The 222,955-nt window shown below is 54.6% G+C and carries 208 protein-coding genes, 1 tRNA gene, 1 other RNA gene and 1 other annotated feature; of the genes, 118 read left to right on the top strand and 92 right to left on the bottom strand.

All coding sequences use genetic code 11. The annotated features are described in order from the left end of the window. Positions 1–366: 366 nt before the first annotated feature. Genes tauA through tauD form a run of 4 tightly spaced genes read left to right on the top strand, consistent with a single transcriptional unit; the run spans position 367 to position 3,782 of the window. On the top strand, positions 367–1,332 hold the full coding sequence (gene tauA, locus KP80_RS12370) for a taurine ABC transporter substrate-binding protein (protein ID WP_052283940.1): 966 nt from the start codon (positions 367–369) through the stop codon (positions 1,330–1,332). A 10-nt stretch (positions 1,333–1,342) separates the two neighbouring features. Continuing rightward, the gene (gene tauB / locus KP80_RS12365; RefSeq protein ID WP_052283939.1) at positions 1,343–2,110 is read left to right on the top strand and encodes a taurine ABC transporter ATP-binding subunit; all 768 of its coding nucleotides are present in this window, start codon (positions 1,343–1,345) and stop codon (positions 2,108–2,110) included. Next, positions 2,107–2,934, top strand: a complete 828-nt coding sequence (gene tauC / locus KP80_RS12360; RefSeq protein ID WP_052283938.1) for a taurine ABC transporter permease TauC — start codon at positions 2,107–2,109, stop codon at positions 2,932–2,934. The genes tauB and tauC overlap by 4 nt, the downstream gene beginning before the upstream one ends. Further along, positions 2,931–3,782: a taurine dioxygenase gene (gene tauD / locus KP80_RS12355; RefSeq protein ID WP_052283937.1), complete on the top strand. Its 852-nt coding sequence runs from the start codon at positions 2,931–2,933 to the stop codon at positions 3,780–3,782. Before tauC ends, tauD begins: the two co-directional genes overlap by 4 nt. A gap of 163 nt (positions 3,783–3,945) precedes the next feature. Here tauD and KP80_RS12350 read toward each other — a convergent pair whose 3' ends face one another. Further along, positions 3,946–5,664 carry a lysophospholipid acyltransferase family protein gene (locus KP80_RS12350; protein ID WP_052283936.1) on the bottom strand — a complete coding sequence of 573 codons (1,719 nt, stop codon included), beginning with the start codon at positions 5,662–5,664 and terminating at the stop codon, positions 3,946–3,948. 119 nt (positions 5,665–5,783) lie between these two features. Beyond that, positions 5,784–6,758: a porphobilinogen synthase gene (gene hemB, locus KP80_RS12345; protein WP_052283935.1), complete on the bottom strand. Its 975-nt coding sequence runs from the start codon at positions 6,756–6,758 to the stop codon at positions 5,784–5,786. A 507-nt stretch (positions 6,759–7,265) separates the two neighbouring features. Between hemB and KP80_RS12340 the strand changes: the two genes are divergently transcribed. Continuing rightward, positions 7,266–7,892 carry a helix-turn-helix domain-containing protein gene (locus KP80_RS12340; protein WP_052283934.1) on the top strand — a complete coding sequence of 209 codons (627 nt, stop codon included), beginning with the start codon at positions 7,266–7,268 and terminating at the stop codon, positions 7,890–7,892. Here the strand turns inward: KP80_RS12340 and ampH are convergent. After that, positions 7,889–9,046: a D-alanyl-D-alanine-carboxypeptidase/endopeptidase AmpH gene (gene ampH, locus KP80_RS12335; RefSeq protein WP_052283933.1), complete on the bottom strand. Its 1,158-nt coding sequence runs from the start codon at positions 9,044–9,046 to the stop codon at positions 7,889–7,891. The genes KP80_RS12340 and ampH overlap by 4 nt on opposite strands. A gap of 332 nt (positions 9,047–9,378) precedes the next feature. Between ampH and sbmA the strand changes: the two genes are divergently transcribed. Both sbmA and KP80_RS12325 read left to right on the top strand, forming a co-directional pair. Continuing rightward, on the top strand, positions 9,379–10,602 hold the full coding sequence (gene sbmA / locus KP80_RS12330) for a peptide antibiotic transporter SbmA (RefSeq protein WP_052283932.1): 1,224 nt from the start codon (positions 9,379–9,381) through the stop codon (positions 10,600–10,602). Positions 10,603–10,634: 32 nt separating this feature from the next. Next, on the top strand, positions 10,635–11,741 hold the full coding sequence (locus KP80_RS12325; RefSeq protein ID WP_052283931.1) for a DUF1615 domain-containing protein: 1,107 nt from the start codon (positions 10,635–10,637) through the stop codon (positions 11,739–11,741). Here the strand turns inward: KP80_RS12325 and KP80_RS12320 are convergent. Beyond that, entirely contained in the window at positions 11,738–12,040 is a 303-nt protein-coding gene (locus KP80_RS12320; RefSeq protein ID WP_052283930.1) for a DUF2755 family protein, read from the bottom strand. The genes KP80_RS12325 and KP80_RS12320 overlap by 4 nt on opposite strands. 252 nt (positions 12,041–12,292) lie before the next feature. Between KP80_RS12320 and KP80_RS12315 the strand changes: the two genes are divergently transcribed. Next, positions 12,293–12,490 (top strand): DUF2754 family protein, encoded by a 198-nt coding sequence (locus KP80_RS12315; RefSeq protein WP_052283929.1) that lies wholly within the window; start codon positions 12,293–12,295, stop codon positions 12,488–12,490. A gap of 104 nt (positions 12,491–12,594) precedes the next feature. Here the strand turns inward: KP80_RS12315 and ddlA are convergent, their stop codons facing one another. Next, on the bottom strand, positions 12,595–13,695 hold the full coding sequence (gene ddlA / locus KP80_RS12310; RefSeq protein WP_052283928.1) for a D-alanine--D-alanine ligase: 1,101 nt from the start codon (positions 13,693–13,695) through the stop codon (positions 12,595–12,597). A 274-nt stretch (positions 13,696–13,969) separates the two neighbouring features. Here ddlA and KP80_RS12305 point away from each other — a divergent pair, with 274 nt between their 5' ends. The 4 genes from KP80_RS12305 to KP80_RS12290 all read left to right on the top strand — a co-directional run bounded on the left by KP80_RS12305 (position 13,970) and on the right by KP80_RS12290 (position 17,658). Then, positions 13,970–15,169: a multidrug efflux MFS transporter gene (locus KP80_RS12305; protein ID WP_052283927.1), complete on the top strand. Its 1,200-nt coding sequence runs from the start codon at positions 13,970–13,972 to the stop codon at positions 15,167–15,169. A gap of 291 nt (positions 15,170–15,460) precedes the next feature. Continuing rightward, positions 15,461–15,721, top strand: a complete 261-nt coding sequence (locus KP80_RS12300; protein ID WP_052283926.1) for a sigma-S stabilization anti-adapter protein IraP — start codon at positions 15,461–15,463, stop codon at positions 15,719–15,721. A gap of 99 nt (positions 15,722–15,820) precedes the next feature. Continuing rightward, the gene (gene phoA / locus KP80_RS12295; RefSeq protein ID WP_052283925.1) at positions 15,821–17,230 is read left to right on the top strand and encodes an alkaline phosphatase; all 1,410 of its coding nucleotides are present in this window, start codon (positions 15,821–15,823) and stop codon (positions 17,228–17,230) included. A gap of 95 nt (positions 17,231–17,325) precedes the next feature. Beyond that, positions 17,326–17,658 carry a PsiF family protein gene (locus KP80_RS12290; protein WP_052283924.1) on the top strand — a complete coding sequence of 111 codons (333 nt, stop codon included), beginning with the start codon at positions 17,326–17,328 and terminating at the stop codon, positions 17,656–17,658. Between the two features lie 55 nt (positions 17,659–17,713). Here KP80_RS12290 and proC read toward each other — a convergent pair whose 3' ends face one another. Next, on the bottom strand, positions 17,714–18,523 hold the full coding sequence (proC, locus tag KP80_RS12285) for a pyrroline-5-carboxylate reductase (RefSeq protein WP_052283952.1): 810 nt from the start codon (positions 18,521–18,523) through the stop codon (positions 17,714–17,716). Between the two features lie 135 nt (positions 18,524–18,658). Between proC and KP80_RS12280 the strand changes: the two genes are divergently transcribed. From KP80_RS12280 to ppnP, 4 genes are all read left to right on the top strand, one after another. After that, positions 18,659–19,111 (top strand): YaiI/YqxD family protein, encoded by a 453-nt coding sequence (locus KP80_RS12280; protein ID WP_052283923.1) that lies wholly within the window; start codon positions 18,659–18,661, stop codon positions 19,109–19,111. Positions 19,112–19,382: 271 nt separating this feature from the next. Continuing rightward, complete coding sequence (gene aroL, locus KP80_RS12275) at positions 19,383–19,907, top strand: shikimate kinase AroL (RefSeq protein ID WP_052283922.1); 525 nt, start codon at positions 19,383–19,385, stop codon at positions 19,905–19,907. A gap of 392 nt (positions 19,908–20,299) precedes the next feature. Next, positions 20,300–20,977, top strand: coding sequence for an AroM family protein (locus tag KP80_RS12270; protein ID WP_052283921.1), 678 nt, complete (start codon positions 20,300–20,302; stop codon positions 20,975–20,977). A 77-nt stretch (positions 20,978–21,054) separates the two neighbouring features. Next, positions 21,055–21,339, top strand: coding sequence for a pyrimidine/purine nucleoside phosphorylase (gene ppnP, locus KP80_RS12265; protein ID WP_052283920.1), 285 nt, complete (start codon positions 21,055–21,057; stop codon positions 21,337–21,339). A gap of 39 nt (positions 21,340–21,378) precedes the next feature. On the opposite strand, the gene rdgC is transcribed toward ppnP, so the two are convergent. Then, positions 21,379–22,290 (bottom strand): recombination-associated protein RdgC, encoded by a 912-nt coding sequence (rdgC, locus tag KP80_RS12260; RefSeq protein WP_052283951.1) that lies wholly within the window; start codon positions 22,288–22,290, stop codon positions 21,379–21,381. 87 nt (positions 22,291–22,377) lie between these two features. Between rdgC and mak the strand changes: the two genes are divergently transcribed. Further along, a complete protein-coding gene (gene mak, locus KP80_RS12255; protein WP_052283919.1) occupies positions 22,378–23,280 on the top strand; it encodes a fructokinase in 903 nt (300 codons plus the stop codon). A 42-nt stretch (positions 23,281–23,322) separates the two neighbouring features. On the opposite strand, the gene KP80_RS12250 is transcribed toward mak, so the two are convergent. Beyond that, positions 23,323–23,655: a tRNA-binding protein gene (locus KP80_RS12250; RefSeq protein ID WP_052283918.1), complete on the bottom strand. Its 333-nt coding sequence runs from the start codon at positions 23,653–23,655 to the stop codon at positions 23,323–23,325. A 221-nt stretch (positions 23,656–23,876) separates the two neighbouring features. On the opposite strand from KP80_RS12250, the gene ebgR reads away from it, so the two are divergent. The 7 genes from ebgR (at position 23,877) to ygjK (ending at position 35,224) form a co-directional block, all read left to right on the top strand. Then, a complete protein-coding gene (ebgR, locus tag KP80_RS12245) occupies positions 23,877–24,860 on the top strand; it encodes a transcriptional regulator EbgR (protein WP_052283917.1) in 984 nt (327 codons plus the stop codon). A gap of 178 nt (positions 24,861–25,038) precedes the next feature. After that, positions 25,039–28,131: a beta-galactosidase subunit alpha gene (ebgA, locus tag KP80_RS12240; protein WP_052283916.1), complete on the top strand. Its 3,093-nt coding sequence runs from the start codon at positions 25,039–25,041 to the stop codon at positions 28,129–28,131. Continuing rightward, a complete protein-coding gene (locus KP80_RS12235; protein ID WP_052283915.1) occupies positions 28,128–28,577 on the top strand; it encodes a beta-galactosidase subunit beta in 450 nt (149 codons plus the stop codon). The genes ebgA and KP80_RS12235 overlap by 4 nt, the downstream gene beginning before the upstream one ends. Before the next feature lie 94 nt (positions 28,578–28,671). Next, complete coding sequence (locus KP80_RS12230; RefSeq protein ID WP_052283914.1) at positions 28,672–30,102, top strand: amino acid permease; 1,431 nt, start codon at positions 28,672–28,674, stop codon at positions 30,100–30,102. A gap of 218 nt (positions 30,103–30,320) precedes the next feature. After that, positions 30,321–31,754 (top strand): amino acid permease, encoded by a 1,434-nt coding sequence (locus KP80_RS12225; protein WP_052283913.1) that lies wholly within the window; start codon positions 30,321–30,323, stop codon positions 31,752–31,754. Between the two features lie 42 nt (positions 31,755–31,796). Continuing rightward, complete coding sequence (gene ygjJ / locus KP80_RS12220) at positions 31,797–32,855, top strand: protein YgjJ (protein ID WP_052283912.1); 1,059 nt, start codon at positions 31,797–31,799, stop codon at positions 32,853–32,855. A 17-nt stretch (positions 32,856–32,872) separates the two neighbouring features. Next, the gene (gene ygjK / locus KP80_RS12215) at positions 32,873–35,224 is read left to right on the top strand and encodes an alpha-glucosidase (RefSeq protein WP_052283911.1); all 2,352 of its coding nucleotides are present in this window, start codon (positions 32,873–32,875) and stop codon (positions 35,222–35,224) included. Between the two features lie 74 nt (positions 35,225–35,298). Here ygjK and sbcC read toward each other — a convergent pair whose 3' ends face one another. Next, a complete protein-coding gene (gene sbcC, locus KP80_RS12210) occupies positions 35,299–38,439 on the bottom strand; it encodes an exonuclease subunit SbcC (RefSeq protein ID WP_052283910.1) in 3,141 nt (1,046 codons plus the stop codon). Beyond that, entirely contained in the window at positions 38,436–39,638 is a 1,203-nt protein-coding gene (sbcD, locus tag KP80_RS12205) for an exonuclease subunit SbcD (protein WP_052283909.1), read from the bottom strand. The genes sbcC and sbcD overlap by 4 nt, the downstream gene beginning before the upstream one ends. 190 nt (positions 39,639–39,828) lie before the next feature. Between sbcD and phoB the strand changes: the two genes are divergently transcribed. From phoB to malZ, 5 genes are all read left to right on the top strand, one after another. Further along, complete coding sequence (gene phoB, locus KP80_RS12200) at positions 39,829–40,518, top strand: phosphate response regulator transcription factor PhoB (RefSeq protein WP_052283908.1); 690 nt, start codon at positions 39,829–39,831, stop codon at positions 40,516–40,518. Between the two features lie 21 nt (positions 40,519–40,539). Beyond that, positions 40,540–41,835, top strand: coding sequence for a phosphate regulon sensor histidine kinase PhoR (gene phoR, locus KP80_RS12195; RefSeq protein WP_052283907.1), 1,296 nt, complete (start codon positions 40,540–40,542; stop codon positions 41,833–41,835). Positions 41,836–42,246: 411 nt separating this feature from the next. Beyond that, positions 42,247–43,566, top strand: coding sequence for a branched-chain amino acid transporter carrier protein BrnQ (gene brnQ / locus KP80_RS12190; protein WP_052283906.1), 1,320 nt, complete (start codon positions 42,247–42,249; stop codon positions 43,564–43,566). A gap of 140 nt (positions 43,567–43,706) precedes the next feature. Next, entirely contained in the window at positions 43,707–45,059 is a 1,353-nt protein-coding gene (proY, locus tag KP80_RS12185) for a proline-specific permease ProY (RefSeq protein WP_052283905.1), read from the top strand. A 159-nt stretch (positions 45,060–45,218) separates the two neighbouring features. Further along, positions 45,219–47,033, top strand: a complete 1,815-nt coding sequence (malZ, locus tag KP80_RS12180) for a maltodextrin glucosidase (protein ID WP_052283904.1) — start codon at positions 45,219–45,221, stop codon at positions 47,031–47,033. On the opposite strand, the gene KP80_RS12175 is transcribed toward malZ, so the two are convergent. Further along, complete coding sequence (locus KP80_RS12175) at positions 47,027–47,929, bottom strand: LysR family transcriptional regulator (RefSeq protein ID WP_052283903.1); 903 nt, start codon at positions 47,927–47,929, stop codon at positions 47,027–47,029. The genes malZ and KP80_RS12175 overlap by 7 nt on opposite strands. A gap of 272 nt (positions 47,930–48,201) precedes the next feature. On the opposite strand from KP80_RS12175, the gene KP80_RS12170 reads away from it, so the two are divergent. From KP80_RS12170 to KP80_RS12160, 3 genes are read left to right on the top strand one after another with little or no spacing between them, the layout of a single operon-like run. After that, complete coding sequence (locus KP80_RS12170; protein WP_052283902.1) at positions 48,202–48,843, top strand: hydrolase; 642 nt, start codon at positions 48,202–48,204, stop codon at positions 48,841–48,843. Between the two features lie 56 nt (positions 48,844–48,899). Then, entirely contained in the window at positions 48,900–49,442 is a 543-nt protein-coding gene (locus tag KP80_RS12165; RefSeq protein WP_052283901.1) for an antibiotic biosynthesis monooxygenase, read from the top strand. Positions 49,443–49,462: 20 nt separating this feature from the next. Continuing rightward, positions 49,463–51,331 (top strand): amidohydrolase, encoded by a 1,869-nt coding sequence (locus KP80_RS12160; protein WP_052283900.1) that lies wholly within the window; start codon positions 49,463–49,465, stop codon positions 51,329–51,331. Between the two features lie 86 nt (positions 51,332–51,417). Here the strand turns inward: KP80_RS12160 and KP80_RS12155 are convergent, their stop codons facing one another. Both KP80_RS12155 and acpH read right to left on the bottom strand, forming a co-directional pair. Further along, positions 51,418–52,020 carry a peroxiredoxin C gene (locus KP80_RS12155; RefSeq protein ID WP_052283898.1) on the bottom strand — a complete coding sequence of 201 codons (603 nt, stop codon included), beginning with the start codon at positions 52,018–52,020 and terminating at the stop codon, positions 51,418–51,420. 171 nt (positions 52,021–52,191) lie between these two features. Next, entirely contained in the window at positions 52,192–52,773 is a 582-nt protein-coding gene (acpH, locus tag KP80_RS12150) for an ACP phosphodiesterase (RefSeq protein WP_052283897.1), read from the bottom strand. Positions 52,774–52,864: 91 nt separating this feature from the next. Here acpH and queA point away from each other — a divergent pair, with 91 nt between their 5' ends. From queA to KP80_RS22450, 7 genes are all read left to right on the top strand, one after another. Further along, positions 52,865–53,935 carry a tRNA preQ1(34) S-adenosylmethionine ribosyltransferase-isomerase QueA gene (gene queA / locus KP80_RS12145; protein WP_052283896.1) on the top strand — a complete coding sequence of 357 codons (1,071 nt, stop codon included), beginning with the start codon at positions 52,865–52,867 and terminating at the stop codon, positions 53,933–53,935. Between the two features lie 53 nt (positions 53,936–53,988). After that, complete coding sequence (tgt, locus tag KP80_RS12140) at positions 53,989–55,116, top strand: tRNA guanosine(34) transglycosylase Tgt (RefSeq protein WP_052283895.1); 1,128 nt, start codon at positions 53,989–53,991, stop codon at positions 55,114–55,116. A gap of 22 nt (positions 55,117–55,138) precedes the next feature. Further along, entirely contained in the window at positions 55,139–55,471 is a 333-nt protein-coding gene (yajC, locus tag KP80_RS12135; protein ID WP_052283894.1) for a preprotein translocase subunit YajC, read from the top strand. Positions 55,472–55,498: 27 nt separating this feature from the next. Further along, the gene (secD, locus tag KP80_RS12130) at positions 55,499–57,346 is read left to right on the top strand and encodes a protein translocase subunit SecD (protein ID WP_072129098.1); all 1,848 of its coding nucleotides are present in this window, start codon (positions 55,499–55,501) and stop codon (positions 57,344–57,346) included. A gap of 10 nt (positions 57,347–57,356) precedes the next feature. Next, on the top strand, positions 57,357–58,328 hold the full coding sequence (secF, locus tag KP80_RS12125; protein ID WP_052283892.1) for a protein translocase subunit SecF: 972 nt from the start codon (positions 57,357–57,359) through the stop codon (positions 58,326–58,328). Positions 58,329–58,441: 113 nt separating this feature from the next. Next, a complete protein-coding gene (gene yajD / locus KP80_RS12120; RefSeq protein ID WP_052283891.1) occupies positions 58,442–58,789 on the top strand; it encodes an HNH nuclease YajD in 348 nt (115 codons plus the stop codon). A 299-nt stretch (positions 58,790–59,088) separates the two neighbouring features. After that, positions 59,089–59,196, top strand: a complete 108-nt coding sequence (locus tag KP80_RS22450; RefSeq protein ID WP_156315649.1) for a type I toxin-antitoxin system toxin Ldr family protein — start codon at positions 59,089–59,091, stop codon at positions 59,194–59,196. 88 nt (positions 59,197–59,284) lie between these two features. Here the strand turns inward: KP80_RS22450 and KP80_RS12115 are convergent, their stop codons facing one another. Both KP80_RS12115 and KP80_RS12110 read right to left on the bottom strand, forming a co-directional pair. After that, positions 59,285–60,148, bottom strand: coding sequence for a nucleoside-specific channel-forming protein Tsx (locus KP80_RS12115; protein ID WP_052283890.1), 864 nt, complete (start codon positions 60,146–60,148; stop codon positions 59,285–59,287). Positions 60,149–60,439: 291 nt separating this feature from the next. Continuing rightward, on the bottom strand, positions 60,440–60,982 hold the full coding sequence (locus tag KP80_RS12110; RefSeq protein ID WP_052283889.1) for a DUF3251 domain-containing protein: 543 nt from the start codon (positions 60,980–60,982) through the stop codon (positions 60,440–60,442). A 152-nt stretch (positions 60,983–61,134) separates the two neighbouring features. Between KP80_RS12110 and nrdR the strand changes: the two genes are divergently transcribed. The 6 genes from nrdR to pgpA all read left to right on the top strand — a co-directional run bounded on the left by nrdR (position 61,135) and on the right by pgpA (position 65,216). Next, complete coding sequence (gene nrdR, locus KP80_RS12105; RefSeq protein ID WP_052283888.1) at positions 61,135–61,584, top strand: transcriptional regulator NrdR; 450 nt, start codon at positions 61,135–61,137, stop codon at positions 61,582–61,584. Positions 61,585–61,587: 3 nt separating this feature from the next. Beyond that, positions 61,588–62,691, top strand: coding sequence for a bifunctional diaminohydroxyphosphoribosylaminopyrimidine deaminase/5-amino-6-(5-phosphoribosylamino)uracil reductase RibD (ribD, locus tag KP80_RS12100; RefSeq protein WP_052283887.1), 1,104 nt, complete (start codon positions 61,588–61,590; stop codon positions 62,689–62,691). An 85-nt stretch (positions 62,692–62,776) separates the two neighbouring features. After that, the gene (ribE, locus tag KP80_RS12095) at positions 62,777–63,247 is read left to right on the top strand and encodes a 6,7-dimethyl-8-ribityllumazine synthase (RefSeq protein ID WP_001021161.1); all 471 of its coding nucleotides are present in this window, start codon (positions 62,777–62,779) and stop codon (positions 63,245–63,247) included. 19 nt (positions 63,248–63,266) lie between these two features. Then, positions 63,267–63,686, top strand: a complete 420-nt coding sequence (gene nusB / locus KP80_RS12090; RefSeq protein WP_052283886.1) for a transcription antitermination factor NusB — start codon at positions 63,267–63,269, stop codon at positions 63,684–63,686. Between the two features lie 74 nt (positions 63,687–63,760). Then, positions 63,761–64,732 (top strand): thiamine-phosphate kinase, encoded by a 972-nt coding sequence (thiL, locus tag KP80_RS12085; RefSeq protein ID WP_052283885.1) that lies wholly within the window; start codon positions 63,761–63,763, stop codon positions 64,730–64,732. Beyond that, positions 64,683–65,216, top strand: coding sequence for a phosphatidylglycerophosphatase A (pgpA, locus tag KP80_RS12080; RefSeq protein WP_072129097.1), 534 nt, complete (start codon positions 64,683–64,685; stop codon positions 65,214–65,216). The genes thiL and pgpA overlap by 50 nt, the downstream gene beginning before the upstream one ends. 132 nt (positions 65,217–65,348) lie before the next feature. Here pgpA and KP80_RS12075 read toward each other — a convergent pair whose 3' ends face one another. The 4 genes from KP80_RS12075 to xseB form a co-directional block, all read right to left on the bottom strand. Then, positions 65,349–66,323 (bottom strand): aldo/keto reductase, encoded by a 975-nt coding sequence (locus tag KP80_RS12075; protein ID WP_052283883.1) that lies wholly within the window; start codon positions 66,321–66,323, stop codon positions 65,349–65,351. 63 nt (positions 66,324–66,386) lie between these two features. Beyond that, positions 66,387–68,249, bottom strand: a complete 1,863-nt coding sequence (gene dxs / locus KP80_RS12070; protein ID WP_052283882.1) for a 1-deoxy-D-xylulose-5-phosphate synthase — start codon at positions 68,247–68,249, stop codon at positions 66,387–66,389. A gap of 18 nt (positions 68,250–68,267) precedes the next feature. Next, positions 68,268–69,167, bottom strand: coding sequence for a (2E,6E)-farnesyl diphosphate synthase (gene ispA / locus KP80_RS12065; RefSeq protein WP_052283881.1), 900 nt, complete (start codon positions 69,165–69,167; stop codon positions 68,268–68,270). Between the two features lies 1 nt (position 69,168). Further along, entirely contained in the window at positions 69,169–69,411 is a 243-nt protein-coding gene (gene xseB / locus KP80_RS12060; RefSeq protein WP_052283880.1) for an exodeoxyribonuclease VII small subunit, read from the bottom strand. 199 nt (positions 69,412–69,610) lie between these two features. Here xseB and thiI point away from each other — a divergent pair, with 199 nt between their 5' ends. Then, positions 69,611–71,059, top strand: a complete 1,449-nt coding sequence (thiI, locus tag KP80_RS12055) for a tRNA uracil 4-sulfurtransferase ThiI (RefSeq protein WP_052283879.1) — start codon at positions 69,611–69,613, stop codon at positions 71,057–71,059. Between the two features lie 185 nt (positions 71,060–71,244). On the opposite strand, the gene yajL is transcribed toward thiI, so the two are convergent. Beyond that, the gene (gene yajL, locus KP80_RS12050; protein WP_052283878.1) at positions 71,245–71,838 is read right to left on the bottom strand and encodes a protein deglycase YajL; all 594 of its coding nucleotides are present in this window, start codon (positions 71,836–71,838) and stop codon (positions 71,245–71,247) included. Then, complete coding sequence (gene panE / locus KP80_RS12045; protein ID WP_052283877.1) at positions 71,801–72,712, bottom strand: 2-dehydropantoate 2-reductase; 912 nt, start codon at positions 72,710–72,712, stop codon at positions 71,801–71,803. The genes yajL and panE overlap by 38 nt, the downstream gene beginning before the upstream one ends. A gap of 179 nt (positions 72,713–72,891) precedes the next feature. Here panE and KP80_RS12040 point away from each other — a divergent pair, with 179 nt between their 5' ends. Beyond that, on the top strand, positions 72,892–73,383 hold the full coding sequence (locus KP80_RS12040; RefSeq protein WP_052283876.1) for a YajQ family cyclic di-GMP-binding protein: 492 nt from the start codon (positions 72,892–72,894) through the stop codon (positions 73,381–73,383). A 41-nt stretch (positions 73,384–73,424) separates the two neighbouring features. On the opposite strand, the gene KP80_RS12035 is transcribed toward KP80_RS12040, so the two are convergent. The 8 genes from KP80_RS12035 to KP80_RS12000 form a co-directional block, all read right to left on the bottom strand. After that, positions 73,425–74,789, bottom strand: a complete 1,365-nt coding sequence (locus tag KP80_RS12035; protein ID WP_052283875.1) for an MFS transporter — start codon at positions 74,787–74,789, stop codon at positions 73,425–73,427. Positions 74,790–74,948: 159 nt separating this feature from the next. After that, a complete protein-coding gene (locus KP80_RS12030; protein WP_072129096.1) occupies positions 74,949–75,968 on the bottom strand; it encodes a Gfo/Idh/MocA family protein in 1,020 nt (339 codons plus the stop codon). Continuing rightward, positions 75,965–77,329, bottom strand: coding sequence for an MFS transporter (locus KP80_RS12025; RefSeq protein ID WP_052283873.1), 1,365 nt, complete (start codon positions 77,327–77,329; stop codon positions 75,965–75,967). Before KP80_RS12025 ends, KP80_RS12030 begins: the two co-directional genes overlap by 4 nt. Positions 77,330–77,342: 13 nt before the next feature. Beyond that, positions 77,343–78,146, bottom strand: a complete 804-nt coding sequence (locus tag KP80_RS12020) for a sugar phosphate isomerase/epimerase family protein (RefSeq protein ID WP_052283872.1) — start codon at positions 78,144–78,146, stop codon at positions 77,343–77,345. A 76-nt stretch (positions 78,147–78,222) separates the two neighbouring features. After that, positions 78,223–79,917: an FAD-dependent oxidoreductase gene (locus tag KP80_RS12015; RefSeq protein ID WP_052283871.1), complete on the bottom strand. Its 1,695-nt coding sequence runs from the start codon at positions 79,915–79,917 to the stop codon at positions 78,223–78,225. Between the two features lie 11 nt (positions 79,918–79,928). Then, a complete protein-coding gene (locus KP80_RS12010; RefSeq protein ID WP_015965584.1) occupies positions 79,929–80,249 on the bottom strand; it encodes an NIPSNAP family protein in 321 nt (106 codons plus the stop codon). Beyond that, the gene (locus tag KP80_RS12005; protein ID WP_052283870.1) at positions 80,246–81,940 is read right to left on the bottom strand and encodes an FAD-dependent oxidoreductase; all 1,695 of its coding nucleotides are present in this window, start codon (positions 81,938–81,940) and stop codon (positions 80,246–80,248) included. The genes KP80_RS12010 and KP80_RS12005 overlap by 4 nt, the downstream gene beginning before the upstream one ends. Next, a complete protein-coding gene (locus KP80_RS12000) occupies positions 81,937–82,758 on the bottom strand; it encodes a shikimate dehydrogenase family protein (RefSeq protein ID WP_052283869.1) in 822 nt (273 codons plus the stop codon). The genes KP80_RS12005 and KP80_RS12000 overlap by 4 nt, the downstream gene beginning before the upstream one ends. Before the next feature lie 152 nt (positions 82,759–82,910). Between KP80_RS12000 and KP80_RS11995 the strand changes: the two genes are divergently transcribed. Continuing rightward, on the top strand, positions 82,911–83,669 hold the full coding sequence (locus KP80_RS11995) for an IclR family transcriptional regulator domain-containing protein (protein ID WP_052283868.1): 759 nt from the start codon (positions 82,911–82,913) through the stop codon (positions 83,667–83,669). Positions 83,670–83,720: 51 nt separating this feature from the next. Here KP80_RS11995 and cyoE read toward each other — a convergent pair whose 3' ends face one another. The 7 genes from cyoE to KP80_RS11960 all read right to left on the bottom strand — a co-directional run bounded on the left by cyoE (position 83,721) and on the right by KP80_RS11960 (position 91,079). Beyond that, positions 83,721–84,608, bottom strand: a complete 888-nt coding sequence (gene cyoE, locus KP80_RS11990) for a heme o synthase (RefSeq protein WP_052283867.1) — start codon at positions 84,606–84,608, stop codon at positions 83,721–83,723. Between the two features lie 11 nt (positions 84,609–84,619). Further along, complete coding sequence (locus KP80_RS11985) at positions 84,620–84,949, bottom strand: cytochrome o ubiquinol oxidase subunit IV (RefSeq protein ID WP_052283866.1); 330 nt, start codon at positions 84,947–84,949, stop codon at positions 84,620–84,622. Beyond that, the gene (locus tag KP80_RS11980; protein WP_052283865.1) at positions 84,949–85,560 is read right to left on the bottom strand and encodes a cytochrome o ubiquinol oxidase subunit III; all 612 of its coding nucleotides are present in this window, start codon (positions 85,558–85,560) and stop codon (positions 84,949–84,951) included. The genes KP80_RS11985 and KP80_RS11980 overlap by 1 nt, the downstream gene beginning before the upstream one ends. Beyond that, positions 85,550–87,541 (bottom strand): cytochrome o ubiquinol oxidase subunit I, encoded by a 1,992-nt coding sequence (gene cyoB, locus KP80_RS11975; protein ID WP_052283864.1) that lies wholly within the window; start codon positions 87,539–87,541, stop codon positions 85,550–85,552. The genes KP80_RS11980 and cyoB overlap by 11 nt, the downstream gene beginning before the upstream one ends. 19 nt (positions 87,542–87,560) lie before the next feature. Beyond that, the gene (gene cyoA, locus KP80_RS11970) at positions 87,561–88,508 is read right to left on the bottom strand and encodes a cytochrome o ubiquinol oxidase subunit II (protein WP_052283863.1); all 948 of its coding nucleotides are present in this window, start codon (positions 88,506–88,508) and stop codon (positions 87,561–87,563) included. A gap of 471 nt (positions 88,509–88,979) precedes the next feature. Continuing rightward, complete coding sequence (ampG, locus tag KP80_RS11965; protein ID WP_052283862.1) at positions 88,980–90,455, bottom strand: muropeptide MFS transporter AmpG; 1,476 nt, start codon at positions 90,453–90,455, stop codon at positions 88,980–88,982. A 45-nt stretch (positions 90,456–90,500) separates the two neighbouring features. Continuing rightward, complete coding sequence (locus tag KP80_RS11960; protein WP_052283950.1) at positions 90,501–91,079, bottom strand: lipoprotein; 579 nt, start codon at positions 91,077–91,079, stop codon at positions 90,501–90,503. A 298-nt stretch (positions 91,080–91,377) separates the two neighbouring features. Here KP80_RS11960 and bolA point away from each other — a divergent pair, with 298 nt between their 5' ends. From bolA to KP80_RS11915, 9 genes are all read left to right on the top strand, one after another. Next, entirely contained in the window at positions 91,378–91,695 is a 318-nt protein-coding gene (gene bolA, locus KP80_RS11955; protein ID WP_052283861.1) for a transcriptional regulator BolA, read from the top strand. Positions 91,696–92,030: 335 nt separating this feature from the next. Further along, positions 92,031–93,329: a trigger factor gene (gene tig / locus KP80_RS11950; RefSeq protein ID WP_052283860.1), complete on the top strand. Its 1,299-nt coding sequence runs from the start codon at positions 92,031–92,033 to the stop codon at positions 93,327–93,329. Positions 93,330–93,572: 243 nt separating this feature from the next. Continuing rightward, positions 93,573–94,196, top strand: a complete 624-nt coding sequence (gene clpP / locus KP80_RS11945) for an ATP-dependent Clp endopeptidase proteolytic subunit ClpP (RefSeq protein ID WP_052283859.1) — start codon at positions 93,573–93,575, stop codon at positions 94,194–94,196. Between the two features lie 134 nt (positions 94,197–94,330). Then, the gene (clpX, locus tag KP80_RS11940; RefSeq protein ID WP_052283858.1) at positions 94,331–95,605 is read left to right on the top strand and encodes an ATP-dependent protease ATP-binding subunit ClpX; all 1,275 of its coding nucleotides are present in this window, start codon (positions 94,331–94,333) and stop codon (positions 95,603–95,605) included. Positions 95,606–95,788: 183 nt separating this feature from the next. Then, entirely contained in the window at positions 95,789–98,143 is a 2,355-nt protein-coding gene (lon, locus tag KP80_RS11935; RefSeq protein WP_052283857.1) for an endopeptidase La, read from the top strand. Positions 98,144–98,352: 209 nt separating this feature from the next. After that, entirely contained in the window at positions 98,353–98,625 is a 273-nt protein-coding gene (hupB, locus tag KP80_RS11930; protein ID WP_035895161.1) for a nucleoid-associated protein HU-beta, read from the top strand. A 212-nt stretch (positions 98,626–98,837) separates the two neighbouring features. Further along, positions 98,838–100,712 (top strand): peptidylprolyl isomerase, encoded by a 1,875-nt coding sequence (gene ppiD / locus KP80_RS11925; protein ID WP_052283856.1) that lies wholly within the window; start codon positions 98,838–98,840, stop codon positions 100,710–100,712. A 148-nt stretch (positions 100,713–100,860) separates the two neighbouring features. Next, the gene (locus tag KP80_RS11920) at positions 100,861–101,238 is read left to right on the top strand and encodes a helix-hairpin-helix domain-containing protein (RefSeq protein ID WP_052283855.1); all 378 of its coding nucleotides are present in this window, start codon (positions 100,861–100,863) and stop codon (positions 101,236–101,238) included. Positions 101,239–101,472: 234 nt separating this feature from the next. Further along, positions 101,473–101,871: a YbgC/FadM family acyl-CoA thioesterase gene (locus tag KP80_RS11915; protein ID WP_052283854.1), complete on the top strand. Its 399-nt coding sequence runs from the start codon at positions 101,473–101,475 to the stop codon at positions 101,869–101,871. A 103-nt stretch (positions 101,872–101,974) separates the two neighbouring features. Here KP80_RS11915 and queC read toward each other — a convergent pair whose 3' ends face one another. Both queC and KP80_RS11905 read right to left on the bottom strand, forming a co-directional pair. Continuing rightward, positions 101,975–102,670: a 7-cyano-7-deazaguanine synthase QueC gene (gene queC, locus KP80_RS11910; protein ID WP_052283853.1), complete on the bottom strand. Its 696-nt coding sequence runs from the start codon at positions 102,668–102,670 to the stop codon at positions 101,975–101,977. Positions 102,671–102,737: 67 nt separating this feature from the next. Then, positions 102,738–104,438 (bottom strand): SgrR family transcriptional regulator, encoded by a 1,701-nt coding sequence (locus tag KP80_RS11905; protein WP_052283852.1) that lies wholly within the window; start codon positions 104,436–104,438, stop codon positions 102,738–102,740. Positions 104,439–104,537: 99 nt separating this feature from the next. Between KP80_RS11905 and cof the strand changes: the two genes are divergently transcribed. After that, entirely contained in the window at positions 104,538–105,356 is an 819-nt protein-coding gene (gene cof / locus KP80_RS11900; protein WP_052283851.1) for an HMP-PP phosphatase, read from the top strand. 44 nt (positions 105,357–105,400) lie between these two features. Here cof and KP80_RS11895 read toward each other — a convergent pair whose 3' ends face one another. Further along, positions 105,401–106,450 (bottom strand): PLP-dependent cysteine synthase family protein, encoded by a 1,050-nt coding sequence (locus tag KP80_RS11895; protein ID WP_052283850.1) that lies wholly within the window; start codon positions 106,448–106,450, stop codon positions 105,401–105,403. Between the two features lie 115 nt (positions 106,451–106,565). On the opposite strand from KP80_RS11895, the gene KP80_RS11890 reads away from it, so the two are divergent. Genes KP80_RS11890 through KP80_RS11880 form a run of 3 tightly spaced genes read left to right on the top strand, consistent with a single transcriptional unit; the run spans position 106,566 to position 110,598 of the window. Continuing rightward, positions 106,566–107,024: an Lrp/AsnC family transcriptional regulator gene (locus tag KP80_RS11890; RefSeq protein ID WP_052283849.1), complete on the top strand. Its 459-nt coding sequence runs from the start codon at positions 106,566–106,568 to the stop codon at positions 107,022–107,024. A gap of 27 nt (positions 107,025–107,051) precedes the next feature. Continuing rightward, the gene (locus KP80_RS11885) at positions 107,052–108,827 is read left to right on the top strand and encodes a SmdA family multidrug ABC transporter permease/ATP-binding protein (protein ID WP_052283848.1); all 1,776 of its coding nucleotides are present in this window, start codon (positions 107,052–107,054) and stop codon (positions 108,825–108,827) included. Further along, positions 108,820–110,598, top strand: a complete 1,779-nt coding sequence (locus tag KP80_RS11880) for a SmdB family multidrug efflux ABC transporter permease/ATP-binding protein (protein WP_052283847.1) — start codon at positions 108,820–108,822, stop codon at positions 110,596–110,598. Before KP80_RS11885 ends, KP80_RS11880 begins: the two co-directional genes overlap by 8 nt. Here the strand turns inward: KP80_RS11880 and KP80_RS11875 are convergent. Continuing rightward, positions 110,595–110,780 carry a hypothetical protein gene (locus KP80_RS11875; protein WP_052283846.1) on the bottom strand — a complete coding sequence of 62 codons (186 nt, stop codon included), beginning with the start codon at positions 110,778–110,780 and terminating at the stop codon, positions 110,595–110,597. The two genes, KP80_RS11880 and KP80_RS11875, sit on opposite strands and share 4 nt — an antisense overlap. Positions 110,781–110,806: 26 nt before the next feature. On the opposite strand from KP80_RS11875, the gene glnK reads away from it, so the two are divergent. Together glnK and amtB are read left to right on the top strand one after the other, a co-directional pair. Continuing rightward, entirely contained in the window at positions 110,807–111,145 is a 339-nt protein-coding gene (gene glnK / locus KP80_RS11870) for a P-II family nitrogen regulator (RefSeq protein WP_004858743.1), read from the top strand. Between the two features lie 33 nt (positions 111,146–111,178). Then, the gene (amtB, locus tag KP80_RS11865; protein WP_052283949.1) at positions 111,179–112,465 is read left to right on the top strand and encodes an ammonium transporter AmtB; all 1,287 of its coding nucleotides are present in this window, start codon (positions 111,179–111,181) and stop codon (positions 112,463–112,465) included. Positions 112,466–112,605: 140 nt separating this feature from the next. On the opposite strand, the gene tesB is transcribed toward amtB, so the two are convergent. After that, entirely contained in the window at positions 112,606–113,466 is an 861-nt protein-coding gene (gene tesB, locus KP80_RS11860) for an acyl-CoA thioesterase II (RefSeq protein ID WP_052283845.1), read from the bottom strand. 343 nt (positions 113,467–113,809) lie between these two features. Between tesB and KP80_RS11855 the strand changes: the two genes are divergently transcribed. After that, on the top strand, positions 113,810–114,310 hold the full coding sequence (locus KP80_RS11855) for a YbaY family lipoprotein (RefSeq protein ID WP_052283844.1): 501 nt from the start codon (positions 113,810–113,812) through the stop codon (positions 114,308–114,310). A gap of 77 nt (positions 114,311–114,387) precedes the next feature. On the opposite strand, the gene KP80_RS11850 is transcribed toward KP80_RS11855, so the two are convergent. Continuing rightward, positions 114,388–114,699, bottom strand: coding sequence for an MGMT family protein (locus KP80_RS11850; protein ID WP_052283843.1), 312 nt, complete (start codon positions 114,697–114,699; stop codon positions 114,388–114,390). 164 nt (positions 114,700–114,863) lie between these two features. Here KP80_RS11850 and ffs point away from each other — a divergent pair. From ffs to KP80_RS11840, 3 genes are all read left to right on the top strand, one after another. After that, positions 114,864–114,960: signal recognition particle sRNA small type (gene ffs, locus KP80_RS22440), an RNA gene on the top strand. 303 nt (positions 114,961–115,263) lie between these two features. Next, the gene (locus KP80_RS11845) at positions 115,264–115,512 is read left to right on the top strand and encodes a hypothetical protein (protein ID WP_052283842.1); all 249 of its coding nucleotides are present in this window, start codon (positions 115,264–115,266) and stop codon (positions 115,510–115,512) included. Then, positions 115,509–115,724 carry a hypothetical protein gene (locus KP80_RS11840; RefSeq protein ID WP_052283841.1) on the top strand — a complete coding sequence of 72 codons (216 nt, stop codon included), beginning with the start codon at positions 115,509–115,511 and terminating at the stop codon, positions 115,722–115,724. Before KP80_RS11845 ends, KP80_RS11840 begins: the two co-directional genes overlap by 4 nt. A gap of 89 nt (positions 115,725–115,813) precedes the next feature. On the opposite strand, the gene KP80_RS11835 is transcribed toward KP80_RS11840, so the two are convergent. Then, the gene (locus tag KP80_RS11835) at positions 115,814–117,241 is read right to left on the bottom strand and encodes a PLP-dependent aminotransferase family protein (RefSeq protein ID WP_052283840.1); all 1,428 of its coding nucleotides are present in this window, start codon (positions 117,239–117,241) and stop codon (positions 115,814–115,816) included. An 86-nt stretch (positions 117,242–117,327) separates the two neighbouring features. Here KP80_RS11835 and KP80_RS11830 point away from each other — a divergent pair, with 86 nt between their 5' ends. Next, entirely contained in the window at positions 117,328–117,942 is a 615-nt protein-coding gene (locus KP80_RS11830) for a YczE/YyaS/YitT family protein (protein WP_052283839.1), read from the top strand. 158 nt (positions 117,943–118,100) lie between these two features. On the opposite strand, the gene KP80_RS11825 is transcribed toward KP80_RS11830, so the two are convergent. After that, entirely contained in the window at positions 118,101–118,952 is an 852-nt protein-coding gene (locus KP80_RS11825; protein ID WP_052283838.1) for a nickel/cobalt efflux protein RcnA, read from the bottom strand. Positions 118,953–119,085: 133 nt separating this feature from the next. Here KP80_RS11825 and KP80_RS11820 point away from each other — a divergent pair, with 133 nt between their 5' ends. Next, complete coding sequence (locus tag KP80_RS11820) at positions 119,086–119,358, top strand: metal-sensing transcriptional repressor (protein ID WP_052283837.1); 273 nt, start codon at positions 119,086–119,088, stop codon at positions 119,356–119,358. On the opposite strand, the gene KP80_RS11815 is transcribed toward KP80_RS11820, so the two are convergent. The 5 genes from KP80_RS11815 to KP80_RS11795 all read right to left on the bottom strand — a co-directional run bounded on the left by KP80_RS11815 (position 119,351) and on the right by KP80_RS11795 (position 124,322). After that, positions 119,351–120,916: an EAL domain-containing protein gene (locus KP80_RS11815; protein WP_052283836.1), complete on the bottom strand. Its 1,566-nt coding sequence runs from the start codon at positions 120,914–120,916 to the stop codon at positions 119,351–119,353. The genes KP80_RS11820 and KP80_RS11815 overlap by 8 nt on opposite strands. 93 nt (positions 120,917–121,009) lie before the next feature. Beyond that, complete coding sequence (locus tag KP80_RS11810; RefSeq protein ID WP_197276156.1) at positions 121,010–121,669, bottom strand: methionine ABC transporter permease; 660 nt, start codon at positions 121,667–121,669, stop codon at positions 121,010–121,012. Next, positions 121,666–122,457 carry a methionine ABC transporter ATP-binding protein gene (locus KP80_RS11805; protein WP_052283834.1) on the bottom strand — a complete coding sequence of 264 codons (792 nt, stop codon included), beginning with the start codon at positions 122,455–122,457 and terminating at the stop codon, positions 121,666–121,668. The genes KP80_RS11810 and KP80_RS11805 overlap by 4 nt, the downstream gene beginning before the upstream one ends. Continuing rightward, a complete protein-coding gene (locus KP80_RS11800; RefSeq protein WP_052283833.1) occupies positions 122,454–123,260 on the bottom strand; it encodes a MetQ/NlpA family ABC transporter substrate-binding protein in 807 nt (268 codons plus the stop codon). Before KP80_RS11800 ends, KP80_RS11805 begins: the two co-directional genes overlap by 4 nt. Positions 123,261–123,290: 30 nt before the next feature. Then, entirely contained in the window at positions 123,291–124,322 is a 1,032-nt protein-coding gene (locus tag KP80_RS11795) for an isopenicillin N synthase family dioxygenase (protein ID WP_052283832.1), read from the bottom strand. A 285-nt stretch (positions 124,323–124,607) separates the two neighbouring features. Between KP80_RS11795 and KP80_RS11790 the strand changes: the two genes are divergently transcribed. Next, positions 124,608–124,871: a type B 50S ribosomal protein L31 gene (locus KP80_RS11790; protein WP_052283831.1), complete on the top strand. Its 264-nt coding sequence runs from the start codon at positions 124,608–124,610 to the stop codon at positions 124,869–124,871. Next, the gene (ykgO, locus tag KP80_RS11785; protein WP_003859006.1) at positions 124,871–125,011 is read left to right on the top strand and encodes a type B 50S ribosomal protein L36; all 141 of its coding nucleotides are present in this window, start codon (positions 124,871–124,873) and stop codon (positions 125,009–125,011) included. The genes KP80_RS11790 and ykgO overlap by 1 nt, the downstream gene beginning before the upstream one ends. Here the strand turns inward: ykgO and KP80_RS11780 are convergent. Continuing rightward, positions 125,008–125,718, bottom strand: coding sequence for a GNAT family N-acetyltransferase (locus tag KP80_RS11780; RefSeq protein ID WP_052283830.1), 711 nt, complete (start codon positions 125,716–125,718; stop codon positions 125,008–125,010). The genes ykgO and KP80_RS11780 overlap by 4 nt on opposite strands. Positions 125,719–125,821: 103 nt before the next feature. Between KP80_RS11780 and KP80_RS11775 the strand changes: the two genes are divergently transcribed. Next, on the top strand, positions 125,822–127,279 hold the full coding sequence (locus tag KP80_RS11775; RefSeq protein WP_052283829.1) for a PLP-dependent aminotransferase family protein: 1,458 nt from the start codon (positions 125,822–125,824) through the stop codon (positions 127,277–127,279). Here KP80_RS11775 and KP80_RS11770 read toward each other — a convergent pair. From KP80_RS11770 to acrA, 6 genes are all read right to left on the bottom strand, one after another. After that, entirely contained in the window at positions 127,251–127,718 is a 468-nt protein-coding gene (locus KP80_RS11770; protein ID WP_052283828.1) for a YlaC family protein, read from the bottom strand. The genes KP80_RS11775 and KP80_RS11770 overlap by 29 nt on opposite strands. Before the next feature lie 104 nt (positions 127,719–127,822). Beyond that, positions 127,823–128,377, bottom strand: a complete 555-nt coding sequence (gene maa / locus KP80_RS11765; RefSeq protein ID WP_052283827.1) for a maltose O-acetyltransferase — start codon at positions 128,375–128,377, stop codon at positions 127,823–127,825. Positions 128,378–128,517: 140 nt separating this feature from the next. After that, a complete protein-coding gene (locus KP80_RS11760; protein WP_035891858.1) occupies positions 128,518–128,736 on the bottom strand; it encodes an HHA domain-containing protein in 219 nt (72 codons plus the stop codon). Between the two features lie 25 nt (positions 128,737–128,761). Next, entirely contained in the window at positions 128,762–129,136 is a 375-nt protein-coding gene (tomB, locus tag KP80_RS11755; protein WP_052283826.1) for an Hha toxicity modulator TomB, read from the bottom strand. A gap of 542 nt (positions 129,137–129,678) precedes the next feature. Beyond that, a complete protein-coding gene (gene acrB, locus KP80_RS11745) occupies positions 129,679–132,825 on the bottom strand; it encodes a multidrug efflux RND transporter permease subunit AcrB (RefSeq protein ID WP_052283824.1) in 3,147 nt (1,048 codons plus the stop codon). A gap of 22 nt (positions 132,826–132,847) precedes the next feature. Next, positions 132,848–134,044: a multidrug efflux RND transporter periplasmic adaptor subunit AcrA gene (gene acrA, locus KP80_RS11740; RefSeq protein WP_052283823.1), complete on the bottom strand. Its 1,197-nt coding sequence runs from the start codon at positions 134,042–134,044 to the stop codon at positions 132,848–132,850. Positions 134,045–134,186: 142 nt separating this feature from the next. Between acrA and acrR the strand changes: the two genes are divergently transcribed. Beyond that, a complete protein-coding gene (gene acrR, locus KP80_RS11735) occupies positions 134,187–134,819 on the top strand; it encodes a multidrug efflux transporter transcriptional repressor AcrR (protein WP_052283822.1) in 633 nt (210 codons plus the stop codon). Between the two features lie 138 nt (positions 134,820–134,957). Further along, a complete protein-coding gene (mscK, locus tag KP80_RS11730; protein ID WP_052283821.1) occupies positions 134,958–138,311 on the top strand; it encodes a mechanosensitive channel MscK in 3,354 nt (1,117 codons plus the stop codon). Between the two features lie 27 nt (positions 138,312–138,338). Here mscK and KP80_RS11725 read toward each other — a convergent pair whose 3' ends face one another. The 3 genes from KP80_RS11725 to priC form a co-directional block, all read right to left on the bottom strand. Further along, complete coding sequence (locus KP80_RS11725; protein ID WP_052283820.1) at positions 138,339–139,274, bottom strand: Rpn family recombination-promoting nuclease/putative transposase; 936 nt, start codon at positions 139,272–139,274, stop codon at positions 138,339–138,341. Positions 139,275–139,356: 82 nt separating this feature from the next. Next, entirely contained in the window at positions 139,357–139,515 is a 159-nt protein-coding gene (gene rsmS / locus KP80_RS22435; protein WP_072129094.1) for a pleiotropic regulatory protein RsmS, read from the bottom strand. Positions 139,516–139,528: 13 nt separating this feature from the next. Continuing rightward, positions 139,529–140,056: a primosomal replication protein N'' gene (gene priC / locus KP80_RS11720; RefSeq protein WP_052283819.1), complete on the bottom strand. Its 528-nt coding sequence runs from the start codon at positions 140,054–140,056 to the stop codon at positions 139,529–139,531. A gap of 67 nt (positions 140,057–140,123) precedes the next feature. Between priC and KP80_RS11715 the strand changes: the two genes are divergently transcribed. The 9 genes from KP80_RS11715 (at position 140,124) to KP80_RS11675 (ending at position 149,615) form a co-directional block, all read left to right on the top strand. Then, a complete protein-coding gene (locus KP80_RS11715) occupies positions 140,124–140,501 on the top strand; it encodes a DUF454 family protein (protein ID WP_052283818.1) in 378 nt (125 codons plus the stop codon). 149 nt (positions 140,502–140,650) lie between these two features. Further along, a complete protein-coding gene (gene apt, locus KP80_RS11710) occupies positions 140,651–141,202 on the top strand; it encodes an adenine phosphoribosyltransferase (RefSeq protein WP_052283817.1) in 552 nt (183 codons plus the stop codon). A gap of 92 nt (positions 141,203–141,294) precedes the next feature. Continuing rightward, positions 141,295–143,226, top strand: a complete 1,932-nt coding sequence (dnaX, locus tag KP80_RS11705) for a DNA polymerase III subunit gamma/tau (RefSeq protein ID WP_052283816.1) — start codon at positions 141,295–141,297, stop codon at positions 143,224–143,226. Further along, positions 142,556–142,620: a sequence feature (DnaX frameshifting element), on the top strand. Its footprint overlaps the gene before it by 65 nt. 57 nt (positions 143,227–143,283) lie before the next feature. Next, positions 143,284–143,616: a YbaB/EbfC family nucleoid-associated protein gene (locus tag KP80_RS11700; protein ID WP_052283815.1), complete on the top strand. Its 333-nt coding sequence runs from the start codon at positions 143,284–143,286 to the stop codon at positions 143,614–143,616. Further along, complete coding sequence (gene recR, locus KP80_RS11695; RefSeq protein ID WP_052283814.1) at positions 143,616–144,221, top strand: recombination mediator RecR; 606 nt, start codon at positions 143,616–143,618, stop codon at positions 144,219–144,221. Before KP80_RS11700 ends, recR begins: the two co-directional genes overlap by 1 nt. A 108-nt stretch (positions 144,222–144,329) precedes the next feature. After that, entirely contained in the window at positions 144,330–146,204 is a 1,875-nt protein-coding gene (gene htpG / locus KP80_RS11690) for a molecular chaperone HtpG (RefSeq protein ID WP_052283813.1), read from the top strand. 252 nt (positions 146,205–146,456) lie between these two features. Beyond that, a complete protein-coding gene (gene adk, locus KP80_RS11685; RefSeq protein WP_052283812.1) occupies positions 146,457–147,101 on the top strand; it encodes an adenylate kinase in 645 nt (214 codons plus the stop codon). Between the two features lie 183 nt (positions 147,102–147,284). Continuing rightward, positions 147,285–148,247 (top strand): ferrochelatase, encoded by a 963-nt coding sequence (hemH, locus tag KP80_RS11680; RefSeq protein WP_052283811.1) that lies wholly within the window; start codon positions 147,285–147,287, stop codon positions 148,245–148,247. 63 nt (positions 148,248–148,310) lie between these two features. Then, complete coding sequence (locus KP80_RS11675; protein ID WP_052283948.1) at positions 148,311–149,615, top strand: inosine/guanosine kinase; 1,305 nt, start codon at positions 148,311–148,313, stop codon at positions 149,613–149,615. A gap of 42 nt (positions 149,616–149,657) precedes the next feature. Here KP80_RS11675 and ybaL read toward each other — a convergent pair whose 3' ends face one another. Next, a complete protein-coding gene (gene ybaL / locus KP80_RS11670) occupies positions 149,658–151,334 on the bottom strand; it encodes a YbaL family putative K(+) efflux transporter (RefSeq protein ID WP_052283810.1) in 1,677 nt (558 codons plus the stop codon). 255 nt (positions 151,335–151,589) lie between these two features. Continuing rightward, positions 151,590–152,810, bottom strand: coding sequence for an MFS transporter (locus KP80_RS11665; protein ID WP_052283809.1), 1,221 nt, complete (start codon positions 152,808–152,810; stop codon positions 151,590–151,592). Positions 152,811–152,984: 174 nt separating this feature from the next. Between KP80_RS11665 and ushA the strand changes: the two genes are divergently transcribed. Beyond that, positions 152,985–154,637, top strand: coding sequence for a bifunctional UDP-sugar hydrolase/5'-nucleotidase UshA (gene ushA, locus KP80_RS11660; protein ID WP_052283808.1), 1,653 nt, complete (start codon positions 152,985–152,987; stop codon positions 154,635–154,637). Between the two features lie 76 nt (positions 154,638–154,713). On the opposite strand, the gene ybaK is transcribed toward ushA, so the two are convergent. The 3 genes from ybaK to copA form a co-directional block, all read right to left on the bottom strand. Next, entirely contained in the window at positions 154,714–155,193 is a 480-nt protein-coding gene (ybaK, locus tag KP80_RS11655) for a Cys-tRNA(Pro)/Cys-tRNA(Cys) deacylase YbaK (RefSeq protein WP_052283807.1), read from the bottom strand. 201 nt (positions 155,194–155,394) lie between these two features. Further along, positions 155,395–156,189 carry a TraB/GumN family protein gene (locus tag KP80_RS11650; RefSeq protein ID WP_052283806.1) on the bottom strand — a complete coding sequence of 265 codons (795 nt, stop codon included), beginning with the start codon at positions 156,187–156,189 and terminating at the stop codon, positions 155,395–155,397. Positions 156,190–156,278: 89 nt separating this feature from the next. Continuing rightward, on the bottom strand, positions 156,279–158,780 hold the full coding sequence (gene copA, locus KP80_RS11645) for a copper-exporting P-type ATPase CopA (RefSeq protein ID WP_052283805.1): 2,502 nt from the start codon (positions 158,778–158,780) through the stop codon (positions 156,279–156,281). Between the two features lie 95 nt (positions 158,781–158,875). On the opposite strand from copA, the gene cueR reads away from it, so the two are divergent. After that, positions 158,876–159,286: a Cu(I)-responsive transcriptional regulator gene (gene cueR / locus KP80_RS11640; RefSeq protein ID WP_052283804.1), complete on the top strand. Its 411-nt coding sequence runs from the start codon at positions 158,876–158,878 to the stop codon at positions 159,284–159,286. Between the two features lie 3 nt (positions 159,287–159,289). On the opposite strand, the gene KP80_RS11635 is transcribed toward cueR, so the two are convergent. Both KP80_RS11635 and KP80_RS11630 read right to left on the bottom strand, forming a co-directional pair. Beyond that, positions 159,290–159,751 carry an NfeD family protein gene (locus KP80_RS11635; RefSeq protein ID WP_052283803.1) on the bottom strand — a complete coding sequence of 154 codons (462 nt, stop codon included), beginning with the start codon at positions 159,749–159,751 and terminating at the stop codon, positions 159,290–159,292. Further along, positions 159,748–160,665 (bottom strand): SPFH domain-containing protein, encoded by a 918-nt coding sequence (locus KP80_RS11630; RefSeq protein WP_052283802.1) that lies wholly within the window; start codon positions 160,663–160,665, stop codon positions 159,748–159,750. The genes KP80_RS11635 and KP80_RS11630 overlap by 4 nt, the downstream gene beginning before the upstream one ends. 129 nt (positions 160,666–160,794) lie before the next feature. Here KP80_RS11630 and fetA point away from each other — a divergent pair, with 129 nt between their 5' ends. Together fetA and fetB are read left to right on the top strand one after the other, a co-directional pair. Next, the gene (gene fetA / locus KP80_RS11625; protein WP_052283947.1) at positions 160,795–161,463 is read left to right on the top strand and encodes an iron efflux ABC transporter ATP-binding subunit FetA; all 669 of its coding nucleotides are present in this window, start codon (positions 160,795–160,797) and stop codon (positions 161,461–161,463) included. Continuing rightward, positions 161,456–162,238: an iron efflux ABC transporter permease subunit FetB gene (gene fetB, locus KP80_RS11620; RefSeq protein ID WP_052283801.1), complete on the top strand. Its 783-nt coding sequence runs from the start codon at positions 161,456–161,458 to the stop codon at positions 162,236–162,238. The genes fetA and fetB overlap by 8 nt, the downstream gene beginning before the upstream one ends. Before the next feature lie 65 nt (positions 162,239–162,303). Here the strand turns inward: fetB and KP80_RS11615 are convergent, their stop codons facing one another. From KP80_RS11615 to tesA, 3 genes are read right to left on the bottom strand one after another with little or no spacing between them, the layout of a single operon-like run. Further along, complete coding sequence (locus KP80_RS11615) at positions 162,304–163,158, bottom strand: co-chaperone YbbN (protein ID WP_052283800.1); 855 nt, start codon at positions 163,156–163,158, stop codon at positions 162,304–162,306. 58 nt (positions 163,159–163,216) lie between these two features. Continuing rightward, positions 163,217–163,984 (bottom strand): SDR family oxidoreductase, encoded by a 768-nt coding sequence (locus tag KP80_RS11610; protein WP_052283799.1) that lies wholly within the window; start codon positions 163,982–163,984, stop codon positions 163,217–163,219. Between the two features lie 22 nt (positions 163,985–164,006). Beyond that, complete coding sequence (gene tesA, locus KP80_RS11605; protein WP_156315647.1) at positions 164,007–164,639, bottom strand: multifunctional acyl-CoA thioesterase I/protease I/lysophospholipase L1; 633 nt, start codon at positions 164,637–164,639, stop codon at positions 164,007–164,009. On the opposite strand from tesA, the gene ybbA reads away from it, so the two are divergent. The 8 genes from ybbA to KP80_RS11565 all read left to right on the top strand — a co-directional run bounded on the left by ybbA (position 164,607) and on the right by KP80_RS11565 (position 175,003). Then, complete coding sequence (gene ybbA / locus KP80_RS11600) at positions 164,607–165,293, top strand: putative ABC transporter ATP-binding protein YbbA (RefSeq protein ID WP_052283798.1); 687 nt, start codon at positions 164,607–164,609, stop codon at positions 165,291–165,293. The two genes, tesA and ybbA, sit on opposite strands and share 33 nt — an antisense overlap. After that, positions 165,290–167,704 carry a putative ABC transporter permease subunit YbbP gene (gene ybbP / locus KP80_RS11595; protein ID WP_052283797.1) on the top strand — a complete coding sequence of 805 codons (2,415 nt, stop codon included), beginning with the start codon at positions 165,290–165,292 and terminating at the stop codon, positions 167,702–167,704. Before ybbA ends, ybbP begins: the two co-directional genes overlap by 4 nt. Positions 167,705–167,994: 290 nt before the next feature. Continuing rightward, the gene (locus KP80_RS11590) at positions 167,995–169,137 is read left to right on the top strand and encodes a porin (RefSeq protein WP_052283796.1); all 1,143 of its coding nucleotides are present in this window, start codon (positions 167,995–167,997) and stop codon (positions 169,135–169,137) included. 404 nt (positions 169,138–169,541) lie between these two features. Further along, the gene (locus KP80_RS11585) at positions 169,542–171,131 is read left to right on the top strand and encodes an ABC transporter substrate-binding protein (RefSeq protein WP_052283795.1); all 1,590 of its coding nucleotides are present in this window, start codon (positions 169,542–169,544) and stop codon (positions 171,129–171,131) included. Between the two features lie 137 nt (positions 171,132–171,268). Then, positions 171,269–172,213 carry an ABC transporter permease gene (locus KP80_RS11580; protein WP_052283794.1) on the top strand — a complete coding sequence of 315 codons (945 nt, stop codon included), beginning with the start codon at positions 171,269–171,271 and terminating at the stop codon, positions 172,211–172,213. A gap of 6 nt (positions 172,214–172,219) precedes the next feature. Beyond that, the gene (locus KP80_RS11575) at positions 172,220–173,065 is read left to right on the top strand and encodes an ABC transporter permease (protein ID WP_052283793.1); all 846 of its coding nucleotides are present in this window, start codon (positions 172,220–172,222) and stop codon (positions 173,063–173,065) included. Then, positions 173,058–174,035 carry an ABC transporter ATP-binding protein gene (locus tag KP80_RS11570; RefSeq protein ID WP_052283792.1) on the top strand — a complete coding sequence of 326 codons (978 nt, stop codon included), beginning with the start codon at positions 173,058–173,060 and terminating at the stop codon, positions 174,033–174,035. Before KP80_RS11575 ends, KP80_RS11570 begins: the two co-directional genes overlap by 8 nt. Then, complete coding sequence (locus tag KP80_RS11565) at positions 174,032–175,003, top strand: ABC transporter ATP-binding protein (protein ID WP_052283791.1); 972 nt, start codon at positions 174,032–174,034, stop codon at positions 175,001–175,003. Before KP80_RS11570 ends, KP80_RS11565 begins: the two co-directional genes overlap by 4 nt. Here the strand turns inward: KP80_RS11565 and mnmH are convergent. The 5 genes from mnmH to ppiB all read right to left on the bottom strand — a co-directional run bounded on the left by mnmH (position 175,000) and on the right by ppiB (position 179,110). Then, positions 175,000–176,088, bottom strand: coding sequence for a tRNA 2-selenouridine(34) synthase MnmH (mnmH, locus tag KP80_RS11560; RefSeq protein ID WP_052283790.1), 1,089 nt, complete (start codon positions 176,086–176,088; stop codon positions 175,000–175,002). The two genes, KP80_RS11565 and mnmH, sit on opposite strands and share 4 nt — an antisense overlap. Before the next feature lie 108 nt (positions 176,089–176,196). Next, positions 176,197–177,264, bottom strand: a complete 1,068-nt coding sequence (gene purK, locus KP80_RS11555) for a 5-(carboxyamino)imidazole ribonucleotide synthase (RefSeq protein ID WP_052283789.1) — start codon at positions 177,262–177,264, stop codon at positions 176,197–176,199. Beyond that, the gene (purE, locus tag KP80_RS11550) at positions 177,261–177,770 is read right to left on the bottom strand and encodes a 5-(carboxyamino)imidazole ribonucleotide mutase (protein ID WP_052283788.1); all 510 of its coding nucleotides are present in this window, start codon (positions 177,768–177,770) and stop codon (positions 177,261–177,263) included. Before purE ends, purK begins: the two co-directional genes overlap by 4 nt. A gap of 119 nt (positions 177,771–177,889) precedes the next feature. Further along, a complete protein-coding gene (gene lpxH, locus KP80_RS11545; RefSeq protein ID WP_052283945.1) occupies positions 177,890–178,612 on the bottom strand; it encodes a UDP-2,3-diacylglucosamine diphosphatase in 723 nt (240 codons plus the stop codon). A 3-nt stretch (positions 178,613–178,615) separates the two neighbouring features. Continuing rightward, on the bottom strand, positions 178,616–179,110 hold the full coding sequence (gene ppiB / locus KP80_RS11540; RefSeq protein ID WP_052283787.1) for a peptidylprolyl isomerase B: 495 nt from the start codon (positions 179,108–179,110) through the stop codon (positions 178,616–178,618). Positions 179,111–179,296: 186 nt separating this feature from the next. On the opposite strand from ppiB, the gene cysS reads away from it, so the two are divergent. Then, positions 179,297–180,688 carry a cysteine--tRNA ligase gene (cysS, locus tag KP80_RS11535; RefSeq protein ID WP_052283786.1) on the top strand — a complete coding sequence of 464 codons (1,392 nt, stop codon included), beginning with the start codon at positions 179,297–179,299 and terminating at the stop codon, positions 180,686–180,688. Between the two features lie 45 nt (positions 180,689–180,733). Here cysS and KP80_RS11530 read toward each other — a convergent pair whose 3' ends face one another. The 6 genes from KP80_RS11530 to folD all read right to left on the bottom strand — a co-directional run bounded on the left by KP80_RS11530 (position 180,734) and on the right by folD (position 185,779). After that, positions 180,734–181,672, bottom strand: coding sequence for a LysR family transcriptional regulator (locus KP80_RS11530; protein WP_419772956.1), 939 nt, complete (start codon positions 181,670–181,672; stop codon positions 180,734–180,736). A gap of 20 nt (positions 181,673–181,692) precedes the next feature. Beyond that, positions 181,693–182,898 carry an MFS transporter TsgA gene (gene tsgA, locus KP80_RS11525; protein ID WP_052283785.1) on the bottom strand — a complete coding sequence of 402 codons (1,206 nt, stop codon included), beginning with the start codon at positions 182,896–182,898 and terminating at the stop codon, positions 181,693–181,695. Between the two features lie 48 nt (positions 182,899–182,946). Beyond that, positions 182,947–183,780: a xanthosine phosphorylase gene (gene xapA / locus KP80_RS11520; RefSeq protein ID WP_052283784.1), complete on the bottom strand. Its 834-nt coding sequence runs from the start codon at positions 183,778–183,780 to the stop codon at positions 182,947–182,949. 255 nt (positions 183,781–184,035) lie between these two features. Continuing rightward, entirely contained in the window at positions 184,036–184,557 is a 522-nt protein-coding gene (locus tag KP80_RS11515; protein ID WP_052283783.1) for a metal-dependent hydrolase, read from the bottom strand. A gap of 141 nt (positions 184,558–184,698) precedes the next feature. Next, positions 184,699–184,911 carry a ribosome-associated protein YbcJ gene (ybcJ, locus tag KP80_RS11510; protein ID WP_004223130.1) on the bottom strand — a complete coding sequence of 71 codons (213 nt, stop codon included), beginning with the start codon at positions 184,909–184,911 and terminating at the stop codon, positions 184,699–184,701. 1 nt (position 184,912) lies between these two features. Further along, positions 184,913–185,779 carry a bifunctional methylenetetrahydrofolate dehydrogenase/methenyltetrahydrofolate cyclohydrolase FolD gene (folD, locus tag KP80_RS11505; protein ID WP_052283782.1) on the bottom strand — a complete coding sequence of 289 codons (867 nt, stop codon included), beginning with the start codon at positions 185,777–185,779 and terminating at the stop codon, positions 184,913–184,915. Positions 185,780–186,034: 255 nt separating this feature from the next. Here folD and KP80_RS11500 point away from each other — a divergent pair. Both KP80_RS11500 and sbmC read left to right on the top strand, forming a co-directional pair. After that, positions 186,035–186,111: transfer RNA gene (locus tag KP80_RS11500), tRNA-Arg, on the top strand. 197 nt (positions 186,112–186,308) lie between these two features. Next, entirely contained in the window at positions 186,309–186,779 is a 471-nt protein-coding gene (gene sbmC, locus KP80_RS11495; RefSeq protein ID WP_052283781.1) for a DNA gyrase inhibitor SbmC, read from the top strand. A 95-nt stretch (positions 186,780–186,874) separates the two neighbouring features. Here the strand turns inward: sbmC and KP80_RS11490 are convergent, their stop codons facing one another. Then, positions 186,875–188,131, bottom strand: coding sequence for a serine hydrolase domain-containing protein (locus tag KP80_RS11490; RefSeq protein WP_419772957.1), 1,257 nt, complete (start codon positions 188,129–188,131; stop codon positions 186,875–186,877). 195 nt (positions 188,132–188,326) lie between these two features. On the opposite strand from KP80_RS11490, the gene KP80_RS11485 reads away from it, so the two are divergent. Beyond that, on the top strand, positions 188,327–189,223 hold the full coding sequence (locus tag KP80_RS11485; protein WP_052283779.1) for a LysR family transcriptional regulator: 897 nt from the start codon (positions 188,327–188,329) through the stop codon (positions 189,221–189,223). Positions 189,224–189,239: 16 nt separating this feature from the next. Here KP80_RS11485 and KP80_RS11480 read toward each other — a convergent pair whose 3' ends face one another. The 3 genes from KP80_RS11480 to KP80_RS11470 form a co-directional block, all read right to left on the bottom strand. Beyond that, complete coding sequence (locus KP80_RS11480) at positions 189,240–189,659, bottom strand: NUDIX hydrolase (protein WP_231625922.1); 420 nt, start codon at positions 189,657–189,659, stop codon at positions 189,240–189,242. Next, positions 189,652–190,239: a TIGR00730 family Rossman fold protein gene (locus tag KP80_RS11475; RefSeq protein ID WP_052283777.1), complete on the bottom strand. Its 588-nt coding sequence runs from the start codon at positions 190,237–190,239 to the stop codon at positions 189,652–189,654. The genes KP80_RS11480 and KP80_RS11475 overlap by 8 nt, the downstream gene beginning before the upstream one ends. Positions 190,240–190,313: 74 nt before the next feature. Further along, complete coding sequence (locus tag KP80_RS11470) at positions 190,314–191,141, bottom strand: DMT family transporter (RefSeq protein WP_082221738.1); 828 nt, start codon at positions 191,139–191,141, stop codon at positions 190,314–190,316. A 307-nt stretch (positions 191,142–191,448) separates the two neighbouring features. Between KP80_RS11470 and KP80_RS11465 the strand changes: the two genes are divergently transcribed. The 6 genes from KP80_RS11465 to KP80_RS11440 all read left to right on the top strand — a co-directional run bounded on the left by KP80_RS11465 (position 191,449) and on the right by KP80_RS11440 (position 199,909). Then, on the top strand, positions 191,449–193,635 hold the full coding sequence (locus tag KP80_RS11465; RefSeq protein WP_052283776.1) for a TonB-dependent receptor: 2,187 nt from the start codon (positions 191,449–191,451) through the stop codon (positions 193,633–193,635). 145 nt (positions 193,636–193,780) lie between these two features. Continuing rightward, on the top strand, positions 193,781–195,172 hold the full coding sequence (gene pheP / locus KP80_RS11460) for a phenylalanine transporter (RefSeq protein ID WP_052283775.1): 1,392 nt from the start codon (positions 193,781–193,783) through the stop codon (positions 195,170–195,172). A gap of 243 nt (positions 195,173–195,415) precedes the next feature. Further along, positions 195,416–196,657: an MFS transporter gene (locus KP80_RS11455; protein WP_052283774.1), complete on the top strand. Its 1,242-nt coding sequence runs from the start codon at positions 195,416–195,418 to the stop codon at positions 196,655–196,657. Between the two features lie 17 nt (positions 196,658–196,674). Continuing rightward, complete coding sequence (locus KP80_RS11450) at positions 196,675–197,703, top strand: sugar phosphate isomerase/epimerase family protein (protein WP_052283773.1); 1,029 nt, start codon at positions 196,675–196,677, stop codon at positions 197,701–197,703. Next, positions 197,700–198,851 carry a Gfo/Idh/MocA family protein gene (locus KP80_RS11445; protein WP_052283772.1) on the top strand — a complete coding sequence of 384 codons (1,152 nt, stop codon included), beginning with the start codon at positions 197,700–197,702 and terminating at the stop codon, positions 198,849–198,851. Before KP80_RS11450 ends, KP80_RS11445 begins: the two co-directional genes overlap by 4 nt. A 77-nt stretch (positions 198,852–198,928) precedes the next feature. Then, positions 198,929–199,909, top strand: a complete 981-nt coding sequence (locus KP80_RS11440; protein ID WP_052283771.1) for a LacI family DNA-binding transcriptional regulator — start codon at positions 198,929–198,931, stop codon at positions 199,907–199,909. Here KP80_RS11440 and KP80_RS11435 read toward each other — a convergent pair whose 3' ends face one another. Next, a complete protein-coding gene (locus tag KP80_RS11435) occupies positions 199,910–201,157 on the bottom strand; it encodes a mechanosensitive ion channel family protein (protein ID WP_052283770.1) in 1,248 nt (415 codons plus the stop codon). Between the two features lie 124 nt (positions 201,158–201,281). After that, entirely contained in the window at positions 201,282–202,715 is a 1,434-nt protein-coding gene (locus KP80_RS11430) for an MFS transporter (RefSeq protein WP_052283769.1), read from the bottom strand. A gap of 107 nt (positions 202,716–202,822) precedes the next feature. On the opposite strand from KP80_RS11430, the gene KP80_RS11425 reads away from it, so the two are divergent. The 3 genes from KP80_RS11425 to KP80_RS11415 all read left to right on the top strand — a co-directional run bounded on the left by KP80_RS11425 (position 202,823) and on the right by KP80_RS11415 (position 204,458). After that, positions 202,823–203,686 (top strand): helix-turn-helix transcriptional regulator, encoded by an 864-nt coding sequence (locus tag KP80_RS11425; protein WP_052283768.1) that lies wholly within the window; start codon positions 202,823–202,825, stop codon positions 203,684–203,686. 174 nt (positions 203,687–203,860) lie between these two features. Next, positions 203,861–204,190: a type II toxin-antitoxin system RelE/ParE family toxin gene (locus KP80_RS11420; protein ID WP_052283942.1), complete on the top strand. Its 330-nt coding sequence runs from the start codon at positions 203,861–203,863 to the stop codon at positions 204,188–204,190. Then, positions 204,171–204,458: a helix-turn-helix domain-containing protein gene (locus KP80_RS11415; RefSeq protein WP_082221737.1), complete on the top strand. Its 288-nt coding sequence runs from the start codon at positions 204,171–204,173 to the stop codon at positions 204,456–204,458. The genes KP80_RS11420 and KP80_RS11415 overlap by 20 nt, the downstream gene beginning before the upstream one ends. Before the next feature lie 45 nt (positions 204,459–204,503). Here KP80_RS11415 and nfsB read toward each other — a convergent pair whose 3' ends face one another. The 3 genes from nfsB to KP80_RS11400 form a co-directional block, all read right to left on the bottom strand. Beyond that, positions 204,504–205,157: an oxygen-insensitive NAD(P)H nitroreductase gene (gene nfsB / locus KP80_RS11410; RefSeq protein ID WP_052283767.1), complete on the bottom strand. Its 654-nt coding sequence runs from the start codon at positions 205,155–205,157 to the stop codon at positions 204,504–204,506. Positions 205,158–205,278: 121 nt separating this feature from the next. Beyond that, entirely contained in the window at positions 205,279–205,647 is a 369-nt protein-coding gene (locus tag KP80_RS11405; RefSeq protein ID WP_052283766.1) for an MmcQ/YjbR family DNA-binding protein, read from the bottom strand. Then, a complete protein-coding gene (locus tag KP80_RS11400) occupies positions 205,647–206,222 on the bottom strand; it encodes a TetR/AcrR family transcriptional regulator (RefSeq protein WP_052283765.1) in 576 nt (191 codons plus the stop codon). Before KP80_RS11400 ends, KP80_RS11405 begins: the two co-directional genes overlap by 1 nt. Positions 206,223–206,412: 190 nt before the next feature. On the opposite strand from KP80_RS11400, the gene KP80_RS11395 reads away from it, so the two are divergent. Continuing rightward, positions 206,413–207,513 carry an MBL fold metallo-hydrolase gene (locus KP80_RS11395; RefSeq protein ID WP_052283764.1) on the top strand — a complete coding sequence of 367 codons (1,101 nt, stop codon included), beginning with the start codon at positions 206,413–206,415 and terminating at the stop codon, positions 207,511–207,513. Positions 207,514–207,546: 33 nt separating this feature from the next. Then, the gene (locus KP80_RS11390) at positions 207,547–207,894 is read left to right on the top strand and encodes a RamA family antibiotic efflux transcriptional regulator (RefSeq protein WP_052283763.1); all 348 of its coding nucleotides are present in this window, start codon (positions 207,547–207,549) and stop codon (positions 207,892–207,894) included. A 57-nt stretch (positions 207,895–207,951) separates the two neighbouring features. Here the strand turns inward: KP80_RS11390 and KP80_RS11385 are convergent, their stop codons facing one another. After that, on the bottom strand, positions 207,952–208,200 hold the full coding sequence (locus KP80_RS11385; RefSeq protein WP_052283762.1) for a DUF1158 domain-containing protein: 249 nt from the start codon (positions 208,198–208,200) through the stop codon (positions 207,952–207,954). A 516-nt stretch (positions 208,201–208,716) separates the two neighbouring features. Here KP80_RS11385 and KP80_RS11380 point away from each other — a divergent pair. Genes KP80_RS11380 through KP80_RS11370 form a run of 3 tightly spaced genes read left to right on the top strand, consistent with a single transcriptional unit; the run spans position 208,717 to position 215,667 of the window. Next, a complete protein-coding gene (locus KP80_RS11380) occupies positions 208,717–211,431 on the top strand; it encodes a cation-transporting P-type ATPase (protein ID WP_156315651.1) in 2,715 nt (904 codons plus the stop codon). A gap of 56 nt (positions 211,432–211,487) precedes the next feature. Next, positions 211,488–212,558: an efflux RND transporter periplasmic adaptor subunit gene (locus tag KP80_RS11375; protein WP_052283760.1), complete on the top strand. Its 1,071-nt coding sequence runs from the start codon at positions 211,488–211,490 to the stop codon at positions 212,556–212,558. Positions 212,559–212,571: 13 nt separating this feature from the next. Further along, positions 212,572–215,667 (top strand): efflux RND transporter permease subunit, encoded by a 3,096-nt coding sequence (locus KP80_RS11370; RefSeq protein WP_052283759.1) that lies wholly within the window; start codon positions 212,572–212,574, stop codon positions 215,665–215,667. On the opposite strand, the gene KP80_RS11365 is transcribed toward KP80_RS11370, so the two are convergent. Next, positions 215,664–217,127, bottom strand: a complete 1,464-nt coding sequence (locus KP80_RS11365; RefSeq protein ID WP_052283758.1) for a PLP-dependent aminotransferase family protein — start codon at positions 217,125–217,127, stop codon at positions 215,664–215,666. The two genes, KP80_RS11370 and KP80_RS11365, sit on opposite strands and share 4 nt — an antisense overlap. Before the next feature lie 231 nt (positions 217,128–217,358). Between KP80_RS11365 and KP80_RS11360 the strand changes: the two genes are divergently transcribed. Genes KP80_RS11360 through KP80_RS11345 form a run of 4 tightly spaced genes read left to right on the top strand, consistent with a single transcriptional unit; the run spans position 217,359 to position 220,335 of the window. Then, on the top strand, positions 217,359–218,210 hold the full coding sequence (locus tag KP80_RS11360; protein WP_052283757.1) for a transporter substrate-binding domain-containing protein: 852 nt from the start codon (positions 217,359–217,361) through the stop codon (positions 218,208–218,210). Positions 218,211–218,258: 48 nt separating this feature from the next. Beyond that, positions 218,259–218,900 (top strand): amino acid ABC transporter permease, encoded by a 642-nt coding sequence (locus KP80_RS11355; RefSeq protein WP_052283756.1) that lies wholly within the window; start codon positions 218,259–218,261, stop codon positions 218,898–218,900. 15 nt (positions 218,901–218,915) lie between these two features. Then, positions 218,916–219,581, top strand: coding sequence for an amino acid ABC transporter permease (locus KP80_RS11350; protein ID WP_052283755.1), 666 nt, complete (start codon positions 218,916–218,918; stop codon positions 219,579–219,581). Next, a complete protein-coding gene (locus KP80_RS11345) occupies positions 219,574–220,335 on the top strand; it encodes an amino acid ABC transporter ATP-binding protein (RefSeq protein WP_052283754.1) in 762 nt (253 codons plus the stop codon). The genes KP80_RS11350 and KP80_RS11345 overlap by 8 nt, the downstream gene beginning before the upstream one ends. A gap of 199 nt (positions 220,336–220,534) precedes the next feature. On the opposite strand, the gene KP80_RS11340 is transcribed toward KP80_RS11345, so the two are convergent. Then, the gene (locus tag KP80_RS11340; protein WP_052283753.1) at positions 220,535–221,299 is read right to left on the bottom strand and encodes an SDR family NAD(P)-dependent oxidoreductase; all 765 of its coding nucleotides are present in this window, start codon (positions 221,297–221,299) and stop codon (positions 220,535–220,537) included. Between the two features lie 180 nt (positions 221,300–221,479). Between KP80_RS11340 and KP80_RS11335 the strand changes: the two genes are divergently transcribed. Then, positions 221,480–222,799 carry an aspartate aminotransferase family protein gene (locus KP80_RS11335; RefSeq protein WP_419772955.1) on the top strand — a complete coding sequence of 440 codons (1,320 nt, stop codon included), beginning with the start codon at positions 221,480–221,482 and terminating at the stop codon, positions 222,797–222,799. Positions 222,800–222,955 lie beyond the last annotated feature (156 nt).

Below are 222,955 nucleotides of genomic sequence, written 5' to 3'. Positions count from 1 at the left end.
TTTCGCCGTGCCGCAGGTTGGAGTTCGCAGGCGAACGCAGTGCGAAGCACCGATTTCACCGAGGGGCCGCGGGGATTGCTAAGGGGAGCGCGGCGCTCCCCTTAGCCCGTTCACTGATGCCGATGTTTCATATTCTGCAAAACATAAAGTGAACGGAATTTTACGCTTAACTGACCAACACCAGGTGCATCAGCCCGTTTTTTTAAGCCCCCGCCGCTGACGGCCCGTGAAATCCCACTCTTCAACTATCCTTTGCCGCTTTTTTTCTAAAAACGAAATGGAATTAACAAGCACTTTTAATTCCTTTATCAACCCCCCTTCGCCACGAAATACTGCCCACATAACAAGACATGGGAGCAGGACATTATGGCTATCGCATCGCGTTTCACCCTTATCGCCGCTACGCTGGCGCTGTTGGCTTTCCAGGCACAGGCCGTGGACGTCACCATTGCGTATCAAACTTCCGCGGAGCCGGCCAAAGTGGCTCAGGCGGATAACACCTTCGAAAAATTAAGCGGTGCAAAACCTGACTGGCGCAAGTTTGATAGCGGTGCCAGCATCGTGCGGGCATTGGCTTCTGGCGATGTGCAGATTGGCAATCTCGGCTCAAGCCCGCTGGCGGTCGCCGCCAGCCAACAGGTGCCAATTGAAGTGTTCCTGCTGGCCTCTCAGCTCGGTAACTCCGAAGCGCTGGTGGTGAAAAAAGCCATCACCAAACCGGAAGACCTGATCGGCAAACGTATCGCCGTACCGTTTATTTCCACCACTCACTACAGCCTGCTGGCGGCGCTCAAGCACTGGGGCATCAAGCCGGGCCAGGTCCAGATTCTGAACCTCCAGCCGCCAGCGATTATTGCCGCCTGGCAGCGTGGAGATATTGATGGCGCCTACGTGTGGGCACCGGCCGTCAATGAGCTGGAAAAAGACGGCACCGTACTGACCGACTCGTCGAAAGTGGGCGAATGGGGTGCGCCAACGCTCGACGTGTGGGTTGTGCGTAAAGACTTTGCCGAGAAACACCCTGAAGTCGTCAAAGCCTTTGCGAAAAGCGCGATTGACGCCCAGCGCGCTTATATCGATAACCCGGATAAATGGCTGGCCCAGCCTGAGAACATCAGCAAGCTGGCGCGCCTGAGCGGCGTTCCGGAATCCGACGTGCCGGGGCTGGTGAAAGGCAATACCTATCTGACCGCCGAGCAGCAGTCTCAGGCATTGAATGGCCCGGTCAACAAGGCGATTGTCGATACTGCACAGTTCCTCAAAGAGCAGGGCAAAGTGCCGAACGTGGCGACGGACTATAGCCAGTACGTTACCGACCGTTTCGTGAAGTAAGGGGGTTGTGATGCTGCAAATCTCGCATCTTTCCGCTGATTACGGCGGGAAACCGGCGCTGTCGGATATCAATCTTACCGTCGACAGCGGCGAGCTGCTGGTGGTGCTGGGGCCGTCGGGCTGTGGCAAAACCACGCTGCTGAACCTGATTGCCGGATTTGTGCCTTACCAGCACGGCAGCATCACCCTGGATGGCAAGCGTGTCGATGGACCTGGCGCCGATCGGGGCGTGGTCTTTCAAAATGAAGGGCTGCTGCCATGGCGCAACGTGCAGGACAACGTGGCGCTGGGATTACAGCTGGCCGGTGTTGGCAAAGTTGAGCGCCGGGAAACCGCCGCACAGATGCTGAAAAAAGTTGGCCTTGAGGGCGCGGAAAAGCGCTTTATCTGGCAGCTTTCCGGCGGCCAGCGTCAGCGCGTTGGCATTGCCCGCGCGCTGGCGGCGAACCCGCAGCTGTTGCTGCTGGACGAACCGTTTGGCGCACTCGATGCCTTCACTCGTGAACAGATGCAAACGCTGCTGCTGAAGCTGTGGCATGAGACGGGTAAGAAAGTGCTACTGATTACCCACGATATTGAAGAAGCGATTTTCATGGCCACCGAACTGGTGCTGTTGTCACCGGGGCCGGGGCGCGTACTGGAACGTCTGCCGCTCGACTTTGGCCGTCGTTTTGTCGCGGGAGAAGCATGCCGCAGCATTAAGTCCGACCCGCGATTCATTGAACAGCGCGAGTACGTGCTAAGCCGGGTGTTTGAGCAACGGGAGGCTTTCTCATGAGCGTAGTGATTAACGATAAACCGCGTCAGCGCGGCCTGAAACTGCGCTGGCCTTTCTCGCGTCACTTGACGTTGAGTCTGACAACGCTGGCGGCGCTGCTGGCTCTCTGGTGGGCAGTGACCGCTGCACAGCTGATTAGCCCGCTGTTTCTACCGCCTCCTGGACAGGTACTGCAAAAACTGATTGTCATCGGTGGTCCGCAGGGCTTTATGGACGCCACGTTGTGGCAGCATCTGGCGGCGAGTCTGGCGCGAATTGTGGTTGCGCTGCTGGCGGCAACGATTATCGGCATCCCGGTGGGGATTGCTATGGGCCTAAGCCCGACGGTGCGCGGGATTCTTGACCCGCTTATCGAACTGTACCGCCCGGTACCGCCGCTGGCCTATTTACCGCTGATGGTTATCTGGTTTGGCATTGGCGAAACCTCAAAAGTATTGCTGATTTATCTGGCGATTTTCGCACCGGTGGCGATGTCTGCATTGGCCGGAGTCAAAAGCGCCCAGCAGGTGCGGATTCGCGCGGCGCAGTCGCTGGGTGCAAGCCGGACGCAGGTATTGTGGCTGGTCATTTTGCCGGGTGCACTGCCGGAAATATTAACCGGGCTGCGCATTGGTTTAGGCGTGGGCTGGTCAACGCTGGTGGCTGCCGAGCTTATCGCCGCCACCCGAGGTTTAGGTTTTATGGTGCAATCTGCCGGGGAATTTTTAGCCACTGATGTGGTACTGGCGGGAATTGCGGTGATTGCGATTATCGCTTTCGGTCTGGAATTAGGGTTGCGCGCGCTACAGCGCCGTCTGACCCCGTGGCATGGAGAAGTACAATGAGTGAACGTCTGGCCATTACCCCGCTGGGGCCGTACATTGGCGCGCAAATTTCCGGGGCGGATTTAACCCGTCCACTGAGCGATAACCAGTTTGAACAGCTGTATCACGCGGTGCTGCGTCATCAGGTGGTGTTCCTGCGCGAACAGTTGATTACCCCCGAGCAGCAGCGCGAGCTGGCGCGCCGCTTTGGCGATCTGCATATTCACCCGGTCTATCCGCATGCGCCGGGCGTGGAAGAGATTATCGTGCTGGATACCCACGACAACAATCCGCCGGATAACGACAACTGGCATACCGATGTCACTTTTATCGACACGCCGCCAGCAGGAGCGATTCTGGCCGCCAAAGAGCTGCCATCAACCGGCGGCGACACCCTGTGGACCAGCGGAATTGCCGCTTACGAGGCGCTCTCCGCACCGTTTAAAGCACTGCTAAGCGGCCTGCACGCCGAGCACGATTTCCGTAAATCGTTCCAGGAGTACAAATACCGCAAAACGGAAGAAGAGCACCAGCGCTGGCTGGAGGCAGTAGCGAAGAACCCGCCGCTGTTGCATCCGGTGGTGCGCACGCATCCGGTGAGCGGCAAGCAGGCGCTGTTCGTGAACGAAGGTTTCACCACTCGAATTGTGGATGTGAGCGAGAAAGAGAGTGAGGCGTTGTTAAGCTTCCTGTTCTCTCACGTCACTAAGCCGGAGTTCCAGGTGCGCTGGCGCTGGCAGCCGAACGATGTGGCGATTTGGGATAACCGGGTGACGCAGCACTACGCTAACGCCGATTATCTGCCGCAGCGACGCATCATGCACCGGGCGACGATTCTGGGGGATAAACCTTTTTATCGTGCGCCGTAATGATGATTTCCTCTCCCAAATTGGGAGAGGAAAAGCGCCGTTATGCTTAACACCGTGAGTGTAAGATTGAGATATCCGGGGCGACCACTGGGTTTGGCGACCTTCCGGGAACCCAATCCCGGCGTTTCCCCTCATCGCTTTGCTTAAGTGAACGGTGTTACCGCTATGCTGACTTTGCATCATCCAGATGCGCGCCAATATAGCGCTGATAGCGGTTGGCCTTCAGATAGGTTAAATCCACCAGTACCAGACCATCTACACAGTTATTGAAATCCGGGTCGCTGCCAAAATCGATAAACTGTACGCCGCCCGGTTCGCACACCTCGGAATATTGCTTATACAGCGGAGGAATACCGCAGCCGAGGTTGCCGAGCAGCGACTTCAGCCGCGTCAGATCTTCGGTGTAATCCTCGCCGCTAAACTGCGCTAATACATCGGGCAACGATGCCGGGTAAGGGCGACGCGACTCCGCCAGCGGATGCGTGGCCGGGAACCACAGACGATAAAAGGCAACCAGCAAATCCCGAGCCGCAGGCGGCAGGCCGCCTGAAATCGACACCGGACCGAATAGATAGCGATAGTGTGGATAGCGTGCCAGATAGGCACCGATTCCTGACCACAGATAATCCAGCCCGCGGCGTCCCCAGTAGCGCGGCTGAATAAAACTGCGCCCCAGCTCAATGCCGTGCTGGAGAATATCGTCCATACGTTCATCGTAGTGGAACAGGCTGTAGCTGTAGATGCCGTCTAGCCCGCGTTTTTCCAGCTGCAATGCGGTGGGCATAAAGCGGTAGGCTCCGACAATTTCCAGATCCTCTTCATCCCATAAAATCAGATGCAGATAGTCATCATCGTAGCCGTCGACGTCGCGGCGCTTACCGCTGCCTTCACCGACGGCGCGAAAAGCGATTTCCCGCAGACGCCCCAGCTCGCGCAGCAGCGGCGCATCATCCTGTCCGTTTCGTTGCCACAGATAGATGACCTTGCCGTCCGCTGTGCGCCCCAGACATTCAGCCTGAGCCAGTTCGCGCTTGACTAGCGCGCGCGGTTCGGGGCGGGCGATAGCGCTCTCGGTCCGGAACACGCCCGGCAGATTTTTGCCCAGCCGCTGTACATGGCGATAGCATTTGTCGGCCATTTCGCGGGGCGTAGACTGTGAATTAAACCAGGCTGACCAGGCAATTTGCTGGCCAATTGTGACCGGCAGGCTGCCGTTGCGACGGCGGAACATTTGCTGCATCAGTAACAGCAGCGGCAAATTGGGCGAAACCAGCGTGCTGGCGTAGAACAGGGCGCTATTGCGCGCCTCAATCCACGCTGGCAACAGCGGTGCGCGATATTTGGTGGCGAGTTTAATAAAGCCGGAGTGCCATTTTTTATCGCGAATGCCGCGCCGGGTGAGGCGTGATACCTCGCCCGCTGGGAAGAAGATCAGTACGCCGCCGTTTTGCAGCTGGCGGTCCATTTGCTGGAGTGCCGATTTGGACGTGCGGCCATTGATGTTATCGACGGGAATAAACAGGGAACTGAGCGGTTCAAGGTGGGTCAGCATGCGATTGGTGACGACTTTCACATCGCGGCGTACGCGGGAAACGGCGTAGAGTAAGGCTAATCCGTCGAGAGTGCCAGTGGGGTGGTTGGCGATGATGACCAGTGGTCCCTGTTCGGGGATTTGCTCCAGGCTTTGCACTGCCACATCGCAGTGAATATTAAGATGCTCCAGTACCTGTTCGACTGCATCGAGTCCTTTCAGGTGGCGGTGACGTGCCGCAAATTGTTGAAACTCTTCTTCGTGCAGCAGCTTTTTGAGTACTTTCTTTTGCCAGGGGGCTGGCCTCGCCTGAGGCCACAGGTCGTCGATGACGTTTTCGAGACTAAACATAGCGGCTCCTCCTCTGTCCTGCTTTGACAGTAGAAGGGGGATATGTCGGTTATATGGCGGTTTGGTGACGTTTTGCGAAAGATAATAACGCCCCGCACAGGCAGGGCGTTGAGAGGCAATTAGCGCAGGATTTTCTTCTCGGCTAAATCGAGGGCGAAGTAGCTAAAGATAAGGTCAGCGCCCGCGCGTTTGATGGCGCCAAGGCTTTCCAGGACCACTTTTTCTTCGTCAATTGCACCCGCCTGAGCGGCGAATTTGATCATCGCGTATTCCCCGCTGACCTGATAAGCGCCAATCGGCAGCTCGGTGCGTTCACGGATGTCGCGCAGGATATCCAGATATGCCCCGGCAGGTTTCACCATCAGGCAATCAGCGCCCTGGGCTTCGTCCAGTAGCGACTCGCGAATCGCTTCGCGGCGGTTCATTGGGTTCATCTGATAGGTTTTACGGTCACCTTTCAGCGCTGTTCCTGCCGCTTCACGGAACGGGCCGTAGAAGGAGGAGGCGAATTTGGTGGAGTAGGACATGATGGCGGTATCGGTGAATCCGGCCGCATCCAGCGCCTGGCGAATGGCCTGAACTTGTCCGTCCATCGCAGCGGAAGGGGCGATGAAATCAGCACCGGCCGCCGCCGCAACGACCGCCTGCTTACCAAGGTTTGCCAGCGTCAGGTCGTTATCGACGCCGTGATCGCACAGCACGCCACAGTGGCCGTGAGAGGTGTATTCGCAGAAACAGGTATCGGACATGACGATCATTTCCGGTACGGTTTGTTTGCAGATACGGGACATACGCGCCACCAGACCGTCTTCTTTCCAGGCGTCGCTGCCGGTGTCGTCGGTATGGTGTGAGATGCCAAAGGTCATCACCGAGCGGATTCCCGTATTGGCAATGCGTTCAATCTCACGCGCCAGATGCTTTTCTGGAATGCGCATCACGCCAGGCATGGCTTCGATGGCTTTGTAATCGTTGATCTCTTCTTCAACAAAGATCGGCAACACCAGGTCGTTTAAGCTCAGTGTTGTCTCTTCAAACATAGCGCGCAGCGCAGAGGATTTGCGCAGGCGACGGGGGCGATGGAGTAAGTCTGTCATGGTATGCCTGATATTTGTGAAACAAGGAGGGCTATTGTAACTGAATCAGGGGCCGAATGTTTTACTAAAGTGGTGGTTAAAGTATTCGGGCCGTGCCCGAAAAGTGAAGAACCCAATCATTTATCAAAATGCCTTCGTTATTGAAAAATGGTGGTTTAATTAAATGCTATCAGGCAATTTTTAATTATAATTTTAGGGTTTTATATTATGTTGGGGGGTAAGTATATTAATTTGTTGAATCTGAAAGTGGCAATGATATGCCTTAAAGTCTGTATGGCCCGAGAGCAAGGATTAGCGGTCATCTTTTTATTGTCAGTGTTAGAAATCCTGAAACCTACTTTTAATAAACTATAATTGAACCGTTTATTATGCACGATGCATAATTCTCCGCGCTTCAGTATGAAGGTTCTTGTTGAATCCTTTTGTATGCAGGGAAGGCCACTTCCCGGTAATTTTATTCTCAATACTCATTATGATGACGAGTATTTTTTGCACGGATTGCATAACATGCCCACTTTGAGTAAACCGCTTAGCGAGTTTGTTACTCTCGACAAAGAGCTTTCTCAACAAGGGACGCGATTTAACCTGTCCGCAGGTGCCACGTTCCTCCCTCCCCATAGCATTGCGAAAGACGCCACGATTGTGATTCAGCAAGGAACGGTGTCTCTGCATCGCATTAACCATCATATTCTGTATGGTATTGTGCAAGGCCCGATCATTTTTGGCCTGGCGGCTGGGGTCAGCCAAATTCGCAATGAGTATATGCTAACGGCAGAAAGCGAGTGTCGGGGATATTACCTCGCGGCGAGTGACACGCTGCAATGTCTTGAGCATAAACAGCTTTGGCGAGAAGCTTTTTATTGGATGGGCTGGCAAACTCGCATGCTCGAACTGCGCGATAAACAGCTGATTGGTACTAACCATTATCATCAGATTCGGTCGACACTTTTTATGATGATGGAGTGGGCACCTGAAATACGCGGACGCATTGGTGTCCTGAATTATATTCAACAGCGAACGGGAATTTCCCGCTCGGTGATCGCCGAAGTACTTTCCGCGCTGCGGAAAGGGGAATACATCCAGATGAATAAAGGCAAACTCGTCGGCGTGACGCGTTTGCCTGATGATTATTAAGATGCAGGAATGACGGCGGCTTTATTACCGCTGAGTTCCGTGACCAGATCGTTAATTCCATCACTCATATTGACGAAGCGGGTCAGCGGCGAGCGCGTAATGACCACAAATGCGCCGACGTTGGACTGCGGGATCATCGCCATATAGGTAATAAAACCACCGCCACCGCCGGTTTTCTGAATAATGCCCGGGCGGCCGTTCTTCGGTGCCATATACACCCAGCCGAGGCCCAGCGCGTCCGCGCGACCCGGCACATCCATCCCAATTACGCGGGTGAGTTGGCTGCGTTTATAGACCAGTGTTTGCATCCGGTCAGCCTGATTGCTGCGATGGTAAAAATCAGAAGAGAGATACTGCTGCATCCAGCGCATCATATCACCCGGCGTGGAGTAAACCCCGCCGCTGCCCATTGCGGCGAGCGTGTTGTTACACGGACTGGCCCCTTTCTCGGCCACCATCAAGCGCCCACATTGATCGGGTGACGGCGTGAAGGTGGTGTCTTTCATCCCCAAAGGTCGGGTTATCTGTTCTTCAAACAGCTGAGGATAAGGTTTGCCCGCCGCATTGCCCAGCGCATCAGCGAGCAGGTCGAACGCCAGGTTAGAGTAGCTGGCCTGTGAACCCGGCGCAGCGTGCAGTTTTGCCGTTGAGAGATAGTTCCAGCGCTGCGACTGCGTTGGCCAGACGAAAACAGGACGATGCGCCGCACCACCCGGTTGTTCACGCGGCAGAGCGCTGGTGTGAGTCGCCAGATTCACCAATGTAATAGGGGTGCCATTATAGGTCGGAACACGTGAGCCGGAAGGCGCATATTTACTCAGCGGGTCGTTGAGCTTCACCACCCCCTGGTCGAGCAGCTTAACCAGCATTTCGCTGGTCATCAGTTTGCTCAGCGAGGCGATGCGGATAACCGAATCGAGTTGCGGGTGTACATTGTTGCCCGGACGGGTTTCGCCAAAGCTGCGAAACACTCGCTGGTTACCATCAATGACCACCAAAGCCATACCGGTTGCACCGCTGCCGTAATAGATATGATTGGCATAGCGGTCGGCGATATCGGACGCAAACGCAGGGCTGGTAATAGGCTGTGCAGCCTGCACCGAGGTCAATGACGCCACGCATAGCGCGGCAGAAAAAAGCAGACTACGTTTCAACGGAGGCATCCATGAATTGAAATGGGAAAGTAACGCGTATTTATACTAAAAATACAACGAATCGGCACCTGGCGCAGCGCCATTAAACGCTATGATAGCGGGAAAAACGTAACCGGGCGTAAATGCGGGGATTATTCACCAGGATGATTGCACGCTTTTGTGATCCAGCGCGTATGATACGTCAGGTGGTGTTACCGCGAACTCTGCCAGAATTTTCCGGTCTGATTGCCCAGAAACATTGCCTAATACCTCTTTACGGTAAAAATTTTCCGTAGCGGTATTCTGTGGTCACAGCATAAAACAAAACCATAAGAAGTTAGCAGGAGAGCATTATGTTTAAGTCTTTTTTCCCAAAGCCAGGGCCCTTTTTCCTCTCGGCGTTTATTTGGGCACTTATCGCCGTCATTTTCTGGCAGGCAGGCGGTGGGAGTTGGCTGCTGCGTATGACTGGCGCAAGTAACGATATCCCGATAAGCGCAGCCCGCTTTTGGTCGCTGAACTATCTGGTTTTTTATGCTTACTATCTGATTTGCGTTGCGCTGTTCGCTGGATATTGGTTTATCCGTAGCCCTCATCGCTGGCAGTATTGGTCCATTCTGGGGACTGCGCTGATTATTTTTGTCACCTGGTTTATGGTGGAAGTGGGCGTAGCGATTAACGCCTGGTATGCCCCGTTCTATGACCTGATTCAGACCGCGCTTGCGACGCCGAACAAAGTCTCGATAAACCAGTTCTATCAGGAAATTGGTATTTTCCTTGGCATTGCGCTGATTGCCGTTGTTATAGGCGTGCTGAATAATTTCTTCGTTAGCCACTATGTCTTTCGCTGGCGTACGGCGATGAACGAACACTATACGGAACACTGGCAGCATCTGCGCCATATCGAAGGTGCCGCTCAGCGTGTGCAGGAAGACACCATGCGCTTTGCCTCCACGCTTGAGGATATGGGTACCAGCTTTATTAACGCCATTATGACCCTGATTGCGTTTCTACCGGTGCTGGTCACGCTTTCTGCGCACGTGCCAAATCTGCCGATTATCGGCCATGTGCCTTACGGTCTGGTGATTGCGGCCATCGTCTGGTCGCTGATGGGGACCGGAATGCTGGCGGTGGTGGGGATTAAGCTGCCGGGGCTGAATTTTAAAAACCAGCGCGTTGAAGCGGCCTACCGTAAAGAGCTGGTCTATGGTGAAGATGATGCGAACCGCGCCACGCCGCCAACGTTACGCGAGCTGTTTAGCGCGGTACGCCAGAACTATTTCCGTCTCTATTTCCACTATATGTACTTCAATATCGCCCGTATTTTGTATTTGCAGGTGGATAACGTTTTCGGTTTGTTCCTGCTGTTTCCATCGATCGTTGCCGGTACGATTACGCTCGGCCTGATGACGCAGATAACCAACGTTTTCGGCCAGGTACGCGGATCTTTCCAGTATCTGATTAGCTCCTGGACGACGCTGGTGGAACTGATGTCCATTTACAAACGTCTGCGCAGCTTTGAACGCGAACTGGATAATAAAGATCTGCAAGATGAAGTCGTGCAGCCGCAGAGCTAAACGACGCCGGTTTATTTCATTAAGGACAGCTCATGGCGATTGCCGTCACGCGTTATCGCGCTTTACCCTTTACTTTGCTGGCTGGCGCTTTGCTTAGCGCCTGTACCAGCCAGCAGGCTCCACAGATGAAGGCGGGGGAAAAACCGGTGGATGTGGCAAGCGTGGTGCGCCAGAAAATGCCCGCTAGCGTGAAGGACAGGGATGCCTGGGCGCAGACGCTGGCAAAAACCTTCGACAGCCAGAAGCTGGCACCCACCGAGGAAAATATCTGTTCGGTGCTGGCGGTGGCGCAGCAGGAGTCCAATTATCAGGCTGACCCGGCGGTGCCGGGGTTGAGTAAAATTGCCTGGCAGGAGATCGACCGCCGCGCTGAAAAGATGCATATTCCGGTTTTTCTGGTCCACACTGCGCTGAAAATCAACTCGCCAAACGGCAAAAGCTATAGCGATCGCCTGGATAGCGTGAAAACGGAAAAACAGCTGAGCGCGATTTTTGATGATTTTATCGGCATGGTGCCGATGGGGCAGAAGCTGTTTGGTTCGCTGAACCCGGTCCATACCGGTGGGCCGATGCAGGTGAGTATTGCTTTCGCCGAAGGGCATCAAAACAACTATCCGTGGAAAATGGACGGGACCGTGCGTCAGGAAGTTTTCTCGCTGCGCGGAGGGGTATGGTTTGGCACTTACCATCTGCTGAACTATCCGGCAAATTATACCGCGCCGCTTTATCGCTTTGCCGACTTTAACGCCGGTTGGTACGCCAGCCGAAACGCGGCATTCCAGTATGCGGTGAGTAAAGCTACCGGCGTGAAGCTGGCGCTAGACGGCGATGTGGTGTTGTACGGCAGCGATGAGCCCGGCAGTACCGAAACGGCGGTCAGAAAACTGGCGAATAAACTGTCTCTTAGTAACAGCGAAATCCATAACCAGCTACGCAAAGGCGACAGCCTCGCATTCGAAGAGACCGCGTTGTACAAAGGGGTGTTTAAAATTGCCGAGCAGAAGGTGGGTAAAACGCTAGCGCGAGAAATGCTGCCGGGGATTCAGTTAGAAAGCCCGAAAATCACTCGTCAATTAACCACCGCGTGGTTCGCAAAACGCGTTGATGAGCGTCGGGCTAAGTGTATGGCCATCAATTAACGGCGGTGACGCAGGCGATGCACCAGCGATACCACGCCAAGGATAGCGCAGCCTGCCAGGAATGGAACGACGCCAAATAGCGTACTCACGCCTAAACCAATTTCCACGCGCGGACGACCGCTGTCCTGCATTTGCATCAGGTGTTCATAAACGCCTGGTGCATGCGCGACCAAAGAGAGCAGCTGCGCACCTACCGAAAAACACAGCAGCACGAACAGTGCGTAAGCCAGGTTGCCAGAGGTGGAGGACGTCCTCTTCTTCCCGTTGAAAATGCGCTTTGAGAAAGTGAAATCTGTCATTGAGACCTCCAGATTACGTGATTGCAGACGATTTCGTGATACAGAAGGGAGTGTGGCAGCAGATGGGGAATGTCAAAATCGGATTTATGGTAAATTTTGAGCAAGAATAATCCTGGTTTTTAGCCTCTAACCGCCTGGCAGCAACTCAACTTTAAGCACCAACTCTCGGTCTTTTACATCCGCTATTTGTCGTTTCTGCCACAGACGCTACTGATGGTTTATGGCATCATCGTTTTTTTTACTGGAGCCGCTATGAACCTGCCTGCAAAAATTCGCCGCGATTGGCATTACTACGCATTTGCGATTGGTTTGATTTTTATTCTTAACGGGATTGTGGGTCTGCTTGGGTTCGAAGCAAAAGGCTGGCAAACCTATGCGGTAGGGCTGGTGACCTGGGTTATCAGTTTCTGGCTGGCGGGGTTTATTATTCGTCGTCGGGAAGAAGATTAACGTTTTGCTTTAGTGGCCCGGCGTCAGAAAAGGCCGTCGGGCTAAAGAGTCTGTTGGCCTGATTGCGTGATGCTGTTCAGGCCAAACGGCTATCGGTTCCTGGCTTAGTCGTTCATCGACGTTTTCAGCGCTTTATCGGCCTGATGACGTTCCAGCGCCAGTTCAATCAGACGAGTAATCAACGAAGTGTAGTCCAGGCCGCTGGCTTGCCACAGTTTTGGATACATGCTGATATTGGTGAAGCCAGGCAACGTGTTGATTTCATTAATCACCACCTCGTTTTCGGCGGTGAGGAACACATCAACACGCGCCATGCCGCTGCAGCCCAGAGTCTGATAAGCATCAATCGCCACCTGGCGAATTTTGTCATTCACTTCGGCAGAAATAGCTGCTGGAACGACGACTTTAGCCCCATTGTCATCAATGTATTTGGTGTCGTAAGCGTAGAACTCGCTGTTTAACACAATCTCGCCGCAGGTGCTGGCCTGTGGGAAGTCATTGCCCAGCACCGCGCACTCAATTTCACGGCCCTTAATCCCTTGCTCAACCACGACTTTGTGGTCAAATTCGAAGGCCAACGCGACGGCTTTATGGTACTGATCCGCATCGTTAACCTTGCTAACCCCAACGGAAGAGCCCTGGTTGGCCGGTTTGACAAACATTGGCAGACCGAGCTTCGCTTTGAGCGCTTCAAAGGTGAAGCTGTCGCGGTTACGGCGCGTTAGGGTGACGAAAGGCGCAATGGCAAGACCGGCATCGCGCAGCAGGCGTTTGGTGACGTCTTTATCCATGCAGGCGGCGGAGCCTAACACGTCAGAGCCGACGAACGGCAGATTAGCCATCCGCAGCATGCCCTGTAGGGAGCCATCTTCCCCGAGCGTGCCGTGAACAATAGGGAAAATCACGTCAATGGCATCCAGCGGTTTACCGCTGGCAGCGTCGATCATCTGATGATGTTCTTTTCCCGGAATATGGGCGAGCGTGGTGTCCGATGGGCGCAGCGCGATACGGGCAGGATCCTGGGCGTTTAACAGGTAGTTTTGCGCATCGCTGATGTGCCATTGCCCCTGCTTATCAATGCCTAACAGCACAACGTCAAAGCGCGATTTATCAATTGCTTCTACGATATTTTTTGCCGACTGTAGGGAGACTTCGTGCTCCGCTGATTTACCACCAAAAACAATGCCAACCCGCAACTTCGCCATTTCTAATTCCATCCGTTCCAAACGCAAAGCACATAACATACCACGGGCATGGTAGGGCATCTGTCTTTTCCATCCCGTGTGACGCGAATAACCCGTAGAGTGTAAGCATAACTCACTGCGACAGGGCTTTTTAATCGTGATATATGTCACACAAATCGCTTAAATGGCTCATAAAATCCTGAAATAATCGATTAAGCATCTCTGACAATACTGGGCGAAGGGCAACTTGCTAACCTGTCTACTTGTCCCCGTAACAAAATGAATACGCGTTGTGATGGAATCCTGGAAGGTTAACCTTATATCCGTTTGGCTCGGCTGTTTTTTTACCGGCCTGGCAATCAGCCAAATTTTGCCATTTTTACCACTGTACGTTGCACAGCTGGGGGTGACGTCGCATGAGTCGCTCTCGATGTGGTCAGGGTTAACCTTTAGCGTCACCTTCCTGGTGTCGGCGATTGTTTCGCCCATGTGGGGCAGCCTTGCAGACCGCAAAGGGCGCAAACTGATGCTGTTGCGTGCGTCTTTAGGGATGGCGATTGCTATTTTGCTGCAGGCTTTTGCGACCAACGTCTGGCAGCTATTTATCCTGCGTGCGGTGATGGGCTTAACATCCGGTTATATTCCCAATGCGATGGCGCTGGTGGCCTCGCAGGTGCCGCGTGAACGCAGCGGTTGGGCGCTCAGCACGCTGTCGACGGCGCAGATTACCGGCGTGATTGGTGGGCCGTTGCTTGGTGGATTTCTCGCCGACCACGTAGGGCTGCGAATGGTCTTTTATATCACCGCGTTTTTGCTGTTGCTGAGCTTCCTCGTGACGTTGTTTCTGATTAAAGAGGGGCCGCGCCCGCAGTATTCCAAAAGCGAGAAACTTAGCGGTAAGGCGGTTTTTGCTTCGCTGCCGTATCCAGGCCTTGTGATTAGTCTGTTTGTTACCACGATGGTCATCCAATTGTGCAACGGCTCAATTAGTCCTATCCTGGCGCTATTTATTAAATCGATGTCACCAGACAGCGGTAATATTGCCTTTTTGAGCGGGATGATTGCCGCCGTACCCGGCGTATCTGCTCTCATTTCAGCGCCGCGTTTAGGCAAACTTGGCGATCGTATTGGGACCGCGCGCATTTTATTAGCAACGCTGATTTTTGCGGTGGTGCTCTTTTTTGCCATGTCATTTGTCACCACACCGCTACAGCTAGGTATTCTGCGCTTTATTCTTGGTTTCGCCGATGGGGCAATGCTGCCAGCGGTGCAGACGCTGCTGTTAAAATATATTAGTGAACGCGTGACCGGGCGCATTTTTGGCTATAACCAGTCATTTATGTATCTGGGAAATGTGGTAGGACCATTAATTGGCGCATCGGTATCGGCAATGGCTGGATTCCGCTGGGTATTTATTGTGACGGCGGTGATCGTTCTGATTAACCTGTGGCAATTAGCGGTGATGTTGCGCCGCACCCAACCGGTACGCCAGTAATATCCTTTCGATGAGGGAATAAATGCAGGTTGGTTTATTTCCTCTGACTCGCCCTATTATCAATAATTTATTGCAATATTATGCGAGCAAAACGTTTCGCTGGTCTTTTATGTCAGTAATTCCATGATATACATGAGGATTATATTTTTATCTGTTTCTCTTGCAGAATTGTCTGGATATTGTAATTCTATCCCTGGTCGCTAAAGGGGAATGGAACCGTATGTTTTATCGGTCTATTTAATTTTCAGGATTCTGGTCCTGCCCATCGCTGTCATACAAGGAAAACGCGCGATGAAAAATTTCATTGCAGAACTGCTGGTGAAACTGGCTGAAAAGGAAGATGAAGCAAATGCGTTACGCATTCAGGTCGATGCGCTAGAAGTGGTCGTCACCACGCTTTTACAGCATATGCAACAGGCTGATACCGCGGCGCTGGAAAGTGATATAACGGCAACGTTGAATAAACTGGAGCCTTCAGAACAGCTCGCCGATCATAATAGCGAACTATTATATAATCACGTAAAACGGTTATTTCTATCCCCCAAAATTTAGTAGGGATTACGTTATCTGGCACTGTCATTAAACTGTCACGCTCTTTTCTTACAGTCTCCGTGTTTCATTTTTTAAGTATTTGTACATGGAGAAACTAACGTGAAATACAGTGCAATCTTTGCCGCATTATTACCTCTGTTGTGCTTACCTGCTGTTCATGCAGATACTTCTACTACCGTTCTTGATAACCGCGCCGCGCAAGGGGATATTACCCAGCCGGGCGGTGCTCGTCGTTTATCAGCCGATCAAACTGACGCTATTCGCGCCTCGTTAAATAATAAACAGGCGAAAAACGTTATTTTGCTGATTGGTGACGGGATGGGCGACTCTGAAATTACCGCGGCGCGTAACTATGCAGAAGGGGCGGGCGGTTTCTTTAAAGGTATTGACGCGCTGCCGCTGACCGGTCAATACACCCACTACGCGTTAAATAAAAAAACCGGTAAACCGGACTATGTCACTGACTCTGCGGCGTCTGCAACGGCCTGGAGTACCGGGGTAAAAACCTATAATGGCGCACTGGGCGTTGATATTCATGAAAAAGATCACCAGACGATCCTCGAGCTGGCAAAAGCCGCTGGCCTTGCCACCGGCAACGTGTCGACAGCTGAACTGCAGGATGCGACGCCTGCTGCTCTGGTTTCGCACGTCACGTCACGTAAATGCTACGGCCCAAGCGTGACGGCGGAGAAATGCCCAACCAACGCGCTGGAAAAAGGCGGTAAAGGCTCTATTACCGAGCAACTGCTGAACGCGCGTGCTGATGTTACGCTGGGAGGCGGCGCAAAAACCTTTGCCGAGACGGCAACCGCAGGCGAATGGCAGGGAAAAACCCTGCGTGAGCAGGCGCAGACGCGTGGCTATCAGTTAGTGAACGACGCGACTTCGCTGGCTGCAATTTCACAGGCCAACCAGGATAAACCGCTGTTGGGCCTGTTCTCAGAGGGCAATATGCCGGTACGTTGGGAAGGGCCAAAAGCCTCCTACCACGGCAATATCGACAAAGCGGCCGTCACCTGTACGCCAAATCCAAAGCGTGATTCCAGCGTGCCGACGCTGGCACAGATGACCGACAAAGCGATTTCTCTACTGAGCAGCAACGAGAAGGGGTTCTTCCTGCAGGTTGAAGGGGCATCCATCGACAAACAGGACCACGCGGCGAACCCTTGTGGCCAGATTGGCGAAACGGTTGACCTGGATGAAGCGGTGCAGAAGGCACTGGAGTTTGCCAAAAAAGAGGGCAATACCCTGGTCATCGTCACCGCCGACCATGCCCATTCAAGCCAGATTATTCCACCTGAAACCAAAGCGCCGGGCCTGACGCAGGCGCTGAACACCAAAGATGGCGCGGTGATGGTGATGAGTTACGGCAACTCGGAAGAAGAGTCGATGGAACATACCGGTACTCAGCTGCGCATTGCCGCTTATGGCCCGCATGCCGCAAATGTGGTGGGGCTGACCGATCAGACTGACCTCTACTACACCATGAAAGCGGCTCTCGGGCTGTAATCACTCACCACCCGACGGCTATTTTTTGCCGTCGGGTTGGTAAAATTCCTGCCAGCGACCAGACTTACCGTGATCTCTCACAAAAGGATGGTGTCATGAAAACAACATTAATGGTCACTCTGTTGTGTAGTCTGTTTGCGGCGAGCGCAGCTTCTGCGGCAACCACGACGGCTGCCGAGAAAACCCTCACTCCGCAGCAGCAACGTATGAGCAGCTGTAACCAACAGGCTACCGCGAAAACCCTCAAAGGCGATGAGCGTAAAACCTACATGAGTACCTGTTTGAAAGGCGCAGGTGCCGGGGCTGACGGCAAAACGTTGACGCCGCAGCAGCAAAAGATGAAGGATTGTAATGCGCAGGCGGCTCAGAAGACCTTAAAAGGCGATGAGCGTAAAACCTTTATGAGTACCTGTCTGAAAAAAAGTTAATTCATTTTCCGTGGCAAGCGAGTCTGGCCCGACAGTGATTGTCGGGCCAAAAATATTACGACTTGCTCATTTTCTCTGATTTTTCCATGCATTTTGCCATCGCTTCGATGACGGCAGAGCGGAAGCCTTTCTCTTCCAGAACTCGCACGGCTTCAATCGTGGTGCCGCCTGGTGAGCAGACCATGTCTTTCAATTCGCCCGGATGCTTTCCGGTTTCCAGTACCATTTTGGCTGAGCCCATCACAGCCTGAGCGGCGAATTTGTATGCCTGTGCCCGCGGCATTCCACCGAGCACAGCAGCATCGGCCATGGCTTCGATAAACATGAATACGTAGGCTGGTGCGGAGCCGCTAACGCCAACAACCGGATGGATCATCGGCTCGGCAATTTCTTCGGCGGCACCAAAGCAGCGGAAAATATTCAATACGTCGGCAATGTCTTCCGGTGTCACCAGCGCATTCGGCGTGACCGAGGTCATCCCAGCGTTCACCAGTGACGGGGTATTTGGCATGGCGCGGACAATTTTACGGTCGTGGCCTAGCGCTCGAGCCAGCTGCTCCAGAGTTACACCAGCGGCAATAGAAACCACCAGAGAGTCTTTGTTGAGGCTGGATGCGATTTCGCTCAGCACTTTCACCATAATGCCTGGTTTTACGGCACCAAAGACAATATCGGCAACCTGCGCCACTTCCTGCGCACTCTGTGAAGCGTTAATACCGAATTCATCGCGCAGCGCGGCGACTTTGTCCGGGGATGGGGTGTAGACCCAAATCTGCCCAGGAAGCACTTGTCCACTGGCAATCAGGCCGCCAAGGATGGCCTTACCCATATTACCGCAGCCAATGAAGCCAATTTTCTTCTCCATCATGTCTCTCCCTCTGTCTGTTTTTTTCGTAGTGTACTGTTATAGGCGATTCCCGGCGACGGGTAACGTACTTTTACGACTTTATTAGCTTACCGTATAATCGCCCTTTAAGAATGAGCGCAAGCCGGAGTAATCATGACGATTTGGGTAGATGCGGACGCCTGTCCTAATGTAATCAAAGAGGTGCTGTATCGCGCCGCTGACCGTACGCAGATTGAACTGGTACTGGTAGCTAACCAATATTTGCGCGTCCCGCCGTCGCGTTTTATCCGCGCGATGGTGGTGCCGAAGGGCTTCGATGTGGCCGATAACGAAATTGTCCGCCTTTGCCAGCTGGGCGATCTGGTGGTGACCGCGGATATCCCCCTGGCGGCTGAAGTGCTGGAAAAAGGCGGCGCGGCGCTGAATCCTCGCGGAGAACGCTATAGCCATGCGACCATCCGTGAACGCCTCACCCTGCGCGATTTTATGGATACCATGCGCTCCAGCGGGATTCAAACCGGCGGGCCGAGCGCGCTCTCTCAACGCGATCGCCAGCAGTTTGCGGCGGAGCTCGATAAATGGCTGCAGGCGGTAAAACGCGGCTGATAGGATTTCTGTCACACTAATGTGCTACCTTTGCCGCGTCATCCGGCTTGTCAAAACAAGTCACTTTCATGTACTGTTAGCAAAACGCTACGTGGCATCATTTTTTTACGCTTTGAAGTGCCGTTTTATCTGGCTTAAATAGCGTAAGGCATCCAAAAAACATTTTTTTGTAATTTAAAGTTTACACTTACTTGCGTACTAGTTTGGTGGTATTATTCGCGCTTCATATGCACATCCCGCAATTTTGCGTCATCAAGGGGAACTCCAGGCAATGACACAGCCTATTTTTCTTATCGGAGCCAGGGGCTGCGGAAAAACAACAATAGGCCAAGCGCTGACTCACGCCTGCGATTTCCATTTTGTTGATACTGATTTAGTCTTACAACAGCGTTCCGGCATGACCGTTGCGGATATTGTCGCGGCAGAAGGCTGGGCTGGGTTCCGCGCACGGGAAACGCAGACGCTCATCTCGGTGACACAACCGAATACGGTGGTCGCTACCGGCGGTGGAATTATTCTGGCCGCTGAAAACCGCGAGTTTATGCGTCAGCACGGCGTGGTGATTTACCTCAATGCTCCGGTTTCTGTTCTGGCAAGCCGCCTGGAAGCGTTTCCCGAAGCGGAACAGCGTCCGACGCTCACCGGTAAACCGATCAGCGAAGAAGTCGCTGATGTGCTCGCTCAGCGCGATACGCTATACCGTGAAACGGCCCACTTTATTGTTGATGCGTCCTCCACGCCCGACCACGTTGTCGTGCTCATCCAAAATGCCCTGCACCTGGAAACCGCCAGCTAACCGGGCGCACTCTCGCAGCATCCCTCCTCTTGTTACCCATACGCCTACTTCTTTGCTTTCCACGGGGTATTTTCTTCGTGGTAAGACAGCTTCTCCGATGAACTTACGCAGGTCAGTGATTCGGACAGGGTTTGTCTATTGAGCAAAAGCAAGCTTAACAGGCCGCTATAACCCTTTTTAATTAATGGTTATGGCGGGCGTAAATCACATTTATCGTTTATCTTTAATGTTATAGAGAAGTTAAAATTAAACCTTATCAGGAGAGTACTGGAAATTACCGGAATCTTTACATTCCAGCATCGGGATGAACTGCTACGCTTCTGAGCGGTGTTTTTCATCCATCCAGGTGGCTATTTGTAAAGTGAGCAATTAAGAAGCAGAAGGTAGATAACATGACTGCAACCATGGCGATTCTTACGATTGGGGTGGTGCCCATTAGTGAAGTATTGCCGCTTTTGACCGAGCACATCAGGGAAGATCAAATTACCCACGTGACTCTGCTGGGGAAAATGAGTCGTGCGGACGTTATGGAAGAATATGGGCCAGAGCCCGGTGAAGAGCGTCTGTTGGTGTTGTTAAACGACAACCAGTTTGTCGAAATATCCCGTCTTAAAGTCGAGCATGCCCTACAGGCGGTGATTGAAGTGCTGGATAATCAGTCCTACGACGTCATTCTTTTACTGAATACGTTCAAACTCCGCAGCATGACGGCGCGCAATGCGATACTGCTGGAACCACAGCGAATTATTCCACCGCTGGTCGCCTCGATTGTTGAGGGGCATCAGGTCGGCGTGCTGGTGCCTATTGAGGCCATTCTTAACGCTCAAAAAGAAAAATGGCAGATGCTGCCAACGCTGCCTTATTACGCGCTGGCGAACCCGGTGCGCGACAGCGATCAGCATATGATTTCGGCGGGCAGCTCTTTGCTTGAGCAGGGCGCGGATGTGCTGGTTCTGGACTCGCTGAGCTATCATCAGCGCCATCGCGACCTGTTACAAAAAGCGCTGGATGTTCCGGTTCTGCTATCGAATGTGCTGGTCGCTCGACTGGCGGCAGAATTATTATGTTAAGCGTATGAATTTGCGTGACAGGCTTCTGCTCGCAACCCTATATTGGTTTTTTACGTTAAGACAATAAGGGCCTGTTTATGCTTCAAAGCAACGAGTACTTCGAAGGGAAAGTGAAATCCATTGGCTTTACCAGCAGCAGCACCGGTCGCGCTAGCGTGGGCGTGATGGTTGAAGGTGAATACACCTTTGGAACCGGGCAGCCGGAAGAGATGACCGTGGTCAGCGGCGAGATGAATGTGCTGTTACCGGGTGAAATCGAATGGAAAGTGTATACCGCAGGGGAAGTCTTTAACGTGCCGGGCAATAGCGAATTTAACCTGCAGATCGTTGAGCCAACGTCCTATCTGTGCCGCTATCTGTAATGATTCCCCTTCCTGCCGCGGCAGGAAGGGAATTTACGTTTAGCGCTGGGCTTCGCCGCCTAATCCTTCTACCAGACTCTTAATCAATGCCGCCAGTTCGCCGGTCATCAGAATAAAGTCCGCGTCGAAACGCTGAGCATAGTCGTCTCTGTCAATATCTTCGTTTTGGTCGCGCAGTTCGTCGCAGAACTTCAGGCGCTTAATCGAGCCGTCGTCGCACATCACAAACTGGATACGCTGCTGCCAATCCAGCGCCAGCTTGGTCACCAGCTTGCCGGCTTCGATATGGGCTGCAATCTCATCACAAATCAGATCCTGTTTCTTCGCGCGGATCACGCCACCATCTTCGAGAATGGCTTTGAGCTCGGCTTCGTCAAGAATCTGGAAGCTTTGCGCAGCGCTTCCGGAACGCACCCATTCGGTGAGCGTTAGCTCAATCGGGTTTTCCAGCGTCAGCGGAACCACCGGCAGCGAACCGAGGCTTTTACGCAGCAGCGCCAGCGTATCTTCCGCTTTTTTGGCGCTGGCACAGTCGACCATAATCAGATCGTTAACGGTATCGATCCACATCATGGTCTGGCTGAAGCGGCTAAAGGCACGAGGCAGCAGGGAGTGCAGCACTTCATCCTTCAGGGAATCTTTTTCCGTTTTCTTCAGCTTGCGGCCCTGATCGGCTTCCAGCTTCTGGATCTTGGCTTCCAGCGCTTGCTTAATCACCGGCGAAGGCAGGATCTTCTCTTCTTTACGCGCGCAGATGATGATCTGTCCGTTAACGGAGTGCGTCAGCGCGTCGCTGTGTGAGCCCATCGGCGGAACCCAACCGGTTTTTGCCATATCCTGGCTGCCGCAGGGGGTGAAGGTCATCTCAGCGAGCTGCTTTTCCATCTCTTCCGCGCGCAGCGAGATGTCGCGGCTAAGACGATAAACCATTAAATTTTTGAACCACAGCATGATAATTTCCACGGTGTTATCGTTATATAGGCGGGCAATGATAACGAATTGTCCACGGCCTTGCATTGTTTTAAACAGGAGCGATGAATGCGAATTGGGATTGATTTAGGCGGAACGAAAACGGAAGTTATCGCACTCGGTGATCAGGGCGAGCAGCTGTACCGACATCGTCTGCCGACACCGCGTGACTATCAGCAAACCATTGAGAATATTGCGCATCTTGTTGCTTTGGCCGAAGACGCTACCGGGCAAACGGGCACCGTTGGTATGGGGATCCCGGGTTCGATTTCTCCCTACACCGGAGTGGTGAAAAACGCCAATTCCACGTGGCTTAACGGCCAGCCGTTTGATAAAGATTTAAGCCGACGCCTGAATCGCGAAGTGCGTCTGGCGAACGATGCCAACTGTCTGGCGGTCTCTGAAGCCATAGACGGCGCGGCGGCGGGGGCGCAAACGGTGTTTGCAGTGATTATTGGTACCGGCTGCGGTTCAGGCGTAGCGATTAACGGGCGCGTACACATTGGTGGCAACGGCACCGCAGGCGAGTGGGGGCATAACCCGCTACCGTGGATGAATGACGACGAGCTGCGCTACCGTGCTGAAGTCCCCTGCTACTGCGGTAAGCAAGGCTGTATTGAAACCTTTATCTCCGGCACGGGTTTTGCCACCGATTATCACCGCTTAAGCGGTAATCCGCTGAAAGGCAGTGAGATTATGCAGTTAGTGGCTGAGGGCGATGCGCTGGCGGAACAAGCGATGGCTCACTACGAACAGCGGCTGGCGAAATCACTGGCACACGTGGTCAATATTCTCGACCCCGACGTGATTGTGCTGGGCGGTGGGATGAGCAACGTTGAACGTCTATATCAGACGGTGCCGCAGCGGGTAAAAGAGTGGGTGTTCGGCGGCGAGTGCGAGACGCCTATTCGTAAAGCGCTGCACGGCGATTCCAGCGGCGTTCGCGGCGCGGCCTGGCTTTGGCCGCTGTAACACTTTAACGTATATCCCCCGCGGACAGGCGGGGGAAAGCCATTAGACAACCCTTACGCCCGCGGGCATCACGCGTTCTGGGGTCAGCAGTACGCTTTCGCTGGCGTCGTCGGTTTCTGCACACAGCAGCATACATTCCGAAGTCTCACCGCGCATTTTGGCTTTCGCCAGATTGCATAGTACGACCACCGTTTTTCCTAATAGCTCATCTTCACGGTAATAGGGCACCAGGCTGGTGACCGTTTGCAGGGTCCGTTCCCCGACATCAACCTGAACGATGTACAGTTTGTCGGCATTTTCGTGCCGTTGGACCTCGACGATCTTTCCGGTGCGCATCTCCAGTTTGGCAAAATCACTATAAGTCACGGTATCCATTTTCTCACCTCAAGTAAAAGTTTAGTAAAATATAGCGATATTTTATCAAAGGGCACGATAGCATTGGCGAAACTGTTACACCCATCACTGTTTTCTGCCTCAGAAAAACAGGGGCGATAGGGGCGTAAAGTTCGCGAATATTTACTTAAAACAGATGCATGTCTGGTCGCTTGCTTTACAATGTCAGAGCAAACATAGGGCAGCGTCCGATAAGGGAAAAGATGGCTACATTAAAAGACATTGCGGTTGAGGCGGGGGTTTCGCTGGCGACGGTTTCGCGCGTGCTTAACGACGATCCCACCTTAAATGTGAAAGAAGAGACCAAGCGTCGGATCCTCGAGATTGCAGAAAAGCTGGAATATAAAAACAGCAGCTCGCGCAAAGCATTGGTCGGCGCCGTGGCACAGCACCACATTCTGGCCCTTTACAGCTACCAGCAGGATCTGGAAATCAACGATCCCTACTATCTGGCCATTCGCCACGGCATTGAAATGCAGTGCGAGAAGCTGGGTATCGAGCTCACCAACTGCTATCTCAACCACGCGCTGCCTGAGCTGAAAAAAATCACCGGTGCACTGATTGTCGGCCAGCCTTCGGTCGAGACGCGTGATGCGGTCAGCACATTAACCGACAATATCTGTTTTATTGATTTTCATGAGCCGGGCAGTCAGTACGACGCGGTCGATATCGATCTGGTACGCATCGCCAAAGAGGTTATCGACTTCTTTATCGCTCAGGGCGTTTCCCGAATTGGCTTTATTGGCGGTGAAGACCAGCCTGGTAAAGCGGATATTCGTGAAGTGGCTTTCGTTGAATATGGCCTCCTGAAAGGGGTCGTTTCCGCCGACGATATCTGGCGCGGCGGCTTCTCCAGCTCTTCCGGCTATGAGCTGGCGAAAAAAATGCTGGCGAAAGGTGACCATCCCTCTGCACTGTTTGTGGCCTCGGACTCGATTGCTATTGGCGTGCTGCGGGCTATCCATGAGCGCGGGCTGTCGATACCGGCGGATATTTCGTTGATTAGCGTTAACGATATTCCTACCGCGCGTTTTACCTTCCCACCGCTTTCTACCGTGCGTATTCATTCGGAAATGATGGGCAGCCAGGGGGTAAACCTGCTGGTTGAAAAGGCCCGCGACGGTCGTGCGCTGCCACTGAATGTCTTCGTCCCAAGCGTCCTCAAGCTGCGCGGTACCACCCGCTAATCCTTTTTCGCCGGCTGCCCGTTTGCGCATCCGGCGAAACACTCTCCGCACTCCCAGATTCCTCCCACCAACGCGCTCATTTTGTGATCGAGTTAAAGTAAATCATCCCTGCTCATTTTATTTAGTAAAAGTTTTACTAAAATAAAATGCAATAACTTAGTCCGTACAGGGAGGCGATATGAATCGCTGGGAAAATCTTCAACTCACGCACGAAAACAGGTTGCCGCCGAGAGCCTATTTCTTCTCCTATGACACACTGGCGCAGGCGCGTTCGTATGTCCGCGAAAACAGCAGCCGCTTTATGACTCTTAGCGGGCAGTGGAATTTTCAGTTCTTCACCAACCCGCTGTTGGTGCCGGAGGCTTTTACTTCTGAATATATGAACGACTGGGGCTCCATCACCGTGCCAGGCATGTGGCAGATGGAAGGTCACGGCCAACTGCAGTACACCGATGAAGGTTTTCCATTCCCAATTGATGTGCCCTATGTCCCAACGGATAACCCAACCGGTGCCTACCAGCGCTGGTTCACCCTCAACGAAGGCTGGCAGGGTCAGCAGACCCTGATTAAATTTGACGGCGTCGAGACTTACTTTGAGGTGTACGTCAACGGCCAGTACGTTGGTTTTAGTAAAGGCAGCCGCCTGACGGCTGAATTTGATATCAGTGCGGCGGTGAAAACCGGCGAAAACCTACTTTCCGTCCGCGTGATGCAGTGGGCCGATTCCACCTATATCGAAGATCAGGATATGTGGTGGACGGCAGGGATTTTCCGCGACGTTTATCTGGTCGGTAAAAACCCACTGCACGTGCAGGACTTTACCCTGCGCACCGATTTTAACGATGACTATCGCGATGCCACGCTCGCCTGTCAGGTTGAACTGGAAAACCTGGCGGTGCAGCCGCAACAGGCAACGTTGGAATACACTCTGTTTGACGGTGAAACCGCGCTGTATCAGGGAACCTGCGGGCAGTTAACGGTCGGGCAACGTCAGACCACCCATTTCGCCATCGACGTGAAAGCGCCGCAGCAGTGGTCAGCGGAAAACCCGTATCTTTACCATCTGGTGATGACGTTGAAAAACGCCGCGGGTGAAGTGATTGAAATCATCCCGCAGCGCGTGGGTTTCCGCGATATCAAAGTGCGCGATGGGCTGTTTTACATCAATAACCAGTACGTGATGCTGCACGGTGTGAACCGCCACGATAATGACCACCTGAAGGGCCGCGCCGTGGGCATGGACCGGGTGGAGAAAGATCTGCAACTGATGAAGCAGTACAACATCAACTCGGTACGTACCGCGCACTATCCGAACGATCCTCGCTTCTATGAGCTGTGCGATGTTTACGGCCTGTTCGTGATGGCGGAAACCGACGTGGAATCTCACGGCTTCGCTAACGTGGGCAATCTGAGTTGCATTACCGACGACCCAGAATGGGAGCATATCTACGTCGAGCGCATTGTGCGCCACGTTCACGCGCAGAAAAACCACCCGTCGATTGTTATCTGGTCGCTGGGTAATGAATCCGGCTACGGCTGTAACATTCGTGCCATGTACCACGCCGCCAAAGCACTGGACGACACCCGCCTTATTCACTACGAAGAAGATCGTGATGCAGAAGTGGTCGATATCATCTCGACCATGTACACCCGCGTGCCGCTGATGAACGAATTCGGCGAGTATCCGCACGCCAAGCCGCGCATCATCTGTGAATATGCGCACGCCATGGGCAACGGCCCGGGCGGTTTAACGGAATATCAGAACGTGTTTTACCAGCACGACTGCATCCAGGGCCACTATGTGTGGGAGTGGTGCGATCACGGCATTCAGGCCACCGATGAAGACGGAACCGTGTGGTACAAGTACGGCGGCGACTACGGCGACTACCCGAACAACTACAACTTCTGCCTTGATGGGCTGATCTTCTCCGATCAAACGCCGGGTCCGGGTTTGCTGGAGTACAAGCAGGTGATTGCACCGGTGAAGGTGCTGGCGTCCGATCTGTCGCACGGTATTCTGCGCGTTGAAAACAAGTTGTGGTTCTCGAATCTCGACGACTACACGTTGTGTGTCGAAGTTCGCGCCGAAGGGGAGACACTCTCTACCCAGCGCTTGAAGGTAGAAGGGCTGGCGGCCAACAGCGGCCGCGAGGTGACGATTTCTCTGCCGCGTCTGGATGAGCGTGAAGCGTTCGTCAATATCACGGTTACCAAAGATTCCCGCACGCTGTATAGCGAAGCCAACCATCTCATTGCGATGTACCAACTGCAGCTGAAGGCCAATACGGCCGTCAAAACGCCGCGTCTGAGTGCCTGCGCGACGCCATTAGAGATTGCCGATGAGCGCCTGAGTTACATCGTCTGCGGGCATAACTTCCGTGCCGTGTTCTCGAAGATCAGCGGCAAGCTCACCGAATGGCAGGTCAACGGTGTTGAACAGGTGACGCGCGAACCGCGAATGAACTTCTTCAAGCCGATGATTGATAACCACAAGCAGGAGTTTGAAGGGCTGTGGCAGCCGGCGCATCTGCCTATCATGCAGGAACATCTGCGCGAGTTCAGCGCAGAAATACAGGGCGATACGGTTGTTATCACCACCCGGACCATTATCGCGCCGCCGGTGTTTGATTTCGGTATGCGCTGCACTTACCGCTGGCAGGTGACTGCGCAGGGGCATATCAACGTGGAACTGCAGGGTGAGCGCTACGGCGACTATCCGCATATCGTGCCGTGCATCGGCTTTATGCTGGGGATTAACGGCCAGTTCGAACAGGTTGACTACTACGGTCGCGGGCCGGGCGAGAACTACGCCGACAGCCAGCAGAGCAACATTATCGACCAGTGGCACACCACCGTCGATGACATGTTTGTGAACTATCCGTTCCCGCAAAATAACGGCAACCGCCAGCACGTACGCTGGGCCTCCTTTACCGACAGGCACGGCAGCGGCCTGCTGGTGGTGCCGCGTCAGCCGATTAACGTCAGCGCCTGGCACTACACGGCGGAAAATCTGCACGCTGCGCAGCATTGCAATGAGCTGCAAAGAAGCGACGACATCACGCTCAATATCGACGCGCAACTGCTCGGTCTGGGCTCCAACTCGTGGGGGAGCGAAGTGCTGGATAGCTGGCGCGTCTGGCTCAACACCTTTAACTACGGCTTCACGCTGCTGCCGATAGACGGCGGGCGCAGCGCCTCGCAGACGCTGGCGAACCATGAATATGGCGCTGATTTCTTTTCACCCGTTTCACACAGCGAGGCTGAGCAATGAGAGTTCTCGATAATTTAGAACAGTTTAAGCAGATTTATCAGGGCGGACGTAAATGGCAACGCTGCGTGGAGGCCATCAACAACCTCGACAATATTCGCCCGGGCGTGGCGCACTCTATTGGCGATTCGCTCTCCTATCGACTGGCGACGGAAAGCTCCACTGATGCGCTGTTTGTCGGTAATCGCCGCTATTTTGAAGTCCATTACTACCTGCAAGGGCAGCAAAAAATTGAGTTTGCACCCAAAGCGCAGCTGCAAACCGTGGCCTGTTATCGCGATGAAACCGACCGCGAATATCTCAAAGGGGTAGGGGAAACCGTAGCGGTTCACGAAGGGCAAATGGTGATTTGTGATACCGACGAAGCCTACCGTTTTCTCTGCGATGAGCCGGTCAAAAAAGTGGTGCTGCGTGTGACCGTTGAGGACGGCTACTTCCTGAATAAGTAATGGCGAACGGCGTTTGTACCAGACCCAGCGGCAGTATCCGCTGGGCTATACCTGTATCTGCCCCTCACGGGGTGAAGTGATTTTTGGAGGACGTATGTCCGAATCAATTCGTGCCAAAATCGGTAAGTTTGCCCTGCTGTCGATGGCCTTTACCGCGGTATTTAACGTACGAAATATCGTTAACAACAACATTGAACTGGGCTTAAGCTCGGCGCCCATCTTCCTTTTTGCCACCGTGGTTTACTTTATTCCGTTCGTTTTTATCATTGCGGAATTCGTTTCGGCGAATAAACACTCTGAGTCCGGTATGTACGCCTGGCTGAAACAGCCGCTGGGCACCCGCGCGGCCTATCTGGGGTCGTTCCTGTACTGGTTTGTGAACCTGTTCTTCTTCCTGTCGCTGTTGCCAAACGTGGTGGCCTACGCCTCTTACGCCATTATGGGCTACGCGATTCCGTTCTCGCCGATGGTGACATCGATGATTTCCATCGTGCTGTTTGCGATGGCAACGCATATCTCTACCAAAGGCGCGACGTGGCTGGGGAAAATATCCGAATGCGTGGCCTACGGCGTGTTTGCGCTGTTTGCTATCTACGTGGTGGGGGCGCTGACCGCGCTGGGCTCAGGACACGTGCCTGCGCAGCCGATTACACTCTCGGCAATGGAACCGACCATCAACTGGGCGACGCTGGGCATTATGTGCTGGATTTTCCAGGCGGCGGGCGGTGCGGAAACCGTGGCGGCCTACCTCAATGACACCAAGGGCGGACAGAAATCCTTTATTAAGGTCATCATCACCGCCGGGATCCTGATTGGCGGCATGTACGCACTGGGTTCATTGCTGGTGAACGTGTTTGTTGCTCGTGAAGACCTCACCTACGCCGCTGGTATGGTGGAAATCTTTACCGGCCTCGGCACCTATTTCCATATCTCTGAAGAGCTGATGGGGCGTTTCGTCGGCATCATTCTGTTTATCGCTATTTTCGGCAGCATGATGATGTGGACGGCGGCACCGGTCAAAATTCACTTCTCGGAAATTCCGGAAGGGATTTATGGCAAGAAAACGACCGAACTGAACGTTCACGGCGTCCCGGTTCGCGCGGCCTGGTGGCAGTTTGTCTTCGTTCTGTTGATGCTTATTGTTAATGGATTTGGCTCTGAAAGCGTACAGCAGATGATGAATACCGCCATCAACTTGACGGCGGGTACCGCGATGTTGCCGCCGCTGTTTATCATGGCTGCCTACTTTGTCTTCCGCTGGAAGCATGATGACACGCCGCGCGATTTCCGCATGGGGTCACGCAAGGTGGGGATGAGCGTGGTATCGATGTTGATGGTGATCTTTGTGGTCAGTATGACGGCGTCAGCGTTCCCGGCGGGTGTTGATCTGGTTAATGCCTTCTTTGTTAACGTCTTTATGACTGCGGTCTTCTCCGGGCTGGCCTGGTGGTGGATCAGCCGCTTTGAGAAGAAGCAAAAAATCCGCAATGCCTCGGTGGAGGGCCTGACTAAGGCGGTGAAGTAACCCAGGAAAACCGCAGGTCCGTGACGGTCTGCGGTTTTTTGTTGCCGGATGGTTACGTAGGGCTAAACCAATTTCGTGATCAAGTTAAAGCTAATCGACTTTCTTACTTTGTTTTACTAAAAATTTTACTAAAATAACATCTGATAATTAACGACCTCTATCCTACAAACAACGCGGCCCTTTTTATCCAATGGAAGGATGCTGCGTGGAGATGTGTTATGTCTGATACTAAACGTAATACCATCGGTAAATTTGGCCTGCTGTCGCTGACATTCGCCGCCGTTTACAGTTTCAATAACGTCATCAATAACAATATCGAGCTTGGGTTAGCGTCGGCGCCAATGTTTTTCCTCGCCACGCTGCTGTACTTTATTCCTTTCTGTTTGATTATCGCTGAATTTGTTTCATTAAATAAAAACTCTGAGGCCGGAGTGTATGCCTGGGTGAAAAGCTCGCTGGGCGGCCGCTGGGCGTTTATTACCGCTTACACCTATTGGTTTGTGAATCTGTTCTTTTTTACCTCATTGCTACCGCGCGTTATTGCTTACGCGTCTTACGCATTTCTCGGTTATGAATACATTCTTACGCCGGTTGCAACCACGGTGTTAAGTATGGCGCTGTTCGCACTGTCAACGTGGGTATCAACCAACGGCGCAAAAATGCTGGGGCCAATTACTTCCGTCACCTCATCATTAATGCTGCTGCTGACGCTGTCGTATATTTTACTGTCGGGAAGTGCATTGATGGGCGGTATTCAGCCGGCGGATCCGATTACCGTTGATGCGATGATCCCGAATTTTAACTGGGCGTTTCTCGGTATTACCACGTGGATCTTTATGGCTGCGGGCGGTGCAGAATCAGTCGCGGTTTATGTTAACGACGTCAAAGGCGGTTCAAAGTCGTTCGTTAAAGTCATCATTCTGGCCGGTATTTTCATCGGCGTCCTGTATTCGATTTCCTCCGTACTGATTAACGTTTTTGTCAGTAGCAAAGAACTGAAGTTCACCGGTGGCTCGGTACAGGTTTTCCACGGTATGGCGGTCTACTTTGGCCTGCCGGAAATCCTCATTAACCGCTTTGTCGGCCTGGTTTCCTTCACCGCGATGTTTGGCTCACTGCTGATGTGGACCGCCACGCCGGTGAAAATTTTCTTCTCGGAAATCCCAAGCGGCATTTTTGGTAAGAAAACTGTCGAGCTGAATAAGAATGGCGTTCCGGCACGTGCTGCCTGGATCCAATTCCTGATTGTGATCCCGCTGATGATTATTCCGATGTTGGGATCAAGTACCGTGCAGGACTTAATGAATACGATCATTAATATGACTGCTGCGGCCTCAATGTTGCCACCGCTGTTTATTATGCTGGCGTATTTGAATTTGCGACGTAAATACGATCATCTGCCGCGTGATTTTAAGATGGGATCGCAACGTACCGGCGTAGCGATTGTATCGATGCTGATCGTTATCTTCACTATTGGGTTTATCGCCTCAACTTTCCCAACTGGCGGCAATATTCTAACCATTATTTTCTATAACGTCGGTGGGATCGTTATCTTCCTCGGCTTCGCATGGTGGAAATACAGTAAATATCTCAAGGGATTAACGCCGGAAGAGAAAAAAATTGAAGCCACGCCGGTAGCCCATTCGTCGTAAGTGACATTTTTAATTAATCATTATCAATACCTCTAAAATACAATGAAAAAAATAAACTACCTTTACGGGGCACTCGTTGCCCTGGCTTGTTGCCGCCCGGTTTTCGCTGAAGAGATGGCGAAACCGGCGCAACATGATGATATGAAAACACCGTCAATGGGGGCGACCTCTTATCGCTTTTATGGCGAATTAGGCCTTGGCGGATATATGGATTTAGAAAATGAGGATAAGCATAAATACAGTGATGGAACCTATATTGAGGGTGGTCTGGAAATAAAGCACGGGCAGTGGTTCGGCTTAATTTATGGTGAGGGCTGGACGGTGCAGGCGGACCATCAGGGCAATGCCTGGGTGCCGGATCACAGCTGGGGCGGTTTTGAGGGCGGGATCAACCGCCTGTACGGTGGCTATAAAACCGATGACAGCACCGAAATTATGCTCAGCGTGCGGCAGGATTCCTCACTTGATGATCTTCAGTGGTGGGCCGATTTTACGCCTGATCTCGGCTACGTCATTCCTAACACCCGCGATATTCAGTACGCGCTCAAGGTGCAAAATCTGGCCGGAAAGTTCCGCTATAGCGTTACCGCTACGCCTGCCGGCCATCACAACGAAAGCAAAGCGTGGCTGCATTTCGGTAAATACGATCGCTATGACGATAAGTATACCTATCCAGCGATGGTCAACGGCTACGTGCAGTATGACATCGCCGAGAAGGTGACCTGGATGAACGGCATGGAAGTGACAGACGGCACCGGGGAGCTGTTTTTAACCGGGATCTTGTCACCAAACTTTGGCGCTCGCGCCTGGCATCACACCGGGCGGGCGAAAGGGCTGGACGAACCGGGGACTGAAACCGGCTTTATGGCCAGCGCCATGTATGAAGCCTTTAAGGGGTTTTATCTTTCCACCGCCTACAGTTATGCCAAACATCGGCCGGACCACGCCGCCGATGAAACCACCGCGTTTATGCAATTTGGTATCTGGTTTGAATACGGGAATGGCCGCTTCGCCACCGCAGCGGACAGTCGTTTCTACATGAAGACTGCCTCTGGCGATCCGAGCGATAAAATTTTCCTGATGCAGTATTTCTATTGGTAAGAAGGGATACAAAAAAGATGAAGATGACTTTCCCCCTGGCCCCGCTGGCCTGTGCGCTGCTGCTGAGCTTTTCGGCACACGCAGCCGTGACGGCGGACGCTTTTAAAAACGTGGTCAATCGCACTGGCGCACCGCAGTACATGCATGACTACGATTATGACGATCACCAGCGTTTTAATCCCTTTTTTGACCTCGGCGCGTGGCATGGACACCTGTTACCGGACGGCCCGGCCACCATGGGTGGATTCCCTGGTCCGGCGCTGCTGACGGAAGAGTACATCAACTTTATGGCCACCAACTTTGACCGGCTGACGGTGTATCAGAACGGCAACAAGCTGGCCTTCACGATGCAGGCCTACAGCCTTCCCGGCGCGTTAGTGCAAAAGCTGTCGGCTCCCGGCGTGGAGATTGCGATGACGCTGCGTTTTGCCAGCGCGCATACTTCGCTGCTGGAGACCAAAATCACCAGCAACACACCGCTTAAGCTGGTGTGGGATGGCGAGCTGCTGGAAAAACTGGAAGCCAAAGAGGGCAAACCGCTATCGGATAAAACCATTGATGCAGCGTTTCCTGACTATCAGCGCCGCCTGCACGTCACGCCGGATGGCCTGACGGTGACGTTTGGTAAAGTGCGTGCCGACTCCTCCCTGATGACCTCCGGCGAATCACAGTATCAGGTTCATCGTTCGCTGAAAGCGGATACCAAAATTGATGGCCATCGTTTTACCAGTCGTGCGCAGATTAGCGGGTCGACCACGATTTACACCACCTATTCACATCTGCTGACCGCTGAGCAGGTCAGCCATGAGAAAGCGCAGATCCGCGATATTCTGGCGCGTCCTGCATACTACCTGGACGCTTCTGTACAGCGCTGGAACGGCTACCTGCAAAAAGGGCTGACCAATCCGGATGCCACCGCCGAACAAACGCGAGTTGCGGTTAAAGCCATTGAAACGCTCAACGGTAACTGGCGCGCGCCGGGCGGGGCGGTGCACTACAACACGGTGACGCCGTCGGTCACCGGCCGTTGGTTCTCCGGTAACCAGACCTGGCCGTGGGATACCTGGAAACAGGCGTACGCTATGGCGCACTTCAACCCGGAGATTGCCAAAGAGAACATCCGCGCCGTCTTCTCCTGGCAGATTAAAGCCGACGATAAGGTACGCCCGCAGGATGCCGGATTTGTGCCGGATCTGATCGCCTGGAACCTCAGTCCGGAGCGCGGTGGCGACGGCAGCAACTGGAACGAGCGTAACACCAAGCCGAGCCTGGCCGCCTGGTCGGTGATGGAGGTGTATCGCGTAACTCAGGATAAAGCCTGGCTGCAAGAGATGTACCCGAAGCTGGCGGCCTATCATGATTGGTGGCTGCGCAATCGCGACCATAACGGTAACGGTGTGCCGGAATATGGCGCGACGCGCGATAAAGCGCACAACACCGCCAGCGGTGACATGCTGTTTACCCTGAAGAAAGGGGATAAAGAGGAATCACTTTCCGGCCTGAAAACCTATGAGGCGGTGACTCGCAAGGACGATTACGACAGCCTTGAAATCCCGGCTCAGGTCGCAGCCTCGTGGGAATCCGGGCGCGACGATGCGGCGGTGTTTGGCTTTATCGATAAAGAGCAGCTCGACAAATATGTGGCCAACGGCGGCAAACGCAGCGACTGGACGGTGAAATTTGCCGAGAACCGTGACGCTCAGGGACGCTTATTAGGCTATTCGCTGCTGCAGGAGTCGGTTGACCAGGCCAGCTATATGTACAGCGATAATCACTATCTGGCAGAGATGGCGACGATTCTGGGCAAACCCGACGAGGCGAAGCGCTATCAGGCGCTAGCGCAGAAGCTGGCTGATTATATCAATACCTGCATGTTCGACCCGCAGACAAAGTTCTATTACGACATCCGTATTGAGGATAAGCCACTGGTCAACGGCTGTGCCGGTAAGCCTATTGTTGAACGCGGAAAGGGGCCGGAAGGTTGGTCGCCGCTGTTTAACGGAGCGGCGACCCAGCAGCATGCTGATGATGTTGTTTCGGTCATGCTGGATCCAAAAGAGTTCAACACCTTTGTGCCGTTGGGCACCGCGGCGTTAACCAACCCGGCCTTCGGTGCGGATATCTACTGGCGTGGACGGGTGTGGGTCGATCAGCTGTGGTTTGGCTTAAAAGGCATGGAACGTTACGGCCATCGCGAAGAAGCGATGAAACTGGCGGATGCGTTCTTCAAACACGCCAAAGGGTTAACCTCCGACGGCCCAATTCAGGAGAACTATAATCCGTTGACCGGCGCCCAACAGGGCGCACCAAACTTCTCCTGGAGCGCGGCACACCTGTATATGTTGTACAACGAGTTTTTCCGTAAGTAGTGAAACCGCCGGATGAGATAACCCCTCATCCGGCAAATCTGTCAGACAGCCTCCGGTTTTCACCGGAGGTTTCTTTACTCGACGGCAAACGCCTTATCCAGGCGGCTATATCCCAGCCCATTGATCTTCTTGACCTTAATCTGTACTGGAATGCGTTCTTTCATGGCTTCGACGTGGCTTATCACACCAATGATTTTGCCGCTGGCGTTGAGCGTATCCAGCGCATCGAGGGCGGTATCCAGCGTTTCGCTATCCAGCGTGCCAAAACCTTCATCGAGGAACAGTGAGTCGATACGGGTTTTATGGCTGACCAGATCCGAAAGCGCCAGCGCCAGCGCGAGGCTGACGAGGAAACTTTCACCACCAGAGAGGGTGCGAGTATCGCGCACCGCATCGGCCTGCCAGGTATCGACGACTTCCAGTTCCAGCGCATCGCTGGCTTTACGCTGAAGTAAATAGCGGCCGTGTAAGCGACTCAGCTGTTCGTTGGCCAGCCACACCAGATTATCCAGCGTCAGGCCCTGGGCAAATTTGCGGAACTTATCACCCTCTTTTGAACCGATCAGCGCGTTGAGATGCGCCCAGTCCTCAAGCGTAGCGTTGGCTTTTTCTATCTCAAGGAACAGAGACTGCTGCTGCTGACGATTAATTTCGTCCTGCTTCAACTGCTGGCGAAGTTCGCCCTGGCGCTGGCCGTTTTCGCGCAGCTGCTGGGCTAACAGCTGAAGCTGAGCCTGGGTATCCGCGAGAGTAAGTTCGGGCGTTAGCGTTTCCGGGCGCAACGTCAGGTGCTTTTTCAGGGTTTCCTGAACTTGGGTAACCAGCGTCTGGCGCTGCTGATGTTGGGTTTCCAGCGTCTGTTTAAGCTGCTCCAGCCGTTGGCGTTCACTGGCGTCGAGGAGTGCGGCCAGGAAATCATCAACGTCGGTAAAGTGCGACTCAGCAAGCGCCTGGTTGAAAAGCTGCTCTGCCTGCTGAAGCCGCTGTTGCTCCTGGATTTCTTGCTGTTGCAGCGTGTGTAGTTGGCTCTCCAGTGCGACGCAGTCGTTGTGCACCTGCTGCCAGCCGTCGAGGCTTACGCTGCTGCCATCGTCGGGACCTTGTGCAGACGGCAGCGCTTCCAGCAGCGGCTGGATCTGCGCCAGCTGTTGCTGCGTGTGCTGGCTCTCTCTTTGCTGGTGCTGCCAGGCCTCGGTTTGTGCTTCACGTGCCGTCAGCCACTGTGCTTCTTCACCGGTGGCCGGTGGCATCAGTCCGTATGCCGTGAGCGCTTGAGCAAGCGTATCATCGCGCAGCTTCAACTCTTCATTCATGTGGGCGTTCTGCGCCTGAAGCTCGCGGATTTGCCCTTCAAACGTCAGGCGCTGGCTGTATTGGTAGCGCTGTTGTTCGGCTTCGTCCTGTTCGGCAAGCCAGCGGCTAATGTCATCGGCGGGCTGCAGCGAAATTGCCAAATGCTGCGTGACTTCCTGCCACTGTGATGTAAGTGCTTGCTCCTGCTGAGAAAGCGTTGCTAGCTCGTCGCTTTCTTTCTGCTGCTGTTTTTGCAGCGCCTCTTGTTGGCCGCGCAGGGTGGCGCCATCTTCTGCCAGACGGTTCACCTCTTTTTCCAGTGCATCGCGGCGGGCTTTGTTGGCGTCGGGAACCAGCGACTGATACTCCGCCAGCGCCGGGTGATCGGTTGAACCGCATAGCGGGCATGCGGCACCGGGCTGCAAACGTGCGCGCTCGGCTTCCAGCCGCACGATAGTGGCTTCCAGCTCGCAAAGAGCTTTCACATCTTGCAACTGCTGCTTTTTGTCTTTATACACCTGGCGCAGTTGGGTTAACTCGGCCGTGATTTTTTCCAACTGCTGCTGGCGCTGCTGCCCGGCATCAATCAGCTGCTGGCGACGGCTTTGCAGTGGGACAAAGCGCGCGTGTAAGCTGCTGAGCTGCTGGCGTAGCGGGCGCGTCGCCGCGTGGTGGGCAATCTGCGCCGCCACTTCGTCTGCTGTCAGGGTAAGCGTGACGGCGGGAAGCTGGGCAAGCTGCTTTTCCTGCTCGATCAGGCGTTGTTGCTGCGTTTGTAGCTGCGCGCGGTCGCGAGCCTGCTGGGCAAACGCACTGCGCCAGCCGGTGAGTTCACCCTGCCAGCGCTGGATGTGTTCATGTTTCTGCAACCATTGCTGTCGTTCGGCCTGTGTTTGCAGCAACGCGGCAGCCTGGCGTTCAGCGGTGTAGCGGATGCGGTCGCGCAGGGTGCTGGTTTCATGTAAGCGAGTATTCACTTGCATAGCAAGCTGGTGGGTTTTGGCGACAGTGGCCGTCTGTTCCTGCATTTGCATCCAGCGTGGACGCAGCGCTTCGGCGGGCTGCGCGCGGCTGAGTGCCGCAAGCTGCGGCTGGGCGGTAGCCAGCGCCTGCTCGGCGTCGCTCAACGCCTGTTGATTCTTCTGATTATCCTGTTCCAGCTCGGCTTGACGCGCCAGCCACTGCTGATGCTGTGTCGTGAGAGCCTGCTGCTGCTGCCACTGTTGCTCGTCGGAAGTAAGCACCTGCAAACTTTGCAGCAGCGTCTGCTGCTGCTCTTCGCTTAACAGCACCACGCCGCTGGCCTGGGCCTGTAGTTTGTCCAGCTCGCCACGCGCATGTTTATGTTTTTCAAATACCTGAGCGGAGATCTGGCCGTAAATCTCGGTGCCGGTCAGCTCTTCAAGCAGTTCAGCGCGTTCTTTCGGCTTGGCGTTGAGGAAGGCCGCGAACTGGCCCTGCGAGAGCAGCATCGAGCGGGTAAAGCGGCCATAGTCCAGCCCGCTGAGGGCGGCGGTCATCTCCAGCTTATCTTTGACTTTGTCAGCCAGAATCTGCCCGTCGGCGCAGCGGGCCAGCTCCACGCGCGGCGCCTGTAGATTGCCGTCCGGTTGATTACGCGCGCGGTTCTGGCTCCAGAAAGCGCGGTAGGCCACGCCCTGAACTTCAAATTCAACCTCTGCCAGACACTCGGCGGTATCGCGCGTCATCAGGTCATTTTGCGATTGAGAGACCGTATTAAGGCGCGGCGTCTCGTGGTACAGCGCCAGACAAATGGCGTCCAGCAGCGTCGTTTTTCCCGCGCCGGTCGGGCCGGTAATGGCAAACAGGCCGTTGCTGGCAAACGGTTCCTGGGTAAAATCGATTTTCCACTCGCCTTTGAGCGAGTTGAGGTTTTTCAGGCGCAGGCTGAGAATTTTCATGGCTGTTGCTCCTCGCCAAGGCCGTGTAGCGTTTCATTAAACAGCGTTTCTAAGCGTTGTTGCTGCGGCTCTTCTAGCGTTTCCAGTGCGAGGCGACGATGGAAAACCTCTTCGACACTCAGTTCGCTTAAGGTTTCGCGTTCGAGGCTTGCCAGAATACGCTGGCGCTGTTCGCGGCTACGGCGCACCAGCAGCACCTCTACCGGCAGATCGTCAGTGATGACTTGAATTTTGCGCTGGATATCGTGCAGGTATTCGTCGCTGGTCATCTCAATATCGACCCACGTCGCGGGTTCCGCATCCGCGTCGCGCCATTCGGCTAACTGCGCGCTGATACTGTCAAAGTCGCCTTTAATCACCGCCAGCGGCTGGGTTATCGGCACAACGAGCGGCGCGACGTCATCCAGCTTGCCGTCGGTAAATGTCACCAGGTTAACGCTTTTGCTCTTGCCGGTTTCATCAAAGCTCAGGGCGATAGGTGAGCCGCTGTAGCGGATATGTTCGCTGCCGCCGATTTTCTGCGCCCGGTGGATATGTCCCAGCGCAATATAGTCGGCGGGCGGGAAGTTTTGTGCCGGAAATGCGTCCAGTGTGCCAATATAAATGTCGCGTACCGCGTCACTTTTGCTGGCACCGACGGTGGTCAGATGGCCGCTGGCGATAATGGGCAGCGCTTGGTCGGCGCGCAGTTCGCAGGCCTGCTGGTACTGCTGCTGATAGTAGTCGGTGATGCTTTCCAGCACCTGGCGTTGTTTTTCGCTGCCGGAAAGCCCTGCCTGGCTGGTAATAATGTCGCGCGGCCGCAGGAAAGGCACCGGGCAGAATACTGCGCCGGGTGTGCCATCGCGCTGGTTGAGGATAAACGGCGCGTGGCCGGCGCTGGCAATCACCGTGGTATTAAGAAACGACAGAATATCGCGTGACTCGTTTAGCGTGGCGACCGAATCATGGTTGCCCGCCAGCACCACCAGATGGCAACCGGTTTGTTGCAGATTAACCACAAATCGGTTGTACAGCTCGCGCGCATAGCTCGGCGGCGAACCGGTATCGAAGATATCGCCTGCGACAATAATGGCATCGACCTTTTCCGTTTCAGCGGTGGTCAACAGCCAGTGCAGAAAGGCGTCATGTTCGGCGGCACGGCTCTTGCTGTAAAAGTTCTGGCCAAGGTGCCAGTCCGATGTATGGATAATGCGCATAGCGGTTCCGTAAAAGAAAACGTAAAGGTGATTATAAACATTCACCTGGGCCGGGGTCGATGCGCGAAATCGCCTTGTGTCATAAACGTTAAAACGCGATCATCTGACGGTCATGTTTTTCATAAATCTGTCATAAATCTGACGCATAATGGCGCCGTATATAATACTGATGTCTAAAACAGGGCAAATAATGGCAAGACGTATTCTGGTCGTTGAAGATGAAGCGCCAATCCGCGAGATGGTGTGTTTCGTGCTGGAACAAAACGGTTTTCAGCCGGTGGAAGCGGAAGATTACGATAGCGCTATCAGCAAGTTGAATGAACCCTGGCCTGACCTGATTTTGCTCGACTGGATGTTACCGGGTGGATCTGGGCTGCAATTTATTAAGCATATTAAACGTGAAGCGCTCACCCGTGACATACCGGTGATGATGCTGACGGCACGCGGGGAAGAGGAAGATCGCGTCCGTGGCCTCGAAACCGGCGCGGATGATTACATCACCAAACCATTTTCACCGAAAGAGCTGGTCGCCCGTATCAAAGCGGTGATGCGCCGTATTTCACCGATGGCGGTGGAAGAGGTGATTGAGATGCAAGGACTGAGCCTTGATCCGACCTCCCACCGAGTCATGACCGGTGAAAACCCATTGGATATGGGGCCTACCGAATTTAAACTGCTGCACTTCTTTATGACGCACCCGGAGCGCGTTTATAGCCGCGAACAGCTGCTAAACCACGTGTGGGGAACCAACGTCTATGTTGAAGATCGTACCGTTGACGTGCATATTCGTCGCCTACGCAAAGCGCTGGAACACAGTGGTCATGACCGCATGGTGCAAACCGTTCGCGGCACGGGTTATCGTTTTTCCGCCCGTTTTTAATTTTTGACAGGAGTGTGACCCGTGCTGGAACGGCTGTCATGGAAAAGGCTGGCCCTGGAGCTGCTGTTATGTTGTCTCCCGGCCGTGGTGCTGGGAATGGTGTTCGGTCATCTGCCGTGGTTTTTACTGGCGGCAGTGACCGGGTTGCTGGTCTGGCATTTCTGGAATTTACTGCGGCTTTCCTGGTGGTTGTGGGTTGATAGAAGTATGACGCCGCCGCCAGGACGCGGTAGCTGGGAGCCTTTGCTGTATGGGCTAAACCAGATGCAGCTGCGTAATAAAAAGCGCCGTCGTGAACTGGGTGGCCTAATCAAACGCTTTCGCAGCGGCGCAGAATCACTGCCGGATGCGGTGGTATTGACCACGGAAGAGGGGGCCATTTTCTGGTGTAATGGCCTGGCCCAGCAAATGCTGGGGCTGCGCTGGCCCGACGATAGCGGGCAAAATATTCTCAACCTGCTGCGTTATCCCGAATTTACCCAACACCTCAAAAAACGTGAATTTCTCAAACCGCTGCACCTGGTGCTTAACAGCGGACGTCATCTGGAAATACGCGTCATGCCATATACCGACCGGCAGCTGCTGATGGTGGCGCGCGATGTCACGCAGATGCACCAGCTGGAAGGGGCACGCCGTAACTTCTTCGCAAACGTCAGCCATGAGCTGCGCACGCCGTTAACCGTGCTGCAAGGCTACCTGGAAATGATGCAGGAGCAGGTTCTGGAAGGAATGCCGCGCGAGAAGGCGCTGCATACCATGCGTGAACAAACCCAGCGTATGGAAGGGCTAGTTAAACAGTTGCTGACATTGTCGAAAATCGAAGCCTCGCCGGTGCTGTCGCTCAATGAAAAAATCGATGTACCGTTGATGCTGCGGGTGGTCGAGCGCGAAGCGCAAACGCTGAGCCACAACAAACATCAGTTCCATTTTGAAATTGATCAGAATCTCAAAGTGTTAGGCAATGAAGATCAGCTACGGAGCGCGATGTCGAACCTGGTCTATAACGCGGTGAATCATACGCCGGAAGGGACGCTTATCACCGTTCGCTGGCAGCATGCGCCACACGGGGCACTGTTTAGCGTCGAGGATAATGGCCCGGGCATTGCCCCTGAGCATCTGCCAAGGTTGACCGAGCGTTTCTATCGGGTGGATAAGGCTCGTTCAAGACAGACGGGCGGTAGCGGTTTGGGGCTGGCGATTGTTAAACATGCGGTGAATCATCACGACAGTCGATTGGAAATTACCAGTACGCTGGGCAAAGGCTCCTGCTTTAGTTTCCTACTGCCGGAACGTTTAATTGCCAAAAACGACGGCTGATCGCCAGCTTGTCAGTTTAACTTTCCACAGACCAGCTTCGGCTGGTCTGTTTGCTTTGCAGTCAATGAAACGCTGCGTGATTAACGAACGTCTGGTTGTTTTTTGTTCGCATGATTAGCCGGGTGTTTTTCCTAAATCCAGTTAATAACTCTATGTATAAATTCACTATCAATATAATCATCTGGTTTTGCGATCCCGTGTTGCTTTAAAACGTTATAAGCGTTTAAATTGGCCCCCAAGCAGCCGTAATCAGACTGCTTATTCGCGGTAAATCAAAAAACTATTCTTCTCTACACCGCGAAGGGAGCATATCCCGCTGAGTTTGTTGCTGGTTTCCTCTGCATCATTCCACAGGCGCTGGCACGATAAATTTATGTTTTACAACACCACACCCACAGGCAGTAGTTACATATGACCCATCAATTGAAATCGCGTGACATCATCGCTCTGGGCTTTATGACCTTTGCGTTGTTTGTTGGCGCAGGCAACATCATTTTTCCACCTATGGTTGGTTTGCAGGCCGGTCCTCACGTCTGGACCGCGGCTATTGGCTTCCTGATTACTGCTGTCGGTCTGCCGGTGCTAACCGTAGTCGCACTGGCGAAGGTCGGTGGCGGCGTCGATAGCCTGAGCACCCCGATTGGTAAAGTGGCTGGCGTTCTGCTGGCGACCGTGTGCTACCTCGCTGTGGGCCCACTTTTCGCTACCCCGCGTACCGCGACAGTGTCGTTTGAAATTGGTATCGCGCCGCTGACCGGTAACGGTGAACTGCCGCTGTTTATTTACAGCCTTGTCTATTTCGCGCTGGTTATTCTGGTGTCGCTCTATCCGGGCAAACTGCTGGATACCGTGGGTAACTTCCTGGCTCCGCTGAAAATTCTGGCGCTGATTGTGCTTGCCGTTGCGGCAATTATTTGGCCTGCTGGCCCAATCAGCCATGCCATGGAAGCGTATGAAACTGCTGCATTCTCTAACGGTTTCGTCAATGGCTATCTGACTATGGACACCATGGGCGCGATGGTCTTCGGTATTGTTATTGTTAACGCCGCCCGTTCCCGTGGCGTGACCGAAGCGCGCCTGCTGACCCGCTACACCATTTGGGCTGGCCTGATGGCGGGCGTTGGCTTGACGCTGCTGTATCTGGCGCTGTTCCGTCTGGGTTCAGACAGCGCGACGCTGGTTGATCAAAGCGCAAACGGTGCGGCGATTCTGCACGCTTACGTTCAGCACACCTTTGGTGGTGCGGGCAGCTTCATGCTGGCGGCGCTTATCTTTATCGCTTGTCTGGTGACGGCGGTGGGCCTGACCTGTGCTTGTGCCGAGTTCTTCGCGCAGTATCTGCCGTTCTCCTACCGTACGCTGGTGTTCATTCTGGGCCTGTTCTCTATGGCTGTCTCGAACCTGGGGCTGAGCCATCTGATTCAAATTTCCATTCCGGTGCTGACGGCTATCTATCCGCCATGTATCGCACTTGTCGTACTCAGCTTTACGCGCAATTGGTGGCATAATTCCGGCCGCGTGATTGCACCACCGATGTTTATTAGCCTGATTTTTGGTATCCTTGACGGTATCAAAGCTTCTGCTTTCGCTGATGTACTGCCGGGTTGGACTGCCCGCTTACCGATGGCGGAGCAGGGTCTGGCATGGCTGATGCCGACGGTTGTTATGGCGGTTCTGGCCATTGTCTGGGATCGTATGGCAGGGCGTCAGGTAACATCTAGCGCGCATTAATTCGCACGGCGCTTTAACGGTGTTCAACCACGGAACGTGATGTTCCGTGGTTTTTTATTTTGGGTACTTTAACCTAAGTCTTTCAGGCTGCTTTTGTCGGCGGCGTGGGGATGATGGGTCTGACATGGCACTGAGAAACGATGGAAAACAACAAGCTGAAGCGCGGGCTAAGCACCCGGCACATTCGCTTTATGGCCCTCGGGTCGGCAATTGGTACGGGGCTGTTTTACGGTTCTGCTGACGCCATTAAGATGGCTGGGCCAAGCGTGTTGCTGGCCTATATTATCGGCGGTGTGGCCGCTTACATTATTATGCGTGCGCTAGGCGAAATGTCTGTGCACAACCCGTCTGCCAGCTCCTTCTCTCGCTACGCTCAGGAAAACCTCGGGCCGCTGGCGGGCTATATCACCGGCTGGACTTACTGCTTTGAAATCCTGATCGTCGCTATCGCCGACGTTACCGCCTTTGGCATCTATATGGGCGTCTGGTTCCCGGCGGTGCCGCACTGGATATGGGTGCTCAGCGTGGTGCTGATTATCTGCGCCATCAACCTGATGAGCGTCAAGGTGTTCGGCGAGCTGGAGTTCTGGTTCTCCTTCTTCAAAGTTGCCACCATCATCATCATGATTGTAGCGGGCTTTGGCATCATTATTTGGGGTATTGGCAACGGCGGGCAACCGACGGGGATTCATAACCTGTGGAGTAACGGCGGCTTCTTTAGTAACGGCTGGCTCGGTATGGTGATGTCCTTGCAGATGGTCATGTTTGCCTACGGCGGCATTGAAATCATCGGCATCACCGCCGGTGAAGCGAAGAACCCTGAAGAATCTATTCCGCGCGCGATTAACTCCGTACCGATGCGTATTCTGGTGTTTTACGTCGGTACGCTGTTCGTGATTATGTCGATTTATCCGTGGAACCAGGTGGGTACTGATGGCAGTCCGTTCGTGCTGACCTTCCAGCATCTCGGCATCACTTTTGCTGCCAGCATTCTTAACTTCGTGGTGCTGACCGCCTCTTTATCGGCGATTAACTCCGATGTTTTCGGCGTGGGTCGTATGCTGCACGGTATGGCCGAGCAGGGCAGCGCGCCTAAGTTCTTCGCCAAAACCTCACGCCGCGGGATTCCGTGGGTAACGGTGATGGTGATGACGATTGCTCTGCTGTTTGCGGTGTATCTCAACTACATCATGCCGGAAAACGTCTTCCTGGTGATTGCTTCGCTGGCGACTTTCGCTACGGTGTGGGTGTGGATTATGATCCTGCTGTCTCAGGTCGCCTTCCGTCGCCGCCTGTCGGCTGATGAAGTGAAAGCGCTGAAGTTCAAAGTGCCTGGCGGCGTGACAACCACCGTTGTCGGTCTTATCTTCCTGGTCTTTATTATCGGCTTGATTGGCTATCACCCGGATACCCGTATCTCACTGTACGTGGGCTTCGCGTGGATCCTGCTGTTGCTGGTGGGCTGGATGTTTAAAACGCGCCGCAGTCGTTAATTTTCCTACGGTTATTCAGAGAGCCCGGCTTTAGCGCCGGGTTTTTTTATGCCTGAAATCTGCGCCCCCGTCCTCCTCCCTATAAAAAAGCGCAAAAGATGAGTAGGGTGAAATGGACGTATGGCAAGGTGGGCACATTTTGAAAATAGGGGATAGACGATGTTGAACGCCTGGCACCTGCCTGTTGCTCCCTTTGTAAAACAGCAGCAGGATAAACTGATAATCACCCTTTGGTTACGCGGTGATGACCTGCCGAAGCGGGTCACGATGCGTACGGAAGTGGATAACGAAGAGCTGGCGCTGCCAATGCGTCGTAGCAGCAAAGCGCCTGCACCTGATGTGGTGCAGTGGCGTGGTGAAATCACGCTACATGAAGGACAGCCTCGCCGCCGCTATGGCTTTAAGCTGCTGTGGGACGACCGCCAGCGGTGGTTTGCGCCCAAAGGACTCAGCGAAATTCCACCGGCCAAACTGGAACTGTTTGCTTATGACAGCCCGGATGTTGGCCCGCAGTGGGTCGCCGATCAAATTTTCTATCAGATTTTCCCCGACCGTTTTGCGCGTAGCGCATCGCGTTCGGAACAGCAGGATAACGTCTACCATCATCACGCGGCTGGGCACGATATTGTCCTGCGCGATTGGAATGAACCGCTGACTGCCGACGCGGGTGGCTCCACTTTCTACGGCGGCGATCTCGATGGAATTAGCGCGAGGCTGCCGTATTTGAAAAAACTGGGCGTGACCGCGCTGTACCTGAACCCGGTGTTTACCGCCCCAAGCGTGCATAAATACGATACCGAAGATTACCGTCAGGTCGATCCGCAATTTGGTGGTAATGAAGCGCTACTGCGCCTGCGTCACAACACTCAGCGCGAAGGGATGCGCATGGTGCTCGACGGCGTCTTTAACCATAGCGGTGATACCCATGCCTGGTTTGATCGTCATCATCGCGGCAATGAAGGCGCCTGCCATCATCCTGGCTCACCGTGGCGCGATCGCTACAGCTTCTCGGACGATGGAAAAGCGCTGGATTGGCTGGGCTACGCCAGCCTGCCGAAGCTCGACTATCGCTCCGAGGCGTTAATAAACGAAATCTATGCGGGTGAAGACAGCATTGTTCGTCATTGGCTGCAAGCTCCGTGGAATATGGACGGCTGGCGGCTGGACGTGGTGCATATGCTGGGGGAGGCGGGGGGCGCGAAGAATAATCTTAAGCACGTTGCGGGTATCACGCAGGCGGCGAAAACCGCCCGGCCGGATGCTTATGTGCTGGGTGAGCATTTTGGCGATGCGCGTCAGTGGCTCCAGCAGGATGCGGAAGATGCGGCCATGAACTACCGCGGTTTTACCTTCCCGCTGTGGGGATTCCTCGCCAATACCGATATTTCTTACGATCCACAAAAAATGGATGCGCAAACCTGCATGGCCTGGATGGAAGAGTATCGCGCCGGGCTGTCGCACCAGCAGCAGCTGCGGATGTTTAACCAGCTCGATAGCCACGATACCGCGCGCTTTAAATCGCTGTTGGGCCGCGATGTCGCGCGGCTACCGCTGGCGGTGGTCTGGCTGTTTAGCTGGCCAGGCGTGCCCTGTATTTATTACGGCGACGAAGTGGGGCTGGACGGGGATAACGATCCGTTTTGCCGTAAGCCGTTCCCGTGGGACGAAGAACAGCAGGACCGCGAACTGCTGGGACTTTATCAGCGCTTAGCGGCTTTACGTCACTCTACTCCTGCGCTGCGCCACGGCGGCTGCGAAGTGCTGTATGCCGAAGGCGATGTGGTGGTGTTCCTGCGCTTACTCGGCACCGAGCGCGTGATGGTGGCGATTAATCGCCGTGCGGCCTGCGAAGTGGTGCTGCCCGAATCGCCGCTGCTGAACGTTAAGTGGCAGCGCAAAGAAGGCGCGGGACAGGTGACAGATGATGTACTGGCACTGCCCGCTATCTCCGCCACGGTCTGGGTGGGTCACTGATAGAGGCGGGAGATGTCGGCGCTGGCGAGCAGTGTTTCACGCCACCAGCGCTGCGCCAGCCCGTCCTGGCCGTTGCGCCAGGCCATGTAGGCGACATCTTTTTGCCGAAATGAGATAACGGTTTTCTCCACCAGTTCACCGGTTGCCAGCCACGGGCTAGCAATATGGCGGGGGAGAAAACCGCAGCCCAGCCCGGCACGTAGCAGCATGACCTTGCTTTGGAAATCATCGACGCGCATTTGCGGCTGCTCGTCCATCAGGTTGGTTTGCAGAGGATGGCAAAATCTGGCGCTGTCGCTGATGACTATTGCCCGGTGCAGGCACAGCTGTTCGTTGGTGAGCCCTTCCGGTGCACTGGCAAGCGGATGATTGGGGGCAACGACAAATACATTATCCATCGTGCCGAGCATCTTGTACGACCAGGCGGCGGAGGTTGGCGGTTCGTTGATGGCGCCGAGAATAATGTCTGCGCCGTTGTGGGTGAGCTCTTCCCACGACCCTGCCAGCGTGTGGTGCGTGAAGTTCAGCCGCGTTTGCATGTTGAGCGCGTAGAACGCTTCAATGCTGGGTAGTAGAGCAGAAAAGGGGAAAGAGTCATCAAGGGCAATCGCCAGCTCTTTTTCCCAGCCCGAGCTTAGCTGTACCGCCTGTTTTTCCAGATCTTTTGCCGCATTGAGCAGTAAACGCCCCTTCTCCAGCATCATTCGCCCGGTATCAGTGAATTTTGCCCGATGTCCCGAGCGATCGAGCAACTCAATACTCAGATCGTTTTCGAGCTTCTGAATCATATAGCTCAGTGCCGCAGGCGTTTTAAACAGTGATTCGGCTGCGGCGGCAAAGGATCCGTGCTTGTCGAGAGCGTCGAGAATAAGTAAAACGTCCAGGTTGATGCGCATAGGCTTAAAATATCCAGAAAAATTAACCCCTACGTTGTACCGAATGCATAAAAACAATGCCAGTGAATAAATTAGATTTAACCTGCGCATTTTTTTGATGTTGCATGAGATATATCTCATGGTGAAATTATTATTGTCACAGGATGGTAAGTTTTCTTTAATAACTCGTTAGAAATTTCCCGCTATACTCAACAAGCTTTCTGATTCAGGATCCTGCTACTGACGGCAGCTTAAACCGTTTTCTTTTAACTTATTGATTGAGAAGGTGTGTTATGTCTATTCGGGAACTGATTGACCCTCAAAACTCTGCGCTAATTTTTATTGATCATCAGCCACAAATGTCTTTTGGTGTGGCGAATATTGACCGCCAGACTCTCAAAAATAATACCGTTGCGCTGGCTAAGGCTGGGAAAATATTTAATGTCCCAGTGATTTATACCTCTGTCGAAACAAAAAGTTTCAGTGGCTATATTTGGCCTGAATTATTAGCGGTTCACCCTGATGTGAAGCCGATTGAGCGTACCTCAATGAACTCCTGGGAAGACGCTGCTTTTGTTAAAGCAGTGAAAGCAACCGGGCGTAAAAAATTGATTATTTCCGCCCTGTGGACGGAAGTGTGCCTGACCTTCCCGGCGCTGATGGCGCTGGAAGAGGGCTTTGAAGTGTATGTGGTCACCGACACCTCCGGTGGGACTTCCGTCGATGCTCACGAACGTTCCATTGACCGTATGGTGCAGGCCGGTGCGGTACCTGTCACTTGGCAGCAGGTGCTGCTGGAGTACCAGCGCGATTGGTCACGTAAAGAAACCTACGATGCGGTAATGGATCTGGTTCGCGAACACAGCGGTGCCTACGGCATGGGCGTGGATTACGCGTATACCATGGTGCACGGCGCACCAGAACGTAAAGCCTAACGTCTGGACGCTGGCGGGGTAACCCGCCAGCCTGCGACAGCAAGGAACCCTCCGCCATGACGCAAAAGCATGTCACGCTGGTCATTACCCACGCCATCCAACCTGAACACGTCGCGCTTTATGAAGCCTGGCTGGGCGAGATTATGCCGATTGCCGCCAGCTATCCCGGCCATCTTGGGGCGAACGTTATCCGCCCGGCCGACGGGCAGACGGCGTGGAATATTATTATTCGCTTTGACACCCTTGAGCACCTCTATGCCTGGACGCAGTCCGATGTGCGGCAAAAGTTGGTGGATGAAATTTCACCGCTGCTGGGTGAAGGTGACCATACCGAAGTGCGCACTGAAGCCGCATTTTGGTTCACGCCGCCCGCCGCGAATGTGCGCCAACCTAAGCGCTGGAAACAGTTCCTGATAACGCTGCTGGTGATTTTTCCCAGTACCAATCTGGTGCCTGCCATTACCGGCGCGCTACTGCCGTCGATGAAGGGAACCCTGTCGCTGCATTTTATCAATGATGCTTGCGTGGTTGCGCTGGTGGTCTGGTTCTGGATGCCCATCGTGACCCGTCTGTTTGCCGGCTGGCTGAAAAAAGCCTGAACCGGCATAAGGAGAACGTAATGCCACAAACAGCCACACTGATTTTAACCCAGGGACAAATCCACACTCTGGATGCTAAGCAGCCGTGCGCGGAAGCTGTCGCCATTGCTAACGGTAAGATCTTAGCCGTCGGCAGCGATGCGCAGATGATGTCCTACGCGGACGAAGGCACGCAAATTATCGATCTGCACGGCCATACGGTGATCCCCGGGCTCAACGACTCGCACCTGCACCTGATCCGCGGCGGATTGAACTACAACCTTGAACTGCGCTGGGAAGGCGTTCCGTCGCTGGCGGACGCGCTGCGTATGCTGAAAGATCAAGCCGATCGTACGCCGTCCCCTCAGTGGGTGCGGGTGGTCGGCGGCTGGAGCGAATTCCAGTTTGCCGAGCGCCGTATGCCAACGCTGGAAGAGCTGAATGAAGCCGCACCCGATACGCCTGTATTCGTGCTGCATCTCTACGATCGCGCGTTGCTTAACCGTGCGGCGCTGAAAGCGGTTGGCTATACCAAAGAGACACCGGCCCCTGCGGGTGGCGAAATTGTTCGCGATAACAACGGTAACCCGACCGGGATGCTGATCGCCAAACCGAACGCCATGATCCTTTACGCCACGCTGGCCAAAGGTCCAAAACTGCCGCTGGAGATGCAGGTGAACTCAACCCGTCAGTTTATGCGCGAGCTGAACCGACTGGGGCTGACCAGCGCCATTGATGCCGGCGGCGGCTTCCAGAACTACCCGGAAGATTACGAAATTATTGAGCAGCTGCACGCCAATAAGCAGATGACCATTCGTATCGCCTATAACCTGTTTACCCAGCGTCCGCAGCATGAGGTCGAAGATTTCGAACGCTGGACCGATATGCTCAAACCGGGGCAGGGAACCGATTTCTATCGTGCCAACGGTGCGGGTGAAATGCTGGTCTTCTCGGCGGCCGATTTTGAAGATTTCCTCCAGCCGCGTCCGGATCTGCCGCCGGGCATGGAAGACGAACTGGAGCGTGTGGTACGTCATCTTGTCGAGCACCGCTGGCCGTTCCGCCTGCACGCCACCTACGATGAGTCCATCAGCCGCATGCTGGATGTCTTCGAAAAAGTGAACCGCGATATTCCGTTTAACGGGCTGCACTGGTTCTTTGACCACGCGGAAACTATTACCGAGCGTAATATTGAGCGCGTGAAGGCGCTGGGCGGTGGCATTGCGGTGCAGCACCGAATGGCGTTCCAGGGCGAATACTTTGTTGACCGCTACGGTAAAGACGCGGTGAAACATACGCCGCCGGTGGCGAAAATGCTGGAGCTGGATGTGCCGGTCGGTCTGGGTACCGATGCCACCCGTGTGGCGAGCTACAACCCGTGGACCGCGTTGTACTGGCTGGTTTCCGGCCGTACCGTCGGTGGAATGGCGATGTACGATGATGAAAATCGCCTGCCGCGCGACGTCGCCCTCGAGCTGTGGACTGCGGGTAGCGCGTGGTTCTCTAGCGAACAAGGTAAGAAAGGGCGTATCGAACAGGATCAGCTTGCTGACCTGGTGGTGCTGTCGAAAGACTACTTCAACGTGCCGGAAGAAGAGATCAAAGGGATTGAGTCGGTGATGACGATTGTCGACGGTAAGGTGGTCTATGCCGCCGGGCACTTCACGCCGCTAGCGCCACCGGCGATTCCTGTTGTCCCTGATTGGTCACCGGTGGTGAAAGTGCCCGGGCATTACCGCTCCGCCCCTCCGGGAACCGAACGTATTGGTGCCGTGGTACAGATGCATCAGTGCTGCGGCAGCTGTGGGGTGCACGGTCATCAGCACGATCTCGCCCGTCAATCTGGTATTCCGGTCTCCGATGACCGTGCTTTCTGGGGCGCTTTGGGCTGCTCTTGCTTCTCGTTCTAACGTCACGCCTAGGCCTGATAACTCAGGCCTACCGGCAATAAAAAAGGCTCGCCTATGCGAGCCTTTTTTGCCGAAACGTTAGCCGATTACAGGCTAGAAACGTTTTCGCTCAGGTATTTAGCCACGCCGTCTGGAGACGCGTTCATGCCTTCTTTGCCTTTTTCCCACTGCGCTGGGCACACTTCGCCGTGCTGCTCGTGGAACTGCAGTGCATCAACCATACGCAGCATTTCATCGATGTTACGACCCAGCGGCAGGTCGTTAACCACCTGGTGGCGAACAACGCCGTTCGCGTCGATCAGGAAGGAGCCGCGCAGTGCAACGCCTTCGTCCGGGTGTTCGATACCGTAAGCCTGCTGAATTTCACGCTTAACGTCAGCAACCATCGCGTATTTCACTGCACCGATGCCGCCTTTGTCGACAGGGGTGTTACGCCATGCGTTGTGGACGAATTCGGAGTCAAAAGAAACGCCAACCACTTCAACACCGCGCTTCTGGAACTCTTCGTAACGTTTGTCGAAGGCAATCAGTTCGGATGGGCAGACGAAGGTGAAGTCCATCGGCCAGAAGAACAGAACGGTGGCTTTACCCTGGGTGTGCTGTTTGAAATTGAATTTCTCAACGATTTCACCGTTGCCCAGTACCGCAGCAGCGGTGAAGTCAGGCGCTTGACGAGTAACCAGAACCATGGGGTTCTCCTTTGAATTTATAGGGTTAATGGAACGCAACGCGGGCAAGTATAGGGACTGGCCGCGGTTAACACAAAAAGACTGTGACGATTAATTAGATAGGTTTTGGCTATTGATCTTTTATTTTTACCAAAGGATTAAGCATAGCCATTCCGCCGCGCGATGCAAGCGCTACAGCGTTTTGTTTTTCGCTTGCTGCATCATCTGCGGATAAAACTGCCAGAAGCGTGTCTCTAACTCGTCATAGTGCGTATCCAGGTCATGCCAGGAGTCACGCAGGGCATCAAGCTTCGGACGACGGCTGGCCATGCCGTTTAACACGCGCTGGATAAAATCCATTTCGCGATAGCGCTCAAGCCAGCGCTCCGACCACAGATGCTCGTTCAGCACGATAAAGCGTTCGGGCGCCTGTGGCAGAATGGTATTGACCTGAGTATGGGCATAGCGGACAAATTCTGGCAGCGCGATGTCCGGAGAAATTTGCGCCCAATGGCGAGATAAAAAATGATCCCACATCACATCCAGCGTAATCGGCGCAACCCGACGCGTCTCAGGGCGAAACCATTCGCGGGCCTCTTTCACCTGCGGCAGATTATCGGTCATGACGTCGATGCGACGATGCATATGAATGCCGTCAACTACCGCCGGAGGGTAATCCTGCTCGGGATTACCGCGGACAAAATCCGCTAACAGATTCCCTGACAGGGAGCTGTCGGCAAGGTGAGCGAGGTGCAGATGAGCGAGAAAATTCATTGTTTGCTATTTATCCAGAGGGGTAAGGGTTGCAGGGACGTCGCCCCGGCACTAGACTACCCGCCTCATTATTAAGCCCAGAGTCACAGTCATGCGCGTTACCGATTTCTCCTTTGAACTACCCGAATCCCTGATTGCCCACTATCCGCAAGCCGAGCGCAGCAGCTGTCGCTTGCTGTCTCTGGACGGGCCAACGGGCGCGCTGACCCACGGTACTTTCACCGATTTGCTCGATAAGCTCAACCCTGGCGATCTGCTGGTCTTTAACAATACCCGCGTGATCCCAGCGCGCCTGTTTGGCCGTAAAGCCAGCGGCGGCAAGATTGAAGTGCTGGTCGAGCGTATGCTGGATGATAAACGTATTCTGGCACATATTCGCGCGTCTAAAGCGCCAAAGCCGGGTGCTGAACTGCTGCTGGGCGACGACGAAAGCATCAAAGCGACGATGGTCGCGCGCCATGACGCGCTGTTTGAAGTCGAGTTCGATGACGAGCGTAGCGTGCTGGATATTCTCAACGCCATCGGCCATATGCCGCTGCCGCCGTATATTGACCGCCCGGATGAAGACGCCGACCGCGAGCTTTATCAGACGGTGTATAGCGAGAAGCCGGGTGCCGTCGCGGCACCAACCGCCGGCCTGCACTTCGACGAACCGCTGCTGGCCAAGCTGCGTGAAAAAGGCATCGAAATGGCCTTTGTTACGCTGCACGTCGGCGCGGGGACTTTCCAGCCGGTCCGCGTGGACAGCATTGAAGACCACATCATGCACTCCGAATACGCGGAAGTACCGCAGGACGTGGTCGATGCGGTTCTGACCGCCAAAGCGCGTGGCAATCGCGTGATCGCGGTGGGGACCACCTCCGTGCGTTCGCTGGAAAGCGCCGCGCAGGCCGCAAAAGATGAACTGATTGCGCCGTTCTTCGGCGACACGCAAATCTTTATTTTCCCAGGCTATCAGTATCAGGTTATTGATGCACTGGTGACCAACTTCCACCTGCCGGAATCGACGTTGATTATGCTGGTATCGGCGTTTGCTGGTTATAAAAACACCATGAACGCCTATCATGAAGCCGTAAAAGCGGAATATCGCTTTTTTAGTTACGGTGATGCCATGTTTATCACGTACAATCCGCAGGCTATTTCTGAGCGTGTCGGGGAATAAGTTTCCGGCATGAGTGTTTAACGTCGGACTGTTTTTCTGACGCAGGAGTTATGATGAAATTTGAACTGGACACCACAGACGGTCGCGCCCGCCGCGGCCGCCTGGTTTTTGACCGTGGCGTAGTAGAAACCCCCGCTTTTATGCCGGTGGGCACCTACGGCACCGTGAAAGGCATGACGCCGGAAGAAGTTGAAGCCACCGGTGCACAAATTATTCTCGGCAACACCTTCCACCTGTGGTTGCGCCCGGGCCAGGAAATCATGAAGCTGCACGGCGATCTGCATGATTTCATGCAGTGGAAAGGGCCCATCCTGACCGATTCCGGCGGTTTCCAGGTCTTCAGCCTGGGCGATATTCGTAAGATCACCGAGCAGGGTGTGCACTTCCGCAACCCGATCAACGGCGATCCGATTTTCCTCGATCCAGAGAAATCGATGGAGATTCAATACGATCTCGGTTCCGACATCGTGATGATCTTCGACGAATGCACGCCATACCCGGCGGATTGGGATTACGCCAAGCGCTCCATGGAGATGTCTCTGCGTTGGGCCAAGCGTAGCCGCGACCGTTTTGACGGATTGGGCAACAAAAATGCGCTATTTGGCATCATCCAGGGCAGCGTTTACGAAGATTTACGTGATATCTCCGTGAAAGGTCTGGTGGACATCGGCTTTGATGGCTACGCTGTCGGCGGTTTGGCTGTCGGTGAGCCGAAGGAAGATATGCACCGTATTCTGGAGCATGTCTGCCCGCAAATCCCGGCGGACAAACCGCGTTACCTGATGGGTGTCGGTAAACCAGAAGATCTGGTTGAAGGCGTTCGTCGCGGTATCGATATGTTTGACTGCGTCATGCCGACGCGCAACGCCCGTAATGGTCATCTGTTTGTGACCGACGGTGTGGTAAAAATCCGCAATGCGAAGCACAAAAGCGATACCAGCACGCTCGATGCCGAGTGTGATTGCTACACTTGTCGCAATTATTCACGTGCATACTTGCATCATCTTGACCGTTGCAACGAAATATTGGGCGCGCGCCTCAATACCATTCATAACCTTCGCTACTATCAGCGCTTAATGGCTGGTTTACGCAAGGCTATCGAAGAGGGTAAATTAGAGAGCTTCGTGACCGATTTTTACCAACGCCAGGGGCGTACAGTTCCACCTTTGAACGTTGATTAATTTTAATAATGAGGGAATTTGAATGAGCTTTTTTATTTCTGATGCGGTAGCGGCAACAGGTGCTCCGGCGCAGGGTAGCCCGATGTCTCTGATTCTGATGCTGGTAGTCTTTGGTCTGATCTTCTATTTCATGATCCTGCGTCCACAGCAGAAACGTACCAAAGAACATAAAAACCTGATGAGCTCCATTGCCAAAGGCGATGAAGTCCTGACGAACGGTGGCCTGGTTGGTCGTGTGACTAAAGTAGCAGAAACTGGCTACATCTCTATCGCACTGAACGACACCACTGAAGTGGTTATCAAACGTGACTTCGTAGCTGCCGTTCTGCCGAAAGGCACCATGAAGGCGCTGTAATATTCCGTTTTCCCAAAGGGAACTGCCGTGTTAAACCGTTATCCTTTGTGGAAGTACATCATGCTGGTCGTCGTCATTGTCGTCGGCCTGCTTTACGCACTTCCCAACCTGTATGGTGAGGATCCGGCTGTTCAAATCACTGGCGTGCGCGGCGTCGCCGCCAGTGAGCAAACGCTGATCCAGGTCCAGAAAACGTTACAAGAAGAAAAAATTACCGCTAAGTCTGTGGCACTGGAAGAGGGCGCTATTCTTGCGCGCTTCGACACCACCGACATCCAGCTGCGCGCGCGTGAAGCGCTGATGAGCGTGCTGGGTGACAAATATGTCGTGGCGCTTAACCTTGCTCCGGCAACTCCGCGCTGGTTGGCTGCGATTCATGCAGAGCCAATGAAGCTCGGTCTTGACCTGCGTGGCGGCGTTCACTTCCTGATGGAAGTGGATATGGATACCGCACTGGGCAAGCTCCAGGAACAAAATATCGATAGCCTGCGCAGTGACCTGCGCGAGAAAGGCATTCCTTATACTACCGTTCGTAAAGAAGACAACTACGGTCTGAGCATCACGTTCCGTGATAGCAACGCTCGCGACCAGGCGATTTCTTACCTGAGCAAGCGTCATCAGGATCTGGTGATTTCAAGCCAGGGCAGCACGGCGATGCGTGCGGTAATGACCGATGCGCGTCTGAGTGAAGCTCGCGAATATGCGGTACAGCAGAACATCAACATTCTGCGTAACCGTGTAAACCAGCTAGGTGTTGCTGAGCCGGTTGTTCAACGCCAGGGTGCAGACCGTATCGTGGTCGAGCTGCCGGGTATTCAGGACACCGCGCGTGCGAAAGAAATTCTGGGCGCAACCGCGACCCTGGAATTCCGTCTGGTTAACAGCAATGTCGATCAGGCCGCTGCCGCATCAGGCCGTGTACCGGGCGACTCCGAAGTGAAAAACACCCGTGAAGGGCAGCCTGTTGTGCTGTACAAGCGCGTGATTTTGACCGGTGACCATATCACCGACTCCACTTCAAGCCAGGATGAATACAACCAGCCGCAGGTTAACATCTCGCTCGATAGCGCGGGTGGTAACATCATGTCTAACTTCACCAAGGACAACATTGGCAAACCGATGGCGACCCTGTTCGTGGAGTATAAAGACAGCGGTAAGAAAGACGCCAACGGCCGCGCAGTGCTGGTGAAACAAGAAGAGGTGATTAACATCGCCAATATCCAGTCCCGACTGGGTAACAGCTTCCGTATCACCGGTATCGGTAACCCTAACGAAGCACGTCAGCTGTCGCTGCTGCTGCGTGCGGGGGCGTTGATTGCGCCAATCCAGATTGTTGAAGAACGTACGATCGGTCCAACACTAGGTATGCAGAACATCAAGCAGGGTCTGGAAGCGTGTCTGGCCGGTCTGGTGGTCTCTATCCTGTTCATGATCTTCTTCTATAAGAAGTTCGGTCTGATTGCGACCAGCGCGCTGATTGCTAACCTGGTACTGATTGTCGGTATCATGTCGTTGCTGCCGGGCGCTACGCTAAGTATGCCGGGGATTGCGGGGATCGTATTAACCCTTGCCGTCGCCGTCGATGCTAACGTACTGATTAACGAACGTATCAAAGAAGAGTTGAGTAACGGTCGTTCGGTTCAGCAGGCAATCAACGAGGGCTATGCCGGCGCGTTCAGTTCCATCTTCGATGCGAACATTACGACGCTGATTAAAGTCCTGATCCTGTATGCGGTCGGTACCGGTGCAATTAAAGGGTTCGCGATTACTACCGGTATCGGTGTGGCGACGTCGATGTTTACCGCGATTGTCGGTACGCGTGCCATCGTAAACCTGTTGTATGGCGGCAAGCGCGTCAAAAAGCTGTCAATCTGAGGAGTGCGAAGTGGCACAGGAATATACTGTTGAACAATTGAACCACGGCCGTAAAGTCTATGACTTTATGCGCTGGGACTACTGGGCTTTCGGCATCTCAGGTTTTCTGCTGATTGCGGCCATCGTGGTGATGGGCGTGCGCGGCTTTAACTGGGGTCTCGATTTCACCGGTGGTACGGTGATTGAAATCACGCTGGAAAAACCGGCGGATATGGACGTGATGCGCGATGCGCTGGAGAAAGCGGGATTCGTTGATCCGCTTCTGCAGAACTTCGGTAGCAGCCATGACATCATGGTACGTATGCCACCTACCGAAGGTGCAGACGGCGGACAGGTCTTGGGTAGTAAGGTGCTGAGTGTGATTAACGAAGCCACCAACCAGAATGCTGCCGTGAAGCGTATCGAATTCGTGGGGCCAAGCGTGGGTGCCGATCTGGCACAAACCGGTGCGATGGCGCTGATGGTTGCGCTGATCTCGATCCTCGTTTACGTTGGTTTCCGCTTTGAGTGGCGACTGGCGGCGGGGGTGGTTATCTCCTTGGCGCACGACGTGATCATTACCTTAGGGATCCTGTCGTTGTTCCATATCGAGATTGACCTAACGATCGTCGCATCGTTGATGTCGGTTATCGGTTACTCGCTGAACGACAGCATCGTGGTATCTGACCGTATTCGTGAAAACTTCCGCAAAATTCGTCGCGGTTCACCTTACGAAATCTTTAACGTGTCGCTGACCCAAACGCTGCACCGTACGTTGATTACGTCCGGTACCACGTTAGTGGTGATTCTGATGCTGTACCTCTTCGGTGGTCCAGTACTGGAAGGCTTCTCGCTGACCATGCTTATCGGTGTTTCCATCGGTACCGCCTCGTCTATCTACGTAGCCTCGGCGCTGGCGCTGAAGCTGGGTATGAAACGTGAGCACATGCTGCAGCAGAAAGTGGAGAAAGAAGGGGCGGATCAGCCGTCAATTCTGCCGTAAGCGAGCGCCGTTAAGTGATTAAAAAAAGCCGTAACACCCAACCCGTGTTGCGGCTTTTTTATTGCATCTTATTATTCTAATTAAGTCTGAATATTGCTTTGTGAGGAGTCATCATGGCTATCATCCCGAAAAACTACGTGCGGCTGGAAAGCGGCTATCGTGAAAAAGCGCTAAAGCTGTTTCCGTGGGTCTGCGGCCGCTGTTCACGCGAGTTCGTTTACTCTAATCTGCGTGAATTGACGGTTCACCATATGGACCACGATCATACCAATAATCCAGAAGACGGGAGTAATTGGGAACTGTTGTGCCTGTACTGCCACGATCACGAACACTCGAAGTACACCGAGGCGGATCAATACGGTTCAACGGTAGTTGCGGGGGAAGATGCGCAGAAAGATGTGGGGGAAGCGACCTATAATCCGTTTGCCAACCTGCAGGCAATGATGAATAAAAAGAAATAACCGGCACTTTGTAACGTATGCATTACCGCTGGAATCCCGATCGCAAGGTTGGGATTTTTTTTGCCTGTTGGGTCGGGAATAAGTGTGGATATCGGTAGGCGGAGTAGAATCAGCGGCAAGCCGGGATAGCCCGGTGAGGCGCAGTGTTGCGGGGGCTTGATCCCCGGTGGCCTTGTCGCTGGAAAGAGAAAACCCCCGCACATTGTTCGGTATTTACCGGCAACATAACGGGGGCAATCCTATCTCTAGACAAGTTGAGGATAGCCGCGAACCGTTGCCATTGCAACCAAGGCGGTTATATGTCGCTTACTGAAGTGTGCATTATTGTCTGGCACGATCTGGCAGCACCTACGCTTGTCAGTATTGCAGCGGGTCGGTTTTTAGGCTGGTGGCATAGCAGGAGATAATGCGAGGTGGGCGTACTGGCCGCCGCGTGGCAGCATGCGCTCGAAACGGGCCAGAGGATTTCCTCTGGCCTTTTTTGCGGTAACGAACTTAGAAGTTGTAACCGACAACCAGGTAACCACCCCAGCCGGTCGATTTGGCGCTGAAGTCGCCTTCGCCCCAGTTCAGAGTATCCCCACCTTTCCACTGGCCGCCGTTATGGAAGTAACGAGCAACGACAGAGTAGTGCCAGTGATCGTAGTTCAGCGCCAGGATGTGGCTGGAAGCAATGGAGTTGCTGGTACGGTTTGGTTCATCGCCCAGATCGGAGCCCCAGTCGAAGTTGGTGAAGCCGATGTAGCTCAGCTTGCCGCCCCACAGATCGGAAATCGGAACAAAGTATTTCACTTTGAAGCGGTAGCCGTCCCACTCGTTTTCGTTGGCTGCGCCATAGTTCTGCCACTGGTATTTTGCATACACGTTCATGGACAGGCTCATTGGCAGGCCGGTGTCGATATCGGTACCCAGACCCATGTACCAGGTGCTCTGGCGGCTGGCTTTGTTGTCACCCATATCGTAGATGTAGTTGTTGGCAATGTACCACTCTTTGAACGGGCCGAAGCTCAGGTCAGCACCGGTCAACTTGTCGATAGAGAAGCGTGGTTCAATTTCCATGAACATTGGGGAACCGTCAGACCAAATACCGGTATCGTTACCGTTACCCCAGTCGAAGGTTTTTGGAATATCGATATAGCCGTAGAAATCTAACCAATCTTTTTTAGCAAACGCTTCGTATTCCAGATAAACGTCGTTGTTCAGTTTTGGCGAGAAACGGGTGTGGTAGCTACCTACCACGTTGACGCTCTGGTGCCACCAGTCGGAAACGTATTGCGGCTGAGAGTCGCCTGCTGCGTTCGCAGTGAAAGAGGCGGAAAGCGCCAGCGCCGCACCGGCTGCAAGTAATGTTTTTTTCATATTTTATGCCACTAATAAAATAATTCGAAAGAGAGTGATTTTTATCACCGAAGTTTTTCTAAATGTTTCGTGTTTCTGCGTGCCTATTATATGAATCCTTGCTCACGAAAATCAGTCACGCTTCACACATTTTTCAAGTGCGTAATCGATTGCGTTCACGTTTGCGTAGATTAGACGCGGCGATTGTACTGATGGGGTGAATTAATGCAAATTTTTACAAACGGAAATTAGGGCAACGGAAGGATAAGAATAGCGTCGTAGGGATTACTGATTTACGACGCCAATAGATGATTACTGCGCGTTGGCGGGTTGAACGTCGTGGATGCGGACAAAGCCCAACTGATCCGGCGTCACGCCGTTAAGCTGTAGCGGAATATCGACATCGCTCGGGGCCAAAACGCTTGCGGGGGCTGAGAAGAGCTGGTTGCTGACGTTGACTTCCTGATACTGCTCGGTGGTACCCTGGATTTGCCCCCATTCCACGGTGCCGGTAAAGGCAGGCAGCGGATCGTTGGACTCACCCTGAATACGCAGCGTCAGCACGGTACCCTGCGCGTTAGCCGCGACGTTGCGCAGAGACATACGCAGCGTGCCAAGCTGGCTGTTCAAGCGAGCGGGAGTATTGGCGCCAGGCAACAGGTACACACCACGCGTTGATTTCGCATTCAGCGCGTTTTGCTGGGTGATCTTCACCGTTTCTTTGTTTAGCTGCGTCATTTCGGCACTCAGGGTGCTGATGCTCTGATGCATCTGCTTCACTTCTGACTGTTGCGCGCACGCGGTCAGGCTGACGAGGCTTCCCAGCAGGGCAATTCTTAGGTAACGTCTTGTCATTCTGTCTGTTTCCTTCTTCTCGGGATAACGCAATGGTAGCGCGCTGCGCGACATTTGGCATCGATCCATTGTCTCAAAAAGCGCTGTTCCTTTGTTGTCGCGTCAGTTCAGGGTAAAATAGATTCCATTAGCCCTCACCGTCAGGACGTCGTATGCACTGCCCATTCTGTTTCGCCGTAGACACTAAAGTCATTGACTCCCGCCTTGTGGGAGAAGGCTCCTCCGTTCGCCGCCGTCGGCAATGCCTGGTGTGCAACGAGCGCTTTACTACCTTTGAGGTGGCTGAGCTGGTGATGCCACGTGTGGTTAAAAGTAACGATGTGCGCGAGCCGTTCAACGAAGACAAGCTGCGCAGCGGCATGCTGAGAGCACTGGAAAAACGTCCGGTCAGCTCTGATGACGTCGAAATGGCGATTAATCACATCAAATCACATTTGCGCGCCACTGGTGAGCGTGAAGTCCCGAGCAAACTGCTGGGTAATCTGGTGATGGAACAGCTGAAAAAGCTCGATAAAGTAGCCTATATCCGCTTTGCTTCGGTTTATCGCAGCTTTGAAGATATCAAAGAATTTGGCGAAGAAATCGCCCGCTTACAGGATTAAGTCATGAGCGACCAGATGTATATGGCGCGCGCCCTGAAGCTGGCGCAGCGTGGACGATTTACCACTCATCCGAACCCGCGTGTCGGCTGTGTGATTGTCAATCAGGGCGAAATTGTCGGCGAAGGCTTCCACTACCGAGCCGGTGAGCCGCACGCGGAAGTGCATGCATTGCGTATGGCTGGCGATAAGGCCAAAGGTGCGACCGCCTACGTGACCCTTGAGCCATGCAGCCATCACGGCCGCACGCCACCGTGCTGCGACGCACTTATTGCGGCGGGTGTATCGCGCGTCGTTGCCGCGATGCAAGATCCCAATCCGCAGGTTGCCGGGCGCGGTTTGTACCGCCTACAGCAGGCGGGCATTGAAGTTAGCCATGGGCTGATGATGAGCGAGGCCGAAGCGCTGAATAAGGGCTTCCTTAAGCGGATGCGTACTGGTTTCCCGTACATTCAGCTTAAACTTGGCGCATCGCTTGACGGGCGCACGGCGATGGCCAGCGGCGAAAGCCAGTGGATCACCTCACCGCAGGCGCGCCGCGACGTGCAGCGCCTGCGCGCAGAAAGCCATGCCATTTTAACCAGCAGCGCCACCGTATTAGCCGATGATCCGGCATTAACCGTGCGCTGGGATGAACTGACCCCTGATACGCAAAGCCTCTATCCGCAGGAAAATCTGCGTCAGCCGCTGCGTATTGTTATCGACAGCGGCAACCGCGTGACGCCGGAGCATCGTATCGTGCAGCAGCCGGGAGAAACCCTGTTTGCCCGCACTAAAGCCGATACCCGGAGCTGGCCGCAGGGCGTGCAAACGCTGATGGTGCCGGAGCATAACGGTCACCTCGATCTGGTGTTACTGATGATGCAGCTGGGAAAACAACAGGTAAACAGCATCTGGGTTGAGGCGGGGCCCACGCTTGCGGGTGCGCTGATTGAAGCGGGGCTGGTGGATGAGCTTATCGTCTATATCGCGCCTAAACTGTTAGGAAACGATGCACGCGGATTATGTGTGCTGCCGGGCCTTGAGAAACTGAGCCAGGCCCCCCATTTTAAATTCAATGAGATACGCCAGGTTGGCCCGGACGTCTGCCTGCATTTAACCACTGCGTGAGGCATTCCGAATTAGAGGAAGCAGCGCCCAGAATATTATGATAAAATCCGCCCCCCTGCGGGGCAAATGAACCCAAAGGAAGAGTATGAACATTATTGAAGCTAACGTTGCTACCCCGGACGCTCGCGTCGCCATCACCATCGCGCGTTTCAACAACTTTATCAATGACAGCCTGCTGGAAGGTGCTATCGACGCCCTGAAACGCATTGGTCAGGTTAAAGATGAAAACATCACCGTTGTTTGGGTTCCTGGCGCTTATGAACTGCCGCTGGCAGCAGGCGCACTGGCTAAAACCGGTAAATACGATGCGGTGATTGCACTGGGTACAGTTATCCGTGGCGGTACTGCCCACTTCGAATATGTTGCTGGTGGGGCAAGCAATGGCCTGGCGCACGTCGCTCAGGACAGCGAAATCCCAGTAGCCTTCGGTGTTCTGACTACCGAAAGTATTGAACAAGCCATCGAACGCGCTGGCACAAAAGCCGGTAACAAAGGTGCGGAAGCTGCACTGACCGCGCTTGAAATGATTAATGTATTGAAAGCCATCAAGGCCTGATTTTTGTAAGGGGAAATCCGTGAAACCTGCTGCTCGTCGCCGCGCCCGTGAGTGTGCCGTCCAGGCGCTCTATTCCTGGCAGTTGTCCCAGAACGACATCTCTGATGTTGAATACCAGTTCCTGGCGGAACAGGACGTTAAAGATGTTGACGTCGTGTACTTCCGTGAACTGCTGTCCGGGGTGGCGACTAACAGCGCGTACCTCGACGGATTGATGAAGCCATACCTGTCCCGTCTGCTCGAAGAGCTGGGCCAGGTAGAGAAGGCTGTGCTGCGCATCGCGCTGTTCGAGCTTTCTAAGCGTGATGATGTGCCGTACAAAGTGGCTATCAACGAAGCAATCGAGCTGGCAAAAACCTTTGGCGCTGAAGACAGCCACAAGTTCGTCAACGGCGTGCTGGATAAAGCCGCTCCTGCCATTCGTCCCCGCAAAAAGTAACCTGTAGGCCGGTGAGAAGGTGGTTTTTACCGCTTTCCCCGGCCTTGTTTTATCCTTCTGCTGAGGCATAACGTATGGCATGCGGCGAATTCTCCCTGATTGCCCGTTATTTTGATCGAGTACGAAACGCTCGTCTTGATGTCGAGACCGGTATCGGTGACGATTGTGCTTTACTCAACATCCCCGAAAAACAAACCCTGGCCATTAGTACCGACACGCTGGTCGCGGGGAACCATTTCCTTCCTGATATCGACCCGGCTGATTTAGCCTATAAAGCACTGGCGGTTAACGTCAGCGATCTGGCCGCAATGGGCGCCGATCCTGCATGGTTAACGCTGGCATTGACGTTGCCTTCAGTCGATGAAAACTGGCTGGCGGCGTTCAGCGATAGCCTGTTTGAACAGCTAAACTACTACGATATGCAGCTCATTGGCGGCGACACCACCAAGGGTCCGCTGGCGATGACGCTCAGTATCCACGGCTATGTGCCGGTGGGGCGTGCGCTCAAGCGTTCAGGGGCGAAACCGGGCGACTGGATTTACGTCACCGGTACGCCGGGTGACAGTGCTGCTGGGTTGGCTTTGCTGCTGAATCAATTGAAGATTGAGGTGCCGGAAGATGCCGCCTATCTACGACAGCGCCATCTGCGCCCGACACCGCGGGTATTGCAAGGCCAGGCGCTGCGTGACCTCGCCAGTTCGGCCATCGATCTCTCCGACGGGCTGATTTCCGATCTCGGGCATATTCTGAAGGCCAGCGGCGTTGGCGCACGGGTTGAACTGGATATGCTGCCGTATTCTGGGGCGATGCTGCGTCACGTTTCGCCAGAGCAGGCATGCCGCTATGCGCTTTCCGGCGGCGAGGATTATGAGCTGTGCTTTACGGTTCCAGAATTGAACCGCGGGGCGCTGGAAGTGGCACTGGGCCAGCTCGGTACGGCATTTACCTGTATCGGCCAAATTAGCGCTGATGTAGAAGGGCTGAATTTTACACAAGATGGAAAGGCGGTCACGCTGGACTGGAAGGGGTACGATCACTTTGGCTAAGCACGATATCGCAAAAAGCCGCCTGAATTTACGCAATCCCTGGCACCTGTTGGCGACTGGGTTTGGTAGCGGCTTAAGCCCAATAGTCCCAGGTACCATGGGCTCATTGGCCTCTATCCCGTTCTGGTACTTACTGACCTTTTTACCCCTGCAGGTTTATTCGCTGGTGGTGATGTTCGGTATCTGCATCGGGGTGTATATCTGCCGTCGTACGGCGCGAGATATGCAGACTCATGACCACGGAAGCATTGTGTGGGATGAGTTTATCGGTATGTGGATTACCTTGATGGCGATCCCGGTGATTAGCTGGCAGTGGGTGCTAGCCGGGTTTGTGGTATTCCGCATTCTGGATATGTGGAAACCGTGGCCAATCCGCTGGTTTGACCGCAACATTCATGGCGGCATGGGGATCATGGTCGATGATATCGTCGCCGGGGTGATCTCGGCGGGGATACTGTACGTTGTGGGGCACCACGTTCTGTGATGTGTTGACCCTCATCCCGGAAGGGAGAGAGGGAAAATTGGTCTGCGGTGTGATGATGCACATCACTAAAAAGTGATGCCGAACGGTTCCCTCTCCCCATCGGGGAGAGGGCTAGGGTGAGGGGGTATTCTGTTACTTAAACCCCACCACCGGATGTACCTGATACGGTGCTTCCATCGCTGAGATCTGCTCTGGCGTCAGCGTCAGATCAACTGCGTTTAACAGCTCCTCTAACTGATCCTCACGCGATGCGCCGATAATCGGCGCTGCCACTCCGGGTTTACTCAACAACCATGCCAGCGCTGTTTGCGCGCGGCTGGCTTCCACTTCTTCGGCTACCCGCTCCAATTCCCCGGCAATTTGTTCGTCGTTCTCTTCCGTGGTGCTGTAGAGCGTCTGGCCAAACTCATCAGAGACCAGACGCGCGGTGGTTTCCCCCCATGGACGGGTCAGACGGCCGCGCGCCAGTGGGCTCCATGGGATCACCGCCACGCCTTCTTCCACGCACAGCGGCAGCATATCGCGCTCTTCTTCCCGATAAATCAGATTGTAGTGATCCTGCATGGTCACAAACGGCGCCCAGCCGTTGGCTTTTTGCAGCGCCAGCGCATGGGCAAACTGGCGGGCATGCATTGAAGAGGCGCCGATAAAGCGGGCTTTGCCCGATTTTACCACCTCGTCCAGCGCTTCCAGCGTCTCTTCAATGGGCGTGCGGTAATCCCAGCGATGAATTTGTAGCAGATCGACGTGGTCCATGCCAAGGCGGCGCAGGCTGTCGTCAATTGAGCGTAAAATCTGCGCGCGTGAAAGCCCTTCTTCTAAATCGCCCACCTGGTGGTAGACCTTGGTGGCGACTACGACTTCGTCACGGCGAGCGAAATCGCGCAGTGCCCTGCCGACGATCTCTTCGCTGCTGCCATCGGAATAGCTGTTGGCGGTGTCAAAAAAGTTGATGCCGCCTTCGAGTGCGCGCTGAATGATGGGTCGGCTACTGTCTTCCGGTAGCGTCCAGGCGTGTTTACCCCGATCTGGTTCGCCGAAGGTCATACAGCCCAGGCAAAGGCGGGAAACCCGAAGGTCGGTTTGTCCTAAGAGATGGTATTGCATGATTCAGCTCCTGCTCGCGGGTTAGGGGTTTACCTTTAAGCATAGCAGGAGCGATAGGGGGGATTATGCCAACCAGGCCGCGATCTTCGCTTCGATGCCTGCTGCGTCGAGGCCAATATCGGCACGCGCTTCTTCCTGCGTCCCTTGTGGGATGAAGAAATCAGGCAGGCCAAGATTCAGCACGGGTACTGGTTTACGATGCGCCATCAGGACTTCGTTCACCCCGCTGCCCGCACCGCCCATAATGGCGTTTTCTTCAAGCGTGACCAGAGATTCGTGACGCGCAGCCATCTCGAGGATCAGTGACTCATCCAGTGGTTTCACAAAGCGCATATCGACTAGCGTAGCGTTAAGTTTTTCGGCAACGACTTCGGCTTCCGCCAGCAGCGTACCAAAGTTGAGAATCGCCAGTTTTTCGCCTTCACGTTTCACCACCCCTTTGCCCAACGGCAGTTTAGCCAATGGCTCAAGCGTAGCGCCCGTGCCACAACCGCGTGGATAGCGTACCGCGCTCGGGCCATCGCTGTAATGGTAGCCGGTGTACAGCATCTGGCGACACTCGTTTTCATCGCTCGGGGTCATGATGACCATTTCCGGGATGCAGCGCAGGTAGGAGATATCGAACGCCCCCTGATGCGTCTGCCCGTCGGCACCCACGATGCCCGCGCGGTCGATAGCAAACAGCACCGGCAGCTTCTGGATGGCAACGTCGTGGATCACCTGGTCGTAGGCGCGCTGGAGGAAGGTAGAATAAATCGCGACAATCGGCTTATAGCCGCCAATAGCCAGACCCGCGGCGAAAGTCACCGCATGTTGTTCGGCAATGGCGACATCAAAATACTGGTCAGGATATTTTTTGGAGAACTCGACCATGCCGGAGCCTTCACGCATGGCTGGGGTGACCGCCATCAGCTTGGCATCTTTGGCGGCAGTCTCACACAGCCAGTCGCCGAAGATTTTTGAATACGACGGCAGGCCGCCGCTACTTTTCGGCAGCTTACCACTGGTGTGGTCGAATTTAGGCACCGCGTGGAAGGTGATCGGATCTTTCTCGGCGGGCTCATAGCCACGGCCTTTTTTGGTCATGATATGCAGGAATTGCGGGCCTTTCAGGTCGCGCATGTTCTTGAGCGTATTGACCAGCCCAACCACGTCATGGCCATCCACCGGCCCGATGTAGTTAAAGCCCAACTCTTCGAACAGTGTCCCCGGCACGACCATGCCTTTGATGTGTTCTTCCGTGCGTTTGAGCAGCTCTTTAATCGGCGGTACGCCGGAGAAGACTTTCTTACCGCCTTCACGCAGGGAGGAGTAAAGCTTGCCGGAAAGCAGCTGCGCCAGATGGTTATTGAGCGCGCCGACGTTTTCCGAGATCGACATTTCGTTGTCGTTCAGTACCACCAGCATATCGGGCTTGATATCGCCGGCATGGTTCATCGCTTCAAACGCCATGCCCGCGGTAATCGCGCCGTCGCCAATCACGCAGACGGTGCGACGCTGTTTGTTCTCTTTTTCTGCCGCCACGGCAATGCCAATGCCCGCTGAAATCGACGTCGAGGAGTGTCCGACGCTCAGCACGTCATACTCGCTTTCGCCGCGCCACGGGAACGGGTGTAGGCCCCCTTTCTGACGAATCGTGCCAATTTTGTCGCGGCGTCCGGTCAGAATTTTATGCGGATAGGCCTGGTGACCGACGTCCCAGATGAGCTGGTCGAACGGCGTGTTGTAGACATAATGCAGCGCCACGGTGAGTTCCACCGTGCCAAGCCCGGAGGCAAAGTGTCCGCTGGAACGGCTCACGCTGTCGAGCAGGTAACGACGTAGCTCGTCACATAGCTTCGGCAGGCTCTCTTTTGGCAACAGGCGTAATTCCTGGGTGGAATCGACCAGTGCCAGGGTCGGGTATTTGGCAATATCAAAACTCATCGGAGACTCATTTATTGTTTATTTGTCGCGCAGGATGATGTAGTTCGCTAGCGCTTCCAGTGCTGTGATATCCAGTGACTGCGCGGCCAGCTCGTTTAACGACTGGCGGGCATCGGCAATAAGGTCACTGGCTTTTGTCCGGGCTTGCTCAAGACCCAGTAATGCAGGATAGGTGCTCTTCCCGAGCTGCTGATCGGCACCCTGGCGCTTTCCGAGGGTCGCAGTATCGCCCACCACATCCAGAATGTCATCCTGAACCTGGAACGCCAGGCCGATGCTTTCAGCGTACTTATCCAGCAAAGGTAGCGCATGTCGCCCTTGTTCACCGGCGCTCAGCGCACCCAGACGAACGGCGGCACGAATCAGCGCCCCGGTTTTATGCCGGTGGATGCGCTCCAGTATTTCCAGATTAACCTGTTGTCCTTCAGCTTCCAGATCCAACGCCTGTCCACCGCACATACCGGCGACACCGCTGGCCGTCGCCAGTTCTGACAGCATCGCCAGGCGATCGCGGTCGGAGACTTCTTGCATCGGCGCATCACTGAGTATAGAAAACGCCAGCGTTTGCAGCGCGTCACCGGCCAGAATTGCGCTCGCCTCGCCAAATTTGATGTGGCAGGTCGGCTGACCGCGGCGCAGATCGTCGTCGTCCATCGCCGGTAGGTCGTCATGCATCAGCGAATAGGCGTGAATACACTCAACGGCAGCGGCCGGCGCATCTAGCGTTGCGGTGCTGACGCCGAACATTTTGCCGGTGGCGTACACCAGGAACGGTCGCAGGCGTTTACCACCTAATAGTGCGCCATACTCCATGGCCTCAACCAGAGGAGTGTTCTGAAACGGCAGCGGAGCGATAAAACGGCGCAGCGCGTCGTTTGCCTGTTCTACGCAGGCATTGAGCTGTTGCGAGAAATCCATTTTATTCGGCGTCCGGGGTGAAAGGCGTTAAAGGTGCGTCTTCGTTATCGGCCAGCAGGATCTGCACGCGCTGTTCAGCTTGCTGCAGTTTTGTCTGCCCCTGACGTGCCAGCTGCACGCCACGTTCAAATTCGTTGAGCGCCTCTTCCAGCGGCAGGGAGCCACTCTCAAGACGATTAACAATCTGCTCCAGCTCGGTTAATGCGGTTTCAAAACTGGCCGGGGCTTCATTTTTCTTTGGCATAGTGAATTTTTGGCTCTTGTTATGTCGCGACTGCGTCTATGGTAACGGAGTCTGGTCGTGAAGCAAATAACACGCAATGGTAAGCGGGATGATGGTATACTCCGCGTCCTGGACGCAGGCTCCCTCGGTAACAACGGCGCGCTGCGATACATCTTTTTGCCTAAAGCCCCGTCGGGCTTGCCAACGAACCATTGCCGCCATGAAGTTTATCATTAAATTGTTCCCGGAAATCACCATCAAAAGCCAAACTGTGCGTTTGCGCTTTATTAAAATTTTAACCGGTAACATTCGTAACGTTCTTAAAAATCACGATGAAACGCTCGCTGTCGTTCGTCACTGGGATCACATCGAAGTGCGTTCCAAAGATGAAGACAAACGTCTGATCCTGCGCGATGCGTTGACGCGTATCCCTGGTATTCACCATATTCTGGAAGTGGAAGACGTTCCGTTTACCTCGCTGCACAATATCTTTGAGCAGACGCTGCCGCTGTGGCGCGAAGCGCTGGAAGGCAAATCCTTCTGCGTGCGCGTAAAACGTCGCGGTAAGCATGAGTTCACTTCTATTGAAGTGGAACGTTACGTTGGCGGCGGTCTGAACCAACACATCGAAACGGCGCGCGTGAAGCTGACCAATCCGGATGTGACCGTTAACCTGGAAATCGAAAACGACCGTTTACTGCTGGTGAAAGGGCGCTACGAAGGTATTGGCGGTTTCCCTATCGGTACCCAGGAAGACGTGCTGTCGCTGATCTCCGGTGGTTTCGACTCCGGCGTTTCCAGCTATATGCTGATGCGTCGCGGTTGCCGTGTGCACTACTGCTTCTTCAACCTCGGCGGCGCGGCCCATGAAATTGGCGTGCGTCAGGTTGCCCACTATCTGTGGAACCGCTTCGGCAGCTCCCACCGCGTGCGTTTCGTGGCGATCAACTTCGAGCCTGTGGTTGGCGAAATCCTTGAGAAAGTTGAAGATGGCCAGATGGGCGTGGTGCTCAAGCGTATGATGGTTCGCGCGGCATCCCAGGTGGCTGAACGCTACGGCGTGCAGGCGCTGGTCACCGGTGAAGCGCTGGGCCAGGTCTCCAGCCAGACGCTGACCAACCTGCGTCTTATCGACAATGTTTCCGATACCCTGATTCTGCGTCCGCTGATCTCGCACGATAAAGAGCACATTATCGATCTGGCACGTGAAATCGGCACCGAAGATTTTGCCCGTACCATGCCGGAATACTGCGGTGTTATTTCGAAAAGCCCAACCATCAAAGCGGTGAAGGCGAAAATCGAAGCCGAAGAAGCTAACTTTGATTTCAGCATTCTGGATAAAGTGGTTGCCGAAGCGAACAATGTCGACATTCGCGATATCGCCCAGCAGACTCAGCAAGAAGTGGTGGAAGTGGAAACCGTGAGCGGTTTCGCTGAAAACGACGTGATTCTGGATATCCGTTCGGTAGACGAACAAGACGACAAGCCGCTGAAAGTGGAAGGCGTGGAAGTGGCGTCGCTGCCGTTCTACAAACTGAGCACCAAGTTTGGCGATCTCGACCAGAGCAAAACCTATCTGCTGTGGTGTGAGCGCGGGGTGATGAGCCGTCTGCAGGCGCTGTATCTGCGCGAGCAGGGCTTCGTCAACGTGAAGGTTTACCGTCCGTAAGCGTGAATCCTCATAATAAAAAAACCGGTTATGCCGTAACACAGTTAACTTAAGCAAAGCGATTAGGGGAAACGCCGGGATTTGGTTCCCGGAGGGACGCCAAACCCGGTGGTCGCCCCGGGTATCTCAATCTTAAAATAACGGTGTTAGGCTATACCGGTTTTTTATTGCCTGTCGGCGAAGAACTACGCTTCGTAGTGGTTATAAATACCTGCCGCCATCACCAGCTGTGTAGAAATTTCATAGGCTTTTTCACGCCCGACCAGCAGGTCGACAATCTTCAGACCGAAATCGATAGCCGTCCCCGGCCCCTGACTGGTGAGCAGATTAACACGCGGGTCCCAGACGACGCGCTTATCCTGCCACTGACCCTCTGGAATCTGATCTTTCAGCGCTGGGAAGCCGGTCATATTGCCAATCGGGAAGAGATCGTGCGGGACCAGTACGGTGGCGGCTGCCGCACAAATGGCGGCAACAATGCGCCCGGAGAGGTGAAATTGCCTTACCGTCTCGACCAGCAGCGTGCTGTCGCGGAAGCACTCCGCGCCCTTAATGCCGCCCGGCAGGATGATGATATCGAAATCACCGTCGGCAACTTCAACCAATGGGGCATCGGCCAGCAGCTTAACGCCGCGCGAGCAGGTAATGGTCAGGTTGCCATCGCTCGCGACGCTGGCGGTAGTGACCTGAATGCCGCCACGCACTAATAAATCAATCGTGGTGACCGCTTCCATCTCTTCACTACCAGGAGCGAGGCAAATCAGTGCCGACGCGCTCATATTCACTCTCCTTACGTTTAACCAGTTCATACAGGCGGGTATTTTCCGGCACTGGAATGCCGTGCGCCCGCGCGCGTTTCAACAGAAAACCGGTGATATAGTCGATTTCCGTATGCCGAAGTGCGCGGATGTCCTGCAGCATGGAAGAGATATTTTCCGCTGTCAGTTCAATCACCTGGTTAACATAAAATAACAGACTTTCCGGTGAGGTATGAAATCCTTCCCGCGTCATGGTCATTGCCACTTCTTCGCAGATGCGCGCAATCTGTTCCGGATGAGCGCGTAACTCGCCGTTCTTACAGTCCATTAGCGCGGTGAGTGGGTTGATGACACAGTTGACGGCAAGCTTGCGCCACATGGCGGAATGAATGCTGTCGTGCCAGGCGACGTCCGGCAACACGTCCTGCAGCGTTTCGGCAAGTTGACTGTAATCTTCGTCATAGTGTTTGCCGGGGCCAATATGGGTCGTGCCGTTGGCCACATGAATAATCACGCTGCCATCGCGGCGCGCGGCCTGGGTTGTGGCACCAAGCAGAATGGGTTGCTTGAGATCGTTAAGTTCGTTGAGGGTGCCCATGCCGTTGTGAATCAGCAGGATTGGTGTGGTCTCCGGCAGGCGGGATGCCAGGCTTCGTACCGCGTCGGACACTTGCCAGGCTTTCAAGGTGACAAGCAGCAGATCGCTTTGCGCCAGGAAGTCGGGGTCGTTGGCGATGAGCGACTGGTTAAAAATGGTGCCGTCCAGCTCTAACAAATTGACGCTACAGTAGGGCTGAGGTACGCGTAACCAGCCTTGTACTTCAAATCCTTTTTTGTGGAGCGCCGTCATCCATAGCTGACCCAGCGCACCACATCCCAATACCGTAATTTTCAAACATCCTCCTGACCGTCCACTGACCACACCAGATGCAATGGGTGTGTCATACTTCACGCTGACTATGATGCCAGTAGTGTGAGTATAGCGCTATCAACTCGGCTTCCGGGGATAACAAGTTGAGTTATGCCGCGTTGCAGGTATTATGCAACGCAAAAGAAACTAAGGGAGGGGAAAAGATGCCATCTTTCGATATTGTCTCTGAAGTCGATCTTCAGGAAGCACGCAACGCGGTTGATAACGCGAGCCGTGAAGTTGAGTCTCGTTTTGACTTTCGTGGCGTTGAAGCCACTTTTGAATTAAACGAAGCGAATAAGACGATTAAGGTGCTGAGCGAATCTGACTTCCAGGTCAATCAGCTGCTGGATATTCTGCGCGCCAAGCTGCTTAAACGCGGTATTGAAGGGACGTCACTGGATGTGCCGGAAGATTTCGTCCACAGCGGAAAAACCTGGTTCGTTGAAGCCAAGTTGAAGCAGGGGATCGAGAGCGCGGTTCAGAAGAAGATCGTGAAGCTGATCAAAGACAGCAAGCTGAAAGTACAAACGCAGATTCAGGGTGAAGAACTTCGTGTGACCGGTAAGGCGCGCGACGATCTGCAGGCCGCGATGGCGCTGGTACGCGGCGGCGATCTCGGCCAGCCGTTCCAGTTCAAAAACTTCCGCGACTAATCGCGTAAGCACAGCCCGCACGATCGTGCGGGCTGTTCTGTTTACTGAGCGGCAATCGCCTGCTCGACCTCAAAGCGGTTGGTCACTTTGCTGTCAATTTTCACGTAAGCCGAGTGCTCTTCAGCGACCACCAACACTTCTTTGACGCCATTCGTTGCCAGCAGGCGCTCACGCAGCGCATCATCGGCGGTGATATCTTTGGGAATTTCTACGCGCAGGCTGCTAACGTACTGCGGTTCCTGCATGGTCATTGAGACCAGTAGCCAGACGGTGGCTAACAGCGCCCCGGCGAGAAAGACCGTTTGCGAATCAAACAGACCGTCAACCCAACCGCCCAGCGAACCGCCAATGGCCACGCCCAGGAACTGGCTGGTGGAGTAAATACCCATCGCCGTCCCTTTGTAACCCGCTGGGGACTCTTTACTGATAAGTGAAGGCAGCAGTGCTTCCATCAGGTTGAACGCGAGGAAGAAAATCTGTACGCCAATAACCAGCTCCCAGAAGGAGTTACCGGAACCCCACAGCACAATTTCCGCAATCAGCAGCAGAGAAATGCACAGCACGAAGACGCGCTTCATACGGCGTTTCACTTCGGCATAGATAATAAACGGCACCACCGAGATGAACGACACCAGCATCGTCACCAGATAAATTTTCCAGTGCTCGGGTGCCGGGAAACCGGCGGCCTCCAGTTGGCCCGGCAGGGCGACGAAGGTCGACATTAGCAAAATATGCAGGCACATAATGCCGAAGTTGAGCTTCAGCAGCCTTGGCTCCATCAGCACTTTGCTAAAGCAGCCTTTCACCATCCCGGATTCGCGGTTGAGCACGTGGTTTTTGCTGTCTGGCACCACCAGAATGGTCAGCAAAATCCCGAGCGTCGCCAGCCCGGCAATCATCCAGAACAGCGCATGGAGCCCTAGTTTGTGGGTGATGATTGGGCCCAGCACCATCGCGATAGCAAAGGTGACGCCGAAGCTAACACCGATAAACGCCATCGCCTTGGTGCGGTTTTGTTCGCGGGTGAGATCGGAAAGCAGCGCCATCACCGCCGCGGCAATGGCCCCGGAGCCTTGCAGCGCGCGGCCGAGAATAATGCCCCAGATTGAATCCGACATGGCGGCAATCACGCTGCCCAGCACGAAAATCGCCAGCCCGCCGATAATTAATGGCTTGCGGCCAATGCGGTCAGAGACCAACCCGAAAGGAATTTGAAACACCGCCTGCGCCAGGCCGTAAATACCAATAGCCAGGCCAATCAGCGCTTCGCTAGCGCCCTGTAATGCCATGCCATATGTGGTCAGAACCGGCAGAACCATAAACATGCCGAGCATACGCAAAGAAAATACGGTTCCTAAACCCCAGGTGGCGCGCAACTCACCGGGCGTCATTTTGTAATCGTTCATTCCCACCTCAAGATAAAAGCTGGGGGTAGTGTAGTGCGGGGAGCGGGCAGGGTAAACAGACGCTTAATTAACAAATATTACATTATTGAATCATTTGTGCGGAATCGAGACAGAAACCCGTAGCCCAATGGTGAGAATGCCACCGGGCTACGGGAGCGTTTACGCGGCGTTAGGTGCCATCAGGCGAATTTTGTCGATCACTTCGAGTGAGCGTAACGCATCGGCGGCATCAATAATAGGCGCGGCCTCACCGGTAATCACCTGCAGGAAATGGCGCAGTTGCAGAATAAACGGGTCGATCGGCTCAACAGCCAGTGTTTCCTGCAACAGAGGAGCGTGCCAGCCGCTTTGCTCGCCGTAGCGCCACCATCGCATTTGCGGAATGGCCAGCGCCCCTTTGCTGCCGGAAATCAAATAGCAGTTCTCCGGCGTGTGGGCGTAGATGACGTTCTCCGCCGAGTTCATCTCCCAGCTCCACGGGCTGACACCGCAGTCGCTTAGCACCGCGCTGCCCAATGCGCCGCAGGCAAAGCGTAGATTCACCACCGCGCTGTCTTCGTTAGCAAAACCGCGGGTCGCGTTGGAGGTCATTGCCTGCACCTCTTCAATTTCACCCAACAGGTAGCGTAAAAGATCGATGTCATGCACCAGGTTGACCAGCAGCGGCCCAGCACCCGGCTCACGACGCCAGGCGACATCAAAGTAGTCGTCGGGCTTTTGCAGCATCCAATGTGCAGATACCGCCACAATCTTGCCCAGATCTCCGTTCTCAATTAGCGCTTTTGCCGCGGCGGTCAGCGCGTTATGTCGCCGGTGATGGCCGACCAACACCGGCACGCCGTGTTTTTGTGCGGCTAAAACCAGTTCCTGCGCGCGTTTCGGTGACTCGGCCACGGGCTTCTCTACCAGCACCGGGATCCCCCGTTCGATACAGGCGATGGCGCAGGGAACGTGCAGCGTATTCGGCGTGGCGTTAATCACCCCCTGCGGCTTTTCGTGTTCCAGCATGGTCTCCACGTCGCCATACCACGTCACGCCTAATGATGTTGCTAACGCCTCGGCCTGCGGAGATGGGTCGGCAATGGCCACCAGTTCCGCCTGTGGCACCTGACTGATCACCTCAATATGTTTACGCCCGATGGCACCGGCGCCAATAACGGCAAGACGAATACGACTCATGATGGGCTCCTCAGCGATGCGGTGATGGCGGGTTTATTCTCGACGGGGCCAGCGGCCCAGTAGCTTTTAGCGGCCAGACCGAGGACGGTTAACGCCGCCGGGATCCCCAGAATCAGGAATACCGATCTGAAATCGAGCCCCATTGCCAGCATTTCGGCACCGGCAAAGGCGCTCAGAATCGCCCCGATACGGCCAACGCCGTGCATCCAGCTGGAGCCGGTGGCGCGCGCTTGGGTAGGATAGAACCGGGCCGATAGCGCGTTCATTCCGGTATTCGCGCCGTTCAGGCAGGCACCGCTGATAAAGGCCAGCGAACACAGCAGTGGGAAATTCACCCCGGCGTAGCCAATGGCCATGGTGAACACACCACCCACGGCAAAAATAATCCCTAGCGCCCGGTGCGGGTTGATCTTATCCATCAGCCAGCCGGCAAACAGCGACCCGACGGTACCGCCTGCCTGATACAGTGCAGTCATGATGGCGGCCTGGCTGACCGTCAGGCCAATCTCTTTCACCAACGTTGGCAGCCAGCTGCCGAGGATATAGACCAGAAACAGCCCCATAAAATAGACCAGCCACAGCATCAGCGAACCGAACAGATAATCGCGCGACAGCACAATACGCATGGCGCTGCTTTTAATCGGCTGCTGCGGCAGGATAAAGCTGACGTTCTCGCTCACCTGGCCGGGATAAAAACGCTGCAAAATGGCGTGAATACGGGCGACAGGCGCCTGTTTTATCACCAGAAAACGCGCCGATTCCGGCAGCTTCCAGATAAGAAGTGGTGCAAACAACAGCGGCAGAACCCCACCCAGCGCCATCAGTGAATGCCAGCCGAACTGAGGGATCAGCCACGAAGCGGCAAATCCACCAATCGCAGCACCGAAGGTAAATCCGCAGAAAATCACGGTGATAATAAATGAGCGCTGGCGTTCCGGCGCATACTCCGAGACCAACGTGCTCATATTCGGCATGGCGGCGCCAAGGCCCAGGCCAGTCATAAAGCGGAAAAAGATCATCTGTTCGATGTTCTGCGAAAAGGCGGTGGCAATGGTCCAGAAGCCAAAGAAAAAGACGCTATTAATGATGATTTTTTTGCGCCCCAGCCAGTCGGCGAGCGGCCCGGAGAAGAGGGCACCGAGGGCGAGGCCAATCAGCGCCGTGCTGATGACAAAGCCGAGCTCATGGTTGCTGACGCCCCATTCTTGCTTCAGCGTGGGGGCGATGAACCCCATAATGGCGATATCGAATCCGTCGAGCGCAATCACGCAGAAACCCAGGAAAATAACCAGTTTCTGGTAACGGCTGAGCGGGTTGGAGTTTATGAGTTCTCTGACATCCAGGCGTTGAGTCTGTGACATAGCGAGCTCCTGTTTACAGGAAGGATTGTGCAGCGTTAAACAGCAGCTGGGCGCGTTGTTGGGCTGGCAGTGCTCCTTGAGCACCGGCCAGCGGCACTTCCACCGAGATCGGTAGCGTGGCGGGCAGTGCGGCCATCAAGCCGCGCAAATCCAGCCCGCCTTCACCCGGAACCTGACGCGCGCAGCGGGCCTGGTAGATAAGCTCTTGTGTATCGGTGGGAATTAACGCCGGGGCATCACACAGCTGCATATAGTTGAGCTGTTGCGGGGTCAGAGCCTTCAGGGCGTCCAGAGATTCCCCTGCACGCCAAAAATGGATCGCGTCGACCAGAATACCAACGTTGCTTTGGCCGCTGGCATCGATCAGCGTCTGAGCATCAGCGATAGTGCGAATCTGGGTCCAGGGCATGGGTTCCAGATTCATGGTCAGGCCGTAGGTTTCTCCCGCCTGTGCCAGTCGAGCCAGATTATCCGCACTACGTCGCAGGTCGCTGTCATTCCCGGCCACCAGCACCTGCTGTGCTTCCAGGCGGGCGGCGGTTTCGAAGAAGGGCTGTAGCGCATCAAGGCTGAAGTCCGGCGTTAAACGCACGATCTCAACGTCGGAGACGTGAATACCGGTATCGCGCAGGGCTGCGAGTGTATCACGCACCCTCGGCGTATCGCCGAGCATGTCGTAGTTCGGGTCGTCAGGGGTTGCGGGCAGTAGCCGAAGGCCCACGTGGCTGTAACCCGTATGGGCAGCGATGCGGACCTGCTCGGGCGGTGGAACGTCGAGCATAGTGAGTGCGGCAAGGGACAGTGAACGCATATTCATAAAGACTCCAGTACAGTTGCAGGTAAGGTTTTTGTTATGTTTGGCGCCTTCCGTTGGCAAAAATGCGTAGGTGTTTTTAGTTCTTTAGCGCGGCGGACAGGTTTTTTCCCACCAGATAACCAAAGGTCATGGCAGGGCCGAGCGTGATGCCGCCGCTGGGGTAGTACCCCTGCATCACGCTCGACATATCGTTACCCACGGCAAAGAGGCCGGGGATGGGCTGCTGCTCGGCGTTTAATACACGCGCTTGTTCATCGGTTTTCAGGCCGCTAAAGGAGCCGAGCGAACCGGGTAGGATGCGCACGGCGTAATACGGTGCCCGTTCTAATGCTCCCAGCGTCGGATTGGGCTGATGGCGAGCATCGCCCTGGGCGCAGTTGTAGGCAGACGCCCCGCGTTGAAAGTCATCATCGCGTCCCTGATGGGCGAAACTATTGAAACGTGCAACCGTTTCGCCAAGTGCGGTGCGGTCAATGCCGCATTTTTCCGCCAGCGCCTCAAGCGTTGGTGCGCTTTGCAAATAGCCGGTACGCAACCAGGCTTCGACCGGAAACGGCGTCGGGCGCGCATGCCCCAGGCCATAACGATGCAATGCGCGGCTGTCAGCGATAAGCCAGGCCTGTGGCTGTTCGCCATCCGGCGTGGCATCAATCAGCGCTGCGATAAAGTCGTGATACGAATCGGCTTCATTAACGAAACGCCTGCCGTTTGGGCGTACCGCGAGAAATCCCGGTTTGGCCCTTTCCACCAAATGTGGGAAAGCGAGCGGTAAGCCGCTGGCGGATGAGACGCGTGAAACCGGTGCCCAGGCCATGGGGTTTTTCAGCGTCGTATCAAACTGCCCGCCGACGGTTTCGCCTAGACGAATGCCGTCACCCTGGTTGCTCGGTGGTGCCGCAGAAAAGTGACCGTAGCCCTGACTGGCGTGTGGAACGTGTTGCGCCAGGCGCTGTTTATCGTGCGGGAAGCCGCCGCAGGCCAACACGACGGCCTGCGCATTGACCTGAATCTGGCCCTCATCGCTGGCAAGGATTGCGCCCGTGATGCTGTTTTCATCCTTCAGCAGTCGTGACACTGGGGCATTAAGCTGGAAACGGACGCCGGCATCGAGGGCGGAACGCAGCAGGCGAGCCATCAGCGCATTGCCGTTGACCAGGTGGCGACCACGCCCGTAACGCAAACGCTGCCAGCCATGACGCATCAAGCGGCGGGCGGCATACAGCGCCGAACGCGGTGAACGGGTGGCGTTAAAAAAGTGCGCCATATCCGCGCCCCCGGCGATCCCCATGCCAGCCAGACTGATGGTTTCCAATGGCGGGCGCAGGCGATGGAGCCAATTCCCTAGCCCTCTGGCATCATAGGGTTGAGCCGTCACCGAGCGTCCACCGGTGGCAAAACCGTGGCTGTTGTGAAAGTCCGGCATTTTGCTGCCGGAGAGAAACTGGACCGCCGTGTTCCGGCGGAAAAAGTCCACCATCTCTGGGCCGTAGCGTAAGAAAGTGCGCAGGCGTGCGTCGGCAGGAAGCCCACCCATTTCCGCCTGCAAATAGGCCAGCGGTGCGGCGTCGTCTTCAATAATCCCTTCCTCGCGGGCGAGGGGGTTTTGCGGGATCCACAGCCAACCACCGGACCAGGCACTGGTGCCGCCGATAACGGCCTCTTTTTCGGCAACCAGCACTCGTGCGCCATGCAGCGCAGCGGTGACGGCGGTCGCCAGCCCCGCGGCCCCGGAGCCCACTACCAGCAGATCCACCTCGACATGCCTGCTCATCGTCTTATTCCTTATTGCAGCGGCGAGAAATCGGTCGGGCGCATCAGTACCGACTCCAGACGTTCTACCGCCGCCAGCTCGCGGTTTTTGCGAGAGAAGGTCAGCCAGCGCTCGTCCTGCGCCATGCGACCCCGACGCACCAGACGGTCATCGAGACTTTCATAGGCCCAGATATGCACGACCTGATTCACTACGCCTATCTCGGTAAAGAAAAAGCCAATCAGCTTGCCCAGGTGCTCAGTCTGCACCGCGTAAGCATCGCTTTTATACAGCGCCAGCCAGTCGGCCATTTTCAGTGGATTGATGGTGTAAGTGCGTTTTTCATAAATCATGCTGTTTCTCCAGAAGTGAGTGGGGATTGTTGAGCCATATGTACGGCGGCCAGGTAGCCAAAAGTCAGCGCAGGGCCGAGGGTGATGCCGGGGCCGGGATAGGTGCCAGCCATGACTGAATCCATATCGTTGCCGACCGCGTACAGTCCGCAGATAGGTGTGCCTTGCTGATTCACTACCTGCGCATCGGCGGTGGTGACCAGTCCGCGTGAAGTGCCTAAATCGCCGGTAAAAACTTTGACGGCGTAAAAAGGTGCCGCGATGAGCGGGGCGTTACAGGCATTAGGCTGGTGGGCGGCATCACCCATTGCACGGTTGTAGCTGTTACCGCCTTTGTTGAATTGGCTGTCGTGGCCTTCCTGCGCATCGCGGTTATAGCGAGAGACGGTTTGCTCTAGCTCTTGTGGTTCAATACCGAGCTGTTGTGCGAGTTCCCGAAGGCTTTGTGCTTTAAACAGATAGCCTGCGCTTACCAGCGCATCGTTGTTCACCGGTGATGGGCGCGCCAGCCCCAAACCGTAGCTCTTCATCGCCTGCGCATCGCAGAGTAAAAAGCAGGGGGCGTTTTCCGCCTGCTGCTGCATGGCGCTGGCAAAATGGTGATAGGAGTTGGATTCATTGACGAAGCGTACGCCGCGCTGATTGACGGCGATGACGCCAGGTTTGGCGCGGTCGGTCACCAGATGCGGGAAGCGCTCTTCACTACCGTCTGGGTGACGCAGTACGGAAACGGGTGCCCAGAAAAAGTTGGAGGGAAGGTCAGCGCCCTGTTGGGCATCCACGCTCACTCCAAGCTGGAGCGCCGCGCCATCGTTGGTTGCGGGTGACATGGTGTAATGCTGCTGAGTAGCCGGACGGAACTGTGGGGCGATGCGCCCGGCGGCAAAACCACCCGCCGCCAGCACCACACCGTGGCGAGCGTGCAGCGTTGAGGATTGACCATCTCGTTCAATTTCAACGCCGGTCACCCGGCCGTTGTGCTCGATGAGCGACTTCACCGTGACGTTAAGCTGTAATTCCAGACCTTTACGCAGCGCCAGCGTGGCCATGCGGGCAATCAGGGCATTGCCCATCGCCAGCCGGGTACCACGGTGGTGGCGCAGACGGTCGCGACCGTAACGTAGCAGGAGCTTGCCGCAGTGGCGCAAAGAGGTCCATGAGCGGCGCATATCGAGGAAATGCTGGATATCGACACGGTTAACCATCATGCCGCCAAACAGCAGCATGCCCGGTGGCGGCGCGCGCAGGGTACGGAAATGCTCACCCAGCTCACGCCCGTCGTATTCCACCACTTCCAGTGCACGGCCAACGTCGACCGCGCCGGGTTCATACGGGTAATAATCCGGTGATAGTGGACGCAGGCTGTACTTTACCGCACCTTCCTGCTCTAAAAAGGCCAGCGCTTCGCGCCCGGCTTGCACAAACGCATCCACCAGTTCCGGCCGGTAATTAGCCTCACCAATGATGGTGCGCAGGTAAGTTTTCATCTCTTCGGGCGAGCCGCTTTTACCAAGCTTACGCGCCTGATCGGTGTCGTTTATCCAAACCGCACCGCCAGAAATTGCCGAGGTGCCGCCAAAGTGTGGGGCTTTCTCCAGCATCAGCACGGATAACCCCTTGCAGCAGGCGGTGACGGCGGCGGCAAAACCCGCCGCGCCGCTGCCGATGACAATCACATCCCAGCTTTTCATGCGCTAGCCTCTTGCGGTTGTGGGATTGCGCCGATGAATTCGCCCATCAAATGCATCTGCGCCAGCGCCATTTCAGGACCGGTTTGGGTACGGCATCCGCGTTGGCGAGCAAATGTCAGCAGTGGGGTGATGACCGGGGCCGTTACCACATCGGCAACGTGAGTTTTGCTGTTTAGCGTTTCAAGGAGCTCCGGTGACAGCGGCAGTGAATCAAAACCCGCCATACCGGCCGGAGAACCGTTGACCAGCAGATCGAATTCGGCCAGCGATGCGGGCAGCGCTGTCACATGCACGGTCGGGAAGTGGGTTGCCAGACGGTTTTCCAGTCGTTGACGGCTAGCATCGTCGCGGTCGTAGAGCGCCAGCGTGTGGATCCCCGCTTCGCATAGACCCCAGGCGATGGCGCTACCGACGCCGCCGCAGCCGGAGAGCAGGGCGCGCTTGCCTGCGGCTTCGAAGCCATGTGCCTCGGCGGCACGCTGGAATCCGACGCCGTCCAGCATGTCGCCTTCTAAACGCCCGTCAGGCAGCTTGCGCACGCAGTTCACGGCATTCAGATGGCGGGCGCGCGGCGTCAGGGTATCAAGCAGCCCGGCTACGCGTTGTTTATGCGGAACGGTAACCAAAATACCGCTCATGTTGTCCCAGCCGCGCAGCGCTTTCAGGTAATCGGCAACCGCCTCTGGCGCGATATCCACCGGAATCATCACCTTGTCCATGCTTTGGCTGGCGAAGTATTGGTTAAAGTTTTCTGGTGATTTCACCTGAGTAATAGGGTGCCCGATAACGGCGACGATCTGAGTAAATCCGCTAACCATTTCTCACCTCAATTGTTAACTAACTGTTGCCTGAGTATTTCAATGGAAGCGGTGAGCGACAACGCAGAATTCGGACAGGTTGGTTGTTAATCGCACCGACAGTGCGATAATCGCAGTAATCGACCCTTCATGTTGCAAAAGTGTGAACGACTATGCAAAACGAGATTCATCAGCGCGATCTGATCGTTGGGCTGCAAAAGGGGCTGGCGCTGATCCAGCTTTTCTCGAAGGCGAATCCCCGCTTAACCGTGCCGCAGGCGGCGAAAATGAGTGGTTTAACGCAAAGCGCCGCTCGCCGTTTTTTCCTGACGTTGGTACACGATGGCTATCTGGATACCGATGGGCGCTACTATTGGCTGACAGCTAAAAACCTGCGTCTCGGGCAGGCTTACGTGGATTCGGCGCAGTTCCCGCGAATGGTGAGGCCGATTGTCGAGTATGTGGCTAGCCGCGCCGAAGAGCATGCCTCGGTTGGGGTGATTGATGATAACGAACTGGTGTATATCGCCCGTAGCAAGCACACACCGTTTAACTCGACCTCGGTGCGTCTAGGGGAGCGGGTACCAATACACTGTACTGCCGGTGGGCGGCTGTGGCTGGCATCGCTACCGGGGGCGGAGTGTGAAGCGGTATTGCAACGGGTGACTCGCGAGCAGAGAACACCCTATACGGTGACCGATATTGCGACGTTGATGGAACGGATTGCGCAGGTGCGTCGGCAAGGATATGCCACCATCGAGCAGGAGTTTGAAATTGGTATGCTGGTGGTCGCGGTGCCGCTGGCGGACAGGGAAGGGCTGTACTGGGGAGCGCTGAGTCTGACCAGCCATCAATCGCGAACCTCGCTGGAGGCGATGTGTCGCGATCATCTGGATTTACTTTACAGCGCACAGGCGATGCTGGTGGCGTAATCCAGACAATAAAAAACCCGCCGGAGCGGGTTTTTTTACACCGAGAAAATCTTACCAGACGTAGGTCAGCAGGTTCTGTGAGTTCGGCACCATGAAGTCGACGGACATCATCACGGAGAGCGCGGTAATGGCGATGATAGAGAAACCGAACAGCTTGCGCGCCCAGACTTTATCATCTTCCACTTTGTAACCACGCAGCGCCATGCCCAACCACCAGACGCTGACCGCAGCGGCAACCACCAGGTATTTATACCCAGCGTAACCGCCCAGCGAGAGCATCAGGGTGGCAACGGCAAAGGCCACGATGTACAGCGTGATGTGGTTTTTCGCCACGGAGATGCCTTTCACCACCGGCAGTACCGGAATGTTCGCTGCCTGATAATCCTTGAAGCGGAAAATCGCGATAGCGTAGGAGTGAGGCATCTGCCACAGGCTGAAAATAGCCAGCAGAATCAACGCGCCGCTGTCGAAGTCGCCGGTTACAGCGCAGTAGCCAATCACCGGCGGCGCAGCGCCGGAGAGAGAGCCAATCAGCGTGCCATAAACGGAGTGGCGCTTCATGTACAGGCTGTAAACGCCGACATAAACCACGAACCCCATTACCCCCAGCCAGCAGGCGAGGGGATTGGCGCCGAACCACAGCAGCATGAAGCCAGCGAGACCCAGCAAGGTGGCGTAGACCAGCGACGTTTTTGGCGCAATCAATCCCTTAACCAGCACTCGGTTCTTCGTACGTTCCATCTTACGGTCGATGTCACGATCGATGTAGTTGTTGAAAACACAACCCGAGGCGACCACCAGAGACACGCCGATCAGCGTCCAGGCGAACAGCGGGTAATCGATGTGGCCTTTGGAGGCCAGCAGGAAACCGCCGATCACGGAGATCAGGTTGCCAAAAATGATGCCAGGCTTCGTAACTTGCAGGTATCGCTTAAACATACTCGCCGCTCTTAGTGAACCATCATGTTGTAGTTCAGGTTCCACATAATCCAGATTGAACCGACTACCACGATGGCAATGATTATCACGGTAAAGACAAATGCGGTCAGGTTCCAGCCTTCGTCAGACTTGCTGTTCATATGCAGGAAGTACACCAGGTGTACCAGAATCTGCACAACAGCGGTGACCAGAATGGTCCCCAGAATTACCGCATGCGACGCGCTGCCCGTCATCACCATCCAGAACGGAATGACCGTCAGGATGATAGACAGGATAAATCCTGTCATGTAGGACTTCACGCTGCCATGGGAAGCGCCGCTGTGATCGTTAGAATGACTCATTACATTGCCCCCATCAGGTAAACAACGGAGAACACACAGATCCATACCACGTCCAGGAAGTGCCAGAACAGGCTCAGGCACAGGATACGGGTACGGTTAGTGCTGGTCAGGCCGCGACGGGATACCTGCACCATCAGCACCGCCATCCAGATAAGACCGGAAGTCACGTGCAGACCGTGGGTACCTACCAGTGCGAAGAACGCTGACAGGAAGCCGCTGCGATCCGGGCCCATACCTTCAACAATCAGGTGATGGAATTCATAGATTTCCATCGCGATGAACCCTGCCCCGAAGAGGAAGGTCAGCGCCAGCCAGGAAACGACCTGGCTCTTGTTGTTTTTGTACATGGCGATAGCCGCCATGCCGTAGGTGATGGAGCTGAACAGCAGCAGTGCGGTTTCAACCAGAACGAACGGCAGTTCGAAGATATCTTTACCGGTCGGGCCGCCCGCGGTGCCGTTCACCAGAACGGCATAGGTGGCGAACAGACTGGCGAAGATAATGCAGTCGCTCATCAGGTAGATCCAGAAGCCGAAGATCTTCATCGGCCCTGTATCGTGATGCCCATGTTCATGCGCGTGGGCGTTATGCGCCAGAGTATCAGTTGCCATTTTTCAGCCCTGCCTTATGAATCTCATCGAAATGCTGATTTTCCAGTTTTTCGACTTCTGCAACCGGCACGTAGTAATCCACGTCCTCGTCAAAGCTCTTGATAATCCAGGTGATAACGATGCCTGCAAAGCTTGCAATCGCCAGCCACCAGATATGCCAGATCATGGCAAAGCCAAATACCGTTGCGAAGGCAGCAATCACGATGCCCGCGCCGCTGTTTTTCGGCATATGAATTTCTTCATACTGAGTTGGCTGTTTGTACGCTTCGCCTTTTTCTTTCATTTCCCAGAATGCATCGCGTTCGTGGATCTGCGGCACAATGGCAAAGTTATAGAATGGAGGCGGGGAAGAGGTTGCCCACTCCAGCGTACGGCCGCCCCACGGGTCACCGGTCAGATCGCGGTTTTGCTCGCGGTCACGGATGGACACGTAGAACTGAATCAGCTGGCAGAGAATACCGCAGGCAATCAGCGCTGCACCGCATGCTGCAACAACCAGCATTGGGTGGAACTGCGGGTCAATCTGCTGGCTCAGACGACGGGTCATACCCATGAAGCCCAGCACGTACAGCGGCATAAATGCCACGAAGAAGCCAATGATCCACAGCCAGAACGCGCGTTTACCCCAGGTTTCGTTCAGGGTAAAGCCGAAGGCTTTTGGCCACCAGTAAGTCAGACCTGCGAAGCAACCGAAGACCACGCCGCCGATGATGACGTTATGGAAGTGGGCAATCAGGAACAGACTGTTGTGCAGTACGAAGTCAGCACCAGGGACCGCCAGCAGAACGCCGGTCATACCGCCAACCGAGAAGGTCACGATAAAGCCGATGGTCCACAGCATCGCAGAGTTAAAGACGATGCGGCCTTGATACATGGTGAACAGCCAGTTGAAGATCTTCACCCCGGTAGGGATGGCGATAATCATCGTGGTAATACCGAAGAAGGCGTTGACGTTCGCGCCTGCACCCATAGTGAAGAAGTGGTGCAGCCAAACGATGAACGACAGAATGGTAATACACACGGTTGCCCACACCAGTGAGGTGTAGCCAAACAGGCGTTTACGCGAGAAGGTTGCCGCCACTTCGGAGAACACGCCGAAGACTGGCAGTACCAGAATGTACACTTCCGGGTGGCCCCATGCCCAAATCAGGTTGATGTACATCATCATGTTGCCGCCCATATCGTTGGTAAAGAAATGGGTGCCCAGATAGCGATCCAGGGTCAGCAGCGCGACGGTAACCGTCAGAATTGGGAAGGAAGCGATAATCAGGATGTTGGCGCACAGAGATGCCCAGGTAAATACTGGCATCTTGAACATCGTCATACCTGGTGCACGCATCTTGATGATGGTCACAAAGAAGTTAATACCGGTCAGGGTCGTACCGATACCGGAGAGCTGAAGCGCCCAAATCCAGTAATCAACGCCGACGCCCGGACTGTATTCAATTCCCGAGAGCGGTGGATACGCCAGCCAACCGGTCTGTGCGAACTCACCTACGCCCAGAGACAGGTTAACCAGGATGACGCCGACAACGGTGAACCAGAAGCTCAGGTTGTTCAGGAACGGGAATGCCACGTCGCGCGCACCGATCTGCAGTGGAACCACAAGGTTCATCAGACCGATAACGAACGGCATCGCTACGAAGAAGATCATGATAACGCCGTGGGCGGTAAAGATCTGGTCGTAGTGATGAGGCGGCAGGAAACCTGCGTCCCCGGCGGAGGCCAGCACCTGCTGGCTACGCATCATAACGGCATCAGCAAAGCCACGCAGCAGCATGACGATTGCGACGATGACATACATGATGCCGAGTCTTTTGTGGTCAACCGAAGTCAGCCACTCATTCCATAGGTAGGACCACTTACCGAAGTAAGTGATCAAGGCGAGTAACGCCAGACCACCGATGATAATGGCAGCAACCGTAACCATGACAATAGGCTCATGGAACGGCACTGCATCCAGTGTCAATTTTCCGAACATCGTTTTCTTCCTCGGCCCCTTAGTGAGCGGATTCCGCGTGGTTCATGTCCATGCCTTCCATACCTTCGTGCGATGCGTGTTCGCCTTCAGATTTGGACATGTCCATGCCCTTGCCGTGATCCATAAATTTGCTTGTCACTGCTTTAAACAAATCTGGTTTCACGCTGGAGAAGTACTCCACCTTGTTGTATTCGCTCGGTGCAGCCACTTTCTCGAATGCCGCCATGTCATCCATGGTGTTCGAAGATTGTTTCGCTTTAGCGACCCACTGATCGAATGTGGCACGATCCGGCGTAGCAATGGCTTTGAACTTCATACCAGAGAAGCCCGGGCCGCTATAACTGGCGGAGATACCGTCGTAGGTACCCGCTTCGTTAGCGATAAGATGCAGGTTGGTCTGCATACCGGCCATGGCGTAAATCTGGCTGCCCAGACGCGGGATAAAGAAGGAGTTCATCACGGAGTTGGAGGTCACTTTGAACTGCACCGGAACGTTCGCTGGGAAAGCGATTTCGTTAACGGTAGCAATGCCCTGCTCCGGGTAGATGAAGAACCATTTCCAGTCCATGGAAACTACTTCGATAGTGATAGGTTTCTCATCATGAACCAGCGGTTTGCTCGGTTCTAAGGAGTGTGTGGTTTTCCAGGTCAGTACGGCGAGGAAGATGATGATAAGAATTGGCACTGTCCAGACCACAGCTTCAACTTTGTTGGAGTGTGACCAGTTAGGGCTATACTTCGCATCTTTATTGCTCGCACGGTACTTCCAGGCGAAACCAACGGCCATTAAGACGGCCGGAATCACGACGATCATCATCAGGCCAAAAGCCGTCAGTATCAGCGAACGCTGCTCCAGTCCAATCTGTCCTTTGGGGTCAAGTAGTGCAGAATCACAGCCACTGAGTAATACAGTGCTGGCGATTAATGACAACCATCCCAAGTTTTTATTGTATTTCCTGAGTCTCATGTAACGACCTCAATTCCACGGGGTGTTGGTGGCGTTTAAAGTGTGGGGTCATTTTACGGGAAGGTTACATTACTGTAAACATCATTGGTGCTCTGTCAGTTATGTGTTACCGGGTTCTGCCGCGCCTGTCACAGATGTTGCCAAATATGTCTATTTTCCAGGCGGAAAGCCCATACGACGGGTGTTATAACGAAATGGGGAGGGATGTGGGGGTAAAAAGGGCAATTGGTATAACCATTGTCAAAAATATACAAATAATTAACAATTAATCATCAAATAATAGACAATTCAAAAACGAAAAATTAATTGCTCTGGTGCTGAATCGGTTAATGAAATAAAGCACGGCTGAGACGTTCCAATAATTTCCAGAATTCTAAAGCGCACAAAAGCACAAATATTTTTTTTATTTACGCTGCAGTCGTTATTATTACGTGTCGTGATTACAGCGTAGCGGTCATATTTTTTTCGTACTCAGCGAAACTGTGTTTTACGCAGCGCCAGATAATCCAACAGGCAGCCAAACACAATTCCAGCAAAGGCTATCAAAACCCCCGCTTCAAGTATCAATCCAGACCAGGTTAGGGTGGTGAAATTGAGGGCATTGCTTATCAGCATCATCAGCCAGATTCCCAGCAGTACAGTGCCAATCAACAGTAAACGCAGGGCAGAACGATATCCACCGCTGTAGCTGCTGCGCGGCATAAACTGCTCGGTTTGCTGGGTATACTCCAGCGTTCGGCGACACACTAACAACAATAAGATCCCTGGAACTGCCGCCACGACTGAGAACAGATAGAACGTTGGCCAGCCGTGGGCTTCAACAAACCAACCGGCAATGGGGCCGACGTAAACACGGCCAACGGCAGAAAGTGCCGACAGCAGCGCAAATTGGGTTGCCGAGAAAGACTTGTTACATAAGGTCATCAGCAGCGCGACAAACGCCGCCGTCCCCATACCACCGCACAGGTTTTCAAAGAATACCGCCGCTGCCATGGAGTAAATATGTTTGTCGGTGACCGACAGCATCCAGTAACCGGCATTGGAGACGCCCTGCAAAATGCCGAAGATCAGCAGTGCGCGGAACAGTGTCAGGCGCTGCATCAGCACGCCGCCGTACAGTGCACCGAGAATGGTGGCAAACAGGCCAAGCGTTTTGTTAACCATGCCGACCTGTCCGGCGTCAAAACCCACGCCGCGAATCAGGAACGTGGTGGTCAGGCTCATGGCGAAAGCGTCGCCGAGTTTATACATCACAATCAGCAGTAGAATGAGCCAGGCATTATTGCGGCCAAAGAAATCTTTCAGCGGCGCGACAACCGCTTGTTCGAGGCTTTTAGGGACCGGGATCACATCGCTGGGTTCAGGGGCGAGCAGGGTGGCGATAATACAAGGGATCAGCAGTGCGGCCATCAGCCAGTACATACCCTGCCAGCCGAGCCATTTATCAGCTAGCCACAGCGCTAAACCGCCGGAAACCAGCATCCCCAGGCGGTAGCCCAGCACGCTGATTGCCGCGCCCGCACCGCGCTCTTCTGTCGGTAATACATCGGTCTTCCAGGCGTCAAAAACGATATCCTGGGATGCTGAACAGAACGCGATAACCACTGCCAGTGCTGCCATCCAGCGGAGTTGCGTCGAGGGTTCGAGAAAGCCCATTGCCGCAATGGCAATCAGCAATAAACATTGGGTCGCCAGCAGCCAGCCGCGACGACGACCTAAAAACGGCGGCGTGTAGCGGTCCATGACCGGCGACCAAAGAAACTTAAAGACGTAGGCCTGGCCAACGAGGGAAAAGAAACCGATGGTTTTCAGATCGATATTCTCGACCGTCATCCACGCCTGTAGCGTCCCGGACGTTAAGGCAAGCGGTAAACCGGAGGCAAAGCCAAGAATCAGCAGAATGGCTGATTTCGGTTGCTGAAATATTCGCAGATAGTGATTAGACATGGGTTTTAACGTTCAGACCCGGCATAAGCCGGGTCTGTGACGAGATTAGCGCGCGTTCTGCTTGATAAAATCGTGGATGGTGGTGTCCTGGGACATATCCGCGATGGTATCGCTCAGTACGCTATCAACCGTATCGGAAATATTCTTGTTAGAGGCCTGGAACGCCCCTTCAACGGAATAGTTCGAACGGTAGTTTTTAGTCATCTTGTTACCGTTAGCCGCGGTCGCGATGATAGCGATATCCGCTTTGGTATTGATGTTGTAACGCACGTTACCCTGGGAAACGTCGGCGTAAAGCTGGCTTACGATAATCTGCAGATTTGCCGCACCGTTAGGGCCAATCATGTAACCACGCGCAGCCATCTGTTTTTCCAACACTTCTTGCATCAGGAAGCGCAGATCGCGAGAAGGGGTAAGGGTAACCAGCTGGTTGTTGCGGGTCACTTTTGCCAGTGCCTGATCCTGACGCTGGTCGGCGCCGTTGATGCTGACGGTCACGCCCATCAGGCTCGGATCCTGCTGTGGCAGGGCAATCTTAGGCGACACGTCAACGGTGGTCGGGGGCGTTACGCATCCTGACAACATAAACAGTGCTACCAAGGGGAAGAGGATTTTTTTTAACATGTTAGGGGTCTCAAAACGCATTGTTTACTGATAATCCCCGCCATCATAACATCGCCAACGGCGAGGGGAAGTAGGCAATGCATGTAAATTCATCATGTTGATGTTTTTATGCTCTTGCATACAAAAAGCAGGGGTATTTAAGATGAAGGCGCATTGTAAAAGGCGTTAACTTCATCTACTTGACAAATAAAATGGCGCGAACGCTAATTTTTTGTTGCCTTTGTGTAATGGAGTCAGTAAAAGCGGCTAACATTTAAAGGGATAGGCGGCATCTTAACGTTGTCGGAGGAGTAATATCATGATGATGCGTGAACAAATCGAAGAAAAATTAAGGGCAGCGTTTGATCCTGTGTTCCTGGAAGTTGTCGATGAAAGCTACCGCCACAACGTACCGGCAGGCTCCGAGAGCCATTTCAAAGTTGTGTTGGTTAGCGACAGATTCACCGGCGAGCGATTCCTGAATCGTCACCGGATGATCTATGGCACCCTGACAGAGGAGTTTGCTTCTACCGTACATGCTTTGGCATTGCATACTTACACGCGAAAAGAGTGGGAAGGTTTACAAGATACCGTCATTGCCTCTCCACCTTGCCGTGGCGCGGGTACTATCGCGTAGAAAAGGCATTTGCAACGCGGAACTTTTCCAGTATGTTGCGTACAGATTATGAGAAAACGGCCTGCGGGCCGTTTTGTTTTGTCTGAATTTTGAGCGCAAAAGACAGTATTCAGACAAAAATTAGCCGGGAATTGTGAAAAATGCCGCAGCAACGCGTGATAACCGTTCTCGACTCATAAAAGTGATGCCGCTATAATGCTGCGTCTTATTTTTCGGAATGTCTTCGGGATGATTCTGGCTACAGGGAATGTGTTTCTGATTTAAAGATAACGTCCCAGTACTGCAAGGCATGATTCAGAGTTGACCGAGCACTGTGATTTTTTTGAGGTAACAAGATGCAAGTTTCAGTTGAAACCACTCAGGGCCTTGGCCGCCGTGTAACGATTACTATCGCTGCTGACAGCATCGAAAACGCTGTAAAAAGCGAGCTGGTCAACGTAGCGAAAAAAGTACGCATTGACGGTTTCCGTAAAGGTAAAGTACCGATGAATGTTGTTGCTCAGCGTTATGGCGCTTCCGTGCGTCAGGACGTTCTGGGTGACCTGATGAGCCGCAACTTTGTTGATGCGATCATCAAAGAGAAGATCAACCCAGCTGGCGCACCGAACTACGTTCCGGGCGAATACAAACTGGGTGAAGACTTCACTTACGCAGTAGAATTCGAAGTCTATCCAGAAGTTGAACTGAAAGGTCTGGACGCTATCGAAGTTGAGAAACCAGTTGTTGAAGTGACTGAAGCTGACGTTGACGGCATGCTGGACACCCTGCGTAAGCAGCAGGCAACCTGGAAAGACAAAGATGGCGCAGTTGACGCTGAAGACCGTGTAACCGTTGACTTCTCCGGCTCTGTAGACGGCGAAGAATTCGAAGGCGGCAAAGCGACTGATTTCGTACTGGCAATGGGCCAGGGTCGTATGATCCCAGGCTTTGAAGACGGTATCAAAGGCCACAAAGCAGGCGAAGAGTTCACTATCGACGTGACCTTCCCAGAAGAATACCACGCTGAAAACCTGAAAGGTAAAGCGGCTAAATTCGTTATCAACCTGAAAAAAGTTGAAGAACGTGAACTGCCAGAACTGACTGCTGAATTCATCAAACGTTTCGGCGTTGAAGATGGTTCCGTAGAAGGTCTGCGTGCTGAAGTGCGTAAAAACATGGATCGCGAGCTGAAAGGCGCGGTACGTAACCGTGTTAAAACTCAGGCAATCGAAGGTCTGGTACAGGCTAACGAAATCGACGTGCCTGCTGCCCTGATCGACAGCGAAATCGACGTTCTGCGCCGTCAGGCTGCACAGCGTTTCGGTGGCAACCAGCAACAAGCGATGGAACTGCCTCGCGAGCTGTTCGAAGAGCAGGCTAAACGCCGCGTTGTTGTTGGTCTGCTGCTGGGCGAAGTGATTCGTACCCACGAGCTGAAAGCTGACGAAGCACGCGTTGCTACCCTGATCGAAGAAATGGCCTCTGCCTACGAAGATCCGAAAGAAGTTATTGAATTCTACAGCAAAAACAAAGAGCTGATGGAAAACATGCGCAGCGTCGCTCTGGAAGAACAGGCTGTTGAAGCGGTTCTGGAAAAAGCGAAAGTGACTGAAAAAGCAACTTCCTTCAATGAACTGATGAACCAGCAGGCGTAATTTCGCTTTCCGGTTTACGGTTTTGAGAAAAGCCCGTTGCCTTTTGGTGACGGGTTTTTTTTTTATTGCAGCGATAGCCACTGCGAGCGTGATAAAAGGGCTTTTCGGTATTAGCGTAACAACAAAATATTGTTATGCTTGAAATAGGGTAAGATCGTACCCATTACTGGGGGAACGAATCACTCGCCACATCTCTATAATCAGAATGCTGTGGCTATATTATTTTTTATCCAGGAGACGGACATGTCATACAGTGGCGAACGAGATAACTTAGCACCCCACATGGCCCTGGTGCCGATGGTCATTGAACAGACCTCCCGTGGCGAACGTTCTTTTGATATCTACTCCCGTCTGCTTAAAGAGCGCGTTATCTTTCTGACCGGCCAGGTGGAAGACCACATGGCGAACCTGATTGTGGCGCAAATGCTGTTTCTGGAAGCGGAAAACCCGGAAAAAGATATTTACCTGTACATCAACTCCCCAGGTGGCGTGATTACGGCTGGGATGTCTATTTATGACACCATGCAGTTCATTAAGCCGGACGTCAGCACCATTTGTATGGGGCAAGCGGCGTCCATGGGCGCGTTTCTGCTGACGGCAGGCGCAAAAGGTAAGCGTTTCTGCTTGCCTAACTCCCGCGTGATGATTCACCAGCCTTTGGGCGGCTATCAGGGGCAGGCGACGGATATTGAAATCCACGCCCGTGAGATCCTGAAAGTGAAAGGACGTATGAATGAGCTTATGGCGCACCATACCGGCAAATCTTTAGAGCAGATTGAAAGTGACACTGAACGTGACCGTTTCCTGTCTGCCTCTGAAGCTGTGGAGTATGGTTTGGTTGACTCAATCCTGAGTCAGCGTAACTAATGTCATGACGGCACGTGCCGCCGCAGGGTATATACTACTAGAGGCGGCACAACGCTCGCGTAGCAGCTTGCGCTTAAGAATGGCATTTGCGTCGTCATATGCGGCACAAAGAACTTAAAAAGAGGTTTTGACTCATGACAGATAAACGCAAAGATGGCTCGGGCAAACTGTTGTACTGCTCTTTTTGCGGCAAAAGCCAGCACGAAGTGCGTAAGCTCATCGCCGGCCCATCCGTGTATATCTGCGACGAATGTGTCGACTTATGTAACGACATCATTCGCGAAGAGATTAAAGAAGTAGCGCCACATCGTGAACGCAGCGCGCTGCCAACGCCACACGAAATTCGTCACCATCTTGATGACTATGTCATCGGTCAGGAACAGGCGAAAAAGGTGCTGGCGGTTGCAGTTTACAACCACTACAAACGTCTGCGTAACGGCGATACCAGCAACGGTGTTGAACTCGGCAAAAGTAATATTCTGCTGATTGGCCCAACGGGTTCCGGTAAAACGCTGCTGGCGGAAACGTTGGCGCGCCTGCTGGACGTACCGTTCACCATGGCGGATGCCACCACGCTGACCGAAGCCGGTTATGTGGGTGAAGACGTTGAAAACATTATTCAGAAACTGCTGCAGAAGTGCGACTACGACGTACAGAAAGCGCAGCGCGGTATTGTTTACATCGATGAAATCGACAAGATCTCCCGTAAATCCGACAACCCGTCGATTACGCGTGATGTGTCCGGCGAAGGCGTACAGCAGGCTCTGCTGAAGCTTATCGAAGGCACCGTGGCTGCCGTTCCGCCGCAGGGTGGACGTAAGCATCCGCAGCAGGAGTTCCTGCAGGTTGATACTTCTAAGATTCTCTTTATCTGCGGCGGCGCATTTGCAGGCCTGGATAAAGTGATCGGCAACCGCGTAGAAACCGGTTCAGGTATCGGCTTTGGTGCAACCGTGAAATCGAAAACGGATAAAGCCAGCGAAGGCGAACTGCTGACCCAGGTTGAGCCAGAAGATCTGATCAAATTCGGTCTGATCCCTGAGTTCATCGGCCGTCTGCCAGTGGTTGCTACGCTGACTGAACTGAGCGAAGAAGCGCTGATTCAGATCCTGAAAGAGCCGAAAAACGCCCTGACCAAACAGTATCAGGCGCTGTTTAATCTTGAAGGCGTGGATCTGGAATTCCGTGACGAAGCGCTGGACGCTATCGCCAAGAAAGCCATGAGCCGTAAAACCGGTGCCCGTGGTCTGCGTTCTATCGTTGAAGCCGCACTGCTCGAAACCATGTACGATCTGCCTTCCATGGAAGACGTCGAAAAAGTGGTTATCGACGAGTCGGTCATCAACGGTCAAAGCGAACCGCTGCTGATTTATGGCAAGCCGGAAGCACAGCAGGCATCTGGCGAATAATTCACCAGTTCATACAATCAGTTAATCAAAAAGGGGGGATTTTATCTCCCCTTTTATTTTTCCTGATTCATAGCGTTGAATGTGTGGAATACATCCCCATATACTGGTTACATGTTAATGGTTGTGTGAAGCACAGTCGCATGACCAGCTTACCTGGCGGACACTAAACTAAGAGAGAGCTCTATGAATCCTGAGCGTTCTGAACGCATTGAAATCCCCGTATTGCCGCTGCGCGATGTGGTGGTTTATCCGCACATGGTCATTCCCTTATTTGTAGGGCGGGAAAAATCTATCCGTTGTCTGGAAGCGGCCATGGATCATGATAAAAAAATCATGCTGGTCGCGCAGAAAGATGCTTCAACGGATGAGCCGGGTGTAAACGATCTTTTCACCGTCGGGACCGTGGCCTCTATTTTACAAATGCTGAAACTGCCCGACGGTACGGTAAAAGTACTGGTCGAAGGTTTGCAGCGTGCGCGTATCTCTACGCTTTCCGACAACGGCGAACACTTCTCGGCGAAAGCGGAATATCTGGAGTCGCCGGCGATTGAAGAGCGCGAGCAGGAAGTCCTGGTGCGCACGGCAATCGGTCAGTTTGAAGGCTATATCAAGCTGAACAAGAAAATCCCACCAGAAGTGCTGACGTCGCTCAACAGCATCGACGACCCTGCACGTCTGGCGGATACCATCGCCGCGCACATGCCGCTGAAGCTGGCAGATAAACAGTCCGTCCTCGAGATGTCCGACATCAACGAGCGCCTGGAATATCTGATGGCGATGATGGAGTCGGAAATCGATCTGCTGCAGGTTGAGAAGCGTATTCGCAACCGCGTTAAAAAGCAGATGGAGAAGTCTCAGCGTGAGTACTATCTGAATGAGCAGATGAAGGCCATTCAGAAAGAACTTGGCGAAATGGACGAAGTTCCCGATGAAAACGAAGCGCTGAAGCGTAAGATCGACGCGGCGAAAATGCCGAAAGAGGCGAAAGAGAAAACTGAAGCCGAACTGCAGAAGCTGAAAATGATGTCGCCGATGTCAGCGGAAGCCACCGTGGTTCGCGGTTATATCGACTGGATGGTGCAGGTGCCGTGGAACACGCGCAGCAAGGTTAAAAAAGACCTTCGCCAGGCGCAGGAAATCCTCGATACCGACCATTACGGCCTCGAACGCGTCAAAGACCGTATTCTTGAGTATCTTGCGGTTCAAAGCCGTGTGAACAAGCTCAAAGGGCCAATTCTGTGCCTGGTAGGGCCTCCGGGTGTGGGTAAAACCTCCCTGGGCCAGTCCATTGCTCAGGCGACCGGACGTAAATATGTCCGTATGGCTCTCGGTGGCGTGCGTGACGAAGCGGAAATTCGCGGTCACCGTCGTACCTACATTGGTTCGATGCCGGGTAAATTGATTCAGAAAATGGCGAAAGTGGGCGTTAAAAACCCGCTGTTCCTGTTGGATGAAATCGATAAAATGTCTTCGGATATGCGCGGCGATCCAGCCTCCGCTCTGCTGGAAGTTCTTGATCCAGAACAGAACGTGGCGTTCAGCGATCACTACCTGGAAGTGGATTACGATCTCAGCGACGTGATGTTCGTTGCGACATCGAACTCCATGAACATTCCGGCACCGCTGCTGGATCGTATGGAAGTGATTCGTCTGTCGGGCTATACCGAAGATGAAAAACTGAACATCGCCAAACGTCACCTGCTGCCGAAGCAGATTGAGCGTAACGCACTGAAAAAAGGCGAACTGACGGTAGACGACAGCGCGATTGTCGGCATCATCCGTTACTACACCCGCGAAGCGGGCGTACGTAGCCTTGAGCGTGAAATCTCAAAACTGTGCCGTAAGGCGGTGAAACAGCTGCTGCTGGATAAAGAGCTGAAACACATCGACATTAACGGCGACAACCTGCACGACTATCTGGGTATTCAGCGCTTTGACTACGGTCGCGCCGACGAAGAAAACCGCGTAGGTCAGGTCACAGGTCTTGCGTGGACGGAAGTGGGCGGCGATCTGCTGACCATCGAAACCGCCTGCGTCCCAGGCAAAGGTAAATTGACCTATACCGGTTCTCTGGGCGAAGTGATGCAGGAATCCATTCAGGCTGCGCTGACCGTGGTGCGTGCGCGTGCGGAAAAACTGGGTATTAATCCGGACTTTTACGAAAAACGCGACATCCACGTTCACGTACCGGAAGGGGCGACGCCGAAAGATGGCCCAAGTGCGGGTATCGCAATGTGTACCGCTCTGGTCTCCTGCCTGACCGGCAACCCGGTTCGCGCAGATGTGGCGATGACGGGTGAAATCACCCTGCGTGGCCTGGTGCTGCCAATCGGTGGTCTGAAGGAAAAACTGCTGGCTGCACACCGTGGCGGTATTAAGACAGTTCTGATTCCTGACGAGAACAAACGCGATCTGGAAGAGATTCCAGATAACGTTCTGGCCGATCTGGATATCCATCCTGTTAAGCGCATTGAGGAAGTTCTGGCTCTGGCGCTGCAGAATGAACCGTCTGGAATGCAGGTTGTAAGCGCAAAATAGTGACCTCGCGCAAAGAGCGTTAATAAAAATAAGGCTGGCAAGCATAAACTGACTTGCCAGCCTTTTTTTGTCTCGCTAATTTAGACGGCTGGCAGGTGTGTCGTCGACAACGGGTGTTGTAAGGGCATGGTAGTCCTGATATAACTGCTCCGCGATCGCATCGCGAAGGATTCCGGTGCGATATAAATAATAAAGAGAGGAAGAGAACAGTGAACAAATCTCAACTGATTGACAAAATTGCTGCTGGCGCGGATATCTCCAAAGCTGCAGCTGGACGTGCGTTAGATGCTTTAATTGCTTCTGTTACTGAATCTCTGCAAGCTGGGGATGACGTTGCACTGGTAGGTTTCGGTACCTTTGCTGTCAAAGAGCGTGCTGCCCGTACTGGCCGCAACCCTCAGACCGGTAAAGAGATCACTATCGCTGCGGCTAAAGTACCGGCATTCCGTGCAGGTAAAGCACTGAAAGACGCGGTAAACTGATCCCTTTCCCGTTACGGGAATGTGGTTAAGTACAAGGGCGCATCGACTGATGTGCCTTTTTTTATGCCTTATTGTGACGTTTTAACAGTTTATATGCGGTGTTTGCTGACAACCGCCCCGGTTTCTTGTCAAAATACGGCCTCACGCGCAGCAGTCATCACGTGCTATGCTGCACGAGGTATTTGTCACCTACAGCGGAGTGTTGTTACACCATGATGGACAATTTACGCACGGCAGCCAATAGCGTCGTGATCAAAGTCATTTTCGGTCTCATAATCGTGTCGTTCATTTTGACCGGCGTGAGTGGTTATCTGATCGGCGGTAACAATAATTTTGCCGCGAAAGTGAATGGCCAGGAAATCGGCCGCGGCCAGTTTGAGAATGCTGTTGCTAGCGAGCGTAACCGCATGCAGCAGCAGTTGGGCGATCAGTTCTCTGAGCTGGCTGCTAATGAAAACTATATCAAAACCATGCGTCAGCAGGTGCTGAACCGTCTTATCGACGAAGCGCTGCTTGATCAGTATGCGAAAGACCTTGGTCTTGGCATCAGCGACGAGCAGGTGCGTAAAGCGATTTTCGCCACCCCGGCATTCCAGGTGGACGGCAAATTTGATAACACCCGCTACAACGCACTGGTGAATCAGATGGGCATGACCGCTGACCAGTACGCGGCAGCCCTGCGCAACCAGCTGACTACACAGCAGCTGATTAACGCCGTTGCCGGTACCGACTTCATGCTGCCAGGCGAAACCGACCAGTTGGCTGAACTGGTTTCCCAGCAGCGTCTGGTTCGTGAAGCAACCATTGATGTTAACGCGCTGGCGGCAAAACAGCAGGTTAGCGACGCAGAAATCAGCAGCTACTACGAGCAGAATAAAGGTCAGTTCGTGTCGCCTGAGCAATTCCGCGTAAGCTATATCAAACTGGATGCAGCCTCCATGGCGCAGAACGTCTCTGACGAAGAAATTCAGTCCTACTACGATCAGCATCAGGACCAGTTCACCCAGCCGCAGCGTAATCGCTACAGCGTTATCCAGACTAAAACTGAAGCCGATGCCAAAGCGGTTCTTGATGAGCTGAACAAAGGCGGTGACTTTGCGGCTCTGGCGAAAGAGAAATCCGCTGACATTATCTCTGCCCGTAACGGCGGTGATATGGGCTGGCTGGAAGAGTCGACGACCCCTGACGAACTGAAAAATGCCGGCCTGAAAGATAAAGGTCAACTGTCTGGTGTGATTAAGTCCTCCGTGGGGTTCCTGGTTGCGCGTCTGGATGATGTTCAGGCCGCGAAAGTGAAACCGCTGGCAGAAGTCCGCGACGATATTGCGAACAAAGTGAAGCAGGAAAAATCTCTCGACGCGTACTACGCGCTGCAGCAGAAAGTCAGCGACGCGGCAAGCAATGATAACGACTCGCTGGCGGGCGCTGAGCAAGCAGCAGGCGTGAAAGCCGTTGAAACCGGTTGGTTCGATCACAGCAGCCTGCCTGCTGAACTGAACTTCAAACCCGTATCCGACGCTATTTTCAATGGCGGTCTGGTTGGCGAAAATGGTATGCCGGGCAGCAACTCCGACATCATTACCGTGGATGGCGACCGTGCCTTCGTGCTGCGCGTGAGCGAACACAAAGCGGAAGCGGTGAAACCACTGGCCGAAGTGAAAGCCCAGGTGACTGATATCGTTAAACACAACAAAGCAGAGCAGCAGGCTAAACTGGATGCGGACAAACTGCTGGTTGCGTTGAAAGACGGTAAAGGTGATGAAGCGCTGAAAGCCGCTGGTTTGAGCTTTAGTGCCAGCAAAACGCTGAGCCGTGCCGGTCAGGATCCACTGAGCCAGGCGGCATTCTCACTGCCGCTGCCGCAGAAAGACAAACCAAGCTACGGTATCGGCAACGATATGCAGGGCAACGTGGTTCTGTTGGCGCTGGACGAAGTGAAAGCAGGCGAAATGCCAGAAGCGCAGAAGAAAGCGATGGTGCAGGGGATTACCCAGAACAACGCCCAGATCGCTTTCGAAGCGATGATGAACAACCTGCGTAAATCAGCGAAGATTAAGCTCGGCGATATCATCGACCAGCAGCAATAATCTGAACTCACCTCGCATTTAATTGTAATGCGATGTACTTCTCAAAGGCCGCTTTCGCGGCCTTTTCCACATTTTAAATCTGCCTTTTGAACGGTATCGCGTCTGCCGCTATGGTTTTCTCGTTATCAATCAACAAGGAGAAATCAGTATGAAATGTGGAATCAAAATGTGCGTTATGGCTGCCGTGATGGCCTGCGCAGGGATGAGTTTTAGTGCTCAGGCAGCTCAGACTGCGACGGTAAAAGCACCCGTAACACAAACCAAAGCGGATGATGCATCAGGTGAACAGGCCAAAGCGTCTTCCGCCAGTAAAACGAGCGACGATGAAGGTACCCGGGTCAGCATTAACTCTGCGACAGCCGAGGCGCTGGCGCAGGCAATGAACGGTGTTGGGCTGAAAAAAGCGCAGGCCATTGTGAGCTATCGCGAAGAGTACGGCCCGTTTAAAACGCTCGACGATCTTAAGCAGGTTCCCGGTATGGGGAACTCGTTGGTTGAGCGAAATCTTGCCCGCATCACGCTTTAATTTATCCAGAGTGTTTGCACTCGCCTGAAAATTTGCCAGACTAAAGAGGTCATACCAGTGGTGTGACCTCTGACTCTATTTAAAATATCTACACAAAATCATTCAAGTTGCATCAAGGCGGCAAGAGAGTGAATTCCGATGAGCTACTCAAGCTAGTGATTCGGGTGAACGAACGCAGCTAACGCGAAGGCAGCTTGAAAGATAACGTGTATAAAATAATAAGGCTATGGCGCTATGCAGACACAAATTAAAGTTCGCGGTTACCACATGGACGTTTACCAACACGTCAACAACGCTCGCTATCTTGAGTTTCTCGAAGAAGCCCGCTGGGAGGGGCTGGAGAGCAGTGCAGGTTTCCAGTGGATGAGCGCAAACCACATCGCCTTTGTGGTGGTGAATATTAATATTAACTATCGCCGTCCTGCAGTATTAGGCGATCTGCTGACGGTGACCAGTCAAGTGCAGCAACTGAATGGCAAAAGCGGTGTGCTAAGCCAGGTGGTGACGCTGGAGCCCGAAGGGCAGGTCGTGGCGGATGCGCTGATCACCTTTGTCTGCATCGACCTGAAGACGCAGAAAGCGCTGGCGCTGGAAGGGGAGTTGCGTGACCATCTTGAGGCGATGGTCGAGTGATTGGCCTGCCCGGGCTTCCCACGTTCGCCCGGGCTTTTGGCTGAACCACTTTACGGCATATCTTCCGGGTTCGGTGCTAACGCCATCCGGAACATCCTCAGGCTTATTTGAGTCCGGTTTTCTGCTTCATGGCTGCCATCACGCCGGGTTTATCCGCCAGATAATGGTTAAGGCCATTGGCGCGCAGGCTACAGGCTGCACAGTGCCCACACCCGTCGCCTTTAACACCGTTATAGCAGGTCAGCGTTTCGGTACGTACCAGGTCCAGTTTATCCCAGTAGTCCGCCAGCGCCCAGGTCTGCGCTTTATCCAGCCACATCAGCGGCGTTTCAAAACGAATATCTTTTGCCATTCCTAGGCTTACTGCATGATTAAGCGCTTTGACGAACTCATCGCGGCAGTCCGGGTATCCGGAAAAGTCGGTTTCACATACGCCGGTAATAACCGCTTCGGCCTTCACCTGGTAGGCATAAATGGCCGCCAGCGTCAGGAACAGAATATTGCGTCCTGGCACGAAGGTATTAGGGATACCGTTGGCATCGGGCTCGTAATCGGGAACCGGAATGCTGTCGCGAGTCAGGCTGCTAACCGCCAGTTCGTTTAATAAAGTGACATCCAGAACTTTATGCGCACGTGCGCCGAGGGTAAGCGCCAGTTCGCGGGCTACGTCAATCTCGGCGCGATGGCGCTGGCCATAATCAAACGTGACGCAGTGAACTTCATCATATTGATGCAGGGCCTGCACCAGGCATGTAGTGGAATCTTGTCCACCGCTAAAGACGACAACGGCACGTTTCATGGCATTTCCTGTCTGTGGTTCTCAAAGCCGCTATGGTAACGCCTGTGCGTCGCGGCGACCAGCTTCTTCACCGCGTACCCGGCGGCAACCAGGCTTCGGAGAAATCGAACCAGCCTCGGGCGTTCAGGCGAATACCGTTAACGCCTGGCGGCGCGCTGACCTGATATTGATAGTTAAACAGCGGCGTCAGAATGGCGTCATTCATCAGACGGGTAAAAATACGTTTGAGCGCAGCAATGCGCAGCGAATCGTCTGGCTGCGCTTGGGCTTCATCCAGAGAGTGTTGGACGCGTTGCGCCTGTTCATCGGTAAACAGCGCAGGCCACAGGGCATCGCAGCGTAACCACTGCTCCAGCGCGTACTCGGGCATTTCACCAATTAAACGGTCACCCATAAACAGGTCCGCCTGCGGCAAGTCCGTGCAGCCGTTCCAGCTTTTAGCATCGTAGAAAATGACTGTCAGTTCGCAGCCAAGCTGGGCCAGCGCGTTTTTTAACTGCTCGGCCATGGTGTGCAGTTCGACGGGGAGATGATAGATAAGCGTAAGCTGGGGCGGCAGCGCAACGTCAGGGTCATCCTGGGCGAGTGGAATCGCCCAGCCCGGCAGCATCTCCTCGCTGGGCGTAATTAGATTTTCACCCAGCGGAAGGCTTTGCAGTAGCCCGGAACGATGAATAAGCGTCATTACCCGCTGCGCCTGCGCCATGCTGAGCCGTGGGCTCTGGCGCAGCGCCAAATAGCAAAAGCCCAGGCTGATACTGTGGCTCACCAGCCGCAGTTCCCCCAGTTCTTCTGGTTTTCCAATCGCGATTTGCACTGGATGCTGGCAGCTGGTGCCTAAACCTTGTTCAAATAGTTGTGGCGTGATCCAGTATTCAATCGCCTGCAGCAGCGGGTGGCCAAGATGGTAACGATGATGACTTTCAATGCGTACCAGTTCCGGTTCGAAGATTTTGTACATGAACGGGCCGGTACCTTGTTCTGGCTCATCCGGATGTGCCAGCACGCTACAATAGCTCGCTAACCGGTGTGCGAGCCAATAGTCCGGCCGGTGCAGAGTAAAGGTCAGGCACTGTGGATGCGTCTGGCTAATGTCCTTGACGCTGGAGAATAACCTTGCCAGTTCAGGGAGCATCAGCAGCATGAGCAGCCGGCGACGCAGTTGATCGGTCTCTACCGCATCACCGTTGTGCCAGTGCAGCGTGGAACGAATGTAAAATTGCCAGCATAGGCCGTCTGGCGAGACTGACCAATGGTGCGCCAGGTCGCCGCGCGGCTGCGAGGCATCATGATTAAAACGGGTCAACCCAGAGTATATTTGCCCGGCCAGATGCTGCTCGGCGCGCCCGGCGAGAAAACCAGGCTGCAGCGGCTCAAGGCGGCGGTAGTAGGGGATTCGCAGCGTCGGCGTGTTGTTTTGCCACTGACCCCCGAGAAATGGATGTAGCAGTGCCCGCAGCTCCACCGGTGCAATTTGTGCCAGCTCCAGCGCGTTATGCTGCTGTCCGCGTTCTAGCGCCGTTTCCATCATCTCGTTGCGCAGCGTCTCCGGCGTGGTGTGAAACGTCAGGGTCCCTCGTTTGCCTCGCCCGGACTGCGCCTGCCAGCTAAGCCACCGCGCGTCCTGCGCCTGACGTAACAGCGTACGGATATGCCGCTCGCTGCAAAAACAGAGGGCAGCCAACTCGGCGATGGTGACCCGCTGCGTTTCACCCTGCGAAGGCTGCCACAGACGCTGAAACTGGTTTAAACGATTTAACAGACGCATAGAAACCCGGAACAATAAATGTGAAGTATTCAGTATTACTTCCGTATATCCCAGCGGATACTGGGTGGCAAGAGAGAGCGATCACAGGTGGGATAAATAATGGCAAGACTGGCAGCGTTTGATATGGATGGCACCCTTCTGATGCCTAACCATCGTTTGGGTGAGAGAACCATTGCGGCGCTTAAACGGCTGCGCGAACGCGATATTACGCTGACTTTTGCCACCGGGCGCCACGTCCTGGAAATGCGTCCGCTGATTGAATCGCTGTCGCTGAACGCCTATCTCATTACCGGCAACGGCACGCGTCTACATTCGCAGCAGGGCGAAGTGATGCATCGCAGCGATCTCTCCCCGGATGTTGCCGAACAGGTGCTGCATAGTCACTGGGATACCCAGGCCAGTGTTCATGTCTTTAACGATAACGGCTGGTTTACCGGGCGTGAAATTCCCGAAATGCTGCAGGCGCATGTCTACAGCGGTTTTCGCTACCAGCTGCGCGATCTGCGACGGATCCCGGCGCATCAGGTAACTAAAATCTGTTTCTGCGGCGATCACGACGATCTCTGCCGCCTGCGAATTCAACTGGTGGAGGCATTGGATAAGCGCGCCAACATCTGTTTCTCGGCGGTTGATTGTTTGGAAGTGCTGCCCCCGGATAGCAATAAAGGCGCTGCGCTGTCGGTGCTGGGTAACCATATCGGCGTTGGAATGGATGAATGCATGGCCTTTGGTGACGCGATGAACGACCGTGAAATGCTGGGGCTGGTGGGGCGTGGAGTCATTATGGGCAACGCGATGGGGCAACTGAAAGCCGCATTGCCCCATCTGCCGGTTATCGGAAACTGCACCAGTCAGGCGGTTTCCCACTATTTAATGCATTGGCTGGATACACCGAATCTTCCTTATTCCCCCGAATAGAGAAAATTTCCAGCAAGCCAGGCTCAAATGATGCCTGGCTTTTTTTATTGCCCGATGAGCTGCTGAATCTGATGCTGCCATGGCATTACGTCGCCAATGTTCGCGGCCACCCACTGTGGATTGTAATAGGTATCGAGATAGCGCTCGCCGCTGTCGCACAGCAGCGTCACAATCGCCCCCGTTTTGCCCTCGGCGCGCATTTGCGCGGCGAGCTGCAGTGCGCCCCACATATTGGTCCCGGTGGACGCACCGACCTTACGACCCAACTGGGTCTCCAGCCACTGGGCGGTGGCGACGCTCGCGGCATCCGGTACGCGCATCATGCTATCCACCACATCCGGAATGAACGACGGTTCGACGCGAGGGCGACCGATTCCTTCAATTTTGCTACCTACGGTGCCGCGAAGGCTGGCGTCGCGCTGCTGCCAGTAATCCATAAACACCGAGTTTTCAGGATCGACTACCATCAGCTGCGTTTCATAGCCCTGGCAACGAATATAGCGACCAATGGTGGCGGAGGTGCCGCCAGTACCCGCACTCATCACTATCCAGGCCGGAACCGGATTGGGTTCGTGAGACATTTGGCGGAAAATACTGTCGGCGATGTTGTTGTTACCGCGCCAGTCGGTGGCGCGCTCGGCATAGGTGAACTGGTCCATATAGTGGCCGTTCAGCTCACGGGCCAGTTTTTCCGACGCAGCATAAATTTCACAGGCGCTCTCCACGAAATGGCAGCGGCCGCCGTAAAACTCAATCTGTTCGATTTTTCGTTTTGCGGTGCAGGAAGGCATAACGGCGATGAATGGCAGCCCAAGCAGGCGGGCGAAATAGGCTTCTGATACCGCCGTTGAACCGGATGATGATTCAATAATGGTGGTGCCTTCTTTTATCCAGCCGTTGCACAGACCGTACAAGAACAGCGAGCGCGCCAGACGGTGCTTCAGGCTGCCGGTCGGATGGGTGCTTTCATCTTTGAGATACAGCTGAATGCCGGGAAAAGCAGGTAGCGCCAGACGAATCAAATGCGTATCGGCGCTGCGTTGATAATCGGCGTTAATTTCGCTAATGGCGTTTTTGACCCAGGTGCTATTCATCGTGTTTATCCGTTTGTCATTTTGTGCCCAGCATAGCGAAAAGCACAGAAAAAATTGTTGCCATCTGGCCTTTAAAATAGAATGAAGGGAGAAATATTTTCTCCCGGTGGCCCATATGCTAGATAAAATTGACCGAAAGCTGCTCTCGCTTCTGCAGAATGACTGCACGCTCTCTTTGCAGGCGCTCGCCGATGCCGTTAATCTGACCACCACACCGTGCTGGAAACGGCTCAAACGTCTCGAAGACGATGGCGTTTTGATTGGGCGCGTCGCGCTGCTTGATGCGGAAAAGCTGGGGCTTGGGCTGACGGCTTTCGTGCTGATTAAGACCCAGCACCACAGCAGCGAATGGTACAGTCTCTTTGTCAGCGAAGTGACGAAAATGCCTGAAGTCCTCGGTTTTTGGCGCATGGCCGGGGAATATGACTACCTGATGCGCGTTCAGGTGGCTGACATGAAGCGCTACGATGATTTTTATAAAAGCCTGGTGAACCGCGTTCCTGGACTGTCGGACGTCACCTCGAGCTTTGCGATGGAACAGATCAAATCCACTACCGCTCTCCCCATCGGATAACACACTTTATCTCTGGAATTTTACCGCGTGCGATTATTTGCTCAATTAAGCTGGTACTTCCGTCGGGAATGGCGTCGCTATCTCGGCGCAGTTTCCCTGCTCATTATCATTGCTATCCTGCAGCTTATCCCGCCGAAGGTGGTGGGTATTGTGGTTGATGGCGTCACTCAGCACCACTTCACCGCTGGGAAGCTGATGATGTGGGTTGGCACTATGGTTCTGATTGCCGTGGTGGTTTACCTGCTGCGCTACGTCTGGCGCGTGCTGTTGTTTGGGGCGTCCTATCAGCTCGCAGTTGAACTGCGGGAAGATTTCTACCGCCAACTCAGCCGCCAGCATCCTGAATTTTATCTTCGCCACCGCACCGGCGATCTGATGGCGCGCGCCACCAACGATGTGGACCGCGTGGTGTTTGCCGCTGGCGAAGGGGTGCTGACGCTGGTGGACTCGCTGGTGATGGGCTGTGCGGTGTTGATTGTGATGTCGACGCAGATAAGCTGGCAGCTGACGCTGCTGGCGCTGGTACCGATGCCGATTATGGCGCTGGTGATTCATCGCTACGGTAATCTGCTGCACGAGCGCTTTAAGCTGGCGCAGGCGGCATTCTCCAGCCTTAACGATCGTACTCAGGAGAGCCTGACCAGTATCCGCATGATCAAGGCGTTTGGCCTTGAAGACCGTCAGTCTGCACAGTTTGCTGCTGATGCGGCGGACACCGGGATTAAAAACATGCGCGTGGCGCGCATTGACGCGCGTTTCGATCCGACTATCTATATTGCCGTCGGGATGGCGAACCTGCTGGCGATTGCCGGCGGCAGCTGGATGGTGATGCAGGAAGCGCTAACGCTCGGTCAGTTAACCAGCTTTATGATGTATTTAGGGCTGATGATTTGGCCAATGCTGGCGTTGGCGTGGATGTTTAACATCGTCGAGCGCGGCAGCGCTGCTTATAGCCGTATCCGCACGCTGCTGGCGGAAGCGCCTGTGGTGGATGACGGGACTCAGACCGTGCCTGAAGGACGCGGTACGCTGGCGCTGGCCATTCGTCGCTTTAGCTACCCAAAAACGGATAAACCGACGCTGACCGATGTTGATGTCACTCTGAAACCGGGAAATATGCTCGGTATCTGCGGGCCAACCGGATCGGGGAAATCGACCATTCTCTCGCTGATTCAACGCCATTTTGACGTCGATGAAGGCGATATTCGCTTCCACAACATTCCGCTGCGCCAGCTGCAGCTGGATGCCTGGCGTAGCCGCCTGGCGGTGGTGAGCCAGACCCCGTTCCTGTTTTCTGACACGGTGGCCAGCAACATTGCGCTCGGCTGCCCGAGTGCCACGCAGGAAGAAATTGAACAGGCGGCGCGGCTGGCCTGCGTTCATGACGATATTCTGCGTCTGCCGCAGGGTTATGAAACGGAAGTTGGCGAGCGTGGAGTGATGCTCTCAGGCGGACAAAAACAACGTATCTCGATTGCCCGTGCGCTGCTGCTGGATGCAGAAATCCTGATCCTCGACGATGCGCTGTCGGCGGTCGATGGTCGCACCGAGCATCAAATTCTGCATAACCTGCGCCAGTGGGGGGAAGGGCGGACGCTTATCATCAGTGCCCACCGCTTGTCGGCGCTGCTCGACGCCAGCGAAATTATCGTGATGCAGCACGGGCATATCGCCCAGCGTGGCCAGCATGAACAGCTGGCGGCACAGTCAGGCTGGTATCGCGACATGTATCGCTATCAGCAACTGGAAGCCGCATTGAACGATGCGCCGGAAGAAGAGAACACGGAGGTGGCCAATGCGTAGTTTTGGGCAACTGTGGCCAACCTTAAAACGCCTGCTGGCCTATGGCTCACCGTGGCGCAAACCACTGTCGATAGCCGTTTTAATGCTGTGGATCGCCGCGGCGGCAGAAGTCAGCGGGCCGCTGCTGATAAGCTATTTTATTGACAATATGGTGGCGAAAGACGTGCTGCCGTGGGGAAAAGTCGTTGGACTGGCTGCCGCTTATATTGGCTTGCAGCTGCTGGCCGCAGGGTTGCATTACAGCCAGTCGTTGCTGTTTAACCGCGCCGCCGTAGGCGTGGTGCAGCAGTTGCGTATCGATGTGATGGATGCCGCGTTGCGCCAGCCGCTCAGCGAATTTGATACCCAGCCGGTGGGGCAGCTCATTTCCCGCGTCACCAACGATACTGAAGTGATTCGCGATCTGTATGTGACGGTGGTGGCAACGGTGCTGCGCAGCGCAGCGCTGATTGGGGCAATGTTGGTGGCGATGTTCAGCCTCGACTGGCGCATGGCGCTGGTGGCGCTGGCTATCTTCCCGGCGGTGATGACGGTGATGATTATCTATCAACGCTATAGCACGCCGATTGTGCGCCGCGTCCGGGCCTATCTGGCGGATATTAACGACGGTTTTAATGAAGTCATCAACGGAATGAGCGTTATCCAGCAGTTCCGCCAGCAGGTGCGCTTTGGGGAGCAGATTGGTGAAGTGAGTCGTTCGCATTATCTGGCGCGTATGCAGACGCTGCGGCTGGACGGCTTCCTGCTGCGTCCGCTGCTCAGCCTGTTCTCTTCACTGGTGCTGTGCGGCCTACTGATGCTGTTTGGTTTTAGTGCAACAGGCTCTATTGAGGTCGGCGTGTTGTATGCCTTTATTAGCTATCTAGGCCGTCTCAATGAACCGTTGATTGAACTGACGACTCAGCAATCAATGCTGCAACAGGCAGTAGTCGCCGGTGAACGCGTCTTTGAGTTGATGGATCGCCCACGTCAGCAGTATGGCCAGGATATTGCGCCGCTGGCGAGCGGCGATATTGATATCGATGACGTGTCCTTTGCTTACCGTGACGACAAAATGGTGCTGCAAAACATCTCGCTGTCGATCCCGGCGCGCAGTTTTGTCGCGCTAGTGGGGCATACCGGGAGTGGCAAAAGTACGCTGGCCAGCCTGTTGATGGGTTATTACCCGCCTAATTCGGGGGAAATTCGTCTTGGTGGCCGTCCGTTGCCAACCCTGAGTCACCAGGTGCTGCGTGAGGGCATCGCGGTGGTGCAACAAGATCCGGTAGTGCTGGCCGATTCATTCTTTGCCAACGTGACCTTGGGGCGCGATATTAGCGAAGAGCAGGTTTGGCAGGTGCTAGAAACGGTGCAGCTGGCGGAGATGGTGCGGGGCATGAGCGATGGCCTTTACACACATCTTGGGGAGCAGGGGAATAATCTTTCTGTCGGGCAAAAACAGCTGCTGGCGCTGGCCCGCGTGCTGGTGGATACCCCGCAGGTACTGATCCTTGACGAGGCCACGGCCAATATTGACTCCGGCACCGAGCGCGCGATTCAGCAGGCGCTGGCTGCCGTGCGTCAGCACACCACGCTGGTGGTGATTGCCCACCGTCTGTCGACCATCGTCGATGCTGATACCATCATGGTGCTTCATCGCGGGCAGGCGGTTGAGCAGGGTTCTCACCAGCAACTGCTTGAAGCAAAAGGGCGTTACTGGCAGATGTATCAACTTCAGCTGGCCGGTGAAGAGCTGGCTGCGAGTGCTCAGGATGATGCATTGACCGCCTAATGCACCAGCGTCAGGCATTTTTCTAACAGAATGCCTTTGTGACACGCATCATGCACCCGCATGGTGCGTTTTTCTTTTTTCTCCCGCCATTTTGCCGCCATAACCCCTGATTTCACCGCCTGGTATCGTGCTTTGAATTTTTGGCACGCCGCTTGCTTTATCTCTTTTGTGTTCGCAGCCATTACCGAATTCTGACTGGAGGGGATCTATGAAGCTGGTTACCGTGGTAATCAAACCATTCAAACTTGAAGACGTTCGCGAAGCGCTGTCTTCAATTGGCATTCAGGGCTTAACGGTGACAGAAGTGAAAGGCTTCGGTCGCCAGAAAGGTCATGCTGAGCTATACCGCGGCGCGGAATACAGCGTCAACTTCCTGCCGAAAGTAAAGATTGATGTGGCTATCGCCGACGATCAGCTCGATGAAGTCGTCGATGTGATCAGCAAAGCCGCTTACACCGGAAAAATTGGCGACGGTAAGATTTTTGTCGCCGAACTGCAGCGCGTTATCCGTATTCGTACCGGCGAAGCCGACGAAGCGGCGTTGTAATTCCCAGCCAGCACAGTGATAGGGATCGAGATGATGAAAAAAACAATGGTAAAAACGGGGTTGAGCGCACTGGCGCTGTTGCCGGGTCTGGCGATGGCCGCCCCTGCGGTTGTGGATAAGGCCGATAACGCCTTTATGATGCTGTGTACCGCGCTGGTGCTGTTTATGACTATTCCGGGCATTGCGCTGTTCTACGGCGGCCTGATCCGCGGTAAAAACGTGCTCTCCATGCTGACTCAGGTGGCGGTGACCTTCGCGCTGGTCTGCGTGCTGTGGGTGGTTTACGGCTACTCACTGGCCTTCGGCACCGGCGGCAGCTTCTTCGGCAGCTTCGACTGGGTGATGCTGAAGAATATCAAGATTACTGACCTGATGGGCTCCTTCTATCAGTATATCCACGTGGCGTTCCAGGGCTCCTTTGCCTGTATCACCGTGGGCCTGATTGTGGGCGCGCTGGCGGAGCGTATTCGCTTCTCTGCCGTGCTGATCTTCGTGGTTATTTGGCTGACGCTCTCCTACGTGCCGATTGCGCATATGGTCTGGGGCGGCGGTCTGCTGGCAAGCCACGGTGCGCTCGACTTTGCCGGTGGCACCGTTGTACACATTAACGCCGCCGTTGCTGGCCTGGTGGGTGCGTACCTGATTGGGAAACGTGTGGGCTTTGGCAAAGAAGCATTTAAACCGCACAATCTGCCGATGGTATTTATCGGTACCGCAATCCTCTACTTCGGCTGGTTCGGTTTCAACGCCGGTTCTGCTAGCGCTGCGAACGAAATTGCCGGTCTGGCGTTCGTCAATACCGTGGTTGCTACCGCGGCCGCTATCCTCGGCTGGGTGTTTGGTGAGTGGGCTCTGCGCGGTAAGCCATCTCTGCTGGGCGCGTGTTCTGGTGCGATTGCAGGTCTGGTTGGTATTACGCCAGCGTGTGGTTATATCGGGGTCGGCGGCGCGTTGATTCTGGGTATCATTGCTGGTCTGGCGGGGCTGTGGGGCGTAACTTCGCTGAAACGTCTGCTGCGCGTCGATGACCCTTGTGATGTGTTCGGCGTGCACGGTGTGTGCGGCATCATCGGCTGTATCCTGACCGGTATCTTTGCTTCTACGGCGCTGGGTGGTGTGGGCTATGCAGAAGGCGTGACCATGGGCCATCAGGTGCTGGTACAGCTGGAAAGCATCGGTATCACCATCGTTTGGTCTGGCGTCGTGGCTTTCATCGGCTACAAAGTGGCAGATTTGACCGTCGGTCTGCGTGTTCCAGAAGATCAGGAACGTGAAGGTCTGGACGTCAACAGCCACGGCGAAAACGCCTACAACGCCTGATATCCCTAATCAGGGGAGGCGGGGACGCCGACCCTGGGTTTTTCGACAACGAAGTTTGCGCCTCGCCCGAAAGACCGGAAGTTATCTCCAAAGCCAAAAAAGCCTCCCAATGGGAGGCTTTTTTGTGCGTGTGCTACGGATTATCCGCGATGACGCATCACCCCTTCCTGAACCGTGGAGGCGACCAGAATGCCGTCCTGGGAATAGAATTCACCGCGCACAAAGCCGCGCGCGCTGGAAGCAGAAGTGCTTTCTACACTATACAGCAACCATTCGTTGAGATTGAACGGACGGTGGAACCACATGGAGTGATCAATGGTTGCGACCTGCATGCCTGGTTCGAGGAAGCCTACGCCATGAGGCTGGAGCGCAACTGGCAGGAAATTGAAGTCTGAAGCATAGCCCAGCAAATATTGATGAATATGCAAATCGTCCGGCACGGCACCGTTGGCGCGCATCCATACCTGTCGATGCGGCGCTGCGGTATGGCCTTTCAGCGGATTGTGGAATTCAACCGGGCGAATTTCAATCGGTTTATCGCACAGAAACTTCTCAGCAACCTGCGGCGGCAGCAGATGCGACAGCGAGCGGGCAATATCGGTTTCCGACGGCAGGCCATCAGGTGACGGGGCCTTCGGCATGGTTTTCTGGTGCTCGTAGCCGCTCTCTGGCGCCTGGAAGGAGGCCGTCATGTAGAAGATAGGCTTGCCGTTTTGAATCGCAGCCACGCGACGTGCGCTAAAGCTATTGCCGTCACGCAGGACTTCGACATCGTAAATAATCGGCTTCTGGCTGTCGCCAGGGCGCAGGAAGTAGCTGTGAAAGGAGTGAACTAAACGGTCGGCCGGTACGGTTTCTTTCGCCGCATACAGCGCCTGTCCCACAACCTGTCCGCCAAATACCTGACGCAGACCCAGATCTTCGCTCTGACCGCGGAACAGACCCTCTTCAATTTTTTCCAGATTTAATAACGTCAGCAGATTCGATAGCGCCTGGCTCATTGGTACCCTCTATAATTTTACTATCCTATACCCGTCATACTTCACGTTGCATACGCGTTGGCAGCGTTCGTTCCCCCCTAGCTACTTACCTGAGTAAGCTCCTGGGGTTCACTTGCTTGCCGCCTTCCTGCAACTCGAATGATTTAGGGCATAACGCTAGGTGAATGCTTCCATTATAACGTAATTTCGCGAGTGGTCCGATGGGTTCAATTGTCTGAATAATGGGGCGTTTGCAGGCATTAATGTGAAATATGTGCCACACTTAAGCGGTTAAAGTTGTTAAGGCGTTGTCACTCAATTGAGAAGATTGCCTTAATTCGAGTGAGCAAAAAGGAGAATGCTAATGAAACTTGTGCCGATCTTAAGCGGTCTGGCGATTGCACTGGCCGTTGCTGGCTGTGCGCAGACGCACCAGCAAAGTCAGAATCAGACACCAGCACCAGAAGCAGCGGCCGCGCAGCAAGCGATATCCGGGCCGAATGTCTCCGGTAATGTCCTCATCCGCCAGAAAGTGGCGCTGCCGCCTGATGCGGTATTAACGGTGACGTTGTCCGATGCGTCGCTGGCCGACGCGCCATCGAAGGTACTGTCGCAGAAAGTGACCCGTACGGAAGGGAAACAGGCACCGTTTAGCTTTGTGCTCCCGTATAACCCGGCCGATATCCAGCCAAATGCCCGTATCCTGTTAAGCGCGGCGGTCACCCTCAACGGTAAGCTGCTGTTTATCACAGATACCATCCAGGAAGTGATCAACCACGGCGGTACCAAAGCTGACCTGATCATGGTTCCAGTGCAGCAAACGCCGGTCCCGGTTCAGGACGCGGCGCCAGTCCAGGTTCCATAAGTGCAGTCAGCTAGATGACAGATGCCCTCCACCGTGAGGGCATTTTTTTGTCAGCTTTACGGACTGGTGTCGGGAAGTTAGTACTGCCAGCGGTATTTTTGCATATCAATTTGCCCACTGCCGGAAACCTGAACGCCGTCGGCCAGTAGAGCCTGACGCTGTCGCTGAAGGTCTGGGCCGGTGAGTGAAATGGCGCCATGGCGATTGACCACTCGATGCCACGGCAGCGTCGAACCTTCCGGTAAACGTCGGAGTACGCCTCCAACCTGTCTAGCCGCGCGCGGAGAACCCGCCAGCCTGGCGATGTCGCCGTAGGTGGTGACATAACCTTCCGGGATCGCAGCAACGATTTGCCATACCCGATGCGGGAAAGAATCTTGTTCGTCCATAGTCTATTCCTGAAGACAGAACTCTCAGCATAATCAGACTGATGGTCGCTGTGAAGAGGGGATTGCGCAAGAATCCAGCAGGTAAAAGCGGATAGCTTGCAATTGACCGGCTCAGCAGTGATAATGCGCCAGCGCGTTGGGAACAACGCTCTCAATGGGGGCCCTGTTGGTTCTCCCGCAACGCTACTCTGTTTACCAGGTCAGGTCCGGAAGGAAGCAGCCAAGGCAGATGACGCGTGTGCCGGGATGTAGCTGGCAGGGCCCCCACCCATTTATGCCTCTCTGAATCCTCGATCTTCTCAAATAGATTAAATCCATAATATAAGAATGGTTATTTGCATCCGCATTTTTGTACCCGTTCAATTAAACTTCATTACCTTGTAATAATACTGTCATCTCTGTGTCATAAATTGTATTTAAATTAACATTAGGCATTCATATCGCTCAGAATGTTATAAATATATTTGTGGAATGTACTACTGGTTTGATGTATTAGTTATTACAGAAATAATACAACAACCATTTTAGCCGCGTGAAAACGTGTTGCTACGGGAAGGAGTCAACATGACAGTCGCAGTGCTGAACGTAAAAATTGATGAGACGGTAAAAGAAGGGCTTCGCCACTACGCTGAGGCGAATAGCCTGACGTTAAGTGCGGCGACGGAAAAGCTGCTGCAGCTGGCATTGACAACGGAGGTTGAGGCGGGCGTATGTGAAGACGACATCGACAGTCAGCATACGGAAGAAGATGTTGCACCATTTACGCCTAAAGAAATCAAAGCGTTACGAAAAATTCTAAAGAAGAGAAAATGAAACAGCAACCTTCAATAGCCTCAAACTATGGTGAAGCCTGTGACTTATTGCGCTCAGGCTATGTCAAGCATGTCCTGCTGAACTGGAATGTGGGTAGCGATGAATTCTTTCGTATTGCCTCAGACTGGTGCGATACCGGTGCTAAGATAAAAAAAGAGGGAGAATCTTTCGTTATTTCCCTAAAAGGCTTTCCGATCCCCCCTCAGCACTAATATATTATTTCGCGTGGCTAAACCAGGCAAAATAATATAATCAACAGGCCGGCTATGTTATTGGGTAAGATGTTTATCCGTGCGCGCGGTTAAATAATTTTCCGCAGCTTATTTGCGCCATGCTGGCCTGCTAACGTCGCCCATACTGGCTGTAATGTGGTAAAAGCGTGGCGCAGCGTGTCGTCATCCAATGTGAATGGAATACGCAGATTTCTTTCTCCCCCGCCCGCCAGACTAAACCGTGTGCCGACCCCAAGATGAATACCGTAGCCTTCAGCGCGAGCCGCAAAGCGCGTGGCCATCATCTCCGGCAGTTCAACCCAGAATGACAGCCCGCCCTCCGGCAGGACAAATTTCCACTGGGGAAAATACTCCCGCATTAACGCCGCACACATATCGCGCCGGCTTTTAAGCTGGCGGCGACGCTCGGGCAGCAGCGATTCTTCGTTTTCCAGCAACCAGCAGGTTGCCAGTTGCTCCAGAAGCGGTGAACCTAGGTCAAGGCTATCCCGGGTTTGAATCAACGCAGCAATGGTGCGTGAAGATGCTCGGATCCAACCCAGGCGTAGACCACCCCAAAAACTTTTTCCGGCAGAGCCCACGGTAATAACCGGTGCATCACGATTAAATGCAGCCAGCGGCGGTGGCGGTGGAGCGCTATACCATAAATCGACCATGGTTTCATCGACGACCAGCGTAGTACAGGTACGCGCGGCCAGATCGGCAACGATTTGCCGCGTGGTGCTATCCATACATTGTCCTGTAGGATTTTGAAAATCGGGCATCAGATAGGCCAGCCGCGGTGCGGTCTGGGCGATGATAGCCGCCAAACCGTCAGTATCCCAACCCCTATCGGGCAGCGGCAGCGCCACCGGGCGGCAGGATGCGCCTTCAATCGCGGCGATGGCCAGCGGATAGGTTGGTGTTTCCACCACAACGCGATCGCCCGGCCCGGTCAGATAGCGCAGAATCAGCGCCAGCCCGCTGACGGCGCCATTGACCAGCATGATTTCATCGGCATGAGTCGGTAGGCCTCGCGCGGTATAGCGCTGGGCGATCGCTTCCCGCAGCACGGGGAGACCTTGCTGATCGTAACCGGTTTGGCTGAGGTAACCCGGCAGGACGCTAAGTGCATGGCTATAGGCCTGGTGAATCTCTGCCCCAGCCGCCAGCGCGGCGGTAGAGAGATCCAGCGTCGGCGAGGAGGGAGTCCTCGGGACGCGCTGGTTAAACTCGGCGGATAAGGAGACTGTCGAACCGCTGCCCTGACGACTTTGCACATAGCCCTCATCGCGCAGCTGTGCCAGGGCGCTGGCAATCGTGGTGCGGCTAACCCCCAGGGCGCTGGCAAATTCACGCTCACCCGGCAGCCGGGTTCCGAGCGGCAACCGGCCATCGAGAATCAACAGCCGCAGCGCGTCCGTCAACTGCCGCCATAGCGGCGTGGTCGATGGGGTTTCCTGCCAATGACCGAGCAGGCGAACGAGCGATTGGGTGGCGGAACGTCGTAACATCATTGCAGTCCACTTTTTGAAAACTGGTCATTAATCATAATGCCATTTTTGTCGATGATGAAGCTATCAACCGACAGGCAGAGGTGCCAATGTTACGCCGACTGATTCAGCTTTACTTTGGGTTAACGCTTTATGGGGTGTCTACCGCCGTCTATGTGCGCGCCAATCTCGGTGCCGATCCGTGGAACGTGTTCCATCTTGGCGTCGCAGGGCTAACGTCACTGAATATTGGGCTGGTGATGATCTTGACCGGTGCCGCTGTACTGCTGCTGTGGATCCCGCTGCGCCAGCGTCCCGGTCTTGGCACCATCAGCAACGTGATTGTGCTGGGGCTGGCGGCGGATGCCACGCTGGCGCTGATGCCGCCGCTGGAATCGCTCTGGCTGCGTGCCGTGATGCTCGGTGTGGCGGTGATTCTCAACGCCCTGGCGACCGGAATGTATATCGGTGCCGGCTTTGGCGCGGGGCCACGCGATGGCCTAATGACCGGTATTCATGCCCGTACCGGCTGGCCGGTGCGCTGGATCCGCATGGCCATTGAAGTGTCTGTTCTGATTATTGGTACGCTGTTGGGTGGCACATTTGGCGTGGGTACGGTGCTGTATGCGCTGGCGATTGGCCCCTTGATTCAAATTTGCCTGCCGTGGTTCCAGCTACCTCGAGTCGCGCAGCGCCGGCCGGTAAAAGTGGAGCAGGTGTCCTGATTTTACGAAGCGCTCATAGCATGGTGGTATTTTTAAGATAACACCATCCGGCTGGCGGCGATGACGCCTGGAGTTCGAACGTACTGCCGGCGTTTTTATTGTCGCAGCGCCGCCTGCGCTATCGCTTTAGCTGGCTGCAGCGTTATCCCACCACGGCATCAGACTAATGCGTTGATGCCGTGCGCCATCATGTAAACTCCAACCAGAATAATCAGCGCGCCGGAGAACCACGGCGCTTTTCTCGACAGCTCCCCAAAACCGCTCCAGCGCTGACTGACGTGCTTGAGACCAATTGCCGCAATCGCCCCTGAGGCGACCAGCGTCAGCGCGAGCCCGATGCTAAAGCTCAGTACTAGCGTGGCACCCAGCGCCACATGTTTAAGCTGCAGGCAAATCAGCAAAATGGTGATGGATGCCGGGCAGGGGATCAGCCCACCGGTTAGACCAAACAACATGATCTGCCCGGTTGTGACTTCCTGGCCGGTAAAGCGACGGTTGATCTCTTCGGCGTGGGCGCGCTGGTGGGCGTCCTGCCAGTCGACATCGACCAACGCGGCATGATGGTGTTCATGATCATGCTGGTGCCCGTCGTGGTGGTGATCATGATTGCTATGGTGGTGGTGCGAATGGTCGTGATGATGATCGCCGTGATCATGGTCATGCACCCCGCGTGTCTCGCGCCAGGTCCGCCACAGCATCCATAGTGCGATAGCAATAATAATCAACCCGGAAAGTAGCTGGAACCACGGCTCGGCGGTTTGTGCATCCCAGCCGCGGCCAAACCACATTCCCGCCATGGCGATTATCCATACCACGGCGGTATGCGACAGCGTAGCCGCAAGCCCCAACAAAACTGCCTGTTTTAGCGTGCCGCGAATCGCAACGATGAATGCGGCCATCATGGTTTTAGAGTGCCCTGGCTCAAGGCCATGCAGTGCGCCAAGCAAAATAGCGCCGGGAATAAAGAACCAGGCATTGCCCTGTTGTAGGAGTGTCGTGAAGTCGGTCATGAAAAAGGATCCTTGCTGAAAGTGAACTCACTATACTCCCACCCAGTATTGATCTACTACCCCCCAGTATAAAAATGTGCGGCAATCACTGTGCGTGGTATGCTTGCGCGGGAGTGAAGAACAGGATCTGGCTATGTCACATACCGTACGGCACAAGAAGATGTTATTGACGCGCCTGAAGAAAATTCAGGGGCAGAGCGTGGCGCTGGAGAAAATGCTTAACCGCGAGCATGAATGCGCTGAAGTATTACAGCAGCTGGCGGCGATTCGCGGTGCGGTGAATGGGATGATGCTGCAGGTGATCCAGGGACACCTCACCGATCACGTGGTGAAAGAACCTGAAGAGATGCAGCGTGAGGCCGATCTTGAGGTGGTGATGCAGGTGATTAAGTCTTACCTTAAGTAGCGTGTTTACGCAGGTTATTCTCCGCCCAAATAATGAAGGCTTCTTTCGGCAGGGCTTTGCTATACAGCCAGCCTTGTCCAAACTGTACCCCGTGTTCGCGTAACCACTCTTCCTGACAGGTTGTTTCGATACCTTCCGCCACGACGTTTAGCTGCAGCGTTTTTGCCATCTCAATGATATACGGCGTCACCTGCGCGTACTCCAATGCGTCAACGAACGATTTATCAAGCTTTAAGGTGTCCACTTCCAGATCTTGCAGGTAGCGCAGGCTGGAATAACCAGTACCAAAATCATCGATATAGACGGCATGCCCGGCACGCCGATAGGCAGCGATAGCCGGCAGGGTGGTTTTCGGATCGGCAAAACCACGTTCAGTCAGCTCCAGTGCAATTTGTTGCGGTTGAATCTGCCAGATTCTGAGCTGCTGATAGAGGATGGTTTGCAGCATCACCGACTGAAAATCAGCCACTGAAAGATTAATAGAGACATGCATTTCCGGATGCAGGTGTAGCCACTTGCCGAGATCGCGAAACACCATTTTCACCACATTTTCCGTTAAACGAGTGATAAGCCCGGTTTGTTCGGCAAGTGGAATAAAAATATCCGGTGACAGATAGCTGCCGTCGGCCTGCTTCCAGCGCGCGAGCGCCTCGCAGCCAACCACTTTGCCATCTGCCAGGGAGACGATTGGCTGGTAGTTGACGCTGATCTCCGCGTTGTTTAACGCATCCAGCATCTGCTGATGCGGTGATTGCAGGCGGCGCAAAACGCGAATAATCAACCAGCTTGCCAGTAGGCTTAACAGCACGCCTGCGGGCATCCAAAGCAGCAACTGATGACGCAGACGTTCAGACAGCGGCAGGCTAGAGGACCAGGTGAGAATGGAGACCTGTAGCTCTGGATAATGGCGCGCGGTGTAGACCGTATTATTCTCGGTCAGGGTCTCCAGATTATCCGTTTTGATACGAAGCCAGACGCTCTCATCAAGCGGTGCACTGTTGGCAAGAACCCGATTGCTGGCGGTACTGATCAGGGCCACCTGAGTCGGAGAGTTGGTAAAGGGAATTACATCTATAAACGAGATGGGGTCGATAATCACCATATGGTGATTGGAAGCAAAAGCCGCCATATAACGGTGCATACCCAGATCGTTTTGTTCGGTGTACCAGGCTCGATAGCCCGAGGGCAGAATACGGTCGGGTTCCGGGAAGGTAAAAGGTTTGCCGTGACTTTCAAGAGAAGAACAACGTGTTGTCAGTCCATCGAGGTAAAGCACTTCCTGAATATAGCGCCAGGCGTAAGAAATACGCCGCATCTCCTGAAGATGGGCCGGGCTACAGCCGCTCACCTTCATGGCTTCCATCTCTGTCAGCGCTTTCTTCACCTGGCCCATGACCTGTTCGCTGCGAATCAACACGCGGGAAGCATAGGTTGCCTGCTCATCCATAAACTGCCGATGCGCTTCACGTTGAGCTAGCCAGATGCTCAATAGGATAGGAAGCAGAATCGCCAGAATAAGCACGCCGGTTATCAGACCGACCAGATGTCGAGTTGTCACTGCCAGTCCTTATCCTGGAGAAGTCTGACAAGTATACCTGACAATTCTTGTGCTTATTGCGTGAAATCGATTTCTGCGACTGCCCCCTTTATTTTACCGGCGATGCGCTAACGCCCTGACCAATCTGTCGCCGCCCATTTGTACTCCTTGCACCATCAGCACCAGGATGAGTACCGTCCCGACCATGATTTGATCGTTGAAACGCTGGTAGCCATAGCGGATTGCCAGATCGCCCAGACCGCCACCGCCGATAACCCCGGCCATTGAGGAGAAACCAATCAACATGACTATCGTCAGCGTCGTGGCGGCCAGTAGCGCCGGGAGCGCTTCGGGTAGCAGGGCTTTGGTGATGATATGCCAGACGTTACCGCCCATTGAGAGCACCGCTTCAATACGTCCATAGTCCACTTCATCCAGCGCGCTTTCGGTTAGACGGGCAAAAAATGGAAATGCGCCAATGGTGATAGGCACAATCGCTGCCGTGCTGCCGAGTGTGGTCCCAACCAGCAGGCGGGTAAAGGGGATCAGGGCAATCAGCAGAACGATAAACGGCAGCGAGCGGCCGGTGTTGATAATCGTCCCCAGCACGGCATTCAGCCGCGGCATTGGCATCAGCCCGTGGCGGCGTGAAAGAAACAGCAGTACGCCGAGCGGCAATCCAATCAGGACAGTGAACAGCGCCGCCAATCCCACCATGTACAGAGTATCCAGCGTACCGTCGACCAGCAGTGGCCATAAATCTTCCCAACTCATGCGACTATGCATAGGTGTCTCCTGTCCAGGCCGTGACGTGCAAGGAAGCGACGTTCTTCATCGCCATCGCCGAGCAAAATATCCCGTAAACGTGACCAGGGGGCAGCCAGCAGATCGGCGATTTTTCCGCTCTCCTGCAACTCGCCAGATTCCAGAAGCGCTGCGTGATCGCAGAGGTTTTTCACCACCTCAAGCTGGTGGGTTATCAGAACAATAGTGAGCCCCAACTGGCGATTGATCGTTTCCAGCAGCGCCAGTACGCTGGCGGTAGTCTCGGCGTCCAGCGCACTGGTGGCCTCATCGCACAGCAGCACGTCCGGGTCGGCTGCCAGCGCGCGAGCAATCCCCACGCGCTGTTTTTGCCCGCCAGAAAGCTGGGAAGGGAAGGCATGCGCTTTGTCAGCCAGCCCGACCAGCGTAAGTAGCTCAGCTACCCGTTGCTGCCGTTGCGCCTTTGGCACGCCTGTGATTTCCAGCGGCACTGCAACGTTGTCGGCAACACTACGGGCGTGCAGCAGATTGAAGTGCTGAAAAATCATGCCGGTGCGCAGGCGATGGGCGCGCAGGCGCGCTTTATCGAACTGTACGATGTCCTCACCGTTGAACAGAATGCGGCCCGCGCTGGGCCGCTCCAGTAGGTTCAGACAGCGAATCAAAGTGCTTTTACCCGCGCCGCTGCGCCCAAGAATCCCGTAAATCGCCCCTTGCGGAACGGTGAACGAAACGTCGTTGAGTGCCGGTTGGCCGTTCCCGGCATACTGCTTCGTCAGCCCTTCAATGACTATCATGATTTCGGCGCGCTAACCGGAATGACGGAACCGTTATAGCGCTGACGAATAAACTCAGCCACCTGCGGCGAGGTCAGATCTTTCGCCAGCTCTTTAATCCGCGGATCGTTGGCCAGCTGCGGATTCGTGACCAGAATATTGGCGTACGGATTATTGGTGGCGCTCTCGAGCCCCAGCGCATCCTTAGACGGAGTCAGCCCGGCCTCCAGTGCGTAGTTTCCGTTAATCACGCCCAGGTCAACATCGTCCAGCGAGCGGGGTATTTGTGGTGATTCCACCTCGAGGATCTTCAGCTTGTGCGGGTTCTCCACAATATCTTTCGGCGTGGCGAGAGTGGTCGCCGGATCGGTAAACTTCGCATCCAGTTTAATCAACCCTTTACTCTGCAACAGGAACAGCGCACGGCTTAAGTTGGTGGTGTTGTTCGGCACTGCGACGGTAGCGCCTTCCGGCAGTGATTGCAGATCTTTATGCTTACGTGAATAAATACCCAGCGGCTCAATGTGCACGGTGGCGGCGACGGCAAAGGTTTTACCCAGCGCTTTTTCCTGATCTTTTAAATACGGTACGTGCTGGAAATAGTTGGCATCCACGTCACCGTTGGCCAGCAGTTCGTTAGCGTTCACACCGCTGGTGAGCTCGACGATTTTCAGGTCGAGTTTCGGATCCTGTTTTTTAATGAAGTTAAGGATCTCAGCGTGCGGTACCGGATCGGCGGCGATGCGCAGCGGTTCGGCAGAGACGTTCCAGGCCAGAGAAAGAGACAATGCAATTCCTGCCAGTTTAAATGCGGCGTGCTTCATGTTGTGTTTCCTTATTGGAATGAGGTTCAGTCAGGCAATCAGTTGTTCACTGCGCGCGCGAAGGACGTCACGGTAGTAGCGTTCGGCAACGTCTGGATGAGAACGCAGACGACCTTTCAGGTAGTTCCAGCCAACGTCCCGTAGCAGCGGATTTTGCGGATCGCTTTGCGGCCCGTTGGCTTCCCGCGCCAGGGCTTCCGGCAGCGAGTACACCGGCACGACGGCATCGAGTTGTGCGCCAAGGAAAAAGGCAATGGAAAGTCGTTGCTGGTTGGCCGGAGGCGACACCACGCGGTGTACGGTTGCCCGCAGATAGCCGTTCGTCGCCAGTTCCAGAAGTTCGCCAATATTGACCACAAAGCTGCCCGGCAGTGGTTTGGCGTCAATCCATTGGCCATCGCTGACCTCCACCTGCAATCCTTTTTGTTCGTCCTGCAGCAGCAAGCTCAGAAATCCGGAGTCTTTATGCGCGCCCACGCCCTGGGTGCTGCTTTGCGTTTCCTGCTGCCCCGGATAGCGGATGAGTTTGATATGTTCATTGGGTTTTTCACCGTACAGCGTGTCAAAGGCTTCCGGTGCCAGCTGTAAGGCCTCAGCGAAGGCGCGCAGAAGCGTCATTGCCATCTCGGTCATCGCACGCTGCCATTGCAGCAAAACCGGACGCAGAGTGGGCAGTGATTCCGGCCACAGATTGGGCCCCTGAAGCTGAAGCCAGCGCGGGTCGTGTTCGCGTAATGAAACGGCCTGACGTTCGGCACCGATATCAAACTGCTCCCGCCAATCCGGCTGACCGCGCGTCAACTCGGCCGCGCTGCGGTTGTAGCCGCGAAAATGTGGAGAGTGAATCATCGCCACCTGCTGTTTTTGTTCGTCGGACAGGGCGAAGAAACGGCGGGCTTCGGATTGCAGCGACTGCTGCAGGGCGTCATTGATACCGTGGTCGGTCAGATAGAAAAAGCCGACGTCGCGGGCGGCGTGGCGCAGCTGCGCTAAAAATACGTCGCGTTCAGACGGCTGGTGGTACTGCGCAAGGCTCAGAATAGGCAGAGTGGTAAGGCTCATTATTTTCTCCGTATTGCAGATTGATGCTCGGTAATTCAGGCGGTGCGAATGGGGGATGACAACAACAGCGCTGCATGGGATATCTCCTTTGAAGTTGATAACCACAGCCTGCCTGAATGCAAAAAGCGGCTCCAATAACGTTAATTTCTAATTTATGTTCGTGAGGGGGTCTGAGCTTTTGCGAAAAATGGCAATAGCGAAAGGCCATGCAAAGTGAGGGGTTGTAATGTGAAGGATGACGGCGTATCGTAATTGTTATGTTATAACATAATAAGTGAGGATCAGATGAAAGCGAATATCCATCCCCATTACCGTCCCGTCGTGTTTCATGACACCAGCGCTAATGAGTTCTTTACCGTAGGATCAACCATCAAAACCGACCGGGAGATTGAGCTGGAAGGCGTGACATATCCCTATGTCACCATTGATGTTTCGTCCAAATCGCATCCGTATTACACCGGCAAACAACGTACCGCATCGACTGAAGGCAGCGTGGCGCGTTTCACCCAGCGTTTTGGTCGCTTTGTTGACGTAAAAAGGGGGTCATGATGCAGGTACTTAACTCGCTGCGCAGCGCAAAGCAGCGTCACCCGGATTGCCAGATAGTTAAACGCAAAGGGCGTCTCTACGTTATTTGCAAATCGAATCCCCGTTTTAAGGCCGTGCAGGGGCGCAAGAAACGTCGTTAAGCGCTGGCTTTACGTAATGTCTCCAGGGACTGGCGCTGCTTGCCGTCGGCAGAAAAATTGTCGGCGGCAAGCCATTTCTCGAAGGTCTGGTTGAGTGCTGGCCATTCACCATCAATGATGGAAAACCAATCTGTATCGCGGTTATGGCCTTTGATCACCAGCGCCTGGCGAAAACGTCCTTCAAACTGAAAACCTAAACGCAGCGCCGCCTTGCGTGAGGGTTCGTTAAAGCTATTACATTTCCACTCGTAGCGGCGATAGCCCAGGGTTTCAAAGGCGTAGCGCATCAATAGCCACTGTGCTTCCGTTGAGGCCGGCGTTCGGCTTAACAGCGGAGAGAAGTGAACATGGCCGACTTCCATGACACCGTTTTTCGGGTCAATACGCATCAGTGCCAATGATCCCACCGGCCGTTGAGTTCGCGTATCAATGACCGCAAATTGGATGGGATCCTGCAACGTTTCAATGCTCGCAATCCACTGACGACATTCTTCCACTGAACTTTCCGGTTCGCGCAAAAGCCAGGTCCATCCGCGAGTGTCCGTAGCCTGCTGGTGGGCAGCAAACAGCGCGTCGGCATGCTTAAGGCTTAATGGTTCCAGGCGGCAATAACGGCCTTCCAGCGTCACGCGCTGCGGATGTGGGCGCGGTTGCCAGTCTTGCAGGGCATCGCCAATTAGCTGACCAAATTGATTAAGTTGACTCATAGCCTCTCCTTAGGGAAATAAACAATACGCTGAGCGTAGGTGTTTACTGGTTCCATAAAAAGTGCCAGAAGCGTATCTTTTTATGGTGCCACAAGGAGAAAAGATGAATATTCCCGACGATCCCTTTTTCGCTATGCTCATGCGTTCGCTACAGGCGCGCGTGGGTGAAACGCTGCAACGTAGTCTCTACAGCACCTTGAGAGAGGCTATCATGCAAGGACAGCTGCAGGCGCAAAGCTGGTTGCCCGGTTCGCGGGTGATAGCACAGCGGCTGTCTATATCGCGGAATACGGTGAATGCGGCGCTGGAACAGCTGGCGATGGAAGGCTACTTACGTCGGGACCGCCGTGGTTCGCGAGTGACCACGCTGCCACAGTCGCAAAACCGTGATGTCCCGGCGATGCCAGCGGCGTCGCTGTCTTCGCGCTTACAGGCCCTGCCGCCAGTATTGCCGCGCGATACGCCGCCGCTGCTGTTTGCACCAGGCACGCCAGCGATTAACTATTTCCCGCTACCGCTATGGCGGCGATTGCTCGACGGCGTGTTGCGTGATGAGGGGAGCCGCCTGCTGGGCTATGGAGATTCAGCAGGGGAGTGGCCTCTGCGGGTCGCGATCGCTCGCCACCTGGCGCTTTCTCGCGGCATTGACTGTAATGCCCGGCAGATTGTGATTACCGAAGGCGCGTTGGAAGGGGTCAACCTCTGTACCCAGTTGCTCAGTGAACCCGGGCAAACCGCCTGGGTTGAAGAACCGGGCTATTTTGGTGCTAAAAGCGCGTTTATCTCGGCGGGTCTGAAGCTGGAAGGTGTAACGGTAGATGAGGAAGGGATGCAAATGCATCAGGATTTACCGACGCCGACGCTGATTTTTACTTCGCCGTCGCACCAGTATCCTACCGGCAGCGTGCTGAGCGCCTCCCGACGGCTTGCGTTGCTGGAGTATGCACGTCAGCACGGGGCCTGGATTATTGAGGATGATTATGACAGTGAATTTCGCTTCAGCGGTGAGCCTATCCCCGCGATGCGAGGGATGGTTAACGATGCGCCGGTGGTGTATTTAGGTACGTTTAGCAAGACGCTATTTCCGTCGCTGCGAATTGGTTTTATGGTGCTGCCGTCCGCGCTGGTGGAATCTGCGCAGCCAGCCATTCGCGCGCTACTACGCGGGGGACACCGTGCCGAACAGCGTGCACTCGCCCGCTTCATTGAAGAGGGACATTACGCTCGCCATCTCGCCGCAATGCGCCGCTTATATCGTAAACGGCAGACGCAGCTGCATGAAGCGTTGGCGCAGGAGTTAACCGTTGAGCATAGGGTAATGGCGGGAGAAGGGGGGCTGCACCTGACGGTTGCCATTGACGGAATTGATGATGTAGCGCTGGTTCGTCAGGCGCATCAGCACCAGCTAGCGCCCAGCGCGCTAAGTTCGTTTTACCTTAACCGCCAGCACGCCCGCTCGGGGTTAGTGCTGGGGTATGGCAATACGTCGGCATCACAGTTTGCGACGGCTATCCGCACATTGCAGCGCCTTATTACACCGCTTCGGAACGGGTCAGGCTGAAAACATCGTAGAACGATAATTCGCCTTTAGTGGCGACCATTTTTTGCAGCTGCGTCTTAGATTGGCCATCGACCCGGCTTGAATTCAGAATGCGTTCAATGAGCTGCGGTGGCACGAAACGGGTGTTATACCATTCGCCGTTGTAGCAGACGCGAAAATCCAGTACATCGATATCTTCGTAGCGATAGCGCGGATAGACGTCAAAGAAGAAAAAGCCGTTAAGCAGCGCAAACATCAACCACAGCAGCCAAACCGAATCTGCCAGCGTGTCAGAACGCATCATGACCACCAGAGTCGCAAAGAAGGCAACGTACATGGCGAAAAACAGGCCGGGATGATTACGGATAAAACTGATGCTAAAGCGCGGGCGGTTGTCGCGCTTTTCAGTGGTATTCAATTCATCAATGGTTTGCGTGAGTAATCGCTGGATCTCTGACATCTTAAGCTCGGCAACGGAAGGCGGATTGACCTATTCTATGTTGCATTAATCCACACGGAAAGTAACAGATCGGTTGCAAAAAAGCATAACAGTCAGCAACTCTATCAGCTCACCATTTTGATGATTTTCGCTGGATTGCCACCCACGACGGCATTTGCCGGGACATCTTTCACCACCACCGCACCTGAAGCAATCACCGCATTGTCGCCAATCGTCACACCGGGATTAATAATCGCCCGTCCGCCAATCCACACGTTATTGCCAATATTCACCGGCTTGCCATATTCCACGCCGCTATTACGCTCATCGGCATTGAGTGGATGCGTCGCGGTATAAATATGGACGCCGGGCGCCAGCATGCAGTTATCGCCAATATGAATCGGACAAACGTCCAGCATGACGCAGTCAAAGTTAGCGTAGAAATTGCTGCCGAGGTAGATGTTGTAACCGTAGTCGCAGCGAAACGTAGGTTCGATATAGGCATCGTTGCCTTGACCCAGTAGTTCGCTGAGGATGTGTGCACGTACGGATTTTTCATCCGGGGCCGTGTGGTTATATCGGTGGATAAGCTGCCTTGCGCGTACCCTGTCCATTTTTAGCGTGTCGTCTGAAGGGCGATAGAGTTCGCCAGCAATCATTTTGTGTTTTTCAATACTCATGGATGCCTCCGTCTACAGGAAGCTATTACCATAAAAGGCTATGGCTGCGCTGGGAACGTTCCCAATCCGTTGTTGTGATAATAATCACAGTTATAGGTCAAATGGGAAGGGAAAACCTTGCACTTATAGCAGAAGAAAGATTAGCGAATGAACTTCCATACGGTAGACGGGATTTTGTCGTACAGTTTATTCATGGTCAATTCGGCCAGACGATGATCGGCTGCTGAGTAAAATACCGCCAGCTCATTATCGGAAAGTTCATATTTATTTTTTTCAATCACACGCTCTAACGTATCAATTGACTGACAGCGTCGTAGGCGCATCAAATAATCAGTTTTGGTTAATGGTTTATCAGACATAATTCACCCATTGATTGTAATAGTTTTAACAAGAAAGGCTAACAGGGTTAGCACGGCTCACGTTGACAAAACAGCGAAAGAGTTTGTTCCCTGACTTACGCCATTTTTGAAGGTCATCGCTATTAATGCCGTAGTTGCCGAATAGCATGAAAGTATCATCCAGATATTCGTCAATCTGCGCAATCAGTTTATTATCTTCATCGTACTTAATCTTATAATTAAGTGCGAACGTCGCAATATGTTCGATCAGTTCATTAAGCTGAAGATTGACCGCCGAGGTAGGGTCATTTACCCAGCCATGGTTACTCTCTTCCAGCGTGGCGAGACTGTCATGATACAGCGTTTCACAAAGAAACTTAAGCTGCGCGATATCATGCCTTTTTGGTGAGTATTCGTCCATAACGCATCCCCCTAATCGTAGTGCAAACAGCGAAGATCAAATACTGGTGCGGGATGGGTACAACTGGCTAACCGAAAGCATACACAAGCTCTCGATCTGCTGTAACTATAATCTACTCTGGAACAGATTTCATCGAGCTATTACGAATAATTACAATTTAGCGGTTCGTGGTTATTTCTTTTCATTTGCTGTGGTTAATGGTGAACATTAATGGCTAACACCTTGTTTCCACGTAAAAAGCAACAGGATGGATTACTTAGCCAATACCTTAGACAGCGGGTACTCAACAAAAGTTCTGCAATCGCAGTTAGGAATATTCTTAATTTCTTTAAGAAATGGAGGGTTTACTCATTTATTCAAAATAAAATAAAGATAAATCTCAATGCCTGTTTTTAGCAGGCCGGATTATTTCAATATTAATCCTAAAAACAATATCAGACTTTTTTATGATTGATTAAAAAATACCCAGGTGCATATCCGGAGTTTTAAAGCTAGCGGGATAAAAAAAGGGCCGCTAATGCGGCCCTTTGTGTTTCAGACTTTTAGTGATGCTCAACTTTGTGGCTATGCTCAATGTCTTCGCTCTTACGGCTAAAGCGACGACGTACGACCACGAAGAACACCGGTACGAAGAAGATAGCCAGAACGGTCGCGGTGACCATCCCGCCCATGACGCCCGTACCAACGGCGTTCTGTGCACCGGAGCCAGCACCGGTACTGATAACCAGTGGCATTACACCAAGGATAAATGCCAGTGAGGTCATCAGGATTGGACGCAGACGCATACGAACTGCCTCAAGCGTCGCCTCAATCAGGCCTTTACCTTCTTTGTCCATCAGGTCTTTGGCGAATTCAACAATCAAGATGGCGTTCTTCGCCGACAGCCCGATGGTAGTCAACAGACCGACCTGGAAGTACACGTCATTGGTCAAGCCACGGAAGGTGGCAGCTAACAGTGCGCCCACAACCCCCAATGGAACCACCAGCATAACGGAGAACGGAATCGACCAGCTCTCATACAGCGCTGCCAGACACAAGAACACCACAATCAGTGAAATAGCGTACAGGGCAGGGGCCTGGTTACCGGAGAGACGTTCCTGATAGGACATCCCCGTCCAGTCGTAGCCCACGCCAGTTGGCAGTTTACCCGCCAGTTCTTCCATCAGGTTCATCGCTTCACCGGTACTTTTACCCGGTGCAGCCTGGCCCAGAATTTCCATGGAAGGCAGACCGTTATAACGTTCCAGACGCGGTGAACCGTACTCCCAGCGCGAGGTGGAGAAGGCAGAGAACGGTACCATCTGACCATTGCTACCGCGAACGTACCAGTTGCCGATGTCTTCCGGCAGCATACGGTATTTCGCTTCGGACATCAGATACACTTTCTTCACACGGCCGCGGTCGATGAAGTCGTTGACGTAGCTACCGCCCCAGGCTGTGCCCAGCGTGGTATTGATGTCGCTGATGGAAACGCCCAGCGCCTGTGCTTTTTCCTGATCGATATCGACTTTGAACTGCGGCGTATCTTCCAGACCGTTAGGACGAACGCCGGTCAGCACGTCAGGGTGCTGGGCAATCATACCGAACAGTTGGTTACGCGCCTGAGTCAGCTTTTCGTGGCCCAAACCGGCCTGGTCAATCAGCTGGAAGTCAAAGCCGGTTGCGGTACCCAGTTCAACGATAGCTGGCAGGTTAAAGGCGAATACCATCGCATCCTTAATCTGCGAGAAGTAGCCCATCGCACGTCCGGTAATCGCTTCAACTTTGTTTTCATCACCAGGGCGTTGGCTCCAGTCTTTTAACGAAACGAAGGCGATACCGGTGTTTTGACCACGACCTGCGAAGCCAAAGCCGTTAACCGCAAAGACGGATTCAACGTTGTCTTTCTCTTTGGTGAGATAGTAGTTAGTCATCTCATCCAGCACTTTCTGCGTACGTTCCTGGGTCGCACCGGCAGGAAGTTGCGCCATGCTCAGGAATACGCCCTGGTCTTCGTCTGGCAGGAACGAGCTTGGCAGACGAACAAACAGGAACGCCATGCCGACCACGATGATTAAATAAAGCAGCAGATAACGACCGGTGCTGCGCAGAATGTTACCCACGCTGTCGGTGTAGTGGTGCGTGCTCTTATCAAACATGCGGTTAAACCAACCGAAGAAGCCAGTGGTTGCACCGTGGCTGCCTTTCTGGATTGGCTTCAGCATCGTGGCACAGAGCGCTGGTGTCAGGATCAATGCAACCAGTACGGACAGCGCCATCGCGGAAACGATAGTGATGGAGAACTGGCGGTAGATTGCCCCGGTGGAACCCCCGAAGAAGGCCATTGGGATAAATACCGCAGACAGCACCATCGCAATACCAACCAGTGCGCCCTGAATCTGGCCCATGGACTTACGCGTGGCTTCTTTCGGCGGTAGGCCCTCTTCGGCCATCACACGCTCAACGTTCTCGACCACCACGATGGCGTCATCCACCAATAGACCGATGGCGAGCACCATCCCGAACATTGTAAGGGTGTTTATCGAGAATCCGAATGCAGCAAGTACCGCAAAGGTCCCGAGCAGTACCACCGGTACGGCGATGGTTGGAATCAGCGTCGCACGGAAGTTCTGCAGGAACAGATACATAACCAGGAACACCAGAATGATCGCTTCGACCAGCGTTTTCACGACTTCGTGAATCGAGATCTTAACGAACGGCGTGGTGTCGTATGGGTAAACAATTTTCAGGCCTGATGGGAAGAACGGCTCCATCTTCGCCAGTTCAGCACGGATAGCGTTAGCGGTATCCAGGGCGTTAGCGCCGGTTGCCAGTTTAATACCCAGACCGGAAGCTGGCTGGCCGTTAAATTTAGCGATAACGTCATAGTTTTCACCACCCAGCTCAACCTTCGCCACATCGCGCAGGCGGACCTGAGAACCATCCTGATTCACTTTCAGCAGGATGTTGCTGAACTCGTCAACGTTAGTCAGACGCGTTTGCGCCACGATAGAGGCGTTCAGCTGCTGGCCTTTAACCGGCGGCGTGCCGCCTAACTGACCGGCTGCAACCTGGGCGTTCTGTGCTTTCAGCGCGCTGATAACATCAACCGGCGTCAGCTGGAAGTTGTTCAGTTTATTCGGGTCCATCCAGATACGCATCGCGTACTGAGAACCAAACAGCTGAACGTCACCCACGCCGCTGGTACGGCTAATCGCATCCTTCATGTTGGCGGCGACGTAGTCGGAAATATCATCCTGGTTCATGGTGCCGTTGGTGTTGATTACACCAACCACCATCAGGAAGCTGCTCGACGCTTTCTCAACGCTGATACCCTGCTGCTGAACTTCCTGCGGCAGAAGCGGCGTGGCCAGGGCGAGTTTGTTCTGCACCTGTACCTGGGCGATATCCGGATCGGTACCTGATTCGAAAGTCAGGGTAATGGTTGCCGTACCGGTGGAGTCGCCGTTGGAGGACATGTACATCAGGTGATCGATACCGTTCATGTTCTGTTCGATAACCTGAGTGACTGTGTTCTGCACCGTTTCGGCGTCAGCACCGGGGTACATGGCTGTGATCGAAATCGCAGGCGGCGCAATCGTCGGATATTGCGCGACCGGCAATTTGAGGATCGATAGCCCCCCAGCCAGCATGATAATAATGGCGATCACCCACGCAAATATGGGGCGATCGATAAAGAAATTAGGCATGTCTTAACGGCTCCTGTTTAAGTTAAGACTTGGTTTGTTCTGACGGAGCTGCACCTGCTTCGGCAGGCTGTTTAGCGTCAGAAGTGACTTCCTGGGCTTTAACCTGCGCACCTGGTTTCACTTTTTGCAGACCGGTGATAATCACGCGATCGCCATCTTTCAAACCTTCAGTCACCAGCCATTTATCACCAATGGCCTGTGATGCTACGATCTGGCGAGTCTCGACTTTATCGCCTTCACCCACCACCAGTGCGGTCGCATCGCCGCGTGGTGTACGGGTCACACCCTGCTGTGGAACCAGCAGCGCATTCGGGTTAGTCCCTTCTTCCAGACGTGCACGGACAAACATTCCCGGCAGCAGCGTGTGCTCTGGATTCGGGAAGACGGCGCGCAGCGTGATAGAACCGGTAGTCTGGTCAACGGTAACGTCAGAGAATTCCAGCGTGCCGCTCTGCGGATACTTGATGCCATCGTTGGTCACCAGGTCCACTTTCGCTTTGCCGTTTTCCTGCTTCAGTTTGCCGTCCATCAGCTCTTGCTTCAGACGTAAAAAGTCGTTGCTGGATTGGGTGACGTCAACGTAGATAGGATCTAACTGCTGCACAGTTGCCAGCGCCGTAGCCTGACCGTTTTGCACCAGCGCACCTTCGGTTACGTTGGATTTACCAATGCGTCCGCTGATAGGCGAAGTCACTTTGGTATATGCCAGGTTAATGCGTGCGGTTTCAACGGCGGCTTTCGCGGCCAGCACGGCAGCATTAGCCTGCTGTGCGTCGGCGACAGCGGTGTCGTAGTCCTGACGGCTGATGTACTGGGTACCGAGCAGTTTTGAATAGCGGTTAACGGTCAGCTTCGCGATGTTGGCTGCGGCTTGTGCCTTCGCTAAATCACCTTTTGCGCTTTCATAAGACGCCTGATAGGTGGCTGGATCAATCTGGTAGAGTGACTCGCCCGCGGTGATGTCGCCACCTTCGGTAAAGTTACGCTTCAGAATAATACCGCTGACCTGCGGACGAACTTCCGCTACGCGGAATGCGTTTGTGCGGCCGGGTAATTCCGTCGTGATTACAAGAGGTTCAGATTTGAGCGTCACTACGCCAACTTCTGGCGCGTGTTGTGCTCCTTGCTGAGCTGGTTTGTCGTCACATCCTGTTAGCGCTAAGCTGCCTGAGAGCATCAGAACGACCGCCAGAGGCGTTAACCCTCTGTTTTTGTTCATATGTAAACCTCGAGTGTCCGATTTCAAATTGATCAATGGAACAAGCGTCCACAAACCCATTGCTGCGTTTGTATTATCGTCATACTATGGTACATACATTCATAAATGTATGTAAATCTAACCTCTGTAAATTCACCGACCTATGGCACGAAAAACCAAAGAACAAGCGCGAGTTACGCGTCAACACATCCTGGATGTTGCCCTACGGTTGTTCTCACAGCAGGGGGTATCATCTACTTCACTGGCCGAGATTGCAAAAGCGGCCGGGGTGACGCGTGGTGCGATTTACTGGCACTTCAAGGATAAGTCGGATCTCTTTAGCGAAATCTGGGCGTTATCAGAATCCAGCATCAGCGATCTTGAAATTGAGTATCGGGTAAAATTCCCGGACGATCCACTCTCAGTTTTAAGGGAAATCCTTGTTTACATCCTGGAAGCAACCGTGGTTGAAGAACGCCGACGCTTGATGATGGAGATTATATTTCACAAGTGTGAGTTTGTCGGTGAAATGGCGGTTGTGCAACAGGCTCAGCACAATTTATGCATCGAAAGTTACGATAGAATTGAACAGGCGTTAAACGACTGTGTTGTGGCGAATGCCTTACCCACCAATTTATTAACACGCCGGGCCGCCATTTTAACCCGCAGCTATATCTCCGGGCTGATGGAGAATTGGCTGTTTGCTCCCACCTCGTTTGACCTTCGGGCAGAAGCGCGAGCCTATGTCGCGATTTTGATCGAAATGTATCAGTTCTGCCCAACGTTACGTGAATAAGTGGACGTTTAACGACGACTTAATGACCAGGAAGAATCCTGGCGTCTCTGGCTATTCGGCTGTGGACGAAAGTGCTATTCTGCGGCGGTATTTATCTCCGGCTCGCTACCGGCTTTAACCACTACTCATGTTAACATTATGCTGCATAACATCCGCCCACGGGCCACGATCTCTGCATTTTTCATCGTTGCTGTTTGCTTCTTCTTCTCTATAGCCGCGGTACACGCTCGCGCGCTAAACAGTAGCGATATTCCTGACCGCGCTGACGTTCAGGATCAGCTTAATTCCCTCAATAATAAGAAAGACCTGACGCCGCAGGATAAGCTAGTGGTGCAGGATCTCAGCGAAACGCTGCAGCTACTGGACAAAATTGACCGCGTTAAGGACGAAACCACCCAACTGCAGAAGCAGGTGGATCAGGCGCCCGCAAAACTGCGCCAGGCAACGGATAATCTCAACGCGTTGAGCGACGTGGATAATGACGATGAAACGCGTAAGACGCTGAGTACGCTGTCGCTCCGCCAATTGGAAGCTCGTGTTTCGCAGGCCGTTGATGACCTGCAAAATGCGCAAAACGATCTGGCGACCTACAACAGCCAACTGGTGTCTCTGCAAACGCAGCCCGAGCGCGTGCAGAACGCCATGAACTCAGCATCGCAGCAACTCTTGCAGGTGCGTAATAGCCTCAACGGTACTACCGTTGGCGATGCGCTGCGCCCCACCCAGCAGACGATGATGCAGGTGCAAAAAACGCTGCTTGATGCCGAAATCGACTTCCAGCGTAAAAGCCTCGCGGGCAACACGGTGCTCCAGGATACCCTGCAAAAACAGCGCGATTATGTCACCGCCTATAGCTCTCGTCTCGAACACCAATTACAGCTGCTGCAGGAAGCCGTGAGCAGTAAGCGTCTGCTGCTGTCGGAAAAGACTGCCGCGGAGACCGCTTCACCGGAAGAAACCGCGCGTATTCAAGGCAACCCACTGGTTAAACAGGAGCTGGAAGTTAACCATCAGTTGAGCCAGAAGCTGATCGCTGCTACTGAAAGTGGCAACCAGCTGGTACAGCAAAATATCCGCGTGAAAACCTGGCTTGACCGAGCTCTGCAGTCGGAAAGTAATATCAAAGAACAGATCGCGGTGCTGAAAGGCAGCCTGCTGCTGTCGCGTATTCTCTACCAGCAGCAACAGACGCTGCCGTCGGCAGATGAGCTGGAAGATATGACGACGCGCATTGCTGACCTGCGTCTGGAACAGTTTGAGATTAACCAGCAGCGTGATGCCCTGTTCCAGAGCGATGACTTTGTGGCCAAGGTAGAAGAGGGGCACAGTAGCGAAGTCGACAGCGAAGTCCATGATGCCCTGCTGCAGATTGTCGATGCGCGGCGCGAAATGCTCGACCTTATCAACAAACAGCTCGGCAACCAGCTGATGATGGCTATCAACCTTCAGATTAATCAGCAGCAGTTGATGAGCGTCTCGAAAAGCCTGAAATCCATTCTGACCCAGCAAATCTTCTGGGTGAACAGCAACAGACCGATGGACTGGGACTGGATTAAATCCTTCCCGGGCGCGCTGAAAGACCAGTTTAAGGCGATGAAGATCACCGTTAACTGGGAGAAGGCGTGGCCTGCGGTCTTTATTGCATTCCTCGCCGGACTGCCGCTATTGCTTATCGCTGGGCTCATTCGCTGGCGCCTGCAGTGGCTACGTGATTATCAGAATAAATTGGGCGATCAGGTTGGCAATCTGCGTAATGACAGCCAGCTGCATACGCCGAAAGCGATTTTAATCGACCTTATCCGCGCCCTGCCGGTGGTGCTGCTGATTCTGGCGATTGGCCTTATTCTGCTCACGATGCAGCTGAATATCAGCGGGCTGCTGTGGGCATTTTGTAAAAAGCTGGCCATTTTCTGGTTAGTCTTTGGCCTGTGCTGGAAAGTGCTGGAGAAAAACGGCGTCGCTGTGCGCCACTTCAACATGCCGGAGCAACTGACTAGCCACTGGCGTCGGCAGATTGTTCGTATCAGTCTTGCGCTGCTGCCGCTGCACTTTTGGTCGGTAGTCTCCGAGCTGTCGCCGCTGAACCTGATGGATGACGTGCTGGGGCAGTTCGTGATTCTGCTGAACCTGCTGCTCATCGCCATTCTGGCGTGGCCGATGTGCCGTGAAAGCTGGCGTGATAAAGAGTCACACAGCTTGCGTCTGCTGACGGTGACCGTGTTGTCGCTGGTTCCGGTGGGACTGATGGTGCTGACTGCAACGGGCTACTTCTATACCACGCTGCGTCTTTCTGGCCGCTGGATTGAAACCGTCTATCTGGTGATTTTCTGGAACTTGCTGTACCAGACTGTGCTGCGTGGCCTGAGCGTAGCCGCGCGTCGTATCGCCTATCGCCGTGCGTTGGCCCGCCGTCAAAACATGGTGAAAGAGGGCGCCGAAGGGGCCGAACCGCAGGAAGAACCGACCATCGCGCTGGAACAAATCAACCAGCAGACGTTACGTATTACCATGCTGGTGATGGTGGCGCTGTTTGGCGTCATGTTCTGGGCGATTTGGTCAGATTTGATCACCGTGTTTAGCTATCTCGACAGTATTACGCTATGGCATTACAGCGGCACCGAGGCCGGCGCCAGCGTGGTGAAAAACGTCACCATGGGCAGTTTGCTGTTTGCGATTATCGCTTCGATGGTGGCCTGGGCGCTGATTCGTAACTTACCGGGTCTACTGGAAGTGTTGGTGCTCTCGCGGCTGAATATGCGTCAGGGGGCTTCCTACGCCATTACGCAGATCCTTAACTACGTCATTCTGGCCGTCGGGGCGATGACCGTCTTTGGTTCGCTGGGCGTTTCGTGGGATAAGCTGCAGTGGTTGGCCGCCGCGCTGTCCGTTGGCCTCGGTTTTGGTTTGCAGGAGATCTTCGGTAACTTCGTTTCCGGTCTGATTATTCTGTTTGAACGTCCGGTACGTATTGGCGACACCGTAACCATCGGTACCTTCTCAGGAACCGTCAGCAAGATTCGTATTCGTGCGACCACTATTACCGATTTTGACCGTAAAGAGGTCATTATCCCGAACAAGGCCTTCGTTACCGAACGTCTGATCAACTGGTCGCTCAGCGATACCATTACCCGCGTGGTGATCCGCCTTGGTGTGGCCTACGGTTCGGATCTGGATAAAGTGAAATCAGTCTTGCTGCAAGCGGCAACCAGCCATCCCAAAGTGATGCACGATCCGGAACCGTCGGTCTTCTTCACCACCTTCGGTGCCAGCACGCTGGATCACGAACTGCGTTTGTACGTCCGCGAGCTGCGCGATCGTAGCTATACCGTCGATGAACTGAACCGCACCATCGACCGTCTGTGTCGTGAAAACGATATCAACATTGCCTTTAACCAGTTGGAAGTGCACCTGCATAACGAAAAAGGTGATGAAGTGACGGAAGTGAAGCGGGACAATAAAAACGACAGTCAGGATCCTATCGTCGACTGCTAAGAAAAAGGCGACGTTATGTCGCCTTTTTTACTCCGGCTGGGCCGCCAGGTCTTCAGCGGTTAAGCCGGTCAGCTGGGTTATCAGAGTCACTGATAGCCCCGCATTTAGCATGTTACGCGCTATTTTAAAGGCCTCCTCCCGGCGTCCAAGGGCTTCGCCTTTCTCCATACCTTGTTCTAATCCTTGTACTACACCCTGCTTTCGTCCTTTTTCGGCAAGCCATTCTGCAATGGTCATTAGCTGCTCCCTATGCTGTGGTGAATATTCCGCGAGTTGGGTTTTCAGTTCTTCTGGATTCTGCGTGCCGCCCGCTTGCAGCATATAGTGAATGAGTGCCGCCAACTGTGGCGTAGTTAACCAATTTTCCATCAGTAGCGTCCCCAGTCGGTCAAGTAACGTAGCGAGATCGCGCTGGCGTATGTGCTTAAACAGCAGTTCCAGCATCGCCATGCGTCGGTGTGTCATGATCTCATCGTCGGGAATAACGGTGATATCGATCAGCGGGAAATCGTGTGTATACAGTTGAGCAGCAAGCGCGGGGTTGGCAAACTGGGCCGTCCAGTTCAGGCGATAGGGCCAGGGGCTGCTACTGCCGTGATAAAAAAGCATGGGTATCACTAACGGCAGTGTGTCGTGACCGGCATCGAGATGGCGCTGCATAGCGGCAATGGCATAGCGCATCAGGCGAAATGCCATCAATTTATCTGTGGAGCTTTGATGCTCAATTAACACGTAGATATAGCCTGGCCCATCATGGGTTTGCAGGGCATAGAGAATATCGGAGTAGCTGGTGCGCAGGTCTTCTTCAACGAAGCTACCCGAGGTGAGCTGTAGTGTTTCCAACTGACACAGTGCCAACAGACTGTCGGGTAGATGAGCCTGGAGAAAATCGCGGGCGATCGCCGTATGGTGCAAAAAATGTTTAAAAATGCCGTCGTGTGGCATCGCTGAGAAAATCTTCATGATAATCCGTCATCGCTGTTTCCTTCCCTGAGTGGGAATTTGTCACAGGCGACGACGGTGGGGGAGATGGTGATGACGCGTTTTACGAGGCGTCTTCCGCCTTTTTCAGTTTGTTTACATAGTCTTGCCGCACCATCTCCAGCGCGCTTAGCACAATATCCGGGGCGATATGATTGCTCTCCAGCAGTTCGATGAGATCGACGGCTAGTTTGACGTCATCCGGTGCATTTTCCAGTGACATACTTTCTCCTTATTTAGCGCGTCATGCGCGCAAGCACGCGTTCAATTTCTAAAAGCGCCTGCTGGCAGCGGGTAATTCGGCCATCAAAAGCGGTTATTTCACGTGCCAGACGCTGTTGTTCATCCAGCGTGGTGGCCTGTTGATACTGCTGTTGGCGCTGCTGCTTCATCTCCAGCAGGCGGCGTTCGAAATCCTGCGTTTCCAGCCGTTTGCGCTGCCAGCGGCGCAGGCCCGGTGAAGTGCTGTCCCAAACTCTCAGTGACCATGCCTCACTCTCCCGATTGATCGCTTCAATCTGCGCCGCCAGATGCTCAGCAAGCCAGGCGACCTGCGGCAGCTGTTGCTGTTCAACGGCGCGTTTGAGTTCCTGAAAGTTCGTCTGCGCTTCATCGAGATAGGCCTGCATTTGCGTGCTGCGGGTGCGAAAAAGCTGGCGGTCAAAACGGGCACTCAGCGTGGCGTGGGCTGCCTGTGGGGCAACGTGCGCCTGTAGACGGACAAGCTGTTGTTCCAGCGTTTGTAAAAGCAGAGCCGTTTTCACCTGGTTCTCCGTGTTAATCTTATCGGCTATGCTACATTAGCAAACTCATTTGATAACGATTCGCATTATGCAGCGTACTATTTTAATCATTATTGGCTGGCTGGCGGTAGCGCTTGGCACGTTAGGCGTGGTTTTACCGCTACTTCCGACAACGCCGTTTATTCTACTTGCGGCCTGGTGTTTTGCGCGCTCTTCGCCGAGATTCCACGCCTGGCTGCTTTATCGTTCGTGGTTTGGCGGCTATCTGCGCCACTGGCAGCGCTATAAAGCGATGCCGCCTGGGGCGAAGCCGCGGGCGATTGCACTGATTTTACTGACGTTTGGCATCTCGCTTTGGTTAGTCGACGTGCTTTGGGTTCGCTTGCTGCTGCTGGTGATTCTCTGCGCGCTGTTGATTTTTATGTGGCGAATCCCGGTGGTTGATGCAGAACAACAAAAGTCGTGAACCGCATTAATGGTGTTGCAATTCTCTGAGCTAGCCAGTAAATTCTGGCGTTTTCGAGCACAGGCGCGCCCGGTTAAATTTTAAGCGTTCGACTTTTTTAACCCGTTTTGCTCGCCTTAAGTAACACTGTTTTAATTAGGCACAAACCTATGACCGCAACTGCACAGCAGCTTGAATATCTGAAGAATAGCATCCAGAGCATCCAGGATTATCCAAAACCTGGCATTCTTTTCCGTGATGTCACCAGTTTACTGGAAGACCCGAAAGCCTACGCGCTCAGCATTGAACTGCTGGTTGAGAAATACAAAGATGCCGGTATCACCAAAGTGGTGGGTACCGAAGCACGTGGCTTCCTGTTCGGTGCGCCGGTTGCGCTGGCGATGGGCGTAGGTTTTGTCCCGGTTCGTAAGCCGCGCAAACTGCCACGCGAAACCATCGCTGAAAGCTATGAGCTGGAATATGGCACCGATCAGCTGGAAATCCACGTTGATGCGATTAAACCCGGCGATAAAGTGCTGGTGGTTGACGATCTGCTGGCGACCGGCGGCACTATCGAAGCGACGGTGAAGCTGATTCGTCGTCTGGGTGGTGAAGTGCACGACGCGGCATTCATCATCAACCTGTTCGATCTCGGCGGCGAGCAGCGCCTGGAAAAACAGGGCATCACCAGCTATAGCCTGGTGAATTTCCCAGGTCACTAAGCATTTCCCGATACATAGCCTCGCCGATCTGGCGGGGCTGTGATAGCATTACCCCTTCCAGAATCCACCTTCCAGCGTTTCAGAGCCAGCCAATGAGTTATCAGGTCTTAGCCCGAAAATGGCGCCCACAAACCTTTGCTGACGTCGTCGGCCAGGAACATGTGCTGACCGCACTGGCGAACGGCTTATCGTTAGGGCGCATTCATCACGCATATCTTTTTTCCGGCACCCGTGGGGTCGGGAAAACGTCCATCGCCCGCTTGCTGGCGAAAGGGCTCAATTGTGAAACCGGCATTACCGCGACGCCGTGCGGCGTGTGCGATAACTGCCGCGAAATCGAACAGGGGCGTTTTGTCGATCTGATTGAGATCGATGCCGCCTCGCGAACCAAAGTCGAAGATACCCGCGATTTGCTGGATAACGTCCAGTACGCGCCCGCGCGCGGTCGCTTTAAGGTTTATCTTATCGATGAAGTGCACATGCTTTCCCGTCACAGCTTTAATGCCTTGCTGAAGACGCTGGAAGAGCCGCCTGCACACGTTAAATTCCTGCTGGCGACCACCGATCCGCAAAAGCTGCCGGTGACGATTCTGTCGCGTTGCCTGCAGTTCCATCTGAAGGCGCTGGACGTTGAACAGATCCGCCATCAGCTGGAACACATCCTTGATGAAGAGCATATCAGCCACGAGCCCCGCGCCCTGCAATTGCTGGCGCGCGCGGCGGACGGCAGCCTGCGCGATGCGCTGAGCCTCACCGATCAGGCCATTGCCAGCGGTGAAGGGAAACTGACCACGGTCTCGGTCAGCGAAATGCTTGGTACGCTTGACGACGATCAGGCGCTGTCGTTGGTTGAAGCGCTGGTTGCCGCTAACGGTGAGCGCGTGATGGAACTGGTCAACGATGCCGCGCTGCGCGGCGTTGACTGGGAAGCTCTGCTGGTGGAAATGCAAAGTCTGCTGCACCGAATTGCGATGGTTCAGCTGTCGCCTGCGGCGCTAGGCAGCGACATGGCGGCGATTGAACAACGCATGCGTAATCTGGCCCGGACGGTGCCCCCGACTGACGTACAGCTTTACTACCAGACGCTGCTGATCGGCCGTAAAGAATTACCGTATGCACCTGATCGCCGCATGGGCATTGAGATGACGCTGCTGCGCGCGCTGGCATTCCACCCGAATGCACCGCTACCCGAGCCGGAAAGACCGTCGCAGGCTTTTGCGCCAGCCAGTGCTCCGGTGACGCAACAGCCGCCATCGGTGTCCGCCTCAGCGCCGGTTAGCCCGCCACCGGCGGCTTCGCTACCTGATTCCACTCATCAGGTGCTGGCCGCACGTCGCCAGCTACAGCAGGGCAGCCAGGGAGCAACCCAACCAAAAAAGAGTGAACCGGCAGCCGCTTCCCGCGCGCGGCCGGTGAATAACGCTGCGCTGGAAAGATTGGCATCGGTATCCGAGCGCGTTCAGGCGCGTCCGGCACCGTCGGCGCTGACGCAGCCTGCGGCGAAGAAAGAGGCCTATCGCTGGAAAGCGACCACGCCTGTCGCCGAGGTGAAGAAAGAGGAAGTGGCGACGCCGAAGGCGCTGAAGAAAGCGCTGGAGCATGAGAAGACGCCAGAGCTGGCGCAAAAGCTGATGGCGGAAGCCATTGAGCGCGACGAGTGGGCGGCGCAGGTTAGTCAGATGGCGTTGCCGAAGCTCGTTGAGCAAGTCGCACTTAACGCGTGGAAAGAACAAAACGGCCAGACTGTGTGTCTGCATCTGCGTCCGACGCAGCGACACCTGAATTCGCCCGGAGCATTACAGAAACTGTCCGAGGCGATGAGTACTTTATACGGTGCGCCTGTTGAATTGACCATCGTGGAAGATGATAATCCGGCGGTGCGTACACCGCTGGAGTGGCGACAGGCCATTTACGAAGAGAAGCTTGCGCAGGCGCGCGAGTCAATTATCGCGGATAATAACATTCAGACCCTGCGTCGGTTCTTCGATGCGGATTTGGATGAAGAGAGTATTCGCCCCATTTGATTGTGAGCCTGGCTCACGATTGTCATCCTTTAACGTGACTTATTGAGAGAGAAGCCTATGTTTGGTGGTAAAGGCGGTCTGGGTAACCTGATGAAACAGGCCCAGCAGATGCAAGACAAAATGCAGAAAATGCAGGAAGAAATCGCGCAGCTGGAAGTGACCGGCGAGTCTGGCGCAGGTTTGGTGAAAGTGACCATCAACGGTGCGCATAACTGCCGTCGCGTTGAAATCGACCCAAGCCTGCTGGAAGACGACAAAGACATGCTGGAAGATCTGGTGGCTGCGGCCTTCAACGATGCAGCCCGTCGTATCGACGAAACGCAGAAAGAGAAAATGGCTTCCGTTTCCTCCGGAATGCAGCTGCCGCCAGGCTTTAAGATGCCATTCTGATGCAAACCAGTCCGCTGTTAACTCAGCTGATGGAAGCACTGCGCTGTCTGCCGGGCGTTGGCCCGAAGTCGGCGCAGCGCATGGCGTTTACCCTGCTGCAGCGTGACCGCAGCGGCGGGATGCGCCTGGCGCAGGCATTAACCCGTGCGATGTCTGAAATCGGCCACTGCGCCGATTGCCGTACCTTCACCGAGCAGGAGGTGTGCAACATCTGTTCGAACCCGCGTCGTCAGGAGAACGGTCAAATTTGCGTGGTGGAGAGTCCTGCGGACATCTACGCCATTGAGCAAACCGGGCAATTCTCTGGCCGCTACTTCGTGCTGATGGGCCATCTTTCGCCGTTGGATGGTATTGGTCCGGACGATATCGGACTTGACCGACTTGAGCAGCGTCTGGAAACGGAGCAACTCACCGAGGTTATCCTCGCCACCAACCCCACGGTGGAAGGGGAGGCAACCGCCAACTATATCGCCGAACTGTGCGCGCAGGCAGGCGTTGAAGCCAGCCGTATCGCTCATGGCGTGCCGGTTGGCGGCGAGCTGGAGATGGTCGATGGCACCACGCTGTCGCACTCCCTGGCTGGGCGCCATAAGATTCGTTTTTAATCAATCGAGAGCAGGATTTACTGCTCTCGCTTGAAATCCTTTCCTCCCATCCCCATTTTCCTCTCATCGCTTTTTTTTACCTTGTAATCAGCATTGAGGTATTTTGCAATGAAAGGACAAGAAACCCGTGGCTTTCAGTCAGAAGTAAAACAGCTTCTGCACCTGATGATCCATTCTCTGTATTCCAATAAAGAAATCTTCCTGCGTGAGCTTATCTCTAACGCATCAGATGCGGCGGACAAACTGCGTTTTCGCGCGTTGTCGACGCCCGATCTGTATGAAGGTGACGGCGAACTGCGCGTTCGTGTTTCCTTCGATAAAGATAAGCGTACGTTGACCATTGCCGATAACGGCATTGGTATGAACCGCGATGAGGTTATCGACCATCTCGGGACTATCGCCAAGTCCGGTACCAAGGCGTTCCTCGAATCCATGGGCTCCGATCAGGCGAAAGACAGCCAGCTTATCGGCCAGTTCGGCGTGGGCTTCTATTCGGCATTTATCGTGGCAGACAAAGTCACCGTACGCACCCGTGCGGCGGGCGATAAGCCGGAAAACGGCGTGTTCTGGGAATCTGAAGGTGAAGGTGAATACACCGTTGCCGACATCACCAAAGCCGATCGCGGTACTGAAATTACGCTGCACCTGCGCGAAGGCGAGGATGACTTCCTCGATGACTGGCGCGTGCGCTCCGTTATCAGCAAATATTCCGACCATATCGCGCTGCCGGTAGAGATTGAAAAACAGGAAGAAAAAGACGGCGAAACCGTTGTTTCCTGGGAGAAAATCAACAAGGCGCAGGCACTGTGGACGCGTAATAAAGCTGAGCTTAACGACGACGAATACAAAGAGTTTTACAAGCACATCGCTCATGACTTTACCGATCCGCTGACCTGGAGCCACAACCGTGTGGAAGGTAAGCAGGAGTACACCAGCCTGCTGTATATCCCTTCGCAGGCGCCATGGGACATGTGGAACCGCGATCATAAGCACGGCCTGAAGCTGTACGTACAGCGCGTGTTCATCATGGACGACGCCGAGCAGTTCATGCCGAACTACCTGCGCTTCGTTCGCGGTCTGATAGATTCTAACGATCTGCCACTGAACGTATCGCGTGAAATTCTGCAGGACAGCACTGTTACCCGTAATCTGCGCACTGCGCTGACCAAACGCGTACTGCAGATGCTGGATAAGCTGGCCAAAGACGATGCTGAGAAATACCTGACCTTCTGGAAACAGTTTGGTCTGGTGCTTAAAGAAGGCCCGGCGGAAGACAACGGCAACCAGGAGGCTATCGCCAAACTGCTGCGCTTCGCGTCTACCCATACCGATTCTTCTGAGCAGACTGTGTCGCTTGCCGACTACGTTTCGCGCATGAAAGAAGGGCAGGAGAAAATTTACTACATCACCGCCGACAGCTATGCCGCGGCGAAGAGCAGCCCGCACCTGGAGCTGCTGCGTAAGAAAGGCATTGAAGTGCTGCTGCTTTCTGACCGCATCGATGAGTGGATGATGAACTACCTGACCGAGTTTGACGGCAAGGTGTTCCAGTCGGTAGCGAAAGCTGATGAGTCCATCGACAAGCTGGCGGATGACGTTGACGAAAACGCGAAAGAAGCCGAAAAAGCGCTGACGCCGTTTGTTGAGCGCGTGAAAACCCTGCTGGGCGATCGCGTGAAAGAAGTGCGTCTGACTCACCGTCTGACCGACACTCCGGCTATCGTCACCACCGACGCGGACGAAATGAGCACCCAGATGGCAAAACTGTTTGCCGCTGCGGGCCAGGCTGCACCGGAAGTGAAATACATCTTTGAACTGAACCCGGATCACGTGCTGGTGAAACGCACCGCCGACACCCAGGACGAAGGGCAGTTTAAAGAGTGGGTTGAGCTGCTGCTCGACCAGGCACTGTTCGCCGAACGCGGTACGCTAGAAGACCCTAACCAGTTTATCCGCCGCATGAACCAGCTGCTGGTGTCCTGATAAGACAGGCCCTCACCCTAACCCTCTCCCATAGGGAGAGGGGACCGATTGTGCAAATGGTTATAATCGGTACCGACCTTCTCCCTCTCCCCGTGGGAGAGGGCCGGGGTGAGGGCAACAAACCGCACGTTGAGTAAAATATCGTACCGTTAACCGTTTCAGCCAACCCTCCTTCCTTGAGCCATCGCCGTTCTGGTGGTATCTTTTAGCGCTTTTTAAAAAATATTGACAACCTTTGAGGGGATTTTCGCAATGCGTATCATTCTGCTTGGCGCTCCGGGCGCGGGGAAAGGAACTCAGGCACAGTTCATCATGGAGAAATATGGCATTCCGCAAATTTCCACCGGTGACATGCTGCGTGCCGCGGTGAAATCCGGCAGCGAGCTGGGCAAACAAGCTAAAGACATCATGGACGCGGGTAAACTGGTTACCGACGAACTGGTTATCGCGCTGGTGAAAGAGCGTATTTCTCAAGAAGACTGCCGTAACGGTTTCCTGCTGGATGGCTTCCCACGTACGATTCCGCAGGCTGATGCCATGAAAGAAGCGGGCATTAACGTTGACTACGTTCTGGAATTCGACGTTCCTGATGAACTGATCGTTGACCGTATCATTGGTCGTCGCGTTCACGCGGCATCTGGCCGTGTTTACCACATCAAATTCAACCCGCCTAAAGTGGAAGGTAAAGATGATGTGACCGGCGAGGAGCTGACCACCCGTAAAGACGATCAGGAAGAAACCGTGCGTAAGCGTCTGGTGGAATACCATCAGATGACTGCACCGCTGATTGGTTACTACTCCAAAGAAGCGCAGGCGGGTAACACCCAGTACGCGAAAGTTGACGGTACTAAAGCCGTTGCTGATGTACGCGCTGAACTGGCGAAAATCCTCGGTTAATGTTTCACGCCATCTTGCATGTCGGATGGCGGCGTAACCCCTTAACAGATCTACCGATTCTTCGGTAGATCTGTTAAATGCAATACTTCAGGCACATTCTCGCCTTACCTCTCACAGCAATTAGTTTTTCTTCCTCGCTTTTCCGCTACAATTATCAACAATTTGAATCGATAAGAGGCGGTAATGCATCATAAGAAACCCGGTATTCTGCTGGTTAATCTCGGCACCCCTGATGCGCCGACGCCGGGCGCAATTAAACGTTACCTGCTGCAATTTCTCAGCGATCGACGCGTTGTGGATACCCCACGTCTGCTGTGGTGGCCGCTGCTGCGCGGCGTGATCCTACCTATTCGTGCCCCCCGTGTCGCAAAGCTCTATCAATCGGTGTGGATGGAAGAGGGCTCGCCGCTGATGGTTTACAGCCGTCGTCAGCAGCGCGCATTGGCCGCGCGCCTGCCGGACGTGCCGGTGGTATTGGGCATGAGCTATGGCACACCCTCGCTGCAAAGCGCGGTGGATGAGCTGTTAGCGCAGGGCGTTGACCAGCTGATCGTTCTGCCACTCTACCCACAGTACTCTTGCTCTACCGTGGCTGCGGTGTGGGACGAGCTGGCACGTATTTTGGCAACCAAACGGGCTATCCCCAGCGTATCGTTTATTCGCGACTATGCGACCGACCACGATTACATTCAGGCGCTGGCTGCCAGCGCGCGCGCCTCATTTGAGCGTCACGGTGAACCGGACGTGCTGCTGCTTTCCTACCACGGCATCCCCCAGCGCTATGCCAATGAAGGTGATGATTATCCACAGCGCTGCCGTGATACCACCCGCGAGCTGGTTTCCGCGTTAGGGATCTCGCCGGATAGAGTGATGATGACCTACCAGTCGCGCTTTGGCCGTGAGCCGTGGCTGACGCCTTACACCGATGAAACGCTGAAAATGCTCGGCGAGAAAGGGGTGAAGCATATTCAGGTGATGTGCCCGGGCTTCTCGGCGGATTGCCTGGAAACGCTGGAGGAAATTGCGGTACAGAACCGCGAAGTGTTCCTTGAGGCGGGTGGGCAGAAATATGAATACATTCCGGCGCTGAACGATGATGATGCGCACATTACGATGATGGCCAATCTGACCGCGTCGTATCGCTAATCGCAAGCAGGCGGGGGAGTGTGCTACTATTCTCCGCCTGTTAACGGCCACACAAAAATCACCATGAAATTTCCCGGTAAGCGCAAATCTAAACACTATTTCCCAGTGGACGCTCGCGATCCGCTGCTCAAACAGATCCTGCCTGAGAGCGAAAACAGCGTCTCGTGGGTTGTTGGCATTGACCAGACGCTGGTGGATATCGAAGCCAAAGTTGACGATGCGTTTATTGCGCGCTACGGCTTGAGTGCCGGGCACTCGTTGGTGATTGAAGATGACGTGGCGGAGGCGCTGTACCAGGAGCTGGTACGTGAGAATCTGATTACCCATCAGTTTGCCGGTGGCACTATCGGCAATACGATGCACAACTATTCGGTGCTGGCGGATGACCGTTCGGTGCTGCTTGGCGTGATGTGCGGCAATATTGAAATTGGTGGCTACGCCTACCGTTACCTGTGTAATACCTCCAGCCGTACCGATCTCAACTATCTGCAGGGCGTTGATGGACCAATTGGCCGCTGCTTCACGCTGATAGGCGATGCGGGTGAACGGACCTTTGCCATCAGCCCTGGTCACATGAATAAACTGCGTCCGGAGAGTATCCCTGAGTCCGTGATTGCTGGGGCTTCAGCGCTGGTGCTGACGTCTTATTTGGTTCGCTGCAAGCCGGGCGAACCGATGCCAGATGCCACCATGCAGGCCATTGCCTACGCCAAAAAATACGATGTACCGGTGGTGCTGACGCTGGGGACCAAATTTGTTATCGCCGATAGCCCGGAGTGGTGGCAGAGCTTTATCAAAGAGCACGTGTCAATTCTGGCGATGAATGAAGAAGAAGCTGAAGCGCTGACCGGGCTAAGCGACCCGCTGCAGGCATCAGATAAAGCGCTGGATTGGGTCGATCTGGTGCTGTGCACTGCTGGGCCGACCGGGTTGTATATGGCGGGCTTCACCGAAAATGAGGCCAAACGGAAAACGCAGCATCCACTGCTGCCGGGCGCTATTGCGGAATTCAACCAGTACGAATTCAGCCGCGCGGTACGTTATAAAGATTGCCAGGATCCGTTGCGTATCTATTCGCACATTGCGCCATTCATGGGTGGGCCTGAGAAGATCATGAACACCAACGGTGCCGGTGACGGCGCACTGGCTGCGCTGTTGCACGACATTACCGCTAATGCCTACCACCGTTCGAACGTGCCTAACTCCAGTAAACATCAGCATAACTGGCTGACCTATTCGTCGCTGGCGCAGGTGTGTAAGTATGCGAACCGGGTGAGCTATCAGGTATTGAACCAGCACTCACCGCGTCTGACGCGCGGGCTGCCGGAGAAAGAGGATAGCCTCGAAGAGGCGTACTGGGAACGTTAATTCGATATGACAGCGGGGGCCTTTGGCCCCCGCTTTTTTATACTACCCGCTCACCGCCTCTTTCAGCGGCGGTTCACTCAGTAAACCCAACATGGTTTTGGCAATTTCACGCTCGCCCATCACCACTTCATTCGCCCCTCGCTCGCTGATATAGGCGACTTCATCGTCGTAATGCGCGCGGGCGATAATCTCGAGGTGTGGACACTTCTCACGGGCGCTGGCGACAATCTCACCGGCTTCGTAGCCGTTTGGAATGGTCAACAGCAGCCAGCGGGCGCAGTCGAGGTGCGCGAGATTCATAATCTCTTCATTGGCCGCATTGCCCAGCACGGCGCGAATGCCGCGCTCACGCAGCTCGTCCACGCGGGTACGCGAGGTTTCAATGACCACCAATGGAATGCCCTGAGCCATTAACTTCTCGCCTAGCAGGCTTCCTACGCGGCCGTAACCGACCAGCAGAGCGTGGTTGCAGATATCCACGGGGATCTGTTTTTCGTCTTCCAGCGCTTCTTCCAGCGTCTGCTCTTCCAGCGTTTCCGTCTTTTCGAGATATTTCTCAAGCACCGTGAACAGCACTGGATTGAGCATAATGGAGAGGATTGCGCCCGCCAGCACCAGGTTTTGCCCGGCCTGCGGCAGCAGATCCAGCGCCATGCCCAGACCGGCAAGGATAAAGGCGAATTCACCAATCTGTGCAAGGCTGGTGGCGATGGTCAGCGCGGTGCGCTGTGAGTGGCCAAACAGGCGTACCAGCCCGAATGCGGCCAGCGATTTACCAAAGATAATAATCGCCAGCGTTGCCAGCACCGCCAGCGGCTGCTCAATCAGGATCAGTGGGTCGAAGAGCATCCCGACGGAGACAAAGAACAGCACTGCAAACGCATCGCGCAGCGGCAGCGTGTCGTGCGCGGCTCGGTGGCTCAACTCTGACTCGTTCAGCACCATCCCGGCGAAGAAGGCACCCAGCGCGAAGGAGACATCGAACAGCTCAACGGCACCGAAGGCGATACCCAGCGCCAGCGCCAGGACGGAAAGGGTAAACAGCTCGCGAGAACCGGTCGCGGCGCTGCGTGAAAGAATCCACGGTACCAGACGACGGCCCACCAGCATCATGATGGCGATGAACGCCACGACTTTACCAATCGTAATGGCCATATCCATTGCCAGCGAGGCAAGGCCAATATTCTCTTTTTCCATCATGCCGGCGACGGCTGGCAGCAGAACCAGTGTTAGTACCATCACCAGGTCTTCAACGATAAGCCAGCCGATGGCAATCTGCCCTCGCTGACTGTCAATAAGCTGCCGTTCTTCCAGTGCACGTAGCAGTACCACGGTACTGGCGGTAGAAAGACACAGGCCAAAGACGATACCGGTCATCATTGACCAGCCTAAGAAGGTGGAAAGCAGCATCCCCAGCAACGTGGCGACGGCGATTTGGGCTATCGCTCCGGGGATGGCTATCGACTTTACCGCCATCAGATCCTTGAGCGAGAAATGGAGACCGACGCCAAACATCAGCAGAATAACGCCTAATTCTGCCAGTTCCGGCGCAAGCTTAGTGTCAGCGACAAATCCTGGAGTAAACGGTCCGGCCAGCACACCCGCTAATAAATAACCTACCAGAGGGGAAATTCTTAACTTATTGGCAATCATGCCAAGGAAAAAAGCGAGCACAAGGCCACCAACAATGGTGGTGATAAGCGGTGTGGCGTGATGCATTCCGTCTCCTTTCGTCGTGATGCGTGGTTCCATTTTTGGTGCAGAGTGTCAAAACAACCTGAAAACCAAAAAGCCTGGTAATAGTTTATGACAATTTCCACCATTATGTTTGTGAATAATTCTTGAATTTAGCTAAAAAATTGAATTTTTGAGAGTAAATGGCACAAAAGTGAAAATTGAATGCAGGAAGGTAGGCAGGGGGCGAGCTTGCAAGGAAGTGGCGGCAGCCAAAGTGACACTTTGACTGCCGATAACTCAGTGTTTTTGGCGGTTATCAGGTAAGAATATGGTCAACATCCCAATAAGTGGTAGGAAAGCACATATTTTATAGACCAATTCAATGCTGGTATGGTCGGCGATAAGCCCCAACACCGCAGCACCTAAGCCCCCCATGCCAAAGGCGAAACCGAAGAATAGTCCGGAAACCATGCCGATTCGGCCCGGTAACAGCTCTTGGGCGTAGACGAGAATGGCAGAAAACGCTGAAGCGAGGATAAATCCAATGATCACCGTTAAAATCCCGGTCCACCACAGGGTTGCGTAAGGTAAAAGGAGGGTAAACGGTGCGACACCGAGGATAGAGCCCCAAATAACATATTTACGCCCAATTTTATCCCCTACCGGGCCACCAATGACCGTGCCTGCGGCAACAGCAAAAAGGAAGGCGAACAAATGAATCTGGGCATTTTGTACCGATAATCCGAATTTTTGTATCAGATAAAAGGTGTAATAGCTGCTAATGCTCGCCATATAGAAGTATTTCGAGAAAATCAGCATTAACAGGATGGAAACGGCCAGGATCACTTTATTCTTCGGCAGTGGATTAATAATTGGCGCCTTCGGTTTGCCTTTGTTCATCCGATGCTGCGCGGCGTACCAACGGCTTACCTGCGCCAGCACCACAATCGCCAGAAGCGCGGCTAATACAAACCAGGCCACGTTACCTTTACCGTACGGTGCGATGATCACTGCCGCCAGCAATGGCCCTAATGAGCTACCAAAGTTACCGCCTACCTGGAAGATAGACTGCGCCAACCCGTGACGGCCGCCGGAGGCCATACGCGCCACGCGGGAGGATTCCGGGTGGAAGACCGAAGAACCGGTCCCGACCAGAGCGGCGGCCAGCAGCACCATGCCAAAGCTCCCAGCCAGCGCCAAAAGCACCAGGCCCGTCAGGGTAAAGCACATACCCACCGGCAGCGACCACGGCATTGAGCGCTTATCGGTGATGTAACCGATAACCGGCTGGAATAGCGACGAGGTGAGCTGGAAGGTGAGGGTGATCATCCCGATCTGCACAAACGTCAGCGAAAACTCCGACTGAAGAAGGGGGTAAATCGCGAGGATCAGCGATTGGATCATGTCATTGAGCAGGTGGGAGAGGCTGATTGCTCCCAGGATGCCAAATGAGGTGCGGCCCTTTTGCGAAGACGCAGAAGGACCCGGCCGGGTAGGGCTAGTTTCAGAGATTGCCATAGATTCCACTTGTATTTTATCGAGCGATGTTGGGGATAAACGCTTTAATAATAGTTATCAGACTAAGATACCTGCCTAAGACGTTTGAAGGAAGTCTCATTTCTGAAAACAAATTAGACTAATATTTCATGGCGTTGTAATTTCTGCGGTTGTTATTCACTCAGGGAGAGATTTATGCGATTCGTCAAACGGGGCGTGGCGTTGGCGATGCTGGCGGCTTTATCGTTAACCAGCTTACCGGCACAGGCTTACCAGCAAGATAAAACTTATAAAATCACCATTCTGCATACCAACGATCATCACGGGCACTTCTGGCGCAGCGAATACGGTGAATACGGGCTGGCAGCGCAAAAGACGCTGGTGGATGGTATTCGTAAAGAGGTGGCGGCCGAAGGCGGTAGCGTGCTGCTTCTCTCCGGCGGCGATATCAACACCGGGGTGCCGGAATCCGATCTTCAGGACGCCGAGCCTGATTTCCGCGGGATGAATCTGGTGGGCTACGACGCGATGGCGGTCGGTAACCACGAATTTGATAATCCGATGAGTGTGCTACGTCAGCAGGAAAAGTGGGCTAAGTTCCCATTCCTCTCCGCCAATATCTATCAAAAAAGCACCGGTGAACGCCTGTTTAAACCGTGGGCGTTGTTCAAACGTCAGGATCTGAAAATTGCCGTCATTGGTTTAACTACCGACGACACGGCGAAAATCGGTAACCCGGAATACTTCACCGACATCGAATTCCGCAAACCGGCAGAAGAGGCGAAGCTGGTTATCCAGGAACTGCAGCAAAACGAGAAGCCCGATCTGATTTTGGCGACCACCCATATGGGCCATTACGATAACGGTGAGCACGGTTCCAACGCGCCGGGTGACGTCGAGATGGCTCGTAGCTTGCCTGCTGGCTCACTGGCGATGATTGTGGGTGGTCACTCACAAGACCCGGTGTGTATGGCGTCGGAGAATAAAAAGCAGGTCGACTATGTGCCGGGCACCCCGTGCGCGCCGGACAAACAAAACGGCATCTGGATTGTGCAGGCGCATGAATGGGGCAAATACGTCGGCCGTGCTGATTTTGAGTTCCGTAACGGCGAGCTGAAGCTGGTGCACTACCAACTGATCCCGGTCAACCTGAAGAAAAAAGTCACCTATGACAACGGGCAGAGTGAGCGCGTACTTTACACGCCACAAATCCCGGAAAACCCGCAGATGCTGTCACTGCTGACGCCATTCCAGAGCAAAGGTAAGGCGCAGTTAGATGTCAAAGTGGGGAGCGTCAACGGGCACCTGGAAGGCGATCGCAGCAAGGTCCGCTTTGTACAAACCAACATGGGGCGGCTGATTCTCGCGGCACAAATGGCGCGTACCAGCGCTGATTTTGGCGTCATGAGCGGTGGCGGCATTCGTGATTCCATCGAGGCCGGAAATATCACCTATAAGAGCGTGCTGAAGGTGCAGCCGTTCGGTAACGTGGTGGTCTACGCTGACATGAGCGGCAAAGAGGTCACTGAATACCTTACCGCGGTGGCGCAGATGAAACCGGACTCCGGAGCTTATCCGCAGTTTGCCAACGTCAGCTTTGTGGCGAAGGGTGGGCAGCTTCAGGATCTGAAAATCAAAGGTGAGGCCATTGATCCGGCGAAAACCTATCGTTTAGCCACCCTCAGCTTTAATGCCACCGGCGGCGACGGTTATCCGAAGATTGATAGCAAACCAGGCTATGTGAATACCGGCTTTATCGATGCAGAAGTTCTGAAGCAGTACATTGAACAGAACTCACCGCTTGATGTGAACGCTTACGAACCGAAAGGGGAAGTGAGCTGGCAGTAAGGCTTTGAGCCGTTCCCGGGCTTCGTTCTATTCCCTCTCCCCTTTGGGGAGAGGGTTAGGGGACAACCCGCTCCGATCAATCCCGGCGCGCAATATCTGCGAAGGTCGCGCCGAGGATTTTCGCTAAATCCCCCGCCGCCAGCTCAATATCCAACCCGCGCTTACCGCCTGAGACAAAAATAGAGGCAAACTCCTGAGATGGCGCGTCAATCACCGTCGGCAGACGCTTTTTCTGCCCTAATGGGCTGATGCCGCCGACCAGATACCCGGTGACGCGCTGTGCCACCATCGGATCAGCCATATCCACTTTCTTCGCACCGAGCGCTTTGGCAACTTTCTTAAGATCCAACTGCCCAGCGACTGGCGTAACCGCCACGGCGAGGTGCTTCATATCACCGTTCACCGCAACCAGCAGCGTTTTATAAACCTGGTCTGCGTTGAGACCTAATTTACGGACCACTTCGTCACCAAAATTGGTTTCATTCGGATCGTGATCGTAGGTGTGTATGCTAAATGGGATTTTGTTCTTTTCAAGTAACTTAACGGCGGGAGTCATAACGTTCCTTCTTACCACAAACGAGATATGCACTCAGCATACGCCCGTAAACAGACTAAAAAATAGTATAATCTTGCGCATTAGGTCTTGGCAGTTGCGGCAACTTTGAGCGACAATCGAAGGATCCGGAGTGAAAACTTCGGGATAATAATAATGATGAAATTCCTCTTTGACGGGCCAATAGAAATATTGGCCATTTTTTTATTTCAACATTTGCGGCAGATTGCCTTCCCCGTATAAATGCAACGCCCCCACGGCGACCACGTAGCGCCCCGGCGGCAGCGCCAGCAGCGTATCGCGCCAGGCTTCATTTCGTTTCACCATCAACACATCATACAGCGACTGGCTGAAGGTGTTCGGTAGCGAGGCCGTCCCGTTTGACGGTGGCTGCTGTAGCCACCAGCCGATCATCACTTGTAATAATCGTGCGTTGGTATGCCAGTGGGTCAGGGTATCGTCCAGCAACGCCATTCCGCCATCGGGCAGTTGGCACAGCAGATCAATCTGACTGTCCGCGCCTTCCAGCTCCTGTACCGGTAGATCGGCGGCACGCGCGGCCGTCAGTAACTGGTAGTCGATTCCGTAATCTGGGCGCAGCCCCAGACGCTGCGCCTGAGTTGCCTGCAATACCATGGCAATTTGCCACAGCGGTTGGGTATCAAAGCGAAAAAGCGATAACCCCTGCTCGGTCACCCGATTTTCCAGTTCGTTCAGCTGTGCTTCGCTCAGGCGTTCGGCCAACGGTGGGCAGATGGGGAGATTGGTGAACGGCGTTTCGCTACCGGAAATATCGGCTTCAACGATCAGCGCATCGGCCTGACGCAGCTTTTTGACCAACCTGGCGGGAAGGGGAGCCATATCGCGGGTCCCCATATGAATGCTGCCAACCAGGTGTAAATGGCGGCCGCCGGGTAGCGCAACATCCAGCGCAGGCCAGCTATAAGTTGAACCGCGCAGAATGCGCCACAGGTGTTGGAGTTGATTCAGCAGGCTCATCCGCGCTCCCTGGAAGGAAAATCTCATGCTAGCGCGATGGGGGGAAAGGTGCAAACGCGTCCCTCCCAAAGGTGGGAGGGACGATGGGATTACTGTTTTGGTTTAAAACGCAGCAGACGGTTGGCGTTGCTCACCACGGTGATGGAAGACAGCGCCATCGCCGCCCCTGCCACGACCGGGTTGAGCAATGTACCGGTCAGCGGCCAAAGGATCCCGGCGGCAATGGGAATACCCAGTGAGTTGTAGACAAAGGCACCTAACAGGTTTTGTTTCATGTTGCGCAGCGTGGCGCGGGAGATAGCCAACGCATCGGCAACGCCCACCAGGCTATGACGCATCAAAGTGATGGCGGCGGTTTCAATTGCCACATCGCTACCGCCACCCATGGCGATACCGACCTCAGCCTGCGCCAGCGCCGGGGCATCGTTAATGCCATCACCGACCATCGCCACTTTCTGGCCTTGTGCCTGCAAATCTTTAATCGCCTGCGCTTTGCCATCCGGCAGGACGCCGGCAATCACTTCATCAATACCGGCCTCTTTGGCAATGGCATTGGCGGTAATCGGGTTATCACCGGTCAGCATCACCAGGCGGTAGCCTTCGCGGTGAAGGCGTTGTAATGCTGCCACACTGTCGCTGCGCATTGGGTCGCGGATGGCGAACAGCGCGGCGGCATGGCCGTCAACGGCTAACAGCACCGGCGTTGCACCTTTGGCGGCCTGCTGTGTTATTTCATCATCGAGTTCATGTGTCGCGATCTGCTGTTCATGCATCAATGCCTGATTGCCCAGCAGAACCTGATGCCCGTCGACGTCACCGCTCACGCCGAGACCGCGCAGAGTGCGAAAGGCATTGACCTGCGGTAACGACTTCTCGGCGGCTTTTTCTAAAATGGCGCGTGCCAGCGGGTGATTTGAGCCCTGTTCCAGCGCGGCGGCTAAGCGCAGTGCGGTGACTTCGCTAATCGCGCCCAGCGTTTTCACCGCCACGACCTGCGGTTTACCTTCGGTCAGGGTGCCGGTTTTATCAAACACCAGCGTGGTGAGTTCGCTGGCGCGCTGCAATGCATCGGCATCACGGACCAGTACGCCATATTCTGCGGCGCGTCCAACGCCGGAGATAATCGACATCGGTGTTGCCAGACCGAGCGCACAAGGGCAGGCGATAATCAGCACTGTGGTGGCAATGACCAGGGTGTAAACGATCTGCGGCGCTGGGCCGAAGAAGTACCAGATGGCGGCGCTGAAGATGGCGATAGCAACCACCACCGGCACAAACACCGCCGAGATTTTGTCGGCCAATTGACCAATTTCAGGTTTGCTGCTTTGCGCCTGGCGCACCATCTTAATGATGCGCGACAAGGTGGTGTGGCTGCCGACTGCGCTGGCGCGGAACAACACGGAACCGTCCTGCACCACGGTTCCGGCGTGAATACTGTCGCCGTCGCCTTTTTGCTGCGGAATAGGTTCACCGGTCAGCATGGCTTCATCAAACCAGGCTTCACCTTGACTGATTTCTCCATCGACCGGCACGCGGTCGCCGGTGGCGAGACGCAGGGTCATACCCGGCTGCACATCGGCCAGCGGCACGGTTTTTTCGCCGTCATCGGTGACTACGCGCGCGGTAGGCGGTGTCAGATCGAGCAATTTTTCCAGTGCCCGGGACGAACGCTGACGGGCACGCGCCTCTAACATATGACCGAGGTTTATCAGACCGATGATCATGGCGCTGGCTTCATAATAGAGGTGGCGGGCTTCCATCGGGAACCACTGTGGCCACAGGTTAACGCTCATCGAGTACAGCCACGCCACGCCGGTGCCGAGCGCGACCAGCGTATCCATGGTGGCGGTGCGGTTCTTGAGGCTTTTCCAGGCGCTACTATAGAAGTGGCCACCGGCAAAAACCATCACTGCGAGCGTGGCCAGACCAATCACCAGCCACAGGGAACGGTTATCGTCGGAGACCATCATGTTGTCGCCGATCATCCCCCAAACCATCACCGGAATACCGACTAACAGGGCCACAATCGCCTGCCAGCGAAAACGTTTCATGGTTGCCAGCGCAGTTTCCTGCTGGCGTTCGCGGCGCTTGAGATCGTCCTCAATCGCTTCCGCGCCGTAGCCTGCTTTCTCTACGGCTTGTACTAAATCACCGGCGGAAGCATTGCCCATGACTAGGGCCGTGCGCTCCGCCAGGTTTACCCGTGCCTGTACGACGCCGGGGACAGCCTGCAAAGCCTTCTGTACCCGGGAAACGCAGCTGGCGCAGCTCATACCGTTGATCAGCAGCTGTTGGCTGTCATCCAGATCCTGTGCTGCCGGAAGCTCAGGGGTGGCCGCTGTCAGTGCTTCCGACGGGGATGATGACTCTGCCAGCGGTTTAGCCTTTGGGTGGCTTAACTCCGCACCGTATCCAGCTTGTTTAATGGTTTCAATCAGCGCTTCAGCGCTGGCGCTACCGGTGACGTGTGCCGCTTCGATAGTGACATCCGCTTGTTCAACGTCAGGACGTTGTTCCAGGCTCTCTTTCACGCGTTTAACGCAGTGACCGCAGGACAGGCCGTCCAGGGTTAGGTCGATGGTATGAGACATCATGCTCTCCTTAATTGCAGGGTGACCAAATTCACCTTTTCGTCTACAGTTATGAAGGTTAAACCTTCCAGCAAGGGGAAGGTCAAGGGGGAAAAGTGAATATCAGTGATGTTGCCAAAAAAACCGGGTTAACCAGTAAAGCCATTCGCTTTTATGAAGAGAAGGGGCTGGTGACGCCGCCGCTGCGCAGCGAGAACGGCTACCGTAGCTATACGCAAAAGCATCTGGATGAATTTACGCTGCTGCGCCAGGCGCGACAGGTGGGGTTCAATCTGGAGGAGTGCGGCGAACTGGTGAATTTGTTTAACGATCCCAAACGCCACAGCGCGGATGTGAAGGCGTATACGCTGCAAAAAGTCGCTGATATCGAGCGTCATATTCGCGATTTGCAGGCGATGCGCGACCAGCTGATGTCGCTGGCCGCTTCCTGCCCGGGCGATGACAGCGCCGACTGCCCGATTATCGACAATCTCTCCGGCTGCTGCCACCGTAAAGCCCAGGCCTGATTGTTAGCGCGGCGGGGCAATTCGGATGCGCAGAACGATCCCTTCTACGGCGACGACTTCTACTTTACTCCCTGCTGGCAGATCGTCATCGGCGATAACAGGCCATGAGCTGTCGCCGACGCGCATATGACCGCGGCCGTTAACTAGCGTGCTGTCGAGCGTAAAGCGTTGCCCCAACAGCTGTTGGCCACGCTGGTTAAGCTGCCCTTCGGCAGGGCGCTGACGGTCAGCACGACGGCTTAGCCATTTCCACCATAGCCAGGCCGCCAGCAGCGTGAGCACCGCAAACAGCGTGCCTTGCCACTCCCAGCCAATCGGCAGAATCCACGTCAACAGTCCGGTGACCGCCGCAGCGACGCCGCTCCACAACAAATAGCCGCTGCCGCCGAGCATTTCTGCCGCCAGCAGCAGGCCGCCGAGACTCAGCCAGAAGATATGCGGGTGCGCGAGCACCAGGGCAATCATGATGATTTCCGTTCGCTGGCGCTGTCTTTTACCAGCTCAGCGATCCCGGCGATGGAACCCATCAGGCTGCTGGCATCCAGCGGCATCATGACCACTTTGCTGTTATTCGACGAACCGATTTGCTGGAGTGCGTCGGTATATTTCTGCGCCACGAAGTAGTTCACAGCCTGAATATCACCGGCGGCAATCGCCTCTGACACCATTTTGGTGGCTCGGGCTTCTGCTTCCGCCGAGCGTTCACGCGCTTCCGCTTGCAGGAACGCCGACTGACGTTCACCTTCGGCGGTAAGAATCTGCGCCTGTTTTTCACCTTCGGCTTTCACGATCTGCGCCTGTCGAATCCCTTCGGCTTCCAGAATATAGGCACGCTTAGTACGCTCGGCCTTCATCTGTGCGTTCATCGCATCAATCAGCTCCGCCGGTGGGCGCACGTCGCGAATCTCGATACGGGTGATTTTGATGCCCCACGGATTGGTGGCTTCATCGACGATGTGCAGCAGGCGAGTGTTGATGTTATCGCGCTGGGAGAGCATTTCATCCAGCTCCATCGAGCCGAGCACGGTACGGATGTTGGTCATCGTCAGATTGATAATGGCCAACTCCAGATTGCTGACCTCGTACGCCGCTTTCGGCGCGTCGATAACCTGAATAAAGCAGACCGCATCAATCGCCACGTTGGCGTTATCTTTGGAGATAACTTCCTGCGATGGAATGTCGAGGACCTGTTCCATCATGTTGATCTTACGACCAATACGATCCATAAACGGCACCACCAGGCTTAAACCCGGATGCAGCGTTTTGGTGTAGCGACCAAAGCGCTCAACCGTCCATTGATAGCCCTGCGGCACAATTTTGACGCCCGCTGCGACAACCACCAGCGCGACGAAGATAAGAATAGGGATAAATACCAGCATAAAACCTCCTGTTTAACTGTCCGTAACCTCAATAAGTATATCGGCAATGATGCTGAAATTCGCCCCCTGAAATTAATTGGCGTTACACTGTAGGGACAAAAGAAAAAATCAGGATATGGAATGGCAACAATGGAAAATAGCGCTATTTTGCAGCTCAAAAATGTGGGCTTTGATATCGGCGGAAATACGATACTGGAACAGATAAATCTCAGCATTGCTCCTGGCGAATTTAAGTTAATTACCGGCCCCTCTGGCTGTGGGAAAAGCACGTTATTAAAAATCATCGCTTCGCTGCTTTCGCCGAGCAGCGGTGAGATTCTCTTTGAAGGCAAAGAGATAACCACGCTATCGCCGGAAGCCTATCGCCAGCAGGTCTCATACTGCGCGCAAACCCCGGCGCTGTTTGGCGATACGGTTTATGACAACCTGATTTTTCCCTGGCAAATTCGCGGTAAGCAGCCGGAGCCGGAACGTTTTCTGTCGCAGCTAGCGCATTTCGGTTTACCGGAAGAAACGCTGTCAAAATCGATAAACGAGCTCTCAGGCGGGGAGAAACAGCGGGTTTCGTTAATTCGCAATCTGCAATTTCTGCCGAAGGTGCTGCTGCTGGATGAAATAACCAGCGCGCTGGACGAGAGCAATAAAAAGAACGTTAACGACATTATTCATCAGTACGTTCGCGATAAGCAGGTGGCGGTACTGTGGGTGACCCACGATAAAGATGAAATTAGCCATGCGGATGAAGTGATCACGCTGCCATCCCATCGTGAGAACGTGCAGGAGGCACACCATGAATGATCATATTATTACCAATGAATCGTTAGCGCTTTCCATGGTGCTGGTGTTGATTGCCGTGCTGGTAAGCTATCGGGAAAAGCTGGCGCTGGAAAAAGACATCATCTGGAGCATCTGCCGGGCGGTGGTGCAGCTGATTATCGTCGGTTATGTGCTGAAATATATCTTTAACGTCAACCACGCGGTGTTGACGCTGTGTATGGTGCTGTTTATCTGCTTTAACGCCGCCTACAACGCGCAAAAGCGCAGCAAATACATTGATAAAGCATTTGTTTCCTCGTTTATCGCCATTACCACCGGTGCTGGTTTGACGCTGGCGGTGCTGGTATTTTCTGGCTCCATTGCCTTTGTGCCAATGCAGGTGATCCCGATCTCCGGGATGATCGCTGGTAACGCAATGATCGCGGTGGGCCTGTGCTACAACAATCTGGGGCAGCGCTTTAGCGCCGAACAGCAGCAGATTCAGGAAAAATTAAGCCTGGGTGCCACGCCGAAAATGGCTTCGGCACGGCTGATTCGCGAAAGCATCCGCGCATCGCTTATCCCAACGGTCGACTCAGCGAAAACCGTCGGGTTGGTGAGCCTGCCTGGGATGATGTCAGGGCTGATTTTTGCCGGTATCGACCCGGTAAAAGCGATTAAGTACCAGATTATGGTGACCTTTATGCTGCTTTCAACCGCCAGCCTGTCGACGATTATCGCCTGCTACCTGACCTATCGGAAGTTTTACAACGCCCGCCACCAGCTAGTGGTGACGCAGTTGAAGAAAAGTTCGTGAAGCGTATCGCCCGGAGCCAGCGTGCTGTGCGCCGGGCGATGAACAGTGGTCGTGCTGAAAGAGACTTAGTACAGCAGGGAGTACAGCTGACGGCGGTACTTCGATGCCAGCGCATCGCCGGTACCGAGTGCCGCCAGAATTTCCTGCAGCATTTTGCGCGCCTGGCCGTCCGCGGCACCTAAATCTTTGCGCAGGTGGCTGAACAACAGCTCCAGCGCTTCTTCATTACGCCCTACCTGATGCAGCTGCAGCGCCAGCTTAGAGGCCAGCTCGGCATCTTCCGGGTTCTGCTCAACCTGCTGCTGGAGCTGCTGGATTTCTGGGGTGTCCGCCGCTTTTTTCAGTAGCTCAATCTGCGCCAGCAGGCCCTGATAATGGGTATCCTGATCCTGCAGTGGAATGGTTTTCAGCACGGCCTCGGCGTCTTCTGAACGGTTAAGCGCAATCTGCGTTTCCGCCAGCAGCAGGCCAATCTGGCTGTCCTGACCGGAGAGCTGCCAGGCGTCTTTCAGCAGCGGCAGCGCCTCGGCGTGGTTGCCTTCCTGAATCAGCGCCAGCGCTTGCTGTGCTTTCAGTTCTTCTTCACGCGGCAGCACTTTATCCAGCAGTGCACGGATGGCTTCTTCCGGCTGCGGGCCCTGGAAGCCGTCTACCGGCTGACCATTCTGGAACAGATAGACGGTAGGAATGGCACGCAGACCAAACTGGGAAGCGACCATTTGTTCTGCATCACAGTCAACCTTCGCCAGAATAAATTGGCCGTTGTACTGCGCGGCCAGGCTTTCCAGCACCGGCGTCAACTCCAGACAGTGCTGGCTGCGCTCGGACCAGAAATAGAACAGCACCGGCACGGTGGTGGATTGCTCCAGAGTCTGGTGCAGGTTAGCTTCTGTGATGTTTACGATACTCTGTACGGACATAAGTCATTCCCTATAATCGGTTTGTATTCGAGATGGGGGCAAAAGCGTGCGCTTCAACTTAGCCCTGCAGAATTTTGTCCATCAAGCGAGCCGGTAGCAGGCGTTTTAACCAGCCTACCGCATGAGTCACCAGCGTAACCGGATAGCGCAGCTTAGGTTTATCGCTAATAAACGCATGGCGTACTTTCTCCACTACCGCGTCTGGGCCCAGGGTGAATCGTGCAGCGATACCCGGATTTTCCACCGCCGTATCACTGGTCTGATTGACGTTGTCGGTAAAGCGAGTGCGAATAGGGCCCGGTTCAATCAAGCTGACTTTAACGCCGCTATGGCGTAACTCCATGCGCAGGGCATCCGACCATGCTTCCAGTGCGTACTTGCTGGCGGCATACGCGCCGCGCCCCGGGGTCGAAATCAGTCCCATCACCGATGAAGTCATCACGATACGACCTTCGCCGTGCGGCACCATGGCGGGCAGCAGGCGCATGGTCAACTGATGAACGCCAAAAAAGTTGGCGGAAAATTGCTGCACCATTTGCGCGCGGCTAATGCTCTCCAACGGCCCATAAACGCCGTATCCAGCATTATTAAACAGACCAAACAGGCGATTGTTCGTCAGGGTCATCACCTGGTCTGCTGCGTTATCAACGCTTTCCGGGCTATCGAGATCGAGGAGAATCCCCGTTAGCCCCATGCCGTCCATGCGCTTGACATCCTCGGGTTTGCGGCAGGCGGCCAGCACGCGAAACCCCTGACGCTTTAGCTCAAGTGCGCTTTCAAGACCAATCCCACTGGAACATCCTGTAATTAAGACCGATTTTTGCATAACTTTACCTGAAGACACCGCTTTACTTTCCGGCGTCGTGATTAACTAATGGAGCCAGACGTGTCGCCATCCAGTCGGCAATAAACGGCTGGGCGTCACGGTTGGGATGGATGCCATCATCCTGCATCCACTGCGGCTTGAGATAAACCTCTTCCATAAAGAAGGGCAGCAGTGGAACGGAGAACTCGCTGGCAAGCTTTGGATACACGGCGCTAAAGGCCTCATTATAGCGGCGTCCATAGTTTGCTGGCAGACGAATTTGCATTAATAACGGTTGGACGTTGGCCGCTTTGAGCTGCTGCAAAATAGTGCGCAGAGTTTGTTCAATCTGCTGCGGTGGAAAACCGCGCAGCCCATCGTTACCGCCAAGCTCCACCAGTACCCAGCGTGGTTGATGTTGTTTGAGCAGCGCGGGCAGGCGAGCCAGCCCCTGCTGAGCGGTGTCGCCGCTGATACTGGCGTTGACGACAGTGGTTTTTGGCTGCCATTTATCATTTAACAGGGCGGGCCAGGCGGTATTGCCTGCCATGCGATAGCCTGCACTCAGGCTGTCACCCAGAACTAACAGCGTGTCCGCCGCCGCGGCGCGAAAGCTTAACAGAATCAAAAACAGGACAGGCAAATGCCAGCGGAAAACGTACTTGAAGTTCATCATCTTAAGAAATCCGTCGGTCAGGGGGAGCATGAGCTCTCCATCCTTACCGGAGTTAACCTGATTGTCAAACCGGCGCAAACCCTTGCTTTAATTGGCGAGTCTGGCTCTGGTAAGTCGACGCTGTTGGCTATCTTAGCTGGCCTTGATGACGGCAGCAGCGGTGAGGTCAAGTTGCTGGGCCATCCGTTAGAGAAAATGGATGAAGAGGCGCGTGCGCGCTTACGTGCTCAGCATATTGGGTTTGTCTTTCAATCGTTTATGTTGATCCCGACGCTGAACGCGCTGGAAAACGTTGAACTGCCCGCGTTACTGCGCGGCGAAAGCGATAAGCAGAGCCGACAGGGCGCGAAAGCGCTGCTTGAACAACTGGGGCTGGGCAAGCGTTTACAGCATCTTCCGGCGCAGCTTTCCGGCGGTGAACAGCAGCGTGTGGCGCTGGCCCGCGCCTTTAACGGCAGGCCAGATCTGCTGTTTGCCGATGAACCGACGGGCAACCTCGACCGCCAGACCGGCGACAAAATTGCCGATCTGCTGTTTTCTTTAAACCGTGAACACGGCACCACGCTGATTCTGGTGACTCACGATGCCCAGTTGGCCGCGCGCTGCGATCGTCGACTGAGGCTGGTCGATGGGCAACTGCGGGAGGAAGCATGATTCTTCGCTGGTTCTGGCGCGAATGGCGTTCGCCATCGCTGCTGATTGTCTGGCTGGCGCTGAGCCTGGCGGTGGCCTGCGTGCTGGCGCTCGGCAGCATCAGCGACCGCATGAACAAAGGGCTCAATCAGCAAAGTCGTGACTATATGGCCGGTGACCGGGCGCTGCGCAGTTCGCGTGAAGTGCCGCCCGTGTGGCTGGAAAAAGCGCGCGCTCTGGGGTTAACCGTAGGCGAGCAGATTAACTTTTCCACCATGACCTGGGCGGGCGACACGCCGCAGCTGGCGGACGTGAAAGCGGTGGATGACCATTATCCGCTTTACGGTGACCTACAAACGCTGCCGGTGAACGTCAAACCGCGGGCTGGGACAGTGTTGGTGGCACCGCGTCTGATGGCGCTGCTGAATCTGAAAACCGGCGACAACATTGATGTCGGCGATGCCACGTTACGAATTGCTGGAGAAGTGTTGCAGGAGCCAGACAGCGGCTTTAATCCCTTCCAGATGGCGCCACGCCTGATGATGAACCTGGCCGACGTCGCCAAAACCGGCGCAGTCCAGCCCGGTAGCCGGGTGAGCTGGAACTACAAATTCGCCGGTACACCGTCGCAGCTGGCGAGCTACGAAGGCTGGCTGCTGCCGCAGCTGAAGCCGGAACACCGCTGGATTGGGCCGAATCAGGACGACGGAGCCTTAGGGAAGTCGCTGCAACGGTCGCAGCAGTTCCTTCTGCTGTCGGCGCTGTTAACGCTGCTGCTGGCGGTGGCTGCCGTCGCTGTGGCGATGGGACACTACTGCCGCAGCCGCTATGATCTGGTGGCGATTTTGAAAACGCTGGGCGCCGGGCGGGCGCAGCTGCGTAAACTGATTATCGGTCAATGGGGACTGCTGCTGGTGCTGTCGGCGCTAGCGGGCGGCGCGATGGGGCTGGTGTTTGAATCTATTCTGCTGACTTTGTTAAAACCGGTGCTGCCAGCGGCCTTACCTGCCGCCAGCGCCTGGCCGTGGCTGTGGGCCGTCGGCTCGATGACGGTGATTTCGCTGTTGGTGGGGCTGCGGCCTTATCGTTTGCTACTGGCGACACAGCCGCTGCGCGTACTGCGTCAGGATATGGTCGCCAGCGTCTGGCCGTTGAAAGTGTATCTGCCGGTGGTTTGCCTCATTACCGTGGCGCTGCTGGCGTGGTTGATGGGCGCAAGCCCGCTGCTGTGGTCGGTTCTTGCCGGGGCCGTGGTGTTGGCGGCGCTGTGTGGGCTGGTGGGCTGGCTGCTGCTGAAGGTGCTAAAGCGCCTGACGCTGCGTGCGCTACCGCTGCGACTGGCGGTCAACCGCCTGCTGCGCCAGCCGTGGTCAACGCTAAGTCAGCTGGCAGCCTTCTCGCTGTCGTTTATGTTGTTGGCGCTACTGCTCGTTCTGCGCGGCGATCTGCTCGATCGCTGGCAGCAGCAGTTGCCGCCGGAGAGTCCGAATTATTTCCTGATCAATATTGCTCCTGAGCAGGTGAGTGAGGTCAAAGCCTTCCTTGCCGATCATCAGGTCATCCCCGCGGCGTTCTACCCGATTGTTCGCGCGCGTCTGACGCAGATTGATGGGCACAGTACGGAAGGCAATAAAGACGAGTCGCTTAACCGCGAGCTGAACTTAACCTGGCAGAATCAGCGTCCTGAGCATAATCCGCTGGTGGCGGGCGCGTGGCCGCCGCAGGCAGGGGAGGTCTCGATTGAGGAAGGGCTGGCGCAGCGACTGAATATCGGCCTCGGCGATAGCGTCACCTTCACCGGCGATACCCAGGACTTTACCGCTAAAGTCAGCAGTATTCGTAAAGTGGACTGGGAGAGCCTGCGGCCAAACTTCTTCTTTATTTTCCCTGACGGTGCGCTGGATGGTCAGCCACAGAGCTGGCTAACCAGTTTCCGCTGGGATCGCGATACATCGCTGTTAACCCAGCTTAACCGTGAGTTCCCGACGGTGAGCCTGCTGGATATCGGTGCCATCCTGAAGCAGGTCGGCCAGGTGCTGGCACAGGTGAGCCGGGCGCTGGAGGTGATGGTGGTGCTGGTGACCGCCTGCGGCGTATTGCTGCTGCTGGCGCAGGTCCAGGTGGGGATGCGTCAGCGTCATCAAGAGCTGGTGGTCTACCGCACACTGGGGGCAAGCAAATCGCTGCTGCGCGCCACGCTGTGGGCTGAGTTTGCGCTTCTTGGAGCCATTTCTGGCCTGGTCGCCGCCATCGGGGCAGAAACCGCGCTGGCGCTGCTGCAAAGTAAGGTGTTTGATTTCCCGTGGTCGCCGGACTGGCGGCTGTGGGTGGCACTGCCGGTATGCGGGGCGCTATTGCTGTCGCTGTGCGGCGGCGGGTTAGGGTTACGGCTGCTGAAAGGGCGAGCGCTGTTCCGCCAGTTTTCCGGCTAGCGATAAGAAATCACGGCCTTATTGGTCGGTTGATTTACACGCCATTCGACGGTCTGCATGGATTGTCGAATGGCGTTTCTCTTTTCCCTGAGCGGTAATGCCAGGTGACTGTCGAGCAGGCAGCTCAAAATTGCCCATCCTTTCATCAATTTGCCTCGTTTACGGCACCATTCGGTAAATCTGGAAAGCTAAAGCGCACGTTTCATTAAAAATCAGCGAGGTGTAATTTATTAATAAACGATAATATTTGTCAGCCAGATAGTTGGCTCAAAATCTATCAAGGAAAAATAATGACTATAAAAATGAAAGCACTGGCGTTATCGATCGGTGCAGCAGTGGCATTGACGTCTTTCGCATCCCAGGCTGAAATTACCCTGCTCAAGCAGGATCCTCAGGCTGGAAACCCGCTGAGCCGTCTGAACTTCACCGTTGGCGGGAGTATCCGTCCACAGTTCAACATGATGACCGGTGACGGCGACAAAGGCTCTTACAAACGTAATGGCTTCGATGGCGGCACTCGTTTCCGTTTCGCAGCAGATTACTACCTGTTCGACGATATTAGCTGGGTCAGCTACTACGAACTGGGCGTGAACATCCCTGCGGTCTTCGACTGGGATAACCACTACGCCGAAGGCGCAAACGACACCACCCGTCGTATGCTTTACACCGGCCTGAAGAGTGATACCTGGGGTACGCTGACCTTCGGCCAACAGAACAGCATCTATTACGATGTGGTCGGTGCGAAAACCGATATCTGGGACTATGACATGATTGGTCAGGCGCCAGGTAACGGTATCAACGGTGACTACGATGGTTCTTATCGTACCCGTAAATCTCTGAAGTATAAGAAAACCGTAGGCGACGTTGATCTCTACGCTTCTTACCTGTTCAGCGATGATCTGAACCTGAACAACGGCCTGATGTACAAACGTAAAGGCGGCGGTTCATTGGGTGTGGATTACCACATCACTGACGATCTTTCCTGGGGTACTGCATGGAACTATACCCGTGCGGACATGAGCAACGTCAACAACAGCGACGGCAAAACCTACGATCAGAACATCGTCGGTACAGCACTGAGCTGGACGCCTGACAACTGGACCTTCTCCGTTGGCGGCGGCTGGTACCAGAACTTCATGACCACCAAGAAATCGTCCGTTCACGATTACTTCGCCGGTGATGCATGGGGTGTGGAATACTTCGCGGGCTACAAAATCCCGGTTGGCCAGTACGCGCTTAAATCCGTTCAGCCATACTTCATGGGTGACCGTATTGAATACGTGAATGGTCGCAACTACCAGCGCATCGATAATGGCGTGGGTATCAGCTTCCAGCTGGATTATGGTTTCCGTGTTGACTACGAACACGTATTCACCTCCAGCACCGATGACCTGGGTGATATGAACCTGGTGCGTCTGCGTTACGATTTCTAATCGTATTAAAGGGCGGCTTAGGCCGCCCTTTGCATAGTTTATTTTCAACTTTCGTTAGCTAAAAAACGTCTAACTTCTGCCGCCATTCCCGCTTTTTTGTTACACATCAGCTGGTTATAATTTCGCTCCTCAACTACTCCATTATTTCATTTTATGTTACCGACAGCAGAGCCTTATCTGTCTGTAAATTCTGACTTTTCTATTCTGTATGGAATTGTGAAGCGGTTAACAAGGTGAAGGGGATTCAATTGCGTGCCCATTGATAAAGGCGCTTATATACCGGGTTAAATATAAAACCGGATATTCAGCCTGCACCGCGCGGTTGAAAGAAATGTTGACTACCGGTTCGTCGGTTTATTTCTTTGCAGGAATAAGAATTTTAAAGGGTAAGGAGTTAATGACGTATGCGTAAATTAGTTATCCCCGCCGCATTGATTTCACTGGCGCTGGGTCTCACCGGCTGTGACGACGCAAAAAATAAAGAGACCGCGAATGCTCCGGCTGCCAGTAGCAGCGCGGCGAAAGACGGTGGTTCGCTGATTATTGGTATTACCTCCGGCGACCCGCTGGCGGTGAATCCGATTTACGCCAGCGATCGAACCACGCTGACCATCATGCAGGCGCTGTACGCTCCGCTGTATAGCTATAACGACGGCAAAATTGAGTGGGGCCTGGCGGAAAGCCTGGAGCCGTCCGCCGATAACCTGAGCTATATCCTCAAACTGAAACCGAATCTGAAGTGGCAGGATGGCCAGCCGATCACCGCTGCCGACGTGGTCTTCACCTTTGATAAGCTGCTGGATGAAAAACAGCACAGCTTCTTCCACAGCATGTTTATGTTTGGCGGCAAGCCGGTGCAGGTCAGTAAGGTTGATGATTTAACAGTGAAATTTACCCTGCCACAGGTGAGCGCGGCGTTTGTCGGCACGCTGGTGCAGATTTACCCGATCCCGCAGCATGTATTCGCCAATGAAGGCGATCTGGAAAAAAGCAGTAAAAACGATGCCCCGGTGGGCTCCGGGCCGTTCAAATTTAAAGAGTATCGCGCGGGCCAGTACTATTCCCTGACGCGCTTTGACGATTACTGGAACGGCAAAGCCAAGCTCGATTCCGTGACCTACCGTTTTGCTAAAGACAGCAACTCGGCAAACCTGGCGTTGCAAAACGGCGAAATCAATCTCAAGATGGTTGATCCGCAGGATGTTTCGCGCCTGACGAAAACCGATAAATTCAACTTTGTGGTCTACCCGGAAGGGCGTCTGGCGTATATGACCTTTAACCAGAATGTGCCGGCGCTGAAAAGCAAAGAGCTACGCCAGGCAATTGCCTACGCTATCAATAAAAACGATCTGGTGACTACCGCCTTTACCTCGACGGATTACGCCAAACCGGCAACCTCCTTCCTGACGCCGGATACGCTGTACCATTCTGACGATGTCGAACAGTACGCCTACGATCTGCAGAAAGCCAAAGATCTGCTGAAAGCTTCCGGCGCGCCGAGCGACCTGAAGCTGCGTTTGGCCTATATCAACACCAATAAAACTCAGGAAAGCATGGGGCTGTATATTCAGCAGCAGCTGAAAGCGCTGGGGCTCAACGTTGAGCTGATGCCGCTGGATGCCAACGCCATGTCGCAGCGTAGCCTAGATATGAACAACACCGCGTATGAACTGAGTCTCGGTGGTTACATCATGGGCGCGGAGCCAGACGGCTATAAATCGCTGTTTATGAGTAACGAAGCCTACAATTACGCGCACTACAAGAATCCGCAGTTTGATGCACTGTGGGATAAAGGCGCGGTCGAGACCGACAGCGCCAAACGCGGTGAAATCTATAAGCAGATCCAGCAGGTTGTTGCCACCGACATGACCTACTACCCAATTGCCTATACCAACGCGGTGGTGGCGGTTGATAAACGCTTCGGCGGCACCAAAGAAGCCGAGCCAAAACCGGTCTATATGTTCCAGGATTTATCAAAAATCTATCAAAAATAAAAATGATATACGCTTTGTTCCCTCTCCCTTTTGGGGAGAGGGTTAGGGGATTCTGGCACTAAGTTGCTGGAGACCCTCACCCCGGCCCTCCCCCTAAGGGAGAGGGGGAAAGGCGTTAAGGTAATGTCGTGAACACAATGCTGACACGTCGGCTGCTACAGCTGCTGCCGATGCTTTTCTTTATCTCGCTGGTGGCGTTTTTGCTGGTCAAACTTGCCCCGGGAGATCCTATCCAGGCGTACATCACGCCGCGCATGTCGCCGGAAGATATCGAGCGTATTCGCCATAGCCTCGGGCTGGATAAACCGCTGGTGACCCAGTACCTGCTGTGGCTGAAAAATATTCTGCGCGGTGATTTGGGCTATTCGCTGATCTACCACCGCCCGGTGCTGGAGATGATTCTTGAACGTATTCCAGCCACCCTTGGCCTGATGGGCGCTTCATTGCTGCTGGCGATTGTGCTGGCGGTGCCGCTGGGCCTGCTGGCCGGTGCGTTCAAGCATCGCTGGTTGGACTACGTGCTGAACCTGTTCGCCTATATCGGGATCTCGGTGCCGATTTTCTGGTTCGGCATACTGCTGATTACCGTTTTCGCCGTGCAGCTCAACTGGTTTCCCAGTATGGGAATGCGCACCATCGGCGTCGAAGATAGCTGGCTGGATGTGCTGCGCCACGGCGTGCTGCCGTGTATTGCGTTGACCTTTTATAACCTCTCGACCTACGTGCGCTACGTGCGGTCGAACACCATTACGCAGCTGTCGGCAGACTATGTGCAGACGCAGCTGGCCTACGGCGCGACCTATCGCACAATTTTGTTCCGTCACGTGCTGAAAAACGTCCTGCTACCGGTGATCACCCTGTTTGGCCTGTCGTTCGGCGAGCTGGTGGTTGGCGCGTACGTCACCGAGAGCGTCTTCTCCTGGCCGGGAATGGGGCTTTTAGGGATCCAGGCGATCACCTCGCTGGACTATCCGCTGATCATGGCGATTATCCTGCTGTCATCGCTGATGTTGATCGTCGGCAATCTGCTGGCCGATCTGCTGTATCGCTTTGCCGATCCCCGCATTCGTACTTTGAGGTAGCCGACGATGAATCGACGCTGGCAAAACGTTCGCCACCAGCTCCGCCGCAATCGTCCGGCGCAGTTTTCCCTGCTGGTTTTGTTTATCTTTGTTATCGCCGCGCTCGCGGCGGGTTTTAGTCCTTACGATCCGGACCAAATGTCGCTGGCCGCACGCATGCTGCCGCCCGATGGGGCACACTGGTTTGGTACCGACGAGTATGGCCGCGACTATTTCACCCGCGCGCTGTCCGGTGGGCGAATCTCGCTGATGGTCGGCTTTCTGGCAATGCTGTTTTCTACGCTGATTGGCACGGTCGTCGGCACCATTAGCGGCTACTTCGGCGGTTGGCTGGATAACCTGATGATGCGCGCCGTCGATATTCTGATGGCTATTCCAGCCTTCTTCCTGCTGCTGGTGTTGAATGCCTATCTGAAGCCGGGTGTGGACAACATCATTATGATTATCAGCCTGTTGACGTGGATGAACATGTCGCGGCTGGTGCGTGCGGAAACCCTGTCTATCAAGGAGCGCGAATACGTGCTTTACGCTCGCGCTTCCGGGGAAAATCCACTGCGCATTATCGTCCGGCATATTATTCCCGGCGTGCTGCCGACCATTATTGTGGCCGCGACGCTGAATATCGCCTCGGCAATTTTGATGGAGTCGACGCTGAGCTTCCTCGGCCTTGGTGTCCAGCAGCCCGCCGCGTCGTGGGGCAGTATGCTCAATAACGCTCAGTCGTATATCGGCGAGGCTTCCTGGCTGGCGATGTTCCCGGGCATTTTGATTCTGCTGACCGTCTTTAGCTTTAACGTACTCGGCGACGTGTTCCGCACCGCCTTCGAACCGGGGGCCAACCGCGATGCCTGATTTACTCGAACTCGATAATCTGCAAACCTCATTTTTCACCCGTGATGGGGAAGTTCACGCGGTGCGCGGCGTGAGTTTTGCGCTCAACGCCGGGGAATTGGTTGGTATCGTTGGCGAATCCGGTTGCGGCAAAAGCGTGACCTGCAAATCGATTCTTCAACTGCTGGGCAATAACGGCAAAATCACCGGCGGCAGCGTACGTTTTCGCGGCGAAGATTTGGCGCAAAAAACGCCGCAGCAGATGCGACAAATTCGCGGCAACGATATCGCGATGATTTTCCAGGATCCGATGACGGCGCTGAATCCGGTGCTGACAATTGGTCGGCAGATGAGCGAAATCCTGATGCGCAATAAAGGCCTCAGCCGCAAAGCCGCCAATCAAAAGGCGCTGGCGATGCTGGAGAGTGTGGGCATTGCCGACGCGCCGCGGCGCTTTAAGCAGTATCCGCACGAATTCAGCGGCGGGATGCGCCAGCGAGTAATGATTGCCATCGCGCTCTCCTGCGACCCGCAGCTGTTGATTGCCGACGAGCCGACAACCGCACTGGATGTGACCATTCAGGCGCAAATTCTGCGGTTGTTGAAATCGTTGCAGCAGCAAACCCAGGCGGCGATTTTACTGATTACGCACGACCTTGGCGTGGTGGCGCAGATGTGCAGCCGCGTGGTGGTGATGTACGGCGGATTGGTGATGGAAGAGGGCCGCGTCGAGGATATTTTCCTGCGTCCGGCGCACCCGTACACCCGGGGACTGTTGGCCTCGCTGCCACGCGCCGACGACCCGGAACACCGGTTGTCGCCGATTGAAGGCTCACCGCCGGGACTGTTGAACCCGCCGCCGGGTTGCCCGTTTGCCGAACGCTGCTCGCAGCGTATGCCGCAGTGCGCGGCGCTGCCTGCGTTTCGTCAATGCGGTGAAGGACATCGGGTGGCGTGTTGGTTATGGGCGGAACAGGAGGTATCGGCATGAGCGAAGCACCGTTAATTCGTCTGCGCGACGTGCGTAAACATTATGCCCTTAACGGCGGCATCTTTAGCCAGAAACGGGTCGTAAAAGCCGTCGATGGCGTCAGCTTTGATATCCAGCCGGGGGAAACTTTCGGCCTGGTGGGGGAGTCTGGCTGTGGTAAATCGACGGTGGGGCGTTCTATTCTTCGACTGTTTGATATCACTGCGGGTGAAATTGAATTCGCCGGGCAGGATATTGCGCAGGCGTCGGAGAAAACCCTTAAACCGCTGCGTCGTCGGATGCAGGCCATTTTCCAGGACCCGTGGTCGTCGCTTAACCCCGGCATGACGGTACAGCAGCTGGTGGCAGAGCCAATGAAAATCCACGGCTATGATACCCACACTCAGCGCGAGCGCGCTGAGGAAATGCTCTACAAAGTGGGGCTTAAGCCCGAACATTTGACCCGTTTTCCGCATGAGTTTAGCGGTGGGCAGCGTCAGCGCATTAGCATTGCGCGGGCGCTGTCGGTACGTCCGGAGTTTGTGTTGTGCGATGAGCCACTATCGGCGCTGGACGTGTCGGTGCAGGCGCAGGTGGTCAATATTTTGCAGGACCTTCAGCAGGAACTGGGGCTGACCTATCTGTTTATTGCCCATGACCTGTCGATGGTAAGACATATTTCCAGCCGTATTGGCGTGATGTATCTCGGTAAGCTGGTAGAGGTGGCACCAGCTGGCGAACTGTATCAGCACCCGGCGCATCCGTACACGCAGGCGCTGCTGGCTTCGGTCCCGGTCGCCGATCCGCGGATTAAGCAGTTAGAAGATGACGGGTTGAAAGGCGAGATCCCCAGCCCAACGGCTGAGCTAAGCGGCTGCCGTTTTTGCAGTCGCTGCCCGCACGTCATGCCACAGTGTCAGCAGCAGGAGCCGCCAATGCGGGAAATCGCCCCGCGTCACTTTGCCGCCTGCTGGTTATTTAAGGTTTAAGCGTGGGTAGAGAGCCAGTGCACGACGTCTTCTGACGTACCCCGGAAGACGACCTTGTCGGCTTTCTTCTCTAGCTGGTAGCGGTACATTGGGTCGTAATATTCGTTAAGCAGCGGCACCAGCCAGGCAAAATGCGCCTCGGTATTGCCGCTGCGCCGTTGCTCGGCCAGCGATTCATCGAGCGTAGCGGTCAGTTCCGCAAAACGCTGCAGTCCCAGACGACGGCGAATGGCGAACAGACCGTGATGCAAATAGGCGCTGTACTCTTGCCAACCCTGTTCTTCACCGTAGGCTTCGAAAAAGTCGTGGTGCATGCGGGTAAAATACTCTTCCCGCAGGCGCTCGATGCGCAACTCAAAAGGATCTTCCACTACCGCGATAGGCGACTGGGCCATACGATCGCGCAGGCATTCCGGCAGATGGTTGGCACCAATCATCCGGCCTTCATCCTCCAGCACCCAGCGAACTTTCTCTTGCTCATGTGCGCCTTGCAGCAGCGCTGTTGCCAGATGGTTCTCAAAGGTCGCCTGTGAAAACTGGGCGTTGAGGGTGCGGCCAAATGAGGAACCGCGATGATGCGCCAGCCCTTCAAGGTCGATCCCCTGCGGCTGCTGGCGAACCAGCGGCGTTTTGCCGTTGCCGGTGCAGCCGCCGATAAGGATTATCGGATGGCGGACCAGCGCTTCGGTGGCCTTAATCGCCGCCTGACGCAGGGCCTTATAGCCGCCAACGATAAGTGGATAGTCGACGCCGTGTTCTTTGACCCAGCTTTGCGTAATATGCGAACGCTGCCCGCCGCGGGCGCAGCACAGGTAGCCGTTCGGTGCGTCGCGGCAGGCGTCCAGCCAGGCCGCAATGCGCTGCTGGCGCGTTTCACCGGCAACCAGCTTATGCCCCAACGCTAGCGCCGCATCTGCGCCTTCACGTTTATAACAGGTGCCAACGGCGGCGCGCTCGTCGTCGTTCATCAACGGCAGGTTAACGGCGGCGGGCATTGCGCCCTGAGCGAACTCAACCGGTGCGCGAACGTCAATGATGGGCGTTTCCGCGCGCAGAATGGCGCAGTAATCCGTCCCATTATTCATGGGGAAATCCTTCTGTGAACAAAGTGGGGGTATTGCGGTTACGGCGGGATTTTACGCTTCAAGGAGGGGGCCGGGGAAGCGTAAGTTACTCTCCCCGGCACTAAAGGCCTATTTCAGACGCGTTTGCGCCCAGGCTATGCCGCTTGCGTAATCGGCAGGCAGCAGCGGAACCAAAGCTTCCAGCGTGGCGGAAAGACGGCCAGTGTCGCTGTCATTGAGGTTCAGATGACCGACTTTGCGGCCTTCACGAACGTCTTTGTCATACCAGTGCAGGTGCACCAGCGGCAGCTTCAGCCAGTCATAGTTCAGTTTGGTACCAATCAGGTTGACCATCACCGATGGGCTGTTAACCACCGGCGGCGGCAGCGGCAGATCGGTAATTGCCCGCAGATGCAGTTCGAACTGGCTGATAGAGGCACCGTTTTGGGTCCAATGGCCACTGTTGTGCACGCGCGGAGCCAGTTCGTTGATCAGCAAACCGGCTGGCGTCACGAAGCACTCCATCGCCATCACGCCCACGTAGTTCAGCTCCTGCATGATGGCAGAAAGCATGGTTTCTGCCTGCGCTTGCTGCTGCGCATCAGCCTGCGGGAAGGCGACGCTCATACGCAGAATGCCATCCTGATGCAGGTTGTGGGTCAGAGGGTAGAACACGGTGCTGCCGTCATGCGCGCGAGCGCCGACCAGCGACACTTCGCCGGAGAAATTAATGCCTTGCTCAACGATGCACTCACCGTAGCAATCATCCGGTAGCTCGGCGGTTTCATCCACGCGCAGACGCCACTGGCCCCGACCATCGTACCCACCGGTGCGGCGTTTCACGATAGCCAGTTCGCCCAGACGGTCAAAGACCGCAGGCCATTCATCCCTGCTCGCCAGGAGTTGCCACGGTGCGGTCGCAAGACCGAGCTTATCGAACAGCTGCTTTTGCGTCAGTCGATCGGCAATAATCGGGAAAACGTCGCGGTTAACAAAGGCTTTATGCTCAGCCAGTTCGCGAGTCAGCGCGGTTTCCGGCCAGCGCTCAATCTCGGCGGTGATAACGCTTTGCTGGAACGGCACGGCGGCCGGGTCGGCCTCTAAGCCTACGGGCCAGACGGCAACGCCTAAGGGTTCACCGGCCTGGCGCAGCATCCGGCCTAGTTGACCATTGCCCAGTACGCAGACCTGCTTCATGCCGCACCTCGTGGGTCTGGATTATCCAGCACGTCGTCGGTTTGTGCTTTACGCCAGTCTTGCAGACGCTGATGCAGTTCCGCGTCATGCTGCGCGAGGATCTGCGCGGCGAGCAGAGCGGCGTTGGCGGCACCCGCTTTACCGATAGCCAACGTGCCAACCGGGATTCCGCGCGGCATCTGTACGATGGAGTAGAGGCTGTCGACGCCGCTTAATGCCGCGCTTTGTACCGGAACACCCAGCACCGGGACCAGCGTTTTGGCCGCAATCATACCGGGTAAATGCGCAGCGCCACCGGCACCGGCAATAATCACCTGATAACCGTTGCTTTCGGCTTCTTCGGCAAAGCTGAACAGTTTATCGGGGGTGCGGTGGGCGGAAACCACTTCAACGTGGTGAGGAACATTCAGAATATCGAGGATTTCTGCGGTGAACTGCATGGTAGCCCAGTCGCTTTTGGACCCCATCACGATGGCGATACGTACCGGATTATTGCGGGAAGACATGCGTCTTAAAACTCCTGTGGGTGTGCTGCACACGACGTTAGAGGCCACAGAGAATAACACGGAAAATGGGCAAGGAAAACGGTTGCGTAGCCTTCGTTAGGGGGAATCAGGTGGAAAAATTAAAACGGGAAGGGGATAAGTTCGACGTCTTCGCGGCTGACTTTGACCATTGAGCCATGGCTATGCCATGCGCCGAGTACCACGCGATGCGCCGTTTCACCGTTGGCGTGAAGCGTATGGATATCCGGACGGTGGGTATGCCCGTGAATCAGCCACTGGACGTGATGTTTTTCCATCACCGTCACCACTGCCTGCGGGTTCACATCCATGATTTCCATCGACTTGCTGCTGTTGGCGGCTTTACTGTCATTACGCATTTTCTGCGCGATACGACGACGGATAAACAGCGGCAGGGCGAGAAACAGGGTTTGGATCCACGGCGTGTGGACTTTGGCACGAAACGCCAGATAGCCGGGATCGTCGGTGCACAGGGTGTCACCGTGCATTATCAGCACGTCGCGGCCGTAGAGATTGAGGACTTTTTCTTCGGGAAGCAGCTGCATATCGCTCTCGCGAGCGAAACGCTTGCCGACCAGGAAATCACGGTTGCCGTGAATGAAGGAGCAGGGAACGCCGGAATCGACCAATGACTTGATTGCGTTAGCGATTTCCCGGTGTAACGGGTTGGGATCGTCGTCGCCAATCCAGGCTTCAAACAGGTCACCCAGAATATACAACGCATCGGCGCTGCGCGCTTCACCGGCTAAAAAACGCAGAAAACCGGCGGTTATCGCCGGTTCTTCTGTTTGCAGATGCAAGTCTGCAATAAAGAGTGTCGCCACCAATTACTCGCTGACGGTCACGCTTTCGATGATAACGTCTTCTTTCGGAACGTCCTGGTGCATGCCGCTACGACCGGTAGAGACGGCTTTGATTTTATCAACAACGTCCATGCCTTCAGCGACTTCAGCGAAGACACAGTAGCCCCAACCCTGCAGGCTTTCGCCGGAGAAGTTCAGGAAGTCGTTATCTGCTACGTTGATGAAGAACTGAGCGGTCGCGGAGTGCGGAGCCTGAGTACGGGCCATTGCCAGCGTACCACGGGTGTTTTTCAGGCCGTTGTTCGCTTCGTTTTTGATAGCCTCTTTGGTGGTCTTCTGGTTCATGCCCGGCTCAAAGCCGCCGCCCTGAATCATAAAGCCATTGATAACACGGTGGAAAATCGTGTTGTTGTAGAAACCTTCGCGGCAGTAGTCCAGGAAGTTTTTAACTGTTTCCGGCGCTTTGTCGTCGAACGTTTTGATGACGATATCGCCGTGATTAGTGTGGAAAGTAACCATTTCTGCATCCTGTTCCGTATTAGAGTGGTGCTTTAGCCCGCAGTTTAGCGGCATATAGGTGCCTGTTATAGCATAACCGACGACATCGATCACCTTGCATTGTGTGCTGCTTCCGGGTTGAATTACGGGTAGAATATGCCGTTTCAGGCGAAAGCCCGGTTCACACACGTAAACATGGAATTCTCGATGCTAAAAATCTTCAACACAATGACGCGCCAAAAAGAGGAATTTAAGCCTATTCACGCCGGTGAAGTCGGCATGTACGTGTGTGGTATCACCGTTTACGATCTCTGTCATATTGGCCATGGCCGTACTTTCGTCTCCTTTGACGTGGTGGCTCGTTACCTGCGTTTTCTCGGCTACAAGCTGAAGTACGTGCGTAACATTACCGATATCGACGACAAAATTATCAAACGCGCCAACGAAAACGGCGAAAGCTTTGTTGCGCTGGTCGATCGTATGATCGTTGAAATGCATAAAGATTTCGACGCGCTGAATATTCTGCGCCCGGATAACGAGCCGCGTGCGACGCACCACATTGCTGAAATCATCGAAATCACCGAGCAGCTGATTACCAAAGGCCACGCCTATGTCGCCGACAATGGTGACGTGATGTTTGATGTCCCAACCGATGCGGATTACGGCAAGCTGTCGCGTCAGGATCTGGACCAATTGCAGGCCGGTGCCCGTGTCGATGTGGTTGACGTTAAACGCAACCCGATGGACTTCGTGCTGTGGAAAATGTCGAAAGAGGGCGAACCAAGCTGGCCGTCACCGTGGGGCGCAGGCCGTCCGGGCTGGCACATCGAGTGCTCGGCAATGAACTGCAAACAGCTGGGCAACCATTTTGATATTCACGGCGGCGGTTCTGATCTGATGTTCCCGCATCATGAAAACGAAATCGCGCAGTCTACCTGTGCACATGACGGCGAATACGTTAACTACTGGATGCACTCCGGGATGGTGATGGTTGACCGCGAGAAGATGTCAAAATCGCTGGGTAACTTCTTTACCGTGCGCGACGTGCTGAAATATTACGACGCCGAAACCGTGCGTTACTTCCTGATGTCCGGCCACTATCGTAGCCAGTTGAACTACAGCGAAGACAATCTTAAGCAGGCCCGTTCGGCGCTGGAGCGTTTGTATACCGCGCTGCGCGGTACGGTACACTCAGACGTCGAGTTCGCACGAAGCGCGCAGTACGTTGATCGCTTCAAAGAGGCGATGGATGACGATTTCAACACCCCGGTGGCCTACGCGGTGTTGTTTGATTTAGCCAAAGAAGTGAACAATGCGAAGCAAGCGGGCAATAGCGAAGAAGCGAATTCCGCCGCGACCTGTCTGCGTACCCTCGCCGCGGTTCTGGGCCTGCTGGAGCAGGATGCCGAAGTGTTCCTGCAAAGCGGTGCGCAAGCTGACGATAGCGAAGTGGCTGAAATTGAATCGCTTATCCAGCAGCGTCTGGATGCGCGTAAGGCGAAAGATTGGGCTGCAGCCGACGCCGCCCGTGACCGTCTCAACGAGATGGGTATTGTGCTGGAAGATGGCCCGCAGGGCACTACCTGGCGCCGTAAGTAAATTTTTCCCCTCTCTCCATCGGGGAGAGGGGCTCTCCTTCCTGCTCTAACGTCCCTGTAATCCCGCGATAAATTCCGTCAACAGATCTGACAGCGGTTCGTCATACCACAACGCATAGAGATCGGCCGGCACGGCCTCTTCCAGCGGCAGAAAACGCACGCCCGGCCAGTGGATCAGCCCACAGGTTTCAGGCAGTAGTGATAATCCCATCCCCGCGCTCACCAGCGCTAACGCCGTCTGCGGCTCATTCACCTGATGGGCGACCAGCGGATAAAACCCGGCCTCCACGCAGTGATCCTGGAGCTGGCGGGCAAAGTCACTTTGATGAAAGGCCAGTGAGATAAGCGGCCTGCCTGAGAGGGCGGTTAACGGCACTTTACCGAATTGGCACAGAGGATCGTTTTCCGGCACGGCCAGCGCGACCGATTCATGCGCGATGAGTTGATTACGAATATGGTCTTCGGCATAGGGCAGCACGTTGCGGTTTATCGCAATATCAATGGTCCGCGCGCGCAGGGCGGCAATTTGCTTATGCTGAGACAGTTCGTGCAGGCTCCACTCAACGCCGGGGTGCAGCGTCTTAAATTTTTTCAGCCGCGTCAGCAGCGTCCCCCATAGCGCGCTGCCGATAATGCCAATGCTGATGTGCTGGTTGGCGCTGCGGCCGATTTGCCGAACATAGTTCAGTGAGTGTTCGGTGGCATTGAGGATGCGATCAACCTCGGTTTTTAAGACCTGACCCGCGCGCGTTAGCGTTACGCGGCGGCTGGTCCGCTCAAAGAGCTTGGTTTCCAGCACCTCTTCCAGTTCTTTAATTTGGATGCTCAGCGGTGGCTGAGAAATATTCAGCCGCGATGCAGCGCGTCCGAAATGCAGCTCTTCAGCCAGTGCCTGAAAATAGCGTAGGGCGCGGATATTTATACGGTTATTAGCCAGGGCGTCGGTCATGGTGTGTTTGGGTAAAAGAGGAGGGAAGGCCATCATGCCGCCCTCCTTTTTTGTTGTCAAACGGCTGCCTGTGTGGAGGAATGCAGGCGTTCCGCGCGGCTACAAACGATGGCGACAACCAACACCAGCAGCAGAACGGCATAAGAAAAAGTGGCGGTATTCAGCGCACCGTGCAGGCCGTAGCGGGTATTCACCAGTGAGGAGACGCTGGAAAATAGCAGCGTGCCGACCGTGCCGCAGGTCAACAATGCGGAAATAAGCGTAGGCGAACTCTGGTTCACCTGCAGCGAGCCGTAGCTCATCAGCCCGGAAAACAGCCCCGAGTTGAAGAAGCCGAAGATGGCGCAAGCCAGTAAAATCAGCGTGGTATTGCTGCTGTTGGCAATCAATGCCATGGCAACGAGCCCTATACCGGTGCAGCCGAGCAGGAAGGTGCGCAGCTTCATCCACTTCACGGTGAACTGATTGAGGAACAGACCAATCGCTTTCGCCACCCAATAGACGGTGGTGTACAGCGCCGCGTCCTGCGGTTGCATCATGAAGCGAGACTGCAAATAGCCCGGCGTCCACAGGGTGAAAATAGGCTCGGCCAGCAGGAAAGCGAACAGGGCAAAGCAGATTAAGTAAATCGACGCGCCCCAAGGCTCGCGCGTGGTGGTTGGACTGTGCTGCTGCGGTGTCGCGGCTTCCGTTGTTGGGAAACGGCAGCGAAGGGTCAGCGCCAGCATCAATGCGCCTAAGCCGCCCATTATGCCGTACATCGCCACCCAACTGGCACCCATGCGGAACAGCCAGGCCAGCAGGAAAGAGAGCGTTGCACCGGCAAGGCTAAAGAAAAAATCGGTAAAAATCAGACTCGATGAGCGGCTCTTTTCGTCCGGATTAATACGCACCACCAGATAACTGCCGATGGTCATGAAAATTCCCCCGCAGGCGCCAATGCCGGCGACGGCGAAGCTGAACATAGTCAGCGTTGGGGCAACGAACAGAATCGCGCTGATAAGCACGGTCAACGCGGCGGCAATGACCAGCGGCTTTTGTAGTCCCCATTTGCGCATCAGAATGCCGCCCAGCATGATAGGGATAAACATGCCGATGTTCATCAGCGTAAAGACCTGGCCGATAAAACTGGGATCTTTATTGAAAGCGGCGCATAGCGGGCCAAGAACGATGCCCAATGTCGAGACCAGTGCGCCAACGAAGTAATAGCTCAGATATGAGACGGCGTTTAAATTAGGGCGAGAATATGAAGTGTCGGACATAAATATCTCTCCAGGCGGGCAGTGTACTACCCGCCGATGAATCAGGGATTAGGCGTACTGTTTGATGAACTGACCAATCAGGCGGATAAAGTCGCCGGTCACCATCGCTGCGCATTTCAACGTCTGTTCGTGCGAGAGTTCTACATCGCTCAGTCCTTCCGCCATGTTGGTGATGGCAGAAACCGCAAGCACTTTCAGTCCGCAGTGACGCGCTGCGATCACTTCCGGTACGACCGACATACCCACCACGTCGCCGCCCATGCGCTGCATCATGCGGATCTCGGCCGCCGTTTCGAAGTTTGGCCCCGGATAGGAGACGAAAACGCCTTCATGTAGGTGGATTTCAAGACCTTTCGCTGTTTGATGTAGCTGAGCGCGCAGGGCTTTATCGTAGGCATTCGCCAGGCTAAAGAAACGCGGGCCAAAACGGTCGTCATTCGGGCCGACCATTGGCGTAGACGGCATAGTATTGATGTGATCGTTCAGCGCCACGAGGCTACCGGCGGGAATCGCTGGATTCAGGGAACCTGCGGCGTTTGTGCAGAACATAAATTCACAGCCGAGTAGCTTAAAAGTGCGCACCGCCTGGGTCATGATGCCCATGCCTAAACCTTCATAAAAATGGCCGCGTCCCTTCATGCAGATAAGCGGTACGCCGTGCAGCGTCCCCATGACGATCTCGCCCGCATGGCCGATGACGGTGCTGACGGGAAAACCCGGCAGTTCTTCGTAGGAGAGAGTGGTTTTGTTATCCATGTCATCGGCCAGTGCACCAAGACCTGAGCCGAGGATAAGCGCAATGCGCGGGGTAAAGCCGGGTTTTGCGGTACGGAGAATTTCGGCCGCTTCGTAAGGGGCGTTATTGAGAATTGACGGTGACATACGGACTCCAGAATCAGGGATGTTTTGCGATAGTCTGGGGAACCGTTGATTGCCAATCCAATTTGATAAGTGGTGGTATTGATATTTAAATCGAATTAATTGCAGAAGGGACGATTTTAAATGTTTGAGATTCAATGTATTACGAACAAGATGTTCGTATGAGCGCCCGGAAACTCGCTCTCCGGGCGTTGCGAATTGTGATGAGTTTCACTTTGGCCGCGCACGGCTTTTTGTGACGTCTGTCCTCCGCGCTGGTTACCGCCGTCGCCACCACAGCACAGCCATAACCGCGATACCTGGCAACCATACCCACATCAACTCTGAAATCATCACCTGATGCCCGTACGGCGTGGTGTAGCGTGAGAGCGCAAATGGCGCGACCTTAATCACCTGCCACGGCGCGAAGAATCGCTCATCAGACCACGGCCACAACCAGCCGACGCCTTTGCCTCCAGTGGTAATGGAATCCAGCAGGCTGTGCGACAGCAACGAGACGGTTAAAAATAGCCAGCAGCGCACCAGGCCTGCGCGGAACCATCGTCGACCTATCAACACGCATATCAGCGGCACCATGAAGGCAAACAGCAGTGAGTGGGTAAAACCGCGATGACCAAAGATATTGCCGTAAGCAATACCGAACTTAAAAGCCAGAACGTCGGCGTCGGGCAGCATCGCCAGAGCTACGCCGGCGAAGAGTAGCCGCGGAGGAATGACGCGCGTGCCCAGTCCTAATCCGAGGCACAATGGAACGGCTGCATGGGTGATAATGGTTGGCATCGGGCGTCCGTCAGCAGAAAGGAAAAACAAAGTATTAGCGGAAAACGCGGGAAATGCAGCAGGGGGATATTCTGAAATTTTGCCAATAAAAACCCGGCGTTGCAGGGCTTCGCCGGGTATTAAGATGCTTTACCGTAGGGATTAGGCGGTAACGGTGACGCTCTGGCCTTCAAAATTTACGGTTTGACCGGCGACAATTTTGCAGCGCTTGCGGGTTTCTACCGCACCGTCAACTTTCACCAGACCGTCGGCAATGGCGATTTTCGCCTGCGCACCGCTCTCGCTCCAGCCTTCCAGTTTCAGTAAGTCACAGAGTTCCACATGCGGATGCTTACCCAAAGAAAATGTTGCCATCTTATGCCTTCTCCACGTCGTGATACTCTTCACACGCCTGTAAGGTGTTTTCAATCAGGGTAGCGACGGTCATTGGCCCGACGCCGCCCGGTACCGGGGTGATGTAAGACGCGCGCGCAGCGGCCTCTTCAAACACCACATCGCCAACTACTTTACCGCTTTCGAGGCGATTAATCCCGACATCAATCACGATAGCACCTTCTTTAATCCACTCGCCGGGGATAAAGCCAGGTTTTCCAACTGCCACAATCAGCAGGTCCGCGTTTTCTACGTGGTGACGCAGATTTTTGGTGAAGCGGTGGGTCACGGTAGTGGTGCAACCCGCCAGCAGAAGCTCCATGCTCATTGGACGACCCACGATGTTGGATGCGCCAATGACCACGGCGTTGAGGCCGTAGGTATCAATGTTGTAGCGCTCAAGCAGCGTCACAATACCGCGCGGAGTGCACGGACGCAGACGCGGCGCGCGCTGGCATAGGCGGCCAACGTTGTACGGATGGAAACCGTCTACGTCTTTATCCGGATCGATACGTTCCAGTACTTTCACGTTATCGATGCCAGCTGGCAGCGGAAGCTGAACCAGAATGCCGTCGATAGTGGTGTCGGCGTTTAGAGTATCAATCAGCGTCAGCAGTTCCGCTTCGCTGGTCGTTTCCGGCAGATCGTAAGAGCGGGAGATGAAGCCCACCTCTTCGCAAGCTTTGCGCTTGCTGCCGACATAAATTTGCGATGCGGGGTTGCTGCCAACCAACACAACGGCGAGCCCAGGAGCGCGTTTTCCGGCCGCAACGCGAGCCTTCACTTTTTCCGCAACTTCAGAGCGCACCTGCTGCGCAATCGTTTTACCGTCAATAATCTTTGCTGCCATCAGGATAAATATTCCATCTGTCATTCACGAAGGGGGGATGTACATATTTTGTCAGATGCGAGGCTCGCTGTCAGTTATCGTTTGCGAGTTTTCAGCGGAAAGTGGTTTTGCTGAACTGTTGAGCGATTGTTGACGCGACTTTATCCACTGCTGCATTCAACGCAGGTTTCACGAGGAAATGGATTGACTCATCGGTCAGTGACCGTATAATTCCACGCGCTTCACCCCATCAGGAAGTGCAAACTTCTCCAGAATGCGCCCTTAGCTCAGTTGGATAGAGCAACGACCTTCTAAGTCGTGGGCCGCAGGTTCGAATCCTGCAGGGCGCACCATTTCAATTCAATAGATTACACTTCTTTTGCTTTCTCCTTATTTCCTTCGTGGGACATATTGGGAACATCCATTTTTTCGCTCTCGTATCCAGGCTGGCAAGAGTGCGAATCTGCTCACATACTGTTCACTGTTTGTTTGTTGAACGCGAAAACTCAAATTATACTGTATGTAATTACAGTATGGTAACGGAGGCAGTATGGACTACGAGATTAAGCAGGTTGAACCACGCAAAATCGCCGGTTTTCATATGGTTGGGCCGTGGGAAGAAACGGTCAAACAAGGGTTTGAGCAGTTGATGAAGTGGGTTGATGGCCAACAAATCCCCGCCCAGGAGTGGCTTGCCGTTTATTATGACAACCCGGATGAAGTGCCGGCAGAAAAGCTGCGCTGTGATACGGTGGTCTCGGTGGCCGATGATTTTTCGGTGCCAGCCAATAGCGAAGGCGTGATGACCGCCGACGTCGCGGGTGGCTTGTATGCAGCCGCGCGCGCGCGAGTTATCGACCATGACTTTTCCACGCCGTGGTACCAGTTTTTCAATAGCCTGATGAAAGATGAAAAACACCAGATGGTGGCCAAACCCTGTTTTGAGATCTACCACAACAACGGTGCGGAAGACGGCTACTGGGATATTGAAATGTTCGTTGCCGTAGAGCCGAAGTCGTAACGAAAGGCGCCAGAGCGCGTTGGCGGCTCTGGCGCTGTTGCTGCCGAATTCCTGTGGCGGCTTCGCGCCTGCAAAGAATCCGGCTGCACAGCGGCTTAGCGCAGTGCTTTGGCGATGGCGCTAAACATCAGCGAGGCTTCAAGCGGTTGCGCGCTGAAAGATGGCTCCGCCTGCGGCCAGGTCGACCACTGGACGACAACCAGGTTCTCTGCACGGTTGACCATAATCATCTGGCCAAAGATCCCCAGCGCCCACATTGACCCTTTCAGTGAATCCTGTGCTGTCGGCACCACATCTTTTGCATTGGCAGGCACTTCATTATTCCACCATTGATAGCCGTAAATTCCCTGAGGATGCGCAGCGGAAACCGATTTTTGTGCCGTGTTCCAGTTGGCTGATTGCGCTACCCAGTTATCCGGCAGGATCTGTTTGCCGTTTGGTAATTGACCATTGTGCAGGACGAATTCACCGAAGCGGCCCCAGTCTTCCAGCGTGGCGTTAAAGCCGTGCGCGCCGACATCGTGTTGCCCTTTCGTGTAGGCGTGCCATACCCCGTCGTTGGCCATGCCGTATGGCTGCCAGAGGCTTTTCTCCAGATAGCCCGCGAGCGTCATCCCGGTTGCTCGCTCCAGGACATCGCCCAACAGCCAGGCACCGCCGGAAGAGTAGGACCAGACTTCTCCTGCCGGATGGGCGCGTTTCAGGCCGGAAACCAGCGTACGTACGCATTCATAGGCACCTGGATGCGCCTCGCATTGTGTCAGTTTGGCAAAGTCTGACTGTGGATTGGTGTAATCTTCATCCCACGCCACGCCGGACGTGTGCTGAATCAGCTGTTTCAGAGTCACGCCGTCCCAGGCGGTGCCTTTCAGATCCGGTTCATATTGCGTCACCAGGTCATCCATGGAGTGAATTTTGCCCTCTTTTAGCGCTACGCCGAACAGGATGGAAACCACCGATTTGCCCACTGAACGCGAAGTCCAAAGCGTCGTATCCGTATTTCCCTCTGCCAGATATTTGTAGGCAACTTTGCCGTCTTTCAGCACCAGCATTCCACTGACGTTCTGTCGTTTGAGGTAATCCTGCAAGTTCCACTGCTGACCGTTGACCTGATAGCTGGCCTGCGTTAGCGGTTTCTCGGCGGCTACCAGCGGCGTTGCTTTACCATGGCGGAAGACATCACCTTTGTAGTTGCGGTAATCATTGCGAAAACCGACTACGCGCTCGGCTTGGCTCCAGGTGAGCATTTTTTGCGTATCCGGCAGTTTGGCATCAAACGGCGCAGGGCATTGGGTGAGTGCTGTTCCCTCACAGGCTGCCATTGCGGGCGCGGAGATAAAGGCTGCGGCCATCAGGCTCGCCAACAGACAGGACTTTGCAGGGAAGGATTTACGTTTATTATTCATAGCGTTCTCGATTTTAGTTATACCCGTAGACTCGTCGCTACCGCGTAGAGGTAGGACGGATTGAGTATAAAAATCGGCGCACTATAATAAAAAACGCGTTATGGGGGGAAAACCCCACAATCATGGCCAAAGGAGACCGGCGTGGCGTCATTGTCCTACTCATTTTCACAGCTTGAAGCGTTCACCACCGTCGCCGAATGCGGCAGTCTGGTCAAAGCCGCCGGTAAATTGGATAAAGACCGTACTACGCTGCGCGATCTTATTGATCTCCTTGAAGATGGCCTCGGTTACGCGCTTTTTGTGCGTCAGGGACGCGCGCTACAGCTGACGCCGCAGGGCGAACAACTTCATCGTCAGGCGCATCTATTAATGCGTCAGGCGAGAGCGTTTGAACAGTTTGCCCGTCAGGTCCCGGCCACTGAAGCGCAGGAGCTGAGCATTGTCTACGATCCTTTTACCCCGCGACGTTTTTTGCAGGCGTTAATCGCCCGGATGGCGAACCGCCATGTTCGCCTGAGCCTGCGATGCACATCGCGCGCCGAAGGGGAGCGAGCGCTGGCAAGTGGGTTGGCAGATCTGGGTTTTTTTCAGGCTAATAATCATAGTGTCGGTAGCGAAATGGAGTGGCGTGCGCTGGGGGCTATCGATATGGATTTTTTTGCTGCTGATAGTCTGTTCGTTGATGTCGTGCGCCCGTGTTCACTGCTCGATCTTTCTCTGACGTCGCAGGTGGTCATGCATTCGGCCAGCGATATACCGATGGCGCGTCGGCTGCAAATTTCCGGCAATGTCATTATGGCCAATGAACTGGAGATGCTGCGTAGCTTGATTGAGGCCGGGTGCGGTTGGGGTTTTTTACCCACCCATTTTCAGGCATCGCGCTGGGAACATGTGTCCGCAATCCCCACAGTGGTAGGCAATGAAGGCATTAGCCAGACAATGGTGACAATCTGGCGTCCCGGTAGTGAAAAACGCGTGTTGATTGACGACACGCTGCTCACGCTGTCGTCACTGTGGCGAGAGTTCTGTCAGGGTTAAGCGAGAAAACGGAACGCTAATCTTGCACCGTTGTTGGCCACACTAAAGGAATGATGCTGTTGGCGGTTAACGGCGCCAGAAGGGTACTGGCGATATCGGACGACGACAGCCAGGTAACTTCTTCAATTTCAGCCGCGGGTTTTATCGCGCCGAACGCTTTGGATACGCGATACATCAGCGCGACCAGCGTATGCCCTGGCTCATTAGCAGCGGTGTCGGAAAATTCACCAATAGGCGTTAACTCTTCCGGCGTGACCACCAGACTGAGTTCCTCCATGAGTTCCCTCACCAGCGCCAAACGAGGCTCTTCACCGGGCTCAATTTTGCCGCCTGGCTGCATGAAATAAGCGGTGTTTCGTTTTCTGACTAGCAGTAACTTTCCCTGACTATCGGTGATGATCGCGGCGGCTATCCGAATGATTTTCGACTCAGACACGTGGCTCTCCATTTTGTGTGCTCCATTTTGAAGCCGGTGGCGTGTAGTTTTTGAAATGATGGATAATGTCGTCAATGTTATCGGAGAACAGCAGCATATCTGCGTACTCTTGCTTCATGAAACCCTCTCTAACGGTCTGCTGAATCATCGCTTCGAGGGGCTGATAAAAGTGGTTCACGTTAAGAAACGCGCAGGGTTTCCGATGTATTCCGAGCTGCGCCCAGGTCCATTGCTCAAATATCTCTTCCAGCGTACCCGCACCGCCCGGCAGCGCGATGAATCCATCGGAGAGCTCTGCCATCATGTTTTTACGCTCGTGCATATTGGCCACGACCCGGAGATCCGATAATCCGGTATGCGCAATTTCACGTTCAAAAAGCGCTTCCGGGATCACTCCGGTGACATGGCCGCCGCAGGCGATAGCTGAATCGGCAACGGCTCCCATCAGACCCACCCGACCTCCGCCATAAACGATTCCGAACGCGTTGTGGACCAGGCGTTTTCCGACCGCGCGTGCGGAATCCATGTAGGCGGGGGATAAGCCAGCAGAAGAACCACAAAATATACCGATGTTTTTCATTTTTCCCTCTTAAATTATAGTGTTATGCGAGTTTTATCATGGGCTCTGAGCGATGGTCCGTATCGTAGAGAGTATTATCGGCGGCGGTCCGCAGCAATCACCAACCCAATCCCGGACAGCGTGATAACAATCGCCAGCAGCATCCGCCCATCAATGGCTTCCCCCATAAAGACCAAACCACCGAGGGCCGCGAGGCAGGGCACGCTCAGTTGAAGGGTACTGGCGGTAGTAGGGCTGAGTTTTGGTAGCAGCGAATACCAGAGCAGATATGCCCCACCGGACATCAACGCGCCGGAGGTGATGGCCAGCAAGATGCCGTAAAAATCGGCCTGAGCGGGTGTCCATCTGAGGATAAAGATGAACAGCGCCATCGGCACCGCCAGCATAAAGTTACCGGCCGTTGCGGCAGCCGCATTGCGTACCTTTTTTCCGGTAATGCAGTACACCGCCCAGGCGACGCCTGAAATCATCATTAATATCGACGCGCCAATAGACGGATGACCGGCACCTGGCAGCAGTAGCAACGCCAGCCCACCCATGGCGGTCAGCATGCCGATACTTTTCAGCCAGGAGAGTCGCTCGCCTCGTGCCAGCCCCCAGCCGCTCATCACTACCTGAACGGTACCGAATAGCAGCAGCGCGCCTGCCGCGGTGGTTAACGATAAATAGGCCAGCGAGAAAGCAAAAACGTACGCGGTGAGTAAAGCGGCGTTCAGTAGATTGAATTCGGCTTTTCTTTTCATCCCCGGCAGCTGGAGCAGAAAAAATAGTGCTATCGCACCGCTGAGCAACCGCAGGCTGCTAAACGATACCGCATCCATATGCAGCCCTTTGAGCGCCAGTCGGCATAGCAGTGAATTGGCGGCAAAGGCGACCATTGCGAGAATAATTTTGAGCAGCACAACGGCTCCTTTTCAAAGCATTAACCGAGATTATGCGGCAGGTCGCGGTTTGTCGCACGCGCGTTTTGTGCACTGAAGGGGCAATCAATCGTCTGCGCCATTATGGTGATAGCGGCGGTTACATCTCTTTACGCTTGATCATAAAACGATAATGAGTATAGTTCTCACTCTCTTTTTTATTCACCGTTTTGGTTCCGCTGGCTCAGTCATCAGTGAGGGATGTTTCACAGGGGGATTCTGGGGCGAGATGCTGCAAGAAACCGGCTGGCACCAGGGGTGAATTTTTTCAATACCAAGGACTCCTCCCATGACAATGAAACTCTCGACGCTGGCACTGGCAATCAGTGCTGTCATTCCCACCGCTTATGCCGCCACCGCTGACGATACAACCACAAAGAAAAATCAGACCGAAACCATGGTTGTGCAGGGCGCGGCGGACAGTGATTTTACCCCGGGTGGCGAACAGTTGGTTCCCGCTTACCTCGATGGACAGATTGCACACGGTGGCCGTATCGGCATGCTGGGTGAGCAAAAAGCGATGGACGTGCCGTTCAACGTCATCGGCTACACCTCGAAACTGGTGCAGGATCAGCAGGCGAAAACCATTGCTGATGTTGTCAAAAACGATGCGGGTGTACAGGCAGTACAAGGCTACGGCAACTTCGCAGAAACTTACCGTATTCGTGGGTTCAAGCTTGATGGCGATGACATGACCATGGGCGGTCTGTCCGGCGTGGTACCGCGTCAGGTGATGGATACTCAGATGCTTGAGCGCATTGAAGTCTTTAAAGGGGCGAACGCGCTGGTAAACGGCGCAGCAAGCTCCGGCGTCGGCGGCATGATTAACCTCGAACCGAAGCGCGCCGAAGATATTCCGACCACGCGTATTGGCGTCGACTATACCGGTGATTCACAGGTCGGCGGCTCGCTGGATCTGGGGCGTCGCTTCGGTGACGACAACCAGTTTGGTGCACGCGTGAACCTGCTGCATCGTGAAGGGGAAGGGCGCGTCGATAACGATAATCGCCGTACCACGCTGGCCTCGATAGGGTTGGATTACCGTGGCGAGCGCTTCCGCTCCTCGTTTGATTTTGGCTACCAGAAAAAAACCTTCCACGGCGGGGAGATGGGAATTGGTTTCGCTGCCATCAGCGAAGTGCCAAAGGTGCCGAGCAACACCAAAAATACCGGGCAGAAGTGGGGGTTCAGCGATATCGAAAACGAATTCGGTATGGCAAAAGCAGAATACGATCTGAACGATTCCTGGACCACTTATGCCGCGCTGGGTGCGCAGCATGCGCATGAGTTAGGGACCTACGGTGCGCCGAAGCTGACCAATATCAACGGCGATGCCACCATCAGCCGTCTGGATACCAACCGTATTATCGATAGCTTCAGTGGGATGGGCGGCATTCGCGGTAGCTTTGACACTGGCGTGGTGTCTCACAAGGTTAACATCGGTTACTCGGCGCAGATGCGCAGTGACGCCACCGCCTGGCGTATGTCGAGCGCTAAGACCAACAAGAACGTCAATATCTATAACAACCACGATGTGAGTCTGCCTGCTTATACCTCAGTCGGCGGTAACTACCATGACCCGCTCACTACCGCGCGCAACCGCACGCAGGGCTGGCTGTTCAGCGATACGCTGGGCTTCTTCGACGACAGCCTGCTGTTTACCGCCGCTGCGCGTCATCAGAAAGTGGTAATTCGTAACTACAGCAATACCACCGGCCTGGAAACCACCACCTCCAGCTTTACCGAAAGCCGCTGGATGCCGACCTTCGGCGTGGTCTATAAGCCGTGGGAAACGGTGTCGCTGTATGCCAACCACACTGAAGCCCTACAGCCGGGTGGCAACGCCCCCAATACGGCGAAAAACTTTGGTCAGAGCATTGGCATTGCCCATTCCAAACAGGAAGAAGTGGGTGTGAAAGTTGACTACCAACGCGTGGGCGGCTCGCTGTCCCTGTTCCAGATTAAGAAACCGTCCGGCGTGCTGGATAGCGACGGTTACTACCGTATGGATGGCGAGCAGCGCAACCGCGGCCTTGAACTGAGCGTCTTCGGTGAGCCGATGCTTGGCCTGCGTTTGAACGGCAGCACCCTGTGGATCGACCCGGAAATGACCAAAACCAAAGGCGGTCTCAACGATGGTAACGACGCGATTGGTGTCTCTCGCTTCTACGCCGTACTGGGTGCCGAATACGATATCAAACCGGTGGACGGCCTGACGGCAACCGCGCGCGTGAACCATACCGGTTCGCAGTATGCGGATTCCGCCAACACCAAGAAGCTGGATAGCTACACGACCCTGGATTTAGGGATGCGCTACCGTATGCACCTGAACCAGGAGCAAAATGACCTGGTATGGCGCGTGGGCGTGACCAACGTGACCAACGAGAAGTACTGGTCTGGCGTGGATGATACCGGCGTCTATCTCTTCCAGGGCGAGCCGCGTACGCTAAAACTCTCGGTGAGCTACGACTTCTAAGTCATTGCAAATATAGGGTTATTGCCCCGGAAGCGAGTGCTTTCCGGGGCTTTTTGCTATTAGGGTACGGGTACTGATTGCCTTGCGACAAGCCGCGCTAAGTGTTAAAAGGTGCCCCTTCATATTCATGCTACAGGGGTTAGACGTGAGAAACGCGTCATCAGCATCCAGCCAGAATCAACCGGATGCCTCGTCGGAAACTAGCCCGACGCTTCACCGCGGATTACAAAACCGCCATATCCAATTAATCGCCCTCGGCGGCGCCATCGGGACCGGTCTGTTCCTCGGTATTGGCCCAGCTATTCAAATGGCAGGCCCGGCGGTTGTCCTCGGCTACGCCATTGCGGGCGTTATCGCCTTTATGATCATGCGCCTGCTGGGTGAGATGGTTGTGGAAGAGCCGGTATCAGGGTCGTTTGCCCATTTTGCTTATAAATACTGGGGGCCGTTCGCCGGGTTTTTGTCTGGCTGGAACTACTGGGTGATGTTCGTGCTGGTGGGTATGGCCGAACTGACCGCCGCCGGGATCTATATGCAATATTGGCTGCCGGATGTCCCCACCTGGGTTTGGGCGGCAGGCTTCTTTGTCCTGATCAACGCCGTTAACCTCGTGAACGTCCGCCTGTATGGTGAAACGGAATTCTGGTTTGCGCTGATTAAAGTGCTGGCCATTATTGGCATGATTGGCTTTGGCATCTGGATGCTGGTCTCCGGCAAAGGCGGCGACCACGCGGGTATCGATAACCTCTGGCGCTTCGATGGCTTCCTCGCCACCGGGTGGCAGGGGCTTATTTTGTCGCTGGCGGTGATTATGTTCTCCTTTGGCGGGCTAGAGCTTATCGGTATTACGGCAGCAGAAGCGCGCGATCCGGAAACCTCAATTCCGAAAGCCGTTAATCAGGTCGTTTATCGTATCCTGCTGTTTTATATTGGTTCGCTGATTGTTCTGCTGGCGCTCTATCCGTGGGTTCAGATCAAGTCTGATAGCAGCCCGTTTGTGATGATTTTCCACAATCTGGACAGCAATCTGGTGGCTTCGGCGCTGAATTTCGTTATTCTGGTGGCTTCGCTGTCGGTGTATAACAGCGGTGTCTATTCCAACAGTCGTATGCTGTTTGGCCTCTCTGTCCAGGGCAATGCGCCGCGCTTTTTAACGAAGGTTAGCCGTCGCGGGGTACCAGTGAATTCGCTAATCCTCTCCGGGACCATTACTTCACTGGTGGTGCTGGTGAACTATCTGCTGCCGCAAAAGGCCTTCGGCCTGTTGATGGCGCTGGTGGTGGCAACGTTGCTGCTGAACTGGATTATGATCTGTATGGCGCATCTTAAATTCCGCGCCGCGATGCGTCGTAAAGGCCGCGAGCCGAAATTTAAAGCGCTGTGGGCTCCTGCCAGTAACTACATCTGTATTGCCTTCCTGCTGATGGTCTTTGTGCTGATGTGCACCATGGACGGCATGCGCCTGTCGGCAATTCTGTTGCCGGTGTGGGTGCTGTTCCTGCTTGTGGCGTTTAAGGCGCTGCGCCGTAAAGCGTAAGTCCTCATAAAATACGGTACGGCCATCAGCGCCGTACCGTCTCTTGTTTTCTTGCCCCGCCTATCGCTAACGCCATTCTGAGCGGCTGGCTCCGATCACTCCCTGTTCATTACCCCTAACGGCGGACAATTTTTAATCGTGACCGGTCTCGCAATTCTACATTGCGATGCGCGATCTTATTTTTGTAATCGATTACTTTTCATTTTGAGTGCTTTTGTAATCGATTACTTTGAGGGTGAGAACATGGTCTCTACAACGCAAGGTTCGGAAAATAGCGGCGTACAGCACCGGCTGTTGGTGCCGCGTCTGTCGCTGATGATGTTTATGCAGTTCTTTATCTGGGGCAGTTGGTCGGTGACGTTAGGGCTGGTGATGAGCCAACACAACATGTCATTGCTGATTGGTGATGCCTTCTCGGCGGGGCCGATTGCCTCCATTCTTTCGCCGTTCGTGCTGGGAATGCTGGTTGACCGTTTCTTCCCGTCGCAAAAGGTGATGGCGGTGATGCACCTGTTGGGTGCGGTGATTCTGTGGTTTGTGCCGCAGGCGTTGGTGGCAGAAAACGGCGCGCTGCTGATTAGCCTGCTGTTCGGCTACACCCTTTGCTATATGCCCACGCTGGCGCTGACCAACAACATTGCCTTCCATAGCCTGAATAATATCGACAAAACCTTCCCGGTGGTGCGGGTGTTCGGCACGATCGGCTGGATTATTGCCGGGATCTTTATCGGTGTTACCGGCATTTCTGATACCACCGGCATCTTCATCCTGGCCGCACTGTGCTCGGTAGTGCTGGCGATTTATAGCCTGACGCTGCCGCACACACCGGCACCGGCAAAAGGCCAGCCGCTGAAGCTGCGCGATCTGTTCTGCGCTGACGCGTTTGCATTGTTGAAAACCCGCCACTTCCTGGTGTTCGCTATCTGCGCCACGCTGATTTCGGTCCCACTGGGCACGTATTACGCCTATACCGCGTCGTATCTTGCAGACGCAGGTGTGGCGGATGTCAGCACCGCGATGTCGTTCGGCCAGATGTCAGAAATCGTCTTTATGCTGATTATCCCGCTGCTGTTCCGCCGTTTGGGCGTCAAGTACATGCTGCTTATCGGCATGTTGGCGTGGTTCGTGCGCTACATGTTCTTTGCGCTGGGCATCAATGAAGAGACGCGTTTCCTGCTGTATCTCGGCATTCTGCTGCACGGTGTGTGCTACGACTTCTTCTTTGTGGTGGGCTTTATCTACACCGACCGCGTGGCGGGTGAAAAGGTGAAAGGGCAGGCGCAAAGCATGGTGGTGATGTTCACCTACGGTATCGGCATGTTGCTGGGTTCGCAGATTTCCGGCGCGCTGTATAACCAACTGGTGGCCGGGCAGACCGTGCCGCAGGCGTGGGTAAACTTCTGGTGGATCCCGGCGGTAGCGGCGGTGGTGATTGCATTCATTTTCCTGCTCTCGTTTAAATACGACGAAAAAGAGCAGGCGTAATTTTTTAAGGAGGGGGTATGAAAACCATTAAGGGCCCGGGCATTTTTCTCGCCCAGTTTATCGGCAGCGATGCGCCGTTTAACACGCTTGATGGGCTGGCTGAATGGGCTGCAGGGCTGGGATTTAAAGCGCTACAGCTGCCGTGTAACCATCCGGGGATCTTTAACCTCGGACAGGCTGCGGCCAGCCAGACCTACTGCGATGAGATCGCCGGGCGTCTGGCGGAACATGGATTGGTGATCAGCGAACTGTCTACTCACCTTGAAGGGCAACTGGTGGCCGTTAATCCAGCCTATGACAGCGCGTTTGATGCTTTTGCACCGGCGGCCGTTCGGGGTAATCCGGCGGCCCGTCAGCGCTGGGCAGTAGAAAGCGTGAAGCAGGCGGCGCTGGCATCGGCGCGGCTGGGGTTAAAGGCGCATGCGACTTTTTCCGGTGCGTTAGCCTGGCCGTTTTTCTACCCGTGGCCGCCGCACAACGCGGCGCTGCTCGACGAGGCCTTTAACGAGCTGACGCAGCGCTGGCGGCCAATCCTTGACTACTTTGACGAGCACGGTGTGGATGTGTGCTATGAAATTCATCCCGGTGAAGATCTGCATGACGGCGTGACCTTTGAGCGTTTCTTGCAAAAGGTCGATAACCATCCGCGCTGCCATATGCTGTATGACCCAAGCCACCTGCATTTGCAGAATATTGATTATCTGGCGTGGATAGATATCTACCACTCGCGCATTCGGGCGTTCCACGTTAAGGACGCCGAGTTTGAGCGCAACGGCCGTACCGGCGTTTACGGCGGCTACCAGAACTGGCAAAACCGCGCCGGGCGTTTTCGTTCATTGGGTGATGGCGACATCGATTTCAAAAAGATCTTCAGCAAACTCACCCAGTACGATTTTGACGGCTGGGCGGTCATGGAGTGGGAATGTTGTCTGAAGGATGCGCAGACCGGTGCGCGTGAAGGCAGCGAATTTATTAAGCGGCATATCATCCCCGTCTCCGCGCGGGCGTTTGATGACTTTGCCGCAGGTAGCGAGGTGCGCGGATGATTCAGGTCGGTATCGTAGGCTCCGGGTTTATTGGCCCGGCGCACATTGAGGCGCTACGGCGTCTGGGGTTTGTTGAGGTTGTGGCGCTGTGCGATGTATCGCTGGAAGCGGCGCAGGAAAAGGCGCGTCAGCTGAATATCCCTCACGCCTACGGCGATGTTGATGCGCTGCTGGCGCATCCGGGGCTACAGGTGGTGCATAACTGCACGCCGAATTTTCTCCATGCGCAGGTGAACCGGCAGATTTTACGCGCCGGTAAGCATGTCTTTTCCGAAAAACCGCTGTGCATGACGGTGGAAGAGGCACGGGAGCTAGAGCTGCTGGCGCAAGAGGCGGGCGTGATACACGGCGTCAGCTTTGTTTATCGCCAGTTTGCCATGGTGCAGCAGGCGGCAAGTATGGTGCGTAACGGTAGCGCCGGGCGACTGTTCTCCGCTTATGGCGGCTATCATCAAGATTGGATGCTGCTGGAGACCGACTTTAACTGGCGCGTTGACGCGCAGCAGGGCGGTGTTTCCCGCGCGGTGGCAGATATCGGCTCCCACTGGTGCGATACGGTTCAGTTTGTCACCGGGCGGCGCATCGTTGAGGTGATGGCGGATTTGGCTATCGTCTGGTCGACGCGCAAAGCCAGCGTGAGCGCCGAGACTACCTTCAGCGAGCATCGCTCAGATACGCAGTATCAGGACGTGCCGGTGACCACCGAGGATGCCGGTTCGGTCCTGTTCCGCTTTGATGACGGCAGCAAAGGGTGTTTTAGCGTGTCGCAGGTTAGCGCCGGACGTAAAAACCGCCTGCATTTTGACATCAACGCCAGCAACTGTTCACTCGGCTGGGATCAGGAAACGCCGCAGCAGCTGTGGATTGGCCAGCGTCAGCAGGCTAATCAGCTACTCAGTGATGACCCCGGTTTGTTAAACCACGATGTCGCAGGATTGGCGCACTTTCCCGGTGGCCACAGTGAAGGCTGGCCGGATGCGTTTAAGAATATGATGCTGAACTTTTATCAGGCGGTTCGCGCAGGTGAAATGCCGATGGAAAGCGCGCGTCGGTTTGCGTCGTTTAGCGAGGGCGCGAACGTTATGCATATCATTGACGCTATCGTTAAAAGCCATCAGCAGCGGCGCTGGGTCAGCGTGGAACAATAACCCTGTGCCCGGTACGCCGGGCACGATTTTTATGATAGCCTGCACGCAAAGCGTTAATTGCAGGGAATAGCGTAGCTATGTCAATTCAGAAAATCGCCCAACTGGCGGGGGTTTCAGTCGCCACCGTATCGCGCGTGTTGAATAACAGCGACACGGTAAAAGCAAAGAACCGCGAGCGGGTTTTGCAGGCGATAAAAGAGAGTAACTATCAGCCGAACCTGCTGGCACGCCAGCTGCGAACGGCGCGTAGTTCAATGATTCTGGTGATGGTGTCTAACATCGCCAACCCGTTTTGTGCCGAGGTGGTGAAGGGAATCGAAGAGGCCGCCGAGAAAAACGGTTACCGCATCCTGCTGTGTAACTCCGGTTCCGATATTGAACGTTCCAAATCCGGTCTGCGCCTGCTCACCGGTAAAATGGTAGATGGCATCATCACCATGGACGCCTTTAGCAAGCTGCCTGAACTGACCACCGTTATCGGCGATGCGCCGTGGGTGCAGTGTGCGGAGTACGCCGATGCGGGCGCGGTCTCCTGCGTGGGGATCAACGATGTTGATGCTGCTGAGCATGCGGTCGGTTATCTGACAGCGCAGGGGCATCAGCGCATTGCCCTGATTAACCACGATTTAAGCTATAAATATGCCCGCCTACGTGAACAGGGATATCACGCGGTGCTGAAACAGCAGGGGCTAGAGTTTGATGCCGTGGAATACGCCAACGATCTGAGTGCGGCGGCCGGGAAGGCGGCGATGAAAAATCTGCTGGCGATGAGCCCACGTCCGGATGCGGTATTCGCCGTATCGGATTCACTGGCCGCGGGTGCGATGCGCGCCGTTGAACAGGCTGGTTTGCAGGTGCCGCAGGATATCGCCGTGATTGGTTTTGACGGCACCGAGCTTGCGGAAATGGTCTCGCCGCAGCTTACCACCGTTGAGCAACCATCGAGAGAGATCGGTGCCAAAGCGGTCGAGCTGCTGCTAAACAAAATCGAAAACCCGGACGAGCCAACCGAAAGAGTGATGCTCGACTGGCGCTTTATTTCACGCGCCAGCGCCTGATTACGACTGCCCGAACGCGCCTGAAAGGGCGCGAATATCATTGCCGGTAGGCGATTGATGAATTCGCAAACCAAACTCCTCTACCACCGCAAAAATATGGTCAAAGATATCGGCCTGAATGCTCTCATATTCAGCCCACACCACGGTGTTGGTGAAGGCATATATCTCAATTGGCAGGCCGTTATTATCCGGTGCCAGCTGACGCACCATTAGCGTCATATCTTTGCGAATCCGTGGATGGTTACGCAGATATTCATTGAGATAGGCGCGGAAGGTACCAATATTGGTCATCTTGCGCAGATTGAGCACAGACTCATTACTGCCGTGCTGCTGATTCCACAGCGTAATTTCCTCATGGCGTGAGTCCATATACGGTTTCAACAGGCGAGCTTGAATTAGACGCTGCTGTTCCTGCTCGTCGAGAAAATGGACGCTGGTGGTATCGATATTAATGCTGCGCTTAATTCGACGTCCGCCGGAGGCCGACATCCCGCTCCAGTTTTTAAACGAGTCAGAAACCAACGACCAGGTCGGAATGGTGGTGATGGTATTATCCCAGTTGCGCACTTTGACGGTGGTTAAACCAATATCGGTGACCGCGCCGTCAGCTCCGTATTTTGGCATCTCCAGCCAGTCGCCGAGCTTGAGCATATCGTTGGCGGAAAGCTGAATTCCCGCGACCAGTCCAAGAATCGGGTCTTTAAACACCAGCATTAACACCGCAGCCATCGCCCCAAGACCGCTTATCAGAATCGCCGGAGATTGCCCTAAAAGCAGGGAAATAATCAGGATGCCGACCAGAATCGCGCTGACCAGTTTAACGCCCTGGAATATGCCTTTTAGCGGTAGCTGAGAGGCGACAGACAGCTTCTGCGACAGATTAAAAATAACGTCAAGCAGGGAGAAAAATGACAGCAGGGCATACAGCATCACCCACAGTTGCGCGACGGTGGTTAATATTTGCGCCGCATCGCTGCCTTTTTGCAGCCACAACACGGCCTGCACGTTGACAATAATCCCCTGCAGGGTAAAGGCCAGGCGGTGAAACAGTTTGTTCTGCGTGATGATCTGCAGCCATAAATGACTGCTGGCCTGCGCGCGTTTTTCAAAGGTGCGAAGTACCAACCGATGAAGTATCAGATGGACAATGATGGCAGTGAGAAAAATAATACCAAAGATAATCACGAGTGAATTGGTATGGTTTATTTCAATGCCCATTTCTTCGATTTGGGTAATCAATTCCTGCATAACGTCTCCTATATAGCCAGCCATCTATAATGGACAGGCTGGCTATATTATGCAAACGGCGACGCACGTTATCCCCAAAGCGGCTTCCGCCTCACCGCTTTGGAACGCAAGAAAGTAAAAGCTCTTAAGATGATGGGGCGGCAAGGTGCGGGCTATGATTCAAATGATGGCGCAGACTCATGGCGATAATTGCCAGCAGAATCATCATCACCGCTTCAACCCCGAGAAAACCGATCATCGCCTGTGGGTAGCTGCCGTGGTGATGGCGCATCAGGGCTAGCAGCAGTGAACCAAACACCGCCGGGCCCATGCCCAACGTCGCCTGCTGTAGCGTGCTGAGTAGCGCACTGCCTGCACCCGCATCATTGGCGGTAATATCGCGCATTCCCACCCGATAGAAACAGTTCACAATCAGCGCCTGGCCATAGCCAATCAGCGCCGTCGAGGGTACCAGCGCCAGAGTGGTCGTTGTTTGACCATAGTGATGGAAGGTTTCCATCAGCAACAACAAACCGCTTATCTGCACTGCCAGCCCGGCCAATAGAATTTTCCCCATGCTATGACGGGCTATCAGCTTAGGCGCATACAGCGCCGACAGGAAATAGGCGACGCCAAGGGCGACAAAGCTATTGCCTGACTGCCACGGTGCCATGCCCAGGCCGGACTGCATGGTCAACGCCATGCAGAACATAAAACCGGACCAGGCGCTAAAGAACAGCAGGGCAATGACCATCCCAAAACGGACGCTGGCCAGTTTCAGTAGCCGTGGCGGCAGCAGCGGATGTTCACCGCGCAGCTCTTTACGCAGGGCGCTGGCACGCATCCACAGCAGCAGGGGAATAATCGCCAGCAGCATCAGGCGCAGAGACCACGGCCAGTGTAATTCCGGGCCCAGCGCCATTGGGAACAGCAGGCAGCAGAGAACCAGCCCCAGACTTAGCGTACCCTGCCAATCGATGCGGGCATGTCCATCGCGACGGGTTTCCGGCACATAGCGGCGGCTAAAGGCCAACACCAGCAGGCCAATTGGCACGTTGATGAAAAAAGCGTTACGCCAGCCGAGACCGGCGATATCCGCTGAAACCAGCCAACCGCCGCACATCTGGCCGACAATAAATGAAACGCCGCCGATACCACCGTAGAGACTGATGGCGCGGGCATGCGCAGTGCCTTTCAGCGTCACGTGCAGAGTGGCGAGAATTTGCGGCACAATCAGCGCCGCCCCAGCACCCTGCAAGGTCCGTGCGGCCAGCAACGCGCTAATCGAGTTAGCCAGGCCGCACAGCAGCGAAGCGAGGCTGAAAATTGCCACCCCCCACATAAACAGACGGCGGCGGCCGTAGTTGTCGCCGAGCTTGCTACCCATCGCCAGGCATACGGCGAACGCCACGCCGTAGAGAGCCACGATAAGCTCGAGCTGGGTGGCGCTGGCGTGCAGCGACGCAGTGATTGAGTCGAGGGCGACATTGGTGATTGAGGTGTCGATTTGCGGCAACATCAGGCCGGTTAGCAGCAGGAACAGCCCTGCGCGATCGGGGGAAATAGCAGACGTTTTCATGGTGACTCCATTGCGTCATTCAGCGATTGGCCGTAGCATCGCTGATTAGATAAACGGGTACCAGTTCCTGGTTATACTGGTACTGACGCTACCATGCTGGAGATATCATGAGCCTCATCAGCCACAGTGAAATAGACACTTCCCTCTCGCGATTGGACGATAGTCGTAAGCAGCTTGGTACGTTTTTGCGGGCGCGTCGGGAAAGCCTCGACCCGCAGCGACTAGGGCTGCCGCGGAGTGGTCGGCGGCGCACGCCTGGGCTGCGTCGTGAAGAGGTGGCGATGTTGGCGGATGTAGGGGTGACATGGTACACCTGGCTTGAACAGGGGCGAGAGGTAAATCCATCGGTGGCGGTGATGCAGGCCGTCGCCGAGGCGCTGCAATGCAGCCCGCTGGAGACACGGCACTTATTTGTGCTGGCAGGGTTAACGCCGCTTGAGGACACTCATGTTTCCCAGTGTGAAGGCATCAGCCCCGGTGCGCGGCGCATGTTGGATAGTCTGCTGCCCCAGCCCGCCAGCATCCAGAAACCCAATTTTGATATTGTGGCGTGGAATGATGCCTTTTGTCGGCTGATGGGCGTTGATTTTGCCACTATCCCGGAAGATGACCGCAACTGTATCTATCTCTATCTGACCCATCCCGGTTGGCGCAGTCGGCTGGCGAATCGCGATGTTCTCACCACCTTTGTCTCCTATTTTCGCGCTGCGATGGCCGATCACCGGGGGGAATCCGCGTGGGAAAACAAGCTCGCCCGCTTCTTCGCGGCCTCCGCTGAGTTTGAGGCGCTATGGCATAAGTGCCATGAGGTGCGCGGCGTCGAAAATCAGATTAAGAATTTCCATCACCCTGAATTCGGCGATTTTCAGCTCCAGCAGATGTACTGGTACTCCGCGCCGCGTAATGGCTCGCGGCTGCTGGTCTATTTACCGGTGGATGAAGCGGGGGAGGCGGTGCTGGCGAAACTGTAGAGAGGGAATCTCCCGGCGTCGCTTTGCTCGGCCGGGCGCTGTTTTACGATCCGCTTTCCGCTATTGATGATTGAATCTGAACGTTATCGCCAGTACGCATAAAATCATGTGTGAATGGTGAATTAGCCTTTAATGCAATTTGCCTTATGTGCTAATATTTCAGAGGCGAAAATCGTGTTCAGAATAGTGGTTCATGCGGATGTCAAGGGTGAGCTGCTGGCCCTGCCCGCGTCGGTTCAGGCAAAAATGATTGCTAAGATCGAGAAACTCCGGCTTAACCCCACCGCTTTACGGGAGCCTGACAGCAAGCCTCTCTCCCCGGGACTTTTTGAGATCCGGACATTAGGGGGAATTCAAAGTCGGGGTATCTATGTGTTCCAGAGAAATGAGACGATTTTCTTGCTACGCGTATTTGTGAAAAAAACGCCAAAGACACCTCCAGCAGAGATCCGTCTGGCGCTAAAGCGGCTACAGGAGATGCGAGATGAGCAAGAAGGTTATTGATTGGGATGCGCTGAAAACGGAAATGCTGGCTCAGCCCGATGTTCTGGCGGCATTCAATGCCGAGGAGCGGCGTGAACGGCTGCGTGAGATGTTGGCTCAATGGCGCAACCATGCGGGTCTTACCCGTGCGCAGGTGGCAACAAGAATGGGCGTGAGTGCCCCAACAGTATCGAGAATGGAGGCTAACGTAACCCGCGCGAGTCTGGATACGCTGACGCGCTATGCGCTGGCCTGCGGCGTGAAGCATCCGCAGATCGTTCTGTACTAAACTTTCCCGGCGTCGCTTTGCTCGGCCGGGAAGGGCTGAACTCAATCAGATCTCTGTGATTACCGTGGCTTCCGGCAGACGGGATTTTGGCAGCGCTTTGTTGAAGTCTTCCACGCTGTGATGGCCGACAGGCACAACCACAAGGCTAGTGAAGCCTTTCTCTTTCAGGCCAAATTCGGCGTCCAGAATCTCTGAATCAAAACCTTCAATTGGCACCGCGTCCAGACCCATCGCGCCCATGGCGAGCAGGAAGTTGCCCACGTTCAGGTAGGTCTGACGGGCAGCCCACTGATCGTCATCATGACGTTCTTTACGGTGCAGATCGGCGAAGAAGGTACGGCCCTTATGATTAGCGGCTTTGGCTTCTGGGGTGGCGAAACGGCCATCGGCATCTTCCTGATCGACCACTTTTTCCAGCCAGGCATCATCAATGGCAGTTTTGGCACAGAAGACGACGACGTGGGAAGCATCCAGCATTTTGCGTTCGTTGAATACGTAACCACCCGCCGCGGATTTCGCCACGCGCGCCTTGCCTTCATCGGTGCTGGCGACGATAAAGTGCCATGGCTGGGAGTTGGTGCTGGACGGGCTATAGCGCAGCAGCGTTTTCAGATTGGCTGCCTGCTCAGCGGTCAGTTTTTTGCTGGCGTCGAAAGCCTTGGTGGAATAGCGCGCTAAAGCAACGGATACGATATCCATAAACACTCCTGAATGATGAAAGGCACCGCCAATCGGTGCGTTGAATCACAGAAGGGTACCGCGCTGATTCATAAATGAGAAGGCGTTCAATGCGATAACACTTATCGCATTGAACGTAAAATCAAACCGGGCGCACTCGCTGCTGGACGCGCTTAGGCAGCTTGTTGACCACCAGATTCCACGAATCTTCAATCAGGCTATTCAATAGATCGACGGTGATCTCTTCGCCGGGATAGACCGAAATCCAGTGCTTTTTGTTCATGTGATAGCCCGGTTTGATATGCGGATAGATCGCCTGATGCAGCAGCGATTGCTCGGGATCAACCTTCAGATTGATGATCGGCTCGCCGCGAAGGTAGGCTTTGAGCATAAACATTTTTCCCTCGACGGTGAAAACGTCATATTCCGGCCCAAATGGCCAATAAATATCAGAAAAGGGCAGGGTGAGTGCGAACTCGTGTGCGCACGCGTGCAGGGTTTTACCGTCCATTAGTCACCTTCAGCCAGCGCCAGCCACATGGCTTCGAAGCCCAACGCTTTCAGTTTATCGGCGCGCTGCGGTTCGCGGCTGGCAAATTCAATGGTCGCTTCAGCAAGCGATAAAAAGAGCGCGTCGCCAAAAGCGCGGAAATCATCGGACATAAACACCGCGCGCACCGAACGCTGGCAGAGCTTTTGTAGCTCCGGGAACATGGCACGTACCTGTTCGATGGTTTCGTCGGTGATCTTTTCGCTCACCGCCATGCGGCGAATCGCGTGGTGACCGGTGGGATTGCGCACGCCCCAGTCGATGTAGCTGTTCCAGATGTTGTGAGTAAACTCTTTTGGTGAGACGTTCTCAACCAGCCCGGCAAGCATCGCCTGGCATAGGTCGCTTTTCAAATGCAGATAAAGTGCGTTCAGCAGGTCGTCTTTGGTGGGGAAATAGCGAAACAGTGTGCCTTCAGCAACCCCGGCGCTGCGTGCGATTGTTGCGGTCGAGGCGGCTATCCCCGATTGAGCAATGGCGCTGGTGGCGGCTTCCAGTAACGCTTGTTTTTTATCTTCACTCTTCGGACGAGCCACTACACTTTACCTCTCTGACTGTAAAAAAATGAGATTGAAACATGTTGAGGCCGGAGACTTCAACGTCGATTGTCAAATTTTGAAAATTGCTTGACGATTTTTTCCACTCCTTTCTATAATGAGTGCCTACTCACTCATAATCAACTTTTTTCGTGTGGCTTCCTGGATGAAGCCGGTCTCAGGTCAGGACATGAAACGTCTTATCATCAGTGTGGTTGCCATCATGCTTATTGCCAGTGCAGCAAGTTTACCTTTTGTTCTCAACGCCGGTTTCGGACAGGCCCCGCAGGGCGCCGAGAAAAGCCTGATTGAGCGTTCACCAAACTACCGTGATGGGGAGTTTCAAAACACGCTGCCGACGCCAGGTTTCAGCAGCGATAAAAATATGGTGGTCGCGCTGTGGGAGTTTTTAACCGTCAAGCGTGAGAATGCCCGTCCTCAGCAGCCGCTGCCGCTGGTCCCGACCGATCTCGCCAGTCTGCCGCTCGCGACCGATACCATGATTTGGCTCGGCCATTCATCGTGGTATCTGCAGCTCTCCGGTAAGCGCATCCTGATCGATCCGGTATTTAGCAGCTACGCCGCGCCGTTTGCGTTTTTAAATAAAGCGTTCGACGGCAACTATCCGTGGCAGGCGGCCAATATGCCGGATATCGATCTGTTGATTATCTCGCATGATCACTACGACCATCTCGACTATGCCACCATCAAAGGGCTGATGCCGAAAATCAAACGTGCCGTGGTGCCGCTGGGCGTCGGTTCACACCTGCGTTATTGGGGAATGAAAGATGAACTCATCACTGAGGCAGATTGGCAGCAAAGCGTCACCATTAGCGATGCGCTGAGCGTGCACGTGCTGCCGGCGCGTCATTTCTCCGGGCGTGGTCTGAAGCGTAACCAGACGCTGTGGGCGAGCTTTATGTTCGTCACGCCAACGCAGAAGATTTACTACAGCGGCGACAGCGGCTATGGCCCGCACTTCAAAGCCATTGGTGAACAGTTTGGCAAGGTAGATATCGCCATTCTCGAAGACGGTCAGTATGACCAGGATTGGCGCTACATCCACATGATGCCGGAACAGACTGCGCAGGCAGCGGTGGATCTCAACGCCGAGCGCGTGCTGCCGGGCCATGCTGGGCGCTTCGTACTGGCGAAACACACCTGGGACGACCCGTACAAACGGTTGGCTCAGGCATCTAAAGACAAAGCGTATCGGCTGCTGACGCCGATGCAGGGTGAGCCGGTGTGGCCTGCCGATGCAACGCAAACATTTCGGGCCTGGTGGGAATAACCACCGGCTGTCGTTAAACGAGGGGAGGGGTGTATGACCGAATTAGCCACTCAGGTGATCGACACACTGGTCGAATGGATTGACAACAATCTGCATCAACCGTTGCGTATAGATGAAATTGCCCGCCGGGCGGGCTACTCAAAATGGCATCTACAGCGCATTTTCTTACAGCATAAAGGGGAGAGCCTGGGCCGCTACATCCGTACGCGTAAGCTAAATCTGGCGGCGGACGAGCTGTGTACGACCGATCAAAAGGTTTATGACATTTGTCTTAAGTATGGGTTTGATTCCCAGCAGACCTTTACGCGTATTTTTACCCGCACGTTTAATCAGTCGCCGGGAGCTTACCGTAAAGAAAACCATCGTCCACGGGCGCATTGAACTGCGCCCTTGCCCAGCCAGGGAGCAGGCTGGGGTGATGAGGGACGAGTCCCGCCTTCAGTCCGCGAGTGAAAACCACCGCCGCCACACGTAGCGCATCAACAGGTACTCCACCGTTCCCAGCGCCAGAAACCATACGCAGAACAGAACGGTATAGAGCTGGCTCAAGTCCATAAAGTGGAAGGTTTCCACCAGATTTTGCGCGAGCGTCAGTCCCAGCGAGGGGGCTGGCAGCAGCAGGCACGAGAGAAACGCCATTAATAAAATACCGGCGGCGGTCATCAGAGATTCAAGCGGATGCTTCATGCGATGTTAATCTTTAGTTAAAAATATTATTGTCCGGTAATTTTTAATGGAACGCAATGTTTCTAATTTAAATAATGTTAATTTGGCTAAATGAAATAAATAACAATCCCTACGATAATATTCGTACAAATAAAGTTAAATAATAATCAGGATTAAATTAAATTATTAATTCGTAAATTAACGTCATGCTTACGATAATATTTTTACAAAAGTATAAGTACTGTATCCAATCAGCGTAGCAACCACGATAGCTAGGGCTATGTACAGCGCCAGACGGCGTCCTCTGTAGATTCCGAACATAATGACCTCGTTTAGATGGGGTTTAGGAACATTCTGTAATATTATATTCAGCAAATCAACTTAATGTCGTTTTGAAATTTATAGAGCAAAAGAAATTGTGACTAAACAATTATCTTTTAAACTTAAAAATATTATTTAACGACGACGCCTTGGCCAGAAAGTGAATTCAGGCTTTCCGTTAGCAGGAATTTAAAAGGAAACGTAACTTTGTCTAAAATGATGAACTCTCAGAATGTGCCGCACGCGGGTCGTGACCCGCAAGAGCACGCTTATCAGCTCTCTGCGCAGAAAGTGTTGTCGCAGATGAATAGCCAGCCCGAGGGGCTTAACGCCAGCGACGCGGAAAAGCGTCAGCATATCTATGGCCCGAATGCGCTGCCGGAAAAGAAAGGCAAGCCAGCGTGGCTGCGTTTCCTCGCCCACTTTAATGATGTCCTGATCTACGTGCTTCTGGCTGCCGCCGCGCTCACCGCGGTGATGGGTCACTGGGTGGATACCGCCGTGATCCTCGGCGTAACCGTGATTAACGCCCTGATCGGCCATATCCAGGAAAGCAATGCGGAGAAATCGCTGAAAAGCATTCGCAATATGCTCTCCAGCGATGCGCAGGTGATTCGCGATGGTAACCATATGACGGTGGCGACCACCGAACTGGTACCGGGCGATATCGTGGTACTGCGCGCCGGTGACCGTATTCCGGCGGACATGCGTCTGATTGAAGCGCATAACCTGCGCGTGGAAGAAGCTATTCTGACCGGCGAGTCTACCGTCGTGGATAAACACACCGATGCCCTACACGGTGAACTCTCGCTGGGCGATCGTACCAACATGCTCTTCTCTGGTACGACGGTGAGCGCAGGTGGTGGTAAAGGCGTGGTGGTTGCAATCGGCCAGGAGACTGAACTGGGCCACATTAACCAGATGATGGCGGGTATTGAAAAGCACCGTACGCCGTTGCTGGTACAGATGGACAAGCTCGGTAAAGCGATCTTCGCCATTATTCTGGCGATGATGGCCGCGCTGTTTGTCTTCAGTATGCTGCTGCGTGATATTCCACTCGGCGAGCTGCTGCTGTCGCTGATTAGCCTGGCGGTTGCTGCAGTACCGGAAGGTTTACCGGCCATTATCTCTATCATTCTGTCACTGGGCGTTCAGGCTATGGCGCGTAAGCGGGCGATTATTCGCAAGCTGCCAACCGTTGAAACCCTTGGGGCAATGACCGTGGTCTGCTCGGATAAAACCGGCACCCTGACCATGAATGAAATGACGGTGAAGGCGATTATCACCGCCGACAGCTGCTACCGCGTGGACGGCAACAGCTACGAGCCGCACGGTAACATCTATCTGGAAGGCAGTGACACGGCGGTAAAAGTACAGCCTTATACCGTGCTGGAAACCTATCTGCGCACTATCGACCTGTGTAATGACAGCCAGCTGATTCAAGATGCGCAGGGCCACTGGGGTATTACCGGCGGTCCAACCGAAGGCGCGCTGAAGGTACTGGCGGCGAAGGCTAATCTCGAACAGTTGCGCACTCAACTGATTGCTAAGATCCCATTTGATTCACAGTACAAATATATGGCGACCCACTTCCAGCTCGACGAGCAGGAGACGGTGATGGTCACCGGTGCCCCGGATGTGCTGTTCGCACTGTGCCAGAAGCAGCAGACTTCGCGCGGAGTGATGCCATTTGACCGTAGCTACTGGGAGTCCGAAATGGCGCGCTTTGCCAGCCAGGGGCTGCGCATGGTGGCGGCGGCAACCAAGCCTGCTAACCCGGGTCAGAAAACCCTCGACCATAGCGACTTGCAGGACGGGCTTATCTTCCTCGGTATAGCCGGGATGATGGATCCGCCGCGTCCGGAAGCGGTGGAAGCCATCCACACCTGTCAGACTGCGGGGATCCGCGTGAAGATGATCACCGGCGATCACCCGCAAACGGCAATGAGCATTGGCCAGATGCTGGGGATCCGCAACAGCAGCGAAGCCATGACCGGCTACCAGTTGGAGCACATGGATGACGCCGAGCTTGCCAAAGCGGCGGTAGAGTATGACATCTTTGCGCGTACCAGCCCGGAGCATAAGCTGCGTCTGGTCAAAGCGCTGCAGGATAGCGGTGAAATCGTGGGGATGACCGGCGATGGCGTCAACGACGCTCCGGCGCTGCGTCAGGCTGACGTTGGTATCGCCATGGGCATCAAAGGTACCGAGGTGACCAAAGAGGCCGCGGACATGGTACTGACCGATGATAACTTCGCGACCATCGCCAGCTCGGTAAAAGAAGGGCGTCGCGTTTATGACAACCTGAAGAAGACCATTTTGTTCATCATGCCAACCAACCTGGCGCAGGGGCTGTTGATCATCATCGCGCTGCTGGCGGGCAACATTATCCCGCTGACGCCGGTACTGATTCTGTGGATGAACATGGCGACCTCCGCCACGCTCTCTTTCGGTCTGGCTTTTGAAGCCGCCGAGCGTAATGTGATGAACCGTCCGCCGCGTAAAACCGGCCAGCACGTGATGGATGCCTTTGCTGTGTGGCGCGTTGCTTTTGTGGGCTCGATGATTGCCATTGCTGCGTTCATTCTCGAAGCCTGGCTGGCACCGCGTGGCCACAGCGCCGAGTTTATCCGCACCGTGCTGCTGCAGATGCTGGTCACCGCGCAGTGGGTCTACATGATTAACTGCCGCAGCAGCGACCGCTTCTCCCTGAACAGCGGCCTGCTGAAGAACAAAGGCATTTGGCTTGTGACCGGCGTACTGCTTCTGCTGCAGTTGGCCATCATCTACCTGCCACTGATGCAGACGCTGTTCGGCACTGAAGCACTGCCGCTGCGCTACTGGGGTATCACGCTGGTGATTGGCGCTGCCATGTTCCTGGTGGTAGAAGTTGAAAAACGCCTGACCCGCCGCTTCCGTAAAACCGCATAGTCATCAGTTGCCCCTCTGCCTGTGCAGAGGGGCGCTTTCCCTGCAAGGACTTCCCGATGAAAACAACACTCCGCTTTGCCTTATTGGCCTGCGGGCTGGCTTACTGCACGCTCGCTTCTGCCTCGGCACCGGTGCGCACTGCCACCGTTGAGCGCTCGCCGCATGCGGTTGAGCGTCAACTGCCAGGTCGCGTTGAGGCCATTCACGCGGTGGATATCCGCGCGCGTACCGAAGGCACCATCGTGCAGCGTCACTTCCAGGACGGCCAGGACATTAAAAAAGGCGATCTGCTGTTTACCCTTGACGATGCGCAGCCGCGTGCGTCACTGGCATTAGCTCAAGCCGAGTTAAAAAGCGCCCAGGCTTCGCTGCGTCAGGCGCAGCAGTTGCTGTCCCGCTATCAGAGCCTGAAGACCAATCAGTCGATCAGCCGTAACGATGTGGATACTGCGCAGATGCAGCGCGATGTGGCCGCCGCCGCTGTGGAGCAGGCAAAAGCCCGCGTGAGTGCGCAGCAAATCACCCTCGATTACACCCGTATCACCTCACCGGTCAGCGGCCGCGTAGGGCACAGCGCCTTTCACGTTGGCAGCCTGGTGAATGCCGCCAGCGGCGTGCTGGTGGAGGTCGTCCAACTTGATCCGGTGCGCGTAAGCTTTGCGCTGGATGAGTCTGCGTTCTACAGCAAAGCCGGACAGCATACCGATATTCGCGCACTGAAGGCCGCATGGCTGGCGCAGATCACGCTTGATGGCCAGCGTGAAGAGGGCGTGTTGACCTCGGTGGATAACCGTATTGATGCCCGCACCGCAAGCGTGGCGGTGCGCGCTGAGTTTGCTAACCCGCAGCACCGGCTACTGCCGGGCGGCAACGTCAACGTGACGCTGCGCCCGCAGGCGCTCAATGACAGCGTGATGATCCCTGTCGCCGCGGTCCAGCAAGATGCACAGGGTTACTTTAGCTGGGTGCTGACGGCGGAAAATACCGCTGACCAGCGTCGGCTTGAGCTCGGTGGCCAGCAGGGCCAATTTTTCGCCGTCGCAAAAGGCTTAAGCGCGGGCGAACGCGTGGTCACTGAAGGCGCACAGCGCCTGACCAGCGGCGCGGCCGTTCAGCTGCTGAATTAATTAAGGAGACAGGATGCTGACGTTCTTTATCCGTCGTCCACGTTTTGCCATGGTTATTGCGCTACTGATGACCTTTGTCGGCGCCGTGGCGCTGAAGCTTATTCCGGTGGAGCAGTATCCACAAATTACCCCACCGGCGGTTAACGTCAGCGCCAGCTGGCCGGGTGCCAGCGCGCAGGACGTGGCGCAGGCCATTGCCGCGCCGCTGGAAACGCAGCTAAACGGCGTTGACCAGATGCTGTATATGGAGTCGACCAGCTCTGACGACGGCGGCTATAGCCTTAATCTGACCTTTGCCGCCGGCACCGATCCGGATATGGCGGCGATTGATGTGCAAAACCGCGTGGCGCAGGCGGTGGCTCAGTTGCCTTCCGTGGTACAGCAAAATGGCGTGCAGGTGCGTAAGCGGGCCAGCAACCTGCTGATGGGGGTGAGCCTCTACTCGCCAAATGGGACGATGCCGCCGCTGGCAGTGAGCAACTATGCCAGCACGCAAATTCGCGAAGCGCTGGCGCGTCTGCCGGGCGTGGGCCAGGTGCAAATGTTTGGTGCGCGCGATTACAGCATGCGTATCTGGCTGCGTCCTGATCGTATGAATGCGCTGAATATTACCAGCGATGATATTGCCAAAGCGCTGAGCGAGCAGCACGTGCAGGGGGCTGCCGGACAGATTGGTACGCCGCCGGTGTTTAACGGCCAGCAGCAGACCCTGACCATTAATGGGTTAGGGCGCCTGACTGAGGCCGATGAGTTTGGCCGGATTGTGGTTCGCAGTGGAACGCAGGGGCAACTGGTTCGCCTCGCCGACGTGGCGAATATTGAACTCGGTGCGCGTAGCTATAATTCCAGCGCCCAGCTCAACGGCGTGGATTCGGCCTATATGGGGATTTACCCGACGCCGACCGCCAATGCGCTACAGGTGGCGAGCGCCGTCCGCGCCGAGCTGACGCGCCTGCAAACCCGCTTCCCGGCAGACCTCAAATGGGAGGTCAAATTTGATACCACCCGTTTTGTCTCGGCCACGATTAAAGAAATAGGCACGTCGCTGGCACTCACTCTGCTGGCCGTGGTGGCGGTTGTCTCTCTGTTCCTGCAAAGCCTGCGTGCCACGCTGATTGTAGCGCTGGCGATTCCGGTTTCGCTGGTGGGCACGTTTGCGGTGCTTTATGTGCTTGGCTACAGCGCCAATACCTTGAGTCTGTTTGCCATTATTCTGGCACTGACCATGGTGGTGGATGATGCCATTGTGGTGGTTGAAAGCGTGGAAGGGCATATGGCAGAGGGCTTAAGCCGTACCGAGGCGACCGCACTGGCGCTGCGCCAGATTGCCGGGCCGGTTATTGCCACCACGCTGGTGCTGCTGGCGGTGTTTGTGCCGGTGGCGATGCTGCCGGGGATCGTCGGTGAGCTGTATCGTCAATTTGCGGTCACGCTTTCCACGGCGGTGACGCTGTCGAGCATCGTGGCGCTCACCTTGACGCCAGCGCTCTGCGCACTGCTGCTGCGTCCGCGTCCGCCGAAACCCGCGGCCTTCTTCCGCGGTTTTAACCGTGGGCTGGATGCCACCCGCAATGGCTACGGCCGTCTGGTGGGATGGATGAACCGTCGTCCGCTGGTGGCTGTGGCGGCGACATCGCTTGCCGCGCTTCTGGTGGCGTGGAGCTTCTCAACGATGCCAAAAGGCTTCCTGCCACAGGAAGACCAGGGCTACGTCTTTGCCAACGTGCAGCTACCTGAATCGGCCTCGCTTGAACGCACTGAAGCGGTGATGGCGCAGGCGCGTCAGCTTCTGGGCGCTCACCCGGCAGTGGAAGACGTGATTCAGGTATCTGGTTTTAGCATTCTCAGCGGCACCAGCGCGTCCAACAGCGGCTTTATTTCGCTGATGCTGAAGGACTGGTCGCAGCGTGAGCCGCTGGACCTGGTGATGGGCGAGCTGCAGCGCCAGCTTCATGCGCTGCCGGAAGCCACGATTATGCTGTTTGCGCCACCGACTCTGCCTGGGCTTGGCAGCGCGGCAGGGTTCGACCTGCGCATTCTGGCACAGGCCGGGCAATCTTCCGCAGAGCTTGAGCAGGTGACCCGCGGGATCTTGATGAAAGCTAACCAGCATCCGCAGCTGAGCCGCGTCTTTACGACCTGGAGCAGCAACGTGCCACAGCTGACGTTAACGGTCGATCGCGACCAGGCGGCGCGTCTGGATGTGCCGGTATCGCGCATTTTCAACAGCCTGCAAACGGCCTTTGGCGGCGCGCGCGCTGGAGATTTTAGCGTCAACAACCGCGTCTACCACGTGGTGATGCAAAATGAGATGCAGTGGCGCGAGCGTGCAGAGCAAATCAGCGAGCTGTTTGTGCGCAGCAACCACGATGAGCTCGTGCGTCTGAGTAACCTGGTGACCATCACGCCGACCGTTGGCGCGCCGTTTGTCCAGCAGTACAACCAGTTCCCGTCAGTGTCGGTGAGCGGTTCGGCAGCAGAGGGCGTCAGCAGCCGAACAGCGATGGCGCACATGGAATCGCTGTTGGCCGAACACCTGCCGCAAGGCTACGACTACGCGTGGAGCGGCCTTTCCTGGCAGGAGCAGCAGACCGGCAATCAGGCAATATGGATTGTGCTGGCGGCGGTGGCGATGGCGTGGTTGTTCCTCGTTGCCCAGTATGAAAGCTGGACGCTGCCGGCAAGCGTCATGCTCTCGGTGCTGTTCGCTATCGGCGGCGCACTGCTGTGGCTGTGGGTTGCGGGCTACGCCAACGATGTGTACGTGCAGATAGGGCTGGTGCTATTGATAGCCCTGGCGGCGAAAAACGCGATTCTTATCGTTGAGTTTGCCCGCGAGCGCCGCCAGTCCGGGTTGTCGATTGTCGATGCGGCGCGTGAGGGGGCGACTCGCCGCTTCCGCGCGGTCATGATGACGGCGGTGTCGTTTATTATCGGTATCATGCCGATGATGTTCTCCACTGGCGCCGGGGCGCAGAGCCGCCGCATCATCGGGACCACGGTGTTCAGCGGAATGCTGGTGGCGACGGTGATTGGCATCCTGTTTATCCCCTCGCTGTACGTACTGTTCCAGCGGCTGCGTGAGTGGGCGCACCGCCGGGCGGGCTAACCCATCTGCGCGAGCTGATGACGTAGCACATCGACCCCCGGCGCAATGGCGTCGGGGTTGATAGCGTGGAAACCCATGCGGAAAAAATTATCCGGTGGTGCGGCATCAAGAAAATGCCGCGCGCCGGGTTCAATCAACACCCCGGTATGCGCCGCCCGCCACGTGAGCTGTTGGGTGCTGATATGCGGCGCTGTGCGTAGCCAGAAGGCGTTAGCGTGTTCGCTACCGGGCAGCAGTTGGCACTCTGGCAGCAGTGAAGAGAGGGCGTTATTGAGCATCTCCCAGCGGCGCGCGGAGTCGTCACGGTAGCGCCGCAGATGGGTTTCGTAGTGCCCTTGCGCCAGGAAATGCGCCATCTGATATTGAATATTGGTCGGCGGGTGCCGGTATACCAGACGGCGTAGCGCTCGCGCTTCATCAATTAAATCTGGATCGGCGACCATAAATCCCAATCGCAGCCCTGGCGACAGCGCCTTTGACAAGCTGCTGACGTAGACAACCCGTCCGCTGCAGTCGCTGGCTTTCAGTGCCGGCAGCGGATTGGCCTGGAAATTACTCTCCGAATCGTAATCATCTTCAATAATCACCGCATCGTGCTGCGCCGCGTAGCTCAGCAGCTGGCTGCGGCGGGCTTTACTCATGGTGACGCCGGTCGGCACTTGATGTCCCGGCGTCACATAGTAGTAATCGCACGGTGAATCATTCAGCACGATGCCCTGCTCATCAACCGGGTGCGGCACAATCTGGCTTTCGCCGAGCATGAAGGTGTTGATGGCCTCGCGAAAACCGGGGTTCTCCACGCCGATGCGAGTCTGCCGCGACATCAACAGGCGGGTGAGCAGATACAGCGCGTTTTGCGAGCCCAGGGTTATCAGGATTTCATCGGGTGCGGCGACAATGCCGCGCTTGGGCAGCACGCGAGTACGAATCTGCTCAATCAGCATCGGCACGTCCTGATCGATATGGTCGACCACCCAGGCCGGATCGCGCGCGCCACCGTGCAGCCAGTTAGCAGCCGAACGCCAGCTGGCCAACGGGAACTGACGGGTATCCGGTTGGCCGTAGATAAACGGGTAGCGATAATTCATCCAGCCAGCGGGCTTCAAAATAGACTCCTGCTGGCTTGGCGTGATGTTGAGCCGTTTGCCCCATGATGGTGCACGTTCTCCGTCGATGGGTGCAGGGGCAGCGCTGCTAAGGCGCGGTGCGCAATAGTCCGGATGCAGGTAATATCCGCTGCGCGGACGGCTAATCAGGTAGCCTTCGTTGACCAGGCTTTCAAACACCAGCGCGGTGGTATTGCGTGAAACCTGAAGCTGGCTTGCCAGCTGGCGACACGAGGGCAGCGGCGTGTCGGCAGGAAAAATACCGCCTAAAATGGCGTTCACCAGCGACTCACGCACCTGCTCTTGTAAACCGCGCTGATGGTCAAAATCCACGTGCAGTAAGTGCCGAATCATACGCTGCTCCTTCCAGTATTCGCTTTCTTAGCATTCAGCAATTTTTGTACCAGCCTGAAATCGTCTGACACAACGGCGCGCGAAAACTGGCTCTATTCAGAATGCAAAAAGTCTCCCTACAGTAAAAACGTCACCAGCGACTGCCTCACTTTGCCGCTGTCGGCACATATCTTGCAATGCTTCCAGGGCATCTGGAATTCACGTATCGGGCATTTAAACAGGGGTCACACGATGAAAAAAACGATGGGTTCGTATTATCTGGCCGCCGTGATGGCGATGACCTTTTCTTTGCAGGTGGCTGCGGCCGATTTACCAGAAATTGAAAAGTCCGGAACTTTAAAAGTGGCAACCGAGGATGATTATGCGCCGTTTAACTTTATGAATAATGGCAATGCCGACGGATTTAACAAGGATATGCTGGCGGCGCTGCGTGAATACGCCAAATTTAACGTCACGCAAAGTATTTTACCGTGGACCGGATTATTAGCGGCGGTGTCTACCGGGCAGTACGATATGGCGTTAACTGGTGCCGTCGTTACCGATGAGCGCCTTAATGTGTTTAATTTTACTCCGCCATGGGCGTCGGCTCAGCACTATTTTGTTAAGCGTGCGGGCGACACTTCATTAAATACTATTGCCGATTTAAGCGGTAAGAAAGTAGGCCTCCAGGCGGGCAGCGCATTATTAGCCCGTTTACCTGAACTGAAAGCAATGATTGAAAAAACCGGCGGCAAGCTGGGGCCGGTAGTGGAATACCCTTCCTACCCGGAAGCCTACGCCGATTTAGCCAATAAGCGCCTCGACTACGTCATTAACGTGGTGATCTCTGTTAATGACCTGGTCAAAGCCAAGCCGAAAGTCTTTGCCAAAGGGCTGGCGGTTTCCGGACCTGGCTACATGGCGTGGCCCATTCCGAAAAACTCACCAGAGCTGTTGGCTTATATGACCAAATTTACCAACCACATGCGCGAAACCGGCCAGTTGGCAGCACTGCAGAAAAAATGGTTTGGCGAGACCTACGATGACCTGCCGACCGAGCCTATCACCAGCGCCGCGCAGTTTCACAAGTTAGCTGGGCAGTAATTATGGCTGCGGGAAACCGCAGCCCGTTTGATTTAAAAGGAGGGCAACATGGACTCAATCGCATGGCAGTTACTGTTTGAAGGCGCATGGACGACCCTCTGGATTTCCGCCATCGCCATCGCTTTCGGCGTAGTGATTGGGCTGCTTATCGCCTTTGTGCGAATGATGAAAATCCCGGTTATCGATCAAATTTTGGTGGTCTATATTAGCCTCGCTCGCGCCACGCCGCTGGTGACGCTGGTGCTGTTTCTGTTTTTATCACTGCCGACCGTTGGCATTAACCTCGATAAAACAGTGGCGGCAATTGTGGCACTGACGCTCAATACTTCGGCGTTCAATGCGGAAATTTGGCGTAATGCGTTTCGCACGTTTCCCCGTGAACAGCGTGAAGCGGCGGAGTCGGTAGGGATGCGGCGCTGGCCCTATTTCCGTTACATCATGCTGCCACAAATGTGGCTGGAGAGCCTACCGGCGCTGGTAAATGAGATGTCCTTTTTAATCAAAGGCAGCCCGGCGATAGCGGTGATTGGCGTGGTAGATCTCACTCGCGTCACCAACCGTATTGCCTCCGTGACCTATGAGCCGTTGTCGCCCATTCTGGCGGCAGGGCTGCTGTATGTGGTGATTATTGGCCTGCTGCTGAAACTGCAAAGCCTGGCAGAACGTAAAGCAAAACGACTGGCGCGCTAAGTCCCGGGAGGAACGATGAATCAATGGGCAATTATCTGGGCCGAGCACGATAACTTTATCGCCGGGCTATTGGCGACCTTAGAGTTGTTTATTATCGCCGCTGTCTGTGGCTTATTTATTGGCACGCTGCTGTGCTATATCACCGAGTATCAAAAGCGCGTGCTGAATAACCTGATTATGGGCTTTGTGAATCTGATGCGCGCCGTGCCATTTTTGATCCTGGCCTATCTTCTGTATTACGGGTTGCCCGAGTTGGGAATCAGTCTGGAAGCGTGGACCGCCGGGTTATTGGCACTCATTATTTATCATGGGGCCTATTTCTTTGAGATTCTTCGTAGCCAACGGCGGGTATTCTCCAATGGCTATATCGAAGCTGCGGTGGTGCAGGGGTTCTCTCGCTACACCCTATTTCGCCGCATTGTTCTACCGAATATTTTCTCTTCCGCACTGCCGCTGTTGGGCAATCAGTTAATTATTTGCCTGAAAGACACCGCATTTCTGAGCATTATCACCGTGCAGGAAATTACCGCCGCCGCGAACAGCGTGCAGGCAACCTATTTCATTCCGTTTAACGCCTTTATTGTCGCCATTGCGCTGTATTGGGCCATCAGCATTGTTCTTGAACTGCTGGTGAAACGGTTGACTGTTTATAGCGCCAAGAGAGGAATGAGCCATGTCTGATATCACGGCGGTTAGCGTCAAAAATGTCTCCAAGCAGTTCGATAACGTGGAAGTGCTGCGCGATATTAATTTGACGGTGGAAAAGGGGACGGTGGTGAGCATTCTGGGTTCTTCCGGCTCGGGAAAATCGACGCTGCTGCGCTGTATGAACTGGCTTGAACAGCCCGACCGCGGGGAGATTCACATTGGCGGGCAGCGTATTGGCGTCGATGACCGTTCCGGTAAGGCGATGTCGCATCGCGATTTGTCGAAAATCCGCGAGCGGGTAGGGATGGTGTTCCAGAGCTTTAATCTGTGGCCGCACCTGACCGTTGAGCAAAACGTGATGGAGGCGCTGTTGCATGTGAAGGGGATGAAGCGCGATGAGGCGCGGGAAATTGCCCGCCAGCAGTTGACCAAAGTGGGCATGGATCATAAAGCCGATGCTTATCCGATAACGCTTTCCGGCGGCCAGAAACAACGGGTCGCGATTGCGCGCTCGCTGGCGATGTCGCCGGAGGTGTTGTTGTTTGATGAACCGACGTCGGCGCTCGATCCCGAACGTGTAAATGAAGTGTTGAGCGTGATGAAATCGCTGGCTGCGGAGGGCTACACCATGGTTGTCGTCACCCATGAAATGGAATTCGCGCGACAGGTATCGAATGAAGTGGTGTTTCTGGAGAAAGGCATCTTGATTGAGAAGGCGCCGCCGGAGATCTTCTTTACTCAGCCGAAGTCGGAAAGGGTGAAACAGTTTTTGCAAAGTAGCCGGTAAGTGCGTTTTGAGGGGGAGTGTTGATTTGCCCCTCACCCCGGCCCTCTCCCTGGAAGGGAGAGGGGGTATGACGAACCTAACCATTATCAATCAAAAAAAGGCCGTCAGGCCGAGACTCCAGGCTCAATAAACCACGCCGAACGGTCCCCTCTCCCCAGTGGGGAGAGGGTTAGGGTGAGGGGATGTGTCCTCAGCAAACTCAATCTCTATCAATCGCAAACGACTGCCAGGCCTGGCGTACCGGCATCACTTCGACGCGGTTAATGTTCATATGATCTGGCAGCGTGGCGATATAAAACATCTGCTCGGCAATATCGAGCGCCGACAGCGGCGTAGTGCCGCGATAAAGCGCATCGGACGCGGCCTGGTCGCCCTTGGTACGCACTAGCGTAAATTCTGTTTCGGCAATCCCCGGTGCGAGGTCGGTGACGCGTACGCCTGTTCCTAACAGGTCGCAGCGCAGGTTATAGCTAAACTGCTTCACAAATGCTTTGCTTGCGCCGTAGACGTGGCTGCCTGGATACGGCCATTGCCCGGCAATCGAACCAATATTAATAATACTGGCTCCGGCCCCATGGCGAACCAGCGTCGGTAATAGGGCGTGGGTGACGTTTACCAGCCCGGTCACATTGGTGTCAATCATCGTATGCCAGTCTTTTAGATCTACCTTTTGCGCTGGCTGCGGTGCCAGCGCCAGCCCGGCATTGTTGATGAGCGTGGTGACATCGGCAAATTCTGCGGGCAGTGCGGCAACGGCTGATGCCACGGCGTCGCTATCGCGTACGTCCAGCTCCATTACATATACCGGCACGAGCGATGCCAGCTCGGCCTGTAAAGCCTCAAGTCGGGCCAGACGACGGCCGCTTAGCACCAGCGACCAGCCTGCGCGAGCAAAAACATGCGCTGCCGCTTCTCCAAAGCCGGAGGTTGCCCCGGTAATAAATACCACTTTACGATTTTGCATTGTGCTCTCCTGTGCAGGTTGTGTATCTCACTATAAAAACCGAGGGCTAACCTGCCGAGGGACAGTCTGCGCACGGCGATGTGACACCGGTGTCACAGCGGCAAGACTACACTGGCTCTATCACTTTCTTTTTCGCCGACGACATGATGAGTCACAGCCAACGGTATGCGAGGAATGACCATGACAGAGTTGAATAATAAAGCGGTACGCCAACTGGACAGAGAGTATGTTTTTCATTCCTGGACGATGCAGGGCAACCTTAACCCGCTGGTGATTGCTGGGGCAAAAGGGTGTGAACTGTGGGACTACGAAGGGAAAACCTATCTTGATTTCAGCAGTCAACTGGTGAACGTCAATCTGGGATATCAGCATCCGAAAGTGCTGGCAGCGATGAAGGCACAGCTGGAATCACTGGTGACCATTGCTCCTGCCACCGCCAACCTGGCGCGCGGCGAAGCGGCGAAACGTATTATTGATCTCGCGCCGGAAGGGTTTAGCAAGGTGTTCTTCACCAACGCCGGCGCTGATGCCAACGAGAACGCAATTCGTATGGCGCGACTGTATACCGGACGTGACAAAGTGCTGTCGGCCTACCGCTCTTATCACGGCAACACCGGCAGCGCGATTGCGGCCACCGGCGACTGGCGTCGTGTGCCGAACGAGTACTCGCGCGGCCACGTGCACTTTTTTAACCCGTACCTCTACCGCAGCGAGTTTAACGCAACCACCGAGCAGGAAGAGTGCGCCCGTGCGCTGGCCCATCTGCGGCGGATGATCGAATGCGAAGGTCCGAAATCGATCGCGGCGATTTTGCTGGAGTCTATCCCTGGAACCGCCGGGATTCTGGTGCCGCCGGAAGGCTATATGAAAGGGGTTCGGGCGCTGGCGGATGAATTTGGTATCATCCTGATCCTTGATGAAGTGATGGCCGGTTTTGGCCGTACCGGCAGCTGGTTTGCTTTTGAACAAGATGGGATCGTGCCGGATCTGATCACTTTCGCCAAAGGTGTTAACGCAGGGTACGTTCCGGCGGGTGGCGTGATCATTAGCGAGGCGATCGCTCGTTACTTTGACGATCACTTCTTTGCCGGTGGTTTGACCTATTCGGGGCACCCGCTGGCGATGGCGGCGATTGTTGCCACACTGGATACCATGAAAGAAGAACGTATCGTTGAAAATGCTGCGGCTATCGGCAACGGTGCGCTGCGTCAGGGGCTGGAGTCGCTGGCGGCATCGTCGGCTCTGGTGGGCGAAGTGCGCGGTCGCGGGGTGTTCCAGGCGCTGGAATTGGTCAGCGACAAGACCCAAAAAACGCCGCTAGCGGCAGGCGACATGGCGGAAATCAAAGGGGCGCTAACCGAAGCCGGGCTGCTGAGTTTTGTGGTGGAAAACCGCATTCACGTGGTGCCGCCATGTACGATCACCGCTGAGCAGGTGCAAAAAGGGTTGGGGATTTTGGGGAGCGTGCTGGGGAATTTTGCGCATTTAGCGAAGTCGTGATGGGCAAAAAGCCCGATTAATTATCATGCTGTTTAAGCAACAATTCCGTTCACCTTGTGTTTTGTAGAATATGAAACATCTGTACCTGTGAACGGGCTAAGGGGGGCGCCGCGCCCCCCTTAGCAATCCCCGCGGCCCCGCAGCGAAATCGGTGCT

Source organism: Kluyvera genomosp. 1 (assembly GCF_001266615.1).
GTDB classification, from domain to species: Bacteria; Pseudomonadota; Gammaproteobacteria; order Enterobacterales; family Enterobacteriaceae; genus Kluyvera; species Kluyvera cryocrescens_A.
This window is presented reverse-complemented; position numbering and strand designations above follow the sequence as displayed.

Bases quoted from the DNA above. Each gene is read 5' to 3' on its own strand.
- ybaL (WP_052283810.1), bottom strand. From the start codon at position 151,334: ATGCATCACGCCACACCGCTTATCACCACCATTGTTGGTGGCCTTGTG.
- KP80_RS11435 (WP_052283770.1), bottom strand. From the start codon at position 201,157: ATGCAGGAATTGATTACCCAAATCGAAGAAATGGGCATTGAAATAAAC.
- folD (WP_052283782.1), bottom strand. From the start codon at position 185,779: ATGGCAGCAAAGATTATTGACGGTAAAACGATTGCGCAGCAGGTGCGC.
- KP80_RS12300 (WP_052283926.1), top strand. From the start codon at position 15,461: ATGAAAAATTTCATTGCAGAACTGCTGGTGAAACTGGCTGAAAAGGAA.
- KP80_RS11635 (WP_052283803.1), bottom strand. From the start codon at position 159,751: ATGATTGCCCTGGTGCTCGCGCACCCGCATATCTTCTGGCTGAGTCTC.
- phoB (WP_052283908.1), top strand. From the start codon at position 39,829: ATGGCAAGACGTATTCTGGTCGTTGAAGATGAAGCGCCAATCCGCGAG.
- KP80_RS12235 (WP_052283915.1), top strand. From the start codon at position 28,128: ATGAGAGTTCTCGATAATTTAGAACAGTTTAAGCAGATTTATCAGGGC.
- KP80_RS11455 (WP_052283774.1), top strand. From the start codon at position 195,416: ATGGTCTCTACAACGCAAGGTTCGGAAAATAGCGGCGTACAGCACCGG.
- sbmC (WP_052283781.1), top strand. From the start codon at position 186,309: ATGGACTACGAGATTAAGCAGGTTGAACCACGCAAAATCGCCGGTTTT.
- KP80_RS11880 (WP_052283847.1), top strand. From the start codon at position 108,820: ATGCGTAGTTTTGGGCAACTGTGGCCAACCTTAAAACGCCTGCTGGCC.
- rdgC (WP_052283951.1), bottom strand. From the start codon at position 22,290: ATGCTGTGGTTCAAAAATTTAATGGTTTATCGTCTTAGCCGCGACATC.
- KP80_RS11995 (WP_052283868.1), top strand. From the start codon at position 82,911: ATGCAAAACGAGATTCATCAGCGCGATCTGATCGTTGGGCTGCAAAAG.
- tig (WP_052283860.1), top strand. From the start codon at position 92,031: ATGCAAGTTTCAGTTGAAACCACTCAGGGCCTTGGCCGCCGTGTAACG.
- KP80_RS11445 (WP_052283772.1), top strand. From the start codon at position 197,700: ATGATTCAGGTCGGTATCGTAGGCTCCGGGTTTATTGGCCCGGCGCAC.
- ppiB (WP_052283787.1), bottom strand. From the start codon at position 179,110: ATGGTTACTTTCCACACTAATCACGGCGATATCGTCATCAAAACGTTC.
- KP80_RS11895 (WP_052283850.1), bottom strand. From the start codon at position 106,450: ATGAATAGCACCTGGGTCAAAAACGCCATTAGCGAAATTAACGCCGAT.
- KP80_RS12015 (WP_052283871.1), bottom strand. From the start codon at position 79,917: ATGAGCAGGCATGTCGAGGTGGATCTGCTGGTAGTGGGCTCCGGGGCC.
- KP80_RS11610 (WP_052283799.1), bottom strand. From the start codon at position 163,984: ATGCAAAAATCGGTCTTAATTACAGGATGTTCCAGTGGGATTGGTCTT.
- KP80_RS11835 (WP_052283840.1), bottom strand. From the start codon at position 117,241: ATGATGTTACGACGTTCCGCCACCCAATCGCTCGTTCGCCTGCTCGGT.
- maa (WP_052283827.1), bottom strand. From the start codon at position 128,377: ATGAGTATTGAAAAACACAAAATGATTGCTGGCGAACTCTATCGCCCT.
- KP80_RS11530 (WP_419772956.1), bottom strand. From the start codon at position 181,672: ATGATGGCCTTCCCTCCTCTTTTACCCAAACACACCATGACCGACGCC.
- KP80_RS12175 (WP_052283903.1), bottom strand. From the start codon at position 47,929: ATGCGCATCAACCTGGACGTTTTACTTATTCTCGACGCTCTCGACAAG.
- KP80_RS11915 (WP_052283854.1), top strand. From the start codon at position 101,473: ATGCAGACACAAATTAAAGTTCGCGGTTACCACATGGACGTTTACCAA.
- queA (WP_052283896.1), top strand. From the start codon at position 52,865: ATGCGCGTTACCGATTTCTCCTTTGAACTACCCGAATCCCTGATTGCC.
- KP80_RS11570 (WP_052283792.1), top strand. From the start codon at position 173,058: ATGCCTGATTTACTCGAACTCGATAATCTGCAAACCTCATTTTTCACC.
- KP80_RS22450 (WP_156315649.1), top strand. From the start codon at position 59,089: ATGTCGCTTACTGAAGTGTGCATTATTGTCTGGCACGATCTGGCAGCA.
- dxs (WP_052283882.1), bottom strand. From the start codon at position 68,249: ATGAGTTTTGATATTGCCAAATACCCGACCCTGGCACTGGTCGATTCC.
- ushA (WP_052283808.1), top strand. From the start codon at position 152,985: ATGCGATTCGTCAAACGGGGCGTGGCGTTGGCGATGCTGGCGGCTTTA.
- KP80_RS12000 (WP_052283869.1), bottom strand. From the start codon at position 82,758: ATGGTTAGCGGATTTACTCAGATCGTCGCCGTTATCGGGCACCCTATT.
- acrA (WP_052283823.1), bottom strand. From the start codon at position 134,044: ATGAACAAAAACAGAGGGTTAACGCCTCTGGCGGTCGTTCTGATGCTC.
- yajD (WP_052283891.1), top strand. From the start codon at position 58,442: ATGGCTATCATCCCGAAAAACTACGTGCGGCTGGAAAGCGGCTATCGT.
- ribE (WP_001021161.1), top strand. From the start codon at position 62,777: ATGAACATTATTGAAGCTAACGTTGCTACCCCGGACGCTCGCGTCGCC.
- KP80_RS12320 (WP_052283930.1), bottom strand. From the start codon at position 12,040: ATGACAGATTTCACTTTCTCAAAGCGCATTTTCAACGGGAAGAAGAGG.
- KP80_RS11465 (WP_052283776.1), top strand. From the start codon at position 191,449: ATGACAATGAAACTCTCGACGCTGGCACTGGCAATCAGTGCTGTCATT.
- KP80_RS11780 (WP_052283830.1), bottom strand. From the start codon at position 125,718: ATGAGTCAACTTAATCAATTTGGTCAGCTAATTGGCGATGCCCTGCAA.
- tomB (WP_052283826.1), bottom strand. From the start codon at position 129,136: ATGGACGAATACTCACCAAAAAGGCATGATATCGCGCAGCTTAAGTTT.
- cysS (WP_052283786.1), top strand. From the start codon at position 179,297: ATGCTAAAAATCTTCAACACAATGACGCGCCAAAAAGAGGAATTTAAG.
- KP80_RS12290 (WP_052283924.1), top strand. From the start codon at position 17,326: ATGAAAACAACATTAATGGTCACTCTGTTGTGTAGTCTGTTTGCGGCG.
- KP80_RS12165 (WP_052283901.1), top strand. From the start codon at position 48,900: ATGACGCAAAAGCATGTCACGCTGGTCATTACCCACGCCATCCAACCT.
- KP80_RS11810 (WP_197276156.1), bottom strand. From the start codon at position 121,669: ATGAGTTGGGAAGATTTATGGCCACTGCTGGTCGACGGTACGCTGGAT.
- KP80_RS11415 (WP_082221737.1), top strand. From the start codon at position 204,171: ATGAGCAAGAAGGTTATTGATTGGGATGCGCTGAAAACGGAAATGCTG.
- KP80_RS11585 (WP_052283795.1), top strand. From the start codon at position 169,542: ATGCGTAAATTAGTTATCCCCGCCGCATTGATTTCACTGGCGCTGGGT.
- KP80_RS11575 (WP_052283793.1), top strand. From the start codon at position 172,220: ATGAATCGACGCTGGCAAAACGTTCGCCACCAGCTCCGCCGCAATCGT.
- KP80_RS11360 (WP_052283757.1), top strand. From the start codon at position 217,359: ATGAAAAAAACGATGGGTTCGTATTATCTGGCCGCCGTGATGGCGATG.
- ybaK (WP_052283807.1), bottom strand. From the start codon at position 155,193: ATGACTCCCGCCGTTAAGTTACTTGAAAAGAACAAAATCCCATTTAGC.
- mak (WP_052283919.1), top strand. From the start codon at position 22,378: ATGCGAATTGGGATTGATTTAGGCGGAACGAAAACGGAAGTTATCGCA.
- KP80_RS12350 (WP_052283936.1), bottom strand. From the start codon at position 5,664: ATGTTTAGTCTCGAAAACGTCATCGACGACCTGTGGCCTCAGGCGAGG.
- rsmS (WP_072129094.1), bottom strand. From the start codon at position 139,515: ATGTCACTGGAAAATGCACCGGATGACGTCAAACTAGCCGTCGATCTC.
- cof (WP_052283851.1), top strand. From the start codon at position 104,538: ATGGCAAGACTGGCAGCGTTTGATATGGATGGCACCCTTCTGATGCCT.
- KP80_RS11380 (WP_156315651.1), top strand. From the start codon at position 208,717: ATGATGAACTCTCAGAATGTGCCGCACGCGGGTCGTGACCCGCAAGAG.
- KP80_RS11820 (WP_052283837.1), top strand. From the start codon at position 119,086: ATGTCACATACCGTACGGCACAAGAAGATGTTATTGACGCGCCTGAAG.
- KP80_RS11800 (WP_052283833.1), bottom strand. From the start codon at position 123,260: ATGAAGCACGCCGCATTTAAACTGGCAGGAATTGCATTGTCTCTTTCT.
- brnQ (WP_052283906.1), top strand. From the start codon at position 42,247: ATGACCCATCAATTGAAATCGCGTGACATCATCGCTCTGGGCTTTATG.
- mnmH (WP_052283790.1), bottom strand. From the start codon at position 176,088: ATGAATAATGGGACGGATTACTGCGCCATTCTGCGCGCGGAAACGCCC.
- KP80_RS12170 (WP_052283902.1), top strand. From the start codon at position 48,202: ATGTCTATTCGGGAACTGATTGACCCTCAAAACTCTGCGCTAATTTTT.
- ebgR (WP_052283917.1), top strand. From the start codon at position 23,877: ATGGCTACATTAAAAGACATTGCGGTTGAGGCGGGGGTTTCGCTGGCG.
- ebgA (WP_052283916.1), top strand. From the start codon at position 25,039: ATGAATCGCTGGGAAAATCTTCAACTCACGCACGAAAACAGGTTGCCG.
- proC (WP_052283952.1), bottom strand. From the start codon at position 18,523: ATGGAGAAGAAAATTGGCTTCATTGGCTGCGGTAATATGGGTAAGGCC.
- mscK (WP_052283821.1), top strand. From the start codon at position 134,958: ATGCTGCATAACATCCGCCCACGGGCCACGATCTCTGCATTTTTCATC.
- KP80_RS11795 (WP_052283832.1), bottom strand. From the start codon at position 124,322: ATGAGCCTTACCACTCTGCCTATTCTGAGCCTTGCGCAGTACCACCAG.
- fetB (WP_052283801.1), top strand. From the start codon at position 161,456: ATGAATGATCATATTATTACCAATGAATCGTTAGCGCTTTCCATGGTG.
- KP80_RS11775 (WP_052283829.1), top strand. From the start codon at position 125,822: ATGAATATTCCCGACGATCCCTTTTTCGCTATGCTCATGCGTTCGCTA.
- sbmA (WP_052283932.1), top strand. From the start codon at position 9,379: ATGTTTAAGTCTTTTTTCCCAAAGCCAGGGCCCTTTTTCCTCTCGGCG.
- KP80_RS11590 (WP_052283796.1), top strand. From the start codon at position 167,995: ATGACTATAAAAATGAAAGCACTGGCGTTATCGATCGGTGCAGCAGTG.
- purE (WP_052283788.1), bottom strand. From the start codon at position 177,770: ATGTCTTCCCGCAATAATCCGGTACGTATCGCCATCGTGATGGGGTCC.
- KP80_RS12230 (WP_052283914.1), top strand. From the start codon at position 28,672: ATGTCCGAATCAATTCGTGCCAAAATCGGTAAGTTTGCCCTGCTGTCG.
- KP80_RS11390 (WP_052283763.1), top strand. From the start codon at position 207,547: ATGACCGAATTAGCCACTCAGGTGATCGACACACTGGTCGAATGGATT.
- KP80_RS11890 (WP_052283849.1), top strand. From the start codon at position 106,566: ATGCTAGATAAAATTGACCGAAAGCTGCTCTCGCTTCTGCAGAATGAC.
- KP80_RS11825 (WP_052283838.1), bottom strand. From the start codon at position 118,952: ATGACCGACTTCACGACACTCCTACAACAGGGCAATGCCTGGTTCTTT.
- KP80_RS11565 (WP_052283791.1), top strand. From the start codon at position 174,032: ATGAGCGAAGCACCGTTAATTCGTCTGCGCGACGTGCGTAAACATTAT.
- KP80_RS11830 (WP_052283839.1), top strand. From the start codon at position 117,328: ATGTTACGCCGACTGATTCAGCTTTACTTTGGGTTAACGCTTTATGGG.
- proY (WP_052283905.1), top strand. From the start codon at position 43,707: ATGGAAAACAACAAGCTGAAGCGCGGGCTAAGCACCCGGCACATTCGC.
- sbcC (WP_052283910.1), bottom strand. From the start codon at position 38,439: ATGAAAATTCTCAGCCTGCGCCTGAAAAACCTCAACTCGCTCAAAGGC.
- ispA (WP_052283881.1), bottom strand. From the start codon at position 69,167: ATGGATTTCTCGCAACAGCTCAATGCCTGCGTAGAACAGGCAAACGAC.
- bolA (WP_052283861.1), top strand. From the start codon at position 91,378: ATGATGATGCGTGAACAAATCGAAGAAAAATTAAGGGCAGCGTTTGAT.
- ppnP (WP_052283920.1), top strand. From the start codon at position 21,055: ATGCTTCAAAGCAACGAGTACTTCGAAGGGAAAGTGAAATCCATTGGC.
- hemH (WP_052283811.1), top strand. From the start codon at position 147,285: ATGCATCATAAGAAACCCGGTATTCTGCTGGTTAATCTCGGCACCCCT.
- KP80_RS12315 (WP_052283929.1), top strand. From the start codon at position 12,293: ATGAACCTGCCTGCAAAAATTCGCCGCGATTGGCATTACTACGCATTT.
- aroL (WP_052283922.1), top strand. From the start codon at position 19,383: ATGACACAGCCTATTTTTCTTATCGGAGCCAGGGGCTGCGGAAAAACA.
- malZ (WP_052283904.1), top strand. From the start codon at position 45,219: ATGTTGAACGCCTGGCACCTGCCTGTTGCTCCCTTTGTAAAACAGCAG.
- KP80_RS12110 (WP_052283889.1), bottom strand. From the start codon at position 60,982: ATGACAAGACGTTACCTAAGAATTGCCCTGCTGGGAAGCCTCGTCAGC.
- KP80_RS11725 (WP_052283820.1), bottom strand. From the start codon at position 139,274: ATGAAGATTTTCTCAGCGATGCCACACGACGGCATTTTTAAACATTTT.
- tesA (WP_156315647.1), bottom strand. From the start codon at position 164,639: ATGATGAACTTCAAGTACGTTTTCCGCTGGCATTTGCCTGTCCTGTTT.
- KP80_RS12225 (WP_052283913.1), top strand. From the start codon at position 30,321: ATGTCTGATACTAAACGTAATACCATCGGTAAATTTGGCCTGCTGTCG.
- KP80_RS12025 (WP_052283873.1), bottom strand. From the start codon at position 77,329: ATGTCACAGACTCAACGCCTGGATGTCAGAGAACTCATAAACTCCAAC.
- KP80_RS11700 (WP_052283815.1), top strand. From the start codon at position 143,284: ATGTTTGGTGGTAAAGGCGGTCTGGGTAACCTGATGAAACAGGCCCAG.
- ribD (WP_052283887.1), top strand. From the start codon at position 61,588: ATGAGCGACCAGATGTATATGGCGCGCGCCCTGAAGCTGGCGCAGCGT.
- KP80_RS11615 (WP_052283800.1), bottom strand. From the start codon at position 163,158: ATGTCCGTACAGAGTATCGTAAACATCACAGAAGCTAACCTGCACCAG.
- KP80_RS11350 (WP_052283755.1), top strand. From the start codon at position 218,916: ATGAATCAATGGGCAATTATCTGGGCCGAGCACGATAACTTTATCGCC.
- ybcJ (WP_004223130.1), bottom strand. From the start codon at position 184,911: ATGGCAACATTTTCTTTGGGTAAGCATCCGCATGTGGAACTCTGTGAC.
- KP80_RS11665 (WP_052283809.1), bottom strand. From the start codon at position 152,810: ATGGCAATCTCTGAAACTAGCCCTACCCGGCCGGGTCCTTCTGCGTCT.
- dnaX (WP_052283816.1), top strand. From the start codon at position 141,295: ATGAGTTATCAGGTCTTAGCCCGAAAATGGCGCCCACAAACCTTTGCT.
- fetA (WP_052283947.1), top strand. From the start codon at position 160,795: ATGGAAAATAGCGCTATTTTGCAGCTCAAAAATGTGGGCTTTGATATC.
- KP80_RS11855 (WP_052283844.1), top strand. From the start codon at position 113,810: ATGAAACTTGTGCCGATCTTAAGCGGTCTGGCGATTGCACTGGCCGTT.
- ybbP (WP_052283797.1), top strand. From the start codon at position 165,290: ATGATTCTTCGCTGGTTCTGGCGCGAATGGCGTTCGCCATCGCTGCTG.
- tauA (WP_052283940.1), top strand. From the start codon at position 367: ATGGCTATCGCATCGCGTTTCACCCTTATCGCCGCTACGCTGGCGCTG.
- KP80_RS12010 (WP_015965584.1), bottom strand. From the start codon at position 80,249: ATGATTTATGAAAAACGCACTTACACCATCAATCCACTGAAAATGGCC.
- KP80_RS11960 (WP_052283950.1), bottom strand. From the start codon at position 91,079: ATGTTAAAAAAAATCCTCTTCCCCTTGGTAGCACTGTTTATGTTGTCA.
- KP80_RS12035 (WP_052283875.1), bottom strand. From the start codon at position 74,789: ATGAACGATTACAAAATGACGCCCGGTGAGTTGCGCGCCACCTGGGGT.
- ddlA (WP_052283928.1), bottom strand. From the start codon at position 13,695: ATGGCGAAGTTGCGGGTTGGCATTGTTTTTGGTGGTAAATCAGCGGAG.
- KP80_RS12250 (WP_052283918.1), bottom strand. From the start codon at position 23,655: ATGGATACCGTGACTTATAGTGATTTTGCCAAACTGGAGATGCGCACC.
- clpP (WP_052283859.1), top strand. From the start codon at position 93,573: ATGTCATACAGTGGCGAACGAGATAACTTAGCACCCCACATGGCCCTG.
- KP80_RS11365 (WP_052283758.1), bottom strand. From the start codon at position 217,127: ATGATTCGGCACTTACTGCACGTGGATTTTGACCATCAGCGCGGTTTA.
- KP80_RS12160 (WP_052283900.1), top strand. From the start codon at position 49,463: ATGCCACAAACAGCCACACTGATTTTAACCCAGGGACAAATCCACACT.
- thiI (WP_052283879.1), top strand. From the start codon at position 69,611: ATGAAGTTTATCATTAAATTGTTCCCGGAAATCACCATCAAAAGCCAA.
- xapA (WP_052283784.1), bottom strand. From the start codon at position 183,780: ATGTCACCGTCAATTCTCAATAACGCCCCTTACGAAGCGGCCGAAATT.
- copA (WP_052283805.1), bottom strand. From the start codon at position 158,780: ATGTCTCATACCATCGACCTAACCCTGGACGGCCTGTCCTGCGGTCAC.
- clpX (WP_052283858.1), top strand. From the start codon at position 94,331: ATGACAGATAAACGCAAAGATGGCTCGGGCAAACTGTTGTACTGCTCT.
- KP80_RS11715 (WP_052283818.1), top strand. From the start codon at position 140,124: ATGCAGCGTACTATTTTAATCATTATTGGCTGGCTGGCGGTAGCGCTT.
- KP80_RS11840 (WP_052283841.1), top strand. From the start codon at position 115,509: ATGAAACAGCAACCTTCAATAGCCTCAAACTATGGTGAAGCCTGTGAC.
- KP80_RS12020 (WP_052283872.1), bottom strand. From the start codon at position 78,146: ATGAATATGCGTTCACTGTCCCTTGCCGCACTCACTATGCTCGACGTT.
- KP80_RS11440 (WP_052283771.1), top strand. From the start codon at position 198,929: ATGTCAATTCAGAAAATCGCCCAACTGGCGGGGGTTTCAGTCGCCACC.
- recR (WP_052283814.1), top strand. From the start codon at position 143,616: ATGCAAACCAGTCCGCTGTTAACTCAGCTGATGGAAGCACTGCGCTGT.
- KP80_RS12270 (WP_052283921.1), top strand. From the start codon at position 20,300: ATGACTGCAACCATGGCGATTCTTACGATTGGGGTGGTGCCCATTAGT.
- KP80_RS11425 (WP_052283768.1), top strand. From the start codon at position 202,823: ATGAGCCTCATCAGCCACAGTGAAATAGACACTTCCCTCTCGCGATTG.
- KP80_RS11335 (WP_419772955.1), top strand. From the start codon at position 221,480: ATGACAGAGTTGAATAATAAAGCGGTACGCCAACTGGACAGAGAGTAT.
- KP80_RS11405 (WP_052283766.1), bottom strand. From the start codon at position 205,647: ATGGACGGTAAAACCCTGCACGCGTGCGCACACGAGTTCGCACTCACC.
- KP80_RS12340 (WP_052283934.1), top strand. From the start codon at position 7,266: ATGCCCACTTTGAGTAAACCGCTTAGCGAGTTTGTTACTCTCGACAAA.
- KP80_RS11580 (WP_052283794.1), top strand. From the start codon at position 171,269: ATGCTGACACGTCGGCTGCTACAGCTGCTGCCGATGCTTTTCTTTATC.
- KP80_RS12280 (WP_052283923.1), top strand. From the start codon at position 18,659: ATGACGATTTGGGTAGATGCGGACGCCTGTCCTAATGTAATCAAAGAG.
- KP80_RS11515 (WP_052283783.1), bottom strand. From the start codon at position 184,557: ATGCCAACCATTATCACCCATGCAGCCGTTCCATTGTGCCTCGGATTA.
- cyoB (WP_052283864.1), bottom strand. From the start codon at position 87,541: ATGTTCGGAAAATTGACACTGGATGCAGTGCCGTTCCATGAGCCTATT.
- acrR (WP_052283822.1), top strand. From the start codon at position 134,187: ATGGCACGAAAAACCAAAGAACAAGCGCGAGTTACGCGTCAACACATC.
- KP80_RS11370 (WP_052283759.1), top strand. From the start codon at position 212,572: ATGCTGACGTTCTTTATCCGTCGTCCACGTTTTGCCATGGTTATTGCG.
- KP80_RS11845 (WP_052283842.1), top strand. From the start codon at position 115,264: ATGACAGTCGCAGTGCTGAACGTAAAAATTGATGAGACGGTAAAAGAA.
- pgpA (WP_072129097.1), top strand. From the start codon at position 64,683: ATGGAAAGGCGGTCACGCTGGACTGGAAGGGGTACGATCACTTTGGCT.
- ykgO (WP_003859006.1), top strand. From the start codon at position 124,871: ATGCAGGTACTTAACTCGCTGCGCAGCGCAAAGCAGCGTCACCCGGAT.
- nrdR (WP_052283888.1), top strand. From the start codon at position 61,135: ATGCACTGCCCATTCTGTTTCGCCGTAGACACTAAAGTCATTGACTCC.
- adk (WP_052283812.1), top strand. From the start codon at position 146,457: ATGCGTATCATTCTGCTTGGCGCTCCGGGCGCGGGGAAAGGAACTCAG.
- KP80_RS11475 (WP_052283777.1), bottom strand. From the start codon at position 190,239: ATGAAAAACATCGGTATATTTTGTGGTTCTTCTGCTGGCTTATCCCCC.
- hemB (WP_052283935.1), bottom strand. From the start codon at position 6,758: ATGACAGACTTACTCCATCGCCCCCGTCGCCTGCGCAAATCCTCTGCG.
- purK (WP_052283789.1), bottom strand. From the start codon at position 177,264: ATGAAGCAGGTCTGCGTACTGGGCAATGGTCAACTAGGCCGGATGCTG.
- KP80_RS11850 (WP_052283843.1), bottom strand. From the start codon at position 114,699: ATGGACGAACAAGATTCTTTCCCGCATCGGGTATGGCAAATCGTTGCT.
- glnK (WP_004858743.1), top strand. From the start codon at position 110,807: ATGAAGCTGGTTACCGTGGTAATCAAACCATTCAAACTTGAAGACGTT.
- yajL (WP_052283878.1), bottom strand. From the start codon at position 71,838: ATGAGCGCGTCGGCACTGATTTGCCTCGCTCCTGGTAGTGAAGAGATG.
- KP80_RS12325 (WP_052283931.1), top strand. From the start codon at position 10,635: ATGGCGATTGCCGTCACGCGTTATCGCGCTTTACCCTTTACTTTGCTG.
- acrB (WP_052283824.1), bottom strand. From the start codon at position 132,825: ATGCCTAATTTCTTTATCGATCGCCCCATATTTGCGTGGGTGATCGCC.
- ampG (WP_052283862.1), bottom strand. From the start codon at position 90,455: ATGTCTAATCACTATCTGCGAATATTTCAGCAACCGAAATCAGCCATT.
- KP80_RS11650 (WP_052283806.1), bottom strand. From the start codon at position 156,189: ATGAGCCTGCTGAATCAACTCCAACACCTGTGGCGCATTCTGCGCGGT.
- KP80_RS11675 (WP_052283948.1), top strand. From the start codon at position 148,311: ATGAAATTTCCCGGTAAGCGCAAATCTAAACACTATTTCCCAGTGGAC.
- KP80_RS11450 (WP_052283773.1), top strand. From the start codon at position 196,675: ATGAAAACCATTAAGGGCCCGGGCATTTTTCTCGCCCAGTTTATCGGC.
- KP80_RS12030 (WP_072129096.1), bottom strand. From the start codon at position 75,968: ATGAGTCGTATTCGTCTTGCCGTTATTGGCGCCGGTGCCATCGGGCGT.
- KP80_RS11760 (WP_035891858.1), bottom strand. From the start codon at position 128,736: ATGTCTGATAAACCATTAACCAAAACTGATTATTTGATGCGCCTACGA.
- lon (WP_052283857.1), top strand. From the start codon at position 95,789: ATGAATCCTGAGCGTTCTGAACGCATTGAAATCCCCGTATTGCCGCTG.
- cyoA (WP_052283863.1), bottom strand. From the start codon at position 88,508: ATGAGACTCAGGAAATACAATAAAAACTTGGGATGGTTGTCATTAATC.
- KP80_RS11875 (WP_052283846.1), bottom strand. From the start codon at position 110,780: ATGGCTGCGAACACAAAAGAGATAAAGCAAGCGGCGTGCCAAAAATTC.
- KP80_RS11430 (WP_052283769.1), bottom strand. From the start codon at position 202,715: ATGAAAACGTCTGCTATTTCCCCCGATCGCGCAGGGCTGTTCCTGCTG.
- xseB (WP_052283880.1), bottom strand. From the start codon at position 69,411: ATGCCAAAGAAAAATGAAGCCCCGGCCAGTTTTGAAACCGCATTAACC.
- KP80_RS11790 (WP_052283831.1), top strand. From the start codon at position 124,608: ATGAAAGCGAATATCCATCCCCATTACCGTCCCGTCGTGTTTCATGAC.
- KP80_RS12155 (WP_052283898.1), bottom strand. From the start codon at position 52,020: ATGGTTCTGGTTACTCGTCAAGCGCCTGACTTCACCGCTGCTGCGGTA.
- KP80_RS11490 (WP_419772957.1), bottom strand. From the start codon at position 188,131: ATGGCCGCAGCCTTTATCTCCGCGCCCGCAATGGCAGCCTGTGAGGGA.
- yajC (WP_052283894.1), top strand. From the start codon at position 55,139: ATGAGCTTTTTTATTTCTGATGCGGTAGCGGCAACAGGTGCTCCGGCG.
- KP80_RS11805 (WP_052283834.1), bottom strand. From the start codon at position 122,457: ATGATAGTCATTGAAGGGCTGACGAAGCAGTATGCCGGGAACGGCCAA.
- KP80_RS12115 (WP_052283890.1), bottom strand. From the start codon at position 60,148: ATGAAAAAAACATTACTTGCAGCCGGTGCGGCGCTGGCGCTTTCCGCC.
- ybbA (WP_052283798.1), top strand. From the start codon at position 164,607: ATGCCAGCGGAAAACGTACTTGAAGTTCATCATCTTAAGAAATCCGTC.
- tauC (WP_052283938.1), top strand. From the start codon at position 2,107: ATGAGCGTAGTGATTAACGATAAACCGCGTCAGCGCGGCCTGAAACTG.
- apt (WP_052283817.1), top strand. From the start codon at position 140,651: ATGACCGCAACTGCACAGCAGCTTGAATATCTGAAGAATAGCATCCAG.
- KP80_RS11770 (WP_052283828.1), bottom strand. From the start codon at position 127,718: ATGTCAGAGATCCAGCGATTACTCACGCAAACCATTGATGAATTGAAT.
- ygjJ (WP_052283912.1), top strand. From the start codon at position 31,797: ATGAAAAAAATAAACTACCTTTACGGGGCACTCGTTGCCCTGGCTTGT.
- ppiD (WP_052283856.1), top strand. From the start codon at position 98,838: ATGATGGACAATTTACGCACGGCAGCCAATAGCGTCGTGATCAAAGTC.
- htpG (WP_052283813.1), top strand. From the start codon at position 144,330: ATGAAAGGACAAGAAACCCGTGGCTTTCAGTCAGAAGTAAAACAGCTT.
- cyoE (WP_052283867.1), bottom strand. From the start codon at position 84,608: ATGTTTAAGCGATACCTGCAAGTTACGAAGCCTGGCATCATTTTTGGC.
- KP80_RS11355 (WP_052283756.1), top strand. From the start codon at position 218,259: ATGGACTCAATCGCATGGCAGTTACTGTTTGAAGGCGCATGGACGACC.
- KP80_RS11340 (WP_052283753.1), bottom strand. From the start codon at position 221,299: ATGCAAAATCGTAAAGTGGTATTTATTACCGGGGCAACCTCCGGCTTT.
- acpH (WP_052283897.1), bottom strand. From the start codon at position 52,773: ATGAATTTTCTCGCTCATCTGCACCTCGCTCACCTTGCCGACAGCTCC.
- nfsB (WP_052283767.1), bottom strand. From the start codon at position 205,157: ATGGATATCGTATCCGTTGCTTTAGCGCGCTATTCCACCAAGGCTTTC.
- KP80_RS11980 (WP_052283865.1), bottom strand. From the start codon at position 85,560: ATGGCAACTGATACTCTGGCGCATAACGCCCACGCGCATGAACATGGG.
- KP80_RS12005 (WP_052283870.1), bottom strand. From the start codon at position 81,940: ATGAAAAGCTGGGATGTGATTGTCATCGGCAGCGGCGCGGCGGGTTTT.
- KP80_RS11375 (WP_052283760.1), top strand. From the start codon at position 211,488: ATGAAAACAACACTCCGCTTTGCCTTATTGGCCTGCGGGCTGGCTTAC.
- ygjK (WP_052283911.1), top strand. From the start codon at position 32,873: ATGAAGATGACTTTCCCCCTGGCCCCGCTGGCCTGTGCGCTGCTGCTG.
- KP80_RS11630 (WP_052283802.1), bottom strand. From the start codon at position 160,665: ATGCTGGTATTTATCCCTATTCTTATCTTCGTCGCGCTGGTGGTTGTC.
- KP80_RS11395 (WP_052283764.1), top strand. From the start codon at position 206,413: ATGAAACGTCTTATCATCAGTGTGGTTGCCATCATGCTTATTGCCAGT.
- KP80_RS11905 (WP_052283852.1), bottom strand. From the start codon at position 104,438: ATGCGTCTGTTAAATCGTTTAAACCAGTTTCAGCGTCTGTGGCAGCCT.
- KP80_RS12040 (WP_052283876.1), top strand. From the start codon at position 72,892: ATGCCATCTTTCGATATTGTCTCTGAAGTCGATCTTCAGGAAGCACGC.
- KP80_RS11385 (WP_052283762.1), bottom strand. From the start codon at position 208,200: ATGAAGCATCCGCTTGAATCTCTGATGACCGCCGCCGGTATTTTATTA.
- tauD (WP_052283937.1), top strand. From the start codon at position 2,931: ATGAGTGAACGTCTGGCCATTACCCCGCTGGGGCCGTACATTGGCGCG.
- tgt (WP_052283895.1), top strand. From the start codon at position 53,989: ATGAAATTTGAACTGGACACCACAGACGGTCGCGCCCGCCGCGGCCGC.
- tsgA (WP_052283785.1), bottom strand. From the start codon at position 182,898: ATGTCCGACACTTCATATTCTCGCCCTAATTTAAACGCCGTCTCATAT.
- sbcD (WP_052283909.1), bottom strand. From the start codon at position 39,638: ATGCGCATTATCCATACATCGGACTGGCACCTTGGCCAGAACTTTTAC.
- tauB (WP_052283939.1), top strand. From the start codon at position 1,343: ATGCTGCAAATCTCGCATCTTTCCGCTGATTACGGCGGGAAACCGGCG.
- thiL (WP_052283885.1), top strand. From the start codon at position 63,761: ATGGCATGCGGCGAATTCTCCCTGATTGCCCGTTATTTTGATCGAGTA.
- KP80_RS11920 (WP_052283855.1), top strand. From the start codon at position 100,861: ATGAAATGTGGAATCAAAATGTGCGTTATGGCTGCCGTGATGGCCTGC.
- queC (WP_052283853.1), bottom strand. From the start codon at position 102,670: ATGAAACGTGCCGTTGTCGTCTTTAGCGGTGGACAAGATTCCACTACA.
- KP80_RS11345 (WP_052283754.1), top strand. From the start codon at position 219,574: ATGTCTGATATCACGGCGGTTAGCGTCAAAAATGTCTCCAAGCAGTTC.
- tesB (WP_052283845.1), bottom strand. From the start codon at position 113,466: ATGAGCCAGGCGCTATCGAATCTGCTGACGTTATTAAATCTGGAAAAA.
- KP80_RS12075 (WP_052283883.1), bottom strand. From the start codon at position 66,323: ATGCAATACCATCTCTTAGGACAAACCGACCTTCGGGTTTCCCGCCTT.
- amtB (WP_052283949.1), top strand. From the start codon at position 111,179: ATGAAAAAAACAATGGTAAAAACGGGGTTGAGCGCACTGGCGCTGTTG.
- KP80_RS11985 (WP_052283866.1), bottom strand. From the start codon at position 84,949: ATGAGTCATTCTAACGATCACAGCGGCGCTTCCCATGGCAGCGTGAAG.
- KP80_RS12305 (WP_052283927.1), top strand. From the start codon at position 13,970: ATGGAATCCTGGAAGGTTAACCTTATATCCGTTTGGCTCGGCTGTTTT.